General features: G+C 36.9%; 249 protein-coding genes, 12 tRNA genes, 1 other RNA gene, 3 pseudogenes and 1 CRISPR repeat array (2 of these 266 cut by a window edge). Of the genes and pseudogenes, 101 read left to right on the plus strand and 164 right to left on the minus strand.

What is annotated here, in order from left to right; all coding sequences use genetic code 11:
• From NITER_RS07200 to rpsJ, 35 genes are all read right to left on the minus strand, one after another.
• Positions 1-113, minus strand: the 5' end (the start) of a protein-coding gene (locus tag NITER_RS07200; protein WP_084275192.1) for a YbaB/EbfC family nucleoid-associated protein. The gene continues 199 nt to the left of window position 1, outside the view; only the first 113 of its 312 coding nucleotides appear in the window; it begins with the start codon at positions 111-113; its stop codon lies off the left edge, out of view.
• A 7-nt stretch (positions 114-120) separates the two neighbouring features.
• Positions 121-486 (minus strand): aspartate 1-decarboxylase, encoded by a 366-nt coding sequence (gene panD, locus NITER_RS07205; RefSeq protein WP_084275191.1) that lies wholly within the window; start codon positions 484-486, stop codon positions 121-123.
• Between the two features lie 2 nt (positions 487-488).
• A complete protein-coding gene (locus tag NITER_RS07210; RefSeq protein ID WP_084275190.1) occupies positions 489-875 on the minus strand; it encodes a (2Fe-2S) ferredoxin domain-containing protein in 387 nt (128 codons plus the stop codon).
• 108 nt (positions 876-983) lie between these two features.
• Positions 984-2252, minus strand: a complete 1269-nt coding sequence (locus tag NITER_RS07215; protein WP_084275189.1) for a UDP-N-acetylmuramoyl-L-alanyl-D-glutamate--2,6-diaminopimelate ligase — start codon at positions 2250-2252, stop codon at positions 984-986.
• Complete coding sequence (locus NITER_RS07220) at positions 2249-2818, minus strand: hypothetical protein (RefSeq protein WP_084275188.1); 570 nt, start codon at positions 2816-2818, stop codon at positions 2249-2251. The genes NITER_RS07215 and NITER_RS07220 overlap by 4 nt, the downstream gene beginning before the upstream one ends.
• Positions 2811-3125 carry a NifU family protein gene (locus NITER_RS07225; protein ID WP_084275187.1) on the minus strand — a complete coding sequence of 105 codons (315 nt, stop codon included), beginning with the start codon at positions 3123-3125 and terminating at the stop codon, positions 2811-2813. Before NITER_RS07225 ends, NITER_RS07220 begins: the two co-directional genes overlap by 8 nt.
• Positions 3126-3233: 108 nt before the next feature.
• Complete coding sequence (gene rplQ, locus NITER_RS07230; protein WP_084275186.1) at positions 3234-3584, minus strand: 50S ribosomal protein L17; 351 nt, start codon at positions 3582-3584, stop codon at positions 3234-3236.
• Between the two features lie 3 nt (positions 3585-3587).
• Positions 3588-4586, minus strand: coding sequence for a DNA-directed RNA polymerase subunit alpha (locus tag NITER_RS07235; protein WP_084275185.1), 999 nt, complete (start codon positions 4584-4586; stop codon positions 3588-3590).
• A 50-nt stretch (positions 4587-4636) separates the two neighbouring features.
• Complete coding sequence (rpsD, locus tag NITER_RS07240) at positions 4637-5263, minus strand: 30S ribosomal protein S4 (protein ID WP_084275184.1); 627 nt, start codon at positions 5261-5263, stop codon at positions 4637-4639.
• A gap of 55 nt (positions 5264-5318) precedes the next feature.
• Positions 5319-5708: a 30S ribosomal protein S11 gene (gene rpsK, locus NITER_RS07245; protein ID WP_084275183.1), complete on the minus strand. Its 390-nt coding sequence runs from the start codon at positions 5706-5708 to the stop codon at positions 5319-5321.
• Between the two features lie 11 nt (positions 5709-5719).
• Entirely contained in the window at positions 5720-6082 is a 363-nt protein-coding gene (gene rpsM, locus NITER_RS07250; protein WP_084275182.1) for a 30S ribosomal protein S13, read from the minus strand.
• A gap of 3 nt (positions 6083-6085) precedes the next feature.
• Complete coding sequence (gene rpmJ, locus NITER_RS07255; protein ID WP_084275181.1) at positions 6086-6199, minus strand: 50S ribosomal protein L36; 114 nt, start codon at positions 6197-6199, stop codon at positions 6086-6088.
• Between the two features lie 161 nt (positions 6200-6360).
• A complete protein-coding gene (gene infA, locus NITER_RS07260) occupies positions 6361-6579 on the minus strand; it encodes a translation initiation factor IF-1 (RefSeq protein WP_012081621.1) in 219 nt (72 codons plus the stop codon).
• Between the two features lies 1 nt (position 6580).
• A complete protein-coding gene (gene map, locus NITER_RS07265; protein WP_084275180.1) occupies positions 6581-7342 on the minus strand; it encodes a type I methionyl aminopeptidase in 762 nt (253 codons plus the stop codon).
• Positions 7342-8604 (minus strand): preprotein translocase subunit SecY, encoded by a 1263-nt coding sequence (secY, locus tag NITER_RS07270; protein WP_084275179.1) that lies wholly within the window; start codon positions 8602-8604, stop codon positions 7342-7344. Before secY ends, map begins: the two co-directional genes overlap by 1 nt.
• Entirely contained in the window at positions 8604-9005 is a 402-nt protein-coding gene (gene rplO, locus NITER_RS07275) for a 50S ribosomal protein L15 (protein ID WP_084275178.1), read from the minus strand. Before rplO ends, secY begins: the two co-directional genes overlap by 1 nt.
• 9 nt (positions 9006-9014) lie before the next feature.
• Positions 9015-9458: a 30S ribosomal protein S5 gene (gene rpsE / locus NITER_RS07280; RefSeq protein WP_084275177.1), complete on the minus strand. Its 444-nt coding sequence runs from the start codon at positions 9456-9458 to the stop codon at positions 9015-9017.
• A gap of 10 nt (positions 9459-9468) precedes the next feature.
• Positions 9469-9825 carry a 50S ribosomal protein L18 gene (gene rplR / locus NITER_RS07285; protein ID WP_084275176.1) on the minus strand — a complete coding sequence of 119 codons (357 nt, stop codon included), beginning with the start codon at positions 9823-9825 and terminating at the stop codon, positions 9469-9471.
• 10 nt (positions 9826-9835) lie between these two features.
• Positions 9836-10372, minus strand: a complete 537-nt coding sequence (gene rplF, locus NITER_RS07290; RefSeq protein ID WP_084275175.1) for a 50S ribosomal protein L6 — start codon at positions 10370-10372, stop codon at positions 9836-9838.
• A 48-nt stretch (positions 10373-10420) separates the two neighbouring features.
• A complete protein-coding gene (rpsH, locus tag NITER_RS07295) occupies positions 10421-10825 on the minus strand; it encodes a 30S ribosomal protein S8 (RefSeq protein WP_084275174.1) in 405 nt (134 codons plus the stop codon).
• A 62-nt stretch (positions 10826-10887) separates the two neighbouring features.
• The gene (locus tag NITER_RS07300) at positions 10888-11073 is read right to left on the minus strand and encodes a type Z 30S ribosomal protein S14 (RefSeq protein ID WP_084275173.1); all 186 of its coding nucleotides are present in this window, start codon (positions 11071-11073) and stop codon (positions 10888-10890) included.
• Positions 11073-11624 (minus strand): 50S ribosomal protein L5, encoded by a 552-nt coding sequence (rplE, locus tag NITER_RS07305; RefSeq protein WP_084275172.1) that lies wholly within the window; start codon positions 11622-11624, stop codon positions 11073-11075. The genes NITER_RS07300 and rplE overlap by 1 nt, the downstream gene beginning before the upstream one ends.
• The gene (gene rplX / locus NITER_RS07310) at positions 11621-11860 is read right to left on the minus strand and encodes a 50S ribosomal protein L24 (RefSeq protein ID WP_084275171.1); all 240 of its coding nucleotides are present in this window, start codon (positions 11858-11860) and stop codon (positions 11621-11623) included. Before rplX ends, rplE begins: the two co-directional genes overlap by 4 nt.
• Positions 11860-12228, minus strand: coding sequence for a 50S ribosomal protein L14 (rplN, locus tag NITER_RS07315; protein ID WP_084275170.1), 369 nt, complete (start codon positions 12226-12228; stop codon positions 11860-11862). The genes rplX and rplN overlap by 1 nt, the downstream gene beginning before the upstream one ends.
• Positions 12228-12479, minus strand: a complete 252-nt coding sequence (rpsQ, locus tag NITER_RS07320; protein ID WP_084275169.1) for a 30S ribosomal protein S17 — start codon at positions 12477-12479, stop codon at positions 12228-12230. Before rpsQ ends, rplN begins: the two co-directional genes overlap by 1 nt.
• On the minus strand, positions 12479-12673 hold the full coding sequence (gene rpmC / locus NITER_RS07325) for a 50S ribosomal protein L29 (protein ID WP_084275168.1): 195 nt from the start codon (positions 12671-12673) through the stop codon (positions 12479-12481). The genes rpsQ and rpmC overlap by 1 nt, the downstream gene beginning before the upstream one ends.
• Positions 12660-13085 (minus strand): 50S ribosomal protein L16, encoded by a 426-nt coding sequence (rplP, locus tag NITER_RS07330; RefSeq protein ID WP_084275167.1) that lies wholly within the window; start codon positions 13083-13085, stop codon positions 12660-12662. The genes rpmC and rplP overlap by 14 nt, the downstream gene beginning before the upstream one ends.
• A 2-nt stretch (positions 13086-13087) precedes the next feature.
• On the minus strand, positions 13088-13777 hold the full coding sequence (gene rpsC, locus NITER_RS07335) for a 30S ribosomal protein S3 (protein WP_201337982.1): 690 nt from the start codon (positions 13775-13777) through the stop codon (positions 13088-13090).
• Positions 13777-14103, minus strand: a complete 327-nt coding sequence (gene rplV, locus NITER_RS07340) for a 50S ribosomal protein L22 (RefSeq protein WP_084275166.1) — start codon at positions 14101-14103, stop codon at positions 13777-13779. The genes rpsC and rplV overlap by 1 nt, the downstream gene beginning before the upstream one ends.
• A gap of 9 nt (positions 14104-14112) precedes the next feature.
• Positions 14113-14394, minus strand: a complete 282-nt coding sequence (gene rpsS / locus NITER_RS07345; RefSeq protein ID WP_012081604.1) for a 30S ribosomal protein S19 — start codon at positions 14392-14394, stop codon at positions 14113-14115.
• 11 nt (positions 14395-14405) lie between these two features.
• The gene (gene rplB / locus NITER_RS07350) at positions 14406-15233 is read right to left on the minus strand and encodes a 50S ribosomal protein L2 (RefSeq protein WP_084275165.1); all 828 of its coding nucleotides are present in this window, start codon (positions 15231-15233) and stop codon (positions 14406-14408) included.
• A gap of 9 nt (positions 15234-15242) precedes the next feature.
• Positions 15243-15524, minus strand: a complete 282-nt coding sequence (locus NITER_RS07355) for a 50S ribosomal protein L23 (protein WP_084275164.1) — start codon at positions 15522-15524, stop codon at positions 15243-15245.
• A gap of 1 nt (position 15525) precedes the next feature.
• On the minus strand, positions 15526-16140 hold the full coding sequence (rplD, locus tag NITER_RS07360) for a 50S ribosomal protein L4 (RefSeq protein ID WP_084275163.1): 615 nt from the start codon (positions 16138-16140) through the stop codon (positions 15526-15528).
• Positions 16137-16715 (minus strand): 50S ribosomal protein L3, encoded by a 579-nt coding sequence (rplC, locus tag NITER_RS07365; RefSeq protein WP_084275162.1) that lies wholly within the window; start codon positions 16713-16715, stop codon positions 16137-16139. The genes rplD and rplC overlap by 4 nt, the downstream gene beginning before the upstream one ends.
• A gap of 9 nt (positions 16716-16724) precedes the next feature.
• Positions 16725-17036 carry a 30S ribosomal protein S10 gene (rpsJ, locus tag NITER_RS07370; RefSeq protein ID WP_084275161.1) on the minus strand — a complete coding sequence of 104 codons (312 nt, stop codon included), beginning with the start codon at positions 17034-17036 and terminating at the stop codon, positions 16725-16727.
• 129 nt (positions 17037-17165) lie between these two features.
• Here rpsJ and NITER_RS07375 point away from each other — a divergent pair, with 129 nt between their 5' ends.
• From NITER_RS07375 to NITER_RS07385, 3 genes are read left to right on the plus strand one after another with little or no spacing between them, the layout of a single operon-like run.
• On the plus strand, positions 17166-18224 hold the full coding sequence (locus NITER_RS07375) for an ATP-binding protein (protein WP_084275160.1): 1059 nt from the start codon (positions 17166-17168) through the stop codon (positions 18222-18224).
• 34 nt (positions 18225-18258) lie between these two features.
• The gene (locus NITER_RS07380) at positions 18259-18807 is read left to right on the plus strand and encodes a ribonuclease HII (protein ID WP_084275159.1); all 549 of its coding nucleotides are present in this window, start codon (positions 18259-18261) and stop codon (positions 18805-18807) included.
• 60 nt (positions 18808-18867) lie between these two features.
• Positions 18868-20115: a DUF2130 domain-containing protein gene (locus tag NITER_RS07385; RefSeq protein WP_084275158.1), complete on the plus strand. Its 1248-nt coding sequence runs from the start codon at positions 18868-18870 to the stop codon at positions 20113-20115.
• Here the strand turns inward: NITER_RS07385 and NITER_RS07390 are convergent.
• From NITER_RS07390 to NITER_RS07415, 6 genes are read right to left on the minus strand one after another with little or no spacing between them, the layout of a single operon-like run.
• Positions 20106-20288, minus strand: coding sequence for a hypothetical protein (locus tag NITER_RS07390; RefSeq protein WP_084275157.1), 183 nt, complete (start codon positions 20286-20288; stop codon positions 20106-20108). The two genes, NITER_RS07385 and NITER_RS07390, sit on opposite strands and share 10 nt — an antisense overlap.
• Before the next feature lie 19 nt (positions 20289-20307).
• Positions 20308-20904, minus strand: coding sequence for a DedA family protein (locus NITER_RS07395; RefSeq protein WP_084275156.1), 597 nt, complete (start codon positions 20902-20904; stop codon positions 20308-20310).
• A complete protein-coding gene (gene aroC / locus NITER_RS07400; protein WP_084275155.1) occupies positions 20897-21973 on the minus strand; it encodes a chorismate synthase in 1077 nt (358 codons plus the stop codon). Before aroC ends, NITER_RS07395 begins: the two co-directional genes overlap by 8 nt.
• Positions 21966-22646: a ribonuclease III gene (rnc, locus tag NITER_RS07405; RefSeq protein WP_084275154.1), complete on the minus strand. Its 681-nt coding sequence runs from the start codon at positions 22644-22646 to the stop codon at positions 21966-21968. Before rnc ends, aroC begins: the two co-directional genes overlap by 8 nt.
• A gap of 50 nt (positions 22647-22696) precedes the next feature.
• Positions 22697-23119 carry a ribonuclease HI gene (gene rnhA / locus NITER_RS07410; RefSeq protein WP_084275153.1) on the minus strand — a complete coding sequence of 141 codons (423 nt, stop codon included), beginning with the start codon at positions 23117-23119 and terminating at the stop codon, positions 22697-22699.
• Positions 23097-24080: a tetratricopeptide repeat protein gene (locus NITER_RS07415; RefSeq protein WP_159445305.1), complete on the minus strand. Its 984-nt coding sequence runs from the start codon at positions 24078-24080 to the stop codon at positions 23097-23099. The genes rnhA and NITER_RS07415 overlap by 23 nt, the downstream gene beginning before the upstream one ends.
• A 48-nt stretch (positions 24081-24128) precedes the next feature.
• On the opposite strand from NITER_RS07415, the gene dnaG reads away from it, so the two are divergent.
• The 6 genes from dnaG (at position 24129) to NITER_RS07445 (ending at position 29453) form a co-directional block, all read left to right on the plus strand.
• The gene (gene dnaG / locus NITER_RS07420) at positions 24129-25760 is read left to right on the plus strand and encodes a DNA primase (RefSeq protein WP_084275151.1); all 1632 of its coding nucleotides are present in this window, start codon (positions 24129-24131) and stop codon (positions 25758-25760) included.
• Positions 25753-26742, plus strand: coding sequence for an argininosuccinate synthase domain-containing protein (locus NITER_RS07425; RefSeq protein WP_231988929.1), 990 nt, complete (start codon positions 25753-25755; stop codon positions 26740-26742). Before dnaG ends, NITER_RS07425 begins: the two co-directional genes overlap by 8 nt.
• Positions 26739-27101 carry a diacylglycerol kinase gene (locus NITER_RS07430; RefSeq protein ID WP_084275150.1) on the plus strand — a complete coding sequence of 121 codons (363 nt, stop codon included), beginning with the start codon at positions 26739-26741 and terminating at the stop codon, positions 27099-27101. The genes NITER_RS07425 and NITER_RS07430 overlap by 4 nt, the downstream gene beginning before the upstream one ends.
• 43 nt (positions 27102-27144) lie before the next feature.
• Positions 27145-27220: transfer RNA gene (locus NITER_RS07435), tRNA-Ala, on the plus strand.
• Between the two features lie 185 nt (positions 27221-27405).
• Positions 27406-28644, plus strand: coding sequence for a tyrosine-type recombinase/integrase (locus tag NITER_RS07440; RefSeq protein ID WP_159445304.1), 1239 nt, complete (start codon positions 27406-27408; stop codon positions 28642-28644).
• Positions 28641-29453: a hypothetical protein gene (locus NITER_RS07445; protein WP_084275148.1), complete on the plus strand. Its 813-nt coding sequence runs from the start codon at positions 28641-28643 to the stop codon at positions 29451-29453. The genes NITER_RS07440 and NITER_RS07445 overlap by 4 nt, the downstream gene beginning before the upstream one ends.
• Positions 29454-29701: 248 nt before the next feature.
• Here NITER_RS07445 and NITER_RS07450 read toward each other — a convergent pair whose 3' ends face one another.
• Positions 29702-31699: a hypothetical protein gene (locus NITER_RS07450; protein WP_084275147.1), complete on the minus strand. Its 1998-nt coding sequence runs from the start codon at positions 31697-31699 to the stop codon at positions 29702-29704.
• A gap of 81 nt (positions 31700-31780) precedes the next feature.
• Positions 31781-32215, minus strand: coding sequence for a DUF2267 domain-containing protein (locus tag NITER_RS07455; RefSeq protein WP_084275146.1), 435 nt, complete (start codon positions 32213-32215; stop codon positions 31781-31783).
• A 42-nt stretch (positions 32216-32257) separates the two neighbouring features.
• On the opposite strand from NITER_RS07455, the gene NITER_RS07460 reads away from it, so the two are divergent.
• From NITER_RS07460 to NITER_RS07475, 4 genes are all read left to right on the plus strand, one after another.
• Positions 32258-33097 (plus strand): M90 family metallopeptidase, encoded by an 840-nt coding sequence (locus NITER_RS07460; RefSeq protein ID WP_084275145.1) that lies wholly within the window; start codon positions 32258-32260, stop codon positions 33095-33097.
• A 119-nt stretch (positions 33098-33216) separates the two neighbouring features.
• A complete protein-coding gene (hemJ, locus tag NITER_RS07465; RefSeq protein ID WP_084275144.1) occupies positions 33217-33651 on the plus strand; it encodes a protoporphyrinogen oxidase HemJ in 435 nt (144 codons plus the stop codon).
• Entirely contained in the window at positions 33648-34430 is a 783-nt protein-coding gene (locus NITER_RS07470) for a patatin-like phospholipase family protein (protein ID WP_084275143.1), read from the plus strand. Before hemJ ends, NITER_RS07470 begins: the two co-directional genes overlap by 4 nt.
• Complete coding sequence (locus NITER_RS07475) at positions 34394-34885, plus strand: hypothetical protein (RefSeq protein WP_084275142.1); 492 nt, start codon at positions 34394-34396, stop codon at positions 34883-34885. The genes NITER_RS07470 and NITER_RS07475 overlap by 37 nt, the downstream gene beginning before the upstream one ends.
• Here NITER_RS07475 and NITER_RS07480 read toward each other — a convergent pair.
• Positions 34869-35273, minus strand: coding sequence for a pyridoxamine 5'-phosphate oxidase family protein (locus NITER_RS07480; protein WP_084275141.1), 405 nt, complete (start codon positions 35271-35273; stop codon positions 34869-34871). The genes NITER_RS07475 and NITER_RS07480 overlap by 17 nt on opposite strands.
• A 17-nt stretch (positions 35274-35290) precedes the next feature.
• Here NITER_RS07480 and NITER_RS07485 point away from each other — a divergent pair, with 17 nt between their 5' ends.
• The 4 genes from NITER_RS07485 (at position 35291) to NITER_RS07500 (ending at position 41684) form a co-directional block, all read left to right on the plus strand.
• Positions 35291-36964: an autotransporter assembly complex protein TamA gene (locus tag NITER_RS07485; protein WP_084275140.1), complete on the plus strand. Its 1674-nt coding sequence runs from the start codon at positions 35291-35293 to the stop codon at positions 36962-36964.
• Complete coding sequence (locus NITER_RS07490; RefSeq protein WP_084275139.1) at positions 36961-39561, plus strand: translocation/assembly module TamB domain-containing protein; 2601 nt, start codon at positions 36961-36963, stop codon at positions 39559-39561. The genes NITER_RS07485 and NITER_RS07490 overlap by 4 nt, the downstream gene beginning before the upstream one ends.
• A 72-nt stretch (positions 39562-39633) precedes the next feature.
• Complete coding sequence (locus NITER_RS07495; protein WP_084275138.1) at positions 39634-40278, plus strand: phosphoglycolate phosphatase; 645 nt, start codon at positions 39634-39636, stop codon at positions 40276-40278.
• Positions 40275-41684 (plus strand): FAD-dependent oxidoreductase, encoded by a 1410-nt coding sequence (locus NITER_RS07500; protein WP_084275137.1) that lies wholly within the window; start codon positions 40275-40277, stop codon positions 41682-41684. The genes NITER_RS07495 and NITER_RS07500 overlap by 4 nt, the downstream gene beginning before the upstream one ends.
• Here NITER_RS07500 and NITER_RS07505 read toward each other — a convergent pair.
• The 6 genes from NITER_RS07505 to NITER_RS07530 form a co-directional block, all read right to left on the minus strand.
• Positions 41650-42153: a DUF2726 domain-containing protein gene (locus tag NITER_RS07505; protein ID WP_084275136.1), complete on the minus strand. Its 504-nt coding sequence runs from the start codon at positions 42151-42153 to the stop codon at positions 41650-41652. The genes NITER_RS07500 and NITER_RS07505 overlap by 35 nt on opposite strands.
• 12 nt (positions 42154-42165) lie before the next feature.
• Positions 42166-42250: transfer RNA gene (locus NITER_RS07510), tRNA-Leu, on the minus strand.
• Positions 42251-42256: 6 nt separating this feature from the next.
• Positions 42257-42333, minus strand: a tRNA-Arg gene (locus tag NITER_RS07515).
• A gap of 25 nt (positions 42334-42358) precedes the next feature.
• A tRNA-Arg gene (locus NITER_RS07520) sits at positions 42359-42435 on the minus strand.
• Between the two features lie 73 nt (positions 42436-42508).
• A tRNA-His gene (locus NITER_RS07525) sits at positions 42509-42585 on the minus strand.
• A 21-nt stretch (positions 42586-42606) separates the two neighbouring features.
• Positions 42607-42684: transfer RNA gene (locus NITER_RS07530), tRNA-Pro, on the minus strand.
• Positions 42685-42957: 273 nt separating this feature from the next.
• On the opposite strand from NITER_RS07530, the gene NITER_RS07535 reads away from it, so the two are divergent.
• From NITER_RS07535 to NITER_RS07550, 4 genes are all read left to right on the plus strand, one after another.
• Positions 42958-44313 carry a sodium-dependent transporter gene (locus NITER_RS07535; protein WP_084276562.1) on the plus strand — a complete coding sequence of 452 codons (1356 nt, stop codon included), beginning with the start codon at positions 42958-42960 and terminating at the stop codon, positions 44311-44313.
• A 323-nt stretch (positions 44314-44636) separates the two neighbouring features.
• Positions 44637-45779: an IS256 family transposase gene (locus NITER_RS07540; RefSeq protein ID WP_084276561.1), complete on the plus strand. Its 1143-nt coding sequence runs from the start codon at positions 44637-44639 to the stop codon at positions 45777-45779.
• Between the two features lie 93 nt (positions 45780-45872).
• Complete coding sequence (locus tag NITER_RS07545; protein WP_084275135.1) at positions 45873-46142, plus strand: transposase; 270 nt, start codon at positions 45873-45875, stop codon at positions 46140-46142.
• Complete coding sequence (locus NITER_RS07550) at positions 46142-46957, plus strand: IS3 family transposase (RefSeq protein WP_281848088.1); 816 nt, start codon at positions 46142-46144, stop codon at positions 46955-46957. The genes NITER_RS07545 and NITER_RS07550 overlap by 1 nt, the downstream gene beginning before the upstream one ends.
• A gap of 78 nt (positions 46958-47035) precedes the next feature.
• Positions 47036-49865: a CRISPR direct-repeat array (repeat unit 29 nt; unit sequence ATTTATATCCCACAATTGGATGCTAATAT).
• Positions 49866-49968: 103 nt separating this feature from the next.
• Here the strand turns inward: NITER_RS07550 and cas2 are convergent.
• The 10 genes from cas2 to NITER_RS07600 all read right to left on the minus strand — a co-directional run bounded on the left by cas2 (position 49969) and on the right by NITER_RS07600 (position 58865).
• Entirely contained in the window at positions 49969-50250 is a 282-nt protein-coding gene (gene cas2, locus NITER_RS07555) for a CRISPR-associated endonuclease Cas2 (protein WP_084275134.1), read from the minus strand.
• Positions 50251-50252: 2 nt separating this feature from the next.
• Positions 50253-51242, minus strand: coding sequence for a type I-B CRISPR-associated endonuclease Cas1b (gene cas1b, locus NITER_RS07560; protein ID WP_143779617.1), 990 nt, complete (start codon positions 51240-51242; stop codon positions 50253-50255).
• A complete protein-coding gene (gene cas4, locus NITER_RS07565) occupies positions 51235-51729 on the minus strand; it encodes a CRISPR-associated protein Cas4 (RefSeq protein ID WP_084275132.1) in 495 nt (164 codons plus the stop codon). The genes cas1b and cas4 overlap by 8 nt, the downstream gene beginning before the upstream one ends.
• A complete protein-coding gene (locus NITER_RS07570) occupies positions 51726-53987 on the minus strand; it encodes a CRISPR-associated helicase/endonuclease Cas3 (protein WP_084275131.1) in 2262 nt (753 codons plus the stop codon). The genes cas4 and NITER_RS07570 overlap by 4 nt, the downstream gene beginning before the upstream one ends.
• A gap of 2 nt (positions 53988-53989) precedes the next feature.
• Complete coding sequence (cas5b, locus tag NITER_RS07575) at positions 53990-54697, minus strand: type I-B CRISPR-associated protein Cas5b (protein WP_084275130.1); 708 nt, start codon at positions 54695-54697, stop codon at positions 53990-53992.
• Positions 54698-54699: 2 nt separating this feature from the next.
• A complete protein-coding gene (gene cas7i, locus NITER_RS07580; protein WP_084275129.1) occupies positions 54700-55626 on the minus strand; it encodes a type I-B CRISPR-associated protein Cas7/Cst2/DevR in 927 nt (308 codons plus the stop codon).
• Positions 55626-57332, minus strand: a complete 1707-nt coding sequence (cas8a1, locus tag NITER_RS07585; protein ID WP_197685280.1) for a type I-B CRISPR-associated protein Cas8b1/Cst1 — start codon at positions 57330-57332, stop codon at positions 55626-55628. Before cas8a1 ends, cas7i begins: the two co-directional genes overlap by 1 nt.
• On the minus strand, positions 57329-58045 hold the full coding sequence (cas6, locus tag NITER_RS07590) for a CRISPR-associated endoribonuclease Cas6 (protein WP_084275128.1): 717 nt from the start codon (positions 58043-58045) through the stop codon (positions 57329-57331). The genes cas8a1 and cas6 overlap by 4 nt, the downstream gene beginning before the upstream one ends.
• A 276-nt stretch (positions 58046-58321) precedes the next feature.
• Complete coding sequence (gene trxA, locus NITER_RS07595; protein ID WP_084275127.1) at positions 58322-58693, minus strand: thioredoxin; 372 nt, start codon at positions 58691-58693, stop codon at positions 58322-58324.
• A 100-nt stretch (positions 58694-58793) separates the two neighbouring features.
• Positions 58794-58865, minus strand: coding sequence for a hypothetical protein (locus NITER_RS07600; RefSeq protein ID WP_197685353.1), 72 nt, complete (start codon positions 58863-58865; stop codon positions 58794-58796).
• 313 nt (positions 58866-59178) lie between these two features.
• Between NITER_RS07600 and NITER_RS07605 the strand changes: the two genes are divergently transcribed.
• Positions 59179-62349 (plus strand): LVIVD repeat-containing protein, encoded by a 3171-nt coding sequence (locus tag NITER_RS07605; protein ID WP_084275126.1) that lies wholly within the window; start codon positions 59179-59181, stop codon positions 62347-62349.
• A gap of 36 nt (positions 62350-62385) precedes the next feature.
• On the opposite strand, the gene NITER_RS07610 is transcribed toward NITER_RS07605, so the two are convergent.
• The 4 genes from NITER_RS07610 to NITER_RS07625 form a co-directional block, all read right to left on the minus strand.
• On the minus strand, positions 62386-63165 hold the full coding sequence (locus tag NITER_RS07610; RefSeq protein ID WP_084275125.1) for a thiazole synthase: 780 nt from the start codon (positions 63163-63165) through the stop codon (positions 62386-62388).
• A 61-nt stretch (positions 63166-63226) separates the two neighbouring features.
• On the minus strand, positions 63227-63973 hold the full coding sequence (locus NITER_RS07615) for a TRM11 family SAM-dependent methyltransferase (RefSeq protein ID WP_084275124.1): 747 nt from the start codon (positions 63971-63973) through the stop codon (positions 63227-63229).
• Between the two features lie 58 nt (positions 63974-64031).
• Positions 64032-64559: a hypothetical protein gene (locus NITER_RS07620; RefSeq protein WP_084275123.1), complete on the minus strand. Its 528-nt coding sequence runs from the start codon at positions 64557-64559 to the stop codon at positions 64032-64034.
• Positions 64543-65433 (minus strand): DNA adenine methylase, encoded by an 891-nt coding sequence (locus tag NITER_RS07625; protein WP_084275122.1) that lies wholly within the window; start codon positions 65431-65433, stop codon positions 64543-64545. Before NITER_RS07625 ends, NITER_RS07620 begins: the two co-directional genes overlap by 17 nt.
• Before the next feature lie 119 nt (positions 65434-65552).
• On the opposite strand from NITER_RS07625, the gene NITER_RS07630 reads away from it, so the two are divergent.
• Positions 65553-69488 (plus strand): calcium-translocating P-type ATPase, PMCA-type, encoded by a 3936-nt coding sequence (locus NITER_RS07630; protein WP_084275121.1) that lies wholly within the window; start codon positions 65553-65555, stop codon positions 69486-69488.
• Complete coding sequence (locus tag NITER_RS07635; protein ID WP_084275120.1) at positions 69489-70757, plus strand: MgtC/SapB family protein; 1269 nt, start codon at positions 69489-69491, stop codon at positions 70755-70757.
• Here the strand turns inward: NITER_RS07635 and purN are convergent.
• The 3 genes from purN to NITER_RS07650 are packed head-to-tail and all read right to left on the minus strand — an operon-like array spanning position 70693 to position 73566.
• The gene (purN, locus tag NITER_RS07640) at positions 70693-71280 is read right to left on the minus strand and encodes a phosphoribosylglycinamide formyltransferase (protein ID WP_084275119.1); all 588 of its coding nucleotides are present in this window, start codon (positions 71278-71280) and stop codon (positions 70693-70695) included. The genes NITER_RS07635 and purN overlap by 65 nt on opposite strands.
• The gene (locus tag NITER_RS07645) at positions 71274-72665 is read right to left on the minus strand and encodes an NAD(P)H-hydrate dehydratase (protein WP_084275118.1); all 1392 of its coding nucleotides are present in this window, start codon (positions 72663-72665) and stop codon (positions 71274-71276) included. The genes purN and NITER_RS07645 overlap by 7 nt, the downstream gene beginning before the upstream one ends.
• Positions 72649-73566, minus strand: coding sequence for a LysR substrate-binding domain-containing protein (locus NITER_RS07650; protein ID WP_084275117.1), 918 nt, complete (start codon positions 73564-73566; stop codon positions 72649-72651). The genes NITER_RS07645 and NITER_RS07650 overlap by 17 nt, the downstream gene beginning before the upstream one ends.
• A 105-nt stretch (positions 73567-73671) precedes the next feature.
• On the opposite strand from NITER_RS07650, the gene NITER_RS07655 reads away from it, so the two are divergent.
• Positions 73672-74724 carry a YeiH family protein gene (locus NITER_RS07655; RefSeq protein ID WP_084275116.1) on the plus strand — a complete coding sequence of 351 codons (1053 nt, stop codon included), beginning with the start codon at positions 73672-73674 and terminating at the stop codon, positions 74722-74724.
• A 15-nt stretch (positions 74725-74739) separates the two neighbouring features.
• Here NITER_RS07655 and NITER_RS07660 read toward each other — a convergent pair whose 3' ends face one another.
• From NITER_RS07660 to tig, 6 genes are read right to left on the minus strand one after another with little or no spacing between them, the layout of a single operon-like run.
• Entirely contained in the window at positions 74740-75132 is a 393-nt protein-coding gene (locus tag NITER_RS07660; RefSeq protein WP_084275115.1) for a bactofilin family protein, read from the minus strand.
• Positions 75054-75977, minus strand: coding sequence for a peptidoglycan DD-metalloendopeptidase family protein (locus NITER_RS07665; RefSeq protein ID WP_084275114.1), 924 nt, complete (start codon positions 75975-75977; stop codon positions 75054-75056). The genes NITER_RS07660 and NITER_RS07665 overlap by 79 nt, the downstream gene beginning before the upstream one ends.
• Positions 75974-77479 carry a YifB family Mg chelatase-like AAA ATPase gene (locus NITER_RS07670; RefSeq protein ID WP_197685351.1) on the minus strand — a complete coding sequence of 502 codons (1506 nt, stop codon included), beginning with the start codon at positions 77477-77479 and terminating at the stop codon, positions 75974-75976. Before NITER_RS07670 ends, NITER_RS07665 begins: the two co-directional genes overlap by 4 nt.
• Complete coding sequence (gene def, locus NITER_RS07675; RefSeq protein ID WP_084275112.1) at positions 77476-78006, minus strand: peptide deformylase; 531 nt, start codon at positions 78004-78006, stop codon at positions 77476-77478. The genes NITER_RS07670 and def overlap by 4 nt, the downstream gene beginning before the upstream one ends.
• The gene (gene clpP, locus NITER_RS07680; RefSeq protein ID WP_084275111.1) at positions 78003-78593 is read right to left on the minus strand and encodes an ATP-dependent Clp endopeptidase proteolytic subunit ClpP; all 591 of its coding nucleotides are present in this window, start codon (positions 78591-78593) and stop codon (positions 78003-78005) included. Before clpP ends, def begins: the two co-directional genes overlap by 4 nt.
• Positions 78590-79903: a trigger factor gene (gene tig / locus NITER_RS07685; RefSeq protein ID WP_084275110.1), complete on the minus strand. Its 1314-nt coding sequence runs from the start codon at positions 79901-79903 to the stop codon at positions 78590-78592. The genes clpP and tig overlap by 4 nt, the downstream gene beginning before the upstream one ends.
• A gap of 80 nt (positions 79904-79983) precedes the next feature.
• Between tig and folE the strand changes: the two genes are divergently transcribed.
• Positions 79984-80562: a GTP cyclohydrolase I FolE gene (gene folE / locus NITER_RS07690; RefSeq protein ID WP_084275109.1), complete on the plus strand. Its 579-nt coding sequence runs from the start codon at positions 79984-79986 to the stop codon at positions 80560-80562.
• 6 nt (positions 80563-80568) lie between these two features.
• Here the strand turns inward: folE and NITER_RS07695 are convergent, their stop codons facing one another.
• Positions 80569-82080: an LVIVD repeat-containing protein gene (locus NITER_RS07695; RefSeq protein ID WP_084275108.1), complete on the minus strand. Its 1512-nt coding sequence runs from the start codon at positions 82078-82080 to the stop codon at positions 80569-80571.
• 232 nt (positions 82081-82312) lie between these two features.
• Positions 82313-84571 carry a putative bifunctional diguanylate cyclase/phosphodiesterase gene (locus tag NITER_RS07700; protein WP_084275107.1) on the minus strand — a complete coding sequence of 753 codons (2259 nt, stop codon included), beginning with the start codon at positions 84569-84571 and terminating at the stop codon, positions 82313-82315.
• Between the two features lie 176 nt (positions 84572-84747).
• Here NITER_RS07700 and NITER_RS07705 point away from each other — a divergent pair.
• Both NITER_RS07705 and NITER_RS07710 read left to right on the plus strand, forming a co-directional pair.
• Positions 84748-84969, plus strand: a pseudogene (locus NITER_RS07705) (NifU family protein); the annotation flags it as partial.
• Positions 84970-85088: 119 nt separating this feature from the next.
• Positions 85089-85829, plus strand: coding sequence for an arginyltransferase (locus NITER_RS07710; RefSeq protein ID WP_084275105.1), 741 nt, complete (start codon positions 85089-85091; stop codon positions 85827-85829).
• On the opposite strand, the gene NITER_RS07715 is transcribed toward NITER_RS07710, so the two are convergent.
• From NITER_RS07715 to pyrG, 4 genes are all read right to left on the minus strand, one after another.
• Positions 85826-86065, minus strand: coding sequence for a hypothetical protein (locus tag NITER_RS07715; RefSeq protein WP_084275104.1), 240 nt, complete (start codon positions 86063-86065; stop codon positions 85826-85828). The two genes, NITER_RS07710 and NITER_RS07715, sit on opposite strands and share 4 nt — an antisense overlap.
• A gap of 35 nt (positions 86066-86100) precedes the next feature.
• Positions 86101-87603, minus strand: coding sequence for an NAD(P)/FAD-dependent oxidoreductase (locus tag NITER_RS07720; RefSeq protein WP_084275103.1), 1503 nt, complete (start codon positions 87601-87603; stop codon positions 86101-86103).
• Positions 87604-87701: 98 nt separating this feature from the next.
• A complete protein-coding gene (gene recJ / locus NITER_RS07725; protein ID WP_084275102.1) occupies positions 87702-89270 on the minus strand; it encodes a single-stranded-DNA-specific exonuclease RecJ in 1569 nt (522 codons plus the stop codon).
• Positions 89267-90889: a CTP synthase gene (gene pyrG / locus NITER_RS07730; RefSeq protein WP_084275101.1), complete on the minus strand. Its 1623-nt coding sequence runs from the start codon at positions 90887-90889 to the stop codon at positions 89267-89269. The genes recJ and pyrG overlap by 4 nt, the downstream gene beginning before the upstream one ends.
• Before the next feature lie 118 nt (positions 90890-91007).
• Here pyrG and NITER_RS07735 point away from each other — a divergent pair, with 118 nt between their 5' ends.
• Together NITER_RS07735 and NITER_RS07740 are read left to right on the plus strand one after the other, a co-directional pair.
• Positions 91008-91436, plus strand: coding sequence for a DUF302 domain-containing protein (locus NITER_RS07735; protein WP_159445302.1), 429 nt, complete (start codon positions 91008-91010; stop codon positions 91434-91436).
• Positions 91433-92140, plus strand: a complete 708-nt coding sequence (locus NITER_RS07740; RefSeq protein ID WP_084275099.1) for a DUF481 domain-containing protein — start codon at positions 91433-91435, stop codon at positions 92138-92140. Before NITER_RS07735 ends, NITER_RS07740 begins: the two co-directional genes overlap by 4 nt.
• Here the strand turns inward: NITER_RS07740 and NITER_RS07745 are convergent.
• From NITER_RS07745 to NITER_RS07780, 8 genes are all read right to left on the minus strand, one after another.
• On the minus strand, positions 92112-94652 hold the full coding sequence (locus NITER_RS07745; protein ID WP_084275098.1) for a sensor domain-containing protein: 2541 nt from the start codon (positions 94650-94652) through the stop codon (positions 92112-92114). The two genes, NITER_RS07740 and NITER_RS07745, sit on opposite strands and share 29 nt — an antisense overlap.
• Before the next feature lie 163 nt (positions 94653-94815).
• Positions 94816-95403 (minus strand): M48 family metallopeptidase, encoded by a 588-nt coding sequence (locus NITER_RS07750; RefSeq protein ID WP_084275097.1) that lies wholly within the window; start codon positions 95401-95403, stop codon positions 94816-94818.
• Entirely contained in the window at positions 95400-96188 is a 789-nt protein-coding gene (locus tag NITER_RS07755) for a sulfate/molybdate ABC transporter ATP-binding protein (RefSeq protein WP_084275096.1), read from the minus strand. The genes NITER_RS07750 and NITER_RS07755 overlap by 4 nt, the downstream gene beginning before the upstream one ends.
• Positions 96185-96853, minus strand: coding sequence for a molybdate ABC transporter permease subunit (gene modB / locus NITER_RS07760; protein WP_084275095.1), 669 nt, complete (start codon positions 96851-96853; stop codon positions 96185-96187). Before modB ends, NITER_RS07755 begins: the two co-directional genes overlap by 4 nt.
• Positions 96846-97559 carry a molybdate ABC transporter substrate-binding protein gene (modA, locus tag NITER_RS07765; protein WP_084275094.1) on the minus strand — a complete coding sequence of 238 codons (714 nt, stop codon included), beginning with the start codon at positions 97557-97559 and terminating at the stop codon, positions 96846-96848. The genes modB and modA overlap by 8 nt, the downstream gene beginning before the upstream one ends.
• Complete coding sequence (locus NITER_RS07770) at positions 97556-98239, minus strand: molybdenum-dependent transcriptional regulator (protein ID WP_084275093.1); 684 nt, start codon at positions 98237-98239, stop codon at positions 97556-97558. The genes modA and NITER_RS07770 overlap by 4 nt, the downstream gene beginning before the upstream one ends.
• A gap of 73 nt (positions 98240-98312) precedes the next feature.
• The gene (locus NITER_RS07775) at positions 98313-98705 is read right to left on the minus strand and encodes a hypothetical protein (RefSeq protein WP_084275092.1); all 393 of its coding nucleotides are present in this window, start codon (positions 98703-98705) and stop codon (positions 98313-98315) included.
• The gene (locus tag NITER_RS07780; protein WP_084275091.1) at positions 98695-99111 is read right to left on the minus strand and encodes a rhodanese-like domain-containing protein; all 417 of its coding nucleotides are present in this window, start codon (positions 99109-99111) and stop codon (positions 98695-98697) included. Before NITER_RS07780 ends, NITER_RS07775 begins: the two co-directional genes overlap by 11 nt.
• Before the next feature lie 148 nt (positions 99112-99259).
• Between NITER_RS07780 and NITER_RS07785 the strand changes: the two genes are divergently transcribed.
• On the plus strand, positions 99260-99640 hold the full coding sequence (locus NITER_RS07785; RefSeq protein WP_084275090.1) for a hypothetical protein: 381 nt from the start codon (positions 99260-99262) through the stop codon (positions 99638-99640).
• Between the two features lie 14 nt (positions 99641-99654).
• Here NITER_RS07785 and NITER_RS07790 read toward each other — a convergent pair whose 3' ends face one another.
• From NITER_RS07790 to NITER_RS07820, 7 genes are all read right to left on the minus strand, one after another.
• Entirely contained in the window at positions 99655-100824 is a 1170-nt protein-coding gene (locus NITER_RS07790) for an NAD(P)/FAD-dependent oxidoreductase (RefSeq protein WP_084275089.1), read from the minus strand.
• 9 nt (positions 100825-100833) lie between these two features.
• Complete coding sequence (locus tag NITER_RS07795; protein ID WP_084275088.1) at positions 100834-101052, minus strand: hypothetical protein; 219 nt, start codon at positions 101050-101052, stop codon at positions 100834-100836.
• Positions 101049-101408 (minus strand): NifB/NifX family molybdenum-iron cluster-binding protein, encoded by a 360-nt coding sequence (locus NITER_RS07800; RefSeq protein WP_084275087.1) that lies wholly within the window; start codon positions 101406-101408, stop codon positions 101049-101051. Before NITER_RS07800 ends, NITER_RS07795 begins: the two co-directional genes overlap by 4 nt.
• A gap of 9 nt (positions 101409-101417) precedes the next feature.
• The gene (gene ccoG, locus NITER_RS07805) at positions 101418-102851 is read right to left on the minus strand and encodes a cytochrome c oxidase accessory protein CcoG (protein ID WP_084275086.1); all 1434 of its coding nucleotides are present in this window, start codon (positions 102849-102851) and stop codon (positions 101418-101420) included.
• Between the two features lie 2 nt (positions 102852-102853).
• Positions 102854-103477, minus strand: coding sequence for a recombinase family protein (locus tag NITER_RS07810; RefSeq protein WP_084275085.1), 624 nt, complete (start codon positions 103475-103477; stop codon positions 102854-102856).
• A 128-nt stretch (positions 103478-103605) separates the two neighbouring features.
• Positions 103606-104625, minus strand: coding sequence for an aldo/keto reductase (locus tag NITER_RS07815; protein WP_084275084.1), 1020 nt, complete (start codon positions 104623-104625; stop codon positions 103606-103608).
• Positions 104626-104685: 60 nt separating this feature from the next.
• Positions 104686-105711: a cytochrome-c peroxidase gene (locus NITER_RS07820; RefSeq protein ID WP_084276559.1), complete on the minus strand. Its 1026-nt coding sequence runs from the start codon at positions 105709-105711 to the stop codon at positions 104686-104688.
• A 120-nt stretch (positions 105712-105831) separates the two neighbouring features.
• Between NITER_RS07820 and mntA the strand changes: the two genes are divergently transcribed.
• From mntA to NITER_RS07850, 6 genes are all read left to right on the plus strand, one after another.
• Positions 105832-106131 (plus strand): type VII toxin-antitoxin system MntA family adenylyltransferase antitoxin, encoded by a 300-nt coding sequence (mntA, locus tag NITER_RS07825; RefSeq protein ID WP_084275083.1) that lies wholly within the window; start codon positions 105832-105834, stop codon positions 106129-106131.
• Positions 106118-106501 carry an HI0074 family nucleotidyltransferase substrate-binding subunit gene (locus NITER_RS07830; RefSeq protein ID WP_084275082.1) on the plus strand — a complete coding sequence of 128 codons (384 nt, stop codon included), beginning with the start codon at positions 106118-106120 and terminating at the stop codon, positions 106499-106501. The genes mntA and NITER_RS07830 overlap by 14 nt, the downstream gene beginning before the upstream one ends.
• A gap of 51 nt (positions 106502-106552) precedes the next feature.
• The gene (rpsU, locus tag NITER_RS07835; protein WP_011979679.1) at positions 106553-106765 is read left to right on the plus strand and encodes a 30S ribosomal protein S21; all 213 of its coding nucleotides are present in this window, start codon (positions 106553-106555) and stop codon (positions 106763-106765) included.
• Positions 106766-107015: 250 nt separating this feature from the next.
• On the plus strand, positions 107016-107564 hold the full coding sequence (locus NITER_RS07840; RefSeq protein ID WP_084275081.1) for a hypothetical protein: 549 nt from the start codon (positions 107016-107018) through the stop codon (positions 107562-107564).
• A 22-nt stretch (positions 107565-107586) separates the two neighbouring features.
• Positions 107587-109290, plus strand: coding sequence for a hypothetical protein (locus NITER_RS07845; protein ID WP_084275080.1), 1704 nt, complete (start codon positions 107587-107589; stop codon positions 109288-109290).
• On the plus strand, positions 109290-109922 hold the full coding sequence (locus tag NITER_RS07850) for a hypothetical protein (RefSeq protein ID WP_084275079.1): 633 nt from the start codon (positions 109290-109292) through the stop codon (positions 109920-109922). Before NITER_RS07845 ends, NITER_RS07850 begins: the two co-directional genes overlap by 1 nt.
• A gap of 120 nt (positions 109923-110042) precedes the next feature.
• On the opposite strand, the gene NITER_RS07855 is transcribed toward NITER_RS07850, so the two are convergent.
• The 9 genes from NITER_RS07855 to NITER_RS07895 form a co-directional block, all read right to left on the minus strand.
• On the minus strand, positions 110043-112340 hold the full coding sequence (locus tag NITER_RS07855) for a fimbria/pilus outer membrane usher protein (protein ID WP_084275078.1): 2298 nt from the start codon (positions 112338-112340) through the stop codon (positions 110043-110045).
• Between the two features lies 1 nt (position 112341).
• Positions 112342-113085: a fimbrial biogenesis chaperone gene (locus tag NITER_RS07860; RefSeq protein WP_084275077.1), complete on the minus strand. Its 744-nt coding sequence runs from the start codon at positions 113083-113085 to the stop codon at positions 112342-112344.
• A 43-nt stretch (positions 113086-113128) separates the two neighbouring features.
• Positions 113129-113617, minus strand: a complete 489-nt coding sequence (locus NITER_RS07865; RefSeq protein ID WP_084275076.1) for a Csu type fimbrial protein — start codon at positions 113615-113617, stop codon at positions 113129-113131.
• 321 nt (positions 113618-113938) lie between these two features.
• Positions 113939-115039, minus strand: coding sequence for a hypothetical protein (locus tag NITER_RS07870; protein ID WP_084275075.1), 1101 nt, complete (start codon positions 115037-115039; stop codon positions 113939-113941).
• A gap of 234 nt (positions 115040-115273) precedes the next feature.
• Positions 115274-117100, minus strand: a complete 1827-nt coding sequence (locus tag NITER_RS07875) for a DUF2207 domain-containing protein (RefSeq protein ID WP_084275074.1) — start codon at positions 117098-117100, stop codon at positions 115274-115276.
• Positions 117097-117648, minus strand: coding sequence for a LemA family protein (locus NITER_RS07880; RefSeq protein ID WP_084275073.1), 552 nt, complete (start codon positions 117646-117648; stop codon positions 117097-117099). The genes NITER_RS07875 and NITER_RS07880 overlap by 4 nt, the downstream gene beginning before the upstream one ends.
• Positions 117649-117984: 336 nt before the next feature.
• Complete coding sequence (locus tag NITER_RS07885; RefSeq protein ID WP_084275072.1) at positions 117985-118668, minus strand: copper resistance protein B; 684 nt, start codon at positions 118666-118668, stop codon at positions 117985-117987.
• Positions 118669-118677: 9 nt separating this feature from the next.
• Complete coding sequence (locus NITER_RS07890) at positions 118678-120375, minus strand: copper resistance system multicopper oxidase (RefSeq protein WP_084275071.1); 1698 nt, start codon at positions 120373-120375, stop codon at positions 118678-118680.
• 101 nt (positions 120376-120476) lie between these two features.
• Entirely contained in the window at positions 120477-122816 is a 2340-nt protein-coding gene (locus tag NITER_RS07895; protein WP_084275070.1) for a cytochrome C, read from the minus strand.
• Between the two features lie 80 nt (positions 122817-122896).
• Between NITER_RS07895 and NITER_RS07900 the strand changes: the two genes are divergently transcribed.
• Genes NITER_RS07900 through NITER_RS07925 form a run of 6 tightly spaced genes read left to right on the plus strand, consistent with a single transcriptional unit; the run spans position 122897 to position 127145 of the window.
• Entirely contained in the window at positions 122897-123532 is a 636-nt protein-coding gene (locus NITER_RS07900) for a class I SAM-dependent methyltransferase (RefSeq protein ID WP_084275069.1), read from the plus strand.
• Positions 123529-124182 carry a class I SAM-dependent methyltransferase gene (locus NITER_RS07905; protein ID WP_084275068.1) on the plus strand — a complete coding sequence of 218 codons (654 nt, stop codon included), beginning with the start codon at positions 123529-123531 and terminating at the stop codon, positions 124180-124182. The genes NITER_RS07900 and NITER_RS07905 overlap by 4 nt, the downstream gene beginning before the upstream one ends.
• Positions 124173-124649 carry a hypothetical protein gene (locus tag NITER_RS07910; protein ID WP_084275067.1) on the plus strand — a complete coding sequence of 159 codons (477 nt, stop codon included), beginning with the start codon at positions 124173-124175 and terminating at the stop codon, positions 124647-124649. The genes NITER_RS07905 and NITER_RS07910 overlap by 10 nt, the downstream gene beginning before the upstream one ends.
• Positions 124627-125793 (plus strand): formate-dependent phosphoribosylglycinamide formyltransferase, encoded by a 1167-nt coding sequence (purT, locus tag NITER_RS07915; RefSeq protein ID WP_084275066.1) that lies wholly within the window; start codon positions 124627-124629, stop codon positions 125791-125793. The genes NITER_RS07910 and purT overlap by 23 nt, the downstream gene beginning before the upstream one ends.
• Positions 125790-126212, plus strand: a complete 423-nt coding sequence (locus tag NITER_RS07920; RefSeq protein ID WP_084275065.1) for a secondary thiamine-phosphate synthase enzyme YjbQ — start codon at positions 125790-125792, stop codon at positions 126210-126212. Before purT ends, NITER_RS07920 begins: the two co-directional genes overlap by 4 nt.
• On the plus strand, positions 126213-127145 hold the full coding sequence (locus NITER_RS07925; protein WP_084275064.1) for a D-2-hydroxyacid dehydrogenase: 933 nt from the start codon (positions 126213-126215) through the stop codon (positions 127143-127145).
• On the opposite strand, the gene NITER_RS07930 is transcribed toward NITER_RS07925, so the two are convergent.
• The 7 genes from NITER_RS07930 to NITER_RS07960 all read right to left on the minus strand — a co-directional run bounded on the left by NITER_RS07930 (position 127131) and on the right by NITER_RS07960 (position 128747).
• Positions 127131-127952: a metallophosphoesterase family protein gene (locus NITER_RS07930; RefSeq protein ID WP_084276558.1), complete on the minus strand. Its 822-nt coding sequence runs from the start codon at positions 127950-127952 to the stop codon at positions 127131-127133. The two genes, NITER_RS07925 and NITER_RS07930, sit on opposite strands and share 15 nt — an antisense overlap.
• A gap of 36 nt (positions 127953-127988) precedes the next feature.
• An RNA gene (ffs, locus tag NITER_RS07935) (signal recognition particle sRNA small type) lies at positions 127989-128086 on the minus strand.
• Positions 128087-128151: 65 nt separating this feature from the next.
• A tRNA-Ser gene (locus NITER_RS07940) sits at positions 128152-128242 on the minus strand.
• 34 nt (positions 128243-128276) lie between these two features.
• A tRNA-Ser gene (locus NITER_RS07945) sits at positions 128277-128368 on the minus strand.
• Positions 128369-128383: 15 nt separating this feature from the next.
• A tRNA-Cys gene (locus NITER_RS07950) sits at positions 128384-128458 on the minus strand.
• 48 nt (positions 128459-128506) lie between these two features.
• Positions 128507-128594 (minus strand) — tRNA-Leu (locus tag NITER_RS07955).
• A 77-nt stretch (positions 128595-128671) separates the two neighbouring features.
• Positions 128672-128747: transfer RNA gene (locus NITER_RS07960), tRNA-Gly, on the minus strand.
• A 92-nt stretch (positions 128748-128839) separates the two neighbouring features.
• On the opposite strand from NITER_RS07960, the gene ilvD reads away from it, so the two are divergent.
• Genes ilvD through NITER_RS07975 form a run of 3 tightly spaced genes read left to right on the plus strand, consistent with a single transcriptional unit; the run spans position 128840 to position 132740 of the window.
• On the plus strand, positions 128840-130534 hold the full coding sequence (ilvD, locus tag NITER_RS07965; RefSeq protein ID WP_084275063.1) for a dihydroxy-acid dehydratase: 1695 nt from the start codon (positions 128840-128842) through the stop codon (positions 130532-130534).
• On the plus strand, positions 130524-131402 hold the full coding sequence (rsgA, locus tag NITER_RS07970) for a ribosome small subunit-dependent GTPase A (RefSeq protein WP_084275062.1): 879 nt from the start codon (positions 130524-130526) through the stop codon (positions 131400-131402). Before ilvD ends, rsgA begins: the two co-directional genes overlap by 11 nt.
• A gap of 12 nt (positions 131403-131414) precedes the next feature.
• Positions 131415-132740 carry a PAS domain-containing protein gene (locus NITER_RS07975; protein ID WP_084275061.1) on the plus strand — a complete coding sequence of 442 codons (1326 nt, stop codon included), beginning with the start codon at positions 131415-131417 and terminating at the stop codon, positions 132738-132740.
• Here NITER_RS07975 and NITER_RS07980 read toward each other — a convergent pair.
• From NITER_RS07980 to NITER_RS08005, 6 genes are read right to left on the minus strand one after another with little or no spacing between them, the layout of a single operon-like run.
• On the minus strand, positions 132724-133329 hold the full coding sequence (locus NITER_RS07980; protein ID WP_084275060.1) for a fumarylacetoacetate hydrolase family protein: 606 nt from the start codon (positions 133327-133329) through the stop codon (positions 132724-132726). The genes NITER_RS07975 and NITER_RS07980 overlap by 17 nt on opposite strands.
• Positions 133326-135344 (minus strand): OLD family protein, encoded by a 2019-nt coding sequence (locus NITER_RS07985; protein WP_084275059.1) that lies wholly within the window; start codon positions 135342-135344, stop codon positions 133326-133328. Before NITER_RS07985 ends, NITER_RS07980 begins: the two co-directional genes overlap by 4 nt.
• Positions 135341-138706, minus strand: a complete 3366-nt coding sequence (locus NITER_RS07990) for an Eco57I restriction-modification methylase domain-containing protein (protein WP_084275058.1) — start codon at positions 138704-138706, stop codon at positions 135341-135343. Before NITER_RS07990 ends, NITER_RS07985 begins: the two co-directional genes overlap by 4 nt.
• A 35-nt stretch (positions 138707-138741) precedes the next feature.
• Entirely contained in the window at positions 138742-141948 is a 3207-nt protein-coding gene (locus NITER_RS07995) for a helicase-related protein (RefSeq protein WP_084275057.1), read from the minus strand.
• Positions 141945-142493 carry a Uma2 family endonuclease gene (locus NITER_RS08000; protein WP_084275056.1) on the minus strand — a complete coding sequence of 183 codons (549 nt, stop codon included), beginning with the start codon at positions 142491-142493 and terminating at the stop codon, positions 141945-141947. Before NITER_RS08000 ends, NITER_RS07995 begins: the two co-directional genes overlap by 4 nt.
• 11 nt (positions 142494-142504) lie before the next feature.
• Positions 142505-143701, minus strand: coding sequence for an NnrS family protein (locus NITER_RS08005; RefSeq protein WP_084275055.1), 1197 nt, complete (start codon positions 143699-143701; stop codon positions 142505-142507).
• A 207-nt stretch (positions 143702-143908) separates the two neighbouring features.
• Here NITER_RS08005 and NITER_RS08010 point away from each other — a divergent pair, with 207 nt between their 5' ends.
• The 11 genes and pseudogenes from NITER_RS08010 to NITER_RS08060 all read left to right on the plus strand — a co-directional run bounded on the left by NITER_RS08010 (position 143909) and on the right by NITER_RS08060 (position 156221).
• A complete protein-coding gene (locus NITER_RS08010) occupies positions 143909-144514 on the plus strand; it encodes a TetR/AcrR family transcriptional regulator (RefSeq protein ID WP_084275054.1) in 606 nt (201 codons plus the stop codon).
• Positions 144511-145782, plus strand: coding sequence for a TolC family protein (locus tag NITER_RS08015; protein WP_084275053.1), 1272 nt, complete (start codon positions 144511-144513; stop codon positions 145780-145782). Before NITER_RS08010 ends, NITER_RS08015 begins: the two co-directional genes overlap by 4 nt.
• Positions 145779-146873, plus strand: a complete 1095-nt coding sequence (locus NITER_RS08020) for an efflux RND transporter periplasmic adaptor subunit (RefSeq protein ID WP_084275052.1) — start codon at positions 145779-145781, stop codon at positions 146871-146873. Before NITER_RS08015 ends, NITER_RS08020 begins: the two co-directional genes overlap by 4 nt.
• Positions 146874-146876: 3 nt before the next feature.
• Positions 146877-149978 (plus strand): efflux RND transporter permease subunit, encoded by a 3102-nt coding sequence (locus NITER_RS08025; RefSeq protein WP_084275051.1) that lies wholly within the window; start codon positions 146877-146879, stop codon positions 149976-149978.
• Positions 149979-150028: 50 nt separating this feature from the next.
• Positions 150029-150705, plus strand: a pseudogene (locus NITER_RS08030) (sulfite exporter TauE/SafE family protein).
• 9 nt (positions 150706-150714) lie between these two features.
• Positions 150715-151128: a permease gene (locus NITER_RS08035; protein ID WP_084275050.1), complete on the plus strand. Its 414-nt coding sequence runs from the start codon at positions 150715-150717 to the stop codon at positions 151126-151128.
• Positions 151125-151604, plus strand: a complete 480-nt coding sequence (locus NITER_RS08040; RefSeq protein WP_084275049.1) for a permease — start codon at positions 151125-151127, stop codon at positions 151602-151604. The genes NITER_RS08035 and NITER_RS08040 overlap by 4 nt, the downstream gene beginning before the upstream one ends.
• Complete coding sequence (chrA, locus tag NITER_RS08045; protein WP_084275048.1) at positions 151597-152808, plus strand: chromate efflux transporter; 1212 nt, start codon at positions 151597-151599, stop codon at positions 152806-152808. The genes NITER_RS08040 and chrA overlap by 8 nt, the downstream gene beginning before the upstream one ends.
• A gap of 41 nt (positions 152809-152849) precedes the next feature.
• Positions 152850-153167, plus strand: coding sequence for a hypothetical protein (locus tag NITER_RS08050; protein WP_084275047.1), 318 nt, complete (start codon positions 152850-152852; stop codon positions 153165-153167).
• The gene (locus NITER_RS08055) at positions 153157-154440 is read left to right on the plus strand and encodes an APC family permease (protein ID WP_084275046.1); all 1284 of its coding nucleotides are present in this window, start codon (positions 153157-153159) and stop codon (positions 154438-154440) included. Before NITER_RS08050 ends, NITER_RS08055 begins: the two co-directional genes overlap by 11 nt.
• A gap of 389 nt (positions 154441-154829) precedes the next feature.
• Positions 154830-156221: a COG3014 family protein gene (locus NITER_RS08060; protein WP_084275045.1), complete on the plus strand. Its 1392-nt coding sequence runs from the start codon at positions 154830-154832 to the stop codon at positions 156219-156221.
• A 6-nt stretch (positions 156222-156227) separates the two neighbouring features.
• Here NITER_RS08060 and NITER_RS08065 read toward each other — a convergent pair whose 3' ends face one another.
• Positions 156228-156902, minus strand: coding sequence for an ankyrin repeat domain-containing protein (locus NITER_RS08065; RefSeq protein WP_084275044.1), 675 nt, complete (start codon positions 156900-156902; stop codon positions 156228-156230).
• Positions 156903-157039: 137 nt separating this feature from the next.
• Here NITER_RS08065 and NITER_RS08070 point away from each other — a divergent pair, with 137 nt between their 5' ends.
• The 10 genes from NITER_RS08070 to NITER_RS08115 are packed head-to-tail and all read left to right on the plus strand — an operon-like array spanning position 157040 to position 165601.
• Positions 157040-157774 (plus strand): hypothetical protein, encoded by a 735-nt coding sequence (locus NITER_RS08070; protein WP_084275043.1) that lies wholly within the window; start codon positions 157040-157042, stop codon positions 157772-157774.
• 42 nt (positions 157775-157816) lie between these two features.
• Complete coding sequence (locus NITER_RS08075) at positions 157817-158416, plus strand: hypothetical protein (RefSeq protein WP_084275042.1); 600 nt, start codon at positions 157817-157819, stop codon at positions 158414-158416.
• A gap of 3 nt (positions 158417-158419) precedes the next feature.
• A complete protein-coding gene (locus NITER_RS08080; protein WP_084275041.1) occupies positions 158420-159463 on the plus strand; it encodes a hypothetical protein in 1044 nt (347 codons plus the stop codon).
• A gap of 3 nt (positions 159464-159466) precedes the next feature.
• A complete protein-coding gene (locus tag NITER_RS08085; protein WP_084275040.1) occupies positions 159467-160660 on the plus strand; it encodes a TAXI family TRAP transporter solute-binding subunit in 1194 nt (397 codons plus the stop codon).
• A 2-nt stretch (positions 160661-160662) separates the two neighbouring features.
• Positions 160663-161199 carry a pentapeptide repeat-containing protein gene (locus NITER_RS08090; RefSeq protein WP_084275039.1) on the plus strand — a complete coding sequence of 179 codons (537 nt, stop codon included), beginning with the start codon at positions 160663-160665 and terminating at the stop codon, positions 161197-161199.
• Positions 161175-161915 (plus strand): GIN domain-containing protein, encoded by a 741-nt coding sequence (locus NITER_RS08095; RefSeq protein WP_084275038.1) that lies wholly within the window; start codon positions 161175-161177, stop codon positions 161913-161915. Before NITER_RS08090 ends, NITER_RS08095 begins: the two co-directional genes overlap by 25 nt.
• Positions 161912-162322, plus strand: coding sequence for a YcfL family putative periplasmic lipoprotein (locus NITER_RS08100; RefSeq protein ID WP_084275037.1), 411 nt, complete (start codon positions 161912-161914; stop codon positions 162320-162322). The genes NITER_RS08095 and NITER_RS08100 overlap by 4 nt, the downstream gene beginning before the upstream one ends.
• Positions 162323-162332: 10 nt before the next feature.
• On the plus strand, positions 162333-162977 hold the full coding sequence (gene lpoB / locus NITER_RS08105) for a penicillin-binding protein activator LpoB (protein WP_084275036.1): 645 nt from the start codon (positions 162333-162335) through the stop codon (positions 162975-162977).
• A gap of 14 nt (positions 162978-162991) precedes the next feature.
• Positions 162992-164356 carry a DUF6844 domain-containing protein gene (locus NITER_RS08110; RefSeq protein ID WP_084275035.1) on the plus strand — a complete coding sequence of 455 codons (1365 nt, stop codon included), beginning with the start codon at positions 162992-162994 and terminating at the stop codon, positions 164354-164356.
• A gap of 9 nt (positions 164357-164365) precedes the next feature.
• On the plus strand, positions 164366-165601 hold the full coding sequence (locus NITER_RS08115; protein WP_084275034.1) for a CsgG/HfaB family protein: 1236 nt from the start codon (positions 164366-164368) through the stop codon (positions 165599-165601).
• Between the two features lie 95 nt (positions 165602-165696).
• Here the strand turns inward: NITER_RS08115 and NITER_RS08120 are convergent, their stop codons facing one another.
• From NITER_RS08120 to NITER_RS08130, 3 genes are read right to left on the minus strand one after another with little or no spacing between them, the layout of a single operon-like run.
• Positions 165697-166284 (minus strand): DedA family protein, encoded by a 588-nt coding sequence (locus NITER_RS08120; protein ID WP_084275033.1) that lies wholly within the window; start codon positions 166282-166284, stop codon positions 165697-165699.
• A complete protein-coding gene (locus NITER_RS08125; RefSeq protein ID WP_197685278.1) occupies positions 166281-167132 on the minus strand; it encodes a VIT1/CCC1 transporter family protein in 852 nt (283 codons plus the stop codon). Before NITER_RS08125 ends, NITER_RS08120 begins: the two co-directional genes overlap by 4 nt.
• Complete coding sequence (locus NITER_RS08130; protein WP_084275031.1) at positions 167104-167811, minus strand: SIR2 family NAD-dependent protein deacylase; 708 nt, start codon at positions 167809-167811, stop codon at positions 167104-167106. The genes NITER_RS08125 and NITER_RS08130 overlap by 29 nt, the downstream gene beginning before the upstream one ends.
• A 20-nt stretch (positions 167812-167831) precedes the next feature.
• On the opposite strand from NITER_RS08130, the gene NITER_RS08135 reads away from it, so the two are divergent.
• The gene (locus tag NITER_RS08135; RefSeq protein WP_084275030.1) at positions 167832-168467 is read left to right on the plus strand and encodes a hypothetical protein; all 636 of its coding nucleotides are present in this window, start codon (positions 167832-167834) and stop codon (positions 168465-168467) included.
• Here the strand turns inward: NITER_RS08135 and NITER_RS08140 are convergent.
• Positions 168439-168660, minus strand: a complete 222-nt coding sequence (locus tag NITER_RS08140; protein ID WP_084275029.1) for a hypothetical protein — start codon at positions 168658-168660, stop codon at positions 168439-168441. The genes NITER_RS08135 and NITER_RS08140 overlap by 29 nt on opposite strands.
• A gap of 97 nt (positions 168661-168757) precedes the next feature.
• Here NITER_RS08140 and NITER_RS08145 point away from each other — a divergent pair, with 97 nt between their 5' ends.
• Together NITER_RS08145 and NITER_RS08150 are read left to right on the plus strand one after the other, a co-directional pair.
• Positions 168758-169183, plus strand: coding sequence for a SufE family protein (locus NITER_RS08145; RefSeq protein ID WP_084275028.1), 426 nt, complete (start codon positions 168758-168760; stop codon positions 169181-169183).
• Between the two features lie 36 nt (positions 169184-169219).
• Positions 169220-170374: a hypothetical protein gene (locus tag NITER_RS08150; protein WP_084275027.1), complete on the plus strand. Its 1155-nt coding sequence runs from the start codon at positions 169220-169222 to the stop codon at positions 170372-170374.
• A 32-nt stretch (positions 170375-170406) separates the two neighbouring features.
• Here NITER_RS08150 and rplT read toward each other — a convergent pair whose 3' ends face one another.
• The 7 genes from rplT to glmM all read right to left on the minus strand — a co-directional run bounded on the left by rplT (position 170407) and on the right by glmM (position 175448).
• Entirely contained in the window at positions 170407-170760 is a 354-nt protein-coding gene (gene rplT / locus NITER_RS08155; RefSeq protein ID WP_084275026.1) for a 50S ribosomal protein L20, read from the minus strand.
• 76 nt (positions 170761-170836) lie between these two features.
• On the minus strand, positions 170837-171031 hold the full coding sequence (gene rpmI / locus NITER_RS08160) for a 50S ribosomal protein L35 (protein ID WP_084275025.1): 195 nt from the start codon (positions 171029-171031) through the stop codon (positions 170837-170839).
• Positions 171032-171152: 121 nt separating this feature from the next.
• On the minus strand, positions 171153-171686 hold the full coding sequence (gene infC / locus NITER_RS08165) for a translation initiation factor IF-3 (protein WP_084275024.1): 534 nt from the start codon (positions 171684-171686) through the stop codon (positions 171153-171155).
• Entirely contained in the window at positions 171683-173524 is a 1842-nt protein-coding gene (gene thrS / locus NITER_RS08170; RefSeq protein WP_084275023.1) for a threonine--tRNA ligase, read from the minus strand. The genes infC and thrS overlap by 4 nt, the downstream gene beginning before the upstream one ends.
• A gap of 64 nt (positions 173525-173588) precedes the next feature.
• Positions 173589-173663, minus strand: a tRNA-Val gene (locus NITER_RS08175).
• Between the two features lie 16 nt (positions 173664-173679).
• Positions 173680-174102, minus strand: coding sequence for a signal peptidase II (gene lspA / locus NITER_RS08180; RefSeq protein WP_281847650.1), 423 nt, complete (start codon positions 174100-174102; stop codon positions 173680-173682).
• Between the two features lie 8 nt (positions 174103-174110).
• Complete coding sequence (gene glmM / locus NITER_RS08185) at positions 174111-175448, minus strand: phosphoglucosamine mutase (protein WP_084275021.1); 1338 nt, start codon at positions 175446-175448, stop codon at positions 174111-174113.
• Between the two features lie 103 nt (positions 175449-175551).
• On the opposite strand from glmM, the gene rpsT reads away from it, so the two are divergent.
• Positions 175552-175824 (plus strand): 30S ribosomal protein S20, encoded by a 273-nt coding sequence (gene rpsT / locus NITER_RS08190; RefSeq protein WP_084275020.1) that lies wholly within the window; start codon positions 175552-175554, stop codon positions 175822-175824.
• A gap of 19 nt (positions 175825-175843) precedes the next feature.
• On the plus strand, positions 175844-176911 hold the full coding sequence (prfA, locus tag NITER_RS08195; protein ID WP_084275019.1) for a peptide chain release factor 1: 1068 nt from the start codon (positions 175844-175846) through the stop codon (positions 176909-176911).
• A gap of 89 nt (positions 176912-177000) precedes the next feature.
• On the opposite strand, the gene NITER_RS08200 is transcribed toward prfA, so the two are convergent.
• The 4 genes from NITER_RS08200 to speE are packed head-to-tail and all read right to left on the minus strand — an operon-like array spanning position 177001 to position 179879.
• On the minus strand, positions 177001-177705 hold the full coding sequence (locus tag NITER_RS08200) for a glucosaminidase domain-containing protein (RefSeq protein WP_269456995.1): 705 nt from the start codon (positions 177703-177705) through the stop codon (positions 177001-177003).
• Positions 177702-178454, minus strand: coding sequence for a diaminopimelate epimerase (gene dapF, locus NITER_RS08205; RefSeq protein ID WP_084275018.1), 753 nt, complete (start codon positions 178452-178454; stop codon positions 177702-177704). The genes NITER_RS08200 and dapF overlap by 4 nt, the downstream gene beginning before the upstream one ends.
• A complete protein-coding gene (gene coaE / locus NITER_RS08210; RefSeq protein ID WP_084275017.1) occupies positions 178441-179046 on the minus strand; it encodes a dephospho-CoA kinase in 606 nt (201 codons plus the stop codon). The genes dapF and coaE overlap by 14 nt, the downstream gene beginning before the upstream one ends.
• A complete protein-coding gene (gene speE / locus NITER_RS08215; protein ID WP_084275016.1) occupies positions 179040-179879 on the minus strand; it encodes a polyamine aminopropyltransferase in 840 nt (279 codons plus the stop codon). The genes coaE and speE overlap by 7 nt, the downstream gene beginning before the upstream one ends.
• A 97-nt stretch (positions 179880-179976) precedes the next feature.
• Between speE and NITER_RS08220 the strand changes: the two genes are divergently transcribed.
• The 3 genes from NITER_RS08220 to NITER_RS08230 are packed head-to-tail and all read left to right on the plus strand — an operon-like array spanning position 179977 to position 181876.
• Positions 179977-180198 carry a hypothetical protein gene (locus NITER_RS08220; protein ID WP_084275015.1) on the plus strand — a complete coding sequence of 74 codons (222 nt, stop codon included), beginning with the start codon at positions 179977-179979 and terminating at the stop codon, positions 180196-180198.
• Positions 180195-181187 carry a phosphoribosylformylglycinamidine cyclo-ligase gene (gene purM, locus NITER_RS08225; protein ID WP_084275014.1) on the plus strand — a complete coding sequence of 331 codons (993 nt, stop codon included), beginning with the start codon at positions 180195-180197 and terminating at the stop codon, positions 181185-181187. The genes NITER_RS08220 and purM overlap by 4 nt, the downstream gene beginning before the upstream one ends.
• A complete protein-coding gene (locus NITER_RS08230; protein ID WP_084275013.1) occupies positions 181184-181876 on the plus strand; it encodes a YdcF family protein in 693 nt (230 codons plus the stop codon). The genes purM and NITER_RS08230 overlap by 4 nt, the downstream gene beginning before the upstream one ends.
• Here the strand turns inward: NITER_RS08230 and NITER_RS08235 are convergent.
• A complete protein-coding gene (locus NITER_RS08235) occupies positions 181873-182499 on the minus strand; it encodes a phosphoribosyltransferase (RefSeq protein WP_084275012.1) in 627 nt (208 codons plus the stop codon). The two genes, NITER_RS08230 and NITER_RS08235, sit on opposite strands and share 4 nt — an antisense overlap.
• Before the next feature lie 97 nt (positions 182500-182596).
• Here NITER_RS08235 and dtd point away from each other — a divergent pair, with 97 nt between their 5' ends.
• Genes dtd through NITER_RS08260 form a run of 5 tightly spaced genes read left to right on the plus strand, consistent with a single transcriptional unit; the run spans position 182597 to position 186080 of the window.
• Positions 182597-183040, plus strand: a complete 444-nt coding sequence (dtd, locus tag NITER_RS08240) for a D-aminoacyl-tRNA deacylase (RefSeq protein WP_084275011.1) — start codon at positions 182597-182599, stop codon at positions 183038-183040.
• Positions 183037-184296, plus strand: coding sequence for a hypothetical protein (locus NITER_RS08245; protein ID WP_084275010.1), 1260 nt, complete (start codon positions 183037-183039; stop codon positions 184294-184296). The genes dtd and NITER_RS08245 overlap by 4 nt, the downstream gene beginning before the upstream one ends.
• Positions 184271-184936: a peptidoglycan editing factor PgeF gene (pgeF, locus tag NITER_RS08250; protein WP_084275009.1), complete on the plus strand. Its 666-nt coding sequence runs from the start codon at positions 184271-184273 to the stop codon at positions 184934-184936. The genes NITER_RS08245 and pgeF overlap by 26 nt, the downstream gene beginning before the upstream one ends.
• Positions 184937-185404 (plus strand): hypothetical protein, encoded by a 468-nt coding sequence (locus tag NITER_RS08255; RefSeq protein WP_084275008.1) that lies wholly within the window; start codon positions 184937-184939, stop codon positions 185402-185404.
• Complete coding sequence (locus tag NITER_RS08260) at positions 185370-186080, plus strand: hypothetical protein (protein ID WP_281847656.1); 711 nt, start codon at positions 185370-185372, stop codon at positions 186078-186080. Before NITER_RS08255 ends, NITER_RS08260 begins: the two co-directional genes overlap by 35 nt.
• Here NITER_RS08260 and NITER_RS08265 read toward each other — a convergent pair.
• A complete protein-coding gene (locus NITER_RS08265; protein WP_084275006.1) occupies positions 186070-186780 on the minus strand; it encodes a sigma 54-interacting transcriptional regulator in 711 nt (236 codons plus the stop codon). The two genes, NITER_RS08260 and NITER_RS08265, sit on opposite strands and share 11 nt — an antisense overlap.
• Before the next feature lie 90 nt (positions 186781-186870).
• Between NITER_RS08265 and NITER_RS08270 the strand changes: the two genes are divergently transcribed.
• Both NITER_RS08270 and NITER_RS08275 read left to right on the plus strand, forming a co-directional pair.
• Positions 186871-188154, plus strand: a complete 1284-nt coding sequence (locus tag NITER_RS08270) for an ammonium transporter (protein WP_084275005.1) — start codon at positions 186871-186873, stop codon at positions 188152-188154.
• Between the two features lie 36 nt (positions 188155-188190).
• Positions 188191-188529 carry a P-II family nitrogen regulator gene (locus tag NITER_RS08275; protein ID WP_084275004.1) on the plus strand — a complete coding sequence of 113 codons (339 nt, stop codon included), beginning with the start codon at positions 188191-188193 and terminating at the stop codon, positions 188527-188529.
• A gap of 8 nt (positions 188530-188537) precedes the next feature.
• Here NITER_RS08275 and NITER_RS08280 read toward each other — a convergent pair whose 3' ends face one another.
• The 16 genes from NITER_RS08280 to NITER_RS08355 form a co-directional block, all read right to left on the minus strand.
• Complete coding sequence (locus NITER_RS08280) at positions 188538-188951, minus strand: Rrf2 family transcriptional regulator (protein ID WP_084275003.1); 414 nt, start codon at positions 188949-188951, stop codon at positions 188538-188540.
• Entirely contained in the window at positions 188939-189376 is a 438-nt protein-coding gene (locus tag NITER_RS08285) for a DUF4395 domain-containing protein (RefSeq protein WP_084275002.1), read from the minus strand. The genes NITER_RS08280 and NITER_RS08285 overlap by 13 nt, the downstream gene beginning before the upstream one ends.
• Positions 189366-190472: an OmpP1/FadL family transporter gene (locus tag NITER_RS08290; RefSeq protein WP_084275001.1), complete on the minus strand. Its 1107-nt coding sequence runs from the start codon at positions 190470-190472 to the stop codon at positions 189366-189368. Before NITER_RS08290 ends, NITER_RS08285 begins: the two co-directional genes overlap by 11 nt.
• A gap of 97 nt (positions 190473-190569) precedes the next feature.
• The gene (locus tag NITER_RS08295; RefSeq protein WP_084275000.1) at positions 190570-191823 is read right to left on the minus strand and encodes an arsenic transporter; all 1254 of its coding nucleotides are present in this window, start codon (positions 191821-191823) and stop codon (positions 190570-190572) included.
• Positions 191820-192767, minus strand: a complete 948-nt coding sequence (locus tag NITER_RS08300) for a permease (protein ID WP_084274999.1) — start codon at positions 192765-192767, stop codon at positions 191820-191822. Before NITER_RS08300 ends, NITER_RS08295 begins: the two co-directional genes overlap by 4 nt.
• A gap of 1 nt (position 192768) precedes the next feature.
• Entirely contained in the window at positions 192769-192999 is a 231-nt protein-coding gene (locus NITER_RS08305) for a thioredoxin family protein (protein WP_084274998.1), read from the minus strand.
• Complete coding sequence (locus tag NITER_RS08310; RefSeq protein WP_197685277.1) at positions 193000-193413, minus strand: arsenate reductase ArsC; 414 nt, start codon at positions 193411-193413, stop codon at positions 193000-193002.
• Entirely contained in the window at positions 193410-193727 is a 318-nt protein-coding gene (locus NITER_RS08315) for a metalloregulator ArsR/SmtB family transcription factor (protein ID WP_084276556.1), read from the minus strand. Before NITER_RS08315 ends, NITER_RS08310 begins: the two co-directional genes overlap by 4 nt.
• An 85-nt stretch (positions 193728-193812) precedes the next feature.
• Positions 193813-194991, minus strand: a complete 1179-nt coding sequence (locus tag NITER_RS08320; RefSeq protein WP_084274996.1) for a replication-associated recombination protein A — start codon at positions 194989-194991, stop codon at positions 193813-193815.
• Positions 194984-195379: a secondary thiamine-phosphate synthase enzyme YjbQ gene (locus tag NITER_RS08325; protein ID WP_084274995.1), complete on the minus strand. Its 396-nt coding sequence runs from the start codon at positions 195377-195379 to the stop codon at positions 194984-194986. Before NITER_RS08325 ends, NITER_RS08320 begins: the two co-directional genes overlap by 8 nt.
• A complete protein-coding gene (locus tag NITER_RS08330; protein ID WP_084274994.1) occupies positions 195354-196130 on the minus strand; it encodes a pseudouridine synthase in 777 nt (258 codons plus the stop codon). The genes NITER_RS08325 and NITER_RS08330 overlap by 26 nt, the downstream gene beginning before the upstream one ends.
• Positions 196127-197086 (minus strand): KpsF/GutQ family sugar-phosphate isomerase, encoded by a 960-nt coding sequence (locus NITER_RS08335; RefSeq protein WP_084274993.1) that lies wholly within the window; start codon positions 197084-197086, stop codon positions 196127-196129. Before NITER_RS08335 ends, NITER_RS08330 begins: the two co-directional genes overlap by 4 nt.
• A gap of 8 nt (positions 197087-197094) precedes the next feature.
• Positions 197095-198924, minus strand: a complete 1830-nt coding sequence (locus NITER_RS08340; RefSeq protein ID WP_084274992.1) for a ribonuclease J — start codon at positions 198922-198924, stop codon at positions 197095-197097.
• Positions 198881-199702, minus strand: a complete 822-nt coding sequence (gene rsmA, locus NITER_RS08345; protein ID WP_231988924.1) for a 16S rRNA (adenine(1518)-N(6)/adenine(1519)-N(6))-dimethyltransferase RsmA — start codon at positions 199700-199702, stop codon at positions 198881-198883. The genes NITER_RS08340 and rsmA overlap by 44 nt, the downstream gene beginning before the upstream one ends.
• Positions 199703-199761: 59 nt before the next feature.
• Positions 199762-200820 carry an integrase core domain-containing protein gene (locus tag NITER_RS08350; RefSeq protein ID WP_281847661.1) on the minus strand — a complete coding sequence of 353 codons (1059 nt, stop codon included), beginning with the start codon at positions 200818-200820 and terminating at the stop codon, positions 199762-199764.
• 213 nt (positions 200821-201033) lie between these two features.
• The gene (locus NITER_RS08355) at positions 201034-201690 is read right to left on the minus strand and encodes an endonuclease III domain-containing protein (protein ID WP_281847662.1); all 657 of its coding nucleotides are present in this window, start codon (positions 201688-201690) and stop codon (positions 201034-201036) included.
• Between the two features lie 49 nt (positions 201691-201739).
• Between NITER_RS08355 and hisF the strand changes: the two genes are divergently transcribed.
• From hisF to NITER_RS08380, 5 genes are all read left to right on the plus strand, one after another.
• Entirely contained in the window at positions 201740-202504 is a 765-nt protein-coding gene (hisF, locus tag NITER_RS08360) for an imidazole glycerol phosphate synthase subunit HisF (RefSeq protein ID WP_084274989.1), read from the plus strand.
• The gene (locus NITER_RS08365; RefSeq protein ID WP_084274988.1) at positions 202501-203034 is read left to right on the plus strand and encodes a phosphorylase family protein; all 534 of its coding nucleotides are present in this window, start codon (positions 202501-202503) and stop codon (positions 203032-203034) included. Before hisF ends, NITER_RS08365 begins: the two co-directional genes overlap by 4 nt.
• Positions 203031-204101, plus strand: a complete 1071-nt coding sequence (gene rlmN / locus NITER_RS08370) for a dual-specificity RNA methyltransferase RlmN (RefSeq protein ID WP_084274987.1) — start codon at positions 203031-203033, stop codon at positions 204099-204101. The genes NITER_RS08365 and rlmN overlap by 4 nt, the downstream gene beginning before the upstream one ends.
• Positions 204085-204213: a hypothetical protein gene (locus NITER_RS08375; RefSeq protein ID WP_255322335.1), complete on the plus strand. Its 129-nt coding sequence runs from the start codon at positions 204085-204087 to the stop codon at positions 204211-204213. The genes rlmN and NITER_RS08375 overlap by 17 nt, the downstream gene beginning before the upstream one ends.
• Positions 204214-204294: 81 nt before the next feature.
• Entirely contained in the window at positions 204295-205239 is a 945-nt protein-coding gene (locus tag NITER_RS08380; protein ID WP_084274986.1) for an NAD(P)-dependent oxidoreductase, read from the plus strand.
• On the opposite strand, the gene NITER_RS08385 is transcribed toward NITER_RS08380, so the two are convergent.
• Positions 205222-206121, minus strand: coding sequence for an RluA family pseudouridine synthase (locus tag NITER_RS08385; protein WP_084274985.1), 900 nt, complete (start codon positions 206119-206121; stop codon positions 205222-205224). The two genes, NITER_RS08380 and NITER_RS08385, sit on opposite strands and share 18 nt — an antisense overlap.
• 83 nt (positions 206122-206204) lie before the next feature.
• Between NITER_RS08385 and purB the strand changes: the two genes are divergently transcribed.
• From purB to NITER_RS08415, 6 genes are all read left to right on the plus strand, one after another.
• The gene (gene purB, locus NITER_RS08390; RefSeq protein ID WP_084274984.1) at positions 206205-207542 is read left to right on the plus strand and encodes an adenylosuccinate lyase; all 1338 of its coding nucleotides are present in this window, start codon (positions 206205-206207) and stop codon (positions 207540-207542) included.
• Positions 207542-209911, plus strand: coding sequence for a ribonucleoside-diphosphate reductase subunit alpha (locus NITER_RS08395; protein ID WP_084274983.1), 2370 nt, complete (start codon positions 207542-207544; stop codon positions 209909-209911). The genes purB and NITER_RS08395 overlap by 1 nt, the downstream gene beginning before the upstream one ends.
• Positions 209902-210429, plus strand: a complete 528-nt coding sequence (locus NITER_RS08400; RefSeq protein WP_084274982.1) for an O-acetyl-ADP-ribose deacetylase — start codon at positions 209902-209904, stop codon at positions 210427-210429. The genes NITER_RS08395 and NITER_RS08400 overlap by 10 nt, the downstream gene beginning before the upstream one ends.
• Positions 210419-210790, plus strand: a complete 372-nt coding sequence (gene msrB / locus NITER_RS08405; RefSeq protein ID WP_084274981.1) for a peptide-methionine (R)-S-oxide reductase MsrB — start codon at positions 210419-210421, stop codon at positions 210788-210790. Before NITER_RS08400 ends, msrB begins: the two co-directional genes overlap by 11 nt.
• Entirely contained in the window at positions 210783-211604 is an 822-nt protein-coding gene (locus tag NITER_RS08410; RefSeq protein WP_084274980.1) for an SDR family NAD(P)-dependent oxidoreductase, read from the plus strand. The genes msrB and NITER_RS08410 overlap by 8 nt, the downstream gene beginning before the upstream one ends.
• An 80-nt stretch (positions 211605-211684) precedes the next feature.
• Entirely contained in the window at positions 211685-212074 is a 390-nt protein-coding gene (locus NITER_RS08415; RefSeq protein ID WP_084274979.1) for a DUF6858 family protein, read from the plus strand.
• Positions 212075-212359: 285 nt separating this feature from the next.
• On the opposite strand, the gene NITER_RS08420 is transcribed toward NITER_RS08415, so the two are convergent.
• Positions 212360-212863 (minus strand): LOG family protein, encoded by a 504-nt coding sequence (locus NITER_RS08420; protein ID WP_084274978.1) that lies wholly within the window; start codon positions 212861-212863, stop codon positions 212360-212362.
• Between the two features lie 91 nt (positions 212864-212954).
• On the opposite strand from NITER_RS08420, the gene NITER_RS08425 reads away from it, so the two are divergent.
• The 8 genes and pseudogenes from NITER_RS08425 (at position 212955) to NITER_RS08460 (ending at position 220116) form a co-directional block, all read left to right on the plus strand.
• A complete protein-coding gene (locus tag NITER_RS08425; RefSeq protein ID WP_281847668.1) occupies positions 212955-214001 on the plus strand; it encodes a ribonucleotide-diphosphate reductase subunit beta in 1047 nt (348 codons plus the stop codon).
• Positions 213991-214698: a carbon-nitrogen hydrolase family protein gene (locus NITER_RS08430; RefSeq protein ID WP_084274976.1), complete on the plus strand. Its 708-nt coding sequence runs from the start codon at positions 213991-213993 to the stop codon at positions 214696-214698. The genes NITER_RS08425 and NITER_RS08430 overlap by 11 nt, the downstream gene beginning before the upstream one ends.
• Entirely contained in the window at positions 214695-215330 is a 636-nt protein-coding gene (locus NITER_RS08435; RefSeq protein ID WP_084274975.1) for a protein-L-isoaspartate(D-aspartate) O-methyltransferase, read from the plus strand. The genes NITER_RS08430 and NITER_RS08435 overlap by 4 nt, the downstream gene beginning before the upstream one ends.
• A gap of 60 nt (positions 215331-215390) precedes the next feature.
• A pseudogene (locus NITER_RS08440) lies at positions 215391-215729 on the plus strand (ferredoxin-thioredoxin reductase catalytic domain-containing protein); the annotation flags it as partial.
• Between the two features lie 86 nt (positions 215730-215815).
• Positions 215816-217393, plus strand: coding sequence for a phosphoenolpyruvate carboxykinase (ATP) (gene pckA / locus NITER_RS08445; RefSeq protein ID WP_084274973.1), 1578 nt, complete (start codon positions 215816-215818; stop codon positions 217391-217393).
• Between the two features lie 137 nt (positions 217394-217530).
• Entirely contained in the window at positions 217531-218031 is a 501-nt protein-coding gene (locus tag NITER_RS08450) for a YeeE/YedE thiosulfate transporter family protein (protein WP_084274972.1), read from the plus strand.
• A gap of 9 nt (positions 218032-218040) precedes the next feature.
• Positions 218041-218637, plus strand: a complete 597-nt coding sequence (locus NITER_RS08455) for a YeeE/YedE thiosulfate transporter family protein (protein ID WP_084274971.1) — start codon at positions 218041-218043, stop codon at positions 218635-218637.
• 45 nt (positions 218638-218682) lie between these two features.
• Positions 218683-220116, plus strand: coding sequence for a CYTH and CHAD domain-containing protein (locus NITER_RS08460; protein ID WP_084274970.1), 1434 nt, complete (start codon positions 218683-218685; stop codon positions 220114-220116).
• Here NITER_RS08460 and NITER_RS08465 read toward each other — a convergent pair.
• From NITER_RS08465 to NITER_RS08520, 12 genes are all read right to left on the minus strand, one after another.
• Positions 220113-220706, minus strand: coding sequence for a hypothetical protein (locus NITER_RS08465; protein ID WP_084274969.1), 594 nt, complete (start codon positions 220704-220706; stop codon positions 220113-220115). The genes NITER_RS08460 and NITER_RS08465 overlap by 4 nt on opposite strands.
• Before the next feature lie 11 nt (positions 220707-220717).
• Positions 220718-221989, minus strand: a complete 1272-nt coding sequence (locus tag NITER_RS08470; protein ID WP_084274968.1) for a SagB family peptide dehydrogenase — start codon at positions 221987-221989, stop codon at positions 220718-220720.
• Positions 221970-222275, minus strand: a complete 306-nt coding sequence (locus NITER_RS08475) for a DUF309 domain-containing protein (RefSeq protein ID WP_084274967.1) — start codon at positions 222273-222275, stop codon at positions 221970-221972. Before NITER_RS08475 ends, NITER_RS08470 begins: the two co-directional genes overlap by 20 nt.
• A gap of 89 nt (positions 222276-222364) precedes the next feature.
• Positions 222365-222769 (minus strand): hypothetical protein, encoded by a 405-nt coding sequence (locus NITER_RS08480; RefSeq protein ID WP_084274966.1) that lies wholly within the window; start codon positions 222767-222769, stop codon positions 222365-222367.
• 8 nt (positions 222770-222777) lie between these two features.
• Positions 222778-223119 (minus strand): thiosulfate oxidation carrier complex protein SoxZ, encoded by a 342-nt coding sequence (locus tag NITER_RS08485; protein WP_084274965.1) that lies wholly within the window; start codon positions 223117-223119, stop codon positions 222778-222780.
• Between the two features lie 9 nt (positions 223120-223128).
• Positions 223129-223599, minus strand: coding sequence for a thiosulfate oxidation carrier protein SoxY (locus NITER_RS08490; protein ID WP_159445300.1), 471 nt, complete (start codon positions 223597-223599; stop codon positions 223129-223131).
• Positions 223600-223607: 8 nt separating this feature from the next.
• Entirely contained in the window at positions 223608-224336 is a 729-nt protein-coding gene (locus NITER_RS08495) for a Rieske 2Fe-2S domain-containing protein (RefSeq protein ID WP_084274963.1), read from the minus strand.
• Positions 224337-224392: 56 nt separating this feature from the next.
• Entirely contained in the window at positions 224393-225739 is a 1347-nt protein-coding gene (locus NITER_RS08500) for an NAD(P)/FAD-dependent oxidoreductase (RefSeq protein ID WP_084274962.1), read from the minus strand.
• 464 nt (positions 225740-226203) lie between these two features.
• Positions 226204-227157 carry an AI-2E family transporter gene (locus NITER_RS08505; protein WP_084274961.1) on the minus strand — a complete coding sequence of 318 codons (954 nt, stop codon included), beginning with the start codon at positions 227155-227157 and terminating at the stop codon, positions 226204-226206.
• Positions 227158-227357: 200 nt separating this feature from the next.
• A complete protein-coding gene (locus NITER_RS08510) occupies positions 227358-227993 on the minus strand; it encodes a peroxiredoxin (protein WP_084276554.1) in 636 nt (211 codons plus the stop codon).
• A 262-nt stretch (positions 227994-228255) separates the two neighbouring features.
• Positions 228256-230112, minus strand: coding sequence for a DUF505 domain-containing protein (locus NITER_RS08515; protein ID WP_084274960.1), 1857 nt, complete (start codon positions 230110-230112; stop codon positions 228256-228258).
• An 87-nt stretch (positions 230113-230199) separates the two neighbouring features.
• Positions 230200-230686 carry the 3' portion of an HdeD family acid-resistance protein gene (locus tag NITER_RS08520; protein ID WP_084274959.1) on the minus strand. 95 nt of this gene lie beyond the right edge of the window, so the window shows 487 of its 582 coding nt (coding positions 96-582); the start codon falls outside the window, past its right edge — the gene reads right to left on this strand; it ends in the stop codon at positions 230200-230202.

Raw genomic sequence — 230686 nt, forward strand, 5'->3', positions numbered from 1 at the left:
CCACTTTTTGCAGTAAACTCTTTTTTTTCACTCTCTTCTTGCGCTTTTTTCGCTTTTTCTTGTATCTCTTCAAACATTTTGCCAAGTTCTGAGAGATTGAGTTTGTCAAACATTTTTTCCTCACATATAGTTGATTATTTCATCGATATCATTATTTTCATTTACAAGCACTATCGTTGGTTCGTAAAGAGCTAATTCATCCTCACTCATATATGCATATGCCACTATAATGATTTTATCTCCTGGATGCGCTTTTCTTGCTGCAGCACCATTGAGACAAATTTCGCGCTTTCCTCGCTCACCTTTAATAACATAGGTTTGAAAGCGCTCACCGTTATTGATATTGAGAATATCAACCTTTTGGCCAACACGAAGTTTTGCTGCCTCCATAAGCTCTTCATCGATAGTGATGGAGCCAACATAGTTTAAGTTGGCATCTGTCACTGTCGCACGATGTATTTTGCTATAGAGCATCTCTATTTGCATTCTTACGCTCCACCTGCCATTTTAATAACATCAGCTATACTCATTGGCTCATCCCAATACTCTTTTGGAATTAAATACTCTTGGACTGGATTTCCTCCAATGATATGCTCTTCTATAATTCTATCAATTTTTTCCTTATCTAACCCAACATACATATAATGCCCAGGCTCTACAAGCATAACTGGCCCCAATTGACATCTGTTGAGGCAACCTGTACGCACAGGCTGTACTGCAGCAATGATACCTTTTTCCATCAATTTTTGCGCTAAATGTTGAAAAAGCTGTTGACTTTCAGGATTATTTGCACTCACACAGCTTGGTTTTGGAAAACCTGGAGGTGCTGATTGCTCACACTTGAATATATAAAATGTTGGTTGAGGGATTCCCATACTAGCTCCTTTTTAATTAATACAATTTTTGTCTGAATTGTAGCAATAATTCATCATATATGCATTAAATATATGGAATAAATAAATTACTTAAGTAGCTTCCAAATATTAACTTTCTATTATTTGCTCGACTATATCTCTATCATTAAAAGGTATTTTCTCCCCCTCTATTTCCATATACTCTTCATCACCTTTACCTAATATTAAAAGTATTTCATCTTTTTTGAGATTTTTTATAGCGCGTTTAATTGCCTCTTTTCTATCTTCAATTTTTTCAACTTGTATATCTGTATTAATACCCTGGGCAATATCCTCAATTATAGTAGATGGGTTTTCTCTTCTTGGATTATCGTTCGTTAGATAGATTCTCGTACAAAATCTACTTGCTATATTTCCCATTTTTGCCCGCTTATCCCTATCTCTCTCTCCTCCAGCACCAAAAACTGCAACAATTTTTTTACCAGGGAAGGATTCAAAAACCTTTTGCATACCATCTGGTGTATGTGCAAAATCAATAATAATGAGAGGTTTTGTAGATACAACCTCCATGCGTCCTTTCACACCAGCAAAATTTTCAACTACATCACAAATCTTTTGCAATTCTTCATTCGTAACAATGTGCACTGCACCAATAGCTGCAGTGAGATTATAAAGATTGAAGAGTCCTTGCAAGGAAGAGTGAAAATCTGCCATTTGTGAACCAAACTGGATGACTCCACTTATGCCATTTTCTAAAGAGTAAGCAACAATCTGGTATGTTGCCGGCTCTTCAACTGCATATGTACGAGTATTTTTGAGATTATATTGAAGGTTTTTATCCTCTTTGTTGATAAGTTTGGTAGATTCATCTGCAAAAAATGCACTTTTTGCAGCCACATACTTTTGCAGTGTTTTATGGTAATCAAGATGATCTTGCGAAATATTTGTAAAGACTTTAAGTGAAAAATCGAGCCCTTCTATTCTGTTTTGCACAATTGCATGAGAGCTCACCTCCATGCAAAAATAATCACATCCTCTCTGTTTTGCTGCAAAAAGATGCGATACCGTTTCCAAAATAGAAGGTGTTGTTAAAGATTTCTTGCCTAACTGTTCATCCGCAACAAAAAAGCCTCGTGTCCCTTGCAGTGCAGCTTTGAATCCTAAATCATTGAGCAATGAATATATTGCGGCAGCTGTTGTCGTCTTTCCATTGGTGCCTGTTATACCTATAATTTTGATATTTTGTAATTGCAACTCTTCTATCAACTCTTTTGGAGTGATAGTTTCGCAGCTATGAGAAAAATATTTTCTATTTTGATCAGTAAGTAAGAAGAGATCAGCATTTTCAATTTCAGCAGTATTATCTGTAATTTTTTTGCCATGAAAATCGACTATCATGCTTTCTCACTATGAAGCTTTTCAAAAAACTCTTGTAATTTCTCATCGGTTGGATAGAGTTTAGAAGCATCTTCTAGGTAGCTATAGACTATATCGGTAAATCCATTTTCTATGAGATTTTCTATAAAATCGAAAAAATCATTTTTCTGTGTAATAATAACTTTGGTACTAAACATAATATCTTCAAAAGCTCGCTTGAAACTTCCTCTATTTGCAACTATTTCTTTAAAATCTTTGTAGGAGATCCCCTCCATTGTAACTGTTGAATTTTCATTTTCAAAACTTTCCACAAAACTTCTTTGCGAATCTTCTAATGTTTTTAACATTTCCAATACACGTTTTTCTGGTTCTTCTTCACCCTCTTCTTTGAGAATAATGTAAAAATCAAAAAGTGCTAGTGCTTCTTCTTCATCTTCACTTGCTAGATCACACAGTATAACACCCAGATGTGCCTCTTTATTTGTAGGCTCTAATTGTAAAACACTATTATAGTTTTGCAATGATACTTGAAAATTTTTTTTCATAAAACTCTCTGCAGCTTTTTGCAAAAGCTTCTTCTTATCCATTATTATGCTCGTCTCCTTCATATTGTGCTGCTATATCTTCCCATTGATCTTCATATCCAGGTGGTATATTGACAACTTCTATATCAGGATGAATGTCAATTTTTAGCTGTCTTTCTACTCCATATTTGAGAGTATTTCCAGCCGCACTACACCCTACACATGCTCCTCCAAGTTGCACAAATACTTTTCCATTTTTTACACCGAGCAGCTTGATATCTCCTCCATCGAGTGCTAACATAGGTTTTAATTTTTCTATCACTCTCTCTACTGCTGGATAGAGATCTTCATCAGTAAATGGTAAACTCATAGTAGGCCTTTTTTAGAAGGAATATAGTTTAAATGTTATTATAGGTAGCTGAAAAAAATTTTTTAATTGCAATAGTGCAAGAATTTCGAGGCAAAAGCCTCGGAAGTATTATACAAATTCGATAAAAGCCATAGGTGATGCATCGCCTCTTCTAATTCTCGTACGTACTATACGAGTATAACCACCATTTCTCTCTTTATATCGAGGTGCAATTTCATTGAGAAGCTTTTTAGTAGCTTCTTTATCTTGAAGATATGCAAACACTTCTCTGTGAGCATTAAAATCACCCACACGTGCTTTAGTAACTAACTTTTCTATATAACTGCGCAAAGTTTTTGCTTTCGCAACAGTTGTTTCTATTTTTTCATTCATTATGAGTGCTATAGCAAGATTTTTTAAAAGTGCTTTTCTGTGAGCACTTGTTCTACTGAGTTTTCTATATCCATGCTTATGTCTCATCACTTATCCTTTAGATTTTATCTGTTGTATCTTCTCAGCAATAGTGGACTTCATCTGTGGTGTCATAGACTCTACATCCACGTCTAGATCCTCTAATCTCTCTTCAATTTCATCGAGAGATTTTTTGCCAAGATTTTTAATATTTTTTAATTCATCTTTATCCATAAGAAGGAGTTCTCCTACATATTCTACACCTGCTCGTTGCAATGAGTTATAGCTACGTGCACTTAGTCCTAGAGCATCTATTTTTTCAAAAAATATCTGCTCGTTTTGAGCACCATTTTTCGCACTTCCACCTTCGATGAGTGTGATATCATTATTGAATATAGCGAGTTGATTGTAAAGAACATCTAGAGCCATTTTTAAAGCTTTTACAGGATCAACCTGCCCATCTGTTTCGATATCAAAAACAATTTTTTCATAGTTAGGATTATCTTCAACGAGAACATTTTCAATTGTATAAACAGCTTTTTTAACTGGTGTGAAGAATGCATCCAGCGGAATAAAACCTTCTGGCAAAGACTCTCTTATTGCTTCGCTTGGAACATATCCTATTCCCTTTTTCACAATAACTTCAAAATTTAGCTGTGCATCTTCATTCAGGGTTGCTAAAAAATTATCTGGAGTCACCACTTCAATTTCATCATTAGATAGATCTTTTCCGTAGAGCTCTTTTGGACCAGAGAACGAAAACGAAACAGTAACGTTGTCTTTTTCTTCATCTTTGATTTTGAAACGAATGTTTTTAAGATTGATAATAAATTCAGCAACATCCTCTAACATACCTCTGACGCTATCAAATTCGTGTTGTACACCCTCTATTTTGATTCCAACAGGTGCATATCCCACTGTACTGCTCAATAGTAGTCGTCTTAAAGGATGTGCAATAGAAATTGCATATCCGCTCTCATAAGGATATACATTCAGTCGGATGTGATTCTCTTTTACCTTCTCTACTTCAAGATTTGTTGGAACCGATGGTGTTACTTTTATTCTATTCATTGCCTACTCTCTTTTGTGAATTTTTCCCGAGCAGAGCTCGGAGCTATTTATTATTTAGAGTATAGCTCTACAATCAATCTCTCTTCGACAGGAATCTCTACTTCACTTCTCTCTGGGATTCTTGTAAAAATTCCAAATACTTTCTCTTTATCTACATCAACCCAAGGCACAATCCCAGTTTGATTTGTTAGTTCAAGAGCTCTTTGTATTTGAGGATTGTTTTTACTCTTTTCACGGATTTCAATTTTTTGTCCAGGTTTTACTCTATATGAAGGAATATTTACCCGTTTTCCATCTACAAGTACATGACCATGGTTTACAAGTTGTCGTGCAAATCTTCTTGTTGTAGCAAAACCCATACGATATACTACATTGTCAAGTCTTTGCTCAAGAAGCTTAATAAGGTTCTCCCCCGTATTACCTTCCATTCTGTTCGCTTCTTTAAACAGGTTTCTAAATTGCTTCTCAGCAACACCATACATAAACTTTGCTTTTTGCTTTTCACGAAGCTGCAATCCATATTCACTAATTTTGCTTCTTCTTTGTCCATGCTGTCCTGGCGGATAAGGCCTTTTGTCAAGTGCACTTTTACCAGCAAGTCTTCTTTCGCCTTTAAGCGCCAGGCTAACACCCAAACGTCTCTCAATCTTTTCAACCGGACCTCTATATCTTGCCATCTATGTCTCCTACCTCAAAAATATTTTAGCTTCTTGTGTGGCGTGCCGTTTTAAATTAGACTCTTCTTCTTTTTGGAGGTCTACATCCATTGTGCGGTAAAGGTGTGATATCTTTGAAAAAGAGCACCTTAATACCTTCAATTGCTCCTACACTTTTTACAGCGGTATCTCTACCACTTCCTGGACCTTGAACTTTGATACCCACTTCTTTGATACCATGCTCTTTTGCTTTTGTCATTGCATCTTCAACAGCTTGCTGTGCTGCAAAAGGAGTAGATTTTTTGCTCCCTTTAAATCCAAGACTACCAGCACTGCTCCATGCAATAACATTTCCCATTTCATCTGTAACAGTTACAACAGTGTTGTTAAATGTAGCGTTAATATAGACAACCCCTCTGGCTATATTTTTCTTAACAACCTTTTTTCTAACTCTTCTTTTTGCCATCTATCAGTCCTTTACTTTGCACCTACAGTTTTTTTCTTACCTTTGCGTGTTCGCGCATTAGTTTTAGTTTTCTGCCCTCTTACTGGAAGTCCACGTCTATGGCGAAGGCCTCTATAGCATCCAATATCCATCAAAGCTTTTATATCCATAGCAACTTTACGTCGCAAATCCCCTTCAACCATATAGTTTTCTCGGATATGCTTGTTGATGCTTGCCACTTCATCTTCAGTAAGTTCATAAACTCTTTTGTCGTAACTGATACCTACAGCATCAAGTATCTTTCTTGATGTTGTGAGCCCTATTCCATATACATAAGGAAGAGCATACTCTATTCTTTTATTTTTAGGAAGATCTACACCTGCTATCCTCGCCATGTACTATCCTTGTCTTTGTTTATGTTTTGGATTGACGCAGATTACTCTTACTACGCCTTTTCTTTTAATGATTTTGCACTTATCGCACATCTTCTTTACAGATGGTCTTACTTTCATAAGAATACTCCTTAAAAAATTTGGCACTTGTAAACGGCACGCGTAGGCTTGATGAGCCACCCAAGCCAATCCTTGTAAGAACAGTGCCACATCTTACAAAGATTCTTCCCACAGTTTCCAAAAAGGGATGTAATTATACTTAAGAATTACTTAATTTAAGCTTATTTATATCTAAAAGTTATGCGCCCTTTATCAAGGCTGTATGGTGTCAATTCTACTTTTACTTTATCGCCAGGAAGTATTTTGATATAGTGCATGCGCATCTTACCTGCAATATGGCATAAAACTACATGCCCATTTTCTAACTCTACGCGAAACATTGCATTTGGCAATGCCTCTTTAACTATACCATCAACCTCAATCACATCATCTTTTGCCATATTATTCCTCCTTACTTAAAATTTCTGCCTTGCCGCCTATCACGGCTACTGTATGCTCATAGTGACTTCCTCGCAAACCATCTTCACTCACCACAGACCATTTATCCTCTAATATCTTTGGGGTTCCGAGTTTTTGGCATATCATCGGCTCTAAACAAAAAACCATACCCTCTTTTATTTTTGGTCCACTTTTTGGCGAACCATGCTCAAGATAGTTAGGAATTTCAGGCTCTTCGTGCGGTTTGCGACCAATTCCATGCCCACAAAAGCCATGAAGCGGCTGATATCCACGAGACTTTATGAATTTTTCTATTTCGTAGCTGAGCTCTTTAAAACGCATACCAGGTTTTATTATCTCTATAGCAAAATAGAGTGTATCTTTTGCTATTTGTATAAGAGCTTCATCATTTTTTGAAATATTTCCAACTCCAACTGTGACAGCTGCATCTCCATACCACCCATCAATTTCTGTTCCGATATCGAGTCCTACGATATCTCCGTCTTGGAGTTTATAATCAGTTGGTATACCGTGTATAATCACTTCGTTGACAGATGTACATACTGAAGCTGGAAAACCGTACAGTCCCTTAAAAGATGGTCTGGCGCCATGTGATCTGATAAACTCTTCTCCCATAGCGTCAATCTCTTTGAGAGAGACGCCGGGTTTACACTGTTGTGATAGGTAATTGAGGGTTTTTGCAACTATGATATTTGCTTTGCGAAGTTTTTCAATTTCGGAGGGCTTTCGTATAGCTATAGCCATTAAAGCCCTACCGCACTGAGTGTTTGATATTTATTCATATATATTTGCGCTTCAATCTTTCGCATAGTATCAAGTGCTACTTGTACAACGATAAGTACTGCTGTACCTCCAAAGTAGAAAGGAACACCCATCAACTTTACCAGTATCCATGGAAGAGTAGAGATTATGCCAAGGTAGAGTGCACCCCAAAATGTCAATCTACTTGCTACCTCATTGAGATATTCTGCTGTAGGCTCACCTGGACGAACACCCGGAATAAATCCTCCTTGGCGCTTGAGATTGTCTGCAATATCTTTTGCATTGAAAACTATAGAAGCATAGAAGTAGGCAAAAAATACAACAAGAAAGAACATCAACACATTAAAAATAAAACCGTTTGGATTGAGAATATCGGCAATTCTTTGCACAATAGGATTGGTACTTGATTGTAAAATTGTTGATGGAAACATCAAAATTGCAGAGGCAAAGATTGGTGGTATAACACCGCTTAAGTTTACTTTGATAGGGATATAGTTCATAATACGCTTTTTTTGATTTTGCATCAGAACTTTTCTCGAATATGAGACTGGTACGCGGCGCTCCGCTAGCTCCACATAAATAATGAAACCAACTGTTATAAGAATGATTGCTACAATAGCAATAAGTATCAAGAAGTTGAGTTCACCAGTATTTACAAGATTCACCGTTCCTGCAATAGCACTTGGAATTCCTGAAACAATACCAGCAAAAATGATAAGCGATATACCATTGCCTATGCCTCTTTGGGTAATTTGCTCCCCAATCCACATCAGTATCATTGTTCCTGCTAGCATACTAATTGCAGCAATAGTTACAAATGTAGGCATATCAATCATGATGGCACTTTCACCGCCTCTGCCCGTAAGGCTTTGTAACCCTATAGAAACACCAATTGCTTGCACAAGAGTAATTGCAATAGTTGCATAGCGGATGATTTGCATATATTTCACCATTCCATCACGCTCTTTTTTCATCTGTGCAAGTGTTGGGAAAGTTGCGGCAAGAAGTTCCATAATAATTGAAGCCGTAATGTAAGGCATGATACCTAGTGATATTATCGATAATCGTCTCACAGCATTACCGCTAAACATATTGAACATACCCAAAGCATTACCTGCTTGTGTATCAAAAAACTCTTTAACGATATCGATATTAACTCCAGGGACAGGCACATACGCCAATACCCTGTAGAGAAAGAGGAATCCAAGCGTTATGAGGATTTTGTTAACTAATGATTTGCTCATTATTTTTGTCCACTAAAAGAGATATTTTCATCTTTGATTTTAGAAACGATCTCTTTTACACTACTCCCTATCAATTTCACTTTGGTTACATATTTTGGTAATTTATAAACTTGTTTGATATTTTCTATTGTTATTTCATCAAGATTAGCTACTTTTTTCACTTTGTCTACATTAATTGCTACTGGTTTTTCTACTCTTGATGTAAATCCAATTTTAGGTAGTCTTCTTTGTAATGGTTGCTGACCACCTTCAAAACCTCTTTTTTGCGAATAACCAGTTCTACTCTTTTGTCCCTTTTGTCCTCTTGTGGCAGTTTTACCCATGCCACTTCCCTGGCCACGACCTACTCGTTTTGTTTTATGCGTGCTGCCAGGAGCTGGTTGTAGATTATGTAATGCCATTTCCTATCCTTATGCTTTTATTCTCTCTAATGCTTCGATAGTTGCTCGAACCAATGTAGCAGGATTGTTTGAACCAAGTGATTTTGTCAAAATATCCTTCACTCCTGCAAGTTCCAATACAGGACGTGCAGCACCACCAGCTATCACACCAGTACCTGGGCTTGCAGGTTTGAGCAAAATTTTACTTGCATTGTACTTATGCTCTATATCATGAGCAATAGTGGTACCTTTGATATTTACAGTCGTGATATTTTTAAAAGCATTATCAATAGCTTTTTTAATTGCATCTGGTACCTCTTTAGCTTTGCCAATACCATAGCCAACATGTCCTTTTTTGTCTCCGACAACTACAAGGGCACTGAAACGAAATCTTCTACCACCTTTGACAACTTTTGTTACACGGCTGATATTGACCACAACCTCTTCAAACTCTTCTCTATTATACTTTTCCATACGCTATCCCCTAAAACTTGATTCCATTTTCTCTAAGTGCATCTGCAAAAGACGCAACAACACCATGATAAAGAAAACCGTTTCTATCAAAAACGATTGTTTCTATGCCTATGGCCTTCAATTTTTCAGCCATTTGCTCAGCTATTTTTTTCACATCCTCTCTATTTGCTTTAAGACCCATTTTTGCTCCGTCTGCGTAAGCAAGTGTATGTCCTTTCGTATCATCTATAGCTTGTGCATAGAAATGTCTGTTTGACTTAAATATAGAAAGACGAGGTCTTTGTGCTGTACCAGTCACTTTACCTCGTACACGTCTTTTTCTTTTAATTCTAAGTCTATTTTTTCTTCTTTGAACGCTCTCTCTCATTGCCTACCCTTTACTTCTTAGCTGTCTTACCGGCTTTTCTAATAATTACTTCGTCTACATACTTCACACCTTTTCCTTTGTAAGGCTCAGGCGGTCTGAAGCTTCTAATTTCCGCTGCAACTTGGCCAACTTTTTGTTTGTCATGCCCTTTGATGCTGATAATATTTTTTTCAACACTAATTTGTATTCCTTCTGGAATAGAATAATTTATAGGATGAGAAAATCCAAGTTGCAACTCCAGCTCTTTTCCTTTTACTTGTGCTCTATAACCAACGCCATTGATTTCGAGCTTCTTCTCAAAGCCTTTTGTTAGTCCCTCAATAGCATTATTTGCCAAAGCTCTGTATGTTCCCCAAAAAGCACGACTCTGCTTATCTTCCCCTACTGGAGAAAAAACAATTTTATTATCTTCAATTTTTACATTTACTCTATTGCCATATTCAATCTCTTGGGATAGATTTCCCTTTTTAACAATCAATTTCCCATTCTCTGCTTTTACTTCTACCCCACTTGGGATAGCTACAGGCTGTTTACCTATTCTACTCATCTCTTTCCTTTATACGATATTTCTACGATTTCTCGAATGGATATCGTATTACCAAACACTACAAAGCACTTCGCCGCCAACACCTAAGCGGTAAGCTTCATCGTTAGGTAACACACCTTTACTTGTACTTACAATAATTGTTCCATAGCCATTTTTAAATCGTTTTATTTCATCTTTGCCTTTATACACGCGGCGACCAGGCTTTGAAATTCTTTTGATCTCATTTATAACAGGTTTTTTCTTTTTCCCCGCTTCTTCATATTTTAATACAACATTTATAAACTTTTTGTTGCCCTCTTCAACAACTTTATAGCTCTCTATATAGCCTTTTTCTTGTAAAATTTTTACGATTGATTCGACTATTTTTGAATAGAGCAACTTTGTAACCTCTTGTCCTCGCATTGAAGCGTTTCTGATTCTTGTTATAGAGTCAGCGATCATATCATTAATCATTCTTTTTTCTCCTTCATGAATATCTAATAGGGTTCGTGCATTGCACGCTACCTATTAGTGAATTACCAACTTGATTTTTTAACGCCTGGCAACAAACCTTCATTTGCCATTTTTCTCAAACAGATTCTACAGAGTCCAAAATCTCTATAAACAGATTTTGGTCTTCCACATATACGGCATCTCGTATATGCACGTACTTTGAACTTTGGCTTTCTTTTTGCCTTTGCTATCATACTTTTCTTAGCCATTATCTACCACCTTTTGCAAATGGGAATCCTAGAAGCTCGAGAAGCTTGTATGCCTCTTTATCACTCTCTGTTGTTGTTACGATCGTAATGTTCATCCCGTGTGTTTTGATAATATTATCATAATCTATCTCTGGGAACATCAACTGCTCATCGAGACCAAAATTGTAATTTCCTCTTCCATCAAATCCATTTTTTGGAAGGCCACGGAAATCTTTCACCCTTGGAAGAGCAATATAGATAAGTTTTTGTAGAAAATTCCACATACGATCACCGCGAAGTGTTACTTTAACACCAACAGGCATACCTTCACGAATTTTAAAACCCGCTTCACTTCTTTTTGCTTTTGTAACAACTGCATGCTGTCCAGCAAGCAAACTGATAGTGTCTTGAATATTTTGCATCAATTTACTATCTCTGCTTGCCTCTCCAGCACCAACACTAATTACAATTTTTTCAAGATTTGGAATGAGCATAGGATTTTTAAGCTCAAGCTCTTCTACAAGAGCTGGTCGCACTTTTTCTTGATAGTTCTGTTTTAATTCCAATGTCATGATGCGCCACCTTCTACTTTGCGAACATTAGAGATATGAATTGGCATCTCTTTATTAATAAATCCACCTTCAGGATTTTGTTCGCTTGGTTTAACTGCTTTTTTTGCTACTTTACATCCAGCAACGATTACAGCCTCTTTTTTGGGAAGCACCTTGAGCACTTCACCAGTTTTTCCTTTATCATCACCAGCGATAATCTCTACAATATCGCCTTTTTTAATCTTAAGCTTTGCCATTAAAGCACCTCCGGTGCAAGTGAAACTATTTTCATGAAGTTTTTATATCTTACTTCCCTACTAACAGGTCCAAAAATACGTGTTCCAATAGGCTCATTTTTGTTGTCAAGAATAACTGCTGCATTGTCGTCGAAACGAATGAGAGAACCATTTTCTCTTTGGATCTCTTTTTTTGTTCGCACGACAACAGCTTTGACAACTTGACCTTTTTTAACTTTACCATTTGGTATTGCTTTTTTTACTGACGCTACAATCACATCGCCAACAGAAGCATATCTTCTTTTTGAACCACCTAATACTTTAATACACATAATCTCTTTTGCGCCGCTATTATCTGCGACATTGAGTCTTGTAAAACTTTGGATCATTATTTAACTCCTGCCTGAACAATCTCTTTTAGTCGAAAAGACTTTCTCTTTGAAATTGGTCTACATTCGACGGCAGTAATCACATCACCGACATTTGCTTCATTTTTTTCGTCATGCACCAAATATTTTTTGAATCTTTTTACAATTTTGTGATATTTTGGGTGCACAACTTTTCTCTCTACAAGTAACGATACAGTTTTATCGCCACTCTTTTTGATTACTGTTCCTTGAATTACTCTTTTGTAAGCCATTACCCAGCCCTTCTTTTCTCCGCAATAGCGGTTTTGATTCTTGCGATATCTTTTCTTGTTTTTCTTATTTGGCTAGTATCTTGGAGCTGCATAGTTTTAAGCTGCATACGAAGCTTAAATAGCTCCACCTTTTTGTCCTTCAACATCCCCTCGAGCTCTTGTAGGCTCTTATCTTTTAGCTCAGTATATTTCATTTTCACTCTCTTGTGTCACGATTTTTGTTTTGAATGGGAGTTTATATCGTGCAAGATCAAGAGCTTCTCTTGCTAAGCTCTCTTCAACACCAGCCATTTCATATATAATACGGCCCGGCTTGATGTTCATTACCCATTTTTCTACGCCACCTTTACCTTTACCCATTCTCGTTTCAAGAGGCTTTTTAGTCAAAGGTTTGTCAGGAAAAACACGAATCCAAATCTTTCCAGTTCTTTTAACTTTTCTCGTCATTGCAACCCTTGCTGCTTCAATTTGACGAGAATCTATACGACCATGTTCAACCGCTTTAATTCCAATATTTCCGAAAGCAAGGCTATTGCCTCTGTACGCTTTTCCGCGGTTTCTGCCTTTTTGCTGTTTTCTATATTTTGTTTTCTTTGGCATTAACATGATTAACTTCTCCTTCTTGGAGCTCTACGTCTTGGTCTTTCTCTCTTTTCAGGTTGGATACCTTTTTGTAGTACCTCACCTTTGAAGATCCAGACCTTTACACCGATTACTCCATACGTAGTATAAGCTTGCGCAAATCCATAATCGATTTTTGCTCTAAGTGTATGCAATGGAACGCGTCCTTCAAGGTACCATTCGCGTCTTGCCATCTCAGCACCGCCAAGACGTCCTGCAACTTGTACCTTGATACCTTTCACACCAGCTTTTTGCGCTGCTTGCATCACTTTTTTCATTGCTCTTCTAAATGCAACACGTCTTTCTAGCTGTGTGGCAATATTTTCTGCTGCAAGCTGTGCTGATGCTTGTGGACGCTTCTCTTCTTTGATATTGATAAAGACCTCTTTACCTACGAGTCTTTGCAATTTCTCTTTGAGTTTTTCAATATCAGCACCCTTTTTCCCAATGATAATACCAGGTCGTGCTGCAACAATTGTAACGCGAAGTTTCTTCGCAGTTCTTTCTATTATAATATTGCTGATACCTGCATAGTAAAGCTCTTTTTTTAGAAAATTTCTAATTTTGTTGTCTTCCTCTACTCTTTCAGGCATTTTATTGTAATCAGGAAACCATCTAGATTCCCAATTTCTATTGATCCCAAGTCTAAGTCCAATCGGATTTACTTTTTGACCCATTAGCTATCCTTCTTTTGCGCAACTTCGACATATACATGAGAAGTCGGTTTCATAATTCTGCTTGCACGACCTCTCGCTCTTGGTCTAAATCTCTTCAAATATGGCCCACGATCCACTCTGCATGAAGTGATAGTAACCTCTTCAGGCTCATATCCGCCATTTGCAACTGCACTTGCGATAACTTTTGATATCACTTTTGCAGCCTTGTTAGGCATAAACTCTAGTGCTGCTAATGCCTCTTCGGCATTCATACCCTGCACCTCACGAGCTATTAGTCTCGCTTTTGTCGGTGAGAGTCTGATAAATCTCAATATAGCTTTACTCATCACCTATCCTTATTTACCTATTTTCTTTTGGACTGAACCTTTATGCCCTTTAAAAGTACGTGTTGGAGCAAATTCACCGAGTTTAAACCCCACATGGTTTTCAGTAATATATACAGGCACAAATTGTCGTCCATTATGAACATTAATTGTCAAACCTATCATTTCGGGTACGATGGTACTTCTTCTTGACCAAGTTTTGATAGGTTTTTTATCTCCGCTCTCTTTTGCTTTGAGCACTTTTTTCATGAGATGGTCATCTACAAATGGACCCTTTTTAATACTTCTTGCCATCTTCTACCCTCTTATTTCTTTCTTCTTGAGATTATAAGCTTATCACTAGGTTTTTTACGTCGTGTCTTATAACCTTTGGTTGGCATACCCCAAGGTGTAACAGGGTGACCACTAGGACCAGTTTTACCTTCACCACCGCCGTGTGGATGATCTACAGGGTTCATTGCAGAACCTCTTGTTTGTGGCCTAATACCTCTATGGCGGTTACGACCCGCTTTTCCAATAACTATATTGATGTACTCTTCATTTCCTACAACACCAACAGTAGCCATACACTCACCAAGCACTTTTCTCATCTCTCCGCTAGGAAGTCGCAAAATTACATATTTGTCCTCACGTCCCATAATTTGTGCATAGGCTCCTGCGCTTCTAGCAAGCTGTCCACCATGACCAGGACTGAGCTCAATATTGTGTACGAGTGTACCTACAGGAATATTTTTTAGTTTCATTGCATTTCCAGGAAGGACATCAAGTCCACTCTCTGCAGCCTGAACAGTATCTCCTACCTTAAGGCCGCTTGGTTGCAATATGTATCTCTTATCCCCATCTTTATAAACTACAAGTGCAATGCGGCAGTTTCTATATGGATCGTACTCGATAGTCGCTACACGTCCAGGAACGCCATACTTATTACGTTTAAAATCGATGATACGATAGAGTTTTTTCGCTCCAGCCTCTCTATGGCGAGAAGTTATGCGTCCTTGATTGTTTCTTCCAGCACGTGCAGGAAGTTTTACAAGGAGCTTTCTCACACTTGGCTTGGCTGTAATGTCGCTGCTGTCAACAACGCTCATAAATCTACGACTAGGCGTATACGGTTTATATTTTTTTATTGCCATTTTCTATCCTTACACCGCTAGACTTTCTATATTTGCGCCTTCAGGCAACTTCACATAGAATTTTTTATAGTTATCTCTTTTACCTTCAATTCCTCTAAATCTCTTTGTTTTTCCCTTCATGCGAAGAGAATTGATTTTTACAGGATTAACACCAAAATACTCTTTAAGAATTGTTTTGAGCTGGTTTTTTGTTACTTTATCACTTGTTTGTACAACAATATATCCCTCTTCTTGAAGGCCCAAGCTCTTTTCTGTATAAACGATTGATTTGATATCTGTTATATCTGCCATCTTAGCCCTCTTTTACTATTTTTTCCCAAACTGGTTTTTCGATAACTACAGCTCTAAAAGCAGCTGCAAGATATGCATTGAGTTCGTTTGGTTCGATTAGGTATGCATTTGGCAAGTTTCTAAAAGCCAAGAATGTCTTTTCGTCAATATTCTCTTTGACAAACAGTGCGTCTCTTGCTCCAATTTTATTTACAAGTGCAGCAGCATCTTTTGTTTTGCCAGACTCCACTGCAATATTATCAACAACAAAAAGCGCTCCGTTTTCTGCTTTTTCATTCAGTGCAAACTCAAGAGCTTTTCTCTTTTGCTTTTTGTTGATCTTTTGCGTATAGTTTTTAGCATTTGTAGGTCCAAATGCTACACCACCACCTACAAAAAGTGGACTTCTGATTGAGCCAGCTCTTGCGCCACCTCTACCTTTTTGTTGCCATGGCTTTCTTCCACCACCTCTAACTGCTGATCTGTTTTTGGTATGTGCGTTATTTGCTCGCAAATTTGCAGCATACGCTTTTACGTACAGATAGAGATTATGCGGATTGATCCCTTGAAAATTTTCTGGCAATGCTGCTTCACCAGCTCGCTCAAATTTCTCGTTCAATACTACCGCTTTACTCATTTGACTATCCTTATTCTACCTAGTGCGCCGTTTGGTCCAGGAATCGAACCTTTTACTACCAAGATTTTATTTTCTGGATCGAAACTTACTACCTCGTTTTGTACAGTTACTTTTTTATTGCCGTACTGTCCAGGCATTTTTTGTCCAGGCATAATGCGTCCTGGCCATTCACACATACCAACTGAACCTGGTGCTCTGTGGAATCGTGAACCGTGACTATCTGGACCTCCACCAAAGTTCCATCTTTTTACAACACCACTAAAACCGCGCCCTTTTGAGTTGAAGCTTACTTTCACTCTTTTAGCTTCACTAAGTGGTGCAACATCAAGATCTCCGGCTTCACTATTTGCAACTTTGAGTGTTACAAATCTATTAAACTCAGGTGAGAGACCATATTTTTTTTGCTGTCCCTCAATCGCCTTATTTTTTCTCTTGCCATGTGCATAAGCGACAATTGCTTTATTGTCACCAACAATTTCACAAACTTTAGCTTCTTTCACTTTGAGCAGTGTTACAGGTATACTCGGTATATTTATTGTTCTGCTCATTCCGATTTTTTCTACAATATATTCCATTTACTCCCCTTACTCACCCATTGACCTGACTTCAACATCCACTTCTGGTGCCAAGTCGAGTTTCATTAATGAATCAACTGTATCAGGCGTTGCTGATACGATATCGATAAGTCTCGAATGAATTCTAATCTCAAACTGCTCACGCGAATCTTTGTTGATATGCGGTGATCTGAGTACCGTATATTTTCTTATTTTTGTAGGTAAGGGAATTGGGCCTCTGATTTCTGCCCCTGTTCTCTTCACAGCCTCTACAATTGCAGAGACACTTCTATCCAAAACCCTATGATCATAAGCGCGAAGCTTCAATCTAATCTTTTCCATCTGAGCCTTTCCTAAAGAACTTGTTGCCGAAGCAACCTAATTTGGAGTTTGAATTATAGACAAAGCCATTTGCAAAATCAAGAGTTTTGGCTATAATTTGTACAATTTATTTCCTTTATGGAAGGAAAAATGAGAACACTTGAATATTTTTATGAGCACAGCCTAACTAAACACGCCTTTTTACCAAGAAAAGTTGATATTACGCTCGCTTCTAAGATCTTACTTACTGGGCCAAAGTTTTGTGGTAAATATTCCATTATGCAATCCTTTTTACAAGCCCATTTCAATCAAAAAGAGCTGCTTTTTATAAATTTTGATGATGTACGTAGTCAAAGTATTGCTTATGATGAAATAGAGCCATTTATTGAAAAAAATAGTATCAAAGCAGTAGTACTTTATGGCATAGAAAAACCCTTCTCTTTGCCAAATGCACCATATCTCATCATAATCTCTCATAACAATGTAGAAATTGATGGCTTTGTGCATTATCATCTAAGCAATCTTGATTTTGAGGAGTATCTCCTTTTTGAAAAAAGAGCCGATATTAAAGTGATATTTAATAATTTTTTAAAAAATGGAAACTATCCGGAGCTCTCAAAAATAGCGGATTTCAAAAAAGATAGATATTTTCAAGAGCTTCTTTTTCTTACTTTCAAAGAAGATTTTCAGATTTTTAAAGAGATAGCCTTCTATCAAGGATATACTACATCTATCTTTTTTCTTTTCAATCGCATCAAAGAGCGCCATAAAATTTCAAAAGACAGGTTTTATGCGCTTTTTGAAAGCTGGCAAAGAGACAGATATATCTATGCAGTAGAGAAATTTAACGCAAAAAGAGCTGCAAAAAAGCTCTTTTTTCAAGATTTTACTATCAAATCAAGGCTCTTTACACAAAAAGAGTTTCCAAAAATTTTTGAAAATATGGTATTTTTGGAGATCGCTGATAAAGAGGTTTTTTATATTGAACCTCTAGGTTTTTATATTCCTAGTGAAGAGCTGCTGATTCTCTCTATCCCTTTTGGAAATGAGGCGAGAATCCAAGAAAAAATCGATCATGTTCTCACAAAAAATCACATTGCTATAAAAAAAATCGAAGTAGTTACTGTAGGCAGTAGCTTTACTTACTACATTAAGGACATCCAATGTGAAATTCTTCCCTTTTACGCCTGGGCAGTAGGGAAGGAGTAGCTATTTTTATGAGAATTAATTTATTGGAGACAATATGAAAATTTGTGGCATCGATGAAGCGGGACGTGGACCACTGGCAGGGCCTTTGGTAATAGCAGGTGTAGTATTTACGAAAAGAGTCTACAAATTAGATGATTCAAAAAAACTCTCAGCACAAATGAGAGAAAAGCTCTATGAGCGCATAGTCAATGCTGCAGTGTATAAAATAGTGATTATCGATAATGAAATAATCGATCAAAAAGGAATCTCTGCCTCCATTATCCAAGGTCTGAGAGATATTATATGTGCCCTCGAGGCGCAAAAATATATCTTCGATGGCAACTCCAAATTTGGCGTAGAAAAAATTGAGCCAGTTATTAAAGCAGATCAAAACATCAAAGAGGTGATGGCAGCCTCAATCTTAGCAAAAGTCACGCGAGATCGCATTATGTGTGAAATGGATAAGCTCTATCCAGAGTATGGCTTTTGCGAACATAAAGGCTATGGTACAAAAAAGCATATTGAAGCTATGAAAAAATTTGGCCTCTGCCCCATCCATAGAAAAAGCTTTCGCCCCAAAGCACTGCAACCAACACTTTTTTAACCTATTCGCTTCATTGCAATAAATCTACTATAATTTTGAAAAACGTACCTAGGAGAGCCCATGCATACCATAAAGTGTCCAAACTGTGGCTATGAAATCGATATTAACCAGACACTCTATGAAGAGATCGAAAAAGCGGCCAAAGCAAAGCTGCAAAAAGAGATAGAAGAGCATAGAAAAATATATAAAGATGAGATGGCAAAACTCAAAGCCCAGCAAGAAGAGATTAAAGCTAAAGAGGCTGCCATTGAAGCCAAAGTAGCACAAAAAGCGCAAGAAGCCTTAGCAAAAGAACGCATCAAACTAGAACAAGAACTTAAGGCTAAAATTGCCAGCGAGCAAGCAACAATTATAGAAAGTCTTAGAAAAGAGCTCGAAGAAAAGAGCAACCAAGTAAAAGAGCTCAATGAAGCAAAAATTGAGATAGAAAGACTTAGACGCCAAAAAGAGGAGGCTGTGCAACAAGCCAAACTTCAAGCCCAAAAAGAATTAAACGAAGAGCTTGCCAAAGAGAAGGAGCGTCTTGCAAAACAGATAGCGCAAGAGAATGAACTTAAACTCAAAGAGAAAGAGAAGCAACTCGAAGATCTCAAAGCAAAACTCGCTGAAGCCCAAAGAAAAGCAGAGCTTACCTCCCAACAGCACCAAGGCGAGGTGCAAGAATTAGCAATTGAGGAGTACCTACAAAATCAATTCCCATTTGATTCTATAGAAGAAATTAAAAAAGGGCAGCGGGGAGCAGATTGTCTACAGATTGTCAATACTAGAGAGCTCACAAACTGTGGCAAAATCTACTATGAGAGTAAGCGTACTAAAGAGTTTCAAAAGAACTGGATCGAAAAACTCAAAACCGATATGCGAGAAATCGGCGCTGATATTGGAGTAATTATTACTGAAGCGATGCCAAAAGATATGGAGCGTATGGGGCTTATAGATGGAGTTTGGGTATGCAACTTTGAAGAGTTTAAAGCTTTAAGTTTTATTTTGCGCCAGCATATCATTCAGCTTGCCCATACAACGCGTTCGATGCAAAATCGCAGCGACAAGATGAGTCTGCTCTATCGCTATCTCACTTCAAATGAGTTTAAGATGCAAATTGAAGCGATTGTAGAAGGCTTTACGCAGATGCAAGAGGATCTTGATAAAGAAAAAAGAGCAATGCAGCGACTCTGGAAACAGCGAGAAAAACAGTTACAAAAAGTTCTTGATAGTACTATCGCACTCTACGGCTCTATCAAAGGCATCGCTGGCAATGCCATTGGGCATATCGAGCTTCTTAGCCTCCCCTATGAAGAGGATCAAGCATAGAGACTAAGTGTGCCTTTCTCATTCTTGGGAGGCTGGAGACTCTTTTGTGCTAGCTCTTCCATCATCTGCTTAGTCTGCTCTATACTCTTTTTGAGTAGATTCATTGCGATCTGCTCTTTTGTTTGACGTGTTGATGTCATAATAGCATATTGTGCTACATCTGCTACTTTCATCTTGGCTCCTTTACACTTATTATCGGCACTTTTTGTTTTTACGATAGTAGTAATAAAATACCCCAGCTACCAAGATCATTACAATAGCTATAATAATATGCGTTGCGGATTTTATCTTCTCTTCATTCTCTCCAATAAAGTAGCCAAGCCCTAGGAGCACCGCACACCACAATCCAGCACCCAAAAATGTATAAAAAGCAAAAGCGGTAAGTTTCATACGCCCTATACCAGCTGGCAGTGAGATGTATTGGCGAATTCCTGGAATAAGTCTTCCCCAAAAGGTGCTTGGATGCCCATACTTTTCAAAAAAATCTTCTACTTTTTTTAAAGACTCCTCTTTTAAAAAGAGATATTTTCCATATTTTTCTAAAAATGGACGCCCAAGTTTATGTCCAAGATAGTAGTTAAAGAGCGCTCCGGCCAAACTCCCACCAGCACCAGCAAGCCATGCTACAATAAGACTCATCTCTCCTTTACTCGCAAGATATCCAGCCGGCACCATAGCAACTTCACTAGGAAAAGGAAAAAAGGAGCTCTCCAGAAACATCATAACAAATATACCGATATAGCCAAGATCGCCAACTGTATTGACAACCCAAGCTACAATATCATGCATTGTAGATCTTTTGAAGATTTTCAAGTTTACTTGTAGCATTGAGCAAAAGCATATCAGCTAGAACCAATGCCATCATCGCTTCAGCTACTACACTCCCACGCGCAGCTACAAATGGATCATGACGACCTTTAAGCTCAACTTCAACTTCATTGCCATCAATATCGATAGAGCGCTGCTTTTGAAAGATAGAGGGAGTTGGTTTGAAATAGACTTTAGCAATCACCTCTTCGCCATTGCTGATACCACCAAGAATACCTCCTGCATTATTGCTTACAAACCCCTCAGCAGTTATCTCATCGTTGTTTTGACTGCCCAACAAGCGACTTGCTTCACATCCATTGCCTATCTCAACCGCTTTTGCTGCATTGATACTCATAAGTGCTTCAGCAAGCACCGCATCAAGCTTGTAGTATATTGGCTCGCCAAGTCCAACAGGAACTCCCCGCGCACGCACAAGCACTGCGCCTCCAACACTATCATGCGCCTCTTTTGCTCCCAGTATCGCCTCTTTTTGCTGCTCTTCTACACTAGGATCGAGTGCAAATATCTCACTCTCGCGTGCATATTTAAAATCTAACTTTTTTGCTTTAATCCCAGCAACCTCAACAACTCCAGCTTCAACCTCTATGCCAAACTCTTTTAAAAAGAGTTTCGCAACCGCCCCTGTTGCAACCCTCGCAGCCGTCTCTCTTGCGCTACTTCTCCCACCGCCACGATAATCTCTTATGCCATACTTATAATAATAGGTAAAATCTGCATGCCCCGGGCGAAAGATATCTTTGATGTTTGAATAATCACGGCTCTTTTGATCTTTATTGAAGATAACCATTGCTATAGGAGTCCCTGTAGCTTTACCTTCAAAGACACCGCTGAGAATCTCCACTTTATCACTCTCTTTTCTTGCAGTTGCAAACTTGCTTTTACCAGGACGTCTGCGATCTAGCTCACTTTGGATAAATTCTTCATCGATTTTCAGTCCAGCTGGTACACCATCGACAACACACCCAATCGCTTTGCCGTGAGACTCGCCAAAAGTTGTAAAACGAAACTTGATTCCAAAACTATTCATTTTCAGCCTTTAATTTTTGCAAAGCGATCTTTGCTGCCTCTTGCTGTGCTGCTTTTTTGCTCCGCCCTTTAGCAGTAGCAACTGTCTCTTCATTGAGCAAAACTGCTACTTCAAACTCTTTTTTGTGATCTGGCCCAGAAGATCCTATAAGTTTATAGGTAGGTGTAACGCCATAGCGCGCTTGTGTAAGCTCTTGAAGTGTGGTTTTATAATCTTTAAAAAGTGCATTGAGATCAATTTTTGGATAAACTTCTTCAAGGAGAGCCAGAATTATCTCTCTTACCTTCTCAAGCCCCTTTTCTAAATAGATTGCCCCCATAACTGCTTCAAAAGCGTTAGATAAAAGGCTTGGCTTTGTTCGCCCATGATTATTCTCTTCTGCTTGAGAGATGTAGATATATTTTCCAATGTCAAGTTTTTGTGCTAATTTTGCAAAACCCTCTTCATTGACAATAGATGCACGTAGTTTCGAAAGCTCACCCTCATTTGCCTTAGGAAGCTTTTTAAAAAGATACTCCCCTACAATGAGATCGAGCACCGCATCGCCCAAAAACTCTAGCCGCTCATTATTTACTGGACTTTTATAACTCTTATGTGTAAGTGCCTCTTTGAGCAGCTCTTTATTTTCAAATTCGTATCCCAAACGATCTTGAAACTCTTGTAAATTTTGCATCGTTTCTCCTCTTTCAGAGGCCACAATACTACCCATTGCTATGCGCAGTATTATGCCTTCTGCATTTGTGCCATCTGCTTTGCTATTTTATCACATCTTTCATTCTCTTCGTGTCCAGCATGTCCCTTTACCCAGATTGCTTTAATCCTATGCGGTTTTGCTACCTCAACAAACTCTTTCCATAAATCAGGATTTTTGACATTTTTGAAATTTTTGCGCACCCAACCTGCAAGCCATTGATTGATTGCTTGCACTACATAGTTTGAATCACTATAGATCTCTACAATACAAGGCTCTTTGAGAGCTTTAAGTCCCTCAATAACTGCACGAAGTTCCATACGGTTATTTGTAGTATGTGGTTCTCCACCACTAATCACTTTTTCAGTATCTTTATAGCGCAAAATCGCACAATACCCGCCAGGCCCCGGATTACCCAAACTCGATCCATCACTAAACAGAAAAACTCTCTTCATCTATCCTCTTTTTTTGCGTTACTATTCTCTCCACTGTAGGTGATCCCACACTATGACAACCTGGACAGCGCGTAAAAGCAAAGGGATATACACCTTTACACACTTCACAAAGATAGGAAAACTCTAAATCAGCCTTTGGGTAATGTATCAAAAGGTCAAATATAAAATCTTGGCTACCAGATACCTCCTGCACATACCCTTTTGCAGTATAAAGCTCTTTGAGTGTAGTATCATGCAAAGAGATTTTCTCTCTTGGAAGTCTCCAAAGTATATCAAAGAGTTTTGGAATATCATTAGTGCGAAGATGCTCCCATGCAACTATATAATTGGTTTGAAAAAGATACTCAAATATTAATCGAACAAGTTTTGGATCTTTCTGATAGATAGCTAAAAGCTGCTGCTCATCCCCTTTTTGCACAGCAATTTTTGCTAAGATATAGTCTCTATCGCTTTTGCATCCAAGCTCTTCAAGTACCTCACAAACTCCAAGGGCTTTTTTGTATTCATATAATCTTTCATAAACCAAAAGAAGCTTTTGTAAGACACGAGGACTTCTTGGGTAGTAGCGTAAAATCTCTTCAAAAATCTCTACACTTCTTGCTAAGAATCCCGCTTTGTAATAGAGTTCACCAAGTTTTTCCAAAATCTTCTTTTGCTCTTTAAAATCATAATTATTTTTAAGTTTTAAATATATAGCTATCGCTTTTTCATAATCACCACTTTTCGTATAAGCATCTGCCAAAAGCAGCAAAGCCCTATTGGCATCACCTCCTTCAATAATATTTGCTATCTCTTTATCTGCACTTGCTTGGAAGCGTGCAAAAAAATCCTCTAAAGATCCTTTTTGTTTACGTACGCGCCAAAGTGCCCAGGTATAACTGAAAAAAGATATGATAAATATGAGGCCAAAAAATATGATAAGACTAAAGAGAGGATCTCTGTTTTGCAGCAATAAATCCAACGGCGCTCCTTTGACGCAATTATACCATCGATATGTTATAATGAAAACATGATAGATAAATCTTCCATAGAGCAGCTCAAAAACTCCATTGATATTGTGGATGTCATCGGTAACTACATCGAACTCAAAAAAGCGGGAGCAAACTATAAAGCACTCTGTCCCTTTCACAATGAAGATACCCCCAGCTTTGTAGTAAGTCCTTCAAAACAGATTTTTCACTGCTTTGGTTGCGGTGCTGGAGGAGATGCAATCAAATTTGTGATGCAATATGAAAATCTCTCCTATCCTGAAGCGATTGAGAAACTCGCAAATATGTATAATTTTTCTTTACAGTACACTAAAAGCAAAAGCGATATCAAACCCCTCATTACAGCACTCCAGCAGATAAATAGCTTCTATAAAAAAAAGCTCTCTACTTATCAAAAGGCTCTTGCATATCTGCAAAGCAGAGGTGTAACAAATGCTTCAATTGAAAAGTTTGAGCTTGGCTATGCTCCATCAAGTCAAGAGCAGATAGAATACCTCAAAGCAAATTTCATACCTTTGCAAGATGCGATTGATGCGGGAGTATTAGCAAAAGACCAGACCCGTGTCTATGCACGCATGATAGAGCGCATTACCTTTCCAATTTTTTCACAAAATGGAGCAATTATTGGTTTTGGTGGTCGTACTATCAGCAATCATCCAGCAAAATACCTCAACTCTCCAGAAACAAAACTTTTTCATAAATCAAAGATCCTCTATGGCTACTCTCATGCCAAAGAAGCAATTTTTCAAAAGAAGCGCATTATCGTGTGTGAAGGGTACCTCGATGTTGTTATGCTCCACCAAGCTGGCTTTAACACTGCTGTAGCTACGCTTGGTACCGCATTGACAGTGGGGCATTTACCGCTTTTAAGAAGAGGAGAGCCCCAAGTCATACTCGCATACGATGCAGATAAAGCAGGTATCACTGCTGCCACGAAAGCTGCAAGACTTCTAAGCTCCAACGATATTGAAGGGGGAGTTGTCATTTTTCCAGAAGGCCTTGATCCAGCTGATATGGTAAAAAATGGTCAAATTGCAGAGCTTGAGCAACTCTTTTCTCACCCAACTCCATTTATTGAATTTATTTTGCAATCTATCGTCAAAAGCTACAACATCAAAGATCCCAAGCAAAAGCAAAATGCCTTGTATGAGGGAGTAGCCTTTTTACGTACTCTCCCCGATCTCATAGCACAAGAGTATAAAAACTACCTCGCTGCGCTTTTAGATATACTTCCCTCAAAAGTGCCTTTGCAAACCAAAAAAAATCAAAATATTCAAGAAGATATTCAAACAAAAGATACGAAAGAGCTCAGTATCATAAAAACAATTCTCTTGCATCCAGACCTCATAGATACTGTTTTAGACATCATTGAACCTCACCATTTTGTATATCATAGATCCGAGTTTGAAGCTGCAATAGCACAAGATATCGACAATCCGCAACTTCGTGCGATTTTACTTGATGATGACATTTTACCTTTCAAAGAGCAACATCTTACCAGCGAATTATTAGTTTTTTTGATAAAATTCTACGAAAAAAGAATACAGCAAATAACAAAAGAGCAAATCTCTTTTACGCAAAAGAGTTTTCTCATTCGCAAATATAAAGAGTATATACACAAACTTCGACAAGGAGAATTAGTCATTGAGTAAAATACGCGCATTGGCTCTCTTTAGTGGAGGGCTCGATAGTCTACTAGCTATGAAACTGCTTATTGAGCAGGGAATTGAGGTTATAGGTCTTTACTTTGATACAGGCTTTGGTGGAAAAGGAGATGAGGAGAAAAAGCGCTACTTGCAAGAGATTGCAAAAAAGATTGGTGCAAAACTCGAAATAATCGATATAAAAGAGCAGTTTATTCAAGAGATACTTTTTGATCCCAAGTATGGCTATGGGAAAAACTTTAATCCTTGTATCGACTGTCACGCCAATATGATCCGTGTAGCAAAAGCACTGCTGCCAAAATATGATGCGCACTTTATTATCAGTGGAGAAGTAGTAGGACAAAGACCTATGAGCCAACGCTTTGATGCACTCAAAAAGGTAGAGAACCTCTCCACTGCGGATGGATTGATACTGCGTCCCTTAAGTGCCAAACTTTTACCACCCACTATCCCAGAGCAAAAAGGGTGGGTTGATAGAGAAAAGCTCCTTGATATAAGTGGTAGAAGTAGAGAGGTGCAGATGCGCTTAGCTAAAGAGTGGGGCATAGAAAATTATGAGAGTCCTGCTGGCGGATGTCTTCTCACTGATGAGCACTTTAGCAAAAAGATAAAAGATCATATTGCCCATGATACTTTCAGCCCAGAAGATGCAGATGTACTCAAATGGGGAAGACATTTTCGCTTACCATATGGAGCAAAACTTGTAGTAAGCCGCAACAAAGAGGAAAATGAGAAACTTCAATCTTTACAACTAAGCAAATATGAGCGCTTCTCCTTGCCTCTACCAGGTCCGCTGAGCCTCGTGAGCAAAAATGCAGATACTGCAGACAAAGAGCTTGCAGCAAAGATTGCCCTAACCTACTCAAAAGCCAAACCCCAAGAGGTGTATGAGGTAAAAATTGGGGATGAAGTCTATACTGTCTCGCCATTTCCAAATAAGAGTGAAGCACAAAGGTATTTAATCAAATGAGAAATCAACCAAAATACTCTCTCTTTAAAAACGCCACCTATGCTCTTTGTGGGCTTAAAGAGTGTTTTATGAGTGAGACAAGCTTTAAAATAGAAATAGTACTTTTTGTTATTTTGAGTATAACTCTTTGGCTTATTCCAATTTCACTCCTTTCCAAAATTATTTTACAAACTTCTCTTTTCATTCCACTTATCGTCGAACTTCTCAACAGTGCAATAGAGCGCGTAGTGGATTTGGCGTGTTCTAAGACGCACCCTCTTGCAAAAAGTGCTAAAGATACAGCTGCAGCAGCAGTACTCCTATCGCTCTTTTTAACTTTAGGCATCTGGGCAGCGGTATTTGTTTATGAACTATTATAAAGTTTTGGAGGAGAAAGAGTTTATGCTATAATTGCACTGCCAAGGGGCATTAGCTCAGTTGGGAGAGCGCCACGCTGGCAGCGTGGAGGTCACCGGTTCGAGCCCGGTATGCTCCACCAACAACTTCTCCTCTTTCATCACCATTTTTTATAAAATCCCCATAAAATAGCACTTCTTAAAGTATGTAATTTCTCTATTTATACACTTAACCATCTGTTAATCTTCGTGCAATTTGAGTATGGGAATGAGTATAATTTATTTAAACCTCTTTTATGAGGTTATCCATACTCAATCAGGAGATGATATGGGAAGAGTAGCAACACCATTGAGTGATCGTAAAATCAAGCTTGCAAAACCAAAGGATAAAGTCTACAGACTCAGTGATGGCAATGGGCTTGTGCTGGAGATAAAACCAAATGGCAGTAAAATCTGGAGAGTGCGCTATATATTTGAGAAAAAAGCGAAGATGTATACAATAGGAGACTATCCAACCATCTCTTTGGCTGAAGCAAGATATATAACAACACAAGTACGTAATAAAATTTTACGAGGTATTGATCCAGTAAAAGAGCGCCAAGAGGTAGAGCTAAAAAAATCAATCGAATCAAAAAAGAAGTTTGAAACAATCGCAAGAGAATTTTTTGACCTCAAATCAAAAGAGTGGGCAAAAACCTATTATTCAAAGCAAATTAGAAAAGCCGAAATATATATATTTCCATTTATTGGATTTAAAAACATTGATCGTATAACCAAAAGTGATATAGTAGATGTAGTGAAGAATGTAAAATTCATTCAAACTCCATCTACGAAAAATACAAACAAAAATGAAACCTCCAGAAGAGTATTCAATCTCATCAAGCAAATCTATCAGTTCGCCTTGCATAATGACTATACAGAAATTGATATACCTAATCGGATAGATATCAATAAAATAGTGCCAAAAACCAAAATCCAAAATCGTATTAAAGCAATAACCGATGAAAAAGAGATCAAAAATATCTATGAGATCATCACACACGATTTTGAGGGGTATCACATCATAGGCAATGCTTTGAAATTTTTGGCTCTGACGGCATTGCGCCCTGGAAATGTTCGCAACGTGCAATGGAAATGGATCGATATGGAAAATAGGGTGATCACTTTTCCAGCCGAAGCAATGAAGAGTAAAAAGGAGTTTCGCCTCCCTCTCACAGACACTTTGGCCGAAATCATAGAAAATATGCGAGATCTCACATATCATAGATCCGAATATGTATTTTGCTCTCCTGTCCACATTGGAAGAATGATGTCAGAAAACACTCTCAATGTGGCACACAAAAGGCTTGGCATTATCAATCACAATGCCCATGGCTGGCGCTCAAGCTTCAGCACAATCTGCTATGAGCATCAAAAAGAGCATGGCATGAGTGCAGAAGTCATTGAAGCGCAACTGCATCATCAAATAGGAAGCAGTGTCACAAGAGCTTATATGCGCAGTGATTTTTTGGAAGAACGACGGAATTTGTTAGAATGGTGGGAAAGCTTTTTGGAGGATGAGATATGAAAAAGATGTTCGTACTATTTGCACTGGCAATTTTGGCTTTGGCAGGTGTAGAAGATGAAAATATGAGGCTACAGCAGGAAGTTTTGCAAAAGGATTTACTCCAGCGCCAACACACCCCAGTTCTAAGAGGAGAAGGGAATATATATGCACAGCTCCAGCCACCAGCATTTGCAAAGCAATACGATATCAAAAGATATGATGAGGATGCTACAGTCTATCTTTGGTATCAAAATGGTGAAAATTTCATCAGAGTTGAACCGAAAAGCACAAAATTTTTCACATGTAGCTCTAGCTTTGCAGTTGTGCAAAATGGTATGCAGCACAATCTGCAGCTACTTCAAAAAGAGGATGGCTCAAGTTTTTGTGAATACCTCTATATCCCAGTCACATTTAAAATTTCTTCATATAGTGGTTCTTTGTTTGACAAATTTGATGACACTATCCCTTTAAATGATATTATATTTGAAGGTTATGATAGCGGTGCTAAAATCTATCATATTTCAGTGGGTGTAAGCGAAGGGGAAACAGCAAGCAGTAGCAGCTCTCAATCAAGTTGCCTATCAATCATCACTGAGCAGTCAGATCCAAATGAAATTAAGTCGCAAATTTTGGACAAAAACTTTTCAATCAATGGATATTATATCCATTACGGTAATGGAGATTATGAGTGGATATATATTCCCGCATCCATGCAATCAATATATAAGCTTGAAAAAGGTGTAGATGAAAAGTATCATTTGCGCTGGCTTCTCATCAACGGCGTAAAAGCCACAAAAAATGGGGACAAAATAACCTTCACAACTCCTTAATCTGTAGGAGATCGGAGCTATCTTTTCCGATCTCCCAGTGATATGCTCTCTTGCAATGATTTTGGCCAAAAATAAAATCTATCAGCCTCATAAAATGACAAGCTGATTTGATCTTTCTCTTTGCACAAAGGTAGTATGTATAGCTGAAGATCGTGAAGTTCTCCTATTTTTCAAAAATAAATCTGCAGCCCGGTCGAAACCAATTGCTGCAGTAAAAATATAAAGATATTCTCATATCACACCAATAGTTACTCGCTCAGTAGCCCTATATCTTCCACTTTTACGCCAACACCTTTACTTGCGATGAATGAAGCCATTTGTCTTTGCATCTCTATAGTTACATTTGGCTCATCAGGACGCAAGAGTGAGCTATGTGTTCCTGCAACAAACTTAGCATACACAACTTTATCAGGTACACGCACAAACCCTGGAGCAGTATCTAGTGGCAGAGGTTTAGCTCCCATTACTGCTAGGAGTGGTTCAGTACCGCTCAGTGGTGCGCTCATGACACTATTTGGAATCACTGCATCATTTTCTACTTCAAACACAAGACTCTTTTGCTTTTGCCCTACACTTTTTGCATAATTTATCGGATCAGCATCGTCAATAAGCGTTTGAGAAACGAGTGTATACTTGTCATACTCTGGGCTACCTGGGATAATTCCATTAGCAGCCAATGCATTTTGCAAAATTGGTCCAAAGGTTTGTGAATTCATCAACAGCTGGATGATGCCACCCCCTGGATTTGCAAGCACTGCCGTATCAAAACTTTTATTCGCCATATAACCAAAAGGTACCATCGCACCTAATGAGTGCCCTACATAAGAGATCTTTGAAGTATCAAATTTTACCCCAACACTATTACCAAGAGCATGCACAAGGGCGGCGATATCAGCTACACTTTGACGCATATTATCACGAGAAACAGCAGGATTAGCAAGATTTATATAGTGGCTACCTGAGCAGTCTATCTTTCCATCAGGCTGAGCTGCTAATACATTGCACTCCTCATCTTCAGTGAAGTAATCCACATTGAAGGTGCGCTCCAATGCTCCCATATACAAAGGTGAATTTTTATCGGTAATACCATGCAATGGCAGATCTATTGCAACAGCAGCGGCACAGATATTGGCAAAACTCTCTGCAACTGCAAGTAAATTGGTTCTATTTTGTGTAATACCGTGTTGAAAAATCACAACCGGCCAACCATTTTGTGGCATACTGCACGATTTTGGAATAGATACCAAAACAGGTATAGTAAGCTTTGCACTCTCTTTTGGCTCACCATTATCAAATTGCATCTGTACATGCAGTGGTGCAACGGGATCATTTTGAGAAGGAACACCTAGATAGTAAGGAATATTTGTGAGTTTACCGACATACACTTCAGCATTGCCCTGCAAAGTACTTACATCTGCACCACTAAGAGCCAAAAGATCTTTGGAAGTATGCCCGCTATCTTGGAGAAAGAGTTTGCTATCATAGTTTTTGTCTGCCAAAAGTTTTGCAACTTTCCCTATTGTTTGCGTTTTAAAGCCAAAAATTGCAGCAACACTTTTTCCTTGCATACCAATTGCAGCTAAGAGTTTATGATAGTAGGGACGCAAAGCAGCAATTTTTTGTAGCGTTTGCGGAGAAAGACCATGCAAAGGAGCACCACTCTCATCAAAGAGCGGCTCGTCAGTATAGAGAAGATATCCGACCTTATCAGGAGTAAGTTTTGTTCCATTGATATCTATTACACCTCGCTTTATTACTACGACATACTCACTATCACCTTGCAAAGGCTTCAGAGGTAAAATCACAAGCTGTTTATCTTTCGTAATCACCTGAAAATCTTTATCGATTTTGAGCTCTTCTTGCAATTTTGTGGCTATTGGCAACGCAGAGTTTGGAACATGGGTATAACCAACTTTATAGATCTTAAGATTTCCATACAAAGAGGAGGGATCTATTACAGTATCAGCTGGAATAACTATAGGTGAAGTGGTAGAAAAACCATCAAGCATATTGAGTGAGCGCATCATAGGCGCTGAAGGACTCTGGGGATCGTAAGGTATATTGAGAGTTCCATCAGCACTCTCTTGCGGTGTTGGCAAAAAAAGCAGATCATTAGGAAAAGGCATATGCTCTGCGAGATCGCTTAAAAAGTGTTTCTGCCCAATTTTGACAAAACTTCCAGAATCACCACACCCTACCAGAAAAAAAGCTGCACCTAGAGCAAGAGCCATACGAAGATTTTTCATGGAGTATCCTTTATGGGGAAAATTAAAAATAGTTATAAAGTATGATATAGTGAGAATTTTTAAAAGAAGCTGAAAGAGGCCTTACGCCTCTTCCACAAAAGTTTTGAGGTGTTCTGGAAGGTCTGCTATGAGATCTTTCATTTCGCCTTCGCTAATATGGCGTTTAAGAAATGCAAATGTTTTTCTCACAAGTTCTGTAGCTTCATCCATATCGCCAAAATCGTGCTGCGCTGCTCGATTGTCCTCCTCTTTCACAGCTGCTACAAAATCTTCCACTCTTTTAATGCTTTTATCTGGAAATTCGCTCATTTTCCATCCATTGATAGCTTCTGCTTTTATGCAGATTGGAAGTTGCGCTATAAAATCAAGATACTCTTGTGGTGCAATACGTCTTCTGATTACACGTAAAACAGCTCGTAAAATCCTCTCAGCCCTCTCACTATCTTCAATTCCAAGAGTTTGCGCAAGCTCTTTAAGAAACTCTCTTGCTTTTTGTACATCTTTTTCAAATCTCATGGCACCCTCCTTCACTGATTTTAAATTATTATATAATTTATTATGCAATACTATCTGCTACTAATGTTGCTCTTTGGAGCTATTCTTCTTATTTATGTTTTCTACCAGGCTTTTATCTTCTTGGTAACTGATGGTAGATATAAACTCTATAAACTCCTTGGCCACTTTCCAAAAAAGTATCAAGAGTATTTAAAAGCCTACTTTCCCTTTTACAACCGCCTTCCTCAGCATTTGCGCAAACGGCTCGAGGCCTGTATCTTCACTTTTATAAAAGAAAAAGAGTTTATAGGAAGAGGTATTAAAATCGATGATATGAAAAAAGTTCTCATTGCAGCAGATGCATGCTTGCTCACAATTGGTCACGATCGATGCGAATATAAACATGTAAAATCGATATTTGTCTACCCCGAAGCAGTAATGAAGCATGAAAAGATCGCCAATGGCTGGATCGTTACAGAGCAAGATCAAGTTCTCCTTGGTGAAGCGTGGCAAGGGGGAGAGGTGATTTTGAGCTGGAGAGATCTTGTAGCGGGCAATCAAAATCCCAATGATGGTAAAAATGTTGGCCTGCATGAATTTGCCCACCAATTGGATATGGAAGATGGTGAAGCTGATGGCACTCCGCCACTTCCACTACAACTCTATCCTCGCTGGAGCAGTATAATGAGCAAAGAGTTTGCAAAACTGCAAGAGCTTTACAAAAAACATAAAAAAGGTTTTCTAGACTACTACGCTACCACAAACGCAGCAGAGTTTTTTGCAGTAGCAACGGAAGCCTTCTTTGAAAAGAGTGAAAGACTCCAAAAAGAAGAACCTGAGCTTTATGCAATCCTCAAGGAGTATTACAATCTTGACCCTGCTAGCTGGAATAAAAATAGGTAAAAATTTTTTATTGTGTTACATTTAGTGTCTGTTTCTCCATAAAAGATCTTTAACTTCCTGTATATCTGCTACACTATTGTAATAAAGCTTTGCTATAATCCGCGAAAAAAGGTGTAAGTATGGAGTACTATCTCTGGATCAAAGCTTTCCATATCATGAGCATAATCAGTTGGATGGCAATGCTTTTTTATCTGCCAAGACTCTTTGTCTACCATGCTGAGCATCGCTCCAATGCTGGTTTTGTTGAAGTTGTAAAAATTCAAGAGCATAAGCTTTACTATTTTATTGGCGTTCCAGCTTTTTGGGCAAGCGTTATTAGTGGTGGTATTATGATTTGGCTCAATCCTGCAATGTTTAAAAGCGGTATGTGGCTACACATCAAACTCACTGCCGCTTTACTTCTTATCCTTTATCACTTTTCTCTGCGCTATTTTTTGAAGCAGTTTGCACAAGATACATGCCAAAAAAGCGGCAAATTTTTTCGCATATATAACGAAGTTCCTACAATTTTGATGATAATCATCGTTATTATGGCAGTAGTCAAACCTATATGAAAATTGCAGTAGCGCTGAGTGGAGGTGGTGCAAGGTGTCTTGCACAACTTGGCTACCTCCATGTTTTGCAACAAAAACTTGGCATAGAGTTTGCAGCACTAAGTGGCAGCAGTGGCGGCGCAATTGTAGGTGCCTTTTTGGCTCTTGGACTCTCACCTGCAAAAATTCTTGAAATTATTAAAAAGTTCAATTTTTCAAAAATTAAGCTTAACCTTTTTCATGGAACTCTTTTTTCACTTGAGCCCCTTATCAAAGAGCTCCATCAATTAGGACTCAAAAGCTTTGATGAGTTACACATTCCTCTTTTTGTCACCCTCACCTCTTATGATGGCAAAGAGACCCTCTATGTGACAAATGGAGATCTTGCCCGCGCTGTTATAGCATCTTCATCATTAATTCCAATTTTTGCTCCTACTATGATAGATGGCAAACAGTACATAGATGGAGGCTTTAGCGATAATTTACCTGTGAATCCTCTGCTACAATCGAGGTATTTTACTCTAGCAATCAATGTTAATCCTCTTAACCATCTCACTTTTCCTCAAACCCTTTGGGGCAATTTCAAAAGAGCAGGCTACATATTACTCAATACAAATATTCGCAACTCAATTGCAAAAGCTGATAAATACGTACAGATTGATGGGTGTCAAAATTTTGGTATACTTGAGAGAAAAAACTTTGATGCTATCTATGCACTTGGCATACACCAAGCCGAAAAAGAGCTCAAAGAGTGGGAAGAAATATGTTTGAAAAACTCCTCGATAAAATCGTCTCAATAGTCTTTATTCCGCCAAAATACCCTATGCGCTTTCGGGAGTTGATGGAAGCAAATAGAGTTTTAGTAGACAACCTCTCTATAGATACTATTCCAGGACTTAAATTTTGCAGACTCAAACTCTACCTCATCTATTTTATACTTTGGAATCTCATTATTATCCCATTAGCTCTCCTTTTTCATACATTCTTAGCAAAACTCGATTGTCATATCTCCATAATTTTGGCTATTTTATTTACGCTTCTCTTTTTTGGTACATATAAAATATTTGAGAATAGAGTCAAAGAGTATGCAGCTCAAAAACTTATCAAAGAGGGATGGAAAAACTATCTACCACATTTTCCTTATGAAAAATATCATATAGAAGTAGCACAAATATACAAAGAAGCGCTCGATCGCGATATCGCAAAACATAAAATAGAGCAATTTATTATCGATAAACTCATCGAGTCCAAATAAGTTTTGTTTTAAAGCCCAAAGTGTTATCTGTCATCTTTATCCATTGCAAATGTATGGCCCATAGAGGACTTGGAATGCCAAGAGCAATGGGAAATCTTTTGTAGTAGAGACTCTTTTGCTCTGCAGCGGCACTCTCTACAATACCTATAAACTGCACTCCTTGGATCTTTATAATCTCTTTTTCACAAAGAGCAATAGTACCAGCAACTTTGGAGTTTTTGTAGATATCTTGCATATGATGTGTATGCGATTCACTCGCAAAAATAAGAGCTTTATGCTCTTTATCGTAAGCATAAAAGCAGTTTGCTGCATAAGGATTGTATTCCGTGCAGGTTGCAAGAGTGAGCAGATGGTTATTTTCTAAAAATTTTTCAATCTTTTTTTCCATTTGTATATAATAGCAAAATGAAAATTGTTATATCACTTATACTCTCTTTTTATACATTGCTGGGGGCACAATATACCATTGACTTTTTTGGCAACAAAACATTTACCAAAAAGCGTCTTTACAAAGAGCTTGGATTTGAACAAACACTTTGGCAAAAGATATTACACAAAAAATTTCGTCCCAAAGTAGAAGAAAAGCTGATTCCTACTCTCTATGATGAGCTTAAACTCTTTTATCAAGAGCAAGGCTTTTGGGATGCAAACATTACAGCGAAAATACAAAAAGATACACTCCTTTTTATTATTGAAGAGCATACCCCTTTGCACATCTCTGCTCTTGCAACCACATCTGACTTTTCTATAGAAAGCTTTATACCATTTAAAAAAGGTGATCGTTTTATTGTCTCCCAATTTGTCAAGATGAAAAAAGATATAAAAGATGCTCTTTTAAAAAATGGCTACTGCAGCTATGAGTTTATACCAAAAGCGTACGTTTATAAAAAAGAAAAAAGTGTTGTCATCTCAATCTATCTTGCTAAAGGCTCTTTGTGTAAAATAAAAACTATTTCTATTCATGGTCTACAATCTATTCCAGCAAAAGTTGTAAAAGATCATATCTATGTACAACCGGGGGATATTTTTTCATTATCAAAGATTGATGAGAGTTATAAAAGGCTCTACTCATTAGAATATTTCAATGCTGTGAGATTTGATTATTCAAAAAAGATAGATAATCAGATTTTTTTAGATATCAACTGCAAAGAGAGAAAAAAAGTACACCTCTATAAAGCAGGAGTGGGGTTTGAAAGCGATAGAGGCGCAATAGTGAGTTTTCAATACAAAAACCTCAACTATCATGCTAAGCAGATTTCATTGGATCTTTTTTATGCAGATATCACCAAAAAAGTTGAACTTGGCTATTTTATGCCTTCTTCTATTACATTATTCCAAAACAGATATGACATAAAACACACTTTCTCTTATACACAAGATAGATTCGATATTTTCAAAAGCAAAGAGATAACTTATAAGTTAAAACTCCTCAAAGAGGATTATAATAAAGGGATCTCATTTGGTCTTCAGCCAAGTCATATACAAATAGCAGATACTAATGAGAGCTGTATAGAACGTAAAAATTATACACTCTTAGCGCCCTTTATCGATATTTTCATCGATAAACGCAATGAAAAGTTCTTTCCTACTAATGGATATTTTTTGGGACTTTTCGCACAAGGCTCCTTACTTGATGGAGAGTACTTTAAAACTTCTGTCAAAGCCGGAATTTACTATGCACTTCCTAAAGGTGTACTATTTCTCAAAGGAACTCTTGGAGAGATCTTAGGAAACAAAATCCCCCCTACAAAACTCTTTATAGCAGGCGGAGTGCAAAGCAATAGAGCGTACCCATTTCGATCCCTCTATGCACTTGATAGTAGCTGCAAAATTGGTGGCAAGTCTCTTTTAGCAACTACAGTAGAGTATCACTATCCTCTCGATTCTTACTATCTCGCACTCTTTTGGGATCGTACCTATATAGATAGCAACACGCTACAATTTAACAAAGCAGTTGACGGAGTAGGAATTGGCATACTCTATCCCACAGTCGTAGGAACGATTAAGGTCTATTTTGGCTTCAATCCATCTCATATTGTGCAAAATTCTTTAGGACTCTATATAGGAGCCTCCTTTTGAAAAAGATCTTGCAATTTCTCCAGATTTTCCTCATAGTTGTTATGGCATTTGTATTAGCTGAGCATTTCTCCCACTATCTCCAAACTCTCATAACATCACAAATAAGACAAAGTGGAATAGAGTGTCAACTTACAATCAAAAATATCCATACACTCACTTGCAAAAATATTCGCTATCATCAAAAGCCATTGGCAAAGAGTCTCTCTTTGACATGGAGGTATGCTCCTTTGCTCCAAGGAACAGCATATATTGAAAATATAACTATCAAAGATCTCAATATAAATACACTTCTTAGTATCCAATTATCACAAAATAAAGAGCAAAAAAGTTCCAAACTCCTTGTAAAACCATTTATCAAAAAAGCTTACATCAATGCATTTTACTCCTATAAAGGTACACATCGCTTAACACTTCAGGCAAAAGATATCTCTCTTCAAAAGGCACATATTTCATCTTTACACATAGTTAGCCCTTATGCAAAAGTCAAGGCTTTTGGTATATATTCCAATCAAACACTACAACTTCAAGGGGATATTGAAGATCTTACATATCAAATGATACGTGCAGCGACGATTCCTTTCATAATACAAGCAGATCCCAAAAAGATCGCATTCTCTCTCATACCAGATAAATTTTTTATCTATAACTATCGCTTTGCCAAAAATAAAATAACTGGAAAATATAATTATCAGTCCCTCTTTATCCAAGCAGATACATCAACAATCTACAAAAAAAGCCAAGCAGTTTTGCATATTGATGCGATATACGACAAAACGCTCCACTATGAAGCAAATGCTACGATAAATAACGAAAGATATAACATTCCTATCAATCCTCTTGCTTACCAAAAACTATATGCTTATATCAAGGGAGATCTTGAACAAACAGATGCGAAAATTTTCAATCAATTTATATCAATTGATATAAAACGGCAAAAAGATAGCGCCACATTTAAAACCTCTCCCATACAAACACATGATCTCAATAGCTCTCTTCCAAAAGATATGTACCTGCAACTTATTGGCTCGGCCAATCCCGATGAGCAAAACTTATCAATTCTTTCAAACTATGTAGAAGGAGAATTTTCTCATGCAAAAAAGCAGATACAAGGCACATTAGAGTTTAAAAAAAGATATAAAGATTTCCATCTCCCTGCACTTGGCCCTGTGACAATAGAAGCAAACCTTGCTACCAAATCGTTTTTTCTTCAAGCTAAAAACATTATTCTGGAAGTATTACAAAAGAGTGCTACTCTCAAAATTGACGATGCGCTCTGTTTAGCTCAAAAGCACGATCAGCTGCTCTCTTTTTCTTGCAATATCAATCATCTACAAAACTTAACAAAAACCATCTCACAGATCTATCCTATACCGCAACTATCGGTAGAACTTGCTGTGAACGCTTCTGGAGAGTACAGCATCGATACACAAAACTTTACTCTTCACTCCAAAGTCCAACCTCAAAACAGAGTCTCTCCTCTAGAGTATCTTGAGTACAAACTCCATGGCAATCCAAAGCAGATTATCCTCGATTACTACGCTTTACTTCTCAAAGATCACGGCTTTTACGCTACAAAACCATCAATTATAGAGTTGAAAAATGATGGTATATATGTTCAAGAGTTTTGGATTGAAGATAAAGTAAAAATCAGTGGCTTTTACAATTTTTCTACCACATTGGGAAAATTCCAAATCAAGGCCAAAGATTATCGATACTCCTCTATAGAAGGGGATATACGCACAAAAATCGATATTGATGCACAAATCAAACAAAACAAAATTGAAACTACAGGAACTCTCACCCTCTTTGGCGGAGTCATAACCTATTCCCCTAAAAAAGAGCGTATAGTCAAAGATGAGGATATAATCGTTATCGATGAATTACAAAGTCCACAAGAGAACTATTTTTTAAAAAATGTAGCAATTAATATCAAAATCGATGCTAAAAAACCAATTCTTTATAAAATACCAGATCTCTATGCTCTTACAAGTCCAGATCTCCTCCTTTATAAAGAGTTTGGCAAACAACTGCAACTACTGGGTATGATCAAAATCTTCAAAGGAGTGTACCATCTTCCAAATCAAGAAAATATTGAGATCTCATCATCTGTAATTGATTTTTATGGACCTGTGGAAAATCCTCTACTCGATCTTCATCTTATTACCAGAAAAGATCGCTATATTATCTATATTACAGTAGCGGGCGAATTAGAAAATCCTGTAGTAAACTTCGATAGCGAGCCTTATCTCAAGTCTAACGAAATACTCTCTTTGCTTGCATTTGGCACAAGCAGTAAATCTCTCATTAGTGCAGCACTAGGAGGAGATAAACTGAGCAGTATGCTCTCAAATCTTTTTATAAAAGATCTTGTTGCAAATTTTGGCATCAAACTCGATACACTCACACTTCTTACAAGTGCAAATCGTATCGGTTTTGAGATTGGGAAAAGAGTAAGTGATAAAATTACAGTAATTTATAAAAATGATGAAATCTCTACACTTATAATTCGGTATCAAATAAGCAAAAAAGTAGAGAGTGATATTATTTTTGGTCCCCAAAAAAGTGGTGCCCATCTTTATTATAGAGAGATGAGATGAGAAGATATAGAAAGAATTTCAAGATATTATCAACATTTTTATGTACACTTCCAAAAATTTTTGAGGAAAATGATGAAAAAAGCTATATTTTTTGATCTTGATGGCACACTCATAGATAGTGCACCAGATCTGGCTGATGCACTTAACCATACTCTTGAGACATTAAATCTTCCAACCTATCCACTTGATACCATTCGCACATGGATAGGTGGAGGGGCTTCTATGCTTGTAAAGCGAGGACTCTGTGGTTCCAAAGAGGTAGAGGATATTGATGAAGAGCTTTTTCAAAAAGCTCTTAAGATTTTCATGGAGTATTACAGTAAAAATCTCACCAATAAAACCTCCCTCTATCCGTATGCAAAAGAGATACTTGAAACTCTTAACAAAAACTATGACCTCGCTCTCATTACCAATAAACCCTTTGCATTTATAGAGCCTCTCTTAAATCATTTCGAGCTTCATCATTTCTCACTTGTTCTTGGAGGAGACAGCCTACCCCAAAAAAAGCCATCTGCCATGCCTTTGGTTTTTGCCCTTGAAAAATTTGGTATCAAGAGTAATGAAGCACTCATGGTAGGTGATTCAGCCAGTGATTACTTTGCAGCCAAAGAGGCAAAAGTGCCGGTAGTACTTGTCAAATATGGATATGATCAGGAGATTGATGCCTTTAATGTGCCAAAAATTGCATCTTTAAAAGATTTACTGGAGCTGGTATGAAAATTGCAATCATTGGTGGTGGAGTAGCAGGAGCAAGCGTAGCGATATATCTGCGCAAACTTGGTCTCAAGCCTACTCTTTTTGAGAAAAAACCTATGCTCGTAGCCGGACCTCCAGCCTGCCATCTGCACGCAGGAGGGAATCTCTACCCAGATATCGATGATACGCAACGCAAGCAACTTTTAAAAGAATCAATTGAGTTTTTATGCTTCTATCCACAAGCAATTGAGAAGCGCCCTACACTCCTCGCAATTCCAAAGCATATTCTTATAGATATAGACGAGCTTATACAACGAACCAAAAAACTAGCACTCTTCTACAAAGAGCTTATTGACAAGGATCCAGCAAATAGAGTGTTAGGAGATCTGCAAGAGTATTTTCTCACTTTTTCTCAAGATGAAGTTGTAGCGCTCCAAGGTAAAACTCCTAAAAAAGTGCCAAAAACACCTGGGGAGTGGCTTATCCCTTTTGCCAATGAGGTAGATATAAACAAACTCAAATTTCCTGTCATTTTAGTCCAGGAGTATGGCATCAATATCTTTCGTCTCAGTGCAATAGCGCAGCTTCTGTTGCAAGATGCTGATGTGAGATATGAGACTTCAGTTGTAGATGTGAAAAGAAGTGGTGATGGTTTTATCGTTATATCTAAATGCAATAATGAATGCAAAGAAGAGTACTTTGACTTTCTCATCAATGCTGCAGGATTTAAGAGCGGAATGATTGATGACTTTTTAGGTTATTACAAGGAGCGCATTGTAGAGTTCAAAGCCGCATATATTGCAAAATATCGCGACGATTATCTCTATCCAGAGATGATCTTCCATGGTATTCGTGGAACTGACAAAGGCATGGCACAGTTTACCCCCTATCCAGCTGGCTATTATCAACTTCATGGTATGCGCAAAGATATCACTCTCTTTGAAGATGGAGTCGCAAAGAGTGAACCTCCATCAAGCCAGCCAAGATTACCGCAAAAATATATAGAATTTATCGAAAAAGGCTTCAATCCAGATCTAGCAATCAAGAGAACACAAAAGGCTATATGGTATGTAAGTCGCTATCTGCCACCATTTACCGATGCCACACCCACACCTACCCCACTCTTTGGTGCTCAGCAAATCCCAGGGAGAGATTTAAGCCTGCGGGCAGCTGAGGTATCTTTTGAGGGAGATAGATACGCTCGCTGTGAGATTGTCAAAGTCTCTTCTATCTTTACAATGGCAGATGCAATTGTAGGCAAACTCATAAAACTCCAAGCACTTCCACATACTGCTCAGGGCGTACGCATCGAAGGGGAACTTTTAGATGAAAAATTGATAGATGATCTTGCACAAGAGATTGCTAAAAAGAGAGGCTACCCAGAGGAGATGGCTAAGCTTTTGATACCTTACATTGGCGAAGAATAAATGAGCGAAGTTCTCTTATATCGTAATTTTTAGCAGTTTTAATGCGAATAAGCGGCACCCCTGCACTCTTACAAGCCCACTCGATAAACGCATCCCGCTCCACCCTATCAGCGCGATTATGACTTGCATCATCTAGCTCAATTGCTGCTACAATCGAGAGCTTTGCATCACATAGCACATAGTCAAAATGTTTACAGGCAACTTTATTAAAAGCACTTTGCCAGCGGCTTCTATCTTTTGCACTTACTGGCAGTAAGACATCAGCAGCTCGCACTTTTGCAAAGATATAAAACTCGTTCCCCACGGCCTGCTGGAGATGGATAAAAAATTTTCGCTCGCTTGGGGTAAAAATTTTTTGCACTGCTTTGTATTTAAGTGGGGGCTTTCTTCTGAAAAAGTAGAGTATGAGAAAAAGGATTGTAATAAATAGAACAAAGATGAGAATTTGATCAAATGGAAGATGAGACAATGTCTACCTTAGTGGTGCGGGAGAGAGGACTTGAACCTCCACACCTTGCGGTACCAGATCCTAAGTCTGGCGCGTCTGCCAATTCCGCCACTCCCGCGCAAAGTGGTACGCCCGCCAGGATTCGAACCTGGGACCTACGGCTTAGAAGGCCGTTGCTCTATCCAGCTGAGCTACGAGCGCATAAATATTATGTATGGTGATAAAGTGGCACGCCCGAGAGGAGTCGAACCTCTAACCTACGGATCCGAAGTCCGTTGCTCTATCCAATTGAGCTACGGGCGCATATTCGGCCCATAGGCTAAAGCAACAAATTTGTTAATTTTTATTTTTTATCAATTTTAGGCCCGAAAATATATGGGGTGGATGACCGGACTCGAACCGGCGACCCCCAGAGCCACAATCTGGTGCTCTAACCACCTGAGCTACACCCACCATACGAGTGTTAATAAAACATGGTCGGGGCGGAGGGATTCGAACCCCCGACCCCCTGGTCCCAAACCAGGTGCGCTAACCAGACTGCGCTACGCCCCGACAATCGGACTGAAATTATAGGAAAAATTTGCATTCTTGTCAAGATAGTGTATAAGTCCAATACATATGGCACTCATAATGATTTTCAAGAAGGTATTGTATCCAAGATCAATTAAGTGCTTGGGCTAGTTTTTATTAATGGTATCGACTGCCCATAAATCGAAAAGTTATGTATCTAATTTGCACTCCTTTATCTTATTTGCGGTGCTAGATATGATTAAACTTATGCAGTGTAGTATAATTATCATAACAAATTGCATTGCAGGAGATATCTTGAAAATACAAAAATTTAGCAAGATAGGTTTTATTATGGCTGCAGCCGGAAGTGCTGTAGGGCTTGGAAATATTTGGAAGTTCCCCTATATGACTGGTGAATATGGTGGTGGGGCTTTTGTACTTATCTACCTTATTACCATCGCTTTTATTGGATTTTCAGTGATGATTGCAGAGATGCTTATTGGTGCACTTGGTAAAAAAGATACTGTAAGCTCATTTGAAGAGCTCGCTCCTCCAAGCAAAAAGTGGTGGAAGTATGCAGGTTTTATGGGATTTAACGGCATTATTATTATGACATTTTATTCTGTAGTCATCGGCTGGATTTTATACTATCTTTTTTATGTACTTTTTTCAGGACTTCCATCTGATACACAAACAGCAAAAAATATATTTTCTAATCTTGTAGGAAATGAGGTTTTAGCACAAATATTTTTTCATACCATCTCTGTAATTATTGTTGGCTATGTCGTCCATAGAGGTATCAAAGGAGGGATTGAAAAGGTAAACCTTATCTTGATGCCAGCATTGATGCTCATTCTCTTTGGACTCCTTACTTACGCTGCATCACTAGATGGTTTTTCAAAAGCATTGGCTTTTATGTTTGAGCCAAAGTGGGAGAAGCTCAATTCTGAAGCCTTCATTCGTGCTGTTGGACACTCCTTTTTTACCCTCTCTCTTGGAATGGGTGCTATTATGACCTATGCGGCATCTTTGCCAAAAGATGCAAGCATTACTAAAACTGCTTTTATAGTTACTTTCATGGATACACTCATCGCTTTGGTAGCTGGTCTTGTTATTTTTAGTTTCTTGTTTCAATTTGGTGCAAAGCCTGGACAAGGCCCGGGACTTGTATTTATCTCCCTTCCAACGATTCTTCATAATTTTGGCTCTCTTGGTATATTTTTTGCTCTGCTTTTCTTCCTCGCTCTTGCCTTTGCTGGACTCACTTCTGCAGTAAGTCTCGTAGAGCCTGTAGTGCAGTACCTCATCGATAGATTTAAGATGTCACGCACAAAAGCAGTCGTGCTTACAAGTCTCATTTACTGGATTGTAGGAATTGCAGCCCTTCTCTCATTTACCAATAGTTGGGGAAAACTTTTTAGCATCGCTGGAAAACCGCTGTTTGATATTTTAGAGTTTACAACAGACTCTATTTTGCTTCCTCTGGGTGGATTTGCAATTGTTATCTTTGTGGGGTATGTGCTTCCAAAAACGCAAGTGCAAGCGCATCTGCATAAACCTGGAGAACTTGCAGGCAAACTCTATGCAGTTTGGATGTTTAGCATCCGCTATATCGCTCCAGTAGCTCTCATTTTTATGATGCTCAATCTCTTGGGTATCTTAAAAATCTAAAGGCGCTTTTGTTGCCTCGCATCTTCCTCTTTTTAATAAATTTACTTCTAATTAGTTAGAAAGATTAAGCCAGCTTTATATTTCATAATTGTATACCAACCCCCAGCCCAACTACACAAGATATAATACATAAAGAGTGAAAGATAAAAGGGTCAGCAATGGAGAAATTAAATAAAAACCAAGAAGAGATAAAAAGATTTACAGTAAAAAAGAAAACTTCCATTGTGAGATAGTGTACACTAAAGTTCGCAATTTCACTTGAAAACCCTCGAAGGGGTTGGATAGACTTTCCGGTGAGAAAAAAAGAATGGAGAAGTCTACCCATGAGAAATGATAGCGAAATTTTCAAAAAGATCCTAACAGGATTCGTTACAGAAGAAGATCCGCTGCTTGCAATGATGAAATGGATGATGGATCAGTTGATGCAGATCGAGGCACAGATGAAAGTGGGCGCAGCCAAAGGAGAGCACGGCAGTGAGCGAAAGAGCCACTTTAGCGGCTACCGTCCAAGAAGGTTCGATACGAGGCTGGGAACTGTATATCTGATGATCCCAAAAATAAGAAGAGGTGGCTATATTCCTTTTTTCGTCACCGAAAAGAGAAGGAGTGAACAGGCTTTAATTGCAATGGTGAAAGAGGCCTATGTCAATGGAGTATCGACCAGAAAGATAGAGCGCCTTGCAAAAGAGTTGGGTATCGAGAATATATCCGCTTCCCAAGTGTCGCAGATCAACAAAGGACTTGACGAACAGGTCGAGGAGTTTCGTAACCGACCCTTGCAAAAGGAGTATCCTTTCATCTGGGTCGATGCTTTGTATGAGAAAGTGAGAAACCATGAAGACAGAGTGGTATCCACAGCCATTATGATAGCCTACGGCGTGACGATAGAGGGCAACAGGGAGGTGTTGGCCATTGAACCCTTCGTCTCCGAGAGTACTGAAACGTGGAAAAGCTTTTTCGACAGGCTCAAAGCAAGAGGCGTCGAAAAGATCGCGCTGCTGATCAGCAACGCCCATCAGGGGATCCAGAAAGCTTTCAAGCAGAGTTTTATCGGAGCTTCGTGGCAGCGATGCAAGGTCCACTTCATGCGCAACATCCTGGCCCATGGCCCCCACAGGGCCAAGGAGAAGTTCGCTGCCAGGCTCAAGAGCATCTGGCTGCAAGAATACAGGGAGGATGCCCTGCAGATTGCACAGATGATTATCGATGAATATGATAAGAAATTTCCCGAAGCGATCGAAGTCCTGCAAAACGGCCTGGAGAATTCGTTGCAGTTTTACCACTTTCCCCAGATCGACAAACGGCGAATCAGTTCGACCAACGTTTTAGAGAGGATTAACAAGGAGATCAGGAGGCGCTCGAAGGTGGTGTCGGTCTTTCCTTCAAGAGAATCGTATCTGAGGCTGATCGCCACCTATCTGATGGAGTATACGGAAAATTGGGAATCTGAACGCAGTTATATCTAGCCTGCCAAGTTGCAGGAGGTGATGGAAATCCACGAGGCGCAGCTTCAAGCTGCTTGACGATGACTTACCCGGAAGGAAAATTGCGAACGTTTCTTGACACTATCCATTGTGATGGATGTTTTTCAAGGGAAAACTACAGTATCTGAAGTTGCGAGAAAGTATGATTTGGCACCTGGAGCAATAGAGGAGTGGATGGAAGATGCACGTAGAGGTATGGAGAATCAATTAAGAGCCAGACCTAAAGATATAGCTGCCATGTATGAAGAGAAGATAAAAGATATGAAGGCAGTTATAGGTGAATTGACATTGGAGAATATCGCATTAAAAAAGTACGACGCTTCTGTAGGAAAAGAGAAGAAGTGATGCAAGTACAGAGCAAAATGAGAAGCGAGGGCTACCCAATAAGCATCACAAAACTCTGTAAGCTGTTGAATATTCCTCGCAGGAGCTTTTATTACAAGCCCGTCAAAAGAATACGGAAATTGGATGAAGAGCGTGTTAAAAAAGTCAAAGAGAAGATAGAGAAATTTCCAACGTATGGCTATCGTTGTTTAGCTTTACTGCTTGGGATGAACAAAAAAGCAGTGCAGCGCATTCTGCAACTAAAAAGTTGGCAGGTAAGAAAGCGTTCCAAAGGGCATAGGCCAAGAGCCAAAATGATGCCTTCGCGTTCACACTATCCCAATCAAAGATGGACTATTGATATGACCCGCATCTACAGTATTAATGATGGCTGGAGCACTTTAGCTTGCGTGATTGATACTTGTACCCGTGAAATCGTTGGATGGAGACTCTCAAAAAGCGGTAAAGCGAAAACAGCAGAAGCTGCTTTGCAGGAAGGCTTGATCTATCGATTTGGAAGACTTCAGCGATTGAAAGAGCCCATTGTATTACGAAGTGATAATGGATTGGTTTTTACCAGTAAATCGTTCACCAAAACAATCAAAGATTACAACTTCACTCAGGAGTTCATCACTCCTTATACTCCTGAACACAATGGCATGATTGAAAGGTTCTTCCGAACCATCAAGGAAGAGTGTATCTGGTACTATAACTTCAAATCACTCAAGGAGGCTAACAAAATTATTGAAGAATGGATCAATTTTTACAATCAAAAACGAAAGCATTCAGCGCTGCAGTACAAAACACCTGTAGAAGTGTTTCACTTGGTAGCTTAGGTGTGCAGAAAATGAAGGGTCATTACAATTGGGTGCTAATATATTTGCCCCTTCTTTCAAAGCATATGTAGCGAATATCTTTATATCCCACAATTGGATGCTAATATTGAAGTTTTGCTTGATAACAACGCTATCGACAGTCTGATTTATATCCCACAATTGGATGCTAATATCGCATCGATTGTCTGCTCTCCAGCATTCTCAAAAGCATTTATATCCCACAATTGGATGCTAATATAAGTAGATAAAGAGCCATTAGCAGTCAAGCAGTCATATTTATATCCCACAATTGGATGCTAATATAAAATCTGTAAATCGTCTTTACCTGCAAGTTGATTAATTTATATCCCACAATTGGATGCTAATATAAGTAGATAAAGAGCCATTAGCAGTCAAGCAGTCATATTTATATCCCACAATTGGATGCTAATATTCCTCTATACATTTGCACTCTTGAAATGAAACGATCTTTATATCCCACAATTGGATGCTAATATTTTGCAATACCCAAGTGAGTTGCCCAAAAGATGGTCTTTATATCCCACAATTGGATGCTAATATAGGTTTCCAGGCAGTTTTAGCACCAGCGTCAAGAGCCTTTATATCCCACAATTGGATGCTAATATAAGTTATTCTCTATAATTATTTCTATCGAAGTACTATCTTTATATCCCACAATTGGATGCTAATATAAGCCTATGCTCCACATCCATTTGAAAATCATCTTCCTTTATATCCCACAATTGGATGCTAATATCTAAATGGCGCAAAGAGCTTGAAGCTATATATTACGATTTATATCCCACAATTGGATGCTAATATCCAATTTGCAGATTCTTCATTAAATGTCATAGACGCATTTATATCCCACAATTGGATGCTAATATAATTGTTACTGTGTAATCTACTCCAGATGTAAAGCTATTTATATCCCACAATTGGATGCTAATATTCTCCAAAATATTCAAAGTAAGATGTCAATACTTAATTTATATCCCACAATTGGATGCTAATATCAACAAATCCAGCTTTATGTATTACAAGACTTCCACATTTATATCCCACAATTGGATGCTAATATTGTAATCTTCAGGTACTGCACGGCTGACGTTTACAGATTTATATCCCACAATTGGATGCTAATATTTGATTCTATACAAGATGATTTGCAGAATGCAACCAAATTTATATCCCACAATTGGATGCTAATATCAATAAATGTGAAACTAAACAATCCCTTTATGTTTTATTTATATCCCACAATTGGATGCTAATATTGAAATGCCTGGAATACAATGAGATTATTTATCTCAATTTATATCCCACAATTGGATGCTAATATTCCAAACATACGAATTCGAATTTATATCGTCTGAGATTTATATCCCACAATTGGATGCTAATATTCGCCTCTTCAGCCAAGAGTTTCGTTATCTTTGTTATTTATATCCCACAATTGGATGCTAATATGATACATCAAATTTGACAAACCTTGAAGCTTCAGCGTATTTATATCCCACAATTGGATGCTAATATGAGTACAAAATCATTATACTCAATAGCATACTCAAATATTTATATCCCACAATTGGATGCTAATATCAGATACATACCAACCCTCACCAGAATTGCTAAAATCATTTATATCCCACAATTGGATGCTAATATACAAGTATCACGCATACAGCTTTGAACCAATTAGATATTTATATCCCACAATTGGATGCTAATATGAACAGGACTATACGAAAAAGATTGAAAAAGAGAAATTTATATCCCACAATTGGATGCTAATATTGTCGCCCACCATTCTATCACAGCACGAGCAACTTTATTTATATCCCACAATTGGATGCTAATATTGCATTATAACCACCATTTATGCAAGCCCAATATGTATTTATATCCCACAATTGGATGCTAATATTGGTCTACCAAACAACATACTAACATCGCTATCCGCATTTATATCCCACAATTGGATGCTAATATTCCTCGATGCATTTGCACTCTTGAAATGAAACAACATTTATATCCCACAATTGGATGCTAATATTATTACTGCTATCGTAAATATTAATCCTAATTTCCATATTTATATCCCACAATTGGATGCTAATATGAAGGGCGAGGGCAGCCAAAAGCCCGACCCAAAGACATTTATATCCCACAATTGGATGCTAATATTATAATATTCAATACCAATCTCATCTTTTTTTGGAAATTTATATCCCACAATTGGATGCTAATATCCGCATTCAAGCCCCTTAAACCTCCAAGAGCAAGTGATTTATATCCCACAATTGGATGCTAATATAAATACATCTTTCTCCATATATCTCGCATTTTTTTTTATTTATATCCCACAATTGGATGCTAATATTTTAGAACTAGCGGGCTTGATTTGGTGATGAGAGATTATTTATATCCCACAATTGGATGCTAATATTATTTTTCTAATAGACACCAAATTTATCTCTTGAAAATTTATATCCCACAATTGGATGCTAATATTATAGTTGTGAGAAGGATTATAGGTACTTTGAACACTATTTATATCCCACAATTGGATGCTAATATCTTGCTTTACGTATTTATAAACGGTTCGTTTCATCATATTTATATCCCACAATTGGATGCTAATATAATCAAACCTAACAACTTTGCCAACGCAAGCTTTATATTTATATCCCACAATTGGATGCTAATATCATCAGGCCAACCCGTTACTTTCAGTAGTATTTTAACTATTTATATCCCACAATTGGATGCTAATATTCTAAGTACTCTGTTTCTAAACAATGCAAGATACTTATTTATATCCCACAATTGGATGCTAATATGGAGCAATACGACCCGAATATGCTTTTTGGTAATTGATTTATATCCCACAATTGGATGCTAATATCCATAAAAAAATTATAACACAGTTCCGATTTTAAGGCATTTTTTTTCTTTATTTATAAAAGTTTTTTCTCGAATTAGCAATATTTAGTTTTCCGAAAATTCCGCTAGAATATATTTGTTGTAGGATCAAAAGATATTCCTAAATTGTATTTTTTTACATTATTTTTATTATCAATTCTATAAAAAATTACATAATCGTTATTAAAATCTATAATATTTTTAATACTATTTTGCAATTTTATAAATTTTGCTTCACTTAATTCACCCTCAAAAACACTTTTTTGAGTATGATGAAGATATTGTCTACATAATTTCATTACTTTATTAAGTCTATTTTGACCTTCTTTTTCTATTGTACAAATATCATAAACCAGTATTATATACATTATTACCACCAAATTTTAAAGTGTTTATATTCACTTTCTCCTAACAAATGTTTAATAAGCTTATAAAGTTCTAATCTTATTAATCTTTTATATTTAATTCTTTTTCTAAACTTTTTATGCAAAATTGTCCTATTCATTCTTTCTTCAAAAGCAGTTATGACTTTTTTTCTTCCTTCTTCTTTTAAATAGGCAAAATTTAATGATTTATCAAAATCTTTTTTGGACAATTTTCTATCATTTAACATTTCAAAAATCAATCTATCTCCAAAAATAGGTTTAAATATTTCTGCAATATCTAATGATAAAGAAAATCTTCTTGTGCTTGGCTCATGAAGATAGCTTATTGTTGGATTTAATTGTGTTTTATATATCTCTTTTAAAACAAAAGTATAAATAAGGCTATTAACAAAAGAAAGTAGAGCATTTATCATATTATCTGGAGGATTTTTTACTCTTTTTTTAAAATCAATATCTTGAGTAATAATTTTTTCAAAACAGCTATAATATATATCTTTCGCATTACCTTCAACTCCCATTAAAGCTCTAATTCCATGTTGTTCATCAACACTTTTATATAATGATTTTAAAATTTCTATTTCATTATCAATTTTTTCTTTATATCTTTTAATATTTGCAATAGCCCCATAAATAGCACCTTTTACAAATTCTTTAGCAATAGAGAGTCTCTTTTTTCTTGAAGTAAAATATTTTACTTGTTTAACTAATAAATCACCAGACAATAAAAATTCTCTAGGATAATATGTTCCGCTATAAAAACCATAATAGTTAAAAATATGCATCATAATTTGATGTTGTGTAAAATAATTTAAGAGTTTTGTATTAAAGTCAACTTCTCCAAAAATATATAAGGAATCAATATCATTTATCGGTATAGGAACTTTTAATACTTTTTCATTTTCAAAATACTCTAAAAACAGTGTATTATCTTTTCTTTTTATTCTGCCAGATTTAAATATATAATATTCACGCATAACACAACTCATAATAACTACATTTTTTACAAAAAATTTTATCTATAACCTTAGGAGGGATTTTCAAGCTCTTAATTTCTTCAATTTTATTTATTAAATCTTCTAATTTTTCAATATCTCCTTTTTCCAAAATGACAGTAACTCTTTGCCTTAATAATGGATAATCGATCATTCCTTTACAATTTATACCTAAAAGTTTTAATCTATAAAGATAATATTTCATCTGCCAAACATGAGCTTTTTCCATTGTTTTACCTTTTTTTACTTCATGAATCAAAGCATTTTTCTTTTCAAAAAAATCGATTTTTATTCCTTCAAATTCTATCTCTTTTCTTTTATTTTTATAAGTTATTTCATGAATAATTTTTCCTAATTCTACTAATTGATTATTTTGTTCCATTGTTATATCTTTAGAAAAAAGCCATAATTTTCTTTTACAAATAAAATAATAAGCTATTTCAATTCCCGTAATATATAATTTTTTCATAATATATTTTCAACATTTTTATTTTCAATTATTAAGCCTAAACTAACATCATAAGGAAAATTTATAGTAAAAATTTTTTTTCTAAATTTTTCTGGGGTTATTTTGGTTGGGATAATATTTTTTAGTTTATAAAGAGATATACTTACTGTAAACTTATTCAAAGTGTAAAATGCTTGTATTTTTTCAGAATATTTTTTTTCTTTATCTAATGCGACTTCAATTGCTTTTTCTATCTCATCAATATTTTTTTGATAAACTTTTTCTGGAATAACATTTATATTTAAAATTTCTCTGAAAAGCTGTTGAGCTTCTCCTTTGGTATCAGCCTCAAAACCTGCGTCTAAAAGTTTCATGTATTTTTTAAAATCTAGATAAAATTTAGTTTCTTTTATTTTTTCCTCGTTATAAACTTCTTTCATGAGCTCTTGTTTCATACTTTCAGTTAATATTTTTAAATTGTATTTTTTTAAAGCTTCTAATGTAAGTTTTACAATCTCTTTGCTATAAATTTTTCCTTTATCTGATGGTTCTTGTGTAGCAATAATAATATTAGGATTGTCATTTTTATCAATTATTCTTCCTGATTTTCTATAAATCCTTCCCATTCTTTGAATTAAAGAGTCTAAAGTGGAAATTTCTGTAAACAGAATATCATAATCTATATCCAAAGAAGCTTCTACTAATTGAGTTGAAATCCAGATAACTGGTTCACAAGGATTTTTTATTTGTTCTTCTTTTTCTTTTTTATCTCTTTGAATAAAAAGCGAGTGTAGAAGTTTAACATTTAGATTTTTATTATCTTTTAAAAATTTAAACAATTCCTGTGCTTTTTTTACTGTATTTGTAATAACTAAAACTTTTTTACTCTGATTAAATTGAGAAATCATATCATTTGAAAATTCATTAATGGTTTTATCTTCTAATTTAATCTTATGCTTTTTCTCGTCACTAAAAACAGGTTCTAATTCTTCTGCATAATTTTTTAAATATTCATTGATAAAAGGATGAATTGTTGCACTCATAAAACAAAACTTTCCACCATAGTAGGTTATTTCTTGAAGTCCCTTTATTATTACTGCAAGTGTATCTGGTGAATAACTTTGTGGTTCATCTAATACTATTTTTGAATACATCAAAGTGGCATAAATTTTCTCATACCCAGGATACTTAAAAACAGATGTAAATAGCTGGTCAGCTGTGGTTATAGTAATTGGCATAGAGAACTGTCTTGTAGCTTGTGTTTTTATGACGTGTTCTTCAATAGAAAGTAAATCATCTATTTTTTCATTCTCTCTTATTCCATAAAATAAAGCATCACTATGTAAAAGTCCTATCTTTTCCTGGTCTTCTTTAAAAACATTAATAAATCTTTCATACATAGCATTAACAGAAACCCGAACAGGCAAAGTATAAAAAGCTTTATCTTCTCCAATCCAATTTATAGCAAACTCTGTTTTTCCTATGCCTGTTGAAGCAGTAAGTAATACATTCTTATTTCTCTGTTCTTTTGCTTTTTTTTGGAATGGTTTTAGACCTTTAAAATTTTCTTTTTTAGAAAGATAAGATAATAATTTCTCTTCTACATTAGAAATTCTATTTTCCTCTACAGATAGATGTGCTGATGCTGAATGGTCTAATCTGTGAAGAAGTCCTTTCAATAGAATAAAAGTTTTATCTTTTTTGATATTTTTTATCTTAGGAGAGTTAAAGTAAAAACTTTCTATTTTTTTATATAGAATATCAGCTTTATCTGAGGGAATATCTGATATAAAAAACCTATATTTTTTCAGCCACTTTAAAGTATCTATTTTATTTTTTATATCTTTTTCAATGACTTTTAGGAAATATTCTTGTGAAAAATCTATTTTTCGATGATGGTGAAACAAAACAGAAAAAAGGATGTAATTAAAATATCCCTTGGTAATAGTCCCTTTTATTTCAGGAACATATAAGAATATTCCTGAAAGATAGTTATGTGGAATTTCTTTATCTAAATCTGATGGGATTTTTTCTGGCTCATTTAAGTATTTTTTTATCTTTTTTTGAAAATGAGAAGAAACTTTACCTAAATCGTGAAATAAACAAGCAATTTTCAAAGCATTCCAAAAGTTATCAGTAGTTCCAATATCTTTTAATTCCTTACCATATAGTCCTTTTATTCTTTCTAATTCTTTTAAAAGATTTTCTGTATGCCTTTCTAAAGTTTCAGGAACAAGCTTACCATTTTGATAGTAAAGCTTTGCATATACCTTTTCCATATTTAATATCCGATTAAGTCAATAACTCTTTTATCTTCTTCATCAAAAAGGAGATCTCCATCTTCTATATAATCGTGATCTATATATACAACATCTTTCTTTTCAAAATATCTAAGTCCTGTTTTGTCCAAAAGCTCTTTATCATATTTAAAATTCATTCTATAATTTATACCTACAATTCCTAAATTAACAGCTGTTTCCTTATTTAAATAAATGCCATAATCTATTATATGTTCTTCTTCTGAAAAGTCTTTATTTATTGCTTCTATAAAATCAATATAATCAATCCTTATTAAATCTTCTTTTCTTCCAAGGGAAGGATATTCGTTTTTTAGAAGATTTTCTTTAAATAGCTTTAGATATTTTTCTTCTGCTTTAATATATATATTCAAATGGATATCGTAAATATTTGTTACAAAAGTGGGAGATTTTGAAAATACTTTATTTTTGAAACTTTTTAAAACTATTTCCCCTTCTTTGTTTCTTTTTCTATCAAATTTTATAAGTGTTTGCAAATCCTGAACAACAGACGAAAATTTTCCCTGGATACTCATTGACATAGGGATATATTCTTTAGCTTCAACTACAGTATGAAACCATCCTCTAACCGTAGATAAAGGCGGCAACGGATAACTGTCCCAAAAATTAAAACTCATAGGTTTTCTATAATTTGCAAAAATTTGATAAGCTTTTATTTTAAGAAGCTTCACTTTTAAACCCCATAATACTCATTTACTTGTTCTTTTAAAGCTTCAAAGAAATCATTTACATTATAAATTTTCTCTTCAGGTAAAAGATTTTTGATTTCCTTCTCATTTTCCCAGTATCCGCCTACAATTCCTATATAAGAATTATCTTTAACCTTTTTTCCGTTAAAGCTCATTTCCAAAACAGATGAAATAATTGGAGTATCTAAGAGATATTTTCTTGTTTCACGATTGTATTTTATTTTCAATCTTCCTAAGAAAAATGGATTTTTAACATTATAAACTCCGCCAATAGAAAAAAAAGGATTCAAATTTTCCATCCTACCTTTAATGTTTCTATTTAATACTTTTAATACATCTAGAACCATATTGACTCTTCTCGCTTTTTCAGAAGGTTCAAGAGAAATACTATCATTTAAATCTTCTCCGACTCTGTCTAATTCGATTGTAATTGTATAAGAGTATAAAGATAAATGATGTTCAAATTGGAATGGATTTGGATCTGTTCCTGCTCTTTGGGCAAAGTTTAGATTGGTTCCAAATTCTACATCTAAAAACATAGGCTCAAGAGATATAGCAGGAGTTATTCTTACAACTGCAGATCTTGTTAATGAGCCTTTTCCTTGCTCTGTTTTCATATATCCAAATAAATCAGCCTCTATATAATCTTTTATAGTAGCTTCAGGTTTAAACTGGACAACATCTTGATCTGCTGTTAAAGGTTCTTCTTTTTTATTATCTATAAAAAATAATTCCTTTAACATTCTATAGATATCATATCTAATAGCCTGTCTTGATTCATACGACAAAAGTTCACCAGAACGCGAAATTTTCTTAAGTTCTGAAATATTCCCAACTCCTTCTCCATAGTTCAAACTCATTGCATCAAAAATTACTGAAACTGTTAATCCTTTTGGTTGTAAATTAGCCATTATTTTTTTACCTCCTCTTTTTCGTTTCCAAGAAATCCATTTAAAAAGCTATACCCAATAGAATAAAAATCTTCCTTATTTTGCAAAACCTTTATAAAAGAAGAAGGGATTTCTTCCCTATAAGCCATATAAGTTCGAAGTAAAATATCCATAAATTGTGAACTGTTTCCTATTCTAAGTGAATTTAAAAGTTTATAAGAAATTGACTGTATTTTATTTTCCACTTTCTTATCTCTTAAAATATTTGCAAGTTCTTTACCTTCGTAATAAACCCTCCACATTTCATTTTCTGACATATTCATTGTTTTGCCTCCTACATCTTTAATAAATTTTGAAACAAGTAGATTTAAAGTTTGAACTTTATATGGGTTTATATTAGTTTCATAATTTTTTGAGCCATTTTGATAAGCTATATACATTTTTAGAAGTTTGTTTAAGTAATTAAAATAAAGTTTATTTTCTAAGATTAAAGAAATGATTTCCGGAAGTATTGAAATTTTTGTATCTTTTATTTTGTAATAATTTTTGGAAAACTCTTTTAAATTTTCTTTAGTTTGCGATTCTTTTAAAAATTTTGCTTTTTCTCTTGATAGATTAAAAGAATAAACCTTTGGCATTGTTTCATTATTTAGATCTAGTTCTAAGACAGCTATATTTTGAAGAGTAAAAAATGCTTTTTCATAAGATGTTTCTAAAATAAGCTGAGTAAAGAAATCTAAAAGAATGTTTTGGGTCAAATCAGGATTCAATACACTTTTTAATAAATTATTTTTACTTACTAAATCAACGATAGAGCTATCAGAATTAACAAAATAAAAAACTTTTTTGCCATCTTTTTGAAGAGGGATTAAACCTGCGAAATAGGAAAAATAAATAATTTCACAAATTTCGCATAAAGGTAGTTTTGGATTAAAATTCCATACAAAATTTATAGAATCTTTATTAAGACCATAAAATTTAGAAATTCCTGTATCAAATATCGTATTTTTCTTCGCTTTTTTTTCCATGCAAGAAATACACAATAACTTTTTATCCTTTTTAACTTTATCTTCTTTTAAAGGTTCTTCAAAATCTTTATAAAATTTTTCAAATCTATTTTTATTTACACTAAGATTTAAAAAACTTTTTTGACCATAAATATTTCTTAGATAAATTTGAACATCACTTTCCCAAAACTCTTCTTTATCTTTTTTCATAATTTCTATAGCATTTTGGAGAAGATTTATTAAAAGATTTACATCTTTTTTGATTTCGTTTTTAGAAGGAATTTTGCCCAGTTTGTCTTTTAATAGCTTAAATCCTTGAAGTATTTTTTTAAATCTGTCAAAGATTTCAATTGGGAGTTTCTGTGGAATTTTATCGTTTTGTTCTTTACCATGGAAATATTTTTTATTTAAGTAATCTAAATTTCCACTGCTTTTTAGGGAGTATAAATCTTCTCTATACTCTTCAAAAAGCTTTATTAAATTTTCGTATCTTCCATACTGATTAAAAGCATAATCAAAAAATCTTTCAGAAAACCCTTCAAAAATTTTTCTATCAAATTCTATATAGTTATCTCCAAACTTAAGTAAATTTTCGTCTTGTGAAATAAGTTCTTTTTTATCTCCAATGGTTTTTAATTCCCATAAATAAGAATTTATATTTAAAAATCCTAGTATACTTGCATTGTAAAGCCAGTCACCTAAATAGACTTTTAGCATCATCGCAATACCTCAACCATACCATATCCTTGGCTTCTTTTTGCTCCAATACCTATATCATAAACAAGTTCTAATAATTTGTTAGGTGCTTTGAGTTGAAAAATGAGATTATTTCCTATTTCTCCTCCATACGTTGGAACTATTACACGTTTTGCTTCAAAAATCTGTATATCCATATCTTTTATCATAATTTCTTTATCTAAAAAGTTTTTAGACAAATTATTTAGATTGTATTTTAGATTTTGAATGAAATCTTCATGATCAAAAGTTAGATAGCCTTTTCCTTTTTTATTTTTTATGTCTCTAACTAAAATTGGAGAAAGTGATTTAAACATCACTTTATTCAATTTTATTTTCTTTTGATAGATAGGAAAAATATCGGTTATAAATTTGATATTTGTATGCAGAGGATCATATTTTTCTAATTTCTTTATTCCATTATAAATAAGTGTAGTTAAAATGAGATTATTTGTAGAGAAATAAAATTTAATATTATTCGTAAGGAATCTATTTGTTATTTTTTGTTTAGAATTGATATGTATAGAAAATGTAAATGGTTTTGAGAGATTTTTTCTTTCATTAAAATAATAATCGTAAAGTCTCTTTCCCTCTTCGGTATGCTTTAAAGCCTCTTTTATAAAAGCAAGAAAAAATTTTCTATATTGTGCAGGAATAAAAACTTCATCAGAATATAAAAAATTTATACCAAAACGCATGGCATACCTTTATAAGTCATCTTATAAAAGAGTACCATTTCTAAAATAAAACTTATGTAAAAAATCGGATGATGTCAAAAAAATGTTCGCAATTTCCTTCTCAGAAAGTTAATTTCATTGAATATCAAGCAGCTTTTTGAAGCTACATAAAAGCATTAGAAATTACATGTCAATCAAGATAAAAAAAGTGAAAGAAATGACTAACATGAAAAGGTTTGAGTTTGATAAGGTAGTAAAAGAGCTGCTTCCTGGTAAAACAGTTGGCAAAAGCCCCCTTTACTGAGGATTTTGCTGCTGTTTAGCAATTTCTTCGCGGACCTTATCCATATCAAGTTCTTTGACCTGGCGAATGAGATCTTCTAAAGCCTCTTCAGGTAAAAGTCCTGGCTGCATAAAAAGTACTATTCCTTCTCGAATAATAGCAATAGTAGGAATAGAAGAGATATTAAAATGTGCTGCAAGCTCACGCTCTTCTTCTGTGTTGATTTTTCCAAAAAGAATTTCAGGGTACTTTTGGGAAACTTTTTCAAAAATTGGACCAAATTCTTTGCAAGGTCCACACCAAGGAGCCCAAAAATCAAGAATCACAATATCGTGTGAAGCAACTTTGTCATTGAAGTTTTGTGCTGTTAGTGTTTCTAATGCCATAATATGCCTTTATTGAGGATATAAAGAAGTATTATGACAAGATTTTGTTGAAAATTGTATTAACAAGTGGGACAAGCCTACTTTCAATAGAAACTACAAATTACATAACAGTTGCTATTCCAGCATTTACTAATTTTTTAGCCGTAATTGGATTATCATTAATATATGCCATGACTATTAAACCATCTTTGCAAGCACCTCACATGCAAGGATTTGCTATTGTAATCTCTTTGGAATATCTATTACAAAAAAGCGCATCAAATCTGCGTTGCATATTAAATTGAATCAAAAAGATAGTCAATATATAAAATATGTCTCTTTCCCACACACTATATCACTTACCATAATGCTTATTCTGATGGGAATAGTAAAATTAAATTATTATCATAACTTTCCAATTACAATAGCCAAAATAATTTAATTCTAATTTAAACTATTACAATATAGAATGATTAATAGAGTTAAATTCATATAAAGGATTGGCCATGATCCGTTTCGTCTTTCTTTTCCTCCTTGGTTTTGGTTATATATTGGCATCTTCTCTTCCTCCTTATGTAGAAGGATTGGGCACTTATCTGCTTTCAAAAGAGAAATGGAAGATCTATGGAACTTTTTATCAGTACGATTTTGAACAAAATGGCTCAGATTACAATGATTGGCTCTATATATCCGATCAAGGAAGTGCATTTAGGCTTTTAGGCATCACTCCTACTGATGACAATCCTTTTGGTTGGAAGAGATTAAATAAAGCTCCTTCCCAACTTCCAGAAATTGCAGGATACTTCATATTCATCCAATATGATGGCGATAGTGAAACAAGATTTTCATGGGTCTATCTTTCACAAAACTCACAGTCTGTATATAAACTCATGGGGGCAGATCCCAATACCCACTATTTTCAATATCTAGATATCGACAACGATGGCTCTCCAGATAGATTACCCTATATCTGGTTTACTATCAACGATGACAATACTGCTACATTCCATTGCTCAATAGTTCCTGGAACAATCTGTCCCTACTCAAGCAGTAGTTCGTCAGCTCCATCTTCCTCTTCGACCTCAATTCCTACTTCAAGTTCAAGTTCTTGTGCAAGCGATTCTTGCAACCTCGATTGTGCGATTGGTTCCCATTCCAGTGGAGCAGCCAGCTCTGTACCAGCATCTCGTAAAATTGGAAGACTCGATACACCATTTCAATGGTATAACGCACAAGTGAAAATCTACGAAATCTCTTCCACAGGTTCTTTAAATTTACGCAAAACTACTCATACCTATCATCATGTTGGAATATCCGGATTTATTTTTGACTTTTGTGACGGAGCTGAATGCAGTATGTATCATAACAATAGCTACTATCTCGTAGAGGTCAATAAAGGATGTGATTTCGATCCTAATGGTAATGGACAACTCGAACAGTTCGGCAATAAAAATAAAGGGGTTTTGCGACTCATTGTCAAAGGAGATGAAATTTCTCATAGACCAGTGGTCTCATTAATCAGTGAAATTGCTTATGAAAATCTTGCCAGTTATATTAAATATCGCTTCCATCCTCTTGGTTTTCAAGAACAACTTCGTACTGTAGCAAAGAGTCTTTTTACTCATGATATCACAGGCGATAGTAATATTGATGAGAAAGATATAGCGTTTTACCAAGATCTTCAAAACAAAGGAGCGGTAACTCCAACTATAGCACATGATTTGACACATCTTTATGTTGGAATGAGGGATGGTAAATATCCTTCTATGATACTTAACTCCACTTTTGATACTGAATATGTCAATATACCACTGTATGGCAATGCCGTTTGTGTTCATGGAAACAGAGCATATATAGGTAACAACAATAAACTTATAGAGTTGGATATTTCTGATCCTACTCACATTACAAAAGTGCGTGAGAGAATATTGCCATCATCACATAATATAAATGCCATTATTGTATACAGTTCACAAAAATTGGCAGTAGCAACATCTCATGGATTGTATTTTGTCAATACTTCAAACCTCTCTTACGGAAGAGTAGCTCCAATATACACAAATTTCATAGATTTGGCAAAAGATAGTCGCAATAACATCTGGTTGATAGATAGAACAAAATTTTACAAATATGATGCTTCTCAAAATAAAATTTTACAAAGTACGATTCCTTTGGATTTTGCAAACGATATAAAAATAGTAGACAAAAATGGTGTCACGTTCGCAATCATTGCAAATGGAACCGAAGGTGTCAAAATCATTAATCTCTATCCTCGCATCACTCCAACGCATCAACAAAAATTTATTTTCGATATTGACACCCCAGGTCATGCAAATGCTGTAGATGTCAAAGGTAACAACATCTATGTCGCAGATGGACAAAATGGAATCGTCGTTATAGATTTTCAATCGAGATCTATTGTAGGACATGCAAACACTTTTGATTATACTTGCGATATAACAATAGATGGAAGTTACGCTTATGTTGCGGATTATGCAAGTGGATTAATAATGTTTGATCTCTCCACTCCTACTCATCCTGCCATGAGTGGATACATTGATATTCTCTATAATGCCTGTAAAGTTACCAAACTTTTTAAAAATGGCAAAAAATTGGCCTTTGTTTATAGAGATGAAGGTACACAAAGAGGTATCAATATTATTGATGTGTCGAATCCTTACTACAGGGACATTACGCTCTCTGGTGTGGTATCACGCATAACAGAAAAGGGATCAACCATTAAATCTATCGCCAAAAGAGGAAGTATCCTTTATGCTCTTAGTGAAGGCAAACTATTTATCTACTCTATCGCTCCAAATAAGGTTTTCTTGAATAAACTCACAGAATTTATCATTAATCAATCTCCAGCTGATTGGACAGATATTGCTCTTTCCAATCATCTTAACCATCTCTATATCAGTAGCAATAAAAAAGGGCTTATAGAAGTTGATATTACAAATCCTGTGCAACCTCAATCGGTAGGAATTTATCCAGTCCAAAGCACATATACTGATGCAACGCAACTCATTCTCAATAGCGATAGTTCAAAAGCCTTTTTAGCAGATTTTAGCAAAGTCCACATTCTTAGATTATGGTCAACACCTGCCTATCTTGAAGAGCATCTTCTAAATGTGCCAGGTACCATTAACTATATTGCAATTTCAGAGGATGGAACAAAACTTTTTGTCACATATCAAACTTTTGCGACATATCAAAGTCCTCCAGTGTATAAAACGAACATTTACGATATCACATCCAATAACACCTTAAGTCCTTCATTCATCGGTACCATTACTTACAATCAAAATGAATATGTGTATGGGGCCATCCAATTCCATGATGCTTCCCATCTTTTAACCTTCTCCACATGGATGAAATATTATGATATTACAAATCTCAATGCTCCAAGATTAATTGAATCCTCTTCTGCATATCCTACAGTAGTCTTGCATATTGCTGGCAATGATTATGGCTATCGGATATATGGCATAACAAAAGGATATGGTTTAGATGTTTTTGATAGGACAAAGTATAAAGGCTGCTTCAATACTTTTGGAACAACAGATTTTAAAGGAGGAAGAAAGGCTGTAAGAAATGGCAATATATTTTATATTCCTGATGGAAGAATGGGAACAAATATCATAGATGTAAATCTATTTGCACCACATGATCAATAAAAAGAGCCGCCTTTAGGCTCTTTTTAAAGACGCATATCAAAACTGTATCATCCCTTCACTTGGGCTCGATGCCGTTGCGTAAGGTTTTTTAGGAATTCGGCCAGCCAAATAGCTCATACGTCCTGCTTGTACTGCATGCTTCATAGCTTCAGCCATGAGGATCGGATTTTTCGCTTGTGCAATGGCTGTATTTGTTAGTACTCCATCAGCTCCTAGCTCCATAGCAATTGCCGCATCACTTGCACATCCAACCCCTGCATCAACGATAACTGGAACATTCACAGCTTCTTTGACAAAAACTACATTGTATCTGTTTTGGATACCAAGACCACTTCCAATCGGTGCAGCAAGTGGCATTACAGCTGCAGCTCCAGCATTTTCAAGTTTTTTTGCTGTAATTGGATCGTCATTGGTATATGCCATAACAGTAAAACCATCTTTTGCCAATACTTCACACGCTTTAATCGTCTCAATCACATCTGGATAGAGCGTTTTTTCAGTATCTCCTATAATTTCAAGCTTAATGATATCGATACCTGTTGCTTCTCTTACCATCCTAAAGAGAGTAATTGCCTCTTCAGCAGTCGTACAACCAGCACTGTTTGGCAAAAGCTGCACATCGCTATCTTTGAAATAGTCCATGAGGTTTTCTTTATTTGGATCGGTAATATTGACCCGTCGCACTGCCACAGTAATCATCTGTGCACCACTAGCAATTGTAGCATCGTATGTAGTTTTGAAATCTGGATATTTTCCACTTCCAACTATGAGCCTGCTTGTAAATTCATACTTTCCAATTTTTAAGATATCAGCCATCGCTACTCCTATTAGGATAAATTTTGTCTTATTTTATACGAAAACCGCTTCTGTGTCAAAACTAATATTTGTAAAAAACAAAAATATGCTCATGCATAATAAGTAAAAAATTATATTCTTGACTTCTTTTTTTCCAAAATCCAGTAGCTTTACAGTTATGTTGATGTTTAATAATATCTTCTTTTAACAAAAACCCTACTTTTAAAAATCTCTCCATAACTTTATAAGCTAAAGGTTGATATATTTTGTTTCTTCTTGTATCTCCTATTAAAATAGCACAATATTTATCTTTTTTTAATACTCTATAAAACTCTTTTGCAATAATTTCTATCTCATCACAAAATTTATCTAAATCTTTTATATGAGACAAATCACCACTAATATTATCAGAGTATTTAATAATATTTGCATATGGAGGATGCGTAAGAATAAAATCTATACTTTCACCATTTATGAAAGATAAATTGCGAGCATCATTTTTAAAAATTTCAATTTTGGGATTATATGCAGATTCAAAATTTAATGCTCCTTTCGTTAACTCAATTGCATTTTCATTTATATCACATCCAATTAAATTTCTATTTAATAATTTACACTCTATTGCGGTTGTCCCTCCGCCAATCATCGGATCTAAAAGTAAATCTCCCTCTTTTGAATATCTTAAAATGAGATTTCTTGCTACTTCTGGTGCCCAGTTCCCTCTATATTTTGCATTATGTGTTGCCCAACTACCCCTTTTTGGAAAAGACCAAACAGTTGTGCATTCAAGTTCAAAATTTGTTGGTTGAAAAGCTTTTATTTTTTGCATACATTTTTACTTCCAAATCTTAATACTAACTCTGGTATTTATAAGTAAATTATATTATTTAAGGAATACCACCCATTAACATATCTCTTCCAGAATAATTCCAATATCTTATATCTTGCTCAATAAAAAACCATTTAAGACAATGAAGAATTAAATCCACATCATATCCCACTCGAAAATCAAATTTTCCAAAATCTATATTTTCAACTTCTATTTTACATTCAAATATTTTGACAATCTGTTCTTTAAATAAATTATAAAGTTCTGGATTACTTTCTTTTTTTCTTTGTAAATCCTCAATGACATCATCATGCTTTGGATAATCCCTATATTGTCCTGAAGGATTAAAATTAGTATTTGTTACTGTTATTAAAAAATCAAAACCATTTTTTAAATTAGCTGGTCTACGCAATATTACTTCATTTCCATTTTGTAGTTTGGCAACTCTATATTTATACCTACTTGCTTTTTTCCCACTCCCCGTTCCGGGCTCTTCTTCCATAAATTTCTTAATTACCCTTGCCCTCACCTCATTTCTAGTGCCTATATTGGAAAAGTAATTAAGACAATCAATTATTTTTTCCATTTTTTCCTCCTATTTCATAATTCCTTATCACTACCTCACTTATCTTCCCTCTTCCCTCTTTTTTGCTATTGATAAATCTATGCATATACACTATATCAATTCTATATTCTTTATATAAATCTTTAATAAATTTTGTATCAGAGTTACTCTCCATTACAAAACAGCCTCTTTTATCTAACTCTTCGTACACATTAAAAAGTCTTCTTTGCTCATCTTCCAAAAACGCTAAATCAGTATATGAGGTAAACTTGGAAGTCTCACTGAGTGGATAGTAGGGAGGATCGAAATAGATAAAATCCTCTTTTTGAACATATTGCAAAACCTCACTAAAATCTGCAGCTTCAATAACTGCTCCTTGCAAAGCTTTGGAGGCGTTTACTATGAGATCACTATCATATATTTTTGGATTTTTGTATCTGCCTATAGGAACGTTAAAATGCCCCTTCTTATTTACTCTATAGAGCCCATTGAAGCAGGTTTTATTAAGATAAATAAATCTTGCAGCTCGTGTAATTGGATCAAGTTCTTTAAAATCCTCTTTCCTATCTAATTCCCTTATCTTATAATAAAACTCTTTTGAGTGGTTTTCTTGAAACTCTTTTAACTTCTCTAAAAGCTCATCGGGCTTATTTTGCACAATCTTATATGTATTTATAAGCTCTTCATTCCTATCAAAAAGATAAACTTTTTTGTTTTGTAACATTCCTAAATTAAATAGCTCAAAAAAGAGCGCTCCGCCACCTACAAAGGGCTCAAAGTAGTTATTAAATTTCCTTGGAATAAGTGGTAGAAGTTGCGTTAATAAACCTCTTTTTCCTCCAACCCACTTTACGAATGGAGATGCTACACTCTTTTTTTCTACACAATCAACCATAAAAACCTTTGCATTGAAATTTTTCTAAAATATTACCACATAAAATTCTCTTACAAATAACTCTTAATTTTTTACAATACTAAAGAATTAATTGATGTTATAAGTGCTATAATAGCTATATGAACGAGCAACTTTTAGGTGAATTTCTTCTTCTTTTAGCACTTCTTTTTGGCCTGACCTACTTTTTGGCAGGATTTTTTGAAAAACTCAAAATCCCTGGAATTTTGGCTGCCCTTTTTGTAGGTATGGGGATCCACTATACACCTATTGGTTCCATACTGCAATCTGGACTCAATGGTAACATCTTTACTGTACTTGCTGATCTTGGTGTGCTCTTTTTGCTCTTTTTCATAGGCCTACAGATCGATATGAAGGAGATGAAGAGTCAAAGTAGTGACATTATCCTGGCTACAGTGCTCAATACTCTCTTTCCATTCTTGATGGGCGTAGCTGTCATGCTCTATCTTGACTATGGTTGGCTCATCGCTTTTGTCATAGGCCTTACTCGTATGCCAACAGCCGAAGCTGTCATCGTACCAATTTTAGATGAATTTAATATTATTCGTACAAAAGTAGGTAACTATATTGTCGGTGCTGGGGTTCTTGATGATGTCATAGAGGTATTTCTCGTAGCATTTGTCTCTGTCTGGATAGGAATGAAGAGTGGAGTAGTTCAGAGTGAGTCGCAAGAGATTACTGATATTTTAATAAATGCAACCATCTTCATCGCAGCAGCCTTTATTGCTAGAAAATTTATTTTAGTACCTCTATCTAAATGGACAAAAACCTCTGTCGTTAATCTCATAGTATTAATGATTCTCACTCTTTTTATCTTTGGGGGATTTGCTGAATATAGTGATCTTGGTCTTGTAGTAGGTGCAATCGTAGCTGGTATTATCATCCGTCCTGTTTTTAATAAAGCAGGTGAAATTGGCGAAAATGCAACAAAAGCGGTCAAAGCCGTAAGCTACGGCTTTTTTGGAATCATCTTTTTCTTATGGATAGGGATGAGCGTTGACTTAGAGGGTCTCATTAAAGCCCCAGAACTTGCTATTTTGCTCTTTTTGGCTGCATTTGTAGGCAAACTTATTGGTATCCTCCTCATGGTACCTATGAAAAAGCTTACACTCAAAGAGGCTATTACGATAGGCATAGGACTCAATGCAAGACTTACTACTGAAATTATTGTCGCCAAACTGCTTTTGGATGCAAAAATCATCGATACCGAGCTTTTCACAGCTTTAGTAGCCGCTTCAAGTGTCTCTACAATTATCGTACCCCTTACATTCTCTTTGCTTGCTTCCAGATGGAAAGATGAGTTTGTATCTGCACCTGCTATTACACCAAAAGAGCATGCAGCCATCAAAGAAGCTCCAATCCCTTGGCATGCAAAAAAGATTGAAGAAATCATACAGCTTCTACGCACCGATCCTAAAAAGGGGCTTAATAATGAAGAGGTTCAAAAACGATTACAAATCTACGGTCTCAATAAGATAGTTTCAACTAAAAAAATCCCTTGGTATGTTATTTTGTTTCGGCAGTTTACTGATGTGCTTATCCTTATCCTTCTTGTAGCTGCTGGAATTAGTTTCGCCATAGGTGAAGTGGGTGATGGCTGGACTATTATGGCTATTGTTATCCTCAACGGCATCTTGGGTTTTATTCAAGAGTTCAAAGCTGAAAAAGCTATCGAAGCACTACAAAAAATGCTCTCACCCCACTGCAAAGTTATCCGTGACGGTATGCAAAAAGAGATAGAGACCAAATACCTTGTGCCTGGTGATATTGTCATACTTCAAATAGGCGACAAAGTCCCGGCAGATCTTCGTCTTATTGAATCTGTCAATCTTAAAATAGACGAATCTGCACTCACAGGTGAATCGGTACCGGTCAACAAATGGATAGATCCCGTTCCTCAACAAGCCCCTTTAGCAGAGCGAAAAGATATGGCCTATATGGGAACGAATGTTACCAATGGATATGGTAAAGGAGTCGTTGTAGCAACGGGTATGGCTACAGAATTTGGCAAAATTGCCAAACTCACAAGTGAAGTGGAGCAAGCTCCTACACCACTACAACGAAAACTAGCAGTTCTAGGCAAAAAACTTGGCATCATCTCCATTGCAATTTCCGTTCTTGTCGCCATAATTGGATATCTTTTTGGAAAAGATCTTTTTGAGATGTTCATGACAGGCATCTCTTTGGCTGTAGCCGTAGTGCCCGAGGGCTTGCCTGCTGTTGTCACCATTACACTGGCTCTTGGAGTCAAAGCAATGGTCAAACGCAATGCACTGCTAAGAAGACTCCAAGCAGCAGAAAATCTTGGAAGCGCAAATGTCATCTGTACCGATAAAACCGGTACTCTCACCAAAAATCAGATGACAGTCAAAAAAATATGGCTTTTTAGCGAAGAGCTCGAAGCTACTGGCAGTGGCTACGATCCAGCTGGACATTTTGAGAAAAATGGCAAAAAAGTAGACTATAAACATGATAAAGCTCTTTTGAAACTGCTTCATACTGGACTTGTTTGTAATCACGCCTCACTTAAAAAAGATCAAAACGGATGGCATGCTATAGGAGATCCTACAGAGGTTTCATTAATCGTTGCAGCGTATAAAGCATGGCTTGCACCAAAAGATGAAAAAATCATTAGTGAGTTTTCATTTAATAGCGAGCGAAAACGAATGACGGTAATTGTCGAGGAGAATGGCAAGAGAGTTGCCTATATCAAAGGAGCTCCAGAAGTACTCTTGCAAAGAGCTGCATATTATGATGATGGCTCTGGCATCAAGCCGCTTGATGCAAAAATGAAGAAAAAATTTGAGCAAGCTTACATAGAATATGCAAAAAGTGGGCTTCGCACTCTTGCACTTGGATATAGAATTGTTTCAGATTCTATAAAACTTGATCCAGATGATGTGGAAAAAGATATCGTACTTCTTGGTATTGTAGGCATCATCGATCCTCCTCGTCCTGAAGTTCCAGAAGCTATCAAAACGGCCCAAGAAGCAGGCATCAAAGTGATTATGATTACAGGAGATGCCCCTTTAACAGCTCTAGCTATTGCAAAAGAGATAGGACTCAAAGCCTCTCGTGCTATCACTGGTAATGAATTAGCTAGTATGGATGACGAGGCTTTACATAAAGCCATCAAAGAGGATGTGATTTTTGCTCGCGTAGCACCACAAGACAAACTTCGCATCGTCGATATCTTGCAAAAAGAGGGACTCATTGTCGCAATGACAGGAGATGGAGTCAATGACGCTCCAGCACTCAAAAAAGCAGATGTAGGCATTGCCATGGGGCTTCGAGGAACCGATGTGGCAAAAGGAGCGGCAGATATTATCTTGCTCGATGACAATTTTGCATCCATCATCAAAGCTGTCAAAGAGGGAAGGCGCCAATATGACAATATCAAAAAATTTGTCACATATCTGCTCTCTTCCAATACCGGTGAAGTGATTGCCATCTTTGTCAATATTTTACTGGGAGGCCCACTCATCTTGCTTCCTGTACAGATACTTTGGATGAATCTTGTGACTGACGGAATGACTGCAGTGGCTTTGGGTGTAGAGCCTGCAGAAGCCGGCATCATGAAAAGACCGCCACAGGCTGTGAATGCTCCATTTTTGCAGCTGCGTGGTATTATTATGATTATTTTGCTAGGTTCCTATATCGGTTTTGGTACGCTTTGGCTCTTCCACCACTATCTCTCTTTAGGCCTGCCACAAAGCCAAGCTATACCTCTAGCGCAAACTGTCGCCTTTACAGGTATTATCATTTTAGAAAAGATGAATGTCTTCAACTACCGAAGTCTCCATGCGCCTATGCCAGTTATTGGCTTTTTTTCCAATCCTTGGTTACTCCTTGCATGGACTCTTACAGTTGGAGCACAAGTAGCTGCAGTCTATGTACCATTTTTGCAAAACGCACTTCATACAGTGCCACTACAACTCAAAGATTGGTTGCTTATCTTTGAAGTTGCTGTCCCAATTTTTATTATTGTAGAATTGTATAAATGGTTTGAATGGTGGGTACTTAAAAAAAGGAGTTAAATGGATTATCAACTGCTAAAACTCCTCTTCTATGCACTTGCAATAGGTATCATGATAGGATTGCAACGCTCACTTACCTATATTCTTAAAGATGAACAAGTGTTCATGGGTACACGTACCTTTGCCCTCATCTCATTAGCTGGCTTTTTAAGTGGATGGCTGGAGACGAAGGTATCAGGATTTATTTTCGCTACTTTCATAGCTATAACTCTTTTCATTTCACTTACTTATATTTTTAAAGTCCGCACTCTCAAAAAAATAGGCATTACAACACAAATTGCAGCTCTCATTACTTTTATCTTAGGACTTATGGTCTGGTATAGACTGGAAAATTATGCTCTTTTTTTAACTGTCATCATAGTAGTACTGCTTGAAATCAAACCAAAACTGCAACAAATCGAAAGGAATATTTCAGCAACCGATATCAATGCAGTCGTACTGCTACTTGTGATGACCTTTGTCATTCTCCCCCTACTGCCAAATAAGATGATAGGCCCTTATCACCTTTTTAATCCTTATAAAACGTGGCTTATGGCTATTATCATCGCTGGACTTAGTTTTGTAGGATATGTAGCTATTAAAACATTGGGACACAGACATGGTGTACTCATTACAGGAGCTGCAGGAGGTCTTATCTCCTCTACTGCTGTAACAATTACTCTTAGTGATATCTATCCAAAAAATAGTCTCCTTCTTGGCATCTATACTGCTGGTATTGGTATTTCGTGGACATTTATGTTTATCCGTGTCTTCATTGAAACACTCATTATTCATCCAAAACTAGCAATTGTTGTAGCAATTCCATACCTTATAACTGCATTGGCAGGAGCTTTGTATGTTTACAGACTCTATCGTAAAGCTCCTGTAACAAATATAGAGTTCCACAACCCATCTTTAGAAAAAAACCCATTACAACTCTCTGAAGCTATCAAATTTGGTATTTTGTTTGGTATCATCTATGGAGCTATAGCATTCGTTGAGACAAAATATGGAGATATCGGTGTTTATGTAGTCTCTATAATCTCAGGAATTACTGATGTAGATGCAATCACACTGTCTTTGAGTGAAATGGCAAAAGAGCAGCGCTTGAGTCTTGAAGCTTCACTTACTGGAATAGTTCTTGCTAGCTACACCAATACACTTGTCAAACTGGCTTTTGCCTATTGGCTTGGAGGCAAAGAGCTTGGCTGGAGTGTGACAAAATTCACACTCCTTGTGACAGTGACTCTTTTTGGAGGAATATATCTAGCAGATCTGCTATTACTTTAGGGTAGAGTTCATATTCTAGCTCATGAATCTTTGCTTCAAACTCCTCCAAACTCTCATTGTCTCTGTGAAAGCATGCTTGATCGATAATCTTGCCGCCATCAAGCTCTTCACTTACCCAGTGTACCGTCACTCCAGCTACTTTCATATCTGAAGCATAGCTTCTCTCTATTGCTTTTGCACCTTTGAAAAGTGGTAAGAGAGACGGATGTATATTGATAACATTTTTGATATTTTGTGTAAAAACTGGGCTTAAGATGCGCATAAATCCTGCCATTACTACCAAATCTGGCTTATATTTTTTAATCTCTTTTACTAATACTTCATCAAAAGTTTCACGGCTCTCATATTTTTTATGATCAATAATGACTACAGGAATTCCCAGTTTTTTTGCTCTTTGAATGCCATAAGCTTGGGGGTTATTGGTAATTGCAGCCACAATCTCCACTTTGTCATGCAGTTTCTTGGCAATGTTCTCGAGATTAGTGCCATTGCCACTAAAGAGTATTACTATTTTCTTCATAATTTTCCAATCACTTCTATGAGATCTGATGGAGCAAGAGCATAGTTTGCTTTATCTACTTTTCTACTTGCAATGGCATGGGCAAGGCTTCCTTGAATTGCAGCCTCTAGTGGATCGTACCCTTGTGCTAAAAGTGCTCCAATAAGACCAGTCAGTATATCCCCACTTCCCCCTTTTGCCAAAGCGTTTGTACCAAGCGGATTGATAAAAAACTGTTCGCCTTGTGCAATGATTGGATTAGCTCCTTTTAATAAGAGAACCACTTCTGGATAGGCCTTGGTAAAAATCTTTGCTGCGCCTATACGATCACGTTGAATCTCTTCCACACTCAGATCTGCTAGATTTAAATTTCTAAGAAGAGCACCAAACTCTTTTGGATGAGGAGTAAGCACTACCTTTTCTCGCTTGACTATCTCTTGGATTTTGGAGCTATAAAAGAGATCTGCGTCTATTACCATAGGAAGATCTTTATGCAAAAACTCTTCAAGATCCTCATCACTATACTCCATCCCAAGTCCCATACCAGCTGCAAGAGCTGTAGTCTTTGGCGGTAGATGTGATGAGTGCATGAGCTCATAAGGTACTTGAATCTTTTCACAAGTGACTAACGTTACAAGCCCTACTCCATAGCGCAATGCTGCAAGTGCTGCCATGATTGCTGCACCCTCTTTTTCTCCTGCAATAAGTGCCAAGTGACCATAAGTGCCTTTATTGGAGTTGAATCGTGTACGATAGGGAGGCTTAAGATCGCTCTCTTCTAAGAGCTTGTAGTCACTCTCACTCTCATAAAGCTTGCTGCTTATTCCCAGATCTGCAACGATTACTTTACCCACATAATCTTTTGCCAAATCCATAAAGAGTGATAGTTTCATAGCACCCATCGTGATAGTAAGATCAGCCACAAAAGCAACCGGAAGAGGATTACCCTTACTATCTATTCCACTCGGAATATCACATGCAATTTTAAAGCTTTGTAGCTCATTAAGCCTTGTTATAATGTGCTGGCTCTCTTCATTAAGAGGTTCTGAAAGACCGCTTCCAAAGAGAGCATCCACAACTATATCTGCATCAGTTAAATTCTCACTGAGTTCCCCTCCGCACGCATAAAATCGCTCAAGCTGTAGCTTACACATGCTACTCTTCGCACCATAAGGCATAAATAGATGCACATCATATTCACCAAGTAGCTGTCTAGCACACGCTACACCATCTCCACCATTATTTCCAGGGCCTGCCACGATAAGCACTTTTGCTCCTGGCTCAAAGCGTTCCTTAATCTGATCAGTAATTGCATACGCTGCATGCTCCATCAAGATATCTTCTGGTAACTGATAGATATCATAGCAGCGATGATCGAGTTTTGTTACACTCTCATATAGATTGCGCATATTTATCTCCTAATATTCGGGCAAATCTACTTCTTGCATAGAGGCTAAATTTTTTGAAGAGTTCGCTTTGATATTTGCTTTTGTGGTAGACTTGATAAAAGTCTCTACCAAATTCAAAACCTTTAATTTTAAGCTCATACAACTCACCATTTTCAAGATACTTTTTCACTGCTATCTTACTCACACAGCTTAAACTCTCATCAACCTCTTTGAGGACATTAATAATAGCCTCTGTATGACGCAGTTCAAGATATATATTGAGCTCATTTGCAAATTTTCCTAACTGCTTCATAAATTCACTTCTCGTTCCACTCCCCTCTTCACGTAAAATCCACTTTTTATTGAGGAGATTATCTATAAAATACTCCTTTTTTCTCATAAAAGATTTATCACCAGTAATAACAACCAGTTCATCTTTGCCCATAGGGGTAAAGACACAATGGCTACAAATGATTTCACCTTCAATATATCCAATATCTATCAAGCCATCTTCTACCATTTTCGCAATTTCAGAAGTATTAGCTATTTTCATAGAGATCTTGACTTCTGGATACTCTTGCATATATTCACATACAATATGGGGCATAATATAATCGGCAATTGTAGTACTACACCCAATAATGAGCTTTCCTTTATTTTCCATAGACATGAATTCCGACTCAATATCGCGCAGTCTATATATGAGGGGCTCTATCTCCTCATAAAACATTCGCCCTTTCTCATTGAGTACAAGTTTTTTTTGCACTCTTTCAAAAAGCTTACAGCCAAGTATCGATTCGAGCTCTTTGAGAGACATTGAAACAGCTGACTGGCTCAGGCCAAATTTTTTTGCTACTTGCGTAAGATGCCCAATTTTTGCAACTTCTAAAAAGAGTTCCATCTGTCGCAATGTAAAACGCATAGGATGCCTTTTCAATATTTTTTATTATTATATATTATTTTATTTATTTTACTTATTAAATTAAAGGGTTTATAATATAAACATCAAATTCTATAAAGGAGCGAGATGGCATTTAGTAAAGAAAATATCAAATATACGCTCAACGGTATCCTCTTTGTAGCACTTTTTACCATAGCAGCTATACAGATTTCACAAGTGAGTTTCATCAAAGCTCTTGCTATTAGTCCACTGATTATCGGTATTGTCATAGGAATGTTCTACGCAAATACCTTGCGCACGCATATTCCAAAAGAGTGGGTTCCTGGTATTGTTTTTAGCTCTAAGCAACTTCTACGCTTTGCTATTATTTTGTATGGCTTTCGCATCACTTTCCAGCAAATTGCTGAAGTGGGACTTGCAGGTCTCACAGTCTCTACAATTATGCTTACAACTACATTTATTCTTGGTTGGTGGGCAGGAGTAAAAATCTTCAAACTCGATCGTGATACTGCAGTTCTCACTGCATCTGGCTCAAGTGTATGTGGAGCAGCCGCCGTACTTGCAACTGAGCCAGTACTCAATGCTGAACCCTATAAAAGTGCGGTAGCTGTTGGAACAGTTGTGCTTTTTGGGACAATAGCAATGTTTACCTATCCAGCCCTCTATAAAGCAGGGTTCTTCAATATGGATCCGGCCACATACGGTATTTATGTGGGCGGTACTGTTCATGAGGTTGCACAAGTAGTTGCAGCAGGAGGAGCAGTAAATGAAATAGCGATGAATGATGCTGTCATTGTTAAAATGACTCGTGTTATGATGATTGCTCCACTCCTCATTATCCTTGGCATTCTTATCTCAAGAAGAGCACAGACTGCTACAGGAGGGGGGAAAAAATTCAATATCACCATTCCTTGGTTTGCTGTTTGGTTTATTGTGATGGCTGGAATAAACTCTTTTCTCGTTAATATTGAGAGCCTTAAACCTATTATTGCTAGTATTAATCAGTTTGATACATTTTTGCTTACTATGGCAATGACAGCTCTTGGAATGGAAACAAGTGTAGAAAAATTTAAACAAGCCGGTGCAAAACCTGTGCTCTTAGCACTTCTCATGGCTGTATGGCTTATGGTTGGTGGTTATTTTATAACAAAAGGCGTAGTAGCTATCTTTGGTGCCTAAGAAGGTACCTCTTGGCTACTTTTTGAGCTCGATTTTTTGCGGTTCTTGCAGCTTTTCCTCTTTTTGATGGCAGATGCCATTAAAAATTCCCATATTCTGAATAGTGATATTTTCTACGAACACTTCGCCAATAACTCTTCCACCACTCAAAATCTCTAAAGAGGCTGCTTCAATTTTTCCATTAGCAACCCCATTGACAACAACATCTACAGCTTTAATATCACCTTTAAATTTCCCAGTTTTTCCTATAGAGACTACAGCACTAGAAGAGATGGTTCCTTCCACATCACCATCTATATGGAGATTAGATTCGAGAATAATTTCTCCAACTATTTTTGTACTTTTGGAGATGAGTGTTGTCTCTTTTGAGAGAGCATCACTTTTACCGCTTTTGCCAAAGATTCCCATGGTACTCGCCTCTCTTTTTCAAATATAGTATCAAACTTTTCTACATTCCAACGTATAAATTGTAGCGGATTTAACGGCTTTTTGTTAAATCGCACTTCATAATGAAGATGCTGCCCCGTGGAGAGCCCTGTACTTCCCATATATCCAATAATATCGCCTTTATGGACAAAATCTCCCTTTTTAACAAGCCGTTTTTTCAGATGGGCATAAATAGTAGAAAATCCATCAATATGCGCTATTTTAATAATATTTCCATAGCCATATCTATTATAGGCTGCATCTGTGACAACTCCATCTGCAGTAGCATAAATTGGCACTTTCCCTTTTGCAGCAAGATCGATTCCTGGATGAAACTCTCTTTTTTTAAGAATTGGATGCCTACGCCAACCAAAACCTGCGGTAATTCTAAAATCTTTTACCGGTCTGCCTGAAGGAATGAGCTGTAAAATCTTTGTTTTATCTCTCATACTCAGGGCTTTCAAATCCACTTTTCCAAAAAACTCCTCATTAACAAGTCCCAACTGCTCTTCAAGATCGTTAATCTTCGAGCCTAGCTCTTCTAGATTATGTTTTTTATCTACTAATTCGAGATTAAGCTGTGCAATATTACTATTGAGTTTGACAATATCCTTTTGCAATCTCTTTTTATCTTTTATAAGAGTTACTTTTTCATTTTCAATTTTTACAATTTTGCTTTTAAGAAAATCAATATAAAAATATCCAGCAGTAATGATAGTTACAATTAAAAAGAGTAGTGCTGCAAGAATATATTTGATTATATGTCGTACATTATAGTGCTTGGTACCATTAACGGTAGTAATTGTAATTATATATCTATTTTTCATGTTCGTTTTCTAAAACTAAGAGCTTCAAGGATATCTTTTTTGCCAATAAATGGTCGCTCTTCAATATCTGCTATAGACCTTGCCACTTTCTTGATATTATTGATTGCACGAAAAGAGAGAGAAAAATTTTGAGCAGCTTTTTGTAAGAGAATTTCTGCATCCTCTTCAAGGAGGCAATAACGTTCCAAATCACCTTCATCCAATTTTGCATTAAACTTCTCTTGCCCTCTATTCTTTTGAAATATAAAAGCTTTTTTAACAATTTCATGCATCTGCTTCGATGTCATGGAGGAGGTATCTTTGGGATCTACCTCTTGCATCTGTACATAGATCTCGATGCGATCAAGAAGTGGTGCAGAGAGTCTGTTTCTATATCGCTGCAACTCTACATCACTGCACCTACACGAATGGTGCTTGCTAAACAGATTCCCACAAGGGCAAGGATTTTGTGCAGCTATAAACATAAACTCAGTAGGGTATTCAACTTTCATATTAACGCGCGAAATGAGGAGTTTTCCATCTTGCAAAGGCTCACGCAACGCTTCAAGCACAGATTTTGCAAAGTGGGGAAATTCATCAAAAAAGAGAACGCCCTTGTTGGCTAATGCGACCTCTCCGGGCTTGGCACCGCTACTTCCCCCACCAAATATACTAGCCTTTGTACTGCTGTGATGGGGAGAGCGCATGGGGCGCACAGGCTTAAAATCTGGCTCTTTTCCTTCTAAAGCCTCACTTTTTGCAACATCTAAAATCTCACTCATATGCATTGGTGGCAAGATGTAGCGCAGTCTCTTTGCAATCATACTCTTACCGCAGCCAGGACTCCCTTCTAGCAATATATTATGCATACCAACTGCTGCTATAAGAGCTGCTCTTTTAGCAATCTCTTGTCCTCGAACTTCGGCAAAGTCATATGGATATGCATCTATATAGTAGAATTTTTCTTGTTTATATTGTATATAAGGATAGTTATACTTTTCACTCTTTGCTGGCTGCAACTCTCCACTGCGAAGCATTGTAATTGCCTCTTGAAGTGAAGCAACTGGATAGAGGGTAAGATTTGGAATATTTATGAGTTTACTTACACTCTCTTGTGGCACAATAGCTTTGCAAGGTTTTTTTGATAAAGAGAGCAGAAGAGGAAAGAGTTGGAGAGTATCTTTGAGCCTTCCATCAAGTCCCAACTCTCCAAAAACATACATTTCATCAAGTGCAATTTTTTCTTTTTGCAATGCAACACTTAAAGCTATAGCAAGATCAAAATGGCTACCGCTCTTTTTAAGATCGCTAGGGGAGAGATTGATAGTAATTTTGAGGGGAGGAAATGTAAAATCATTAGCGAGGAGTGCAGCTTTGACTCTCTCTTTTGCTTCTTGTATAGAGTTACTCGCAAGCCCTACTATGCTAAATGATGGAAGTGCACGTGTGAAACTACTCTCTACTTCTACTCTTCTTGCCTCCACACCATCAAGTGTGGCGCAAAGAATCCTTTTCAAATCTATACCTTCACACCACTTTTTTTAGCAGTTCTCTTCTTCTTCCACTCCTTTTCAAACTTCTTTCTTTTTAGATAAGGGAGTTTTTCAATAAACAGGTGTCCATCAAGATGATCCATCTCATGCTGCACTGCAACTGCAAGGAGCCCATCAGTTTCAAGGCTCTTTTTGTTTCCAAATCTATCTTGATACTCTACCCTCACCCACTCAGCTCTTTCTACATCTTCATAATACTCTGGAACGCTCAAGCACCCTTCAGTATAGATTTGCGTTCCCTTACTCTCTATTATCACAGGATTGATGAGCTCAAGCAGATCTTCTTTGTGTTGCTTTCCCTCTTCATCAGGCAAATTAATTATGAGAGCACGCAAAGGTACCGCTACCTGTATAGCAGCAAGCCCTATGCCGTTTTTGGCTATCATCGTCTCATACATATCATCAAGAAGTTTATGGAGCTCACTATCAAAGCTCTCCACCTCATTTGAACGCATGAAAAGACGTCTATCGGGATATGTGATAATCTCTCTTATCATCGTGCACTTTTTTCCAAAACTTGATCTATTAGTCCATACTCTTTTGCTTCTTCGGAACTCATGAAAAAGTCTCGCTCTGTATCTTTAGCAATCTTTTTCACACTTTGCCCAGTATTTTGCGCTAAGATTTCATTGAGAATCTTTTTAAGGCGTAAAATCTCTTTTGCTTGGATCTCAATATCAGTAGCCTGTCCTTGGGCACCTCCAAGAGGCTGATGAATCATGATTCTTGCATGCGGCAGGGCATAGCGTTTACCTTTTGCACCAGAACTGAGCAAAAAGGCTCCCATGCTTGCAGCTTGTCCAATACAGATAGTTGCTACATCTGGTTTGATATAGTTCATAGTATCATAAATACTCATCCCACTTGTAATTACACCACCAGGAGAGTTGATATAGAGGTAAATATCTTTGTCTGGATCTTCTGCTTCCAAAAAGAGCAGCTGCGCAACAATAGATGAAGCTACAGCATCATTAATCTCTCCGCTGAGCATTATAATGCGGTCTTTGAGAAGCCGTGAATAGATATCGTAGCTTCTCTCACCGCGCCCTGTACGTTCTATGACGTAGGGAATGTAGTAACTCATGCAGCTTCCTCTTTTTTCATCTTTTTATTAAGAAGATGTGTCAATAGTCTATCTTCAATCATCGCCATCTTAATTGCTGGCAAAAGTCCTTGCTTTTGATATGCTTCAAGTATCTCTTTTGGATCGCGTCCCATCTGCAGCGCTTCATAGTAAATTGTCTGCACTACCTCTTGATCATCCACGCTTACACCCTCTTTTTTCGCCAAAGCATCCACTATAAAAGTAGCTTTTACACTCTTTTCAGCCTCAGGGCGCAACTCTTCACGGAGTGCTTCAACTTTTTCTTTGTTTTCACGCAGCTCTTTAATCTCCTCTTCATTCATAGAAGCAGCCTTATTATTGAGCTGTACATCAATTTCTTGGTCAACAATGTTGCGAGGCAAATCAAATGCATATTTCTCTACCAATGCTTCCATAAGCTTTGGTTTGAGCTCTTCATTATAGAGTTTTGAGAGTTTTTCACTTTTTATCTGCTTTTTAATCTCCTCTTTGAGTACCTCTACTGTGGCATCAGGATTTTGTGGGAGCATCTTTTTAGCAAGCTCATCATTAATTTCTACTGGCTCTTTCTCTTTAATAGTATGGAGAGTTACTTCAAATTTCGCTTTTTTCCCAGCAAGCTCTTTGTTGGGATAATCCTCTGGGAATGTAACTTCAATTGTTTTTGTCTCTCCCTTTTTCATTCCAATAACTTGCTCTTCAAATCCAGGAATAAATTGTCCACTGCCAAGGCGTAGCTCAAAGTTTTGGGCACTGCCTCCCTCAATTTCTGTTCCATCTTCCAAAGTACCTTTGAAATCGATAACAACCATATCGCCCTCTTTGGCCACTTTTCTTTTTGGGTTTTCTACAAACTGTGCCATTGCTTCTGCAAGCTCTTTGAGTCTTGTCTCAACCTCTTCATCAGTTACTTGGGGCTCTTCAAACTCTGGAACAAGCTCTTCATAGTTTTCAAGCGCAATTTCAGGCCTAAAACCGATCTCTAGCTCCATTTCGATAAATTCATCTTTCTTCTCAAACTTCGTAAATCGAGGCTCACCTAACATACTCTCTTTTGCAATTTCGAGATCTTCTAAAGCTTTATCAAGAGCTTCTCGAACTAGTTCAGCTTCAGCATCTTGCTCAATCTTCTCACCATATCTCTTCTTTACGATAGCAACTGGAACCTTTCCTTTTCTAAATCCTGGGATATCCATCGTTTTTGCTAGTTGATTCGCAATTTTATTTGATTTTTTCTCTATCTCTTCTTTTGCGATTTTTGCTTCTACTTTCGCATTAGCATTGTCAACTTTTGTAGCTTGTAGCTCCATCTATGTCCTTTTGAAAAAATTTTAACTCTTATTTTATCAAAATATTGTGATAAAATCTAAAAAACATTAACGGAGCAGGTATGGATCGTAAAGAGGAGTTTGTTAAAGCAGTCAAAACAATTTTAGAAATTATTGGCGAAGATCCCAAAAGAGAAGGCCTCCTAAAAACTCCAGAGCGGGTCTACAAAGCCTTTTTGCATCTTACCGAAGGCTATCACAAAGATCCCAAAGAGGTATTGGGTGAAGCTCTCTTTACCTCTACCAATGATGAGATGGTACTAGTACGCGATATTGAGTTTTACTCGTTATGCGAGCACCACCTTTTGCCAATCATTGGACGTGCACATGTAGCATATATTCCAGATGGTAAAGTGGTGGGTCTATCAAAAATTCCTCGCATGGTCAATGTTTATGCAAGAAGACTTCAGATCCAAGAGCAGATGACAGAGCAGATAGCCGATGCACTTATGGAGACAGTCAAGCCTAAAGGTGTCGGCGTAGTAGTTCAAGCACGTCATATGTGTATGGAGATGCGAGGCGTTGAAAAAATATGTTCAACCACTGTAAGCTCTGCTTTACGTGGTATTTTCAAAGAAAACATCAAAACTCGCGAGGAATTTTTTAGCCTTATCAATGCTCCGCAAAATAGGAGATTTTAAAATCTCCTATTTTACATTACCAAAGATTATCTTCTGTGTTCCGCCTTCCAAAGAGATATCAACAAAACATTTTTTAATCTGCCTCCACTTAAAATATCCCAATCTATCCATACCATCAAGTTTTGCAACTAGTGAGAGTGACGATGTAGCATAAATCCAGTCATATGCTCCACTACCATAGTGGTAGAAGTAACCGTGAGGATAAATACTTGTATTGGAAAAGGATTTGATATATCCAGGAGCCATTTTATTTAGTACGTTACCAAAATTTATTTCTACTTCATGCTCTCCTGTTCCAGAAAACTGAATATTTTCTCTTTTTATTTCAACAGAAGTGAAATAGTTTTTAAGATTGTCACTCCACTTTAGATATCCTTGTGCATCCATGCCTTCAAGTTTCACAACCGTATTACCTGTAGCAGTCACAAAGAGCCAATCAAATGCTCCTTCTCCAAAGTGGTAAAAGTAGCCAGCAACTGGAAAGGAGTGGTTTTGTAAACTATAAATAAATCCATAGGTACTGCATATAGAGGGACGTACATATTTATAAATAAATAGATCACCATTACCAAGAACATAGAGATAATCACCTTCAGCGATAATTTTCGTCACCAATACTCCAGGTAAATCTATCTTTGCAAGAGATGTAGGGTGATGAATGTTAGTAACATTAAGCTCAATTACTCCTATATTATCCACTCCAACAAAAAGACTCTCACCACTTTTGGTCAAACTTCTCACACCATCTAAAAATTTGTATTGTGCCTCTTTTTTTGTTGTATAGCCAATAGCTCTTGTCCTGTTTTCCATGGAATAAACCGATACCTCGCCATCATTGCTTGCTATAAACGTATAGTCTCCATCAACGACCGTATCCATAGCAGCGGAGGCAGACAAAGAAGCTACTTCAAGAAGTTTGTTTTGTGCAAATTTATAAACAATTACTCCGTGATTAAATTCAGTGACATAAATAAAATCTCCATTTCCAGTAATTGTAGATATAGATCCATTTGGGATACTCTTTTTATCAACTTGTATATAATTGCAGTTACCATTCCAGCATACATGACCAATGGCTGCGAAAGTGCCAGTAGCAGTGTTGATAAAGAGATAGCCATTGTTCTCCCAAACATTTTGCACATCGAAATTTTGCTGTGAAGAGCTATAATTACCTCTTTGTTGCACTTGTGAGACATTTGCAATATCAAGCACATAGACTCCATTTTCTCTTCCAGCGAGATAGAGCTTGTTTTTCTCTGCATAGAGTCCTCGCCCTTTCCATTGATATGTATCGACGATAATTGGATTCCTTTTGTCATGTACATTTACTACCGTTAATCCTACAGAATCGGAAGAAAGGAAAAGAGTATCACCCTTTTTTACCATAGTGTTATAAAGACCAGGAATTGAAGAGAGCTTTTGATAATGAGACACATAGGTATACTCAGAACTATAGGTAAAATCGTAAGCATACACCATCCCATACACAAGGAGAATAATCGAATAGATACGCCACATGATAGATCCTTTGAAAGTGCCTTATGTAAAACACAAGGTGAGATACTCTACGCCTTTTTGCGGATGTAGAGAGACAGAATATGGAAGCCTATATTTTTATTGTATACCGAATAATTCAAAATAAACTTAAAAATGAGATTTTCAAATATTTCAATAAGTAAATGTAGTAATCTTTGCACTTCGCGGTGTTTTCAATGAAAACATTAAAACCAGTAAAAAGTTTTTTGTCTTATTAATGCACCACAGAACCAGAGGTTTGAAGTAACTCTATGAAAGAATCTTCTGGCATCGGTTTTGCTAAATAGTATCCTTGAAAAAAATCTACTCCAATTTTTTGGAGTTCTTCAAACTGCTCTTTAGTTTCTACACCCTCAGCAATAGTTTTGAGTCCAAGACTTTTGGCCATATTGACAATTGTTGCAACGATTACATAATCGTTTTTATCCTTAAACAGATCCTGTACAAAACTGCGATCAATTTTCAAAAAATCTACTGGCAATCGCTTAAGATACTGCAAAGAGGAGTATCCTGTCCCAAAATCATCGATACTCACTGCTACAGCAAGTTCTTTTTTGATGCGTGTTATGAGATCAATCGCTTTATTTACATCCTGTATAAGCACCTGCTCCGTGATCTCCAAATCAAGCCAACATATCAACTCCTTATCAAAATATGATGATAAAAATGTCTCAAACTGCTCACTATATATATCCCTGCCACTAATATTGACTGCAATACGCACTTTCTTAGGTAACTTTTGAATAAGCTGTTTAGCTAGATAAAGTACCTCTTCAGTGAGCTGCGTCATCATTCCAAACTCCTCAACAACTGGAAAAAAATCACCAGGGTAGAGGAGACCTTTTTGTGGATGCTGCCATCGCAATAGGGCTTCTGCTCCTACAATACTCTTATTATGGTCAAATTGTGGTTGAATATGTAATATAAACTCATGGTTTTGTAGTGCATACTCAAGATCTTCTTTCATTGTATAGAGATTATCAATCTGCTTTTTCATTGCCTCATCAAATATCTGAATAGAGTTTTTATGCGTACGCTTGATTTTGTACATAGCGCTATCTGCAAATTTGATCATCTCAAAAGCATCCTGGCTACTCTCATCAATCAAAGCTATACCTATACTGACACTTGTTTGGATAGTATGATCCTCTATCACAACAGGTTTACTAATTGCTTCTGCTAATCTATTAGCTACTTTCATACCTTCAATCAACGCTCTGTTTTTATCTTGAGACACTTCAAACAGCAAAATAGCAAATTCGTCTCCCCCCATTCTTGCTGCAATATCTACATCTCGTATAACACGGCTAATTCTCTTGGCAATTTTTTGTAAAAAGAGATCGCCAATATTGTGTCCCAAAGAGTCGTTAATCTCTTTAAAATCATCAATATCCATATAGATTAAAACACTGTATATTTTGTATCTTTTAACTTTTTTAATTGCTAAATCGATGCTCTCAAACAAAACACTTCTTTTAGCAAGTCCGGTAAGTTCATCATAATAAGCCAAATGCTCGATTCTCTCTTGATAGTCTTTAAGCTCAGTAAGATCTATTACTACACCAAGACCTTCTATAATCTCTCCCCCTACTTCAATATAGGTAGTATAAAGCTCTATGAAATACTCCTTTGAAGAGAGTGTAGAGTGATAGCGTCCCCTATAATTACCATTCTGTTTCATAAAAGGTTTTTTGAGAGCGGGCAAGATTCGTTTATCTCGTAATTGATTCATATCCAACCCAATAAGTTTCTCTTTGGATACTTGCAATATTTTTGCAAAAAAGTCGTTGCAATATGTCAACTTCAATCTTCTGTCATAAAAAAAGAGGCCAATGGGAATATTATTGAAAAGATAAAAAAAGCGTTGCGATTGGACACTAAGATCTTTTTGTTTTTGCTCATACCCTTTTTGCAATTGTACCAAGTCAACAAACATCTTATACGTTTGCAACGAAAGATGAAGAATAAATCCAAGATATAAAAAGAGTATCACTCCCATCATAATATAAAAATCTTGACCCAAAAATAGAAGCCTTATGGCTACCGGTACAATCAATACTATTTCATAAAAGATTAAAATTCTTTTTGAAAAAAGGAGACTCGAAATCGCCCCTGCACTAATTCCTGCAATAATAAAAATATAAAAAATCAAATCATGGAGATTTTGTGATGAAATAAAAAAAGCGGCAAAAGAGAAACCAATTGCATGTAAAAGAGCCAATGCAAAAAATAGATTAAAATAGAGACGGATATCTGGGTTTTTCTCTTTGCTATACCTATAATTGAGATAAACTCTTGCACATGCTACAAGTAAAATGTACCCTAACCATACAAAAACAGTACTGTTTTGCTCATGAAAATATATTGGATATGTTAATGCAAAAGCTAAAATTATTAAACTTAAAAGTGATATTTTTGCTCGCTCGAAAAGATTATCAAGTTGCTGCTTGGAAATATCTTCCTTCCAAAACATCTCTCGGCTCCTCTATAAAATAGAAGTATATCATAGACTAACTTGCTTTATTTGATTTATTTTAAGGTTATCAGAATATAATTAGGATAAAATTTATCTTATTTAGGAGCGGGTTTATGGAAAACCAAACAGTAAATTTTCAAGAGTTACCATTTGAAGAGAAGTGGAACGCTATAGAAAAAACTATAGATGAAGGAATTCGTCAATTTCTTGTAATGGATGGAGGAAATCTTGAGATCATAGATATCAAAGAAAATGGTGATTTTATTGATGTATATATTCGCTATATGGGTGCATGTGTGGGATGTGCAAGTGCTACAACAGGTACACTTTTTGGCATAGAGCACACTTTAAGAGAGCGACTCAATTATCAAAATATCCGGGTTTTACCTATATAATTTTCTATCACTAAACATTTATAGACTATCTGAGTACGCGTCTATTCCTATTACAGTTTTGTATAGAAACTTTTATCACATTGCTATAGTATAATACTTCTAAAAAAGTAAGAGATTTGATGAAAAAATTTGAGGATCTTTTCTCTGTGGATTTTTGCACACTCGATTATGAATGTGCATATCTGCCCGATAAAACAACGAGGATGTACTATCGATATATTCCAAACGCTACAAAAGAGCTCGCAAGTGAGCTTATAAAAAGAGGGTGGCGTAGATTTGGCAACTCCTATTTTCATCCAATTTGCAAAGGGTGTAATGAATGCAAAAATATCCGTATAGATGCATTCAACTTCAAACCAAGTCGCTCGCAAAAACGTGCCATTAAAAAGAATCACAATACCAATATCTATATTCAAAAACCATCGCTTACATACGAGCACGTAGAGCTCTATAATCGCTACCATAAATTTAAAGAGCAAAAGAGTGGATGGAAATACAATGAAATAGATCTGCAAACATATTATGAAGAGTTTGTCGTAGGAGCTCACGATTTTGGCAAAGAGGTACTCTATTTTGTAGATAATAGACTCATTGCAGTAGATTTAATCGATATTTTGAATGATGGAATTAGCTCAATCTACTTCTTCTATGATCCTGCCTATGAAAAACTCTCTTTGGGGATCTATTCTCTTCTTATTCAGATAAATCTCGCACGCAATCTAGGCTTACAGTGGATCTATCTTGGGTATTGGGTAAATGGATGCCCATCCTTTGCATACAAAAAGAGTTTCAAACCATACCAACTACTTGATGGCTTTCCACCACTTGAAATAGCACCTCACTGGGAAGAGAGAGATTAAAAGCGCCTTTTGGCACTAAATCTTCGTACCAGATGGATAAATACTCTCACAATCAAAATTATGATATAAACAAAAAATGTAAAGATAAGAGGATGTAACATGCCAAAAGGAGATGTTGGTAGGGCTTTGAGATGCTCTAAAGGATGGTCTATCCATGCTTTATAGTGCATCCAAATAGCCAAAAAAATGAGCAAAAAGAGATAAATAGCTATTTCTCGTACCACAAGCTTTTTCATTCTGCTCCTCTGGCAAGCGAAGCAAAAAGCCTCGCTTACATCAATCCTCTCATCATGAGATGCCAGTACATAGGTTTAAGCATATAGAGGTCAAACGCCCACCAGATCCATCGTGGCTTAGCAGGATCGAGGAACGGGAATGATGGTGCAGGAGAGCTGCCGTAATTAAATTCAGCAAGCATAATTTTTCCATATTGGGTTTTTAGAGGACAGACTGTATATCCATCAAATTTTGCTTTCGGTTCTTTACCTTCCATAACAGCTACAAGGTTTTCTTGTACGATTGGACCATGATGTCTTGCACTTCCACCAGTTTTTCCTTTAGGAATACCAAGCACATCACCGATACCAAAAACATTTTTATATTTCATATGCTGCAATGTATAGCGATCAGCTTGCATCCAGCCTTTTGCAGAGCCTTTTTGCCATGCAAGCGGAGAGTTTCTAAACTCATTCGCAGCTGTCATCGGCGGTACAATATGGATAAAATCGTATGGCATCTCTACCATCTCTTCTTTTGTTATATATTCATAATCTTCAAGATCAGGATCCCATTCCCCTTTTACTTGATAAATATGATGGAAAGTTGCTACTTTTTTAGCAGTATCTATTTTTACAAGATTGTGATTCCACTTGTTGGTAATGTTGCCATACATTGGCTGCACTTCATTTGTAAGAGTAGCGTTGTACTCTTTGATACCAAAAAGTTTGCTACCTTTACCTTTTGTAAAATAGAATTTTGCATTCATATGCACATCTTTACCACCAACAGGTCCATTTCCACGCAAAAAGTCATCGCTTAAGTAAAGGATTTTCTGTGGTGCACCACCACACTTAATTGGAGTTGCAGGTTGCGTACAGATAACATTGATTGGGTTGTTTTGTGAAGCTTTTTCGGCAGCAGCGCGCATCTGCTTAAACCACTCCCAAGTTATCTCTCCACCTTTGACACTTCCTGTCTCAGGATTGTTGAGATAGACACTTGCTACGCCGTTTTTACCAAGCATATCTTTGGTAAGCCCCTCTATTTGCTCATACTGATACGATATACCAACGCCAACTACCAAGAAGTCATATTTTATTTTGCCATTTTTTGCAGTGATTACTTGATTATTGTCTGGATCAAACTCCATTACTTTATCTTTAATCCACTCTACACCACTTGGCATGAGATCTGCATTGGGTTTTTTAATCTCATCTGCAGTGTAGAGCCCAGCTGCCATAAAAACTTGTCCTGGCTGATAGAGGTGTATCTCGTTAGGAGCAATAATAGTAATTTTTGCATTGCTTGCAGCTCTGCGTAGTCTCGCAGCTGCCATAATTCCACCTGCACCTCCACCAACGATAACAATATGTGCTTTTGCATTAGAAGTTTTTGTTGGCTCCTGGGCATGAGCAGTGCCGCCTCCTACAAAAACTCCGGCAGTTCCTAGACCCATGAGTTTGAGTGCATCACGTCTTGAAAGTCCTTCACTTTTGAGCGTCTCTTCAATCACTTCTTGCACTTCTTTGAGTCTTTTTATATCTTCTGGCTTCATACTCTCTCCTCTGTCAAAATGTAGCTATCAGAATATTCTATAAAATTTATAGTAATAATAATCTTAATTTATTTGGATAAAGGTTCTTAGTGAGATCGTTATAGCAGTTTTGTAACAAAGAGTTGGATATATTGAGAATTGTTGAAAATATTTTTGACAGGATAATAAACTATATCGATAGATGACTTGGTGAGTTTTGTATCATGTTTAAATTTTATTGCTTTAAAGATTCTCCCATCTTTTCTCAGCGTCATGAGAAGATGATCCCCATTTTCTCCCACCTCTCTTGCTTCTACTACCTCTACATCCATTGTAGCAAAGCGTGGCATAGGATTGCTCTCCCCATAAGGAGCAAATCTCTCTAAAATATCTATAAGATCCCAATCTATTTCACTAAATGGTAATTCACCCATTATATTTGATTCATCTACAAAGGCATCTTTTGGAAGTTTGGCAGTTGCAGCTTCTATGCCTCTTTGAAACTCTTGTAGATTCTCTTCGTGCAAAGAGAGCCCAGCTGCTTTTTTGTGTCCTCCAAACTTCTCCAAAAAGTGAGCATTCTTTTGCAAAAGCGCAAAGAGATCTACCTCTCCAAGGCTTCTGCCGCTCCCTTTATAGATATTTTCCTTTTTTGTTAAAACAATAGAGGGCTTTTGAAATTTTGTCGTTAGTCTTGCTGCAACAATACCCAAAACACCCTCATTCCAATCCTCCCCGACTGAAACAATCACATTTTTACTCTCATCTACAAACTCTAAAGAGGCCTTAAAAACTCTTCGCTCTTCAGCCTTTCTTTGAGAGTTACAGGCTAAAAGCCTCGCATAATAAACACTAGCAGTAAAAAAATCAGCAGATCGTAAAAACTCTAGTGCTAAGCGTGCATCCTCCATACGCCCAGCACTATTAATGACAGGTGCAACACTAAATCCTAAATCTTCACTACTAAACTCATGTTTTTTGAGAACACTGCGCAAAAACTGTATAGCAGGACGTTTCGATCGTGCAAAGGCTTGTAAACCAGCTTGTAGTAGTGCTCTATTGATATGACGCAACGGCATCACATCAGCAACAATAGCAATACTAAGAATATCAAGAAAGCGGCGCATATCTAAATCGAGTCCCAACTCCCATTTTAGTTGACCTATCAAAAACCATGCAACTTGCGCACCACAAATCTCTTTATAGGGAAAAGTGCAAGAAGCTTGCTTGGGATTGACTATTGCAAAAGCTTCAGGGAGCTTTTCACCAGGTGTATGGTGATCTGCAATAATGAGGTCTATGTCTCTTTCTTTACATATCGCTGCAGCATCATATGCACTTATTCCATTATCAACAGTAATAATAAGATCAACATCTCCTAGCTCATCAATCACTTTGGCACTTAGTCCATAACCATGGCGAAATCTATTTGGAATAATTGTAGTAATAGGATACTCTATATATGAAAAAAACTCCTCCATCAATGCAGTAGAGACTACTCCATCTACATCATAGTCTCCCACAACAGCAATTTTTTCTCTCTTTTCAATAGCTTGCCTGATGCGCTTGGCAGCTTTTTCCATATCTTTGAAAGTGTTAGGTTTAGGAATAGCAGAGAGCTTTACAAAGCCCTCTTGAAAGCGCTCTTCTAAAATTCTTGCTATCGCATCTTTTGTAAGTTTTCTCATTTATGCTCAAGAGAGTTTTTGATAAATGCAGTAATGAGAGGATTTGGTTTTTGTAAATGAGATGTAAATTCTGGATGAAACTGTACACCAACAAACCAAGGATGAATAGTTATCTCCACAGCTTCAATAAGTCCCTCTTCACTCTCTCCACTCACTACCATTCCTGCTTCTTCAAGCATCGAACGGTATGCAGGGTTTGCTTCATAGCGGTGACGATGGCGCTCATAGATAGTCTCTTGATGATTATAAGCTTCCCAAAGCTTTGTATTTGGTTTGACTTTGCATGCATACTCTCCAAGCCGCATTGTTCCACCCATAGGAGAAGTATGTGTGCGGATCTGCTTTTGCCCACTTACATCGATAAATTCATCAATAAGATATATAACAGGATTTTTCGTATTTGGATCAAACTCCATAGAGTTTGCATCCTCTATTCCTAATACATTGCGAGCATATTCAATGATACTTAGCTGCATTCCAAGACAGATCCCAAGATAGGGAATTGTATGCTCTCTTGCATACCGTATAGCTTCTATTTTGCCAAGTACCCCTCTCTCTCCAAATCCACCAGCCACAAGAATTCCATCAACATCTTTGAAAAACTGCTCAGCACCTTCAGCTTCAATGAGTTCACTATCAACCCATTTAATATTGACTCTCGCATCAAGTGCTGCACCAGAGTGTACAAGTGCTTCAGTGAGGGATTTATATGACTCTTTGAGTCCTAAATATTTCCCTACAAAAGCAATTGTTACCTCATCTTTTGGAGCAATGATTTTTTTGACTAAAAGATCCCACTCATCCATATTTGGGTGGAGATTTCCCAAATGAAGCTGATGTGAGATTGGTCCTAAAATATTTTGCCGCTGAAAATTGAGAGGCACTTTATAGATGGTTTCTGCATCTTTTGCTTCAATAACGCTATTTGTAGGAATACCACAACTACGTGCAATTTTCTCTTTCACATCTTTAGGAAGCGGTCGTTCACACCGCGCAATAATCATATCAGGACTGATACCAATTCTACGCAGCTCCTGTACGCTATGTTGTGTAGGTTTTGTTTTGAGCTCGCCAGCTGCTGCAATATATGGAACAAGTGTCACATGGATATTGTAGGCTTTATGCATACCGAGATCGTGTGTGAGTTCACGGATTGCTTCTAAAAAAGGGAGTCCCTCAATATCACCTACAGTTCCACCAAGTTCAACGATGAGTACATCTTTGCCTTTACCCGCTTTTTTGATACGGCTTTTAATCTCATCTACGATGTGGGGTACCACTTGAATGGTTTTTCCAAGATAGTCCCCCTTTCGCTCTCGCTGAATGACTGAAAGATAGACTTGGCCTGTTGTGAAGTTATTGAGACGAGAGAGCTTCACATCCAAAAAGCGCTCATAGTGTCCAAGATCGAGATCAGTCTCAGCGCCATCTGCCGTTACAAACACCTCACCATGCTCAAGAGGGCTCATTGTACCGGGATCTACATTGATATATGGATCTATTTTAAGAATGGAGACATCTAAACCACTATTTTTCAGTAGTGCCCCTATACTTGCGCTAGAAATCCCTTTTCCCAAAGAACTAAGCACTCCGCCTGTTACGAAAATGTACTTCGTCATTGCAGACCCCGTTTTTTAAGGAAAATTTTATCCAATCTATTCTTAAAAAGCGCGCAAACACTCAATCTACACTTCACTCTATTTAGATAAAATATATAAAATTTCCAAAGGAGTAGCTGTGAGACTCTTTTTCCTTACCATCTTTTTTCTCTCATCACTTTTGGCAACACCACACTTAGTAGCATATAAAAGCAAAAAAAGCTTTTCTCAAACCTACCAAAAACTCCTCAAAGAGATCAAAAAACATAAACTCAAGATATTTGCAATTATAGATCATGGAAAAAATATTCAAAAATTTGGAAAAAGGCGTAATCACGCAAAAGTTATTATATTTGGAAGTCCAATAACCGAAGCAAAGTTACTGGGATACGATATGCGCGCAGGACTTGATCTTCCTTTAAGGATATTGATTTTTGAAAAAAAAGGAGAAACGTTTCTTCTCTATAGAAGACCGATAGAGCTTTTGCAATATTACCATTTGCCAAAAAGGATCCTCCAAAGCTCGGACAAATTTTTACGCAATCTCGTCAAAAAGGTTTGTAAATGAAAAAAGTGCTGCTCATTTTCGTAGTACCCTTCATTGCTCTTGCAGCACCGCAAACAAAACTTCGTCAAAAAGTAGAGTTCGGATATTTTGGTACAACAGGAAATAGCAATACCAACTCCATTACTGCTGCTTATCGGTTTTCATATAAGTTTAATAAAAAGAGTAGGTGCAAGTTCTTCGCAGATATTCTCTACTCCAATCGCAACGGACAAACAAATAATGAACGCTATAGAAGTGAGTTTACTCTCTATCACTACTATCGCAAACACCTCTACTCTTTTTTAGAATTAGGTTTCTTGCGCAATACATTTGAAGGGTATAACCAACAATATAGTTTCAATCCAGGATTTGGTTTTCTCATGTTAAAAACAAAGAAACAAAAACTCGATATTCTTGCGGGATATGAACTTCGACGCAACAACTATACAAATCAACCAAGTGATTTTTTTCATTATATAAAAGGAGAAATTCAGCACCACTATAGACTTACAAAGAAAAATAGCATCAAAACAAAACTCTCATTTATTGAAAATTTGCAAGAGAGAGAGGATTTTGAGAGCAACCTTGAAACATCATTGCGGCTTCATATTATCAAGAGATTGAGTTTCAAAATCTCTTTTGAACTCAAATATGATAATCTCCCTCCTGCTGGAAAAAAGAACACAGATACAGTTACTAAAGCGGCAATCGTTTATAATTTTTGATAAACTCTTCAAAATCTTTTACAGGCATAGGACGTGCAAGTAGATATCCCTGTACCTTTTCGCATCCCATCTCTTCAAGAAGCTTAAGTTGAGATGTTCTTTCCACACCTTCGGCAACTATGTGCATATTATAAAGTTTTGCAACATCTATAATAAACTTTGTTAATATCTTATCATTCTCTTTTCTATCTATCTCTTTGATAAAATTTTTGTCAATCTTCAAAGTATCAATAATGAAGTGTTTGAGATAGTATAAAGAGGAGTAGCATATCCCAAAATCGTCAATTGCGAAACGAAATCCAAGATCTTTAAGTGCTTGTAACTGCTTTTGAAAGTCATTAAGATTTCTTATTTGTGCATTTCCAGTTAACTCTAGCTCAATCTTTTGAGGTATAACTTCGCCGCTCTCGTAGAGTTTTTTTATGAGTGGTATAAAATCGTCTCTTTCAAAATCTCTCAGACTCATATTAACAGAGATATAATCAAGAGTCTCTATTTTGCTGGCTATTTGAGAGACCTCTTTAAGTACCCAAAATGTAAGTTGCGATAACATATTGCCCTCTTCCATCAAGGGCAGAAAATCTTGTGGAAAGAGTATGGAATTTCCTCTATTATAATTCCATCGTACTAATGCTTCAGCATGACTACAATATCTCGTTTGTAGATCATATATTGGCTGAAGGTAGAGCGCTAAGTCATTATGAGCCAAAGCTTCTTCTAACTCATGAAGCAAAATACTCTTTTGTAAAAATTGCAACTTTATCTTATCTTCATAAAAAACATACCTGTTTTTCCCCTCTCTTTTTGCTTCATACATAGCAATATCCGCATTTTTAAAAAGCTCTTCAATATCACCCTCTCTAAAAACAACAGCACCTACACTCAAAGTAACTTGCAGTTTTATCCCATCAATATAAAGAGGTTCTTGTAAAGTTTGGAAAATTTTGCGAATAACTACACTCGTTTTTTCCTGAGCTTGCACTTTGTCATGAGGAAGATCTGTCAGTAAAATCGCAAACTCATCTCCACCAAGCCTTGTGACAACATCTACACCACGAAGATTTGATTGAATTTTTTGGGCTATTTTGACTAAAAAAGCATCCCCTATACTATGTCCATAAGAGTCGTTTATTTTTTTAAAATCATCCACATCTATAAAGAGCAAAGCATTATTTTTATCATAGCGTATTGCATGTTTGATAGCTTTATATATAAATTCTGTAAAGACTTTTTTGCGAGGTAGCTTTGTCAACTCATCATAATAGGCAAAAAACTCTGCTTCCTCAATTGCTCTTTTTTCAGCAGTAATATCTTTAACGTACACATTGACAAATCCGTTCTCCAAATCGACAATATCAAAACGAAAATATTTTGAGCCTACCTGTTCTTCGATGGAACTATTTTTATGTGTACATATTTCATCTACTATATGTTCCCAGTGAATAATATTAGCACGCAGTCTCTTTGCACTCTCATTCTCTATAGTGATAGTCTTTTTATTGCAATCTATCTGCATTACAGGGTGAGGATTTTTAAGATAAAACTGTGCAAAGCGTTCTAACTGCTCTTTTGTTTGAACCTCTTTGCCGATATCTTCCATTATTGCCAATCCACCTATCACCTCTCCAGAAGCATCTTTGACGGGGTTGGCAATAAGACGCATATGAAGCTTTTTTCTATCTCCAACTGATTGCAGTTCCCCTTCATATACTACTTTTTCATTAAATTGTAAAACATCACGTAAAATTTTTTCAAAAGAGTTGTTCTGGAGTTTATAGAGATCAAAACCGATTGTTTGTTTTTTTTGCATACCTAAGATCTCTAATGCAGTATTATTCGCATCTAACAAATAAAGATTTTTATCATAAAAAAGTATTCCCAAAGGTGCTGACTCAAAAACCATTTGCAACTCTTTGGTACTTTTCTTAAACTGATGTAAAAGTTTCTCTCTCTCAATAGAGAGGCGGATTGAATGGAGCAAAGTTGTAAAAATCTGTGAAGAAGCGTGGAGCAAAAAGAGATAGTAAACAATGGCCAATATTCCCATTGCAATACCAAATCTATCAGATGCGGTAAAAAACCATACGATGGTTGGCACAAGCATTGAAGTTGTATAAATAATTCCTGATTTTTTATCGGAAGCAAAAGAGACAACAGCACCCGCACTCAATCCCGCTATAACAAATGCAATATAAATTTTGTGAAGGAGATCTGTATCATAAAATATTGTCCAAATCCCTCCAGCCCATACTCCAGCAGTAAGTACTATGCCAATATAATGAAGGATACACAAATGATGTAAATTATATTTTCTTTTTTTAAAAAAGAAGTAGAGTATAAATCGGTAAAGCATAACCACCATTACTGCTATAAGCCATACAAAATGCGAAAAGTGCAAATTGGGGTAGAGCGGATATAACGTCATAATTGCTGCAAAAAAGTTTGCAGCTACATTGCGAGGTATTACAGAAAAGATTCTTATAGCTAATTCATCACGTAGTCTGCTAGACATTATTCACTTTCTCAATATAACTATTTTGCTTAACCATATGCAATATATTACACAAAAGCTTTACCACATAATTATAATTTTATGTATAAATTTTCAAAACCATTAATTATAACCAAAAGTTAATGAAAAATTATTCAAAATTATTCATAATATTATGTTTATATTATATATAGAGGCAAAAATCTTTCAACTCTTTTTCCCTCTCTTTGTACAGAGGGCAGCGACTCGCTACAAGCTTCCAAAACTCTTTCCCATGATGCATATGGCGAAGATGGCAAATCTCATGTATTATGACATAGTCAATAACTCTTGGTGGCAGCATCATAAGTCTATAGGAGAGATTTATATTTCTTTTGCTCGAGCAGCTTCCCCATCGCGTTTTTGCCTTAGAGATCTTAATAAGATTTACCTCTTCACCAAAACTTTCTACCAATTTATGCGTGCAAGGAAGAAGATACTCCCTAGCTTTTTGTATCAAAAAGCTTTCTATATTTTGCTCTATATTTTCGTCGCTATAAAAAGTATCTCCTTTTAATATATACCCTTTCTCTTGCTTTACTATTTTGTGACGCACACCAAGATAGTAAAAGTAGTCTCTTTGAAGCTTTCTAGCAAAATAGTCTTTGTGCTTTTGGAAAAAAGACTCAATAACAGAACTTGGTAAAAACAGTGGAGCTTTGATAATAATCTCTCCATTTTTTACAAAACCTCTTATGCTCTTTCTTCTTTCTCGCACAATTGTATATTTCATAGCAGCTTCAAATCCTCAATAGTTACTTCTACAATATCTCCCACTTTATATGTTTTCTTTTTGGGTAACCGAAAGAGATCTCCCATAAAAGCCACAACAATCTCCTCTTGCAAAACATCTACGATTTCAGCTTTATAGCTTCTTTTATTTTTTCCGATATGATCTTTGGTAAAATCACGCAAAATTTTTCCTCGTTCAATCTCTATAACTCTGGTACTGAGTCTATATATCTCAGCTATATCATGACTTACCATAAAGGTTGTTGTACCAAACTCTTCATGGAGATCCCTTATTTTTCCTTGTAAAAAACTGCGAATAGTAGGATCGAGTGCAGCTAGTGGCTCATCAAGAAGCATAATTTTTGGCTTTTTCATATAAGCTCTTGCTAACGCTACCCGTTGTTTTTGTCCACCACTGAGCTGCGAAGGGTAGCGATCTTTGAGATCAAGCATATCTGTTATTTTGAGTAGATGCATAGCCAGTGCAACATCTTTACGTACAAAAAGGAGATTTTGCAGTACACTCATATTTGGAAAAAGAGCATAATCTTGAAAAACAAAACCTACAGCTCTTTTTTGAGGAGGAAGGCTCTTATTACCAAGCCACTCCTCATCTCCAATCACTATTGCACCTTTAGCTTCCTCAAGACCAGCAAGTACCCTCAAAAAGGTTGTCTTACCACTGCCACTAGCTCCCGTTATTGCAATAAACTCCCCCTCATTGACGCGCATAGAGATCTCTAAAGAAAAGTCTCTTAGCTCTTTATAAATCCCTATTGCTATCATAGCTGTACTTTTTTCGACTTTTGATTGAATATATATACCGCAAGCAGCACTGTAAAACTCAGCGCTACCATAATTGCACTGTAAATATGTGCACTTTTGTAATCAAGAATCTCTACATATTCATATATGGCGATACTTGCTACTTTTGTCTTACCAGGAATAGATCCCCCCACCATCAAAACTACACCAAATTCTCCAATTGTATGCGCAAAAGTTATAATAAGCGCTGTAAGTATGGATGGTTTCATATTTGGCAATATCACATGCATCAATGTTTGCATCCTATTTTTGCCAGCTATAAAGCTGGCTTCTATGAGTGATTTTGGCACGCCTTCAAAACCGCTTTGCAAGGGTTGCACCATAAAAGGAAAACTATAAAGAAGACTTGCAATCACTAATCCTGGAAAACTAAAGAGTGGCTCAATACCAATTGAGGAGAAAAACTTCCCCAAAAAAGTTCCAGGTGAAAAAGCCCATAATATATAAAACCCAAGAACTGTAGGGGGTAGGACAATAGGCATAGAGACAAAAGCTTCTATAATTGGTTTAAAGCGATTTTTCGTAGAAGCCAACCACCAAGCAATCGGTAAACCTATTGCAAAAAGCATAGTGGTAGTTATAGTAGCCAGCTTAAATGAAAGAATAAAAGGTATCCAATCAATCATCTACAATATACCCATACTTTTGAAAAATTTGTGCTGCCTCTTTGGAAAACAAAAAGGTAAAAAAGGCATTCGCATCATCATCTCTTTTTAACATAACAACACCCTGTTTTATTGGGGAATAGAGCTTTGGATCGACTGTAATAAAACGGTCTTGAAGATTTTGCAATGTTTTTGTATGTATAGCAGATTTTGCAATAAATCCAGCATCCGCTACACGCAGTGCATATGAAGTAGTCTGCGCTACGGAATCACCGTAAATCAGTTTATCTTTTAGTTTTTCATAAAGACCGAGATGCTGGAGAACTTCTAGCGCAGCTCTGCCGTAGGGAGCAGTTTTAGGATTTGCAATTGCAATACGTGATGCTTTGGCAATATCTGCGATACTTTTGTATCGTTTACTAAAAATAACAAGCGCGCCTTTTGCATACACAAGAGGTCTTGTGATTGCATATCCCTCTTTGTAGAGTGTTTTGGGATAGTACATGTCTGCTGAGAGAAATAGAGCAAAAGGAGCACCCTTTTTAATTTGCGCAGCGAGTTTTCCGCTACTGCCAATCGAGACTTTTACATCTGTTTGAGGAGATACATTTTTAAAAGCCTTTAAAAGTTCTGGCATCACAAAACTCACATTCGCTGCCACTGCAACATGAATTTTGCCAGCATAGAGCATTATTGCAAAGAATAAAAAAGAAAGAAGCTTTTTCATACTAAACCTTTAAAAATCATAATTTCATGAGGATCAATACAAAAATATATTGCAAATCCTTTAATTTTAAACTTCCCATTGAGGAAAAAAATCTGATCTTCTACTTCGACTTTGACTCTATTTTCACTAATTTTCTCTATCAAGCTCCCTTTAAAGCAATTCTCATCTTTTGCATTCACAGCGCTGGCTTTAAAAACAAACCAGACCTCTTCTCCTAAATGAAGATCCAACTCTTTTAAAGCTTCAGGCGTAATAATTGCTTTAATTTTTTCTTTGCCAAAACTTCCTGTTACAATGACTTCATCTTTTTTTTGCTTTATTTTTTTTACTGTTACATAAATTTTATTGCGTGCAGAAATTTTTGGAACTACAGGATTTTTAGCTATTTTTTGTATCGTTTTATCCGCTTCTTCATAACGCTCTATCAGCTCTTTTGCATAAGGTGTGAGCTCTGAGCCTCCTCCCCTTTTACCTCCCGTTTGTGAAAGAATGAGAGGTTGAGGAGAGAGTGCATTCATAGCACTTACACTCTCCCACGCTTTTTTGTAACTTATTCCAAGCGCTTTTGCTGCTTTATTGATTGAGCCATATTTCTCTATAGCTTTGAGAAGCTCTATGCGCCCTTTTCCCAAAAATCCACGATCTTTCTCATTAAAAAAGAGTTTTGTCCCTATCTCCAAGCTTATCCCTTTTCGTTATATCCAAAATTATATAACCAAAAAGCTTAGGATTTCTTTTTTTGAAAGGTTTTATTTAAAAATGCATAGCTTGACGCATAGCTTGAAAAAGTTGATGCGTAGTTGAAGGCTGTAAACACCCTTTGAAATCAATCTGATTGCGGTAGAGCAGCTTTTTGTTTTCGTAGAGCTCCAAACGCAAAAATCCATCAAAATCGCTTCCCAATGCTTTGGCATAGGCAGATGTACAAGTAGTTACAAAATGGGAAGTTGTACGAAGTATAAAAGGACATTGAGCACTAAATTTATACTCTTGCGCTAAATAGAGTTTTGTAAGTGGATTTTTTGCTTGCAGTTGCAAACAAGTAATCGGTTTTGAAGCTTTTGCAAACTTTTTTTCATAGATTTTTTGATTACATCCAGCAAATAGCAATAGGGCAAAAAGCCCTACGAGAATCTTATATCTCACCTTTATGAGCTTTATGAGCTGCTATCCAATCTTCTATATTACCTGTAAAGACGTAGACATTTTCATATCCCAACACTTCAAGATACGCTTTGACGCGGCTTGCAAAGAGTCCTTTGAGGCAAGCTGTTACAATTGGTGTAGTCTTATCTTCTGGCAAAATATCAAGATAGTTTGTAAACTCTGGATATGGAGTATAATAACTATCTGGAATATCGGCCTCTTCAGCATTTTCACCATTTACTTTAGCTGGTGGGCGTACATCAAGCAAAATCGCTCCTGCCTCTTTTAAAAGCTCCATTGCTTTTTGCATATCAACATTACCAAGCTCTGGCTTATCTTTATTAAGTTCGATCTGCTCTTTGATTCGTTGTGCTATGTTTTGTTCAAATTCTGTGAGTTTTGCCATTCTAGCCTCCTTGCTTTTTATTTATTCAATTATAACGCAACGATAAGAACTATTATGCTACTTTAGTTGCTTTTTATAACGTAACAATCTTTGATACATAGTCTCCTTTTAAGATGTTATAATAAAAAAGACTCTTTAAAGGAAAAAGATGCAGTTTTTTCTCTCAAATAGATGCCCATCATGCAAAAGTGAAGGCAAAAAAATAAAATATGAAAATATATTGGCAAATCTTCGAACTATTGAAAATATAGATCAAAGTAAAGAGTATTTCTACTGCAAAAACCCTGCATGCGACGTTGTCTATTTTTGTGGTTTGCAAACATGGCATAATGCAGATCTCATACGTCCCACTGCCGCAAAATCAAGAGATCCTGAAGCTACTGTTTGCTACTGCTTTGATTATCGCATCAAAGATATCAATACGCATAGCTATACTGCATATAAAGAGAAAAAAGCCAAAGGTTGCGCATGTAGTATGCGTAATCCTAGCGGAAAATGTTGCCACGCACTTTTTAAAAGTTTTTTATAAATTTTGTGCCAGGATTAAAGCCCTGGCAATCTTGGAATCTTTTCTAGTTTAGAATTACGGCAGTACCAGCCCCACCCTTTTTTGAGCCAGTGACCTACAATTGGCATTGGAAGCATAAAGCCCCGCTTATCATCACGGTAGACAAAAGCTGCACCATCACCACTATCCATTACACAGATAATATTGAGATGGTGAATGTAGCTCTCTTTTTTCCCTACTTTTACACCTGCATCTATGGCAATGTTGTTTGCACTGTTGCGTGCCATTACTTCAGCAATGTGTCCCTGTTTTGCTCTCCACTGCGGTCCTTCAATGTAGGCACTATCACCTATTGCATAAACCCCAGGTTTATCTTTTACTTCACAATACTCATCCACTAAAATAAATCCAGCATCACTGAGTGGTAAATCAGAATCTTGAAACACTGGATGACCAGCGTTTGCCGGTATAAACATTGTAAAATCACTCTCTAGAAAGCTATCATCTTCAAAAACTATACCATGTGGCTCAAATTTCTTAATCTTTTTGCCAAAGTGCTTTTTAATGTTTAATTTATTGAAAAAGAGATCCATCATTTTTAATGCTTGTGGCCCAAGTCTCTTACCAGGTTCTGCCATAGTAGCAAAGAATGTAAGTTCAAAGCGATCGCGAAGGCCCTTTTTCTTGAGATAGTTATGGAGATTAAACATCATCTCAAATGCTGGGCCTCCACGCACAGCCGAGCTATCTTTTGGATTGCCGCCAAATCCCATAGCTATCTTACCACTTCGTTTTGCTGCTACTAGCTCATCAATGCGATCGCGCATCTTGATAGCATCTTCAGGCTCGCCACAGATGGAGAGATAGTTTTCACTTCCCTCATGCTTGACTTTACCAGCCCCCATAGCAATTACCAAAAAATCGCCTTGATATTCACCCTTTTTGCCAATTGCTTTTTTATTTTTAGCCTCAATCTGTACTATCTCATCTTCAATCCAAGTAAACCCATGTACCTTTTGCAAATCTTCTAGTGGTAAACAGACATCAGCAAACTCTGCCTCATATACAGGAACCCATATAGAAGTAGGATAGATATACATATAGGGTCTTGGTGAGATGAGATCAACTGCAAAACCCTCTTTTCTCAAAAAGATTGCCGCTTCGACACCGGCAAATCCACCCCCTAATACAATCACCCTTTTCATAGCAGACTCCTAGTAGTGTAAAATTCTTTCTTGTTGTGGAATCTTCACCTCTTCATATCCCACATCTTTAAAGTAGTGTTTTGCCAAAGTGTAAAAAACTCCTAACAAAAGACCTGTTACAATCACCCACATGATAGCTTTACGCTTTTCAGGTGAAGCTTTTCCTTCATAATCCTCTAATTCTCGAAGTGTTGGTTCTCCCTGTTCGTTAAAACCCTCTTTTTTCATGCATGCCCCTGATGCCGTACAAATTTTTCTATATTATTTTGATCAATTGCTTGGAGGTTTCCTTTTCGGAAACCTTCAAGTGCATCACTAAGTAAAATTCTACCCTCCCCAGGATAAAAAATCGCAACCCCATTTTGCGATAAAAGAGCAAAAGGTTTTATACCGATATGCTGTGTAATAACTGCATCAACTCCCCTATGTAGCAGCCATTCAACAACAGCCAATCCTCCATCATGAGGATTGGTTTCAATTGTTATTTTTCCATCATCGATAAACGCAAACCATTTTGCATGCCCAAAAAGAGGCGACAGAGGCGGATTATCTCTTTGAAATTTTACAGGAACTGCAATTTTCATTCTTTTATCCTATTTTTTAATATGTTTTTGATAAATATCCCAACGAGGGAAGACAAAGATCGTATCTCTATAGACCACAATCTTTTTCGGATCATCAACCGCATAGGCTTTGATCTTGATTGGTATTGGTGTATCTTTTTGTGTGTTTTTTACCAATACCTTATCTGTATAGAGTATGACAACTTTTTTCACTTTTTTACCAGGTATAACACTAAATGGTTTACTTGGTCTTGCAATCTTAATATCTTTATTGTTTACTATTTCAAAGTAGTACTTATGCTTTTTATTCTCTGTATTTTGGAAGAGGAATACGTATGTATTTTTAACCCTTCCATCTGGCTCTATTTTATAGAGCTGGCTTGTTCTATTAATATTGAGAAGCATATGCTCTTTTTTACTTCCCATCCAAAAGAGCGCTACAAATGCAATAGTGAGCATAACAATATATGCAATGATTCTAAAGCGAAAGACTCTTGTCTTCTCACCAGTCTCTAATGCATGGTAACTTGTCCAGCGCACCAAGCTCTCTTTCCCTAAAGCTCCCATCACTTTTGTACATGCATCTGCGCACTCTAAGCAGTTGATGCACTCTAGCTGCATCCCTTTACGTATATCGATATGGGTAGGACACACTTTTACGCACGATTCACACAAGGTACACTCAGCTTCCTCTTTTTGGGCTTTGAGCTCTTTTTTATTATGCACTATGAGGTTTCCGTGCTCATCATAGATGCGTCCACCTCTTTTATAGTCATAGACTGTTTGGAAGGTGTCTTCATCATAGAGCACCGACTGCACTCTTGCGTAGGGGCAGATATAGATACAGAAATTCTCTTTAATAAATACTACATCTGCGATTAAAAAGAGAGCGGTTCCAATCCAAAACCCCATTAAAATGGTATGGTTTGCCGGATCTTGAATATATTGGAAAAAGTCCTCTGGTGGCACGAAGTACCAGATGAAATCTGCTGCTGCGATGAAAGCTAGAACTGACCAGAGCAAGATTGCTATAAGCTTTTTCACCTTATTCTCTGGTTTACTCATATCTGGCTCAATTTGCTTATTACTGATACGTTTTCTCAGATGCAGCAGTTTTGTCTCTATTAAGTCTCTATAAATCACACGAAAGATTGTCTGTGGACAGCTCCATCCACACCAGACACGCCCTCCAAGGGTTGTGATAAAGAAGATCCCAAAAAAGAGAATCCAAAGCAAGAACGGCATCAAGTAGAGCTCTTGCATATCAAAGCGCACGAAAAAGAGGTGCAGCTGCTTATGATCAAAGTTTAACAAAAAGAAGTGATTACCGTTTATACGTATCCACGGCAACACCAAACTGATTACTGTTACGAGCCCAAATACTATATACCTCTTGTATCTGTATGGTACCCAGTTCTTGAGGTACTCTTTGGCTCGGTTCGGTTTTGCTGTTGCAGTTGCCATTTTTATCCTTTATTATTGATTTTGCATGATATTTTTGGAATGTTAGGGCTAGATATCTCGCCCATCACAATTTTATCCAGCTCTCTGCTTGCTATATAATCTCGTATGGAGCTTCTGCTTACTCCTAAACTTTTCGCTATATGACTCACACTTTTTCCCTCCTTTAACATCTGAATGATTTTATCTCTATATACATCATATTTAGATCTTGAAATGCTCCCTTTTGGTCGCCCTTTGTGAATAGGTTCACTTCTGTTTTCCTCTCTTAGTTGATTCAAAAGTGAAATTACTATATGTGCCGGGGTATTTTTTTCTATTGTTATCGCATATTTTGTTATGGTTAGCTTTAAATCGTGACTAAAAATACAATTAAGAAACTGCACAACTTCCCCTACCCTTGGAGAAATTACACGAAGATCATAGAGAATAATATGATCCTCTTTTTTTAAAGAGTGAATAAACTCTTTGAGTTCCCTTCGCTCATCAAGTTTTAAAGAGACTGGGGCAACTTCGATATACTCCGCAAACTCTGTAATATTACGACTATGCAGAAAATCTTGTATAGATTTTTCTTGCATGGCTATAGAGTAGCGATCATTTTTAGAGCGCATATAGATATAGTTCATAGCAAACCATTCAATTTAGTTATGATTTTAATTAATGGAAGTTATTATAAAACTATTGGCGAAAAAAGTCAAGTATTTTTATTATTTTTTTCGTCAGTTTTTAGGAAAAAAATTTTTTACTATTCCCGCTATCCCATAGGATAGCAGTACTTTTTTTGCAAAGCAGTCAGCTCTTTGAGGATTTCTCGGGAAAGTTTTACTTCCATTGCAGCGAGGCTTGCATCAAGTTGATCAAGCTTTCTTGCCCCTATTATTGTAGAAGCTACAAAATCAAAATGTTTGCTATAAGCAACGGCTAAAGTCACTGGATGGATATCATATTTTTTCGCAATTTCAAGATATTCGGCGGTAAAGCCAAGGGTTTTATCATTGAAAAATCGCTTCGCATGCTCTCGTACTCTTTTTACAGGATGCTTGAGATACAGCGAAAATCTGGCATCTTCAGGGATAAACTTTTGGTTGTATTTCCCACTTAAAATGCCACCACCTATAGGTGAATATGGTAATAGACTCACTTTTTCCCTTCTGCAAACTGTCTCAAGTTCATCAAAAAATCTTGGATTGAGCAGACTAAAATTGTTTTGAATCGATTCAAAGCGTGCAAGCCCCTCGTACTTGGCTACCACATTTGCTTTTGTAAGTCCATAGGCTGTATCATTGGAAGTGCCTATATAGCGCACTTTCCCTTCACGTACCAGTTCATCAAAAGCTCGCATCGTCTCTTCAATCGGCACAACACTATCTGGCCAGTGCATTTGATAAAGGTCGATATAGTCCGTTCCTAGTCTTTTAAGAGATCCTTCAATAGCAGTTTTGATATGAAAGCGATCCATTGCTGTAAGACCATGGCGAATAGGCGGCACAAACCATCCACTAGCAGCTCCCGCTACTTTTGTAGCTAATATGATGGAATCCCTTGGCTTGGTTTTAAGCCACTCACCTACGATCTTTTCTGTCTGGCCAGCCCATTTGCTATCAGGCGGCACAGGATAAAGCTCCGCCGTATCAAAAAAGTTGATACCAAAATCGTATGCTCTATCTATGATCTTGAAAGCTTCCTCTTTAGGAGTTGTGGAACCAAAGGTCATGGTGCCAAGACAGATAGAAGTTACACGAAGGCCAGATCTACCGATATAGCGATATTCCATGTAAAACCTTTTTGCTTTATTGTAGCAAAAAGGTTAGCTTTTGGGGCAAAAGCCCCAAGATTAGTTCAGATCAGGTTTTGGAGTTGATGGAGTGCTGTTTGGAAGCATTGGAAGGCGCACATAAGGCTTTTTACCAGTAAGTGCTTTAAAAAATGTGGCAATTGAGTCAATCTGTTTTTTAGTAAGTTTTTTACCTAGCTGTGTTTCAGCCATAATCTCAATTGCCTCTTTGATATTGTATGTTGCACCATTATGGAAATATGGTGCAGTTTCAAGTATATTTCTCAGAGTTGGCACCTTCACCATACCATTCTTATCGCCTTTGAAATCACCAATATTCGCATACTTATATTTTCCAATTGCCGGGAATGGTGCCATACCACCACCAAGTCCTACACCATTGTGACAGCTTGCACATCCAACCTCGATAAACGTTTTAAGACCCTCTTTTTCTACTTCTGTGAGAGCTTTTTCATCCCCACCCAGATAGTCATCATAGCGGCTAGGAGTCACAAGAGTTCTCTCAAATGCTCCGATCGCTTTACCGATTGTTTTGATTGTAATCTCTTCTCCAGGATAGACTTTTGCAAACGCTTCTTTGTATTCTGGAATGCTTTTAACAACTTTTACTGCCAAATCTTTTGGCATATTCATCTCTACGTCTGCTTGAATTGGTCCAGTCGCTTGATCTTCAAGATCTGGACTTCTACCATCCCAAAACTGTTTTTGGTTAAAAACAGCGTTATAGACTGTAGGAGAGTTGAGATGGTGTGGATTGTGTCTCCATTTGTGCCCAGTTGCTACCGGTACATTGTCATCACCACCAGTGGAGAGATTGTGACATGTATTACAGCTAATAAGACCGCTGCGAGAAAGACGTGGGTCAAAATAGAGCTTTTTACCGAGTTCAACCTTTGCTTTTGTGATAGGGTTTTTCGGATTATCGATCAACTTGAAAAGTTTACTCACCTCTTGAGGAATTGGCTGCAAACCAGCCTGTTTTGCCTTTTCAATCAAAGCATCTTTTGCAAAAGCACTAACACTTATTAATGCAGTTGCCAATACTACACTTTTTGCTATCTTCATAGCTCCTCCTTTTTTATATTTTGGCATAATTTTATCATTATTAATATTAAATTTTATTAATAATTTTTTTCCTTTTATACTGTGTGCTATAATTTTTTGAATGAGATAAAGGTTATAATGATGAAAAAAAAGATAAATCCGCAAGTAAAAATTCAAGCAATCATCAATTATCTCAAAACATACCATCCTAAAAAGATAATACTTTTTGGTTCTCATGCAAAAGGATATGCCACCAAACAGTCTGATATAGACATTGCTATTGATTTACCAATTGATTTTCGCTCAAAAAGAAAACTCAAAGAGGAAGTTGAAAAATTAAGTGGGTTACTGAGTGTGGATATTGTTTTTTTGAATGAAGCTGATAAAAATTTCCAAAAACAAATAGAAAAAGAGGGAAAAGTTCTTTATGAAAAAGAGTGATGTACTTATTAAAATAAAAAATTTTGAGATGGCTAGACAGAGGCTCCAAGAAGCTATCGATATAGCACAAGATGAACTTGATAAAGATGGGGTATTACAGCGATTTGAGTTTACCATAGAGTTGCTTTGGAAAGCTCTTAAAGCAGTGCTTGCGTATCAAGGAATTGAGTGTTTTTCGCCTAGAAACTGCATTAAAGAGGCTTACAAAGCTCATCTTATTGATGATGATGAAATCATACTCGATATGCTAGAAGATAGGAATCTCAGCTCACATATTTATGACCAAAAAAGAAGCGAAGAGATATTTGAGAGAATCAAAAAGGTCTATATCTCATATCTTAACAACATTAACCTCAAAAAATGGCTCTAATTTTGTGGTATAATATCGCCCAATCTTAACCTGAAAGGGGGTGATGTCAGTATGCCTGGCATCCTCGTTAGACCTGATCAGTCGTTTGAGGAAGCGTACCGCCTTTTCAAAAAGCAAGTTGATAGAAACTTGATCGTCACAGAAGCTCGTGCTCGTAGATTTTACGAAAAGCCAACTGAAAGACGAAAAAAAGAGAAGATTGCGGCACGCAAGAAAATGCTCAAACGACTCTATATGCTCAGACGATACGAATCTCGTCTGTAGCACTTCGGCCTTCTGGCCGAAACTACTTAAATGGTAATTACTTCTCCAATTTGGCAAAAAAATTTCTTCTTAACGTTTGAGATACAAAAAATTCCTGCATTTATAAATCTCCTTAAAAACAAAATGCTACTCTATATTTTTCTTAAAAAGATCATTTATTTTATAAAAAAGTCAGCATAAAAAAGAAGAAAGTTGTCTTATTTTTAAGTTTAGATCAATTATAATCTAGACAATAAAGGAAGGGAGAAAAATGAAAAAGTTAGCATTTCTTTTTTCAATTATACTTTTTCTTGCATTTGAGGGATGTTCTCAAAAGTCTTTTACAGAATTTAAAACAAATATCAAAAATATTTTCACAAGCAAAAAAGCGAAAAAAAATCCTTATCTGATAAATTTTAAAAAATATTTTCCAAAAACTGTTTACCTGGGAAGACCAATACCAAAAGAGTCAGTTATTGATCTCAATACTCCTATTGTTCCCAAAGAGTGCAAACCAGTAGGATGGATAAGTGTTCTTTTCCCTAAAGGACTTAATGTTAAGAGCATCATTTTTAAAGAGATATATGAAACAAAAAAAAGGGAGATGACAGCACTGAAAAAAAAGGCTGCCTCACATGGAATACGTTATATAAACTCCTATTTCGACACATCTCACAGCCGTTTTGTAAAGGTATATGATCCTTATCTAAAAAAGACGCTCAACGCACAAATTACGCCTTTTAAACATATTATTATTGATAATGGAAAACTTTATCGGGAATCCGTCAGAGCATATAGATGTAAAAAGACAATAAAATAAAATCGAGTAATAAAGGAAATAAATGAAAAAGAAATTACTTATTGCTAGTGGAGCATTAGCATTATTAGGTATTATCTTACTTATTTTAGGCCTTACCTATTTCAAAAATCGTGGAGAACTTGAATCGAAAATATATGTAAGAGATGCAATTATGCCTATGGCTTACAAGGTATATGGAAATCCTGAAGTAGAAAATGGAAAATATTATCTTGCAAAAGTGGTTTTTCATAATAGTGGAAAAGGTTATATCAAAAATTTAAAAATCTCTTACCGTGTACCTAAATTTATAGAGTGGACAACTCCAATGGAGTATGGGGAAGTTCTACCTGATCAAACAGTAGTGGATCTTTTCTATCCCCAATTTCCAGAAAAGATACTCAATATTTTAAATGCTACTCCAGCAAAATTAGAAATCAAATATAGTTATAATGACGGGGTAAAAAATTATGAATTTGTCAAAAGGAAAAATTTCCAAATTAGAGGAAGAAACGAGCTCATTTATACAGATACTCCTCCTGAAGAGATCTCTTCTGTATATGATCTTTATACAAATGACAAACTCATTAGCTGTTTCGTTACACCAGAAGATCCCGTCATTAAATATTTTACACAACAACTGCAAAAAAATGTATTGCAAGGTTCTACTGCTGGCGCAGGTGCAGGAACACAAGAGGTTCTACGTTTTATGGAAGCTCTTTATAACTTTGAAAGAGCTGCAGGCATTGTGTATGGGGGTACACTTGGACTGCCAGAGAAGATAGGCGATAAGATTACAATAGTACAACATGTTCGTCTTCCAAGAGAAGTATTAACTGGGGGAGCAGGACTATGTATAGAACTTAGTACACTTTTTTGTAGTGTTGCAGAATCTGCCGGATTAGACACGGTAATATTTACAACAGAAAATCATGCCTTTCCTGGTGTAATTGTTGGAAACCAAATCATCGCTATCGAAGCTACGGGTGTAGGGGGAGCGGGACTTGGAGGAAGCTTGAGTTTTCAACAAGCTGTTGAAGTTGGAATGAAAAATGTACAAAATTTTATGAGTGGTATGCCCATAAATGGCGCACGTCCAATTTCAATGCTCCATATAAATGACCTTCATAGAAAAGGATATAGACCTCCTGATCTTCAAGATGATCCAACACTTCGAAAAAAGATAGATGAAATATTTAATAAATTGATTGTGGGACCAGCACCGTCACCGTCACCAGCACCAATGCCTTCGCCAGCACCATCGCCTTCACCAGCGCCAATGCCGACACCTTCACCGGTACCAACGCCAGCACCTTCAGCTCAAATATATCAGGATCCTTCTGGACTTTTTAGTTTTCAATATCCCTCTAACTGGCAAATATTGCCTACACCAAATCCCTATGTTCCTTATCTTAAAGTTTTAGCAGTAGACCCTCAAGGTATACAAGACGCAGAAGTCTATATATTTAACAATACCCAAAATATAGATCAGGCATTTTCTATGCTCTACAATTTAACGATACAAATGGGTGGACAAATGAACTATCAACCAGCAGGAGAAGTAAATATTAATGGAAAAGTATATAAGCGTTATGCTGGCATAAAAAGTTCAAGGGAAATGCAAGTGAATTGGGTAGGATACTTTACGCATTCAAGTCAAGGAGTAGTTGGATTTGTATTGAGCTCTACTTCAAATCAGCTCAATACTCCGGAGTTGATTTTAATAAAAAATAGTTTTAAGGTGCGATAATGAAAAAGATATTTGTTTTAATCCTGCTAACACTTTCTTTATTTGCTGAAAAGATTATTATTCAATTAGATGTGAATGTTAATGAATGTGGAGACGCAAAAATTACATGGACGCAAAAAGCGACTGCTTTTCAATGGAAAATGCTCGTTCAAAAGTATGGAAACAACCCTGCACTTCTTAAAAGAGAAATTATAGCCTCTCTACCAGGATATGAACTTACCAATTTTTCATTCAAACGCAATGATATCGAGAGGACAATGATATTCTCATTCGACGCAAAAGGAGTTGTAAAATATAAAGGCAATGGTATTTGGCATTTCAAATATGAAAAGAAATTCACCCCAAGAAAAATCTCGCCTACCGAGTGGTTTTTTACTGATACAGAAAACGAAGGAAATATTTTAGCAGAGTATGACATCTCATTAAAACTTCCTCAAAGAGCAAAAAAAGCTCATTTAACAACTAATGAGTTTGACGAAAAAGTTTTAGAGTACTTTCTTAAACCAACCATTTTTCAACGAATTTCTATAGTAACCTATATAGGAATCGGTTTAATTTTTATCGCTCTTGTATTAGCGCTCATTGCACTATTTTACAAAGAAAAGCCACAAAAGATAGAAAATCAAAAATAGTTTTATCTATACTCTCTATGGAGTATAGAACTCCCATCTCAACTTTTTTGAAATGTGTCGAATAGTTTGTTATCACTAAAATATTAAATATATTACACTTTCATATTGAAGAAAAAAATCTTATTTACAAACTATATCGCCAACATTTATAAAGGGCTCTTTTGACTCAGGCACAAAGAGAGTAAATCTACACTCCTTTCCGTCTTTAAAAATATGGGCAGGATATCTACCACTTTTAAGACCCTCAATATAGAAAAAGCCTTTTTCACCTGTAACACTCTCTATTTTTTTACCTTCTACATTTATATCAAGGCCTGCAAACTCTACAGGTACTTTTTTCTCTTTTTCTATCCAAAATATTTTTCCTTCAACTGCATTCAATCTCCCTATCTCAAATTTTACAATTCCTCCACTTCTGTAATAAGGAGCAACGTGTTTTGTAGATTCCTTTAGGGTAAATTCCATAGGCAGGTCATTTGCGGATATTGAAATAGGATTGTCATAATAAGATACAAGGCCAGGAACAACAAGTTTGCCACTCTCTGAAGTCTCCCCCATAAATTGTCCACCAAGTCTCACCTTTGCACCTTTCAACCCTGTATCTACAAGAGCAAAACCGTCATAGATAGGTGCAGAAGGATGCACCTCTCCTCCCGCTACTACAAGGGCACCTCTTGCCCCAAGGCTTATAGAACCTAAATTCTCTGTCTTTTGATATTCGCCTATAAGATGCCCAAACTCATGATGATATTCGACTCTTCCATAGCCACGCCATTCTCCACTGCTATCATGTTGATTTCTATTAACCTGCAGTCTATATCCAACACCAGGACCTCTTGGCGGATTCTTAGAGAGTGAAAGAGTGCTGTTTTGCTGTCCAACCCTTGAGGTATGTTGAAGAGACGCGTAGCGACTTTTACCAAGAGGTAGGAGTATGCCAAAAGTAAAGATATCTTCTGTTTTGGAAGTTAACCACTGCCTTTGAAAGGTTAGAAAAATATTTCCTACTTTTAAAAAAGGTCTGTGGTAGTGGATAGAAAGAGCTTTTGTCTTTGAATTATCATGATTCTTGTTCCATGAAAAGACCGAAGAAATGCTCCCTTGTGGACCAACACTAAAACTAACTCTTACTGCCCAGTTAAGAGATGAATTATTTGTTTCTAAAAGATCTGTATACTCTTTAGAGAATTTTCTCAAAGTAAAACCAAGACTTATTCTTTTTTGAGTGGGAATGTTTATGCCCAAAGAGCCCGCATAGCCTGCCTCTCCCTCTTTTTGGCTCAAAGCAGTTGAGAATCTCATCTCTGCTTTTGAAAAGAGTGAAGTAGTTGCTTCTACTCCCGCATTTGCAATCTCATCATCTACTTCCGCACGCAAACCCATAGTTAGATAATCTGTAAGGCCTCGTCTCATATATCCCAATAGGGCAGCCCTGCCATAATGGAAATTTTCTTTTCCAATATCTTCTCTCCTAAAACCAAATGCAAGACTATACTCTGTAACTCCCTGCCCGAGCATACGCGATGGTATATAAAATGGTCTTTCAATAACAGTTTCCTTCCCAAGGGCATCTCTTATAATCAGAGTGATTTTGCCACTACCTGGCATTGCAGGTAGGTTCTCTATTCTAAATGGACCAGGTGGTAATTCAAGCCTTTGATAGAGTGCACCATTAAGATAAACCTCTACCGTTGAAGGTGTCTCAAGAACCCCTTCTATACCTAAATTTGGATAGCGAAGAAGATAGGGATTGAGAGAAAAATTTCGTTCTATTTTCACTCCTCCAAGCAAAAGATTGCTTCCAAGTTCTCCCGAAGTAGCACTGAAGTCCCCTATCACTACTCTGTGCAACTTATCTGGCTTGTCAATTGTAATACTGCTTGAGAGCCTATGGAGGCTATTCACACTCTCTGACTTAGCATAAGATAGATCCGAATAAAAAAGCAATTCTTCTAATCTCAAAGCTGCCTCAAAGTTGCCATTAAATGTTTCATTATTCAAATGATCATCCGCATAGTATCTCAGATAGTAATTGAGGTAAAAAGCATTATCCTTCAAATACTCTAACTCATGAATTTCTCTTTTTCTCTTGATGGCAACATTTGTGGGAGTCAGTAGTCTTGGATCAACTGTAATTTCCAAGAGTGCCTTCTTTTCATTTACACTAAAATTCAAATCCTTAATGGAATTAAGTGAAATTAAACCTGTCTTTTTCTTTGCCCTGAAGGGTTTTTTGAGTCCAATACTTCTAAGAAAATCTTCTGTGACCAAGATATCTTTGTCTGGAGTGATGGAGACTATAAAATCTCCTTTTACCTGCCCATTTACTACAACCCTTAAGACAGCCTCTATATTTAAAGATGCGAAACATACATAAACAAAGATAAAAATATAGAAAAACCATCCCAATTTTCGCATATTACTGACTGCAAACCCTTTTTTTAGGTAAACTGAAAATAGATGACTTTTCTATTTTTTCTGTTTTTACTTTTACCTCAAGAGATGTCGTCCTTTTACACTCTTTGCTGCCTATGTTAATCACATAGCGCTTCTTAGCACCAGGTAGAATATACCACCCTCGTATGTTTTTATGAAAAGTCTCTTTTTGGTTCCGATCAAAACCTCTCCAGGAGATCTCCTTCACCATAATATGGACACTTCCGCTATTCTTAACATCTACGCTCATTTTTCCACTCTCTACTTTCAAGTCCTTAATCTCAAAGGAGCGTTTAATATTTTCTGGAGCCACAAACACTGGTAAATCTATCTTTAAAGCAATCGTAATTTTCTTATCTCCAGGCTTTGAAACAGGTATCTCCCTTACAAAGATTCTATAGGTCCTCTCAACCTTTAGCTTCTCTCCCTTGTAAGCAATCCTTATCACTCTTTCACTTTTAGGTTCAAGTTTTAGCATTTTTGGAAAAAACACGAGACCTTTAGGCTCGCTATAAATGGGTTTTCCATTCTTATTCTGCTCCCATGAGTAACCGCCAACTTGGATATATATAGATCTCTTTTGGGGATTATAGACCCTGATCTCACCACTTTTTTTCTTGGAATCGAGGTATATCTTAACTGGATAAACCATGAAGGAACCAGCCCAACCTTGCAAGGAAAAGAAGAGAAGGAAGAGAAAAAGAAAACCATTTTTAAAATCTCTCATATTCACAGATCCTTATTGTATAACAGGGCAAAGCCCTGCTCCGTCAATAGACGACTGTTACAGTAAGTGTATCTGTATAGGTGCCGGCAGGCACAAGAGAGGGGATCCCGAATAGTTTACCATACACCGTGTATGTCTGAGCACTACCCGTACCTGTACCATTCACACATGTCCCGCTATGTGTGCCCGCACTGGTACAAGAATCCCCCCATAACTGGGTGTATGCATCATCCTGATACAACTCATACTCTAATAAGCAACTTCCTCCTGTATTAAAGCATCGTGAATCTGGTTGACCATTACTACTACCTATCCCTATCAGATAATTCAGTCCATTTGCAACAGTTACTTCAATGGTTGTTGTTGCTGTAGTTTCCTGTGTATAACTTCCTGTTCCAAAGTCAAGGTTATGTGCTGTTATAGTCACTGCCTCCGGGACTGTTGCACTCACTTGCAGTGTGGTAGTAGTTTCAGCTGCCAAAAGAATAGAGCCTGATATGACCAATCCAGCCATTAAAGCTAATCTTTTCATAACCCACCTCCTATTAATGAGTTATATTTATTATATTAAATAATAAATAATAAATAATAAATATTATCAAGTATATAACTTATTTTTTTCAGATATAATATATTTATATTCATAATTATAAAAATATAATATTTTAATTGTCGTACAAGAAGAAAAGAAGAAATATATTGATAGCTTTTTATTTTTATTGAAAAAGTGGAAGATAAATACAACTTCTAAAGAAGAAATATAAATAATCTTTGTCTTTTATATAAGCTTTTTAATATATTTTATATAATTTCATGATTTTATACTATCCAATTACTAACAATATGCACTATTTTAATGCACTAAAGTACCTGTTGTCATACCTCCAAATATTTTGTTTTGAAATGAAAAAACCAAACCAGTTCTTGGATCAACTGTAGCTACACCCCATATTACACCATTCCAAGAAACTGATACTTGATTGCCTTTTGCTACCATTGTAACACCTATGCCAGGCAATGAAAGAGTATAGCCATGTAAAAGCACAGGATGATAATAGTGAGGGCCCATAAAACGGAGCCCCCATGCTTCTTTGGAATTTAGCGGTGCGCTACTATTATCCATAGTTGTAATATTAAATCTGGCTAGTTCTCCATCATTGCCCATAGGTTGTACCTGAATGCGCCCAGTTGGAACTGCCATTCCTGTATATTGCTCAACTGTCTGTAATTGATAAAGAGCACTCATCCTAGCAGCTGCTGGAAGTGATGGCAATGAAGGAAGCTGCACACTACCTTTTTGCAAAAACGATACTTTAGTTACAGTTGAGCCGGCGGTTTCAACTCCACTCCATGAAACAGTTTCAAAATCTAGCACAAGACCAGATCTCACATCATATTTAATAACTTGCTTCGTCACCCCTTTTCCACGAGGTGCATATTCAAAGATGACAAGTCCAGGCTGTCCACTAATGGCAATACCTTGACGTCTTGCCTGCTCAATTGATTGAGGGGAAAGCATTGCTGCCATTCTTTGAGGATCTACCCAAAAAAGACCATCGCCTCTTTTACCTAAAACTTTAGGAATTAACGAAACACCCATTTTGCTTGCCTGCACTTCTATTCCAAGAACTCTATTTGGTTCCACAGCACAAACCACATATGCAGTCGACATTACTAGATAACTAGCAGAACCTCCACCTCGGTTTCCACCTTCACTTCTATAGTAGACTACTAATCCAGGCTTTATCCAAGAAGGCAGTTGTCCTTGAGAGAATAACCCAAATCCCATGCCGAAATGTGGTCCATTACTTAATGGTCCTATTCCTTTTCTAAAATCTTGACCTTGAGCCGTAAAGGCAAATAAAAAGAAAAAAAATAGATAAGGTAGTAAAAATAGTCTTTTTAGTTGCCTAAAACTATGATCTTTCTTTAAAGCTACTACTATATTTTTCATTTTTAATCCTTTTTAATATTTTATAGTTAAATAAATTATATTACATTTTATGATTAAAATGCAAAAAGATAATTATTTATTCCAAGAAAATAGGAATGGCTAGTTTCTAAGATTTACATTTGTCGCATTTCATTAATATAGCAGCCAAAGAAGCGAATATTGACAAGTCTTAAAATTATTTTAAAAATTATTTTAATATACATTATATTCAGCAAAAATCTATTTAGTAATAATTTACCAAGATCCGCCGCCTCCTCCACCAGATCCACCGCCACTAAAGCTCCCTCCACCACCTACAGAATTCGATGGAGCATATGCAGCTACTGCAGATGTATTCTCACTAAATTCTTGCATATGATAAAAATTGCCGTGATACCAAGAGGGTTGGGCAGAATGAAACTGCTCATAAAATTTGAGCCAGTGTTTTGTCAGATCAAATAGCATTGCAAAAGGAAGCAATTTATCAAGAAAGTAGGGATCTTCTTGTAAAAAGTAGTTTATTTGTGCTGCTTTTGCCCTTTGAATAAACTCTTTAAGACCTAGTAAATCTCGATAAACTTTTACTCCTTTTGGCGTATAAAGACCAATATGACGATAGATATAAAAAATAGCTCCCACTCCTATGAGAATAAAAGGGATAGGAGAAAGCAAAATATCTTGCCATGAGAAAGATGCAATAAAACCGATCATAACAGCTCCACCTATGAAGATAAACCAAAGACCCAAAAAGCGCTCTAATCCCCTCCCCCGAAAAAGCCTCCATACTCCTATGCCAACAAACAGAGCCGGTATACCAATAGAAAATAGAAGAGGGATATCCGTCATGCGATGTGTCACAAGAACTATTACAATAAATATTACAAACAGCAAAAAAATGGAAAAGGCAAGAAATTTTATTCTAAGCTTTTGTGGATTTTCTTGGAAATAGCCCTCTTTAACACTCCAATCATAAAGAAGCTGATTTATTGATTGAAAACCACTCCGTATTCGTTGTGCAATATCCTCATCTTTTTTGAGAATAAATGTATCGCCATAAGGAAAAAGAATCTGAAAATAGAGAATATTTTGCGCAGGGGTGAGATTTTGCGGTTTTTTTGCAGTCTTTTTAATAAGAGTCTCTCTGTTTGCAAAAAATCCTTCTTGATCTCTTTCTTCAATACTCACAAATCCTTTTACTGCAAGTTCTATTACTGAAGCTGGGAAATCTTTTGTCTCAGCGAATCGATCATAAAGAAGTCCCGCTTCCAAGACACCTATATCTTTGGGAGGTTTATATACTGGATGAATAGAAAAAGAAAATGAAGTTGCATGATCTTTATAAAAAAAGAAGAGATAGAGCAGAAATAAAAGCAATAGAGGATATTGTATGAATGCTTTGGCATAATCCAATAATCCCATACGCTGATTTTCTAATCCGCTTTGACCCAGCAGACCTCTTGGAAACGCTATTTCTACAGTTAAGCCTTCATGAGGATCGAATTTCGAAGCCTCTACTTCAAAGGTATGATCATCAAGCCACTGCAAAGAGGCGGTGTTTTTTGTTGAACCATATCTTCCCAAAAATGTACGCACTTGAATACTACTTTTTGAAAGAATCGGTGGAAGGTGTACGGTGACTTTTGCATAACTGATTGGTACTCTCCACTCTGTTCCGATGGCGTTCCAACGTACAGCATCATGCATCTCATCTTGATAGAGCACCCCTTTTGCTACATTGTAGCTGATGGTATAGTGATGTTTTCCAGTAATTGTTCTGTTTGGATCGCCGATCTTTATTCTAATGGCTTGCTGCATATGAATAATTTCAAAAGGACTCTCTTGTCCATCTACCAAAACTTTGAAATCCCATAGCCCTATATCTTTTGGTAAAAAGTCTGTTTTTATAGCATTTGGTATATCTCTATAGATACCATGGCGATAGAGCGAACCAAAATTGTAAACAATATCTTCTTGTACATGGAGTGATCCATCGGGATAGATTGTAAGATCGACTTTAAAATTTTCTATATGCTCTGCCCAACTGATAACAAAAGCGATGAAAAAGAGGAGGATTTTTTTCATAACTCTATTTTTGGCATCTCTTTTGCTTTTGCATCTTCAAGCTCAAAGTACTCTTTTGGAGTAAAACCATATCTTTTGGCTATAAGCATATCTGGAAAACTATCAATCTTAGCATTGTAATCTCTCACAACCGCGTTATAGTAGCGCCTTGCATTTTGAAGCGCCTCTTCTATATTGGAGAGCTCTTGCTGGAGTTGGAGAAATGTTGTATTTGCTTTGAGTTCGGGATAGCTCTCAGCTAATGCAAAAATATGCCCTAATGCGCTTGAAAGATGCTCTTCAGCATCAGCTTTTTCTTTGAGTGAGGTTGCTTTTTGGCTTTGGTTTCTCGCTTCAATCACCTCTTTAAGCGTCGATTTTTCATAATCCATATACCCTTTGACTGTGTCAACAAGCGCAGGGATGAGATCGTGACGCCTTTTGAGCTGCACATCGATATCGCTCCAAGCAGCCTCAGCCCTTTCTCTTAGCGCAACAAGTCCATTATAAATGCCGATGAAATAGACAATAATACCTGCTACAATAGCTAGAAAAATCCAAAAAGCCATTATATATCCTTTGCAATTTTCTTATACTATTGTAACTAAATTGTATATATTTTTAAGAAAATATAATCATCCACATCTATATTTTCATTGACATCAAATCTTTAATATTTTTATACAACTCTATCGGTTGAGAATAACTTTAGCAATATTTTTATGACAATCCTTACTTTTTATAGTAACCCCATACTAAATCCCCACACTTCATATCTATACAATAGATTCTTTTTTATTTATAAGCTAGAAGATTATTACAATTTACTCTGCAATGAGATAATTCTTTCATTAAAATATTAAGAAAAGCTCTGTATATTTTTCGTGTGCAATGAAATGATTGTGCTAAAACCAAAACCTCACTCCTCCTACGAAATAGGCTTCATCTAAAGGTGAATACTTTCTTGTATTTCCAAAATTCTTACTCCACTCTATTCCTATATAGGGTGCGAACTCCCTTTTGATCTCATATCTCAGCCTCGCTCCTATAGTGAGGTTAGAAAGCCCTGCACCATACCCCATGCGGGGTTCATCTTTTGTATATGCCTCAGTACTCACTTTTGGAGTTAGTATCAATTTTTGTGTCAAAAGTGCTTCATACTCAAGATCGATTCTAAGCCCCATATTTCCATTCCCACCAACCAAAAGTGCAGCTCTTGTTTCAAAAAAGTAAGGTGCCAACCCCGCAAGGGCAACAACAGTCCATGATTTATATTTTTCGTTTGCTCTATCTAAACCCACTCCTATTTGTACATCCCAAAAAGGTGCGATTGCACGAGAATAGAGAAGCTGGTTTTCGCTATTGACACTTTCTCCATGAGGCTTTTCACCTTCACTGTAAAAATAGAATTTATTAATATCATAGCCGATATATCCGTACGTGTCCCAATATATTGCTCTCTCATCATTTGCCTGGTACTCAAGACTATCTGCTGTAAAAGTTGCTCGCAATATATCTCCTCCCCCACCAGCCAATGCAGAGCTTATGAGTGTAGCAAAAAGCAGCAATTGTAAAAATAGATTTTTCATATCTTCTCCTTATGTAACTACCACTTTTCTAAACATATCCTTCATGTGATAGAGAAGATGGCAGTGATATGCCCAAGCACCTTTGGCATCTGCTGTAACGCGGAAGCTAATTTTTGATCCAGGCTGTGAGATGATAGTATGTTTTCTTACCAGATGATTCTCATCCCCCGTCTCCAAATCACTCCACATTCCATGCAGATGCATTGGGTGATTCATCATCGTATCGTTAATGTAAGTAATACGTACTCTCTCTCCATATCGAAACCTGATAGGCTCTGCCTCATGGTATGGAATACCGTTTATCGACCACATGTAGCGTTCCATATTCCCGGTCAAATGCAAGATGATCTCTCTATCTGGATATTTGTCATCTTTTGTAGAACGTAGTGAGCGCAAATCTGCATAGGTTAGTACTCTTCTACCGTTATTGCGCAGCCCAACTCCTGGATCATTGAGCCTGTATTGGGGATTCTTTGCCCGCATTGTTGTCCCCACACCCCACCTTATTGGCAGTTGTGTAATAGGAATAGGCTTTTTGAGAGCATATTTATTGTGTTTCATTGGCATCTTTTTCATACTTGACATATGCATATCCATTCCCATATCTGCCATGGTTAATGGCTGAGGTTTATCAAGTTTTGGCACTTTTGCGTAGTTCTTTGGATTTGTTGTGAGATTGCCCAGAGCATAACCACTTCTATCCATTGCCTGAGCAAAGATTGCATGCGCCCGAGAATCTTTTGGTTCAACAATCACATCGTACGTCTCAGCAACACCCAGGCGTATTTCATCAACCTCAACTGGCTGAATATTATTGCCATCTGCTGCAACTACACGCATTTTCAATCCAGGAATGCGAACATCAAAAAATGTCATTGAAGAGGCATTAATCAAGCGGAGTCTCACTATTTCGCCAGCGCGATACAATGCTTGAAATGGCTTGGATGGACTATGCCCATTCATCAAAAAAGTGTAGGTATATCCCGTAACATCTGATAAATCCCTATCTGACATGCGCATTTGATTCCACATCTTTCTTGCTTGCCAAGCTTCCCAAAATCCTTTCTCCTTTACCTCAGCAAAAAAATCACCCACCGTTCTTTGATTGAAATTGTAGTAATCTGATAAAATTTTAAGTTTTCTATAGATTATGGAAGGCTTTTCGTCTGAATAATCTGAAAGTACTACAATATACTCTCTATCATAAGCAAAAGGCTCTTTCTCTTTTGGCTCAATTATTATAGCTCCATACACTCCGGTCTGCTCTTGGAATCCTGAGTGAGAGTGATACCAAAATGTCCCACTCTGTTGCACTCTAAAGGTATAGGTAAAAGTCTCACCCAGTGCAATCCCATCAAAACTAATACCTGGAACTCCATCCATCTGGTAAGGAAGAATTATGCCGTGCCAGTGAATCGAGGAGGGCTCATCGAGATAATTTGTGACATGTATTGTAACTATATCTCCCTCTCTCCATCGCAGAGTCGGACCTTGTAGCATTCCATTGATTGTAGTTGCTATTGAGGGATAACCTGTCACATTGACAAGAGTTTTATTGATTGTAAGATGAAACACATTACCGCTTAGCTCAGTAGTCTCTTTTCTCTCAATAAGATCATAACTCTTTGCATGTACATTGATGCTCGATAATGCTAATCCTGAAGCAGCTACACCTTTCAAAAAATCTCTTCTAGATAGATGATTCATGATCACAATCCTCTTTGTCTTTATATTACATCTATTATAGAGATAAAATGTGCAAGATTTGTGGAAGGAAAGAGGAGAAAAAGTTTGGAGTTTAGAGGAGTTTACCTCCTCTTTCTACGTATAAGCCAATAGATGAAACCTATAAGAACTAAAGCTCCTCCAATTTGCACCCATGCACTCAACAGCAAATTTTTATGCAAGATGTTTTTGTGCATTTTATTATCTATCTTGATATTTGCTGCATGGGCTACATGCACCATCAAACTCACTGCCAAATCTTTATCAGGAATTGTCTGGTGGCAGCTCATACAGACTCCTCGACGATCAAGCTTGCTTAGCTCTTCTTGATTTAAAGCTCGTGAGAGACTCCAGTGATGCCCAACTGTAACAAGTTGGGTATAGTTTTCATCTATTATACGACTCCAATCAAAATGCAGATTTTTAATACCCGGTTTTTGAATCGTAATCTTTTTAGGAATCACTTTGCCATCAGCCGTCATGAGATCGACGATGAGTGGTTTACTCGGATCTCCAAAGACTTTGCCATCATCTATCCCAAATCCCATAGATTTTGGATTATTATGGCAGCTCTCACAGCTTCTTGCCTCTTTTTGTACTGTGTGTGAGTGCACTGGTGCCATATCGATTGCTAGTACATCTTGGTTATTATCTTTTGTTTTAAAAATATGGTTTTGCAAAATTGCCTTCCCATCTTTTCTAATTACCGTCACACTCACTTGACACCCTGGTATTGCAGGAGCGATACGTCCTTCACCATTGCGCACCAAAATTGGATCTTCCCATCGCAAATAGCTTCTCGTCTCTGTTACCTCACCATCAATAAGATAATCTTTGAGATTTTTGCGCTTGGCTGCATCGGTTCCGTGGATATCGTGTGCATGTGCGACTGCTAGCCAGTCTACATTTTTCTTGCCTTCACTATAGTCCACCTTCACATGGCATCCATAGCACTGAGGCGCCCAGGTGTCATGGCATGCATAGCACTCCATCTCATCTAAGTGCTTACCAATCTGCACCATCGCTACTTCACCCGCTTGGGAGAGCTTATGCTCTTTAGCTAGTTTTTTGAGTGGCTGGAGCTTTAGATCTTTGCCGCTTGCAAGATGCACTACTACCTCATCTCTGACTTTCACAACATTTGGCAGTGGATTGCCTCTGGCACTGAGCAAATATCCATCTTTTGGCTCATAGTATGTTCCCTTTTTGAGGTATGCTGCTAGAGTTTTTGTCACACCACGAGGTTTATTAGAGAGCTTCTCTCCAAATTCATCCCCATATCCTAAAGGCAATTCCCAAGGATACTTTGATGGTGTACCATGGCAGTCTTGACACTCTATCTCCACTGGAGCTAAGGTACTTCCTGCAATTTTGCCATCTCCATGCATATCGATTGATGTATGGCAATCTTGGCAGAGCATTCCCTTTTTGTAGTGTACATCCTCGCTCATGTGAAGATAATGTTTAGTATGGAGTTTTGGCTGTCCTTTGCCATGCTTATCAAATGTAGGATTGTAGGCTGTCTCCATGAGTCCTTGGTAGCTCACGCCTATGCGTTTACCACGATTGTGGCAGGTAGTACAGGTCTCTACTGGAATACCACTAAAGGTAAGTCCATGTATATGGACTTTGGCATCCCGTGTACCTTGGATCTGATGCACAAGCATGTGTCCTGGCTCATTTTTAGGAATTGTAGGGTCTTTTCCTTCATAGTATCCATCATTGGAGTATGGTATATGGCAACTACTACATCCCATCCCGCGAAAATCGCCTCTACGGCTACGGCCTTTGCTCGCAGTATGGCAGCGTAAGCACTCTTGGCGCAGATAGGTAATGGCAGCTAGTTTTGGATTCTTTTCAACTTCTTCAGCAGTAGGTGCGGGCGGAAGTTCTATTGTTTTTTTCACATAGACTTGCGACTCTTTTTGAGAAAGGCGCTTCATATAGTTTTGATATGTTTTTGAACCTAATCTTTTATGCAGATTTGTAAGATTATAGTTCGCGAATTTGTGCTCTCTTATGTTCCATCCAAATCCCCACAAAGCCCCTTGAATCTTTCCTTGCTCAGTATTCATGAGGTTGTTCATTTGGGTACTAACTTGCTCTTTATGACACATCCCGCAGGTGTTTTTATTGATCCATGCGCTTCCAGGATCGGGATAGAACTCTTTAGGACCTTCATGCTTTAAAAAGTAGGCAATAGTCCCCTGGTGTGCCTCCTCTTTTGTGATTGCCAGAGGATTTCCACCATGACAGACGATACAGCTATTACCATCAAAACCAGCCTCCACTGCCTTCTTGGCGATAGCCTTTGCCATACCGCTATGAGGGTCACGAATATCTTCGATTCCTTTGTGGCACTCAAGACAGTTATTTGCCCAGCCAAGCACGCTTACAATAGCAAAAGCCAAAAGCTTTTTCATAAATAATCCTTATAGCTTTTTCTCTATTATCACCCTTTGAAGCTTAAAAGCGTATAATAATAGAAGCAAAAGGAGTTGCAATGCCAAAAGAGAAGCTTTTTGAAAAAAATTTCGAGTATTATGACAGATGGTTTGATGAACATGATAAGATTTATCAAACAGAACTCAAAGCAATCAAAAAAATTCTTCCTCCTTTTAAAAAAGCAGTTGAAATTGGTGTAGGGACAGGACGCTTTGCAGCGCCACTTGGTATTACGCTGGGCGTAGAGCCATCACACAATATGGCGCACATTGCCAAGCAAAGAGGTATCGAAGTCATAGAAGCACAAGCTGAAGACCTCCCTTTTGCAGATAAGAGCTTTGATCTTGTGCTTATGGTAACAACTATCTGCTTTGTAGATGATATCGACAAAACCCTCCAAGAGGCTAAACGTATCCTCACAGATGATGGATATCTGCTCATCGCTTTTGTAGATCGCGATTCAGAATTAGGCAAAATGTATGAGAAAAACAAAGATAAGAGCCGTTTTTATAAAGAGGCAACATTTTTTAGCAAAAAAGAGATTTTGAAGCTTCTCAAAAAGCATGGATTTATTGTAGAAAAGTGTACAGAAGCCCTCTTTGGATCAGATCTTAAGCATTTAAATTTTGAAATATATGATGGCTGTAAAAAAGGAGGTGCGTTTTTGAGTCTACTTGCAAGGAAGAAGCTATGAATCTCACACAAGAGATGAGCAAAGTAGAGGTCAAAGGATTTGAGGCAAAATTTTACGATAGGCTCATGGATATTATCACCTTTGGTTACTACCCCTTCTTCATCCGCAAAGCTATAAAAGATCTCAACCTTCAAAAGGGACAAAGAATACTTGATTTTGGAGCAGGTACAGGGAGAAATGCCCTACTTATGCACCGATATGTAGGAGATGAGGGGGAGATAGTAGGACTTGAAATTGGCAAGGAGATGCAAGAGCAGTTTTTACGTAACTGCAACGCTTATCAAAATATTAAGCTAGAAAATCTTCGCATAGACTCCCCTTTACCATTCAACGAAGAGTTTGATGTAGTCTTTATCTCTTTTGTACTCCATGGATTTATCCAAGACAAAAGAGATATCATCATACAAAACGCCTACAATGCTCTCAAACCTCATGGAACTTTTGCTATACTTGATTATGCCAATTTTGATGTGGACAAAGCTCCTTGGTATGTCCGTTTTCCTATCCAAAAAGTAGAGTGTCCCCTAGCCCAAGACTTTATAGAGCGTGATACGAAAAAGATGCTAGAATCTTTTGGGTTTGAAAATTTTGAAGAGAGTTTCTATTTTGGTGGATATGTAAGACTCCTCAAAGCAAAAAGATGGAAGTAAAAAACTACGTTCAAATTTTTCGCCATTTTACACTTCTTGATAAGAAGATTGTACAAAACCTCAGCAAAATTAATCAAAATAGCTTTGTACGCCTCTGGATTAGCCAAAAAGATTACTTCAAACATCTCAAAAAGCGCCTCAAGCACAAAGATATCAAAAATCGCAAAGACTATTTTCAAAAGACTTTGCAAACCATTTGCAGTCCTGATACTATTTACTATTTTAAAGGAAAAAATCCATCTATAAAAGATAAAGTTCTTTTTATACAAAAAGGATGGGTAGTAATTTTCTTTGACAATGCAAAAATTATAACCTCTTTTCCTCTCAAAATATCGCTACAAGACCTTTTAGAAGATAGAAAAAACAAAAACTATCTACAAATACAAATCCCTCTATCCCAACATAATGTAAAAAAAGTTATAATTTGTCAAAAAAAGGAGTCCCATGCAACTCACAACCCCCCTTAAACACAACTCCATAAAATTCTTGCTTCTTGGCAGTGGTGAGCTTGGCAAAGAGGTGGCTATCGAAGCGCAGCGGCTAGGCATTGAAGTGGTAGCAGTGGATCGCTATGCAAATGCTCCAGCACATCAGGTAGCTCATCGCAGTTACATTATCGATATGAAAGACAAAGCGCAAGTTTTAGAAGTAATTTTACGAGAAAAACCAACATATATCCTCCCAGAAATCGAAGCTATTAATATTGATGCTCTCTTTGAAGCTGAAAAACTGGGCTTTAGAGTTATTCCAAATGCTGAAGCTGTGAATAAGACAATGAATCGCAAAAATATCCGTAAATTTGCAGCTGAAGAGCTTAGACTCAAAACCAGCGCATACCAGTTTGTTAAAAGTTTTGCAGAGCTCGAAGCTGCAGCAAAAGAGCTTGGCTTTCCATGCGTCATCAAACCTGTCATGAGCTCTTCAGGACATGGACAAAGCATCGCTAGAAGCGAAGCCGATCTTGCAAAATCGTGGGAGACTGCCAAAGAGGCACGAGGGGATGCGAGTGAGCTCATTGTAGAGGAGTTTATTCACTTTGATTATGAAATTACACTGCTTACAGCAAGAAACGAAACTGGCACTGTTTTTTGCCCACCTATTGGCCATATTCAAAAAGATGGAGACTACATCTTTAGCTGGCAACCTATGGAGATGAGTGAAGTTGCGTTACAAAAAGCACAAAACATAGCTAAAAAAATAACTGATGGATTGGGTGGTAGAGGAATTTTTGGAGTGGAGCTCTTTATCCAAGGAGATGAGGTCTTCTTTAGTGAAGTCTCCCCTCGCCCACACGATACAGGAATGGTAACAATGATTACACAAAGCCAAAGCGAGTTTGCTTTGCATGTACGTGCAGTCCTGGGACTTCCTCTAAATTTTCATTTTTACACTCCAGGAGCAAGTGCAGCATACAAAGCCAAAAATGAGAGCTTTGCACCTGTTTTTGAGGTAGATGAGAGCCTCTTTGACGAGAAGAGTTTTTTACGCATATTTGGTAAACCAGAGTCTCACGAAGGGCGCCGCATGGCTGTAGTACTTACAATGAATAATACAAGTAATAAAGCCTTACAAAAAGCAAAAGAACTTATCAAGAAAGTGAGTGATGCATGAAAATAGCACAAAAACTCATTACCCTCAAAGCTCGTCCAAGGGGGTTTCACCTCATTACAAATGAGATACTAGAGCACTTGCCCGAACTTTCTGATTTTCATGCTGGTATTGCGCATCTATTTTTAATGCATACAAGTGCAAGCCTTACTATCAATGAAAACGCTGATCCAAACGTTCGCAACGATTTTTTTGCATTTACTCAAAGACTCGTACCAGAAAATGAGCCCTACTACACTCATACATTAGAGGGAAGTGAAGATATGCCTGCACATATCAAAAGCAGCCTCTATGGAAATTTTCTTGCAATCCCTATCAATACAGGCCGTTTTGTACTTGGAACATGGCAAGGGATCTACCTTGGTGAGCATCGTGACTTTGCAGGTAATAGAAAAATCTATGTTACATTGATGGGAGAGTAGATGAAAATCGTGGTTTTAGACGCTAAAACACTTGGAGAGGTTGATTTCTCTTTGCTCAATCGCTTTGGCGAAGTCACAGTATATCCTACGACCTCAGACCAACAGAAGCTTCAAAGAATCAAAGATGCCAATATTATCATTACCAATAAAGTAGTTATCGATAAAGAAGCTATCGATATTGCGAAAAATCTACAACTCATCTGCATTGCCGCAACAGGAATGAATAATGTAGACCTTGATTATGCCAAGCAAAAAGGCATAACAGTTAAAAACGTAGTTGGCTACTCAACTGAGAGTGTCGTACAGCATACTTTTGCAATGGCTTTTTACCTCATAGAGCACCTTCCCTACTATGATACCTATGTCAAAAGTGGTAAATGGAGCGAATCTGGGATCTTTACCTGCCTGGATAAGCCCTTTTTTGAAATTTTCAATAAGCGATGGGGCATTATTGGGATGGGAGCAATTGGTAAAAGAGTAGCCCAGGTAGCACAAAGTTTTGGATGTGAGGTGGTCTATCACTCAACAAGCGGGAAAAACCTTGATCATCCCTACACACATCTCGATCTCGATACGCTTCTAGCTACAAGCGATATTATCTCTATTCATGCTCCTTTGAATGAAAAGACAAAAAATCTCATCCAAAAAGAGCAGCTCCTTAAACTCAAAGATAAAGCCATTCTGCTCAATCTCGGTAGAGGTGGTATTATCAATGAAAAAGCACTTGCAACCGTTATAGATCAAAAAGAGATCTATGTGGGACTCGATGTAACCCAAAAGGAGCCGCTCCCAAAAGATTCGCCTCTACTGCAAATAGAAAATAGAGATCGACTCCTCATCACACCCCATATCGCCTGGACAAGCATAGAAGCGAGAGAGAGACTCTTTGCTTCTATCATCAAAAACATAGAGGAGTTTTTAAGTAGTAATTAGTTTTTCTTTTATGCCTCCTCTACCAATCTTGATATAGCGCATTGGGTTTTGGTAGAGGATCTGAGCAGCTTTGAAAGCACGTGAAGCAATTGCTGTCACGTGACCTATGCGACTTACATTATCTATATGCTTATGGCCAGAGAGAGTTAAAATAAGATTAGGATACCTAAAAAGCTGCTCTTGCACCTCTTTTGTATTTTGCAAAACATACTTATGTATATCTTTTGGATCGGTTCCATGCCAATAGTTAAGATATGGATGATGATTTAATATAATGGTAGGCTTACCTTTGTTCAGAGCCTTTTTTGCAAAAGCAATTGTCTCTTTTGTATAGATACCAGCTCCACTATGCTCAATTGTACTATCAAGCCCTAAAATCAGATATCCTTTATGCTCCACCATCCAGTCCCTGCCAGAGACTCTCATCCCTTTTTGATCAAAAAAGAGTCTTGCAAATTCACCAGCATCAATACTATTATCACCTTTTGGAGAGGACTCCTTATTGCCTCTTACACAGTAGCATGGTACTTTCATCTTCTCTATAAAAGCTTTAAATATTTTTGCATCTTTATCACCAGGAACCGTATTATTAAAGTTATCTCCACCAAAGAGAACAAAATCTATATGAGAAAAGCGAGTATTGACAACATCAGCCAGATGCTCCATCGCCTTAACAGTATGAGGCATACTCAGATCCATGTGAGAATCGGTAATGTGAAGAAAGCGAAGCTTTTCATCTTCTTTTGCAAATAATGGAAATGCAAGAGGGAGTGTCAATGTAGCTTTGAGAAAGTCTCTACGTTGCATAGCTGCTTCCTTTTTAGGAAGCATTATACCACAAGACCCCACCCAGATACCCGCGGCGCCCGGACAGCTGCGGTGCTCTGCTGCGTTCCCGCCCTGAAGCTTTGCCGCAACTGTCCGTCGCACGGGTCTGAGCGGAGCGTTCAAAGTAGCAGACTACTCTCAGCGCTCCGCTTGGAAAAGGTATTATACCATAAATCCATGGCGGAGAGAGAGGGATTCGAACCCTCGAGGGGCTGTTAACCCCTACACGCGTTCCAGGCGTGCGCCTTCAACCACTCGGCCATCTCCCCATCAACTTTATGGTAAGCTCGTGATTTTAATTCATGGCGGGGAGGGTGGGATTCGAACCCACGGTAGGCTCATCACCTACGCCGGTTTTCAAGACCGGTGCGTTCAACCAGCTCCGCCACCTCCCCAGAGGCAGCAATAAGTGGAGGCGCCACCCGGATTCGAACCGGGGATCAGAGCTTTGCAGGCTCCTGCCTTAGCCACTTGGCTATGGCGCCGAAAATTGCAGAAGAAATTATACACAAAAAAAATTTAATTTTCTATTATGGTGCCCGAGGCCGGACTTGAACCGGCACGGAGAAAACCTCCGAGGGATTTTAAGTCCCTTGCGTCTACCAATTCCGCCACCCGGGCAGCATAAATCTCTCCACAACATCTATTGGTCTTCACAATGGATGCAGGGCGTGATTTGCTATATCCATGAGAGTTTATGGAGCGGGAGACGGGATTCGAACCCGCGACCCCCTCCTTGGCAAGGAGGTGCTCTAGCCTCTGAGCTACTCCCGCAAATGTTGGAATGAAATTATAGCTAAAAAAGTGCTCTTTGTAAATATGTGGGGGTGTAGTATAATTATCAAAACAAAAAGTTAGGAGAAGTTATGCGAAGTGATGAGATAAAAAAGGGGTATCAACGTGCTCCACACAGAAGTCTTTTACGTGCTGTTGGTCTCAAAGATGAAGATTTTGACAAACCCTTTATCGGTGTTGCCAACTCCTTTATAGAGATAATTCCAGGCCACTTTTTTCTCAATAAATATGCTCAGATTATTAAAGATGAGATCCGCAAGAATGGATGTGTTCCTTTTGAGTTTAATACTATCGGTGTAGATGATGGGATTGCGATGGGGCATGACGGTATGCTCTACTCTCTTCCTAGTCGTGAAATTATCGCTAACTCTATTGAAACAGTTATGAATGCCCATAAGCTTGATGCGATGATTGCAATTCCAAATTGTGACAAGATTACTCCGGGGATGATAATGGGGGCTTTGAGGGTCAATGTCCCTACTATTTTTGTAAGTGGCGGTCCTATGCAAGCAGGACACCTCAGCGATGGCACCCCAATAGATCTAGCAACTGCTTTTGAAGCGGTAGGAAAAGTAGCGCAAGGAGAGATGAGTGAAGAGCAGCTTTATGAGATCGAGTGTGAAGCGTGCCCAAGTGGAGGAAGTTGCTCAGGAATGTTTACAGCAAACTCAATGAATACACTTATGGAAGCGATGGGAATTGCTCTTAAAGGAAACGGTACCATCCTTGCACTCACGCCTGAGCGAGAAGAGCTTTTGCGTCAAGCTGCAAGACGCATCTGCGAAATAACCAAAGACGAGAGTCTCACCGAAAAGTATCGCATCCGCAACATCATCAACGAAAAAGCTGTACACAACGCTTTTGTTGTCGATATGGCCATGGGTGGAAGTACTAACACTGTTTTGCATATGATGGCTATCGCTAAAGAGGCGGGAGTCGATTTTGATCTTGCAAAACTCAATGAAATTAGCAAGCATGTTGCTCACATTGCAAAAATCTCTCCAAGCCTCCAGACAGTACACATGGAAGATATTCATAAAGCTGGTGGGGTGAGTGCAGTGATGAAAGAAGCCAGCAAACGCAGCGATACAGTACTCTACCTCGATAATCCCGTTATTGAAGGAGGCACTGTAGCTGATAGAATCAAAGATGCAAAAGTTCTTGATACCTCTATTATTCACCCTGTTGAAAACCCTTACAGCGAAGTGGGAGGTCTTGCAATTCTTTTTGGAAATCTTGCGCAGGAAGGAGCAGTAGTTAAAACAGCTGGCATAGATCCTAACATGCGAGAGTTTACTGGGAAAGCTATTTGCTTTGATAGTCAGCAAGAGGCTATTGATGGTATTATTGGAGGCAAAGTCAAACCTGGCCATGTAGTAGTAATCCGCTATGAAGGTCCCAAAGGAGGGCCTGGTATGCAAGAGATGCTAGCTCCCACAAGTCTTATAGCCGGTATGAATCTTGGTGATAAAGTTGCTCTCATCACTGATGGACGCTTTAGCGGAGCTACAAGAGGGGCAAGTATCGGCCATGTAAGTCCAGAAGCTGCAGAAGGAGGCGTTATAGGACTCTTGCAAGATGGAGATGAGATCTATATCAACGTAGATACCTATACACTTGAAGTCAAACTCAGTGATAAAGAGCTAGAAGAGCGTCGCAAAAACTTCAAGCCAAAAGTAAAAGATATAAAAGGAAGATGGCTTCGCCAATATAGATCTCTTGTTACAAATGCAGCCCATGGGGCTATTTTAAAAGATGAGTGCTAAGGCTCTTGTAACCTATCGCAGCGCCGCTGCGAGCAGGGTTACACTTCTCGATTCTCTTAAAACCTATCCTTCCATATTGCGAAAAAAAATTAAAAAACAAAAACTCTATGCAGGAGACTTTGTTGAAGGCGAAATTATTGGTGATCAATTTGTTATCGAAAAGATTGAACCTCGCAAAAATCTCTTAGTTCGTCCCCCTGTCGCCAATGTAGATAATGTTCTTGTAGTCATGGCTATGAGGAGCCCCAATTTTGATAGTTATCTTTTAGATAATTTTTTAGCAGTGTATGAATATAAAAAGATTGAGCCTATCATCATTTTCAATAAAATAGATCTTTTGGAAGATAAGAGAGAGCTTGAAACATGGATAGATCTCTACCAAAACATTGGCTATGAAGTAGTTGCTCTTAGTGCCATGCAAGAGGATGGGATAAAAAAGATAAAAAAATATATTCAAGGTGATATCACTATTGTAGCCGGCCCTAGTGGTGCTGGAAAATCGACACTTCTCTCTAAACTTCTTGGAATAGATCTTAAAACAGGCGAGGTCAACCATAAGCTGGGACGAGGGCGCCACACGACAACTGCTGTAACACTCTATCCATTTAATCATAACTCCTTTATTGCAGATACTCCTGGATTTAGTAAAGTAGAAGCTACATACTTTATAGACAAAAGAGAAGTACACCGCTACTTTAGAGAGTTTTTGCGCTATCAATGTAAGTTTCCTGACTGTACACATACAAATGAGCCTGGATGTGCTGTCGAAGAAGCTGTGAAAAAAGGTGAAATAAGTTGCAATCGATTCAAAAATTATTTAAAAATTATGCAATTTTTTTGGAAAGAATTCGATACTATATGTAAATAATGAAGGAAAAAGATGCGCCCCTCACCTAAAAATATTGAATCACCATTTAATATTGAAGATGTCTTTTTTTCTAAAACCGATGCTCACGGTAAAATCATCTACGGAAATAGAGTATTTTACAATATTGCAAAATACTCGCCCAAAGAACTGAGAGGAAAACCTCACAATATCATTCGCCATCCCGATATGCCCCGGGCTGTATTTTACTATCTTTGGGATTTCATAAAACATAACAAACCTTTTGCAGGATATGTGAAAAATATGGCGAAAGATGGTAGTTACTATTGGGTTTTTGCAATCGTTTTTCCAATTATAGAGCATGGTAAAAAAAGTGGCTACCTCTCTGTCCGTATTAAGCCTACCACCAAATTTTTTCCAATAGCACGAGAGCTCTACCATGAACTTCAAACTATTGAAAAACAAGAGGGTATGGAAATCTCAAAAAAGGTTTTTTTACAAAAGATTAAAGATTTAGGCTTTGCTAGTTATGAAGAGTTCATGATAACTGCTCTATTAGAAGAGTTTCGTTCTAAAGAGGACTATTTTCAACTCTCAATCGATCCAGATAAACTTGCTGATATTCCTCGCCTCAAACATATTTACGAAATGGCAAAAGTTATAGAGCATATCTATAGTGCTCTAAAAAATAGACTCTACTTTTTTATTGATTTGGGAAATGAACTAGAAAAAAAGTTTCGTGATATTTTTGAAATCACTGATGAACTCTCTCTCATTGCCCTCAACTCATCAGTAGAGAGCCATAAAATAGGTTCAATCGGTGCATCTTTTGCTGTAGTTTCTAATGAGATCAAGAAAGATGCTGAACGTATAGGCAAACATATTGTTGTCTTGCGCAAAAACACGCAAAAGCTCTATGGCCTAATCCAAAACACCATTTTACATCTTCTTTCACTCAATATCGAGATATTTGCGATTCTATACTACCTCAAAGAGACCATTGAATATGACAGTTGCAATGAAGGTGAGTGCATAGACAAATTGGAAGATTTTGTAAAAGTTCTGCAATCTTCAACTATGGAAGTCACAAAGGAGTCTAACATTCTTAAAAACCATATTGAAGAGACACTTCTTTTTATCAACAAAATAGAGCGCCTTATTAAAGAGCTTCACTATATTCAAATAAATGGTTTGATAGAAGCATCTAAGCTCGAAGATATAAAATTTACTATTATTTTTCAGCAGGTACAAAATCTGGTTGAAAATACTAATAAGACCCTAGAAGAGATAGCTCCATCTATGAACACTGCTCTCAAATACACCTGCGATATTGAAGAAAATATTAAAGAGGTGGATTTATATCTTAAGCATCTGCTTTAAAAATTGCTCTTATAAGTTGCCTACTGTTTTGATAAATCTCTCCTACAAAAATATCCCCTCTCTTTACACTTCCAACACCTTTTGGAGTACCGCTCATGATGATATCGCCATCATCAAGACCAAAAATTGTATCTATATCTTTTACCAAAAAATCTGGTTTATAAATCATGAGTTCTACTCCACCTTTTTGAACAAGTTCGCCATTTTTATACAGTACTACTTCCACTCCATGCCAATCTTTAATCGCTACAAACTTACTAAAAAGAGCAGAATTTTTAAAAGCTTTTGCTCTCTCCCACGGAAGCCCTTTTTGTTTTAATTTTGACTGGAGATCTCTTAAAGTCAAATCAAACCCAAATCCAACGCCAGCTATTTGTCTGTTTTGTATCAAAAAGCAAATCTCTGCTTCATAATGAATCCCATCTCTTGCTATAAGCCTATCACCAATTGCAGAATTTGGCTTGATGAAATAGACCGGTTCATCTGGAATTTTATTATTTAGCTCTTTGATATGTTCAACATAGTTTCTCCCAATACAGACAATTTTGCAAGGAGTGATTGCTTGATTATCAAAAATTATAGTTTTCATAATTGTTTTTTATGATTAAGTAAGATTTTTTTAAACTCTTCAATAATTTCTATCGATTTTTCAAGTTCTCGTTTATATAAAGGTTTAAAATAATCATCATGCGATTGTGGATGCAAGATACTTTTTAATATAAGCTTTACATCTTCGAATTCTTCAAAATGCATTTTTTCTTCAATGTAATTATGTAAAGAACTAATTGTTTTAATCACTTGTTCCGAAAATTCTTTACATTTTTGAGCTTGTATATTTGTAGGAATTTTTTCACAATGTCTAAACTGTTGTAACACTTTTAGTAATTTTTTCAAATCTTTTTGAATATCAAAAATTATATGCTCATTTTCTTTTAATTTTGCAAGTTTTATTTTTTCATCAAGTTTATCGATATCTAGAAATATATCAAACTGTCTTTCCACCTCTTTTCTCAAATAATTTGCACAAGCTGGATAATCTTTATCGTTAAAATGTTCTTTTGCTCTATCAATATAAGTATATTTTTCTCCATATTCTTTAATATAAGGAATTTCGATATTATTGTCACAATCTCTATCTACATACATTTCAAAATATTTCCATGTATTTTTTTGCATATAATTAAACTTTTGTTTAGCTATTTCAAAAAATGCCTTATCATGAGTTAAAAAGATGATTTGAAAATTTGAAAAATAGTCTCTTAAAATTTCCAAAACAATATCTCTGTTTGACATATCAAGACTAATCAATAGGTCATCTAAGATAAGTAGTTTTAGCTCTCTGAGTTCTGCATATGTCTTTATGATAGCAATATAAAATGCAAGATTGATTGACGATATTTTTGCTTCATTTAAAAATTTTGTGTATCTATGTGGTAAATCTTCATCTGCTATTGACATTTTGTATCTAAGAGGCTCAAATTTATCAAGATTATTTATATTGAATTGTAGATAATCTACAGGATGAAAATCTATCTTTATATTACTTTTGAAATACTTTTCTAATAACTCATTAATAAAATGTATTTGGATCTCAACCTTTCTATTCAAATCATCATTAATCTCTTTTGAGAGATTTTGAGCAGTTTGATATTTATCGACAATTTCAAAAATATCTTGAAAATAACTATTTATGGTCTCTATCTGTTCTATGGTTTCTATTGGCTCAAAGTCGGTAACAAAAATTTTTTCTTCTTCCATAAGTCTATGATAATAGCTCTCTGACTTTTCTTCAAAAACTTCTTTTATATCGTCTATAGTGTTTAAAAAAGTATCCAATTCATTACTTTGTAGCACAAACTCATTTTGAAGTATCTCAAGCTTGGATTGAATATTGTTCAGCTCTGAAAGCAAACTATCTGGAATATAATAGATTGTTTCATAAAAAGGAGTTAATGGTTTATTCTCTTCTTTATCCCATTTGGGAATATCTTCATAGTCATCTAATACATTATCCCAAAAATTTTGAATATAATGCTCTTCATCAAAGCTTTTAAAAAGCTCTTTAAAGTCACAGAGCTTCTTTTGAAGCTCTTGTTTAAACTTTTTTCTCAAGCTATTATATCTATCAATTTTTTCACCCAGAGACTCCCCATATAAAATTTTTAATATATGGATAAAACGTTCAATAGAGGTTTTTTTAGTAAATAGTTCATTGATGAGAAAAATGCTTTCGTATGTAAGAAAGGTTTTGATTTTTGTGAGTCTTTGAAACTCCTCTTTTAGATTGTTATCAATATCTATGCCTATATTTTCATTATAAATAAATTTTTGATGATTATCAAAAGTCATTTCAATTTTCATAGGTTGTTCATCTTTTTTTGCAAAAACATTTTTATATTTTTGTAAAATATTCTCATGACTCAAAGTTAGTACATGATGCAAAACCCAATATAATGAACTTTTGCCACTACCATTTTCTCCATAGATTAAAATATTTTTTGCTCGACCATCTTCACCTAAAAAATCAAATATATATTCATACCCATACCCATCTTTACTATAAAAAGCTTTAAAATTTTGAACCTGAATCGTTGCTATTTTCATAGAGATTCCTCTACAGTTTTTACAACTTCTACACTATCGATAAAGTCTATGTTGTATTTCACAGGGTGTTTGGGGTCATTCCATTTTGTGTATAGTTCATCTGCACTAAGTTTAAGCGAGATTTCTTTTTCGACAATATCGATGATACCAAAACCTTTCTCTTTGAGCTCTTTTTCAAAGTATAGTTCATAGACCATTACATCAATGACTTTTTCAAAAAATGATGCTTTTGGATTGGAAGATTTTTTATAATTCAAAATAATCTCGACTATAGACTCAAAAGATTGTCGTTTTGTTTCTTTGATTTTTGGAACAGGCAGTTTTTCTACAAACTGATTAGATAAAAGATAACCAGTTTTACCATACTGATGTGTTATTTTATCAATATAAAAATACATTAACTTACTATTTAATACAGATAATAAATATCTGTTGTATTTAGATGTAATAAATGCCATACTATCAAGTATATAAATTTGTTTATCAGCAAGACAAAATGTTGGAACTTTTGTAACCCTTTGCCAAACAATTTTTTCTTTTTCAAATTCATTCCAATATGCAATTTGGTCTTGGGTTTCAAACCATTTATTTTTTGTTTTCTTTCTGCAACCTTTTTCTCCACTTTGTTCTAATCTTTTGCCAAAACTTTGTAAATATTTTTTTATTGCTGGATATTCATCAATATTGAGATGTTTTGCAGGAAAAGTTGCTATAAGCCAAAGGTTTGCCCATTCATAAATGTATTTTTTTATATCTTTACCTCTCAGAAGTGGCTTTATGATTTCAGCACTTTTAGGATCTTGTTTGATTAATTCATTTTTTATTTTTGTATCTATAATAAAAGCTTCATTAAATCCTGTTAAAATCCCTCTATATATTTTAATATTCCACAGTTTTAGTGGGACTCCAACTTCTTCAATCCTCTTTTTAATGGCAAGCTCTTTGGGAGTTGCAAAAGTAAAGCTATCTAAATTTAAATCTTCTTGAGAATACTCAAAGCCATGCGTTGAGACAAATTCGTATAAACTTTCTCCTTTTTTATAATCTTTGTTTACATCACAATATATAAATCGATTATTTGTAGAAAAAGTTTTTTTAAAGCTTAAAATTGCAGTATCTACCGTAGCACTTTCAAAAACTTTTACACCATTAAAATCTATATATTCAACTATTTGGGTATTTTCAAGGATAAATTTTCTAAACTTCTCTCCATACTTAGCACGGGTATATTTGTTGGAAGTTATAAAACTTAAAAGGGCATTTTCTTTTAAAAGTCTATATCCTTTTTCAAAAAAGTAAATATATATGTCTGCTGTAGCAGTAAAACACTCATACTTTTCAATTTTTTTAGAAATAGGATTATAAAATCTCTCAAGTTGGAGTCTTTTTTTTAAATCTTTAATCTTTTCTTGTCTAATATATGGTGGATTGCCAATAACAACATCAAATCCTTTGTTATTAAGCACTTCGGCAAAATATATCTTATAAAAAAATAGCTCCGTAGTAGGGCGCTTTTTGATATGTTCGATGATATATTTTTTCTCTTGTGCAAACTCTATTTGCTCTTGCTGTTTTTTATTAAGTCCTGTGAAAATATTGATATTTTTTAATTGGCTTTTGATGATATCTTCTTGTTCTTTTAGTTTCTTTTCAAGAATCTCATTGATTGTAGTTTCTATTTGTTCTTTAAGATTTTCTTTTTTCTTTTGCTCGTTGGTATTAAAAAATTTATGAAGTAGTTTTTGAATATACTCTATTTTTTTCTCATTATCATCAAAAAGAGAATTGTTATCTTTTGCAAGTGGATCATTTCCTAAAATACTTTCTAATAAACTATTGCCAACCATAATTTTATAGTAAAGATTTGGTAGAGGAGTAGGTATATCTTCATCTACAACCAACGAGAGCCAAAAACGAAGTTTTGCAATCTCTACTGCTGATGTATCAATATCAATACCATAAATGGAGTTTTCTATGATAGCTCTTTTGAGTTTGGCAATTTCTTTAGAACTTTTTGTTTTATCAAGATGGATTAAAAGAGTTACTATTTCATGAAGCATTCCCATCGGAAAAGCACCTGAACCGATGGCAGGGTCAAGAATTTTTATAGATAGAAGTCTTTTTTCTATATCTTTGCCATATTTTAAAAAATAATCATCATCTGTTATTTTTTTGACGACAAAATTGGCAATTTTCCCTTTATCGGGAAAGTAGTTTAAAAGATATTGAATAATAGTTTGTTGACACATATAGTGAACAATCTCTCTTGGAGTATAAAAAGCACCTTTTCCTTTGCGATAGTTTTCTTCAAGAAAATTTTCAAAAACTCTTCCCATCATTTCAGGATCTATTGCAACCTCTTTGTCGTCAGGACTATCTTCTATTATGGTAAAGTTATATTCATTAAATGTTTGAAATATCTTTTCAAAAAGTCTATCTTCGAGATAAAGCCCTTCAATCTTATCGTTTTCATCTTTTTCAAACAATCCACCGTTTAAGAATGGCAATTTATTTCCTGTTAATTTAAAATAATCATTTTCTCTTTTTGTATTAAGGGCTTCAAAGAAAATTTTCTTTAAAAAATCATCAAAATAGTTTGAATATTTTTTTGATTTTAATGCATTGAAAAGAAATTTTTTATCACCTTCACCCCACTGTTTATTTTTTTCTACGCCCAACCAACCCTTTTTTTGTAAAAAATATAAAAATACAATTCGTCCAAGCAGTTTTTTTGTAAAAGAGTGAAGTCTTTTCTCATCTCTATCAAAATAGTTAAATTGCCCATTTTTTAAGTAATCATTTAACATTTCAAAAAGAGATCTATATTTTTCATAAAACTCTTTTGTAACTCTCTCTACCCCAAAAGCTTCAAGCAAATCTTCAAATGTAGGATATTTTAAATTTTTTAACTGTATATATGCGGTTTTAATTGGAATATTTTCACCTAAAACATAGGTATATCTTTTGAGATTGGTTACTTTTGCTTTTCCCTCATCAAATTCAAATCCAACAAAAGAGAGTCTCCAAGCATCACTTTGTGGATGGTAAAATGAAGCGATTGCACCATCAAGTCCATACTCATTGGCAAGTTTTTTTAAAATTGCATTATATCCTACTCGTTTATTTTCGATATTGGAGCTTTTTGATTGAAATTCAAAAAAGCCAAGCTCTTTTCCATCCTCAAGCTCGACACTTCCTAAATAGCGGTAGCTTTTTATATGTTTTCTTTCACTCTCATTTAAATCTTCATCTGTTTCATTTGAAAAACTTTGTTCAAATCCATAAAATATATTACTTATAAATTGAATAAAGCTATTTAAGCTATATTTACTTGATAAAAACTCTTTTAAATTCATTTGCATTATTTTTTTCCTAATTCAAAGTCATATTTTAAATTTTATACAAATGTCTCTGATAAAATTATTTTAGCATTAAGTGATATTTTTTTGTCATTTTTGTTTTGTGTATTATCAAGATTATATTTTAAAATCAACTCTTCGATTTTATTTGATATATTTGAAACATTTTCTTTTTCAAGTTTTTTTATCTCTTTTGAGAGATTTTGGTATCTTCCAGTCTCTAAAAGTTCTTTAAACTGTTTATATCTGTTTATATCTATATAACCTTTATCTCGCCAGCTTTTAAGAAGTCTTAAAGCCTTTTTATCAGTAGCGTTGCTAATTTTTGTCCAATTTGTAGTTGTGATGATTTTATTGATACTTTCTTTATAAAAGTCTATGGCTTTTTTTACATGCTCATAATGTATACTACTTATTGGCAGTATTGATTTTGTTTTTTGTGAAGTTTTAAGTTGCTTTGCCATCTCAAGAAAATTTACTGCTTTACATAGTTTACTATCTACCAAAAAATAACTTTTAGAGTTGTTATTTTTTATAAAAACAAATGATGTGTTTTTAGGCTCTTTTTCTCTTTGTACTCGAATTTTCGGAGGATAGTTTTTGATAATTTCAAATTTTTTAGGATAGGCTTTTTTAAACTCTCTAATCTCTTCTAAATATTTTAATTCCTCATCTACCTCATCAATTGTTTCTTCAAAAAGTTTTACACTTCCTACTTCTTCTTCAGTTGAATATATTTGACTATCTTCGCCAAATGTTGAGTGAAAAGTTTGTAGTTTTACAAAAGCTTTTTTTGAAAGCTCAATTAAAGCATCACTTTTTGCAGTTGGAATGAAGTTATAAATATAAATCTTATCAAACTTTGTACCTATCCTATTAATACGCCCAATCCTTTGCATTAATTTTGTCGAGTTCCAAGGGATGTCATAGTTATAAATAATATTGCTTCTATGAAGGTTAACGCTTTCACTTAAAGTATCGGTAGTAATGATAATATTAAAATCGTTTTTTTGTTTTTTAATATCAAAATTTGCATCAAAGTTTTCTCTAATAATCTCTTTTAGTTTTTCTCTATTGCCTCCATGAATACATAATATTTTAAAATTTTTAAGCTCTCTTTCTAAATAACAAGCTGTCTCTTTAGATTCAGTAAAAACAACTATTTTTTTGTCTTTTTGCTCTTTTAGAACTTGCTTAAATTGCTCCAATTTAGGGTCATCATTGAGATCTTGCCAAAGTTTGATAAGCCTAGTAAATATCTTTAGTTCCTCTTTTAGTTTTGGTAGATATTCTTTTTCAAAATCATCAGGATTAAACTCTTTTATTTTTCCGCTTTCAAGCATAGTATCTATTTTTTCATCCACATCTTCAAGATCAAGCAAATCGTAAATATCTATTTTAGAGCCTATAAGAATTCTACCTTCTTCAAACATTGCAATAAGTTTTTCCAAATTCCTTTTTTGTCTGTATAAAGAGGATTTAAAAGCATAAAATGAGCTTTCAAATCTTTTAACAAGTAAAAGCTGCATTAAACTAGCTAACTGTAAAGCACCTTTTTCAAAAATATTTTCACTCACTTTGCCAAATTTAGCTCTTGCTTCTGGTTTTAAATAATAAAGCAACTTATATCGTTCATATTGAAGCTTTTGGGTTAGGATAGTTACAGTTTCATCAAAAGCTTTGGTCAATGAATCACTCATTTTATATTCTATTTCTTTAACCGGCTCGACTATTGGAATATTTAGTCCTTGTTTTTGCAAATCTTTTGCATACATAGGATGAGTTAATATATCTAAACGAGTTCTTCTTACCATTACTTCTCGTAAAATATTATCTCTAATTTTTTGCGCTAATTCTTTCAGCTTTCTCTTTTGTTCAATTGTTAATTTTGTTCCTTCTTTTAAAATCTCTTTGTATTGTCTGCTTATATCACCAAAAAAGCTCTCCAAGTTTGGATAAGAAGGTATTGTTGAGTTTCTTTTATCTTGAAAGAGATAAAGTTGATTTGCTATATCCATTGGTCTATTATTTAAAGGTGTAGCAGAAATGAGAATAACTTTTTTTTGATACTTTACTCTCTCTTTACAAATTCTCTCAAGCTCTTTGTAACGGCTTGTATCATAATTTTTAAATTTATGCGATTCGTCAATTATTATAAGTTCATAATTTTGAGTATCTTGGATTTGCTCTAACTTTCCTATAGAGATTATGTCATAATGTCTAAATGAACCTATATCAAATCGTTTAAATGTTTCCTTCCACTCTTTTTGTATTGAAGGAGGAGCTATAACTAAAACCTCTCCTTTGATTTCAAAAAGAAGTTTTTTTACAATCATAGCAGTTGTTACAGTTTTGCCAAGTCCAACCACATCAGATAAGAAAAAACCGTTATGTTTTTTAATTTTTGAGATTCCTTCATTAACAGCATCTATTTGATAAGCAAGTTTCATATAGCCTTTAGGAAGTGTTGAAGCAAAGCTCGGATCATATTCAATTCTATCCTCAAAATGCTCTATTAAAAATTTTATATACAATTCATAAGGAGTAATCTCTTTTAAATAGGATCTATTTTTAATCTCTTGAATATCATCCTCTTTTAATTCAACTGCACTACTCCAAAGATTTTCAAACTCTTTTAAAGCAAAAGCAATATCATCACTATCTTTTAACTCTACATTAAATTCAAAATTGGATTGTAATCCGTTTGCAGTAAGGTTTGATGAGCCTGTTATTACTGAACCTATATATTCTATAGTTCCATCATGTCTAATAATCTCTTTTTGTCTTAAAATATAGATTTTAGAATGAATATTTTTATTTGGTGAAATTCGAATTTCAAGTTTTTTATTTGCAAGGTAAGAGGCTAAAAGATTGATACTTTCTTCTATTTCTTTTTCATAAGGCTCACTGTTTAATCCTTCATATTCTATAACTCCTATGGAGTTTTTTTCAATTTGACCATTAAGTTGTTCTTGAATAAACCTATCAATAATTTGCAAATTATCAAAAATATTTGCCTCTTTTCCTCTCTCTTTGGCTTCATATATCCATCTATCAACATTGATACCAACAAGTATTCTTGCTTTTTCTATATCTTTTAAAAGTTTTGCAATTTTTATAAAACCGCTAATGCGGAAATATCCTATGAGAAATTCTAAGTATTTAATATTGTGATGTTTTAATATATCAATTAATCGATTTTGAAGTGTATTGTTATCTCTATTAGTAAAAAATTTTGAATTCATATTTTTCTATATTTTTTAAATACTCTCTTAAAATCTATTTTTGCAGGACATTTGCTCTCAGTAAACTCATAAGTTTCATGGGAAAAGTCACCCTCTTTAATAAATCGCTCGCCATTATGCTTAAATATTTTTGCACGCAAATCATCCATATATATAAGTACATAGTATTTTACTCCCTCTGTCTCATAGAGAGAAAATTTTACTACCTCATCACGCCTTGCAGTTTTGGGAGAGATTATCTCTACAATTATGAGTGGTGCTTTTGCTATGTAATTTTCATTCTCATCATCACATACCACTGCAATATCTGGACGTACAACTGTATCTTCAGCAATCTTATAATCTTCTTCTACCAATACTTCACACTCACCACAATCTTCAAACCACTCTTCCAATTGCGTAGAAATTTTTACAGTCAAACTCTGATGACGCTTTACTGGAGATGGAGCCATGGTATAGGCTACTCCATCAATCAGCTCCCAATCACCTTCCCACAGCTTATAATCTTCATATGTGTAATGTTCTAGATTTTCAAGTGCTCCCATGAAGTACTCCTCTACTTCATTGTACCAAGTTTCTCTCCAAAAGCTAAAATCTTAAAATATTTCCCCAACCACCAAATAAAAAGTACTAAAAAAAGTGCAGCACTTATATCAAAAAATGGAAAAACTTTTCCTTGTGCGGCAAAAAGGCTAAATAGAACTCTTCCTAACACAACAATTTGCGTAAAATAGAAGATCCATACTGTCACCCTATCTACTCGCAGCATATTACCACTATGTCCCAATGTCACCCGTGTACCAAATCCTATAAGGATAGTAGTCAAAAATCCTAAGAGCAAAAGATGCAAAGGGAGCGCAAAACTATAGACTCCCGAAAAACGCTCATACGCCTCTATCAGTGAACCAAGTATTAATCCACCAGCTAGCCAAAAAAAGGCTATATGCAAAATCCAAAGTAGAGGCTCTTTGTTTGGAAAAGGAAGGGCAATCTTTTTGAGTTCCCATGCTATTAAAAGACCAGCGAGAAGATCTACTACAAAAACTCCAGCAGGATAGAGACCATGCAAGAACGAATGGAGCAAAAAGAGCACAAAAATCTCTAAATGTAAAAATCTACTCCTTTTCCAATCCATAACATGGCTAAAAAACGGCACCATACGCAGAGCTACCACAAAAGCTAAAAATATCATATAAAGATAGACACCAAAATTGACTGCAGTATCGAAAAAAACTCGGGTATTACAACGACACGATATTTGTGAAAGCAAAAAGAGAATATCACTCATAACTCCTACACCCAAAGCTACAATTATCCAATATTGATCCTTTTTAGGAAGCTGGCAGGATTTATAAATCCCATAAAATGTACGTAAAGTAAGAGCAAATCCAGCTGCGACAAAAAGAGCTGCTGCAAAGAAGGCAAAAGGAAGCCATATTGATACCAAAAAACTAAGAGTTGCTATTAACTGCAGGAGAAAAACAGTTAAATAAATTCTTGCATCTATTGGCATAGTTCCGGAAAATCGCGGAAAAGTGGTATATAAAAACCCATAAAAGAAATTGGTAAATACTAAAAAAATCATGGAGTAACTATGAAAAAACTTAGCATCAATATCAAAGACACCTCTATATGCAAGGATAAAAAGTCCCATAAAAATAATTGCATTTACTACTCCTAAAACAAAAAAAGGCTGATGGGGCTGGGAAAAAAAGTAGTCACGTCTAGAGAGCTTTTGCTGCGTAAATTGCATATATCTCCTTTTTTTAAAAAGTATATCCTATCCTCTTATTATGTTGCATTGATATAAAACAACTTGTTCTTTATCAGAGATTTTTCTGTTTTCTTTCCTTAATAAAAACTGTTTTTTTCAACAGGTTTTATACAAAAAAAAGAAAGAGTAAGATTCAATTAAGTTATATTTTGTTACTATTTACTTAACAATCAGTAAGGACAATAAATGAGCAAAAAAGAGGAGATTCTTACAATTGCTGCAAAGCATTTTGCTACCTATGGCTATACAGGAATCTCTTTGGATAAAATCGCCAAAGAGGCTGGTATTACAAAGCCAGCAATCTATTACCATTTCACCAACAAAGATGAACTCTATGAGGCGGTACTACTTTTTCGATTTGATAGGCTTTTGAGTCATTTGAATGATAAAGTTGTAGCAAAAAAACCGGTAGAAAAATTAGTGCAATATATTGAAGGTTTTGGAGAGTTTTTGCAACAAAACTCCTGTTTTGCAGCGATTTTGGCTCATGAATTTGCCGATAACGGGAAGCATATGAGTGATGTTGCTGCACGATATCTTTCAAAAACTCTCAATTTACTCACATCGATTCTCAATGAAGGAATCGAAAAAGAGGAGTTTGCGATAGAAAATCCCATGGTGGTGCAGATGATGATCGTAAGCTCGCTCATTATGCATCAAACGACCAAAGAGCTTCGTAAGCGTGTGGCGAGTTTTGTAGAAGGGTATGAGGTAATGCCTGAACCAAATATAGAGGATTTTGCAAAACTGTTAGCTAGAAAAATGATTAAACTAGTAAGGAAAGTTCCATGAAAAAAATGTTTGTCTTGTCGGTAGCTGCATTTGTTACTTTGCAGGCATCCCAGCTGCAAGAGCTTTTTAAAGCTCTAAAAACGAAGCCTGTTACTGAAGTGGACAGGATCGCCATAGATATTGTGAGACTGCAAAAGCAAAAAGTACAGGATAGTCTCTATCCAGAGTTCAACCTCTTTGCCAGTTATGAATACTATAACCGTGATACAAACCTAAGACCCGTTCCTCCTCCGGAAGCCAACAGGCGCATAGCCAAAAAAGAGCCTCTCCCCTTTGCTAAAAATATCCAGCGAATTGGTGGGATGTTTTCTATGCCTTTGTTTGTCAAAAAGCTTTTTACCCTGCAAAAAAAGCTTGATTTCTTGATAGAAGCAGCTAAGCTCAAAAAAGATTTGGATATTTATAAAAACGAAGCAATTCTGCTTGCAAGCTATGCAAATCTAAACTATTTGAAAGATCTCAAAAGAGCGCTCAAAGCCAGAAAAGCATCGCTTCTTAAAACCTATGAAGATGTGAAGATAAAGGTTGAAAGTGGCAGAGCCGCGCCGATTGCTTTGGACAAGATCGAGTCTGTACTTGATAGTTTAGACATTGCTTTGGAAAATGTCAAAGCAAATGAAGCCAAAGCAAAAGAAGCAATTGAAAGCCTTACCGGAGTTGCGGTATCACAGATTGAGCCTATAGTGCAAAAAAATGCAATTGAAAAAAATGACCTTTTTGTATTGAAGCTTTTTGATCAAAAGATCAAAGCACAAAGAAAAGATGTAGAAGCTAGCAAAGATGAGTTTGTTCCAAAGCTTATTTTGCAAGGAAGTTATACGAAAGATTATGCTCAAGATGATGTGATGTTCGATAAAAGTATCGATACCGATTATGGAAGTTTGGCGCTCAAACTTATTATACCGCTTTCAAAAGCGAATCTCACGCAAATCGAAATTGCAAAAACCGCTCTTTTAAAGGAGCAAAAACAAAAAGCTCAAACAAAACTTGAGCTTCAGGCCCAGGCAAAATCACTCCAAAAACAGCTTGCTTTCAATGAAAGAGCACAAAAACTTGCACAAAAAAAAGTCCGCCATCAAGAAGAGCTTTTGCGCTATGCAAAAACGGCATATGATGTAGGAAGACTTACCCAAGAGGAGTACTTAAGATATGAAGAAGCGCTATTAGATGCTGAAGCAAATCTAGCTTCGCTCAAAGCAAAAAAATGGCAGATTGTTGGAAAACTTGCCGTAATCTATGGAAATGATTTAGAAAGGATTGTCAAATGAAAAAGTGGATTAAACTCCTTATCTTCTTACTGATTGTAGTGTTACTCATTATAGGTGCTGTAAGGCTTGTGAAAAAGAGAAAAGCCCAAGAAGCCGCGATTCCTATTGCAAAAGAGTATACGGTATTGGTACACACACTGCAGCCAAAAACGAAGCATGTGACTCTAACAGCTGATGCGATAGCGGTAGTACAAAATGATGCAAACATAAAGATAGCTTCAAAATATCCAGGCCGAATTATTGCGTTAGCAAAAGTTGGAGCAAAGGTTAAAAAAGGGGATATTGTTGCCTGGCTTGATGATACTCCTTTGCAATCAAAACTGACAAGTCTCAAAGCACAAAAAGAGGCTGTAGCGCAAAGCATTGCCTCAACAAAAGTAGTTCTTAGAAATTTAAATAAAATCCATGCAAGAACCAAAAAGCTTTTGGCAGTTAAAGGTGCTTCTATTGAGCAGTATGAAAAAGAGCAAAATCAAATTAGCGCTACAAAAGCACAACTTGCAAGCCTAAGAGCGAAATTGGCTTCTTTAAAAGAGAGTATAAAAGAGATTCAAAATGAGCTTACCTATACAACTTTACGCTCAAATGTCGATGGTGTTGTTGCAAAACGATTTGCTAATGAAGGTGATATGGCGATGCCAGGGAAACCAATTATTGCAATCAATACCAACACAGATAGTTATTTGGCAGTGAGACTGCCAAAAGATATGCCTGTTTTTGGTGTTGTTTACAATAACAAGGTCTATCTGGTTACGCCGTTACAATCAACATTCCACTCATTGGCTGAGTATAAGGTTGATGTCAAAGATCCAGCTTTAATTGCAGGTGAGAGAGTTAATGTTGCAGTGGTGACTTTTCAAGGAAAAGGGGTGCTTTTACCGCATGATGCGATTTTGAATCGCAATGGTAAAAGCTATGTTCTGGTTATAAAGGGCAATAGCGCTGAGGCAAAAGAGGTACATATCATAGAAAATGCCAATCAAGGTGTTGTTGTAAAAGAGAGTCTTAATGGCAAAAAAATCGTTGTTGCAAAACCAGATATCATGCTTAAACTCTTAAGTGGAATAAAGCTTAAAGAGATAAAAGGATAGCGTATGTTTGAATATTTTTATAAACGGCCCTATCTGCTCTTTAGTTTGATAGTTGGCTTTTTTGCGATGGGGATTATTGGATTGAAAGCACTTCCAAAAAATCTTTTCCCTGATGCCAACAGACCTCAAGTCGTGGTCATTACATCAGTTCCGGGAGCAACGGCCGAGGTTGCAGCAAATACAGTAAGCAAGCCGATAGAAGAAGAGATTAGCCGAATCAGTCTCGTTCGCGATGTAAGCAGTGTCAATGTGGCAAATTTTTCTATTGTCAAGGCTGAGTTTGAGTATGAAAAGGGACTAGAAGCTGCGGCTGTAGATGTGGCGAATGCTTTGTCGATTGCTAAAGGCAAGCTTCCAAAAAACGCCAATCCTTCAGTCTATACGGTAGGGGACTTTACGCTTCCTGTTGAGGTTGTGGCGCTGAGTCCTAAAAACAAAAATATCAGTTTGGCTGAAATTAGAAAAATTGCCGAATCGCATATCAAGCCATACCTTTTAGCAAATCCTCATATTGGAAATGTTGAGGTTTTTGGAGGATATCAAAGTGCCATAAATATCGAAGTCGATCCATTTAAAGCCAAAAAGTATGGAGTCGATTTTGACACATTGGCAAAAGCGTTGTTTGCTCTTAATAAAGATATTCCAATAGGGTTTACCAAAAGCAAAGAGAGCTTTTATACTATTACTTACTATGGCGAAAAAGACAATATTGAAAAGCTCAAAAATCTTCATATCTTGCCAAATGTAAAATTGAGCGATATTGCAAAGGTATCTTGGAGCTATAAAAAACGAACAAGCGGCTATCTTGGAAACGGTAAAAATGCGATTGCTTTGTCAATTCAGCGAGCGCCAGGTGGGAGTGTATTGGATGTAAGTGATGCTGCAAGAGCGGAAATTGAAAAACTCAAAAAACTCTATCCAAATATCGATTTTGAGATTGCCGATACGCAACGAACACTCATTGAAACAGCCAATGAAAATATGCTAGAAGCCCTAAGAGATGCGATTGTCTACACCCTTTTGGTGCTGCTTTTCTTTCTTGGAAACTTTCGAGCGATTTTGGCTGCTGGTATCTCGATCCCGCTTGTCTTTTTTGGAACGATTGCAATTATTTGGCTGGGTGGAGGAGAGCTCAATATCGTAATCTATACAGCCATTATTTTGGCCTTAGGGATGCTGGTTGATGATGCGGTTGTTGTACTGGAAAACATCGAAAGACATTTAGAGCTCAATGAAGATATGCAAACCGCAATCATCAATGGTACCAAAGAGGTTTTGGGACCAGTCTTTGCGGGAACCGCTGGAACGATTGCTATCATTTTTCCACTCATGTTTGTAGGCGATTTTCCAGAGCATATCTTCAGACCCCTTATTTCAACGCTTATTATTGCACTGCTTGTGAGCTACTTTTTATCCATTACCTTTATTCCACGCTTTTCAGCAGTGCTTTACAAAAACGGAACAGGTAAAACAAAGGTTGAAAGGTGGTTCGAGGATGTCTACAAATATACTATTGGACGACTGATTGGTCCCTATGTAAGTGTTTTGAAGTTTTCCAATGGAAAATGGTGGGCACTTAGGCGAATGATGCTTACTGCTGCTGTTGTATTGACATTTGTCTTGAGCCTCAAAAATGTTATGCCTTTAATTGGAAAAGATGTGATGCCTCCAATGGATACGGGGATTATCAAAGCGCAAGTTGCTTTTAGTGCCAATGAGACTGTCGATAGTGCTGAGAAAAAACTGCACAAATTTTTGGTATGGCTTCATAAACAGCCGTGGGTAAAATCAAGCTCCGTTGCCTTTGGGAGCGAGTCCGGAGTGTTGAGTCTTGGAAGCGGAAATTTGCCTAGTGAAGCGACTATTACAATTAATGCAGTTGATCGATTCCACAGAAAAAAAACGATTTGGGAACTTGAAAATATTATTCGAGATAAAATCGCCCAGCTTCCAGGTGTCAAAAAAAACGATGTCTTTGATTTTGGTGCTACTGCCCTTTCAACCATTAAAGCACCTCTTGATATAAGAATTAAAGCCGCTGATTATGAGAAACTACCTGATAAGGCAAAAGAGGTCATTGATGCGATACGAAATGTCAAAGGGCTTACCTCTATCAGTCAAAGCTGGGATAAAGATTTTCAAGAAGTGGTCATTAATATCGACAAAAACAAAGCACTTTCCTATGGTGTCACACCATATCAGATTGCTATGCAAATACCAATCAAGGGGCAAATTGTCTCACTTGCAGCCGATATGGCTACGATGAATACGCAGTTTGTGCGAATGTATCTCAAAGGCAAATTCAATGAAAATATCCAAAACCTCAAGCTTTTGCCAATCAAAACAAAATTTGGCGAAATTCCTTTAAGCGAATTTGCAAAAATCTCTTATCAACTGACTCCAGCAAAAATTGAAAGAGATAAACTGCTTTATAGCATTGATGTGAATGGATACAGAGCAAAAAGACCGGTTACACACATCACAGATGATGCCGATAAAGCGTTGCAAAAAGTTGATACAACAGGCTTTGTCGTAACACAAGAAGGAGATATCGCTCAGCTCCATGATAGCTTCAAGCGAATGATAAAAGCGATCGCCATTGGAGTAATTATTCTTATAATGACTCTTGTAGCTATTTATGAATCTGTCAGGCTTGCAATCATTATGATTTTGGTATTGCCATTATCTATGATTGGCGCAGCGTGGGGAATGCTCATTTTCCATAAACCGAGCTGTATGCCAAGTATGGTAGGGTTACTGCTTTTATTTGGAATTATCATTAAAAATGCAGTCCTTTTAATTGACTTTTACAAAGAGTACGAAAAAGAAGGAAAATCTCCATTTGAAGCGGCGATTGAGAGTGTTAAGGTGCGATTTCGCCCTGTTATGATGACAGCATTTGGAACGATTGCCGGGATGATTCCAATTGCTTTAGAGCAAGCGGTCGGGTTAGAACGACTCAGTCCTTTGGCAGATGTGGCAATCGGCGGGCTTTTGGTAGGAACGCTTTTGACACTTATTTATGTGCCAATGTATGCATATATCACAGATCCTAGAAACAAAAAGACAAATCCGATAGAAAAAGTTGAAGAGTCACTTTCATGAGCTATATAGCGTACTTTCTCCTTACTCTTGTACTCTCCACCCTCTTTGCTATGGGTGGAGTGGGTAGTGCGATTGCTTTGGTGCCTATACTACACTTTTTTGGATTGGAGTTTAATCTCTCAAAAGCTATCGGGCTTTTTGTCAATACCTCAACAACCATAACTGCAACGATAATGAATATAAAAAGAAGGGTTTTAGATGTTCGGTTTGCTTTTCCTCTGGCTATCTCTTTAGCATTGTTTGCACCTATTGGAGCATATTTTTCAAAAGTGGTTCCAGAAAATCTTGTAAAGAGTATCTTTATCGTTTTTTTGTTTTTGCTGGAAGTATGCTTCTTTTTGGAAAAAAAGATCAGAAATTTCATTATGAAAAGGTGTGGGTTTTAATAGTCTTGGGAGCTTTTGTTGGTATTGTAAGCGGTCTTTTGGGTGTTGGTGGAGGAAGCTTGCTTATGCCTCTTTTGATTTTGCTTGGATTTGATGCTAAAAAAGTGGCAATTGCTATGAGTTTTGTTATCCCTTTTTCAACGTTTAGTGCATTTTTAACATATCTGAGTTTTGTACAAATCGATTGGTTACTATTGGGTATTGTTACAGCTGCAGCAATTTTAGGTGGATATATAGGTAATTATGTAATGCATTTTCATTTAAATCAAAAACATATTAAAAAAATCATTGGCCTTTTATTGTATGGTATAGGAATGAAAATGGTATTGAGTTTGACATAGAGGAAGCAGATGCCTGATGCACTTTATAAATCTTTCAAGACTCTTTTGAAAATATTACCTATGCTTTTAGGAGTGATTGGAATAGTCGGCATTTTCAAAGTCTTTATAACCCCTGATCTGCTTGCATCTCTTTTTACCAAAAACCCTTTTTATGATACATTCATCGGCCTTTTTGCCGGAGCCATTGCAGTAGGCCAGGCGATTATAAGCTACATTGTAGGTGGGGAGCTTCTTAGCAGCGGCGTTTCAATGTATGGAGTAACAGCGTTTATTTTGGCTTGGGTTACTCTTGGAATTGTGCAGTTGCCACTGGAAGCAAGTGTGCTGGGCATTCGATTTACCATTCTTAGAAACATTTTGGCTTTTGTTTTTACCTTCTTGATCACCATCGCAACTGTTTGGACGCTGGAGCTTTTGGGATGAGGGGAAAATGGTTTTTGCTCATCGTCATTGCAAGCTATATCGCTCTTTTTTTCTTTTACCCTCAAAAAGCTTCTTTGGCTTTGCAGGAGTCTTTTTATCTTTTGATCAAGATTGCACCTATTTTAGCCGTTGTCGTTTTAATCAATGCCCTTATCAACTTTTTTATCGACCCGAAAACATTGGCAAAACATCTAAGCCGTGAGGGTGGGATAAAAGCATGGATCATAGCACTGTTTGCCGGGATTCTAAGTCACGGTCCTATGTATGCATGGTATCCGCTGATAGAAGATTTAAAGAAAAAAGGGCTAAGGGATTCTTTAATAGCCCTCTTTTTTTATGCAAGGGCTGTGAAGCTACCACTGCTTCCTTTGATGGTACACTATTTTGGATTAACATTTACAATAGTGTTGAATATATACATAATCATAGGAGCCCTATTGCAAGGGATGATTGTCGAAAAGATGGAAAATGAGTGATAAAACAGTAAGCCGAAAAGAGACTCCGACCCTTTGGCAGCTTTGTTGGGCATATTTTCTTTTAGGCTTGAGTGCATACAGTATGGCGATGCTGCATCAGTTAAACGACCTTATCGTAAGAAAAGGATGGCTGAGTCAAGAAGAGATAGATGAGGGGCTGGCTATGGTGCAGCTCTATCCTGGACCCATCTTTGTCAATCTGGCTACCTATTCAGCCTATCATATTAAAGGATTTTTTGGTGCTGTTTTGGCTACTTTTCTTTTTATTTTGCCATCTTATCTATTGATGCTGCTCTTGTCGTGGCTCTATTTTCGATATGGTCATATCGGATGGGTTCATCCGATCTTTATTGCCATAGAGGCGATGGTAGTAGGGATTGTTTTGGAAGTAACGATCAATTTTTCCAGCCGATATATTGATGAAGGCAAAACTGCACTGATAGCCGGTATCGCGCTTATATTGATGCTGTATGGTATGAATGCCTTTTGGGTTATCATAGTTGCCGCAGTACTTGGACTTTTCTTTTTTTCTTCAAAAACTTCTCAAAAGGATTATGAAAACACAAAAGAGTATGAAGTGGTATTTCCTGGTAAATGGCAGTGGCGTATGGTAGCTATTTTTCTTGCAGGTTCCATTTTTGTACTGCTTTTTGCAGTAGGATATATATGGCATACCGAGTCTGGGGAGCTGCTCTTTTCTATGTTCAAAGTGGGAGCAGTGGCTTTTGGCAACGGAATGACCATAATGCCGCTGCTGCAGCAAGAAGCGGTAGTTTCGCATCACTGGCTGACATTGAAAGAGTTTGCAGACGCAATAGCTTTTGGTCAGATTACACCAGGACCCTTCCTCATTACCGCCACTTTCATCGGTTATAAAGTCAGTGGAGTTTTGGGAAGTGCTTTAGCTACAATTGGCATATTCTACCCTTCTTTCTTTTATACCCTTGTTATGAGTGAAGTGTATGAAAAGATTAAAAACTTTGCTCTAATTCGCAGTGCTTTAAAAGGGATCTTGGCAGCTTTTACCGGTATGCTCATCTTTGTTTTGCTAAGTCTTGGCAAAATTGCTCTTGTAACTCCTGCAACATATTTCTGGGCGATTGGAGCTTTCATAGCGGTACGTTACTGGAAAATAAATATTGTATGGATCTTTTTGGTGGGCATTGCAGCGAAGCTTGTGCTCTACTTTACGGGCATGGAATAAATGATGAAATATTCTATAATATAAAAAATTTAAGGATTAGTATGAGTTTGGAATATTGCTATCCATTACAAGAGGGGGAAATGCTTCATGCAGAGCACGAAGAGTGGCCTTTGTTTGATGTAACGATCCATGGAAGTGATACAGAGCGGGTAAAGCTTGCCAAAAGGCTTGTCTGCTCTGTCAAACATTTGCCGCTTCGATTAAAGATTCACTATGAAAAGGATGCGATGAAATCGATCGAAAAGGGTGTGGCAAAAGATCCAACCCTAGAGTGGCAAGGCAAAATCTTGGCTGATGGGCTCGTGAGTGCAGAGGAGCTGACACAGATTTTTGAAAGGCTTATAGAAGATGAGAGATAAGCTTGGTCTTAAGGAGCTTGTAGCCATCGGCATAGGGAGTATGATCGGTGGCGGGATCTTTTCAGTCATGGGTGTTGCTGATGAGATTGCAGGGCATGCAACAGTTTTAGTCTTTGTAATTGGAGGTATCATTGCTCTTTTTGCAGGATACAACTATGCAAAATTGGCACTTGCGTACAAAGTTGACGGTGCAAGCTACATCTATCTGAAATACGCTTTTCCGAAAACTCCAGCTATTGCAGCAATTACAGGTTGGAGTGTGATAGTAGGATATATTGGTACACTAGCACTTTATGCTTATACTTTCGGATCATATGGAGCTGCAATGCTTGGATATGCTGACAACTATCTTGTACGCTCACTTCTTGCTTTTGGAATCTTGACGCTTTTTTTGTGGATCAATCTTCTGGGTATCAAAGAGATGGGAGAGAGCGAAGATGTTATCGTCTTTTTTAAAGTGGCCATTATGATGACAATGGGAATAATTGGCCTTTTTTATCTCAATCCTTCCCATTTCCAACCCTTATTTGATAAAAGCTTTAGTGGAGTCCTTCTAAGTGCAGCTTTGGTTTTTGTGGCATTTGAAGGTTTTCAGCTTATTACCAATTCTGTGGCTGAGACCGAAAATCCCGATCGCAATACACCACTTTCTATCTATCTTTCTATCATTATTGTCACTCTCATCTATGTGGTTTTAGCTATAGCCGTTATTGGAATCTTAACACCACAGGAGATAAAAGCTGCAAAAGAGTACGCGATAGCTGAAGCACTTAAACCAATTCTTGGCGAATGGGGATTTGTTCTAGCCTCCATCGCAGCGATGCTGGCAACCAGCAGCGCTATCAATGGTACACTTTTTGGAGCTAGTCGCATGATGGCAGATATCGCAAAAGATGGGATCTTCCCCTCAATACTCTCATATAAAAATGCTAAAACAATTCCATCCCATGCCCTTTTGGCTATGTATGTTTTAGCTACACTCTTTGTGCTCTATGGGAGTTTGGATAGCATCATTGCATTTTCAAGTATGACTTTTTTACTTGTTTCTCTGGCTGTAGCCATCGCAAATACAAAACTCTATAGACAAACAAACTCTTCTTTAATAATCATTTTGCTTTCCATTACTTTGATGAGTATTACAGTGAGTCTCATGATCTATTATCTTTTTGAAAATGAGCCAAAAACACTTTTTGATATTGCAATGATATATGGGCTTATCATTGTAAGTTTTACATTTTATTACATTTTACAAAGAAAGCGACTAAAAAGATAAAATAAGGTCTTAGCATCATTTAAGTAGTGAAACATCTTTGCTTGAGCGAATAGATTGTAGATATAGCTATTTATCCCTTCTCATCCTTTTTTGCCAAAGATCTTTTAACATTGCTTTTGATTAATACTACTTTTTAACTTTCCATATTTATTCATATAATGAATAAATTAAATTATAATTTATTTATTAGTACTTCAATGTTTTTCGTTAGACTTTTATATACTAAAATTTTATTTATTATAAAGAAACAAGATGGATGCTACAAAACTTATCACTTTCTGCTTTGCTATTAAATAACTGTATAAATTTTTTAAGTTAGTATAATATTATTTTTGTATACTATAATTTAAGATAACAAGCTTTCAATAATAGCACTCAAAAGGAATTGCATGTTTCATAAAAAAGTAGTTTTGCTCCCTACCATTATAATCTTAATCCTTTTTACAGGATGTGCTCCTAGTGTAAAAAATCTTGGAAAATCATCTGCTCATATGCAGGAGACAAAGCACGTTGCAACTCAATTAGAATATAAAAAGCTTTTTGATAAATATCTCGATGAAAATAAAACAGATGATCTTCTTTGGGATTATGAAGCTGGCACAGTAGGATATTATGTTAAAGAGTACAAAGATAGTGTCTTTTACTTCGATAAAGCAGAGGATTTAATAAAAAAATATGATGAAGAGATCTTAGCTTCAAAAGTACTAAGTAATGTAGGAGCAGCTCTCACAAATGATACCTTTATGAACTATCGCCCAAAAATCTATGAAAAAATCATGGTTAACACGTATAAAGCTATCAATTTTATTAATATGGGAGATTTTCAAAATGCCAGAATAGAATTTAATAGAGCTTTAGTAAGAGAAGATAGAGCAAAAGAGTTTTTTGCAAAAGAGATCGGAAAAGAGAAAGAAAAACTCCAGCAAGAACAAAAGAAAAAGCTTCAAAATGTTAAAATCAAAAAGGAAACGACTAGTCCAATTGAAAAAAAATACTCCAATCTTTTTGCCTTTAAACCTTATAGAGATTTTACAAATCCATTCACCAGCTATCTTGCAGGTATATACTTCCTCAGTATTGGAGACTATGACAAAGCTACAGATCTTCTAAAAGAGTGCTACGGAATGATAAAAGGTCTGGACGCAGGTGCTGATTATGTCAAAGCAGATTTTGAATTAGCTGATAAAATGAAAGGTTCTTTGACACAAAGAGCTAAACATTATACATGGGTTATCTTTTCGAACGGACTTGCTCCAAAAAAAGAGGAGTGGAAAATCGATGTCCCTGTTTTTTTAGTATCAGATAAAGTACTGTATACAGGTATTGCTTTGCCAACATTAAAAATGAGACCGAAAGCATATAGGTATCTTGAAATCACAACACCCTATGGGACAAAAAAGACAAAAGAGATAGCAACTATGGATAGAGTTATCAAACTAGAATTTAAAAAACGCTTTCCTGTTATTATGACACGGGCACTGACTAGAACAATTGTTCAAACTGTCATTCAAAAACAGCTTCATGATAAGTATGGTTTCTTTGGCGGGCTAGTAGGTGCAGCTTATCAAGGCATCATGAATAAAGCAGATACAAGAATGTGGGAACGACTACCAAAAGAGTTTCAAGTAGCAAGACTCCGCACTCCTGAAAAACTTGATATTTTTACTCCAGATAAAAAACACATTGTTTCAATTCTTACAAATAGTGCAAAAAATTATATTGTATTTATCACAATTCCTTCTAAATCGAGTGAACCCATAGTATCGTATCAAGCTTTTTGAGAGAGATTATTTTCTCTCTCCTAAATGAATATCAATATTTCCTGTATTTTTACTGCCCTTTATAATATGCGAACTCTCTATATGAGAATTATGCTTTTTTTTGGTCTTCTCTCGAAGCTTTTCAAAAAATTTTTTATGTTTTTGCTTCTGTTTTTCAAAATCCTCATTAAAATTATCATAATCTATCCACTCTTGATTATTTTCTGTACCAAATGATCGTAAGAGATCCACAACATTTTTATCGTTCCTTTTCGCGGCAATTTCTAAGGGCGTGAGATTGTCTCCATTTTTTAATTTTAATGCTATCGCAAAAGATGGAGAAAGCATTAAAAGTTTTATCGCATAAGTATCTCTATTCATGACTGCTAAATGTAGAGGTGTATTGCCGGCACCATCTTGTATTGCGATATTCTTTTTTTGATCGATTAAAAATCTCAATAATCTATATTTTTTATATAAAACTGCATAGTGCAAAAGATTTCTTCTATTGATATCATATTTATCTAAAACAAAAAGGTGACTTTTTACATACTGCAATATACTATTTTCATTGTCATATCTTACTCTATAAAAAATAGAGGTATTTTGATCACTATTAATATTCACATCTATATTATCACTAAAAGCAAAGAGGTTTGCTGATAAGAATATCATTAAAAGCAAACAGCATTTATATTTCATCTTAGAACTTTCTATAAAAAATAATATTTATTTCAGAAATATTGCATCCCTTATAAAATTTTATTCATTTAATCTTTAATTAACATAAAATGTTTTATAATATTTATGAAGAGCCAATAAAACAAAAGGAGAAAAAAATGAAAAAGTTAGTTCTTGGAATAGTAAGTGTAAGTTTAATTACATCTTCGCTATTGGCTTTAAGCAATAAAGTTGAGGTGAAAAACTCTACAATTTTGAATAAAACAAAAATTCTTAATTCAACTAATCGTGGAAATGCAGGTATTGAAGTAAAAGGAAAAAATGTCAAGATAAAAGATTCCACAATTAAAAATGAAACAACAATAAGAGATAGATCAACAAACACTGGAAACGCAGGTATTTCGGTAAAAGGGAAAAATGTTAAGATAAAAAAATCCACAATTAAAAATGAAACAACAATGAGAAATAGATCAACAAATACAGGAAACGCTGGTATTGAAGTGAAAGGTAGAGGAAATGTAAAAATAACGAATAAATCAAAACTTTTAAACAAAACAGAGATGATTCGTTCAACAAACACTGGAAATGCTGGTATTTCAGTAAAAGGGAAAAATATTAAGATAAAAAAATCCACAATTAAAAATGATACAACAATGGTCAATTCTCAAAATTATGGTGGAAATGCAGGTATCTCAGCTAAGGGTGGAAATGTTGGAATAACAAAGTCAAAACTTTTAAATAAAACAATGATGATTAACTCAGAAAATCGTGGGAATGCCGGCATCTCAGCAAAAGGGAGAAATGTAAATATAAAAAATTCCACAATAAAAAATGATACAACATTAGTCAATTCAAAAAATCGTGGGAATGCAGGAGTCAAACTGGGAGACTAAAATAGAAGGTGGATTCTTCCACCTTTATGGAGAAAGGAAAAGATGAAAAAACTCAATCTTTTAATAGTATCAGGTTTTTCCTTTTTTTGTTTTGCTTTTAGTGAAGCAACAATTTCACAACAAAATCCTACATCTTATAACACAAACAATAAACCTTCAGAAATTATAAAACAAATGGGGGCAGAAGCATCTTCGCATCCCCAAGTTCAATATGGCAAAAGCTTTAACGATGAATTTGAAAATTTTGGAAAAGATAAAAAAATCAATAAACTCTATTATAGAAATATGATAAAGCAAAGAGCAAAGAGGAATCCTAAAAAATATAAATTTAAAATTATTAGAAAAAGAAGTGATCTACAAAAAGTAGGAGTAGAAGTAAAAGATAAAAAAAGAGTGAGAGAAGTCTATAACTATACTGAAATCAAAAATATCACTTCTACATCTTTACATGACAATAAGGAAAAAAATGTTGGTGTTGTTATTGATAAAAAAGCAAAATTGAGAAAAGTTGTTAATATTGTCGATATTAAAAATGTTCATACAAATGAGAAATTAAATAGCGGTGTTGAAATTAAATCAAAAAAACTTCCATCAAAAATTATAAATAGTGTTCAAATAAAAAATAGCAAAATTGGAGAGTAAACAGTGAAAAAGCTAGCATGGTATCTCAGTCTGGGTTTAGCAATAATGTTACTAAGTGGCTGTGGAATTGCAGCTGCTAAAAAAAGAATTCCAAAACTTGAAAAGCCGAAGCAAGAGGTAACAACTAATGAAACTAAATATAGTGTCTCCCTGCAGACAATAGGCGACATGCTCTATGAGATAGAAGATCCAGATATCTACATCTATATTCAGCCTATAACGAATAAAACAACAGGAATAGGAAAAGTTCCAGAGGATATTGCCGGTATGCTCAAAAGTTCTTTTATGAATATGGGATACAAAGTGCATGTTGTCTCCAATCCTGACTTTATCCCAAAAGGAGCAGAAGCTTTTGTTATTGAAGGTGAAATTAGTGAGTTTGATGCAATCAAAAGCGAAAATGCAAATTACAATCTTGGACTCTACTTTGGAAAAGGACAAGGGGAAACGGACATAAGCAAACAAGCTGATTATGGATACCAAGAAATTAAACTGGGAGTCGATTTACGAGCTATAAATTTAAATACACTAGAGTATGTACCTTTTGCTTTCGCAAAAAACAAAGTTATTATAAAACGACTTACCGACTCAAATGAAGTAGGCTTCAATATAGCCGGAAGTGGTTATGCTCTAACAGGAAGCGCAAGTGTACAAAATGGTGTGCATGAATCCCTCCGACTTTTAGCAGAAGCAAGCAGCGTAGAGTTATTAGGAAAACTGCGACTCCTTCCATATTGGTTAGCAATTCCAGGAGCAATGCCAGAATATCAGGTAATCAACAATTATAAAAGAAAATTTCGTTCACTTCCACCGGAAAAAAAGGCTATATATGTCTACTATTTACTAGGAAAATTTTATCCAGATATGAATGAAAACAATTTTTACAACTACATAATTAGATTTAAAAAAGAGTATGGCATATACCCACCAGATGATACAATCACACCGGAGCTTTTTGTAAAACTCTTGATCAATTTACCAAATACACAGGTAAAAAGAAAAATAGAGTATAAACGAAAAAAACTTTTAAAATCAATTTTGGAGTAAAGCATGAGAATACTCCTTTATATATTGCTATTATCAGCTGTTCTTTTTGCAGATAAAATCGCTACGAGTTACCAAGGTACATCTGATTATAATGTCATTAGCAACAGCATTCTCAATACATATTTCACTATCGAAGAGACAAAAGGCGATATTCAAAGCTTGCGCTCTCTTCTAAAAAATCCCGCTACTTCATTAGCAGTTGTCCAAGAAGATATTATCAAAGATGTGATAAGAGAAGATTTTGCGCTCAAAGAAAGATTAAAAATTGTCTCTCCTCTTTATAGAGCAGCTATACTCATAATTACTCCTAAAAATAGTGAAATAAAAAATCTCAAAGACCTCTCCAATAGAAGAGTGATAGTTGATAGTGAAGGGAGTGGAGATTTTTATACCTTCCTCAATCTCCAAGAAAAATATACCATAACGCCAGAAATTTTTAATATCAAGAAGAATGAAGCTATAAAATATTTAAAACGAAGCAAAGCTGATGCCTTTTTCTATATAGGCAACATCAAAGATATTGCTTATCTCTACCCTTCTTACAATTTTATTCCTGTAGTAGACAGCAATTATAAGCTGGGCTTTTTCGATATTGATAATAACAATAGCATAAGAACTGCATATCTAGATAAATTTTTACTCTCAACTACACAGAAAGAAAAGAGACTTCCAAAAACGGATCTCCACAAGCTCCTTGCAACACTTTTAGTAAAAGGAGAGAGAGAATATCTTTGTGGGTTTACAAGAAATACTCCAGTGCAGCTTGAAGATTATATCTATTTTGTCTGTGCTGAACATATTACACCACAACAAAAATCTCCTAGTATCACTCATGCTAAACATAAAAAGAAAATAGCAAAAAAACTTTATTACGATGATATAGAAGATATTACAATTTATCCTATAGCATTAAAAAACAAAAATTTTGACAATTATGGTACAAGTTATATTGTCGAAAAAACTAAATTGGACAATGCTATAAAACTCATAAAAAAAGAGATTAAAGAGGATCCATCTTGCAAAATCGTCATTATTAGCAAAGGCAATGAAGCTGAAGCTATTGAGCATGCAAAACTTATTAACAGATATTTCAAAAAAGCCCACATTAAAAGAAAATATATTATTAATAAGGTTTTACCTATTCCATGTAATGACAACTGTTTTTACAGCACAACCATAACATTTAAACAGTTATAACGATGTTTACAAATACTTTTATACTCTTTTTTCTCATATCGTCGTCTCTCTTTGGGTATGTTTTTGAAACGAATCCTATTAATAATAAAATAGATCAATTCAAAAAACAGCTTTTAGATACAAGAACTATCTCTAACAAAATATTCCGTGATCAGGTATTTAATAAAAAGGATTTTAAAAATTACAAATTTGAAAAAGTAGAGTTTATTCATTGTAATTTTAATGCAACCAATTTTCGCAATAGTAAATTTAACAAAGTAGTTTTTAAAAACTGCACCATTTACAATAGTGACTTTAGATTGACTCTCATAAAATTTAGCAAATTTATAAAAAGTGAAATAAAGGTTTCCTATTTCAATAATGCAAAATTACATTTTATAGACTTTATCTATTCAAAGTTACCAGGAACCAGTTTTGTACAAGCAACATTACATAATTGCAGATTTATAAAAAGCGATTTATCTTCAGCTATTTGGCCCAATGGGGAAAAATGTATGAAAGGAAGTTTTGAAAAATGTATCTATTTACAAAAAAGATAAACTTACTTGCAATTTTTTTGTTATTCATCGGAAATACACTCCTCTTTGCTGATAGCAACATCATCTCAAACAAGACAATAATATCTCCTGGTAGCGTTGTACATGGCAATACAGGAATCATTATTAACGGGAAAAAAGTATCGGCTCCTCATAAACAAGACTTAGCAAAAAGGATCGCAAAAAATATTCAATGCAGTTTTGACAAAGTAGTATTCAAAATAGATGGAATGACTCTTCATATACAAAATGGAGACAAAGAGTGCAAAATCATATATCCGCAAATACTAAAAAACGGGCTCAAAATAGCAAAGAAAACTTTGGAGTTGAAAGACTCAAAAGAGATTGCTTATGGTGCGCCAATAGATTTATATATTCACAGTATTCATACCATTTCTCTTATTGGTGATATTTTTTTAAAAGTTGATAAAAAAATCGATACACTCAATCTTACAGTTCAAGGTGATGCAGACATTGAATTTAAAAATGCAGTTAATACCATTTCTTTAGATATAATTGGAGATGCTCAAATTAAATTGCAAGATGTTCAAAAAGCTACTATTAACTACAGTGGGGATCTGTTTTTGGAAATAGAAAAGATTAAAACCTTAATATTAAAAGGGACAGGGGATGTGATTATCAGACCAGGAGATGAACATTTTACATTGATAAAATCTATAAATGGTGATTTACACATCATAAAAAAGGAGAAAAAGTGAACATAAAGACTTTGAAAATATGGAGTATTATTGCGGTGCTCATTCTTTCAACCGGATGTGCCCCCTCTACATACCCTGCACACAAAAGTGCAAGCAACGTTTTAAAAAGTATAAGCAATGAGTATATTATCAACAATATTCCATTAGATTATAAAGTCTCTATTGTCAGCTATAACTCCAAGTATACTAATGACCTTTTACATGTCTCTGTTGACATCAAAAATCATAAACAGGAGCAATATGAGCTAGAGTATCGATTTAGATGGTTCGATGATACCGGATTTGAAGTTGATGCAACACCTTGGCTGCCTCTTACACTCAATGCTATGGAGTATAAAACAATTCAAGGAATTGCTCATAGCCCTCAAGTCGAGTCTTTCAAATTTTATATAAGAGTAAAACAGTAAAGGAGCGATGATGAAAAGAAAAACCATTTATATATCTCTTATAATAGCAAGCATATTTGTTTCTGGATGTGCAGTAAGTAGTCAACCCCACTATATTGATAAAGAAAAATTAGGCACATCTACACCGACAACTCTTGGTCTTGATTATGAAGATATTGAAAGAGCTTCACTGAAACTTGTAGATTCTATGCTACGCTCTCCCTACCTCAACAGAATGTATGAGACAAAAATGAAAAAAGAGGGAAAACCTCTTATTATGATGATTAGTGATTTTACGAACGATACCACACAGCGCCTCGATATTGACCAGATAGTCAAAAAAATACGTATAGCTCTTCTTAATAGTGGTAAATTTATTGTAACAACTGCTCTTAGAGCTGGAGGCCCGGAAGATAGAGCGACATTAGAGCTGAGAAAGCTTAGAAAAAATAAAGAGTTTAATCAAAAAACAATTGCAAAAAAAGGAACAGTTGTTGCTCCAGATTTAAGTTTATCTGGCAAAATCATTCAACGAGTCTCAAAACTGCCAAATGGTGAGCAACGAGTTGATTACTATATCCAAATGAGTCTTACTGATGTAACAAGTGGTTTGGCTTTTTGGGAAGGTGAAGAGGTTATTAGTAAAGCTGGTAGCTCTAAATCTGCACCATGGTAAGAAAGGAGAATACCTTGAAAATATATAAAATTCTATTACATTCTTTAATAACTAGTTCACTTCTTGTATCAATATCTTCAGCCAATGCATCACAAAATAGTATCAATCAGCAAGATATACAAGAGCAAAACAGCTTATCTCAACCTATAGTTCCAACAGCCTCAGAGAAAATAGACGACTGGGCTGATGCATTTTTACAAAAAGTAGGAATTCCCTCTTTTGGGGAAGTAAATGGAAAATTTTTCTATTATGCACAAGAAGCAGTATCAATTCCTGCAACAGATCCCCAGTTTGGAAATGCTTTAGTCAATGCATATGATAAAGCTTTCTTTGCTATTATGGAACAGTATGCAAAAGATATGTATGGTAGAGAAACAGTTAATGAAATAAGACATTTTTTTTCGGACTCTTCGACAAATGCAGCGAAAATTGAGTTACCAAACAATTACACAAGAGGTTTTTGGGGAAAAATTCTAACAATTTTGGATAAAAATCTAGATGTAATTGATAAAACTCTCGATAAAAAGCTCATTGAACTTGGAGTAGATCCTAAAGAATTGCAACACATGTCTCCAAAACAGAAAAAAGATCTCTTCAAAGATAAATTTATAAAAAATGTAATTACCAAAGCAAGCGGCGATGTTTCTGGTATTTTTACAATTCAATCAGCGTGGGCATCAGATAAAAATGGTAATTATGTAGTAGGTGTTATCGCTGTCGTCAGCCCTAAAACTAAACAGATTGCAAAAGATATTAAATACCATAGAAAATCTCTCATTAAGGGCAAAGGAAGAGATATACAATCTTTAATTCCACACTCTCCACAAGAACTATCAAAAACACTAGGTACACGTCTTGTATATGATATCGATGGAACTCCAGCAATAATTTCTTATGGAATACAAAGCTATATTCCAAATAAAGATCACTATATCAATGTGAGACTCAAACAAAATGCAAGAGAGGGTGCAATATCAAATGCTGATGCACAAATTGCAATGCTAGTAAATGGTTATCTAAGTACAAAAACATCAAGACAAACAGGTGAAGAGATTAGAAAATATGTAGAACGAGAACTTAAACCAGACAGCGATACGATTGAAAAAACAATTAAAAATATAATCGATATTACAAATAAACAAGCTCAAGCTCATGCATCCATGAATTTACAAGGAGTCAGTACAGTAAAAACATGGAGATATACTCTTCCAACAGGACAAAAATTGGTAGGTGCTGTGAGAGTCTGGAGATACGCGACACTGCAAAAAATTAATCAATTTAAAAAAGGGTACAAACAAACAAGTAAACATACAACAAACAAAAGTGGTAAAAGTGGATTTGGAGAAAGCCAAATTGTAAATGATATCAATGATTTTTAAAGGCTAACAATGAAAAAATTCATAGTGCTTATTCTATTTTCTCTTTCCCTATTTGCAGGAATCAAAACAATTAGTGTCATAGCCCAAGGCTATGGTACTACTTATGATGAAGCTGTCAAAAATGCTTTGATTAATGCAGTTGGGCAAGTCAAAGGAATAGCAATTTCAGCACGAAAAAGATTGCAGCGAAAAATTCACGAAGCTCATATATCTGTCAATGATTCGTATAAGGCATCAATTAAAGTTGCTGATAGGACATCCAATAGCATTTATAGTTCAACTGGGGGATTTATCAATAGCTATAAAATCATTTACGTTAAAAAAATCTCTCCTAAAGAGTATAAAGCAAAAGTCAAAGCCTACTTTGCAAAATATAGATCCCCCGGGCTCAATCCTCGCAATCGCCGCTCCTTAGCAGTGCTTCCTTTTGAATACAAAAAAAATTACACCCTCTATGGTATTTCAATCAATGGTAAAGCATTGTCTGATCGCATAACACAATCTATTGTCAATAAGATCACACAAACAAGAAAATTTACAGTGCTTGATAGACAAAATAGCAAATATTACCAAGTGGAAAAAGATTTACTTACAAGTGGGGATAGCGATCCGGTTGAGCTTGCAAGACTTGGTAAAAGACTTGGAGCTGACTATTTTGTCATTGGCCAGATATTGGATTTTGGGGTAAATAAAAATATAGAAAGCAACTACTACACAGGAGAAAGTAGTTCAAAAAATGAAGCCTACGCTACCATAGCTTATAGGATATTAAATATACCAACCCAACAGATTAAATGGTCTGATACTATTGACATTGAGTTTGAACTTCCTCCTGCAAGAAGAGCGGAAAGTATCGTAGTAAAAGCAGGAGATAAAATTGCCCAGGTTTTAGTCGAGCAGATCATTTTTAATATCTATCCCCCTAAAATAGTAAGTATTAGTAGAGATAGAGTAGTGGTCAACATGGGTGGAAATTTTATACATACGGGGGAAAAATATGAAGTATATAAACTTGGTAAAAGACTATACGATCCCTACACAAAAGAGTCACTTGGAAGAGAAGAGATAAAAATTGGAACAGTGAAAATCACAAAAGTGCTTCCAAAAATCTCCTATGCAAAAGTAGTTGAAGGAAAAGTAAGAAAAGGTGCAATACTTAAAAAAATATCTACCCCAAAAGAAGATGATTCCAACAGTCAAAATGTGGGCAAAGAATCTATGTTTGATGAGATGTTTCACAAATAATTGATACTCAAGTTGTTGATTTGAAAAGTTTCTTTTTGCCTACCCTTGGAGGATAAAAAAATGTAGATAGTTCTTCTCAATTTTTTCTTACACCATTACCTATATGCGGGAAGATCCTCTTTTTTCACATCTCTCCATACATAAATGGTAGCTACAATAATAACAAATCCCAACAAGAAAAGCGATCCAACAGCTGCAGCACTCTTTGCTCTACTTCCCTCTCCAAAAATATAGCCCACAAGAAGCATAAAACCTACCCAAATAATGTTGGCACTCAATGTAAAAGGGATAAAGTAACGCAAAGGCATGTGAGAAATTCCTGCTGGGATCGAAATATATTGCCCAAGTCCCGGAGTTAAAGGCGCTAAAAAAACCGATATTTTTCCATGGCGTGCAAAAAATTTAATCACTTTTTGAAAAAGTGCTTTTTGTCGATACTTCTTCACAAGCCATTTAGCCAAAAAGTAGTTTATGAGTGCGCCACTAAGAGATCCCAATGCTCCACTAAAAAGCAGCAGAAAAAAACTTTTTTTACCAATGGAAGCAAGATATCCTGTAGGAATGAGAACTATCTCACTTGGAACAGGAATAAAAGTTCCTACAAGCAACATATAAAAATAGACTCCGACATATCCTAAACTATCAGCAAAATTTACAAGGAGTTGAATAATATGCTCTATCAAATCTCTATCCCGAAATATCTATTGACAACATATCCAATTACAAATGATATGAGCGCTACACCAAATGTAATAACAAACATTTCCCTTACACGCTTGCTAAAATCCTCATCTTTTGCAACTGCAATGTAAAAATTATAGATAATTATCGCAAGAGTCGCAGACAAAAACATAAATGCAAGCCCTACTTTTGCCTTTACTACAAAGAAAAAAGGCGTTACGAGAAAAACTGTTGTAAGAATATATGCAAATCCCGTGTAGAGGGCATATTTTGAAGGTTTAATCCCACTATCTTGATTTTCTCTCGCTTCCAAATAGGCACTACCAGCCATGGAAAGAGATGCTGCAACTCCCATTATTATTCCAGTTATACCAACATATTGAGCATTATTAAAAGCTAACGCAATACCTGTAAGCGTTCCAGTTAGCTCTACGAGCGCATCATTCATCCCTAAAACTACTGCACCAGCATAGCGTAGTTTACTATCATTAAGGAGCGAGAGGAGTTTAGCTTCGTGCATATTCTCTTCATCAAATATCTTTTTTGCTTCAGGATATTTCATAATAAGGCGTCTATAGAATGCTTGTGCTCTCTCCTCTCCTCTCTCCATCAACTTCAAAGCAAAACTGAGTCCAAAAAGTCTGGCTAAAAAAACATACCAAAGCACTACAAACTTTTGCGGTTTGAGATCTTTTCCTGTGATGTTTTTCCAAAATGTATAGTGCTCTTTCTCTTGCAATGCAATCTCTTGGAGAATCTTCTTGTTGTGAGGATCTTTTTGGAGTTTACTTAGCTCCATATAGATAAAAAACTCATTAATTTCATTTTGTTGCTGTTTGAGTGCCTCCATCAATCTCCTTTAATAAAATATCCAATGTATCAATTGCAGTTACTATATCTTCTTGAATAAAATAGCTAAAGTATTCATCTATATACGTATCAAACTCTCCAAACATTGTTGTGCGTTTACGACGCTTTGGATCTATAAGAATTGATACTGGAAACTGCTGTGCTATGTCAGCTATATCAATAACTGCTCCACTTGTACCTACAGCAATGAAAACGTCCGCTTTTGTTGTATAGAGATACCTATAGTTTGGTGCAACTTCACCAAATAGTATAACATTTGGCCGTACGCTTTTGCTGCCACAAAAGTGGCAAAGGTGAGGTTGCGGAGTATATCCAATGTCCCATATACTTTTACATTTATCACACCGCACCTCTGTGAGTTTACCATGCAAATGCACAGTCTCCTGCCCTGCTCTTTCACACAAGTCATCAACATTTTGTGTCAAATGCACACAATTTTGAAGCTTTGCAAAGTAATAATGGGCAGCATTTGGCTTATAACAAGCTAGCTCTTGACGTTTTTTATCAAAAAATGCGATAACCTTTTGAGGATTGCGAAGCCATGCATCATGCGTAGCTACCTCCTCAATTGCTACCTCATCCCATAGCCCATCATCTCTGTATGTTGGAATTCCACTTGGAGCACTGAGGCCTGCTCCACTTAAAAGATATATTTTCATAAATATATTATAATTGAGTTATGAACAAAATTGCAAAATATCTCACAATTTTGATTATTGGCATTGCTGTTATCTTTGGAGCCATCAAGCTTGCCAAAAAAGAGGAACTGCAATTTATAAAGCCCCAAAAAATAAGTGTGACGCCATCTGTAGATAGTTTTGCACATAAAAAAGATCGCAATACTATACAAAATGGTGATACAAAAACAAAAATTGCTCTCTTTGCATCAAACTACCTAGTAGTAAAGGTACCAAAAAATACTTTACCCCAAAAACTCATCTATAACAACCATAGCTATCCCCTTCATAAAGTAAAAGAAGAAAAAAACTTCATTCTCCTTGCAACTCCTATTATAAAAACACCTATAAAGCAAAAACATGTACCTGTAAAACTCCTATACAAGAAAAAGTCTGCATATATCGTACCTTTGGATGCGCTTATAACCTATAGCAATAAAAACTATTTGCTTGTCAAAAACGGTAAGCTGCAGATAGTAGAAGCAAACATTATAAAAATAGAGAAACAGAAAAACTATGCAGTTGTAAAAAATAATCTAGAAGGTAATGAGATTGCAATAGGCTCGCAAGAAAGGTTAAGGCAAGAGCTGCAAAAACTCTTGCATACTCCTACAAAAAGCCAAGTTCAGCTAAAATAGGCTCTATCTTTGCACTGATTTCAAGGAGTTTCTCTTTAAGCTTACTCCACACATACTGGTCAGCTTGATCCTCAATATACCACTCTTCAATATGCTTGAGTGCATTTGATTTCTCTTCTTCGCTTAAATTCTCACTTTTTTTAATAGCATCTTTGAGACGTTCAAGCTTTTCATGATGTTTATGATGTGGCATATATGCTCCTTTTTTACAAAATTATACCCTAAATAAATTAAGAGTAATTTTATCTTATTTAGGTTATATTAAGAAAAATTCATATAAAGGACACATAATGACAATGGAAGAGACAATCAACCAGATTAAAGAGGATTTTGAACTTCTTGGCGATCCCAACGCTATTATTGAGTATATTTTGGAGATGGGTGAGCAAAATGAGATGCATCTCCCGCCAGAACTCAAAAATGATGAAACGAAGATTCATGGTTGTGCAAGTGATGCATGGATGATTGAAGAGTGTAAAGATGGTAAATTGCATTTCACCGTAGAAGGAAGCAGTGAATTAGCAAAAGGGATGATCCCATTGATGCTCAAAATCTTTAACGACCGCACTCCTGATGAGATTCTCTCTTTTGATCCCCAAAAACTCTATGCCCTAGGATTTGATAAAATTTTGAGTCCTACGAGACTACAAGGGATGGAAGCCTTTTTAAAACGTATCTATACAGCTGCCCAGAAGTGTAAAGAGCAAAATATATAGTTTGCGCTATAATTTTGGCAAAAAAGAGGTAAGCAGATGAAAAAAATCTCTTTGCTTGTAATAAGCATTACACTCTCTTTTGCCATGGACGCTCCAAGCGGAGATTATCTAGGCTCGCTTATCGATTATTTAAAGAGTAAAAGTGTGCCTGTAAATGGCACATTTTATCAGTACGATTTTGAAAAAGATGGAAAAATCGATCGCAGCGATTGGCTTTATGTTGCCAATAATGCGCAAAAAACTCCTTATCGTCTTATGGGAAAAACACCAACCGACCAAGACGCCTTTGGGTGGTTGTTACTAACTACAATACCCAAAGATCTTAATCTCAACAACCCTTCAGGATACTTTGTCAAAATTGATTGTCCTAAAGATTATGAACTCTATGGACAAAAACATGCTGGTGCATTTTCATGGGTATACATTGTCAATAGTAAAGTGTATAAACTTATGGGAGCAAAGTCAAATCACAATTTTGATTATCTCGATATTAATGGTGACGATAATCCAGATCCTTTACCAAACCTCTCTGCTTCAATAGATACCTCAATGCAAGTGCATTTCAATACCATAGAGTCACAACAAAGCAGCAGTGCTGAGCAAAAATATACATGTGAAGAGAGAATTGAAAAAAGCTATCAAGGCAGTCAAGTATCAATGGTGCGATCCTCTTGGTACCAGGGAAACGTGAAATATAATTGCAAATTAAATGCACTCAATCCATGGTCTTTAGCTGTTGAAACTCTTGCTGTTAACAATATTATAAGAACAGAAAATTACGATATGCAATATGATAGGCACCATCTTCAAGGCACTGCTACATATAACTATAAATCTGGAAGTGTCCATATTGTTGGAAGTTATGACAACAAAGCATTTAATTGCTATGAATACTACCGCAAAATAGTACCTCTTACATTGCATAACAATAATCCTGACGAGATTGAAAACATAATGGAAGAGTGGGGAGCAGATGGACCTTGTGATGAAAACTTTTTGCGCACTACCTGCCCTGCTTGGTACTATAACGAGCTCCAAGAGTGTACAGCTACTGGCCAAAAACAATCAACTCCTCTAGGTATTTTAAGTGCCAAAAAATTCAATACCTCTTTTATGAGAGATTTTGCAATTTATGAAAATAGTGGGAAAGTAGATCTCGTTCATACTGAAGAGAGCTATAAAAAAGAGTAACAAACACTGGAGCTTTCGCTCCAAGTGTATATTTAAGAGAGGGCAGCCTTTGCTTTTTCTACAACTTTTGCAAAAGCTTCTGGTTCATTCATAGCCATATCTGCCAAGATCTTTCTGTCAAGCTCAATATTTGCCTGCTTGAGACCATGAATAAATCGTGAATAACTTATATCATTCAGTCTGCATGCTGCATTGATTCTTGTGATCCAAAGTTTTCTAAAATCTCTTTTTTTCTGCTTTCTATCACGATATGCATAGACAAGACTTCTCTCAAGCTGCTCTTTTGCTTTTCTAAAATGTTTTCTTCTACCGCTGTAGAAACCCTTTGCAAGCTTTAAAATCTTTTTGTGTCTTCTTCTTCTAACAACACCTGTTTTTACTCTCATTGTTTTCTCCCTTTACCTTTGATTTTTTTAGGTGCCGCTTTTGCGGACTTGACCCGATATGGGTGGAGTTACTATCTTAATATGTAGATATTAACTCTCGTACTCTTGGCTCATCCACTTTGCTTACATAGTGTGGAGCTCTGAGGTGTCTTTTTGTTTTGGGGCTCTTTTTTGTAAGGATATGGCTTCTAAAAGCGCTTCCTCTTTTAATTTTGTTTTTGGTTTTTTTGAACCGTTTTGCAGCCCCTCTATGCGTCTTCATCTTTGGCATGGCTACTCCCTTTGTAGAATTTAAGGTAAGTATTATAGCAAAAAGTGCTGAATGGGAGTTTAAAACAAAAGAGTAGTTAGAGTATCGGCGATCGAGACGCTCGATGCCGACAAAGAAGTATTTACTTTTTCTTCTCCTCTTTTTTTGGAACAACGAGCATATTGATATAGCGTCCCTCTTGGTGAGGCTTTTTTTCTACAACGCCAATATCTTCTATGAGAGGAATAATCTTATTGAGCACTTCTATACCAGCCTCTGGGTTTGCCATTTCACGTCCTCGCAAAAATACGCGGAACTTTACATGTTTCCCTTTTTCAAGAAACTCTCGCGCATGTTTGACTTTGTAGTCTATATCGTTTTGTGCAATTTTGACTGAGAGTTTGATCTCTTTTACTTCTATCTTCGTCTGCTTCTTTTTGGCCTCTTTCTTTTTCTTCTCTTGCTGGTATTTAAACTTGCCATAGTCCATTATTTTACAAACTGGAGGATTGGCATTAGGGGCTATGAGCACTAGATCAAGGCCTTTCTCTTCAGCCAATGCGAGAGCTTCATCGCGGCTTATAATTCCATACTGTGTACCATCATCTCCTATGCAGCGAACTTCACGTGCTCTTATCTGCTCATTCAAGAGCACTTCTTCTTTTTTCTTACTCAAAAGCGTACCTCACTTAATTTCTCCTTTATTTTAAGAATAAAATCTTCTTCTGATAAATTATACTGAATTTTTTCTCTTCTGTCCCTTACAGCAACACTTTTTTGCTCCACTTCTTTATCTCCTAGTACCACAACCATAGGAACTTTCTGTTTTTCTGCGTTGCGAATACGCTTATTAAGACTATCTTTAGAATCATAAATTTCGCTATCAATTCCCATTGATAGTAGTTTTTGCTGCAACTCTTGCGCATATGCCCTATGGGGATCTGCAATTGGAACAAAGATTACTTGCGTTGGAGCGATGAAGAATGGAAACTCTCCCGCATAGTGCTCTATCAAGATACCGATAAAGCGCTCAAAAGATCCCAAAATCGCTCTATGAATCATTACGGGACGCTTCGCACTATTATCACTATCAGTAAATTCAAGCTCGAATCGCTCAGGCAAATTAAAATCTACCTGAATTGTTCCACACTGCCATTTTCGCCCAATAGCATCCGTGATTTTTATATCGATTTTTGGCCCATAAAATGCACCACCACCTTCATCTATACCATATTTATGGCCATTTTCATCAAGAGCCTCTTTAAGCGCTTTTGTAGCAATCTCCCATATTGCATCGTCGCCTATTGCTTTTTTAGGCTTAGTGGATATCTCCATTTCATAAGAGAAGTCAAAACTTTTCATTATTTCATCCACGAAACCTAATACCTCAAGAACGATATCTTTAATCTGCTCCGGCTTGCAAAAGATATGCGCATCATCTTGGGTAAATTCTCTTACGCGAAAGAGACCATGGAGTACTCCACTCTTTTCGTGCCTGTGTACAACGCCATATTCAAAAAATTTGAGTGGAAGCTCTCTATAACTTCTCTTTTTTGATTTATAGATCATAATGTGACCAACACAGTTCATTGGTTTGATGCCATACTCTACGCAGGTTTCTTTTTTTGTCTCATCATCACAGATCTCAGTAAAATACATATTCTCTTTGTAGTTTTGGTAATGGCCACTCTTTTTCCATAGTTCACTCTTTAAGATTTCTGGGCCACGTACAGGCTCATATCCTCTTTTTCTATGGGCAGCAAAAAGGAGCGATTCAAGTTTACTGCGCAGCCTTGCACCCTTTGGAAGCCAAAGTGGAAGGCCAGCGCCCACCTCATCACTGAACATAAAAAGCTCTAACTCACTTCCAAGCTTTCTATGATCACGCTTCTTGGCCTCTTCAATCATAGTTAAATAGTCTTTGAGAGATTTCTTATCTGCAAAAGCCACTCCATAGATGCGTGTAAGCATCTCTTTTGTCTCATCTCCACCTAGATATGCTCCAGCTACGCGTGTGAGTTTGAAGTGCTTAAGATATTTAGTATTTGGTACATGAGGCCCACGACAAAGATCCTCAAAGTCTCCTTGCTTATAGATTGAGACTACATCACTTGGTATCGATTTTAAAACCTCTTGTTTAAGATCGTCAGCTTTAAACTTCTCAATCGCTTCAGATTTTGGGATCTCATAGCGCGTGATATCGAGCTTGCGTTTAGCAATCTCTTGCATCTTCTTTTCAATCTTTGGGAGATCCTCTTCACTGATCTTTTGAGAAGTACGAAAGTCGTAATAAAACCCCTCATCCACTACTGGTCCTACAAAAAACTTTGCATCGGGATAGAGTTCTTTGATAGCTTGTGCCATTAAATGTGCAGTTGAGTGGCGAAGAACTTCTAAAGCTTCTGGAGAGTTTTCAGGATAGATTTTTTCAGCGGATTCGATGTCGATATTTTTATCTTTTGCAGTTTGTAGATCTACTACTTCGTCATTAACTTTTATAGCGATTGGCTCCAATCAATTCCTTTAAGCAATTTGGTATATCAATGCGCTAAAACTAACACACAAATATACCAAATCATGGTGGTCGCGAGAGGATTCGAACCTCTGACCACTACGATGTCAACGTAGTGCTCTACCCCTGAGCTACGCGACCGCAAGCGTTATTTTACCTATTTTTTACGAAAATGTAAATAAATAAGCAGTCCCACTGCAACATCGATCATAACATCTGCAAAGTTAAATATTGCAAAATCGAACCAGCAGTGCCAATATACATAATCAATAACGCCGCCATACACAAATCTATCATAAAGATTGCCCAACGCAGCTCCAAAAAGGATACCAAAGAGCAGAGGATGAAACTGCAGCATCCTCTCGTGCCACACATAGATAAATGCCCCAATCACCAAAACTAACAAAATCCACTTGAGCGATGTGCCCAAAAAGGCAAACATACTAAAAGCCACGCCCTTATTGAGCACATAACCTAGCGTAATACATCTGCTCTCCCAATAAAAACCTTGCAAGAAGAGATCTTTAATGGCTCTATCGATAAAGAAAACGCCTGCAACCATTAATATGAAAGCAAACATGAAACGCATCAGGCAAGCTCGTGCTGAAAAAATGCGATAAGCTCCTCCATCGCTTTATCAAGAAGTTTACGATCTTTTCCTTCAAGAAGAATACGCAATTTATTTTCTGTACCAGAGTAGCGAATGAGGGAACGCAGCCCCTTTTGCTTCAGCTCTTCTTGAAGCTTTTCATATCCTTCAATCTCTTCAAGAGGTATTTTACGCTTAATAGCAATATTTTCGAGCCTACTTGGATAGAGCGTAAAGGGGCGTAAAATTTCACTTGCTTTTTTGTTGCTTTTAAGCATCAAAGCAGTAATTTGCAGTGCAGTAGCTATTCCATCGCCTGTCTTTGCATAGTCTCCAAAAACCACATGGCCACTCTGCTCTCCACCAAAATTGAGTCCTCGCTTTTTCATCTCATCTAGTACATACTTGTCCCCTACACTGCAGCGTACAAGTGAAATATCACAACTTTGCAGATAATCCTCGAGCCCTTTGTTACTCATAACAGTTGCTACCATAGTGCGTTTTTGCAATTTTTCTTGAGAATCCAAAAAAGTAGCAAGAGCACCAAGTAGATGATCTCCATCTACAATCTCACCCTTTTCATCAACTACTACTAGCCTATCCGCATCCCCATCAAGGGCAAATCCAATATCAGCGCGATACTTTTTTACATTCGCAGCAAGTTCCTCTGGATGCATTGCCCCACATTTGTAATTGATATTAAAGCCGTTTGGTTTATCATTGATGACAATTACCTCAGCACCCAGCTCGCTAAATACAGTAGGAGCCACTTTGTAAGCAGCACCATTAGCAGTATCAATAACGATGCGAAGATTATTGAGTGTAAGATCTTTTGGAAAAGAGTTTTTCAGATGCACAATATAGCGCCCAATAACATCATCTATCCTTTTAGAGGCTCCAATATCCTGATCTGTCTTTTGATTCTCTTCAATAATCTCCTCATTAAAATAGATCTGCTCAATCGCCTCTTCGTCACACTCTTGGAGCTTATCACCATTATGATTAAAAAACTTAATACCATTATCATAGTAGGGATTATGGCTAGCGCTTATCATAATTCCCGCGTCACAGCGCATATCTGCAGTTAAAAAGGCAATTGCAGGTGTAGGCATAGGACCTATTTGAATCACGTTGTATCCAACAGCTGTTAATCCACTTACAAGCGCATTTTCTATCATATAACCGCTACGTCTTGTATCTTTTCCTACAAGAATTTTATTTGTTTTGCTATTTTTGCGAAAGTAGATCCCTGCTGCCATTGCAAGGCGCATACTTAACATTGCTGTCAGTTTTTCCCCGGCTTTACCGCGTACTCCATCCGTTCCAAAAAGTTGCATTTTTCTCTTCCTCTAAACTTAAAAGTTTATTAATTTAAAGTTATTTTAAACTTTTTTTGGGTAGTATTTTAGCCTAAAATTAATTTAAAAAGGATTAAAGGAAATGGCAAATCATAAATCCGCTCTTAAAAGGGTACGCCAAACAAAAAAGAGAACAGAGAGAAACAGATTTTACCGCACTAGAATGAAAAATATTATTAAATCGGTAAAAGAGGCAGTAGAAGCAGGTGATAAAGAGAAGGCTGTTGAGGCTTTAAAAGTTGCAAATAAAAGAATCCACGAGTATGTCAGCAAAGGCATTATTAAGAAAAATAATGCAGCACGAAAAGTATCAAAACTTCATAAATTAGTAAATTCAATGAGCGAGGCTGCATAAGCAGCCCTGCAAGGCAGATATGTTAAAAGAGAAACTCCAACCCTTCATAGAACGCTACAACGAGATAAATAAGCTTCTCAGCTCTCCAGAAATAACGCAAGATATAAAAAAAATGACAATGCTCTCAAAAGAGCAAGCAGATATAGAGCCTATTGTAGAAAAAGCCAAAGAGTATTTTCAAACTCTTGAAGCTATAGAGGAAAACAAAGCACTTATTGAAGATGAAGAGCTAGGAGAGCTTGCAAAAGAGGAGCTCAAAGAGCTTGAGCCAAAAAAAGAGCAGCTAGAAGAAGAGATAAAAGTACTCCTCATTCCTAAAGATCCTAATGATGAAAAAGATATCTATCTCGAAATCCGCGCTGGTACTGGTGGAGAAGAGGCTGCACTCTTTGCTGCTGATCTTTTTAAAGCCTATGTACGCTATGCTGAAAAGAAGGGCTGGAAAGTAGAGATTGTAAGCTCAAGTGAGAGCGATACGGGGGGATATAAAGAGATTATTGCCAAAATCAAAGGAGAAGGTGTCTACAGCCGTCTCAAATATGAAGCAGGAACGCACCGCGTTCAGCGCGTTCCAGAGACTGAATCGCAAGGGCGTATCCATACCTCAGCTGTTACTGTAGCAATTATGCCAGAAGTAGATGATGTGGATGTAGAGATCAACCCAAACGATCTCAAAATCGATGTATACCGCTCAAGTGGATGTGGAGGTCAATCAGTCAATACGACAGACAGTGCTGTACGCATCACCCATATTCCTACAGGAATTGTTGTAGCAATGCAAGATGAAAAGAGCCAACACAAAAATAAAGAGAAGGCTCTCAAGGTGCTTAAAGCGCGTGTCTATGAAAAGATGATGCGTGAGCAGCAAGAGACTCTTGCAAAAGACAGAAAAGAGCAAGTTGGAAGCGGCGATAGAAGTGAGAGAATTCGTACCTACAACTATCCTCAAAACCGCATTACAGATCACCGCATAGGTCTTACGCTTTACAAGCTAGAAGAGATTATGCAAAGTGGCGATCTTGATCAAATTATAGAGCCTCTCATTGCCCACTACCAAGCGCAAAAAATACAAGAAGCTGGGCTATAACCCATCTTCGCACTCTCATACTTTAGCAAAAAAAAATAGCTTTTCTTAGGTAATTAATTATTATAATCGAAGAAGAAGGGTAAAAGATTTTACCCCTCAAATTCATGGAGACGATTCTTTTTGATGATAGTGGTTACAAGATGATTGTAGCGTCTTCCAAGCTCACTGTAGCGCTGCATAGTCATGGCAGCTTGGAGTCCATCAAACTTTTTGCCCTCTTTTTTTGCAAGATAGCGTGCCATACGAAACTCTTTATAAGCAGCATGGCGGTTGAGATTGAGCATATAGGAAGCTATGGAGTCTTCTATAGTTTTAAAAATACGTATTTTATGTTTTTTCCCTGGAGTTCTCTGTTTTGGCACAAGACCATGTTTGCCATATGTCCACTCTCCAAAAAGATTGTTGGCCTCTTTGGCAAATCTACTCTTACCCCATCCGCTCTCAAGAGCTGCTTGCGCAAGCACTAAAGATACCGGAATAGTATCAATCTTTTTGAGATACTCCTGCTCATTATAGAGCTCTTTTATACGGTATTTTTTTGCCAAACGAGCGAGTTTTTGTAGCAGTGCATCATCTACAAGAGGATTTTTTCTATACTCTTGGAAAAATCTCTTTACAAATGCTCTTTGTTGCAAAATCTTTTTATTCTCTTTTTCTACCAATGGACGCAATATCTCAAAAAATTTCTGTTTTTGTAATTTCACATCCTTAATAGAGTAATACCAGTTTGGTAATCCATCTGCTGCATAAACAAACAGCGTCAACATTACCAATAGACTTAAAACTCTTCTCAAACAATTCCCTCCTTAAAGGTTTCAAAAATTTTTTTCACTCTCCCTTTAAAGAAGAGGTTTTTATCTTCTTGGCGAATAGCGAGCTCTTCGCCGCTTTTTGGATAGAGATTGACACTCTTATCAACTCTCCCCTCTTGTTGCGCTTTTACATAGCAAGCTGCCATACCGGTACCACATGCGAGTGTCTCATCTTCAACACCCCGCTCATACGTGCGTACCCCTATCTTTTTTGGGCTGTGGATTATAGCATAATTTACGTTAGCATTGTATTTTTCTCTCAATTTTCTTGCAACATCTTTATCAAAATGTTTCAAATCATCCACAATAGTCACTAAGTGCGGTACTCCAGTATCGATGAGCCACCACTCTCTTCCAAACTCCTCAATATCTCTTTGCAAGATCTTATATGGGGTAAGTTGGCTCTCTACAATATCATCCTCTACACTTGCTTCTATCTCGCCAGCAAGTGTCAAAAAGCGCATCTTTTTTCCAGCAAGCCCAAAGCTGTACGCATAGTGTGCTGCAGCACGGCTACCATTACCACACATAGCGGCCTCGCTTCCATCAGCGTTATAAAAATCCCATACAAAATCATACTCATTATGAGGCAAGAGAACTATGAGGCCATCGGCTCCAATACCTTCATGGCGATTGCAAAGCTCTCGTGCAATCTGGCTGCGATCTCGCTTGGTAAATGCATGGTAGAGAATAAAATCGTTTCCGCTGGCACTATATTTAACCAATTGCATACTCAACCTTTATTTGCTCAATAAATCTTTCCACCTCTTTTTGCAGATGTTTGAGATCTTGAGAATTATCTATAATATAATCGGCCATTTTTCGCTTTTCTTCAATATCGATTTGCAATTTTATCCGTTGTCTTGCCTCTTCTAAGCTTAGTCTTTCTCTTTTGCATAGCCTCTCTACCTGTAACTCTTTTGGCGCATAAACTACAACTACTTTTTTGATAGGATAGTTTCTCTTTTCAAAAAAGAGTGGGATATCAATAAAGTAAGGGACTTTAAATTTCTCCTCTTTTTGGGCAAGTTTTTCTATACGTTTTTTTATTTGAGGATGGAGGAGCTTTTCAAGTTTAAGACGCTCCTCTTTGTTACCAAAGATGAGTTTGCCTAGCTCTTTACGTAATACCTTGCCATCTTTTACATATTGATTACCAAAAAGCTTTGCAATATTGTCGCTATTCTCATCAAGAAGTTCATGTGCAACTGCATCAGCATCAATGATATGAAATCCATAGAGTTTCAAAAGATTGCAAACAGTGCTTTTTCCTGTTGCAATCCCGCCAGTGAGCGCAATAGCATGAGCAAAAGGAGTTACCACTTATAGAGATCTCCTAGCTCTTTTTTGACATAGTTTGGAAGGACAAAGCTTGCTTTATGGATATCCGCATTGTAGTAGCGTAGTCCATCAAGCAGATCTGCTCTTTGTAAAATCATATCTGCTGTTGGATGGTGGTGCTTGCTTCCCAAAATAAAATTCCAATTACATCCTGGATACATATACATCTCAAAGCGATATGGCATAACTATTTTGAAAAACTCCCCAATAACGCCCATAATCTCTTTGTGAAGCGGCATATCTATCCACCAGCTCTCACCTTGAGCTACAACTACCCCATCATCTTTGAGAATCTTAAAAACATGTGCATAGAAGTTACGATCAAACAAACCTTCTGCCGGTCCTTCTGGATCAGTTGAGTCAATGAGCACTAGATCATATGTACCAGCTTCCATATTTTTGACATATTCAATTCCATCATCTATTATAAGATTGAGGCGTGGATTGTCCCAATCTCCTATTTGTGGAAAATACTTCTTACTCACATTGACTACTTCTTCATCAATCTCTACTAAATCTACTTGCATTTGTGGATGGCGCAGAAGCTCTTTTGCCACCCCACCATCTCCTCCACCAATAACAAGCGCTCTTTTGGGATCTTTATGGGTGCAAGCAGGGACATGCGCCATCATCTCATGATAGATAAATTCATCCTTATCACACAACATCCCGTGTCCATCAATAACTAAAATCTTTCCAAACTCATCACTCTCATATACTTCTATATGTTGATATCTGCTCTTTGTTTCAAAGAGTTTCTCTTTTACTTTGACGCCCTGCTTGAAAAAGTCATTATGTATCTCTTCAAACCACATCTTCACTCCATTTAAGATAAAATTTGTCTGATTTTAGCAAAAATTTATCAATTTAACCATAAATGCTATAATTAAACAAAAAAATGAGGAGGGTGTGATGTGTGGTGACAAAGCGCAAAGAATTTTGATGGCTATAATGCTTGGATTTACAATGTATCTTTTTGCAATGGGACGAAGTGACCAAACAATGTTTCAAATTGCAGTTGTGCTGCAGACATTTATCATTATTATGCTACTCATTTTTGCTTTTACAAATTTTTGTCCAAGTCTTTGGTTTTTCAATAAGATCTTTGGCAAGTGTAACTGGGATGAGAAATGAGTATCAGCTATAAAGAGAGTGGAGTCGATATAGATGCTGGAGCAAAGCTGGTTGAAGAGATAAAGCCTTTTGTCAAAGAGACATTTAATGAAAATGTTCTTGGCAATATCGGAGGTTTTGCAGGGGGCTTCGCTCTTCCAAAAGGATATAGTGAGCCTGTGCTCTTTGGAGCAACTGATGGCGTAGGTACGAAACTCAAACTTGCAATTGAGGCAAAGAAGTTTGATACTGTAGGCATTGATTTAGTAGCTATGTGCGTCAATGATCTTATATGTAGTTTTGCAGAGCCTCTCTTTTTTCTTGACTACTACGCTACCGCAAAACTTGAGGTAGAAGAAGCAAAAGAGGTGATAAAAGGGATTGCACAAGGGTGCAAAGAGAGTGAGTGTGCACTCATCGGTGGTGAGACTGCAGAGATGCCTGGAATGTATCGCGAGGGTGATTTTGATCTTGCTGGCTTTGCCGTAGGAATTGCAGAGCGTAAAGAGCTTGAAAATAGGCCTCCTCTTCATGCTGGAGATGCGCTCATCGCCCTCCCCTCTTCTGGAATCCATTCCAACGGCTATAGTCTCGTGCGCAAACTCTTTTTTGAAAAGCTTGGAATGAGTTTAGAAGATGAGTTTGAAGGTGAAAAGCTTAAAAATGTGCTCCTTCGCCCTACTCGCATCTATGTCAAAACATATAAAAAACTCAAAAACTCTATCAAAGCTCTTGCACATATCACAGGTGGCGGTATAGTAGAAAACCTCCCTCGCGTTTTACCACAAGATCTCCAAGCAGTAGTAGAAAAAGAGAAGATCAAGACACTGCCCATTTTTGATTTTATTGCGCAGTATGTAGAAGAGAGCGAGATGTATAAAACCTTTAATATGGGTATAGGAATGATTTTGGTGGTTGCTCCCGAAAATGTAGAAAATGTCTTGGCACAATGTGACGGTTATATTATTGGAAAGCTGCAAAAAGGGCAAAAGGGAGTAAAACTCGTTTGATCTACGCTCTTTCTAAACTCTTTACATATACCCTCATGCCGCCAGCCCTCTTTATTTGGACTCTTCTTTTAGCCTCTTTTGGCTATCTCAAAAGAGTGATGTTTCTTTTGGCACTACTCTTTTGGTTTCTCTCAACACAAATTGGTGCACATCTACTTTTGGAGCCTTTAGAAAATATGCACCTGCCAAAGAAAGCAGTTAATCCACGCTATGTAGTAGTCCTTGGAGGGGGATATGACAAAGGAGCGCTCCCCCTCAGTGCCCATGCCACAGAACGGCTACTCATGGGACTTGCAGTAGCAAAGGAGCATAATGCTACTTTAGTCTATACTGGATATGAAGCGAAATATGCAAAAAAAGAGATAGTCTTTTTACAAAAACGTTTTGATTTTACTCTTCCAGTTATTTATGAAGATAGAAGCCTTGATACCTATCAAAACGCTGCATACTGCGCTAAAATGCTTCCAACAAAAGAGATCTATCTTGTTACCTCTGCAGTCCATATGCCAAGAGCTTACCGTCTCTTTACCCATTTTGGTTTTAGAATAACCCCAGTAAAAACAGATTTTAGAATAAAATCCGCGCTTGAACTCTCAGCACTTTTTCCAAAAATGGACTATTTTGATGCATCCTATGCAGCACTTCATGAATATATCGGGCTATTAAGCCTCATAGTACGAGGCATTTAGAACTCGCTCAATAGCTCCATCACTTCATCATCACTGAGCTGATGAAAATCTCTATAAAACTGCCCTACTGCCATAAAATCTGCTGGAGCATCGAGCACTATAACTTTATCAGCAGCCTCTTTGAGCAAAGCTATGCTATCTGGTGGCGCAACAGGGACGGCTATGACAACCTCTTTTGCCCCTTCGTTTTTGAGCGCTTTGGCTGCTAAGTACATGCTAGCACCCGTAGCAACCCCATCATCAACCAAAATAACCCTTTTGCCTTTGATATCGATACGCGGCTTATTGTAGAGCGCTCTTTTTTGGCGAATCTTCTCTAAGATCTGTGCCTCTTGCTCATCTATGTAGTGACGTGCGACATTGAGCATAATGACTGCTCTTTCATTGACAAACTCCTCTCCATTTTCACTAATAGCCCCAATAGCTGCTTCAGGATTGTAGGGAGAGGGGATCTTTTTAACAAAAAAGATATCAAGAGGCAGATCCAACTGCTTTGCAATCACATATGCAACTGGCACCCCTCCTCTTGGCAAGGCTATAACTACTGTATTAGGATCTTCTCTATACTCTTGCAACTCTTTTGCTAGTAGTTCTCCTGCTTCAAATCGATCACTAAACATCATCTGCAATCTCCTGAATAATATATTATTTTATTTTTTATTAAATATATTTTACCATAATTTTAAATTACTTCTTTACCATTATAGCAAAGGGGATATAATGATTGCACTCATTCAGCGCGTAACGGCTTCATGGGTTAAAGTTGAGAACAAAGAGATTGCTCGCATCGGCAAAGGATACAATATTTTACTTGGTGTCATGGAAGATGATACGGATGAAGATATTCAAAAACTTGTAAAGAAAATATGCAATCTTCGCATCTTTCCTGATGAGAATATGAAATTTGATAAAAATATTTTACAAGTTCGTGGAGAAATATTGGTAATAAGCCAATTTACCCTCGCTGGCAATATCGAACGAGGCAATCGTCCCGATTTTAGCGCGGCAATGGAGCCTAAAAGAGCCAAGGAACTCTATGAGCAGTTTTGTAAAGAGCTTGCGAAGAAGGTGCCTGTACAAAAGGGAGAGTTTGGTGCTATGATGGAGGTTGGTATCATCAATGATGGACCTGTCACAATTATTGCTGATTCTAAAAAATTATGAAATATTTCATACTTCTTGTAGCATGTATACTTTTTGGCGCAGATTTCGAGCCTGCAACTCCAGCAAGCTATCAACCAACAAAGCTGCAAGTTCTGCCTCTGCCTTCATCAACTCCTCTCTATGCTACTGCACGTATATGGGATAGGGATCTTACTTTTGTAAAGCCCTTTGAGATTATAGAGCTAGGAGGAATTGCCGATCTTTTAGGAAAAGATCTTCGTGATTTTAAAAAAGTTGTTGCATATGAATGGAGTGCAGGATTTTACAAAGATGAGATAAATCCTCTGACAACTTGGGCTAAAAAGCATCCTCAAGCCCTTCTTTACGATAAACCAAACAAAGAGGGGGCATACTTTTACGATATGTGCAATGAAGTTCTGATGCAAAAACGTTTTTCTTATCTTCTTGAACAAAAGAGAAATCTCGGCATTGTAGGGTACTTTTTTGACTGGGCTAATGAGGAGTTTTTACATGAGAAGGAGTTTGCTAAGTATCAAGAGCGTTTCAAGAAAAAACATTCGCATGGATCTTATACAAAGTGCTTGCAAAGATTTTTTCAAAAACTCCGTGATGCTGGCTTGCTTGTCATCACCAACCAAGCTTACCGTAATGAAAATCTCTTAGAATCAGTAGATTATGATATGTGTGAAAGCTATATGACGCAAGTTGACAATACATCAGCCATGACAAATATTGAGGGCACTTTGAGTCTTATTCCTACCACCACATTTGCCCCTTTGGATGAGGTTTTTGATTATTTTAAGACATTTTCTCAACTGAAGAAAAAGTACCATTTTAAACAGATGATCTATTTAAACTATGCAGCTCCAATTTTTGAAGCAAAAGGGGATCTGCTTGTAGCTAAAAAACCTCGCGATATTATCTACTACAACTACGCTCTTGCAAAACTTGGAGGATTTTATAGCTATACTGAGGTTCCCTTTAATCATGAGTTGGAAAAGGATCCTCTCTACTTTATAGATCTTGGTAAACCTTTGGAAAAAATGCAGCAAAGAGATGGCATATACTGGCGCCTTTTTCAAAATGGGTTTGTTATTGTAGCTCCCTCTCTCACAAAGCCTCTCTATCTGCGCATCAAAGTTTCTGGTCTTATAGATGTAAAAGAGCAAATTTCTCTTCAAGCCAAAGATGGATGGACAGCATTTGCGCTAAAACCAATATATTATAATTTTGAAAATCGCTATCTCCCACAAGCAAAGGTTTTTTTGTATGCAGATAAAGTACTTCATAAGTGATCGCTTTGGAGGTGTAAGCAAGCCTCCCTTTCATGAGCTCAATATCGCTTTGCATACTGGAGATGACCCAGAAGATGTGATACAAAACCGTAAAATTTTGTTTCAAAAAGCCGGTATTAAAAATGCTCAGTTTGCAGACCAGATCCACAGCAACAAAGTCATTATTCTTGATAAGTATAACGCTCCTCTCCAGTGTGATGGTTTTATCACTACAAAACCAAATCTTGCCTTAGCCATTATGAGTGCAGACTGCTTTGGTGTACTCCTCTATGATTCAATTAATTTCATTATTGGAGCAGTTCACGCTGGACGTGCCGGAGCCCAGCAGGGGATAGTAACAAATGCAATCGAAATAATGTATCAGCTTGGTGCGCAAGAGATAAGAGCCGTTATAAGTCCTGGAATTCATAGCTGCTGCTATGAAGTAGGGGAGGAGATATTGCAAAAGACACCTTCTCGTTTTATTAAAAGAGGCAGATTTCTTGATATTAAAGCTATGATTTATGAGCAGCTCCATAAAAAAGGAGTATCATATATCAAAGATTTGAATATATGCACCTGTTGCGATAGGCGTTACTACTCCTATCGCAGGGAGGGGCGTACCGGCAGATTTGCTTCAATTATATGGATGGAGGAGTAAATGGAGGAGCTTTTTGTTATTATTCCAAAACTACCAGGGGTAAGGGTCTATCAATTTAGCGATGCTTTTGAAAGCTCAAAGAGTCTGTGTGATTTTTGCCAAGAGCAGGGGCATTATCTTGAAATTGTAGCTTTGGAAGATGCAATTTATGAGGAGATTAAAGATTTACCAGCAAAGGTGCGCCGCATTGATGAGGATAAAGAGCGCTATAACTTACGATCTATGCAGTTTGATACAATTTTTGTTAATTATGATATTACAAAACTCCAAGATCCTGAGCAGTTTTTGCGCAAAACTTACCGCATGATGAAAAATGCAGCAGATCTGCTACTTTTTTTAGATAAAGCAAAAATAGAAGAGTTCACAAAACTTTTAGAAGAGTTAAACTATGTAGCAATCAATCCAATCTCTTACAGTAAAGGCTCGGTGCTCAGTGCTAAAAAGATGCATGGATGGGCAAAAGTTTAGTTATAATTTTTTTATGAATTTTTACAAAGAGCTTATAGAAAATAGCATTAATCCATTTATACTCTTTAGTGAAACAGGCGAAATTATTGAATATAATAAAGAGGGAGAGTATCTCCTCTCTATCGCACCTAAAGAAGATCTTTACAATCTTGCTGTAAGCCATGCATCTATGAGCTTTGGTTTTAAGCACACCTTTTTGCAGCTAGATATTGGACACGCTACCTATTGTGCTATAACTGTGGGCTATCTTGATAGTGAGCATATCGGGCTCATGCTGCATAAAAACACCTGTGGATCAAAGGTGCAAAAGAGCAGCAAAGATCTCCAACCTGCCAATATCTTTACTCTTCTTGATATTGCAATTAATACACATCTTGACCAAACAAAAATTACAGCAGAGTATGATATCTCCATACCTGAATTCAAACTCGATATAAACCACTTTCTCAAGCTTCTTAATAAAATCTTCAGAACTTTAAAAAATGCACAAAAGCTTTTTATAAAAGTACATATTGCTATGGGGAGAAGTTTGAAAATAGATGAAAAACGCTATAGGGTAGTGGAGGTTATCATCGAGAGTGAAGAGATAACAAAACTTGATAAAATAGAAGATGAGCAGTTTATTATCACTGTAAACAATAATCAACTGCACATAGAACTCCCCTTTATATCTTAGATGCATATCTTTTTAATTTACTCGTGAGTGTAGCACGATTGAGTTCCAAAGCCTTCGACATAGCAAGAACACTTTTACATTTTTTCTTTGCTGCTCGAAGTAATGGTACTTCAAAAAGATAGAGAAGCTCTTTATACCCTTCATCCACTCTATTTTCCAAATACTGCTCTAATAGTTGCATAATCTCCTCCTCATCCATAGAAGAGAGAAGAGCTTTCTCATAGATAGATTTTTTTAGCGATATTACATTACTTTGTAAATCTGGTATAAAATCTTGTGGAAACTCCTCTAACTCAAACTCCTCTTTGACCTTTTGTATATAGATGCGTTTGAGCTCTTCAAAATCTTCTGTACGCTCTCGCAAGGGTGGAATAGTTACTTGAATAGGAAAAAATTCATCAAGCTCTTCATCAAACTTCGTCACAGCTACAATTAAACGCACTCCTTGGATACTACGCATAAAAATATGGAGGTTTTCAATATTTTCAAAGTCGCGTATAAAGATCTCTTTAGCTTCGATTTTTTGAGGAAGTGAAGCTACACTATATCTGGGTATATGAGGGAAAACTTCATTAACGAGCGTCTCCTTTCCCGTACCTCTTTCACCTATAATAGCAATATTTACAGGAAGATTTGCTGCAGCTTGCAAGATATTGAGAGCTTTTATAGTTTGTGGCGACTTGGCTACAAAAGTTCGCATGCTATCTCCTTGTAATTGTATAAAAATTATACAAAATTTTTGTACTACTAAAGATACAATTTCTTTGATAAAAATTTCAAAGGAGTTTCTATGAAAAAATGGATAGCGCCTCTTCTGGCTCTCCTGCCAACCTTAGCAATGGCAGAAGATAAACTCAATAGTGGCGATACGGCATGGATGATTGTGGCAACTGCGTTTGTTATGCTTATGACACCAGCAGGGCTGGCACTTTTTTATGGTGGTATGACACGAGCAAAGAATGTGCTCAATACCTATATGATGGTGTTTATCGCCTATGTTATAGGATCTATTGTATGGGTTTTGTGGGGATATTCACTCGCGTTCAATGGTGATGGTGCAATCATCGGTGATCTGGGCAAACTCTTTTTAAAAGGTGTCTCGAGTGATAGTCTTAGTGGAACCTATCCTGAATTTGTCTTTATAGCATTCCAAGGAACATTTGCTGCAATCACAGTAGCAATTGCTAGTGGTTCAGTCATTGAGAGAATAAAATTCTCTACTTGGACACTTTTTACAGTGCTTTGGGTTACCTTCGTGTATGTACCTATTACACATATGGTGTGGGGTGGAGGATTTTTATACAATGATGGTGCTCTTGATTTTGCCGGTGGCACAGTTGTACACATGAATGGTGGCCTCGCAGGATTGGTTCTTGCTCTCATGCTTGGTAAAAGAAAAGGGTATCCAAAAGAGGCTCTGCATCCATCATCTATTATCCTTACAGCTCTTGGTGCTGCACTTCTTTGGTTTGGATGGTTTGGATTTAATGCAGGAAGCGAATTTGCAGCAGATGGAGTAGCTGGTAGCGCACTTCTTATGACAAACTTCGCTGCAGCTATTGGTGCATTAACATGGATCCTCATAGAGTGGTTTGTATACAAAAAGCCAACACTTCTTGGTGGAGCAACAGGGGCAGTAGCTGGTCTTGTAGCTATTACGCCAGCAGCTGGTTTTGTAGATGTTTTGGGTGCGCTCATAATAGGCATTGGTGGTAGTGTCGTAGGATTTTGGGGAGTAGCATGGCTTAAAAAGGTATTTAAATATGATGATAGCCTTGATGCTTTTGGTGTCCACTTTCTCGCTGGTCTATGGGGCGCTTTGGCAACTGGAATGTTTGCACTCCAAAATCTTGCATGGGATGGAAGCCCTCTTAAAGATCACGGAAATAGAGTTTCACAAATGCTCGTACAGCTTGAATCTGTAGCAGTTACAATGATCTTTACTGGTATTGTCACAGCAATTGTATATTTCGTCGCATCACTCCTTACTGGTGGCGGAAGAGTTGATGAAGAGACAGAAGTTATAGGTCTTGATGAAGCAGTCCATGGAGAGAAAGGATTCAACCTCAAGTAGGTTGAACCTTCCAAAAATTACCAAAAGGGGTTTTATATGAAAAAGATAGAAGCAGTAATCAAACCATTTAAGCTTGAAGATGTCAAAGAGGCACTGAGTGAAGCAGGAATTACTGGAATGACAGTGAGTGAAGTTAAAGGTTATGGACGCCAGCAAGGTCACAGTGAGCTCTATAGAGGAGCAGAGTATGTAGTGGACTTTTTACCAAAAGTAAAAATAGAAGTTGTTGTCAAAGATGATGACGTAGAAATGGTTACACAAAAAATAAGTGAAGCTGCTCGTACAGGTAAAATCGGTGACGGAAAAATCTTTATAAGTGATATAGAAAAAGTTATTCGTATCAGAACGGGAGAAACAGACGAAGAGGCTCTTTAAGCCTCTTTTTAAATTATAAACAAAGAAGCCTCTTGCGTTTTTTTAATATAGGTATCTAGATCACTAATTGGTCTTTGTAAAAAATCTTGTATACATGCTCCTAAATCTTTCCAAAAAAGATCCAATACTGGATTGTGCGTCTTGCACACATCACTGCAGCATTCACTCTCCACAGCCTTGACAATATCTAAAAAAAGAATCTCCTGTACATCTTTAGCAAAAGTGTATCCTCCTCGCGCACCACGAATACTTTTGAGTATACCGCTTTTTTTTAGGAGCAAAAGCAGCTGCTCTAAAAAATTTTTTGGGATATGTGCACCCTCTGCAATACTCTCAATTTTCATCGGAAGCTTATGCATATGGGAGTATAGAAAGTAGACAGCTGCCAAAGCATAGACACTCTTTGTGGTTATTTTCGGCATAATCGCACTCCTCGTACATAGTAATTATAAAGTGTACATCCTACACAATAATGAAAAAAAGCTTCTAAAGCGATGCAGACTGCCATAATACCATAGAACATTTCCCATACCATTTCCCATCCCATGAGTTTTGCTAGAAGTAAAAAAATCATAAGAATCAAACCTACCCTAGCAGCAAATTTTTTCGCAGCTGCATCCTCCTTTACCTCATCTATTTTAAAAAATTTTAAAATTTTTTTGGCTACAACAAAAAGAGGAGCATACAATGAACCCATAAATACACGTATTGCTAGCTCCATAATGATGACTAAAAGAGCTAGCACTGAAACATATCCCCATAGAAGCAAAAAAAACATAAAGAGTGCACTTAGCCGTATAGCATTTGCATCAACTCTTTCAGATGAGATAGGGCAACTAGAAGCCATACTCTATCCCTATACTGATTGAACTTTGACGATTAAAAGCTTCTATGGGACCGCTTGCAATATGCTCTTTTGGAGCATAAAGATATGCCAAATGGAGTTTATAGGGCTGAAGATCCATTGTCATCCCAATACTTACATGTCTTTTGGTAATTGCTGGAAAACCAACAAGATTAAAAAATGCTATATCTTGAGCCCGAAAAGGCACACCTTCAATATTTTTACTTGTAAATCCATTCATAGCCTTCGTAGCATAGCTATATCCTGCTCGCAACGTAGATTTTCCAAAACTCTTTTGGATCCCAAATGTATATACATTTTGACTCTTCCAGTTAAAATCCTCATATCCTCTCGCGTGGGACCAAAAAACTCTTTTGAAATCCCCCATAAACCGCCATCCATTGCTATGATAAGCGATACCTATACCCACCTCTGCAGGTTGAGTAAGATGAAAATCCTCTTGTTCACCATAACGATCAAAATCAAATACACGTTTATACTTCATAGGAACAGAGGAGGTGGCTGTTGCTGCAAAGGTCACACTCTCCCAATCATAATAGATCCCTACATTTGCTCCTATTCCAATGTCTCTACTCATTCTATCACCAAGCTGGCTTGGCATATGTGCAGCCATACGGAGTGCACCATATGAGAAGTTTACTCCAACTCCTATGCCAAATCTTCCCCATCTTTTCGCGTATGCTCCAATCAGTTTTGCATAGGCAAATTTTGTCTTCATATATGCAAGTGAAGGAACTGGATAATCCACACCCATACCACTAACACCAAACACCCCTACACCAAAAGCACTCTCTTGATCTAAACTTTTGGTATATCCCACATAGGGTATCAGTTCAAAATCGGCTTTGCTCTTATATGCATTTGCATGTACTTGTGGCATAAAAAAAGTTGTACCTATTTCAAAATTGCTCTTTTTTGTAAAAGAGAGGAGGGATGGATTGATAAAAATCGACTCACCACCTTGATATGCAGCTATTCCTGCACCTGCAACACCTCGCGATTTTGCTCCTGCACCTACTAAATTATCTCCAACTGTAGCAAACAGAGCCAAAGGGGCAAAAAGGAGTAGCTTTTTCATAGTAGACCTTTTTTGAAGAAGTTTACACAAAAGCGGCACCAATGTCAATAAAGTCTATATATTTTGTCAAGATTGTAGCCGAATAACAAAGAAGGGCTTATAAAAGCCCAAGAAGTGCGATAAATAGGACTGGAGGAGTGATAATTAATCCTACTTTCATATACTCTCCCCAACCAATTTTTACTCCTTTTTTTGCCAATACATGAAGCCAAAGGAGCGTAGCAAGAGAGCCAATAGGTGTCATTTTTGGCCCTAGATTTGCTCCCAAAATGTTAGCATAAGCCAAAAATGTATCACCTGTTTTATCTATTGCAAGATCCATAACCATGATAGTTGGCATATTATTCATCACTGCACTTAAAAATGCAGACAAAAATCCTGTCCCAATGGTTGCAACTTCTCTTCCATGCTGCTTCAACGCAATAATCCACTCTGCAATCTCGTCCGTTAGCCCTGCATTTTTCAAACCAAAAACCACCACATATAACCCAATAGAAAACCAAACAACTTGCCAAGGAGCGGCCTTTATTGTCATCAACGGTTTTGTAGCTCTGTATTTTGCAGCAATAATCAAAAAAAGCAGTGCACCTCCCAAGGCAAAAAAGGAGATAGGAATATGATATATATCACCTATAAAATATCCTGCAAGTAGCAATCCCAAAAAGATCCAGCTAATCCGAAACATCTTTTTATGTTTTATAACACTTTGCGCTTCAGGCAAAATTGAGATATCGACCCTCTTTGGAATAGCTTTTCTAAAAAAGAGCCAAAGAACTGCAATAGATGCAATAATTGCTAAAAGATTTGGCAAAAACATCTTTTGCATATACTCTACAAACCCTATATGAAAATAGTCAGCCGTAACAATATTTGTAAGATTAGAGATTACCAAAGGATTGGACGCGCTATCGCCAATAAAGCCACCTGCCATTAAAAATGCGAATATTGCTCTGTTATCCATCTGTAAATAGCGCATTTTTGCTAGTAAAATAGGTGTTAAGATAAGAGCAGCTCCATCATTGGCAAAAAATGCAGCAACAAATGCTCCAAGTAAAAGCGTATTGATAAACATCAAAGTTCCACTGCCATAACTTAACTTTGTCATCTTCACTGCTGCCCACTCAAAAAAACCTATCTCATCAAGTACCATTGATAGAAGTATAATTCCAATAAATGCCAGCGTTGCATCCCAAACTATGGAAGTCACTTCCAAGACATCTTGCAATGAAACTACGCCAAAGAGCAAAGCAGCAACTGCTCCTAAAACAGCACTTGTTCCAATTTGCAAGCCTTTAGGCTGCCATATAACCAAAACTAGCGTAACGAGAAAAATAGTCAAAGCAACTATCATCCCAAGATCCAATTAAAGAGATACCCTACAGCCATAATACCAACCGCTACTGTTGAAAAAAATATGATAATGAGCTTCCAAGAGAGAATTCTCTTTAAAATCATCGCCTCAGGCAGGCTCAAAGCTGTAATTGCCATCATAAAAGCAAGTGCCGTTCCCATAGGCATTCCCTTATCTGTCAAAACCTCAATGAGTGGCATAACACCTGCCGCATTTGAGTACATAGGCACGCCTAGAAACGTGGCTAAAGGCACTGCATACCAAGCATCACTTCCTGCTACTTTTACTATAAAATCAGTAGGAACATATCCATGAATAAATGCACCAACTGCAATCCCCCCAATCACATAGAGCCATACTTTTTTGATAATATCTTTTGTATACTCCCATGCATCATGTAAACGATCGCGCATGGTTAGTTCAATAGCACAGCTTGGCACCTCTTTATCAAGAGGTTGTACCTTGATGAGTATCTCATCTTCAAGATCCATTTTTCCAATAATAATCCCTGCAACTATCGCTACCAACAGGCCAAATCCAATATAGAGCGCTGTTACTTTCCAGCCAAAAAGCGTAAGCAACATTGCAATAGCTATCTCATTATTCATAGGAGCTGAAATAAGATAGCTAAAAGTAACACCAAGAGGGATGCGTGCTTGCAAAAATCCTAAAAAAAGAGGAATAGCACTACAGCTACAAAACGGTGTGATTATGCCAAAAACAGCTGCTGCTACATGGCCAAAGAGGGGATGCTTACGGCTGAGATATTCTCGCACCTTTTCAGTTGGAAAAAAGCTACGCAGCAGCGTAACAACAAAGATAATAACTACTAAAAGTGTAAAGATTTTAACTGTATCATAGATAAAAAAATCGAGTACATCAGCAATCTTGCCACTCAGTCCAAGAGTTTTATAGACAAAATGATCTACGATTTCGCGCCACATGTTAGCCTAGCAGCTTTACAATCTCATCTACACTGAGCACTTTTCCTACACTCACCACCTTCCCATCAATCACAAGCCCTGGCGTACTCATGACACCATACTCCATGATCTTTGTTATATCTTCAACCTTTTCTACCTGAGCAAATTTGCCACTTTGCGCAACCGCTTTTTTTACATTCTCCTCGAGTGCCCTGCACTTCGCACACCCTGTTCCTAAAATATCTATTTTCATTTACGCTCCTTTTAACTCTTTTTCTATTCTTGGAAGAAGTCTTCTTTTTATCTCCTCTTTTGTAGCCACAAAGGCTTCATAAGGTTTTCCATCAGGATCTGCAAATCCTTCATGAATCGTTTTTGTCTCTCCAGGAAACACGGGACAACTCTCTTTTGCATTATCACACACAGTCACGACCAAGTCAAAAGGTGCATATTCCATCACCTCTTCAATACTCTTTGAATGATACCTCTCATCCCAAGCTCCCTCTTCTTGCAAAACCTTTTTGGCATGGGGATTGATACGGCCACTAGGATTGCTGCCAGCGCTCAAAGCCTCTATTCCTTGAGGTTTGAGATACTTATTGACAAGTCCTTCTGCGATAATAGATCTGCAGCTATTACCTGTACAAAGAATTAACACCCTTTTCATAATTTACATTCTCCTGAGAGTTTTTCTAATTTTGGCAGCTCTAACGGCAGAACTCTTATTTCTTCAAGAGCCTCACTTCTAAAGCGATCAAGTGGCCTGCGCACTGCATAGTAGCTCCAGCGTCCCTTCCTTTGGCTGTGCAAAAATCCAGCATCTTTGAGGATTTTCAGGTGGCGTGAGAGGCGAGATTGCAACATTCCAAAAGAGGCTTCAAGGTCGCATACACACAAAGGCCCATGCATGTCAATGAATTTGAGAAGCTTTACTCTCGTCTCATCATACAAAGCACCAACTGTGCGTAAAAAATCCTCCATAGCTTCCATTTCTTATCCTTTTGCAAAGAGATTATAACCAATAGAACTATTTATATCAAGATATATTGATATATTAATAGATAAACTATTGCTTTTTTCCTTTAATTTTCTCTAACCATTCTTGCAACTTCTTTTCAAATCCTATTCCACTACTTTGATAAAATTGCATCTTCTTACTCATATACTCTTGCTCTACATAGCCACCATAATGATGGGGATACTTGTAGCCTTGAAATTTTGGAGGTTTGAGATGTGCTGGAATAGGGGAGTTGTCATTTTGTGCGACTTCAAGTGCTTTATTGATTGCACTATATGCAGCATTAGATTTTGGGGAGCTTGCTAGATATGTAACACACTGGCTTAAAATTATCCTTGCTTCAGGATAGCCGATATTTTTCACTGCAGTAAGTGTAGAGACTGCAAGATTTAAAGCGTTTGGATTTGCATTACCTATATCTTCACTTGCCAAAATCACAAGACGCCTTGCAATAAACTCTGGCGGCTCTGCAGCTGCAATGAGTCTTGCAAGATAGTAGAGCGCTGCATCTATGTCACTACCGCGAATACTCTTAATAAGAGCACTAGCCAAAGTATAGTGTGTTTCAGCACTACTGCTGCCTTCATGAAAACTCGCTGGTACAAGTTTACTAAGAATCTCTTTTGTTATATGTCTGTTTATAATAGATGCAGCTTGCAATATCTTTATAATATTTCTCGCATCTCCTTGAGCTATGCGAATAAGATACTCTCTTGCATCTTCATCAAGTGTGAGGGAGAGTTTTTGTACAACTTTTTGGCTAAGCTCTCCTAGCTCTTCATCACTCAAAGGCTTAAACTCAAAGAGAAAAGATCGCGACCTAATCGCAGCAGTAAGTGAGAAAAAAGGATTTTCAGTGCTTGCGCCTATTATTAAAGCCTCCTCTTTTTCCATTATTGGCAACAACACCTCTTGCTGGGTACGGGAAAGTCTATGGACCTCATCGATGAAGATGAGAGGCTGGAGGAGTGTATCTTTGTAACGTGCTACTATTTTGCGTATCTCATCTATTTTGAGACTCGTAGCATTGAGTTCATAAAAATCTCTATCAAGCATAGATGCAACAATACGTGCAAGCGTCGTCTTACCAGTCCCGGGAGGACCATAAAAGAAGGAGTGGGGGATGGCATTTGCTTGGATGAGTTTATAAAAAGGGGCATCTTTGCCTACTAAATGGCGCTGTCCAATAAACTCTTCAAGACTTTGGGGGCGAAACTCTCTATCCATTGACCACTTTGACAAAAAACTCTCTTACTTCCCGTGGCCCATCATACTCACAAAAATAGATTCCTTGCCATTTTCCTAACATCAACTTTGCATCCACTACAGGAATAGCGACGCTGTTGCCCGTAAGAGCTGATTTAAGATGCGCATCTGCATTCTCTCCGTGCGCATAGCGATCGCTTTTAGGCACTAAACGGCTCATATGTGCCAAAAAATCTCGCTGTAATTCTGGATCCACATTTTCAAAAAGTAAAATCCCCGTGGTAGTATGTGGAGAATAGACAATGCAGCTACCATTTGTAACACCACTTTTAATCACTTCCTCTTTCACAATCTCCGTTATTTCTATCATTTCACTCTTGTGGTTAGTGCTTATCTCTATTCTTCTCATCTACTTCCTTTAAAAATTCTCGAAGTTTTTCATACTCTTTTTTGCTTAAATATCTCGTTTTTCCTGTAGGCAAGGCATTGAGTTTTATCCAACCATATTCTACTCTCTTTAAGTCTACCACATCTTTACCAAAATGGGCAAAAAATCGTCTAATTTCCCTATTTTTCCCTTCAATCAAAGCAACTTTGAGTTTGCTAAAAGTTGGGGCATTTTTATCAATCCTGTATGCAAAAAAAGGCGCAAATCGCATTGAAGTGATACTGCTTTTTTCATGAGCGCCGGCTGTTGCATCTTCCAGCTCCAAACCCTCTCGCATTGCCTCTTCCATTTTTGGTGTCACTTCACCCTTGATTTTAACATTATATACTCTTGGAATATCGCTCTCCATAAGAGCCCCAGCAATCTTTGGAGAATCGGTAAGAAGTAGTAGCCCTTCACTTGCAAAATCAAGTCTTCCAATAGGAATAAAATGAAAAAACTTTTTAGGCAAAGAATCATAGATCGTTTTTCTTCCTCTATCATCCTTTTTGGTAACAAGCTCGCCTTTTGGCTTATTGTATACAATGACCGTGTAGTCTACCTTTGGCTTGATGAGTTTGCCTTTTACAAAGACCTTATCGCCCTCTTGCACATCATAATAGGGCTCTTTAACTATTTGGCGATTGACTTTGACCAGTCCATCTTGAATCAATTTATCTGCTTCTCTTCTGGAGTAGGTTGTATTATGGGAGATATATTTATTGAGTCTCATTTTATTCCAGCCTCTACGAGATCGTGGATATGTAAAACACCTTTGATCTGATTATTTTTAGCGATAACAAGCATCTGGATCTTGTAATTTTCTATAACTTTGAGTGCTTCACTTGCAAGCATACTCTCATCCTCTATCGTTTTTGGTTGTAGCGTTGCATATGCTATTGCAGCCCTTTCTAGATCAAAACCCTCCTGCATAAGTGCTCTTCTTAGATCCCCATCACTTAAAACAGCTTTAAGCTTTCCCTTTTTGTCCGTAATAAGAACATTACCTAGTTTTCCTTCGCTCATTGTAACAATTGCATCTTTAAGCTTTGTCTCTTCATCAATAATAGGGAGATTTTTTGTACGCATGAGATCTTTTACTTTGACAAAAAGCCTTTTACCAAGAGAGCCTCCAGGATGAAAAGAGGCAAAATCGCTTACTTTGAAATCACGCTTTTTCATCAGACATACTGCTAGTGCATCCCCCAGTGCCATTGTTAAAGTAGTAGAGGCTGTAGGAGCAGCCTGCAATGGACAGGCTTCACGCTCTACCGCAATCGATATAAATACATCGCTATAACGTCCTAAAGTAGATTCAGGATCGCTGCTCATACCAATGAGGGGGATATTAAAACGTTTGATATGAGGAAGAATCTTGATAAGCTCTTCACTCTCACCACTATAACTAATGGCTAAAACGCCATCCTCTTTGCCTATCATACCAAGATCCCCATGGAGCGCTTCGGTAGGGTGGATAAAAAAGCTTGGTGTCCCTGTGGAAGCAAATGTAGCAGCCATTTTGCTTCCAACTAATCCACTTTTTCCTACACCTGTGACAATAAGTTTACCTTTAAGGTTATAGATAAGCTCCACTGCTTCATTGATATTTTTCCCGATGCGCTTTTTGGAAGCTTGCAAAGCTTGTGACTCAATCTCTAGCACCTCTTTTGCTATTTGACTAAAATCCATCCTTATTCCTACATAATAAAAATAGTTGGCACGATAGTTGGGTATTTTTTATATTTTCTAAAAATATGTTTGCGCACCACCTGTCTAAAATCGTTCTCTAACTTTTTCGGTGTCTCCACGAGTTCTGGCTTATTTGTCAAAAACTGCTCAAGAAGCCCACTTATTTCTTGCTCAAACTCTTTATCTTTTTTATCTGCAACAAGCCCGAAGCTGCTTACTTTTGGTTTGCTAATAAATTTTTTCGTATCTTTAGAGATTTGTGCCACGATAATAACTATACCTTCAGTAGCCATCTTCTGTCTATCGATCACTACATCACTCTCAATCTCCTCATTAAGCTGATTATCAATATAGGCTTTTCCTGTACGAACAGATCGCACCTTTTTCATATATTTTGGCGTTACTTCAATCTGATCCCCATCGCTCATGAGATAGATATTTCGCTCGGGGATACCGCATTTCATTGCTGTATCTTTGTGTTTCATTAAATGGTTATATTCGCCATGCACAGGGAGGAAGAATTTTGGTTTTGTGAGGCGAATCATCAGTTTTTGCTCCTCTTGCGCAGCATGACCTGAGACGTGAATTTCACTAAAATCTTGGTAAGCTACTGTTGCTCCACACTTTTGTATAAAGTTAATAAGACTTGAAACACTTCGCTCATTTCCCGGAATCGCTTTAGCTGAGAGTATAATTGTATCGGTGGGTTTAATTTTTACATGGCGGTGTTCGTTTGTTGCCATGCGGTAAAGAGCACTCATCGCTTCGCCCTGACTGCCAGTTGTTACAATCAAGATCTCATCATCTCTATATTTGCCTATCTCATGCGGTTCAATAAAAATATTTTGCGGCAATTTCACATACCCGAGTTCCATTGTGATATCGAGGTTCTTTTCCATAGAGCGTCCGATAATACAGACTTTACGATTATATTTTATTCCATGCTCGATCGCTTGGTATACCCGGTGAATATTGGATGAGAAGGTACTCATCAAAACCCGTCCTTTAGCTCTTGAAAAGAGCAGATCGAAAGTAGGGCCTACACTTGCTTCAGACTTGGTGATACCAGGATTATGAGAGTTCGTTGAATCTGAAAGAAGAAGCAAAACACCTCTTTCTCCGTAGTACGCTAATCTATGCAGATCTGCTGGATATCCATCTATAGGAGTATGATCGATTTTGAAATCTCCTGTATGGATAATAGTTCCAGCTTCTGTAGTAATAGCCAAAGATGAAGCATCGATAATAGAGTGGGTCATATGCATCCACTCAACTTCAAAATCACCTATCTTAATCGGCTTTCTCTTTTCAACATAGCGAAAATAGCTCTTATAGTTTCGCATCCCATGCTCATCAAACTTATTCCCTATCATTCCAAGAGGTAGAGGTGTACCATATATAGGAAACTGCATCTCTTTAAAAAGGTAGGGCACTGCACCAATATGATCCTCATGGGCATGGGTGATAACAATTCCATGAATTTTGTGTTTAATCTCGTGTAAATAGCTAAAATCAGGTATCAAAATATCCACGCCATGCATATCTTCAGTGGGGAAGCTCATCCCTACATCAATAATAATCGCACTCTTTTCTGTCTCAAATACAGTGATATTACCACCGATTTCCCCAAGACCACCAAGAGGTGTTATGCGCACCTTTCCATTTGATTTTGTATTAATGCGAGGTGTAAGACGCGATTGCTGCATCCGCTCGTTTGCAGCTATCGCTTTTTTTATATCTTTATATACGCCACCACTATGGCCGCTTCGTCTTTGAGCATTTTTTTGTTGATTTCTATTTTGTTGCTGTTGTGGTTGTTGGGACTGCTTTTGCTCCATCTATCTTCTCCTTTAACATTCCAAAAATCTGGTGATAGATAGATGTGCTAGCTTCATGAGGTCGAATATTGGAAGCAATCCCAAGTGTAGCAAAAATCTGCTCTAACTGCTCTTTGGGATAGAGTCTGGATAAATTTTTCAAAAGGGTTTTACGCGGTTGTGCAAATGCAGCTTTTAAAAACTGCATGAAATGCTTATCATCTAGATTAGCTCTCTTTTGTATCAACAAAACCGCTGAGTCCACTTTTGGCGCAGGGGAGAATGATTGTGGTTTGACAACACACACTCTCTTTACTTGACCAACACTTTGTGCCAAAACGGCCAAAGATGAGAACTCTTTCTCTCCCTCTTTTGCGCAAAACTTGTCAGCAACTTCTTTTTGTAGCATGACCAATATATTTTTGCACCGTTCATCTTGCAGTGCACGTAGCACAATATTGGTAGCTACATAGTAGGGCAGATTAGCGACAAGGTCATAATCTTTATCCACAAGATTTTGCTTCCAATGATCTATGACGTCTCCACAAACAAGCCTCAGTCTCTTTGCTTCTATCTCTTCATGAAACTCTTTTTCAAGAAGACGACATAGACCTTCATCGATCTCAAAAGCTATCACATCTCTTTGCTGTGCTAATAGCTTTTTTGTTAAATCACCTAATCCAGGCCCAATTTCTACAATTACATTTTCTGTTTTGGGCATCGATTCGATGATTTTGTATAAAACCACTTCATCTTTTAAGAAATTTTGGCCAAACTTCTTTTTCGCTGCAATTTTCAAAGATTCTATCCTATTCTTGATAAAGAATGGATTAAATATAGCGCGTTTATATAAATATGTCAAATTAATGTATAAGTCCAATACATATGGCACTCATAATGATTTTCAAGAAGGTATTGTACCGGAGATTTAAAATTAAGAGAAGAGTGTGGTATTTTGGTATTGTAATCGATGAGCCATTTTGCTAATTTTTTATTGAATTCATCCAAATCTGTAAAGAGTAAATCTTCATAGTATTGAATAAATTGTTCTTGAATTGTTCTATTGAATCTTTCATTGTGTGCATTCATTTTAGGGCTCCTTGGATATGTCCAGTAGTGTGTAAAGCCTTTTTGTTCAAGCAGAGCATCAAACTCTTTTTTAAATTCACTGCCATTATCTGAAAGAATTGCAAGTTTACGTTTTTGTTTGATGGAAGTTATTCCATCAATTAAAGCTTCAAGAGCATATGCAGTATGTCTTGCTCTTTTGGATGGAATCGCCACTGCGAATGCAATACGTGTGAGTGGGTCAATCATAGTAAGGATATATCGTTTTATACCGTTTGATACTATTTGGATGGTATCGACTGCCCACAGTTCAAATGGTTTGGATTTGAGGTTTTTTGGTTTTCTGTTTTTTTGTGTCTTCTTTTTTGGTTTCACTTTTCCTTTTGTATCGATGCGGTAGGGAAAAAGTCTCATTGTATCTGGTGCTTTTGCGATTATTCTTCCTATTGTGGATTCCGAGGGAGTTTTAAGTTCTTTTTCTTCACAAAAAGGTTTAAGCAGGTGGTAGAGTTTTGCTTTGCCGATATTGGGATACTCTTTTCTTAATCTCTTTATCTCATTAATAACTTCTCTTGGTACTTTTGACTCTCTTACTCTTTTTGGTTTGCGTGATTTTGGATTTAAGGCTTTTATATCGCCATCTGCATCATTTAAACTCTTTTTCCATCGAAAGAGTGTTCTTCTGCTTACTCCAAAAGCTTCAGTTGTTGCTGCTAGTCCATATTTTTCCCAAAACTCCAATATCTTTTTTCTTCTTTTTGCCTCTTCGCTTATCATAAGCGAATTGTAGTATATCCTCTCTAATCTTTTATATCCTTTGAGCCCTGGCAACGTGTATTTGATTTGCACTCCTCACTCTCCCTCTCGGAGTGCCATATGTGTTTGAACTTATGCAATTAAACCCAAAGAGAGTGGCTAAAAAACAAAATAGTTGTAAATTTTAGCTAAAAAAGTGCACTTAACTCGTAGGGCAGGCAGCTGTTTGCATTTTATAGTTTTTGTAATATTAAAAAAATTTGCACTTTTTTGAGTGAATTAAATCATTACCAGTTCAAAAAACAATTATACCTTGCATTGTATTCCAAAATTTTTTAACGTTTCTTGCAATGGACACCTCTTGCAATCTGGTTTTTGGGGTTTACAAACGGTTTGTCCAAAGGCTACGAGAAGTTTATTGAGGCCCCTTTTCTCTTCATCACTTACTATCTCTTCAAGCACTCTATCACTCTCCTCTGGACTCTTTGTCTCAATAAGCCCCCATATATTACAGATACGATGTACATGGGTATCTACTGCTACATAAGGCTTCTCAAAGGCTTGTTCTAACACAATTTTGGCAGTTTTGGGTCCAACTCCTTTGATACTTGTAAGCTCTTCAAGAGTATCGGGAACATCTCCTCCAAACTTTTCTACCAACTCTTGTGAAATGTGATGAATACTCTTTGCTTTTTGTCTATAAAATCCTACAGGATAGATTGTTTTCTCTATTGTTTCACGTGAAACATTCAACATATCTTTCGGTTTATCTGCCAGTGCGAAGAGTCTGTGTGCAGCTGCAAAAGTAACTTCGTCCTTTGTGCGAAAACTCAGAACTGTTGCTATCAATATTGTATAAGGTGTTCGTTTGTATTTGCACTCTTTTGCAAATCTCTTTGCAGGAGCATCCCACTTTTCGTATTCGATATGTAGGAACTTTAAAATCTTTTGAAACTGCTGCATTGTCATAAACATAGTATAATATAGAAAAACTTAAGAAGGTATACAAACGATGCAAGAGTACTTTGCAAAACGTATCATCCCTTGCCTCGATGTTGATAAAGGGCGTGTTGTAAAGGGAGTGAATTTCGTGGGCCTCAAAGATGCAGGAGATCCTGTAGAAGTAGCTAAACGCTACAACGAAGAGGGGGCAGATGAGATTACATTTCTCGATATTACAGCAACCTATGAAGAGCGCGATACAATTGTACATATCGTAGAAGAGGTGGCAAAAGAGGTTTTTATTCCACTCACTGTAGGTGGTGGGATACGTGAGCTTCAAGATATCTATAATCTCCTTGCAGTAGGATGCGATAAGGTTAGTATCAATTCAGCTGCTGTAAAAAATCCTGACTTTGTCAATGAAGCAGCAAAGAGATTTGGAAGCCAGTGCATTGTAGTGGCAATCGATGCAAAAAGAGTAGGGGATAGTTGGCATGTCTTTACTGCTGGTGGTAGAAACGATAGTGGAAAAGATGCAATCGAATGGGCAAAAGAGGTATATGATAGAGGAGCTGGCGAGATACTGCTTACCAGCATGGATGCAGACGGCACAAAAGCCGGATATGATCTTGAACTGACTCGTGCTATCAGTGATGCTGTTGAAATACCGGTCATTGCCAGCGGGGGAGCAGGAACGATGGAACATATCAAAGACGCTTTTACAAAAGGGCATGCAGATGCAGCCTTGGCTGCAAGCATCTTTCACTTTAAAGAGATAGATATCATGGAGTTAAAGCACTATCTACAAAATGAAGGGATACCAGTTCGACTATGATAGTGTGCGCAGGTAAAACAGAACTTTTTTCTTTTGCTTATCCCATAGGAGTAGGTCTTATAGAATCTGCTATCAACCTTACTCGTCTTACCCTTTTTGATAAGCCGGAGTTTTTACTTTTTATAGGCTCTGCAGGATGTTATGGGCAATATGAAATTTTTGATATTGTACAAAGCAGGGGAGCATCACAAATAGAGCTCTCTTTTTGGCAAAAAAAATCCTATACTCCAATCGATAACGTAGTAGTAAGCGAAGGTATGAATGTTTCACATGAAACAATTGTCAACTCCTCAAACTATATTACTACAGACAAATCTACCTGGCAATATTTTCAAAAAGCTGGAATCGGCTTGGAGAATATGGAGTTTTTTTCTCTCTTGCAAGTGGCAAAAGAGTTTGAAATTCCGGCTGCAGGAATATTTGTTGTAACCAATTACTGTGATGAGAATGCCCATGAGATGTATCAAAAAAACATTCGCCAAGGGATGGAAAAATTGGAAGGTTTTGTGAAGGAGAAGTTTCAAATATGAAAAAAAACATTTTAGATCTTACAAAAGAGGAGCTTCAACTTGAGGTAACTCCAAAATTTAGAGCCAACCAGATCTTTCAATGGATCTACCAAAAAAGGGCAAAAGATTTTGAGGAGATGAGCAATCTTCCAAAATCGATGCGTCAAAAGCTCAAAGAAACATTTACAATTACTCCTCCCAAAATTTTAAATGTAGAAATCAGTAAAGATGGAAGTAAAAAATATCTTTTGGGCTTACATGATGGACACACTGTCGAAAGCGTCCTGCTTCCTATGAAAAAAGAGGAAATAGATGAAGAGGGTAATATCATCAAAGAGGCTCGCTACACTGTCTGCGTATCAAGCCAGGTAGGATGCAAAGTAGGGTGTGAGTTTTGTCTCACTGCCAAAGGTGGATTTGTAAGAAATCTCTCCCCTGGTGAGATAGTCGGACAGGTGCTCACCATCCGAGAGGATAATGATATTCCGGCAAACAGAAGAGTCAATATTGTCTATATGGGAATGGGAGAGCCCCTCGATAATCTTGAGAATGTAGCAAAAGCTGTAAAAATTTTTAGTGATGAGCATGGAATGAGCATCAGTCCGCGGCGCCAGACAATCTCCACAAGCGGTCTTGCTCCAAAAATCAAAAAACTGGGAGACATGAATCTGGGAGTCCTTCTGGCAATAAGTCTGCATGCGGTAGATGATGAACTTAGACAAAAACTGATGCCAATTAACAAAGCCTATAATATAGAGAGTGTCATAGAAGCTGTCAAAGAGTTTCCAATTGATCAAAGAAAGAGAGTGATGTTTGAGTACTTGATGATAAAGGATCTCAACGACGATTTAAAATCAGCCAAAAAACTTGTAAAACTTCTACACGGTATCAAAGCAAAAGTCAATCTCATCTATTTTAACCCTTATCCAGGAAGCCCTTTCCAAAGACCCCAGCCAAAAGATGTTGAGGCTTTTCAAAAATACCTCCTCGATCATGGAGTTCTATGTACAATTCGCGAATCAAAGGGGCTTGACATCAGTGCAGCATGCGGACAGCTAAAGGAGAAGAGTCATGGATGTACCCTTTAAAAATTATGAGCTGATTATGGCAATGATACTTATAATAGCCGTTATTTTTATGGTAGTGGCATTTGTAAAAATCACAATAGAACATGAGGAGCACAAAGATGACAATGCTTGATGATGCGATGCTACTCATCATTGCCGGGACTGTTTTGGTTGGGCTTATAGGATTTATCATAGTCACATTTAAAGGGAAGAGATGAAAATAGCTGTTTTTGAAGCAGACAAGGAGTGTCAAGAAGTTTTTAAAAAACTTGATGCAACAATCGATTTTTATCAAGAAGATATCAACCATATTCTCAAAAAAGAAGCACAATATGTGGCTATTAGTATCTTTGTCCACTCTAAAATAGATAGAAGTATTTTAGATCTTTTACCAAATCTACAATATATCCAAACACGTTCCACAGGATTTGATCACATCGATATCGAAGCGTGTAGAAAAAGAGGAATTGCCGTCTCCAATGTTCAAGGATATGCAGGTCCACCTGTTGCGGAATTTGCTTTTTCACTTCTGCTCAATATCTCCAGAAAAACAGATATCGCAATTGCTAGAGCAAAAGAGGGTAATTTTTCCTATAAAGATCTTTTGGGATTTGAACTGTTTGAAAAGAGGTTAGGGATAGTAGGACTTGGAACTATTGGAAAGCAGATGGCTCGCATTGCCCATGGATTTGGTATGAATATCCAAGCCTATACTCGGCATTACGATGAGGCTTTCTGTTCTCAATACAATATTGAAAAAAGCAATTATGACAAACTCCTTCAAACCAGTGATATAGTCATGTTTGCCGTACCTCTTACTCCAAAAACTTATCATATGTTGGATCTCCAACAAGCAAAGCTACTGCAACCTCACGCAGTTGTCATCAACGTTGCTAGAGGCGAAATAATCAGCACAGAAGCTATAGAGTATCTAAGCAATCGTATTTATGGAATAGGAGTTGATGTAATTGAGGGAGAAAAAGAGCTTTTGAAAAATCCAACACCTCAATTTTTACAACTTATTCAAAAACAAAATATTCGCTATACACCCCATATGGCTTACTTCACCAAAGAGGCGCTGGAGAGAATAAGAAAAATATCTGTAGAAAATATGAAGCGATTTATTGAACAAAAAGAGATTTTACATCGTATAGCTTAAGCATTCCTGGAGAAAGTCTCTGTTTGAAACAATTTTATATTTTGTATCGTTATAAGCAAACTCTATTGCATGAGCATGAAGCATAAGCCTTGTTGCTCCGGTTACTGCCAAACGCTCCTCATTATCCATTAGACCATCGAGATATCGAATAGCATCTCGTGTAGATGGGCCATAGATCGGATCACCAAGAATCGGATGTTTCACGTGAAACATATGGATACGTATTTGGTGCTGCCTTCCCGTAACGGGAAATGCTTCCACTAGTGTAAAATTTCCAAAACGCTGCAATGGATTTATAATCGTCTTTGCATACTTTCCTTGAGGATGAATCATAACTTTGAGTTTAATAGTCGAATAATCTCTATTGAGAGCAATTGGTGCTTCTATTACCGTCTGCTGTTGAATATCTCCGCGAACAAGTGCTAGATAACGCTTTTGAATCTGTTTATGCTCAAACATCTGCTTGAGCAGTTTTTCTGCCTTTTTGTTTTTACTAGCAAGTATGAGGCCACTCGTCTCTTTATCGATTCGATGCACAATATTTGCCTCATCCCCATAATGGTAGCGGATCTCATCAATCAGTGTATAGTGTGTATTTCTATTTTTTGGATGCACCATGATGCCACTTGGCTTATCATACACAGCAAAATCTTTTGTCTCAAAAAGAGGCTTAAGCCCTTTTGTCATGGGCTCAAATGTCACTACTTCTAGCTCCCCTTGTACAACAGCTGATTTATCTGTGATAAGTTTTCCATGTTGATAAATTTTTCTTGTATCAATCATCTTTTGTGCCTGAGACTGGGAGATATCAAACGTTCTCATCAAGAGTAAAAAGAGCTTGATTGGTTCATTAGATTTTATTATCTTTCGGACAAATGGCAAACTTTTCCTTTTAATCAATTCAGAAGTTTTCTTTTGATAGCATTATAATAAATTCAGAAGCTTTTTAGTAAAAAAGGATAGCAATGGTAGAGAGATACGCACGAAAAGAGATGGCCGATAAATGGACGCAGCAGGCAAAATATCAAGCGTGGCTCGATGTTGAGCTTGCTGCAGTAAAAGCGTGGAACCGCCTGGGACTTATTCCAAAGGAGGATATGGAAAAGATCCTACAAAATGCAAAATTTGATGTACAAAGAATAGATGAGATTGAAAAAGAGACAAAACATGATGTGATTGCTTTTTTGACAAGCGTAGCAGAGTCTTTGGGACCAGAGTCTCGCTGGGTGCACTATGGAATGACAAGCTCCGATACAATCGATACAGCAGTAGCTTTGCAGATGCGAGACTCTTTAAAACTCATTATCGAAGATGTGAAGATGGTGATGGAGTCCATCAAAAAAAGAGCATTTGAGCACAAAATGACTCTCATGGTTGGACGAAGCCACGGTATTCATGGAGAGCCTATCACATTTGGACTGGTACTTGCCATCTGGTATGATGAGTTTGCAAGGCACCTTAAAAATTTAGAAGAGACACTGGAAGTTATCAGTGTTGGTAAAGTGAGTGGGGCTATGGGAAACTTTGCCCATGCACCGATGGAGCTAGAAGAGTATGTATGTGAAGAGCTTGGTCTCAAACCAGCTCCTGTTTCCAATCAGGTAGTGCAACGAGACAGATATGCAAGGCTTTTTACTACAATGGCACTGGTTGCTTCCACTATTGAAAAAATTGCCGTCAATATCCGCCACTTTCAACGCACAGAAGTCTATGAGGCTGAGGAGTATTTTAGCAAGGGGCAAAAGGGAAGTTCTGCAATGCCACATAAGCGAAATCCAGTTCTTAGTGAAAACCTAACCGGTCTTGCAAGACAAATTCGCTCTATGGCAATACCGGCTCTTGAAAATGTTGCTCTTTGGCATGAACGAGATATCAGCCACTCTTCAGTAGAGCGCTTCATCCTGCCAGATGGATTTGTCACCCTCGATTTTGCCTTGCATCGCCTCAACAATGTCATTGCCAATTTGGTGGTCTATCCAAAAAATATGATGAAAAATCTCAACTTAACAGGCGGGCTTGTCTTTAGCCAAAGAGTACTACTTGAGCTTACCAAACGAGGAGTGACACGAGAGGATGCGTATAAAATAGTCCAAAGAAATGCAATGAAGGTGTGGGAGCAGATCCAAGAGGGGCATGCGCCTATCAATGAAAGAGGTGAGAGCCTCTTTTTGCAATATCTTTTAGAAGACAAAGAGCTTACACAAAAAATCAGCGAAGAGGAGATAAGAAGCTTTTTTGATTACAGCTACTATACAAAAAATGTTGACAGGATTTTCGCAAGAGTTTTCAAAGAGGAGGATTGATGATTCGCGTTGTTAAGCGAAATGGTCGGGTTGAACCCCTTGATATTAGCAAAATACAAAAATATACAAAAGCTGCTTGCGAAGGATTGGAGGGAGTTAGCCAAAGCGAGCTGGAAGTCGATGCAAAGATTCAGTTTCGCGATGGCATCACCACTGAAGAGATCCAGCAAACCCTCATTCGTACAGCAGTGGATAAAATCGATGTAGATAGACCAAACTGGAGCTTTGTAGCTGCAAGACTCTTTTTGTACGATCTCTATCATAAAGTAAGCGGTTTTACCGGCTATCGCCATCTAAGAGAATATTTTGAAAAAGGAGAGAAAGAGGGGCGTATTATCCCAGGACTTAAAGAAAAATATGACCTCGATGATCTCAACGACTATATAAAGCCTGAGCGTGATTTGCAGTTTACCTATCTTGGAATCCGCACACTTTATGACAGATATCTGCTCAAAGACAAAGACAACAATCCAATAGAGCTTCCACAACAGCTTTTCATGGCGGTTGCAATGTTTTTGGCTCAAAATGAGCTTGATTGCCAAAGCTGGGCAAAGCGCTTTTATGATGTAATCAGCAAGTTTGAAGTGATGGTAGCGACCCCAACCCTTTCCAATGCAAGAACTACACGCCATCAGCTCTCTAGCTGCTATATCGGATCAACTCCAGACAATATCGAAGGGATTTTTGATGGCTACAAAGAGATGGCGCTGCTGAGCAAATATGGTGGTGGTATCGGCTGGGACTGGAGCAGGGTGCGCGCGATGGGCAGCTACATTGATGGGCATAAACACGCAGCCGGCGGAATCATTCCATTTTTAAAAATCACCAATGACATAGCTATTGCAGTCGATCAGCTGGGTACTCGAAAAGGGGCGATTGCAGTTTACATTGAGCCGTGGCATATGGATATCAAGGATTTTATTGATCTCAAAAAAAACAGTGGGGAAGAGCGAAGACGCGCCCATGATCTCTTTCCGGCACTTTGGATAAATGATCTTTTTATGAAGCGGGTTGCCGAAGATGGAATCTGGACGCTGTTTGATCCCTACCAAACAAGCGATCTGACAGAAGTATGGGGCGAAGAGTTTGAGAAAAGATATATTGAGTATGAGCAAAGAGAGGATATTATAAAAGAGCAGGTCAAGGCAAAAGAGCTTTGGAAACTAATTCTTAGAAGCTATTTTGAGACAGGAAATCCGTTTCTTTGCTTCAAAGACAATGCCAACAGATGCAATCCAAACGATCATGCAGGAATAATTCGCAGCTCAAATCTTTGTACAGAAATCTTCCAAAACACAGAGCCAAACTACTATAAAGTCAAAGTTAAATATGAAGATGGAAGTGTAGAGCTCTACGATGAAGAGGATGAAGTAAAAATCGATACAGGAATCGTAAAAAAAGCTAAAAAGATATCCAGTATCGATAGTATCAACGGCAAAAAGGTTTTCATTGTAGAAAAAGAGAAAATCGATGGGCTCACTGCTGTGTGTAACCTTGCCAGTGTGAACCTTAGTAAAGTCAATACAAAAGAGGATATTGAGCGAGTTGTACCTATCGCCATTAGAATGCTCGATAACGTAATCGATCTTAACTTCTATCCACTCGAAAAGGTAAAAAAGACAAACCTGCAAACAAGAGCTATTGGACTTGGTGTCATGGGCGAAGCCCAGATGTTAGCAGAGAAAAAAGTAGAGTGGGGAAGCGATGAGCATCTAAAGACAATAGATGAAATCATGGAGATGATTAGCTACAACGCTATTCGCGCAAGCTCAAACTTAGCAGTTGAAAAAGGTGTCTATCCACTCTTTGAAAACTCCAAATGGGCAAAGGGGATTTTCCCAATCGATACGGCAAACAAAGAGGCTAAAAAACTCACACCTGAGAGGGGAGGACTCTTTGGCTATATTTATGACTGGAATGAACTAAGGGAAAAAGTAAAACGTGATGGTATGAGAAACGGCTACCTCATGGCAATTGCGCCGACAAGCTCAATTTCAATTTTAACAGGAACAACACAGACAATTGAGCCGGTCTATAAGAGAAAATGGTTTGAGGAGAATCTCTCAGGGCTCATCCCTGTTGTTGTACCAAACTTAAGTCCTGATACGTGGCAGTACTACACTCCTGCATACGATCTTGACCAGCGTCTTCTTATTAAAGCGGCAGCTGTACGGCAAAAATGGATCGATCAAGGACAAAGTGTCAATATCTTTATCCGTCTTGACAAAGCAAGTGGACGCTATTTGCATGAGATATATACCCTTGCATGGCAGCTTGGACTTAAATCTACCTATTATCTCAGAAGCCAATCTCCAGAAGTTGCTCAAGATGTTGCAGATAGAAGTATGGAGTGTCTAGGGTGTCAATAAAAATCATTCAAGGCGACATCACCAAGCTTCATGTTGATGCCATTGTCAATGCTGCCAATCCAAGTCTGCTTGGGGGAGGGGGCGTTGATGGAGCCATTCACAGAGCCGCTGGTCCTAAACTTTTGGAAGAGTGCAAAACACTTGGAGGTGCAAATCCAGGGCAGGCAAAAATCACCCATGGATACAACCTTCCGGCAAAATGGGTCATCCATACTCCAGGTCCTGTATGGCAAGGAGGCAATCACGATGAAGAGGTGAACTTGCGACACAGCTATGAAAACTCTTTATGTATTGCCAGAAGCTATGAACTGCACTCCATTGCCTTTCCATCTATCAGCACCGGGGTTTATGGCTATCCCATTGAGGAAGCTAGCAAAGTAGCACTTTCTACAATTGATTGGTTTTTAAAGAAATGCGCCTACTATCCAATGGAAGTTATTTGTGTATTGCATAACGAAAGAGACTATCAGACCTATATCAAAACAGCACAAGAGTTGAGGATTAACTATGAAGTGTAAAGAAAAGTTAACTCCCTTTGAATATCATGTGATGTTTGAGCACGGAACAGAGCCAGCCTTTACGAGCCCTTTGTATAGCGAAAAAAGAGAAGGGATTTATCAGTGCAAATGCTGCCAAACGCCTCTTTTTTCTTCCAAAGCAAAATTTGACTCAGGCACTGGCTGGCCAAGCTTTTATAGGCCAATCAGCAAAGAGGTAATAGAAGAATCTACCGATACAAGCCACGGAATGGTTCGTACAGAAGTACATTGCTCCAAATGCAAAGCCCATTTGGGTCATGTTTTCCCCGATGGTCCACCTCCAACAGGACTTCGCTACTGTATCAATGGAGTCTGCTTAAGATTTATTCCCAATGAGTAAAACAGTTCTTATTACTGGCTGTAGCAGCGGTATAGGACTGGAGACTACAAAACTGTGCAAAAAAGAGGGTTTTAAGGTCTTTGCTACTGCAAGGAAAAGAGAAGATCTTCAAAGATTAACCAGCTTTGAATTAGAGCCAATTTTTTTAGAACTAACCGATATTCAATCGATACATAAAGCAGTTGAAGAGTTTTTGCAAAAGAGCAACGGAAAAATCGATATCCTCTTTAATAATGCAGCTTATGGACAGCCAGGTGCCTTGGAAGATCTTCCTCTTAAAGCTCTCCAAGAGCAGTTTGCAACAAATCTTTTTGGCTGGCATGCCTTAACACAAAAGATCATCCCTATTATGCGAAAACAGGGCTTTGGACGAATCATCCACCACAGCTCCATTTTAGGGCTTATAGCTTTGAAGTACCGAGGTGCTTATAATGCCAGTAAATTTGCACTCGAAGGCTACACCGATACTTTACGTCTAGAGTTACAAGGAAGCGGTATAGATGTAATAACACTTAACACCGGCCCAGTAATAAGTAACTTTAGAAAAAATGCCTTGCAAAAGTTTTTAGGATATATCGATATGCAAAAGAGCCCTCATAAGAGACTCTACAAAGAAGAGCTCAAAAGAATGGAAGGCTCAAAAAATCCCCCATTTACTCTTACTAGCGAAGAGGTAGCAAAAATTATTGTAGATATTATGCAAACACCTCATCCAAAACCAAGATACTATATCACAAAGGCCTCAACTGTTTTGGTTCTATTCAAAAGAGCTCTACCCACATCGCTCCTTGATAAAATCTTGCAAAAAATTTAACGCATTATTCTTATATAATCTTATCTAATGACTTTCATTTTTTATAGTTATAATTATGAAAATTTTACTAAAGGAGCAGCATGAAACAGATAACACTGATGGAGAAATATCCTCTTTTTACTTTGGAACTAAATAAAAATGAGACAAACTATAAAAATGTTGATGAAATCATCGCCTATTTTAAAGAGAAAATCGAAGCACATCCTGTAGCAACCTACATAGCAACATTTGATCACTATGCGCACACAAAATCTTTGGCAGATGGGCAGATAAATCCTGATATTCAAGCAGCAAAAAATATCGTTTTTTGCTTTGGTAAAGAGCTACCAAAACCTGAAGTAATGGGCGTACGTCCAAGAAGTATTGGTGTTGCAGATTTGGGTGAAAAGTTTGTAATTAGTTTTCTTGAAGCACCAAATCCGACAGCAAATGCAGCAATGGAAGAGTGGGCAAAAGGTTTGAGGGCTTAAACCTCAAACGCCTCTACACTCACGCCTACGGTAAACCACTCTTTTGGTGGCAAATTCTCTTGCGATTTTTTGAAAGCCTCACTCTTCTTATAACCAAGAAAGCTTTGTAGATCTCTCTATTTTGTCTCAATGACAAAGGTAATGTTTGGGGCATATGAGAATAATTAAAAAGTTAAGAACCTCCATCCCTTCAAATCCTTTAAATCATAGGTTTTGCTTTGCAGATGTTTTCAAAACTGCTCTTGAAACTCGAGCTTAATTGGCAGGCGTGTATGAACTAATTATCTATACTCTTTCAAAGTTTCTCTCAAACTCTGTTAAAGTATCATAAATCTCCACATTTTGCAAAAAATTCTCATCAAAGCAGTTAAGACTCTTATAAAACTCCCCTAATAAAACGATACGAATATTAGGTTTCAATCCTCCATACTTTAAAGCTGCTACCATAAATATCTCATTGAGTGTTCCAATGCTTCCTTTTTGCGCTACAAAAAGCTCACTCCCCTCTATCAAAAGCTCCAACCTTTCATAGAGTGTCTTTACGAGGATCTTCTTTGATAGATAGGGATTTGAGGGACGAAATCTATCAAACTCTTCTAACCCAATGCCAATGCAGGTACCCCCAATCTCATACACTCCTTTGCTCACTGCTTCCATCAATCCTCCATACCCTCCGCATTTGACAATAAAACCCTTTTGACTCAAAAATTTTCCTAGTTCGATTCCTTCTTGATATTCAACAGAACCACGATCCGCTTTTGATGCCCCAAAAGTAGTAGCTACTTTCATAAATTTTTCCTTAAATTTATTTTAATGCTATCTCAATATAATTAATTCCTAAATTCAGTCATATTGTAAAACATTTCTAAAATGTTTTGCAATGGGACTCAAGGAGCAAAAGATGACCTATCACAGAAAAAAGATCTACAATCCAAACTCACACGAAAGCGTCAATGAGAGAAAAATTTTTGGCGGCAATCCAACAGGAATTTTTGAATTAAACAAAATCAAATACCAGTGGGCATACAATCTTTGGGAGATGATGCTGGCAAACACATGGTTCCCAAAAGAGGTCGATATGACCCAGGATGCCAGGGATTACAAGCTTTTAACAGACGCAGAAAAGCTGGCATACGACAAAGTTTTAGCACAACTTATCTTTATGGACAGTTTGCAAACCAACAACCTCATAGACAATGTCAACCCCTACATCACTGCACCCGAAATCAACCTCATTTTGGTTCGCCAAGCCTTTGAAGAGGCGCTGCATTCGCAAAGCTATGCGGTCATGGTAGATTCCATCAGTCAAAATACCGATGAGATTTATGAGCTTTGGCGTGAAGATCTCCAACTAAAACAAAAAAATGACTATATCGCAAAAGTGTATGAGGATTTAGCAGCCGATCCGACAGATGAGAATATCGTTAAAGCGATGTTTGCAAATCAGATCTTAGAAGGGATATATTTCTACAGCGGTTTTACATATATGTACACGCTTGCTCGCAGTGGGAAAATGCTAGGAAGTGCGCAGATGATTCGATTCATCCAAAGAGATGAAGTAACGCATCTTCTTATTTTCCAAAATATGATCAATACCCTCAAAAAAGAGCGTCCTGAGCTCTTTACAAAAGAGCTTATTGATGATGTGTATAAAATGTTTGAAGGGGCGGTGGATCTTGAAAGCAGCTGGGGCAAATATATCACCCAAGGACAAATCCTGGGTCTTACCGATGAGATTATTGAGCAGTATATCAAATACCTTGCAGATGATAGGTTGCAAAGAGTAGGGTTAGAGCCAATGTATAATGTAGAGCATCCAATCAAATGGGTGGATGATTTTGCAAAATTTAATGACCAAAAGACAAATTTCTTTGAGGGCAATGTAACCAACTATTCGAAAGGTAGTCTCGATTTCGATGATTTTTAGTGCTATTCAGTGCCAAACAAAACCTGATTTTGAAAAAAATCTCAAAACCTTAAAAAAGCTCATCCAAAAAAGCGGCGATATTGTCGTTGCCCCCGAAGTTGTGCTTACTGGCTTTGCTTATGATCGCTTTGAAGAAGCCGCCAGCTTTGGCCAAAGGGCGCTTGAAGAGCTGCTGCCACTCTCACAAGAGCGCATTGTCTGCTATACACAAATTGAAAAAAGAGATGGTAAATTTTACAATATTGCAAAAGTGCTCTATAAAGAAGAAGTAGTTTACGAGCAACCAAAAGTAAAACTCTTTAAATTTGGTGGAGAAACAGACTATTTTAGCGCAGGCAATATTGAGCAGATTAATCTCTTTGAAATAGAGGGGAGAAAATTTGGGCTTTTAATCTGCTTTGAACTGCGCTTCATTGAGATATGGCAGCGCCTCAAAGGAGCTGACATCATCCTTGTTCCAGCAATGTGGGGGAGTCTCAGAAAACGCCATTTTGAGCAGTTTACCGAGACTTTAGCTCTCATGCACCAATGCTTTGTCATTGCTAGTAATAGTGCAAATGAAGATATGGCAAAAAGCAGTGCTATTATCAATCCTTTTGGAGTTGCCTTCCGTGATGATAGAAAAAGATTATTAAATAAAGAAGTAGATCTCAATGATATTAAGAAGATGAGACGCTATATGGATATTGGATTATGAATTTGCAAGAGCGGATCGAACTGCAAAAGTGCCAAAAAATGGCAGAAAATATCAACAAAATCTTTCCTTTGCATCCCAAAATCAAAGAAGCATTTGCAAAGGTTCGTCGTGAGCTCTTTGTCCCAGTTGGCTTTACACACCATGCCTATAAACTAGACGCCCTGCCAATTGCTGGAAACCAGTGGATAAGCTCCCCCCTGACAGTAGCAAAAATGACACAGTTTTTAGAACCTGTTGGAGCTGATAGCATATTAGAGATTGGCTGTGGAAGTGGATACCAAGCAGCAATTTTGAGTAAAATTGTCCGAAGAGTCTTTACAGTGGAGCGGATCGAGAGGCTTGTCATTGAAGCAAAACAGCGATTTAAAGAGCTTGATATTACAAATGTCCATGTGCGCTACGCAGATGGAATGCTTGGATGGAGGGAGTTTGCGCCCTATGATCGCATAATCTTTTCTGCTGCACTTACAAAAGTCCCTCAAAATATATTTGAACAATTAAGTGATGGAGGAATCATAGTTGCCCCTATCATCCAAAAAGATAAACAGATCATTACCCGCTTTTTTAAAGATGGAAATGTAGAAGAATTGGACACCTGTTACTTTATTAACTCTAAGAGTGGCGTAGAGTAAAAAAATTTTAATTTATTTAAACATTCCACTTGCTACTATAAAAAAAACGAAGGAGATATGATGGCCGAAAGACGCGATGTAGATATGAGTAGCCAAGAGTTTTTGGATGAGCTTGAAAAGACAAAAAAATTCACTGATAAAGTATGTAAGCAGTTTGGTTGGGTTTACAACCCCAATGAAGAGGTTAATGAGGGTGTCACTATGGGACTTGCGCGTAACAAATTGATGTATGGAAAAAGATTTTGTCCCTGTTTTATGGTCATAGAAGAGGATGGAAAATTTAAAAGTGCAGATGACAGAATTTGTCCTTGTAAACCAGCAATAGAAAAAGAGATCCCAGAAATAGGGAAGTGTCACTGTGGTATTTTTTGTACGCCAGAATATGCAGCGACACATAAGCAATAAAGACTTTAATAATAATTTTTTGCATATTTTAAGTAAGAAGTGTTACAATTTCATTACAAAATCATTCAAAGAAGGTCAAAATGGAGATAAACGATTTTGACAAACTTGACATCAAAGATGTCAAGAAGGTCTATTACAACCCAGACTACGAAACACTCTTCAAAAAAGAGATTGAGCAGCAAGAAGGGGTAGAAACAGATCTTGGTGCAGTAGCAGTCGATACAGGGATCTTTACAGGTCGCAGCCCAAAAGACAAATACTTTGTCAAGCAGCCTCCAAGTGAAAAATATATAGCATGGGGTGAGATTAATCAACCAGTTTCCAAAGAGATTTTTGACGAGCTCTTTGCAAAAACAAAAGAGTACCTCAGTGGTAAAGAGCTCTATGTAATGGATGCATTTGCGGGTGCAAGTGATGATAGCAAAAAGGCGATCCGCGTCGTTACAGAGATCGCTTGGCAGGCCCACTTTGTGAAAAACATGTTTATCCGTCCAACTGAAGAAGAGCTTAAAAACTTCCATCCAGATTTTACCCTCTATGTAGCAGCAAATCTTAAAAATGATCGTTATAAAGAGCATGGCCTCAACTCTGATGTCTTCATAATCTTTAATATTGAAGAGAATGTTGCAATCATTGGTGGTACTTGGTATGGGGGCGAGATTAAAAAGGGAATATTCTCTATGATGAACTACTGGCTACCACTTGAAGGTAAGCTTAGTATGCACTGCTCTGCTAATATCGGTGAAAAAGATGATGTGGCGCTCTTCTTTGGCCTCAGTGGTACAGGAAAAACAACCCTCAGCGCCGATCCTAATAGACGTCTCATTGGTGATGATGAGCATGGATGGGATGATAAAGGTGTTTTTAACTTTGAAGGTGGCTGCTACGCAAAAGTTATTGGACTTGACAAAGAGAAAGAGCCTGATATCTACAACGCAATCAAAAGAGATGCTCTTTTAGAAAATGTAGTTGTCAAAGAAAATGGGGAAATAGACTTTGAAGATGCAAGCAAAACAGAAAATACGCGTGTAAGCTATCCAATCTACCATATCTGCAAACACAAAGAGGATCTCCAAGGACCACATCCAAAAAATATTATTTTCCTCAGCGCTGATGCCTTTGGTGTATTGCCACCAGTAAGCAAGCTTACAAAAGAGCAAGCAATGTACTACTTCCTCAGCGGCTATACAGCAAAAGTAGCTGGGACAGAGAGGGGTATCACAGAGCCGGTAGCTACATTTAGTGCCTGCTTTGGGGAAGCTTTTTTGCCGCTCCATCCAACAGTCTATGCAAAACTTCTTGGAGAAAAAATAGATAAACATGGTGTAAATGTCTATCTTGTCAATACCGGATGGACTGGCGGACCGTATGGAGTAGGTAAACGCATGAGTCTTCCTGCTACACGTGCTTGTATTAATGCTATTTTGGATGGAAGCATAAATGAGAGTGAATTTGAGACACTTCCAATTTTTAATCTTGCAATTCCAAAAAGTATCAAAGGAGTTGATAGCAACATCCTTAATCCTCGCAATACATGGGAAGATAAAGCTGCGTATGATAAGCAGCTCGAACACCTTGCAAAGCTCTTTATCGATAATTTCAAACGCTACGAAGGGTACGGAAACTTCGACTACTCAAAAGCTGGACCACAACTTTAATACATTTCGCCCTCATGGGGCGAATAACCTAACTTCTATTATTCAATCTAATTGAATCATTTATTAAATTCCATATATTTTACTTATCTCTTTCTATTTATTATAATTATTAAAAATTTTTTTCATAAGGGATTATTATGAATCTTCCACGAAGACTAGGATGGATACCGGGTGGTATTGCACTTGCACTGCTTCTTTGGTTTACCTTCTCTACATATGGGGCTAATAGACCAATAGGTGCTTCTACAGGTATTGCCTATATGGGTGCATGGATCTTTGGGCTTACTGATACTGAGTACTTTAAACATATTAAAAACAGCGGTAGCTGGGAGGTCTTTTTCCTCATTGGAGTACTCATTGGAGGCTTTTTGACTTCTGTATTTATAACTAAAACGTTCAAGTTTCGTATTTTGCCACCCCTTTGGAAGAAACATAAAAACAGCTCACCAGTTTCAAGACTTTTTTGGAGTTTTGTGGGTGGTTTTTTGGTGGTATTTGGCGCACGTTTAGCGGGAGGATGTACAAGTGGACATTTTCTCAGTGGAGCAAGCCAGACAGCTGTCAGTGGTCTCATTTTTGGGGGAGTAGCTATTATTGTACTCTTGCTAACTGGCCGTCTCTTTTACAAAAATCTCTAAGGAGCTTCAATGAATTTTAATATTATAGAGTTTTTTCGCCAAACTTATGAATATGTAGCAGTACAAAATCATGGAAGTATTTGGCTTATTATGGCTATTGGTATCGTTTTTGGTGTAATCATACAATGGAGTAGGGTAGATACTTTTGACAAAATCGCAGGGTTTGCAATGCTCCATGGTTTTAAAGTCCCAAAAATGCTCTTCTTTACTATCGGTATTGCGAGTATTGGCCTCTATTTTATGATTAAACTTGGCTATGCACACTACCACATCAAGCCAATAACCCTTGGAGGGCTCATTATCGGAGGAGTTTTATTTGCAATAGGGATGGCAATTTTGGGTCTATGTCCAGGAACTGGACCGGTAGCAGTGAGTGAAGGAAATATCGATGTCTTCACTGGTCTTGTAGGTGGGCTTTTAGCTGGGGCACTCTTTACCTATCTCTATCCCGATCTCAAAACCATCATGGGCCCAGATTTTGGCAAACTCACTCTTGCACAGCTTATCGGTCATGACTGGTTTATTTTTGTCTATGGTGTCGCCCTCATAGCCATAGCCTTTTTGCTACCAAATAGAGAAATTGAAGAGGAGGTAGGAGAAATTTAATCTCCTCTTCTTTTTTGTGCTACAATAAAAGAAAAAGAGTACGCAATGGAATCCAAGGAGATTGAGCGTAAATATCTCTTGCCTCCATGTAACCCCAAAAAGCTCCTCAAATCTTTGCATATCCCCTATAAAAAGAGCAAAATTGTACAGTTTTATACACAAGATCATAAACGTTATCGTCAAAAAGATAATAGCTTCTATAAAACTATAAAAAAAGGGGAAGGAGTTGAGAGAGTAGAAATCGAAAATATCATTTCACAAAAAGAGTTTGCAAAAGCTTTCATCTATGCTCAAGGTGCAATTATCCACAAAATTCGCTATTTTGCTACAATCGATGGACAAGTATATGAGTTTGACTGGTTTGAAGGAGAACTCAAAGGCTTAGCATTTGTCGAGATAGAGTTTTCAAATCTTGAAGAGGCTATAGAGTTCTCACCTCCTCCACAAATATCACGCATAATCCTCGATGAAGTCACAGAAGATCCAAACTTTACAAATGCAGTAATTGCACTTCATGGAATACCTCTTAAACAGATAGAACTTTTGCAACTTCTTGCAGACGCACAAAAAGCTGTTCAAGGAAAACCCCAAGCTAAAATAGAATTAGTATTTCACCCATATTATGATGTGCTCTATCTTCTTAAAGCCTCTATTTATGCACTTCTCCATGTTGTGCTCCATAACAAAGAGGCAATTTTGGCGGGAGATAAAGATAGTGAAAGACTCCACCAACTCCGTGTAGCGATGAGAAAAATGCGTAGCTATCTCTCTCTCTTTTCTCATATACATCCTATCCCAAAAGATTTAGAAAAAAAACTCTCATCTCTTATGAAACAAACAAACAGAGCAAGAGATATTGATATAGCACTTCTATGGATAGAAGAGTTTAAAAAAAAGCTTCCAGAAAAACTCAAATCCAATCTCGATGCCATCCAAGAGAGCCTCAAAGAGCAAAAGCAAAGCATTGAGGAGCAGTTAAAAGAGTTTTTACAAACAAAAGAGTTTGAAGAAGCAATTACACAACTCAAAAAGTTTTGTCACAAAGATGAAATTGCTCATTTCCCCGCAATAATAGCTGCAAAGAAGATAATCAATAAGCAGCTAAAAAAACTAAAAAAAATGAGTAACAAACTCTCTAAAAAGTCAGATCCAAAAGATTTTCACAAAGTTCGCATAGAAGCAAAGAAGTTACGCTACCTCTTAGAGCTTTTTAGCTCTCTTTTGGAACCAGAATCATTTACTAAAGCACTGGATCTTACAAAAGAGCTCCAGACAATTCTTGGCGAGCATCAAGACTTTGAGGTACAGATTGAGTATCTCCGAAAACTGCAGCAAACGCAAGAGAATGAAGCAATACTATTTCTCATACAGTTTCTAGAGAAAAAAGCTAAAAAGAGGCGCAAAACATTTCTCAAAAAACGCAAAAAATTAAAAGTCTTACGCAAAAATTTCCAATGCGCGCTCTGTCGCTTTTGTTAGTTTTTCTTTTCTAAGAGATTTGAACTACCTTTTGCTATGAGTAAAAGTTGTTCTTCCTGCTCTTTTGTTAATTTTCCACTTGCAAGTGTCTCCATAAGTTTTGCAGCCATCTGTGCACGCAGCTCTTGCTCTCTTACTGCAAGCTCCTTTTCATGGATCTCTTTTTCTATGCGCAACCTCTCTAGTTCTAATTTCTCTTTATGGGCCTGATAGCGCTTAAAGATAATGTAGATGAGTATAAGTGTTAAAACTCCAAAAGCTAGGAAGTAAATAACCATACTCTTTTTAATCTTTGCCTCTTCCAACTGAGGAGTTATAACAACTTTTTCTTTATCAACATCAAGTTTTTTGGCCTGTACAATTGACTCTTTTTTTATCTTTGCAGTTTCAACTGCTTTTTTATAATCAAGTTGTGCTTTCTCTTTTTGCACTTGGGCATCAATCTGTGCTTTTTGAAGCTCTAATCGCGCTTTTTTATCAAAAACGTAAGGATTTTGCTGCTGCATAAGCAGATGAAAATACTCTTTTGTTTTATTACTCTCTGCTGCAAAAGAGGCCAAAGCAAATAATATAAGTAAAAAACCTCGCATGTTTTCACCCTTTATAGACCAATTGCTAATGCATATAATACCATATCATTGCTTCCTAAAAACTCATTTACCTCATCATCATAATATGCACCAATACCACTACATCCAATTCCTAAATACTCGCTCGCGATATAGCAACGATGTCCAATGTGGCCAGCTTTTTGATAGAGGGGTTGATAATTTTTGCCATTGCTTGTAAGAAAAAAGGTCACGCTACTTTGACTTCCAAGAGCTTGCTCTAAGCAAAGATACCCGGCTTTTTTGTGAAAATCACCCATTTTAATGAGCTCACCATCTCTATAGAGTCCTTGCTCCATTCCCTCAACTCTATTGACAACATACCAAACTTTCACTTCTTCATCACAATCGCTTGGAATAGGACTTTGCATCCAAGAGAGGATAAAATTAAACTGCTCTTTTTTTATCACTTTTGCAGAAAAATCCCGAATGCTTCTTCGCTTCAAAATAGCTTCTTCTAACCTTGTTGCTTCAAAAGGAAACTTTGGAAAACGAAAGTTAGCTTTGCAATTTTTTAAATGCAGTGTATCTTTATAAGCCTCTTCTATGAGACTATTTTGCTCAAATGTTCTTGTACCATCCACAAAAGGGAGTTTCATTCCAAACTCTTTTGCCTCTGTCTGCGTTGGTACACCTACAACTGCACTACTTACAAAAAACTCTTTGTTTTCAAATCCAAAAGCCTCATTGAGAGCTTCCTTATTAAAATCATACAAAATATAGTAAGCCCTCTCAAATAGATAGCTACTCACTTCCAATGCCCCAAGAACATGTCCTGCATCAAGCAGGCAGTAGCGAAAAGCTCTATTTTTATATTTCCAGCTGGAGCGGTAGTAGATGGTAGAAAAGAGAAATATGAACCCTTTAATCTTCCTCTTTCTTGCAAAAAATATCTCTATTCCTTCTTTCTCTTTTAATGTGTGTAAAAGTCTTAGCCCATTTTCTGCCACACTAAAGTGATAGATCCCATCTTCTAATCCCTCAACATCTCTTGCTTGAAAATAGATTTCAACTGGATAGAGCGCACCTGCACTTGGAATGGTTCTTAGATAATATTCCAATCCGGGATAGACCTTTTTTGCATTTATTCCCCCAATACGGTAGATAAACTTGTGTAAAGGGTTTTCCATATCAAGGGGAATAAAAGGGTAGGTTGTAGGGTAAATTTTAAATGGATTAGGCTGCTTTGACCAATCATGATAGTTTGGATTTCTGCGCACACTCCAGTAGGAGTGTTTTGTTGCTTCATGATAGGTATTTGTCATAGCAACTATCCAAAAAATCTTCTATCTCATAAAATATATTTTCATTGCACTCTTTGATAAGAGGACGATACTTCAAGTAGTTTTGCCAAACTTTAAGAGCATTCGCATCGCGTCCTAGACGCTTAAGCTCAAGAGCAACAGAAGCGTTAATAAAACCTTTCAAAACCAAAACATCAGTATCTTTGCTCTTTCTTCTTGGAAACCATACCTCTTCAAGAGCTTCATGGGCATCATAAAACTTCTCTTCTTTTATCAAAGTCATAAACTTTTGACATGCATCATGCATGATAAACCTTTTTATTTTTACTATAACAAGGGAAGGTTTGCAAGAGGATAAAGGAGAAAATTAATAGGATGAGGGGAGAATAGCCTAAGCTACCATCCCCGTATTCGCATATGGCAACTGTTGCATTGTCTTAGGATCTGTGCGTGATCATTCATTACATCATCCATGTTGCCTTTGGCAAAGGACTCCTTTATATCTTTAGCATACATCTCAATGAGTCTTGCCGTCTTTTGTGCAAATTTGTAGGCATATTTTTGGTTTTCTGGCAAGAAATGCTTGACATCCACCTTTTCCAATACCTTTATATTTTCAAGTATCCGATCAGCTCCATCATCCAGACACTCTTTACAGTTATATAAAATCCCTTTTTGCAAAAGATCCATACCAGCAGCAAACTTTTGCATTTCAATTTGCAGTTTTGTTCTGCCTTTTTTATCAGCAAAAAGAGATGTTGCCAAAGATAGAGCCAAGAGAGCAATCATTATCTTTTTCATCTTCTATCCTATTTTGGAGAAATTTTTGTGCTCTTTTCAAATTTATTACCTATATTATCTTCCCAGAGTGCTTTCACAACGCCTGGTCCCTTGATACGCAGCGGGAATTTAACTTTTGGATTTGGGCTTGAGCTCACTTCAAAATCAAAGCTACACACCTCCTTATCGTTGTAAAAAATTTTTAGCGTCTCTACAAAAAATCTAGGTTTGACTTGACCTGAATGCTTATCTTTTTGAAAACCAGTATCCATAGGATGGATCGTAATGGCTTGAAAAATAACTATATCACCAGCCTTGTACTCACGCGTAGTAGGTTTTATAACACCACGCCTCCAACTAAACTTTCTCATCCCCTCTCCTTAACCACATCCGCCAAGGGCGACTTTTACTTTTTTTCTTGCTTCAAATACTATATCATCATTGGTTCTAGCCAAAAGAACTACATCTTGTGTACCACCAAGCTTGGCATTGACATAGAGATATGCTTTGCCATTATCTGGCGAATAGTGGGCAGTTATGACTTTATTTACCTTATTCTTAGTAGTCAACACATCGATCTGTTTAATATACTTATTTGGCTCCATTGGATAATTTACTTCCACCTCAATTGGCACTACAAGACCATTTTCTGGAGCATCTGGGATATTCAGTTTCATTTCTTTAGCATTTTTTATGACTTTTTTTGCACCTTTAGTTGCATCCGTATACGCCTCTTTAAAAGGGATCTCAATAGCTTCATTATCATCTTCATCCGCGCGTATCTGCACCCTTCCAACTAAAAGAGCTGCAAGCGTGAAACTGCAAAACTCTAAAAACTCTCTTCTTTTCATATCCATCCTTAGTATTGGATTATCTCTTTCGTATACTCTTTAAGTGGCACAGTTTTAGCACTCACTTTGACTATCTTTTTGGCCTTTCTGATATTGCGGTAAAACTCTTTGAGCTCTGGTTTAAAAGATCGAAAATAGTCATGAAATTTATCCGATCCCAACACTCCTACAGCCCAAATATGTCCCTTTTTATCCACTTCTATAACTATTGAAGCGAGTGGCTGTGGAGCGGGTCCCCCTAATACCTTCGCTCCAGCTTTTGGATCATAGGCTGAGAGGTGAGAAGAGCAAACTATTACTCCACCTTTTTTATATGCCATTGTCTTTTTCCCTTTTGGCACGTATGTTATGAAACTATCATTAGGAGTAGGGTGTGTTAACTGATGAGGACATATTGCACTATAGGCAACTAAATCCCTCTCTTTTCCAACCCCTCCTTTCCATACATACTCTGTCCCATCTTCTGCTTTGAGTTTTACCTCTTTCAGCGTTTTTGTATCAGTTCTTAGCAAAAAGTTTGGTGTAGAAGCGTATGGGTATTGGAAAATATAAGGCACCTCTTTTTTGAGTTTACTGTACAAAATCGGTTGTCCCATATCATCTACAAGCTGCACTTTTTCGTATGCTTTAAAAAGCTCGCCACTCTGTGCATACAGATAGCCTTTTATTAATGAAGGCGAAACAGCTACAAGCAGTGTTCCGCCTCCTATTACTTTAAAAAATCCTCTTCTATCCATTTTTTATCCTAATCAAGATATAATTATGTTGCGCGACTTTGTAGGCCCTTTTGGGTCTACATAAACATATCTCGATACATTCCTTTTGCCCACTCAAAAAGTCCCTTACCATTCATTACACCAACTTTTCCATCCCATTTTTCGTTTGTAGCAGCATTATGGAAGCCAAACGCTTTCTTCTTTTCGTTATATTTGTATTCTGCATTTACAGATATGGCTCGTACAGGATCTCCTGATACAGCAGAGTAGCAAACTGTCAGAGGTGATTTCCATTTTGGCTCTTTTCCTTTTATACGTGTTGCTATCATGCTTGCAACAATGTGACCTTCTGAGTTTGCTGTATTTCCAGATTTACTAAATCCCATTGGTCTCACATCCCCAGCACAGTACACATCCGGATCCACTTTTGTTTGATAGGTAAATGGATCTATATTAGCTTCTGCTTTATTAAATACACTATCTTTAGCCACACCTGCAATCTCCAATATCTTTCCACCTCTTACTCTTGGATAGAGTGCTGCATCAGCAAACTCGATCTCTTCACCAAGTTCAGTTTCGATTCTTTTTTTATCAAGGTCTATTTTTGTAATAGTTGAGCCCGGGAGATATTCAATATAATCTTTATAGAGTTTTTCAAATGCTGAATGGAAACCATCTTTTTTGATGGTAATATCAGGGTTCTCATCAAGAAGTATAACTTTTCCAGGGATATCCTCTTTTTTCATAAACCATGCAATCAAGCATGCCCTCTCATATGGAGCCGGCAGACATCGATAGTTTCCTCCAGGAACTGTCAATACAAAATTGCCTCCTTCAAAATCTTGCACTTTGTTTCTAAGACTCAAGTGTTCACTTCCTGGAATAAATCCTGCTGGATGCTCTGTCTTGAGCCTATTTTCAAACTCTACATCCCCTTTTGTCCAACGTGAATAGTCATAATCGATTCCCGGAGCAAGTACAAGATAGTCATACTTCAGTGCTCCCTCATTGGTAAAAACAAGCTTACTATCACGATCCACATCATGTACCATTGCATTAAGGAAAATGTAGTTATTATTGCGTGCAGCTTGCAAATAATCATGTGTTAAAAACTCCAAATCTACTAAACCAACGAGCCACAAGTTACTTACAGGACAGCTCATAAAAGATGCACGTCTTTCAATAAGCACAACATCTGCTTCAGGCGCGTATTTTTTTACATACTTAGCAATGGATAGTCCAGACCATCCACCACCTACTACAACTACTCTTGGCCCCTTGGCTTTTGGAATCGGTGCCATTCTTAAACCTGCCTTTGCAGCACTTGGCTTTGCACCACCACTCGATGCCGTACAACCACTTAAAGCTGCTCCAGCAGCAGCAACACCACCGAGTTTTAGCAGATCTCTTCTACTAAGTGCCATGATTCATCCTTTATGTTAATGTTTCTTCGTTGGGGCGAAATTCCAAGAGAAACATCGCTCAATTCAAATGATAAACTTAATCAACTTAATTTATTATTAATTTTTCTTATATTTACTTTATAATTATCATAATAATAAATTATTATTTTAAAAAATAATGATATTCATAAATATAATTTAATAACTAATTATGATAGTTATTATCATTCAAGATAATTAATGGAAATTTAGTTCACATATGGGAACTTTTATAAAAGGAAAAATTTAAATGTGTCCCAAAAGGGCGAAGATTATTTAGACTCTTTGTAGCAAAACCACCAATCAAAACATTCATACTCTTTAGGTCATTTTGCAGCAGTTTCAAAATCAGTGGCCGGGCGAATAATCACCTTGTCGCCAATAAAATTGTTTGCATAACTGTTGGGAGGTAGGGTGTACCTTTTTAATCTTAATAGAGTACAAAACTATTTTGAAAGAAGTCTTGCCAAGTATTCAGTCTTTGGAGAGCTTTGAAGAGCAAGCTTAATGGTCATAGTAAGAGGCACAGCAAAAAAAGTTCCGACAATACCAAAAAGCCATCCCCAAAATATTAAAGAGAAAAAGACCACTGCAGGTGAGAGATCCAGTCCATCACCCATAACTTTAGGCTCTATGATATTAGAAATAACTACATTAATAACAACATATAATAAACCAACCCATAAAGCATTTTCCACTCCCACCGTTAAAAGTGCCAAAGTTGTACCAAATATACCAGCAATAATAGATCCAACAACAGGTATATAATTGAATAAAAATGCCATAAAACCCAGCATAAAAACATAAGGAATATGAAATAAAAAGAGCATCACCGCAACACCAAAACCAGTCAAAAGACTTGTAAGTGTTTTAATCAAAAAATATTTTTGAACACTAACAAAAAAGGAGTGCACCATCTTTTGATTTCCAAAAAGTAGACTCACCTTTTTCCCAAAATCTTGACTTTCAAAAAGCAAAAAGCTTACACCAATTACAACAATCAAAAATCCACTTAAAAAACCTCCTGCTTTTGCAAAGAACTGCTTGATAATAGTAAAAAAATCTGCACTATTTACCCCTTGCAAAGAATATCCATATTGGTGTAAAAATGTTTGCATCTGGTGAAATAGTAAATTTAACTGCTCTTGATAAAAACCAAGATGAGCAAGAAAGTCTTGAAAAGAAGCCTGTAATAGCAATATAAGCTGGGTTAATATAACAACAAATCCACCTAAAGTAATTGCATAGGCTATAATAGCAGGCAATCCTTTCTTATCGATATAGCGAAAAATCGGTACTAATAAAATCGTAAAAAACAGAGATAAAATCAGATAGATTAAAACGGGAGATAAAAATTTTAATCCAAAAATAACAATAAAAAAAGCAGCAAGTTGTATCATTTTATTCCTTACTCTGCTGTGAGTTCTAATAACAAAATATGTTTCAACTTTACTCCCACTTCGCAATAATAAAAAGGTCTTCTTAAAATATATGGAGCAATTTTCTCATAATGGTGCGAAAGAAAGAATAAAAGTAGTAGCATTATACGTTATTTCATATAACAATAAAAACTTGGTATGCGCCCCCTAAGGGGCGAAGATTATTTAGACTCTTTGTAGCAAAACCACCAATCAAAACATTCATACTCTTTAGGTCGTTTTGCAGCAGTTTCACAATCAGTGGCCGGCGGAATAATAACTTTATCACCAATAAGCTCATTTTCTGGCCAGTTTGCTGGAGTTGCAACACCATCGCTATCACTCTTTTGAAGCGCTTTGACAGCTCGAACAATTTCAGGAATATTTCGACCAATCTCTTGTGGATAGTAAAGAATCGTTCTCACAACACCTTCTGGGTCAATGATGAATACAGCTCTAACAGTATTGGTTCCTTTGTTAGGATGCACCATACCAATTTGCGCTGCTAATGTATCTGTTGCAGCAATGATTGGGAACTCTATTTCAACATCGAGTTTTTCTTTAATCCACTCTACCCATTTGATATGGCTGAAAACTTGGTCGATTGAAAGGCCAATCAATTGTGCACCAATAGCGTCAAATTCACTTTTATGTTTTTGAAAACTGACAAATTCAGTTGTACATACCGGTGTAAAGTCAGCTGGGTGACTAAAAAGTACTGTCCATTTGCCTTTGAGATCATCTGGCAAACTCATAGGTCCATGTGTTGTTTGCACATTTATTGATGGAAACTTATCTCCAAGTAGAGGCATTCCCATTTTGCCCTCCTTCTTATTTTTATTCACTTTTTGTAAAATCTCATCGATCACATCATCCAAAGAGCGCTTCTCTTCTTTAGCTTTTGCTTTCAGTTCATCGATACTCTCACTTACAAGGTTCATAACCTTTTTGACAACATCTACCTGAGAATCTAAGATCTCTTGTAACTTTTCATTGAATCCCATATTTTCCTCCTTCATGGGATATTTGTAAAAATATTTTACATCACTTTGCTAAATTCTTCTGCAACTTTTGTTGCAATTAGCCGTTGAGAATTTCAACGGCCTCAAGCATCTTTAGACCCGCTTCATTCACACTGTTTTTGCCTAAAAATTTTGCTTCTCTCGCAGCCACATAGGCTTTTTCAAAGCTTTCTCTACTTAGTCCACTTCTTTTGATCGCCTCTTTGATATTTTCTGGCATTATGCGCACCTTTTGCTCTTTGACATACATACTGCCAGTCTCGGCAATTGCTTTAACAACCCTATAAATTGTTGGATTTACAGGAGCTCCAAAACCTTCAGGAACGCCACTTAAAGCTTCATCCATCATTTTTCCATACTCAGTCTCAATGATATGTCCATCAGGCAAGATTTCGATAAATCCTTTTGCTTCAAGTTTATCCAAAGCCTCTTTTCTATGGATATACTCATCTTCATGGAGTGACTCACTCAAAATCTCTTCACATGCCACTCCAGCCTCTGGAATCATTTTAAAAATATCCATCTCATATCGAGTCATAAAAGGGAGTTTCTCCTTATTTGCAAGCTCTTCATACAAAAGACCTGAGCTACTTGGCTCATAGGTTCCTAAAATTCGCTCTTTTCTTGCCTCTTCTACCCACTCTCTGTTTGGTGAGCTAAAGATTTTATTTGAAATAGTTAGGGTTTTCACACTCCAAGAGTGAATACTTCTCTCATCAGCTTGATCTTCAATCACTCTTTGTCCATCTTCATTTACATAGTAGACTGCTCTTCCTTTGCTATCAACTCCCTCACTAATAAGTCCAAATGCCTCTAAGCTGTATAAATACTCTCTTAAGTCAAAGTTTTCTTCAAACCATTTGATCATATCTTTTGCTTCGCCAAATTTTTTGGCAATCTCTTGCTTTTTCTTTGGCATCTCATCTAGTCGTCTGCCATACTTTTCTAAAATCTTTTTATATTCTCTTACTTTTCTATCAACAAGCTCTTTTTTGATCTCATCAAAGTGTGCTGTCTCTTCAGGATTGGAGGTATATTTCTCTTTCCAGATTCGATCAATTGTTTTAAGCGTTTCTACTTCCTCTTTTTCTATTGCAAAAGAGTAGAGCGGTTTTTCTGTTTTATCTTTGAAAATTCTATAGACTTCTAACGCTTTTTCTCCAGCCTTTGTTAATGTATCTACATCGGTAACATAGCCAAGAGTTTCCAACTGCAAAAGCGTATCTACATCCACATCTTCGCCATCTGCTACCAAAGCAATTGAATCTAAAATTGAGATATCCAATACACCTCCCTCATTTGCCCAACCACCTAAGCTCAATGTCTCTTTTACAGCTTGTCCAAGCTCAGTGAAGGTAAAAAAGTCTCCATGAGGTACAGAGTAGGCAATCAGTCGCATTGCTTCAAGCAGATCTTTACTATTTCCTTCAATTGGCAAATAGTGCGCATCAGTCGGTCCCATTGGAGATTTTCGAATATACTCAGCCAGTTTTGCATCAATGGATAGTTCCGGCTCAGTTATTGCATACGCGTTAAAGAGATCCAAAGCTGCTTGAGTTAATTCTCCATCTTTCGCAAATCCACGTCTCTCAAGCTCATCATTACTTATTTTTGTTGTTTTGTTTTTGCCTTTTATGGCAGCATCAATCATAGCAATCACTTCAGAGCTGACCCATTTGAAGCTCTCTTTCCAATCTTCAATCTTTTCAATGCTATTTTCCACATCAGCTAAAATTTGAGCTACCATTGCACCACTGTATGTAAGCTCAATTTTTGCAGGTATTGGAAATCGAACAAGTCCAGAGAGATCAAGCTCCTCCACTGCTTCGCTGTTTAGTTTTTCCACGTTGATTGTTTTGTCATCACTCCTATGTAAAGCCAGCAATATTTTAGCAGCCTCTTTTTTAATAACCATACCATTCTCCTTGAATTTTTTTAAAAAATTTTATAGCGATTTATGCAGATTTTCAGCAACTTAGGTAGCAGTGCATGAGGCAAAACCTCATGCATTGGAGTCATTTGAGGAGTCTTCGTCTTCCAGTTTCTTTACAACAGAGCTCATAGAAAGGAGAACAATACCATCAAAAAACATACTTATTCCAACAAATAGCCCTACTAAAACTAAAGATCCAAATGGCCAGTAAACAAGAAAAATAACTCCCAAAATAATGGAGAGAATACCATTGAGAATAATGAGCCAGTTATACTTTTGTCCTTTCATCTGAGAGCTAAGCGCAAAAGATGCAAATCCATCCATAAAAAAGTAGATTGCCAAAATAATACCAAGTGCTGCAACTCCAGGGACTGGAAAGATGGTAACTAAAATACCTGTGAGTAGATAGATGAAGGCTTTTAGCCATCCTAACCAATCTTTTTTGTCAGTCTGCCAAGTGTGATACCCAAATGTAAGACCACTAAAAATAAACAAAAATGCTACAAAATATGCAGCAGTAAGTGACATAATCACAGGATAAAAGATCCCAACTAAT

Origin of the sequence: Nitratiruptor tergarcus DSM 16512, from assembly GCF_027946175.1 — a bacterium.
Lineage (GTDB): Bacteria > Campylobacterota > Campylobacteria > Campylobacterales > Nitratiruptoraceae > Nitratiruptor > Nitratiruptor tergarcus.

Excerpts from the sequence above, each read along its gene's own strand:
- panD (WP_084275191.1), bottom strand. The coding sequence starts at position 486 with ATGCAAATAGAGATGCTCTATAGCAAAATACATCGTGCGACAGTGACA.
- NITER_RS07210 (WP_084275190.1), bottom strand. The coding sequence starts at position 875 with ATGGGAATCCCTCAACCAACATTTTATATATTCAAGTGTGAGCAATCA.
- NITER_RS07215 (WP_084275189.1), bottom strand. The coding sequence starts at position 2,252 with ATGATAGTCGATTTTCATGGCAAAAAAATTACAGATAATACTGCTGAA.
- NITER_RS07220 (WP_084275188.1), bottom strand. The coding sequence starts at position 2,818 with ATGGATAAGAAGAAGCTTTTGCAAAAAGCTGCAGAGAGTTTTATGAAA.
- NITER_RS07225 (WP_084275187.1), bottom strand. The coding sequence starts at position 3,125 with ATGAGTTTACCATTTACTGATGAAGATCTCTATCCAGCAGTAGAGAGA.
- rplQ (WP_084275186.1), bottom strand. The coding sequence starts at position 3,584 with ATGAGACATAAGCATGGATATAGAAAACTCAGTAGAACAAGTGCTCAC.
- NITER_RS07235 (WP_084275185.1), bottom strand. The coding sequence starts at position 4,586 with ATGAATAGAATAAAAGTAACACCATCGGTTCCAACAAATCTTGAAGTA.
- rpsD (WP_084275184.1), bottom strand. The coding sequence starts at position 5,263 with ATGGCAAGATATAGAGGTCCGGTTGAAAAGATTGAGAGACGTTTGGGT.
- rpsK (WP_084275183.1), bottom strand. The coding sequence starts at position 5,708 with ATGGCAAAAAGAAGAGTTAGAAAAAAGGTTGTTAAGAAAAATATAGCC.
- rpsM (WP_084275182.1), bottom strand. The coding sequence starts at position 6,082 with ATGGCGAGGATAGCAGGTGTAGATCTTCCTAAAAATAAAAGAATAGAG.
- rpmJ (WP_084275181.1), bottom strand. The coding sequence starts at position 6,199 with ATGAAAGTAAGACCATCTGTAAAGAAGATGTGCGATAAGTGCAAAATC.
- infA (WP_012081621.1), bottom strand. The coding sequence starts at position 6,579 with ATGGCAAAAGATGATGTGATTGAGGTTGATGGTATAGTTAAAGAGGCA.
- map (WP_084275180.1), bottom strand. The coding sequence starts at position 7,342 with ATGGCTATAGCTATACGAAAGCCCTCCGAAATTGAAAAACTTCGCAAA.
- secY (WP_084275179.1), bottom strand. The coding sequence starts at position 8,604 with ATGAGCAAATCATTAGTTAACAAAATCCTCATAACGCTTGGATTCCTC.
- rplO (WP_084275178.1), bottom strand. The coding sequence starts at position 9,005 with ATGGCATTACATAATCTACAACCAGCTCCTGGCAGCACGCATAAAACA.
- rpsE (WP_084275177.1), bottom strand. The coding sequence starts at position 9,458 with ATGGAAAAGTATAATAGAGAAGAGTTTGAAGAGGTTGTGGTCAATATC.
- rplR (WP_084275176.1), bottom strand. The coding sequence starts at position 9,825 with ATGAGAGAGAGCGTTCAAAGAAGAAAAAATAGACTTAGAATTAAAAGA.
- rplF (WP_084275175.1), bottom strand. The coding sequence starts at position 10,372 with ATGAGTAGAATAGGTAAACAGCCTGTAGCTATCCCAAGTGGGGTAGAA.
- rpsH (WP_084275174.1), bottom strand. The coding sequence starts at position 10,825 with ATGATTAATGATATGATCGCTGACTCTATAACAAGAATCAGAAACGCT.
- NITER_RS07300 (WP_084275173.1), bottom strand. The coding sequence starts at position 11,073 with ATGGCTAAGAAAAGTATGATAGCAAAGGCAAAAAGAAAGCCAAAGTTC.
- rplE (WP_084275172.1), bottom strand. The coding sequence starts at position 11,624 with ATGACATTGGAATTAAAACAGAACTATCAAGAAAAAGTGCGACCAGCT.
- rplX (WP_084275171.1), bottom strand. The coding sequence starts at position 11,860 with ATGGCAAAGCTTAAGATTAAAAAAGGCGATATTGTAGAGATTATCGCT.
- rplN (WP_084275170.1), bottom strand. The coding sequence starts at position 12,228 with ATGATCCAAAGTTTTACAAGACTCAATGTCGCAGATAATAGCGGCGCA.
- rpsQ (WP_084275169.1), bottom strand. The coding sequence starts at position 12,479 with ATGGCTTACAAAAGAGTAATTCAAGGAACAGTAATCAAAAAGAGTGGC.
- rpmC (WP_084275168.1), bottom strand. The coding sequence starts at position 12,673 with ATGAAATATACTGAGCTAAAAGATAAGAGCCTACAAGAGCTCGAGGGG.
- rplP (WP_084275167.1), bottom strand. The coding sequence starts at position 13,085 with ATGTTAATGCCAAAGAAAACAAAATATAGAAAACAGCAAAAAGGCAGA.
- rpsC (WP_201337982.1), bottom strand. The coding sequence starts at position 13,777 with ATGGGTCAAAAAGTAAATCCGATTGGACTTAGACTTGGGATCAATAGA.
- rplV (WP_084275166.1), bottom strand. The coding sequence starts at position 14,103 with ATGAGTAAAGCTATATTGAGATTTATCAGACTCTCACCGACAAAAGCG.
- rpsS (WP_012081604.1), bottom strand. The coding sequence starts at position 14,394 with ATGGCAAGAAGTATTAAAAAGGGTCCATTTGTAGATGACCATCTCATG.
- rplB (WP_084275165.1), bottom strand. The coding sequence starts at position 15,233 with ATGGCAATAAAAAAATATAAACCGTATACGCCTAGTCGTAGATTTATG.
- NITER_RS07355 (WP_084275164.1), bottom strand. The coding sequence starts at position 15,524 with ATGGCAGATATAACAGATATCAAATCAATCGTTTATACAGAAAAGAGC.
- rplD (WP_084275163.1), bottom strand. The coding sequence starts at position 16,140 with ATGAGTAAAGCGGTAGTATTGAACGAGAAATTTGAGCGAGCTGGTGAA.
- rplC (WP_084275162.1), bottom strand. The coding sequence starts at position 16,715 with ATGGAATATATTGTAGAAAAAATCGGAATGAGCAGAACAATAAATATA.
- rpsJ (WP_084275161.1), bottom strand. The coding sequence starts at position 17,036 with ATGGAAAAGATTAGATTGAAGCTTCGCGCTTATGATCATAGGGTTTTG.
- NITER_RS07375 (WP_084275160.1), top strand. The coding sequence starts at position 17,166 with ATGAGAACACTTGAATATTTTTATGAGCACAGCCTAACTAAACACGCC.
- NITER_RS07380 (WP_084275159.1), top strand. The coding sequence starts at position 18,259 with ATGAAAATTTGTGGCATCGATGAAGCGGGACGTGGACCACTGGCAGGG.
- NITER_RS07385 (WP_084275158.1), top strand. The coding sequence starts at position 18,868 with ATGCATACCATAAAGTGTCCAAACTGTGGCTATGAAATCGATATTAAC.
- NITER_RS07390 (WP_084275157.1), bottom strand. The coding sequence starts at position 20,288 with ATGAAAGTAGCAGATGTAGCACAATATGCTATTATGACATCAACACGT.
- NITER_RS07395 (WP_084275156.1), bottom strand. The coding sequence starts at position 20,904 with ATGCATGATATTGTAGCTTGGGTTGTCAATACAGTTGGCGATCTTGGC.
- aroC (WP_084275155.1), bottom strand. The coding sequence starts at position 21,973 with ATGAATAGTTTTGGAATCAAGTTTCGTTTTACAACTTTTGGCGAGTCT.
- rnc (WP_084275154.1), bottom strand. The coding sequence starts at position 22,646 with ATGCAAAATTTACAAGAGTTTCAAGATCGTTTGGGATACGAATTTGAA.
- rnhA (WP_084275153.1), bottom strand. The coding sequence starts at position 23,119 with ATGAAGAGAGTTTTTCTGTTTAGTGATGGATCGAGTTTGGGTAATCCG.
- dnaG (WP_084275151.1), top strand. The coding sequence starts at position 24,129 with ATGATAGATAAATCTTCCATAGAGCAGCTCAAAAACTCCATTGATATT.
- NITER_RS07430 (WP_084275150.1), top strand. The coding sequence starts at position 26,739 with ATGAGAAATCAACCAAAATACTCTCTCTTTAAAAACGCCACCTATGCT.
- NITER_RS07440 (WP_159445304.1), top strand. The coding sequence starts at position 27,406 with ATGGGAAGAGTAGCAACACCATTGAGTGATCGTAAAATCAAGCTTGCA.
- NITER_RS07445 (WP_084275148.1), top strand. The coding sequence starts at position 28,641 with ATGAAAAAGATGTTCGTACTATTTGCACTGGCAATTTTGGCTTTGGCA.
- NITER_RS07450 (WP_084275147.1), bottom strand. The coding sequence starts at position 31,699 with ATGAAAAATCTTCGTATGGCTCTTGCTCTAGGTGCAGCTTTTTTTCTG.
- NITER_RS07455 (WP_084275146.1), bottom strand. The coding sequence starts at position 32,215 with ATGAGATTTGAAAAAGATGTACAAAAAGCAAGAGAGTTTCTTAAAGAG.
- NITER_RS07460 (WP_084275145.1), top strand. The coding sequence starts at position 32,258 with ATGCAATACTATCTGCTACTAATGTTGCTCTTTGGAGCTATTCTTCTT.
- hemJ (WP_084275144.1), top strand. The coding sequence starts at position 33,217 with ATGGAGTACTATCTCTGGATCAAAGCTTTCCATATCATGAGCATAATC.
- NITER_RS07470 (WP_084275143.1), top strand. The coding sequence starts at position 33,648 with ATGAAAATTGCAGTAGCGCTGAGTGGAGGTGGTGCAAGGTGTCTTGCA.
- NITER_RS07475 (WP_084275142.1), top strand. The coding sequence starts at position 34,394 with ATGTTTGAAAAACTCCTCGATAAAATCGTCTCAATAGTCTTTATTCCG.
- NITER_RS07480 (WP_084275141.1), bottom strand. The coding sequence starts at position 35,273 with ATGGAAAAAAAGATTGAAAAATTTTTAGAAAATAACCATCTGCTCACT.
- NITER_RS07485 (WP_084275140.1), top strand. The coding sequence starts at position 35,291 with ATGAAAATTGTTATATCACTTATACTCTCTTTTTATACATTGCTGGGG.
- NITER_RS07495 (WP_084275138.1), top strand. The coding sequence starts at position 39,634 with ATGAAAAAAGCTATATTTTTTGATCTTGATGGCACACTCATAGATAGT.
- NITER_RS07500 (WP_084275137.1), top strand. The coding sequence starts at position 40,275 with ATGAAAATTGCAATCATTGGTGGTGGAGTAGCAGGAGCAAGCGTAGCG.
- NITER_RS07540 (WP_084276561.1), top strand. The coding sequence starts at position 44,637 with ATGAGAAATGATAGCGAAATTTTCAAAAAGATCCTAACAGGATTCGTT.
- NITER_RS07550 (WP_281848088.1), top strand. The coding sequence starts at position 46,142 with ATGCAAGTACAGAGCAAAATGAGAAGCGAGGGCTACCCAATAAGCATC.
- cas2 (WP_084275134.1), bottom strand. The coding sequence starts at position 50,250 with ATGTATATAATACTGGTTTATGATATTTGTACAATAGAAAAAGAAGGT.
- cas1b (WP_143779617.1), bottom strand. The coding sequence starts at position 51,242 with ATGCGTGAATATTATATATTTAAATCTGGCAGAATAAAAAGAAAAGAT.
- cas4 (WP_084275132.1), bottom strand. The coding sequence starts at position 51,729 with ATGAAAAAATTATATATTACGGGAATTGAAATAGCTTATTATTTTATT.
- NITER_RS07570 (WP_084275131.1), bottom strand. The coding sequence starts at position 53,987 with ATGGAAAAGGTATATGCAAAGCTTTACTATCAAAATGGTAAGCTTGTT.
- cas7i (WP_084275129.1), bottom strand. The coding sequence starts at position 55,626 with ATGGCTAATTTACAACCAAAAGGATTAACAGTTTCAGTAATTTTTGAT.
- cas8a1 (WP_197685280.1), bottom strand. The coding sequence starts at position 57,332 with ATGATGCTAAAAGTCTATTTAGGTGACTGGCTTTACAATGCAAGTATA.
- cas6 (WP_084275128.1), bottom strand. The coding sequence starts at position 58,045 with ATGCGTTTTGGTATAAATTTTTTATATTCTGATGAAGTTTTTATTCCT.
- trxA (WP_084275127.1), bottom strand. The coding sequence starts at position 58,693 with ATGGCATTAGAAACACTAACAGCACAAAACTTCAATGACAAAGTTGCT.
- NITER_RS07605 (WP_084275126.1), top strand. The coding sequence starts at position 59,179 with ATGATCCGTTTCGTCTTTCTTTTCCTCCTTGGTTTTGGTTATATATTG.
- NITER_RS07610 (WP_084275125.1), bottom strand. The coding sequence starts at position 63,165 with ATGGCTGATATCTTAAAAATTGGAAAGTATGAATTTACAAGCAGGCTC.
- NITER_RS07615 (WP_084275124.1), bottom strand. The coding sequence starts at position 63,973 with ATGCAAAAAATAAAAGCTTTTCAACCAACAAATTTTGAACTTGAATGC.
- NITER_RS07620 (WP_084275123.1), bottom strand. The coding sequence starts at position 64,559 with ATGGAAAAAATAATTGATTGTCTTAATTACTTTTCCAATATAGGCACT.
- NITER_RS07625 (WP_084275122.1), bottom strand. The coding sequence starts at position 65,433 with ATGGTTGATTGTGTAGAAAAAAAGAGTGTAGCATCTCCATTCGTAAAG.
- NITER_RS07630 (WP_084275121.1), top strand. The coding sequence starts at position 65,553 with ATGAACGAGCAACTTTTAGGTGAATTTCTTCTTCTTTTAGCACTTCTT.
- NITER_RS07635 (WP_084275120.1), top strand. The coding sequence starts at position 69,489 with ATGGATTATCAACTGCTAAAACTCCTCTTCTATGCACTTGCAATAGGT.
- NITER_RS07645 (WP_084275118.1), bottom strand. The coding sequence starts at position 72,665 with ATGCGCAATCTATATGAGAGTGTAACAAAACTCGATCATCGCTGCTAT.
- NITER_RS07650 (WP_084275117.1), bottom strand. The coding sequence starts at position 73,566 with ATGCGTTTTACATTGCGACAGATGGAACTCTTTTTAGAAGTTGCAAAA.
- NITER_RS07655 (WP_084275116.1), top strand. The coding sequence starts at position 73,672 with ATGGCATTTAGTAAAGAAAATATCAAATATACGCTCAACGGTATCCTC.
- NITER_RS07660 (WP_084275115.1), bottom strand. The coding sequence starts at position 75,132 with ATGGGAATCTTTGGCAAAAGCGGTAAAAGTGATGCTCTCTCAAAAGAG.
- NITER_RS07665 (WP_084275114.1), bottom strand. The coding sequence starts at position 75,977 with ATGAAAAATAGATATATAATTACAATTACTACCGTTAATGGTACCAAG.
- def (WP_084275112.1), bottom strand. The coding sequence starts at position 78,006 with ATGATAAGAGAGATTATCACATATCCCGATAGACGTCTTTTCATGCGT.
- clpP (WP_084275111.1), bottom strand. The coding sequence starts at position 78,593 with ATGAGTTACTACATTCCCTACGTCATAGAACGTACAGGGCGCGGTGAG.
- tig (WP_084275110.1), bottom strand. The coding sequence starts at position 79,903 with ATGGAGCTACAAGCTACAAAAGTTGACAATGCTAATGCGAAAGTAGAA.
- folE (WP_084275109.1), top strand. The coding sequence starts at position 79,984 with ATGGATCGTAAAGAGGAGTTTGTTAAAGCAGTCAAAACAATTTTAGAA.
- NITER_RS07695 (WP_084275108.1), bottom strand. The coding sequence starts at position 82,080 with ATGTGGCGTATCTATTCGATTATTCTCCTTGTGTATGGGATGGTGTAT.
- NITER_RS07700 (WP_084275107.1), bottom strand. The coding sequence starts at position 84,571 with ATGTTTTGGAAGGAAGATATTTCCAAGCAGCAACTTGATAATCTTTTC.
- NITER_RS07710 (WP_084275105.1), top strand. The coding sequence starts at position 85,089 with ATGAAAAAATTTGAGGATCTTTTCTCTGTGGATTTTTGCACACTCGAT.
- NITER_RS07715 (WP_084275104.1), bottom strand. The coding sequence starts at position 86,065 with ATGAAAAAGCTTGTGGTACGAGAAATAGCTATTTATCTCTTTTTGCTC.
- NITER_RS07720 (WP_084275103.1), bottom strand. The coding sequence starts at position 87,603 with ATGAAGCCAGAAGATATAAAAAGACTCAAAGAAGTGCAAGAAGTGATT.
- recJ (WP_084275102.1), bottom strand. The coding sequence starts at position 89,270 with ATGAGAAAACTTACAAAAGATGCGATAGCAAGAATTTTAGAAGAGCGC.
- pyrG (WP_084275101.1), bottom strand. The coding sequence starts at position 90,889 with ATGACGAAGTACATTTTCGTAACAGGCGGAGTGCTTAGTTCTTTGGGA.
- NITER_RS07740 (WP_084275099.1), top strand. The coding sequence starts at position 91,433 with ATGAAAAAAGTGCTGCTCATTTTCGTAGTACCCTTCATTGCTCTTGCA.
- NITER_RS07745 (WP_084275098.1), bottom strand. The coding sequence starts at position 94,652 with ATGTCTAGCAGACTACGTGATGAATTAGCTATAAGAATCTTTTCTGTA.
- NITER_RS07750 (WP_084275097.1), bottom strand. The coding sequence starts at position 95,403 with ATGAAATATACAATTGTGCGAGAAAGAAGAAAGAGCATAAGAGGTTTT.
- NITER_RS07755 (WP_084275096.1), bottom strand. The coding sequence starts at position 96,188 with ATGATAGCAATAGGGATTTATAAAGAGCTAAGAGACTTTTCTTTAGAG.
- modB (WP_084275095.1), bottom strand. The coding sequence starts at position 96,853 with ATGATTGATTGGATACCTTTTATTCTTTCATTTAAGCTGGCTACTATA.
- modA (WP_084275094.1), bottom strand. The coding sequence starts at position 97,559 with ATGAAAAAGCTTCTTTCTTTTTTATTCTTTGCAATAATGCTCTATGCT.
- NITER_RS07780 (WP_084275091.1), bottom strand. The coding sequence starts at position 99,111 with ATGGCAAAACTCACAGAATTTGAACAAAACATAGCACAACGAATCAAA.
- NITER_RS07785 (WP_084275090.1), top strand. The coding sequence starts at position 99,260 with ATGCAGTTTTTTCTCTCAAATAGATGCCCATCATGCAAAAGTGAAGGC.
- NITER_RS07790 (WP_084275089.1), bottom strand. The coding sequence starts at position 100,824 with ATGAAAAGGGTGATTGTATTAGGGGGTGGATTTGCCGGTGTCGAAGCG.
- NITER_RS07795 (WP_084275088.1), bottom strand. The coding sequence starts at position 101,052 with ATGAAAAAAGAGGGTTTTAACGAACAGGGAGAACCAACACTTCGAGAA.
- NITER_RS07800 (WP_084275087.1), bottom strand. The coding sequence starts at position 101,408 with ATGAAAATTGCAGTTCCTGTAAAATTTCAAAGAGATAATCCGCCTCTG.
- ccoG (WP_084275086.1), bottom strand. The coding sequence starts at position 102,851 with ATGGCAACTGCAACAGCAAAACCGAACCGAGCCAAAGAGTACCTCAAG.
- NITER_RS07810 (WP_084275085.1), bottom strand. The coding sequence starts at position 103,477 with ATGAACTATATCTATATGCGCTCTAAAAATGATCGCTACTCTATAGCC.
- NITER_RS07815 (WP_084275084.1), bottom strand. The coding sequence starts at position 104,625 with ATGGAATATCGCTATATCGGTAGATCTGGCCTTCGTGTAACTTCTATC.
- NITER_RS07820 (WP_084276559.1), bottom strand. The coding sequence starts at position 105,711 with ATGAAGATAGCAAAAAGTGTAGTATTGGCAACTGCATTAATAAGTGTT.
- mntA (WP_084275083.1), top strand. The coding sequence starts at position 105,832 with ATGAAAAAAAAGATAAATCCGCAAGTAAAAATTCAAGCAATCATCAAT.
- NITER_RS07830 (WP_084275082.1), top strand. The coding sequence starts at position 106,118 with ATGAAAAAGAGTGATGTACTTATTAAAATAAAAAATTTTGAGATGGCT.
- rpsU (WP_011979679.1), top strand. The coding sequence starts at position 106,553 with ATGCCTGGCATCCTCGTTAGACCTGATCAGTCGTTTGAGGAAGCGTAC.
- NITER_RS07840 (WP_084275081.1), top strand. The coding sequence starts at position 107,016 with ATGAAAAAGTTAGCATTTCTTTTTTCAATTATACTTTTTCTTGCATTT.
- NITER_RS07845 (WP_084275080.1), top strand. The coding sequence starts at position 107,587 with ATGAAAAAGAAATTACTTATTGCTAGTGGAGCATTAGCATTATTAGGT.
- NITER_RS07850 (WP_084275079.1), top strand. The coding sequence starts at position 109,290 with ATGAAAAAGATATTTGTTTTAATCCTGCTAACACTTTCTTTATTTGCT.
- NITER_RS07855 (WP_084275078.1), bottom strand. The coding sequence starts at position 112,340 with ATGCGAAAATTGGGATGGTTTTTCTATATTTTTATCTTTGTTTATGTA.
- NITER_RS07860 (WP_084275077.1), bottom strand. The coding sequence starts at position 113,085 with ATGAGAGATTTTAAAAATGGTTTTCTTTTTCTCTTCCTTCTCTTCTTT.
- NITER_RS07865 (WP_084275076.1), bottom strand. The coding sequence starts at position 113,617 with ATGAAAAGATTAGCTTTAATGGCTGGATTGGTCATATCAGGCTCTATT.
- NITER_RS07870 (WP_084275075.1), bottom strand. The coding sequence starts at position 115,039 with ATGAAAAATATAGTAGTAGCTTTAAAGAAAGATCATAGTTTTAGGCAA.
- NITER_RS07875 (WP_084275074.1), bottom strand. The coding sequence starts at position 117,100 with ATGAAAAAAATCCTCCTCTTTTTCATCGCTTTTGTTATCAGTTGGGCA.
- NITER_RS07880 (WP_084275073.1), bottom strand. The coding sequence starts at position 117,648 with ATGGCTTTTTGGATTTTTCTAGCTATTGTAGCAGGTATTATTGTCTAT.
- NITER_RS07885 (WP_084275072.1), bottom strand. The coding sequence starts at position 118,668 with ATGAAAAATCTATTTTTACAATTGCTGCTTTTTGCTACACTCATAAGC.
- NITER_RS07890 (WP_084275071.1), bottom strand. The coding sequence starts at position 120,375 with ATGAATCATCTATCTAGAAGAGATTTTTTGAAAGGTGTAGCTGCTTCA.
- NITER_RS07895 (WP_084275070.1), bottom strand. The coding sequence starts at position 122,816 with ATGAAAAAGCTTTTGGCTTTTGCTATTGTAAGCGTGCTTGGCTGGGCA.
- NITER_RS07900 (WP_084275069.1), top strand. The coding sequence starts at position 122,897 with ATGCCAAAAGAGAAGCTTTTTGAAAAAAATTTCGAGTATTATGACAGA.
- NITER_RS07905 (WP_084275068.1), top strand. The coding sequence starts at position 123,529 with ATGAATCTCACACAAGAGATGAGCAAAGTAGAGGTCAAAGGATTTGAG.
- NITER_RS07910 (WP_084275067.1), top strand. The coding sequence starts at position 124,173 with ATGGAAGTAAAAAACTACGTTCAAATTTTTCGCCATTTTACACTTCTT.
- purT (WP_084275066.1), top strand. The coding sequence starts at position 124,627 with ATGCAACTCACAACCCCCCTTAAACACAACTCCATAAAATTCTTGCTT.
- NITER_RS07920 (WP_084275065.1), top strand. The coding sequence starts at position 125,790 with ATGAAAATAGCACAAAAACTCATTACCCTCAAAGCTCGTCCAAGGGGG.
- NITER_RS07925 (WP_084275064.1), top strand. The coding sequence starts at position 126,213 with ATGAAAATCGTGGTTTTAGACGCTAAAACACTTGGAGAGGTTGATTTC.
- NITER_RS07930 (WP_084276558.1), bottom strand. The coding sequence starts at position 127,952 with ATGCAACGTAGAGACTTTCTCAAAGCTACATTGACACTCCCTCTTGCA.
- ilvD (WP_084275063.1), top strand. The coding sequence starts at position 128,840 with ATGCGAAGTGATGAGATAAAAAAGGGGTATCAACGTGCTCCACACAGA.
- rsgA (WP_084275062.1), top strand. The coding sequence starts at position 130,524 with ATGAGTGCTAAGGCTCTTGTAACCTATCGCAGCGCCGCTGCGAGCAGG.
- NITER_RS07975 (WP_084275061.1), top strand. The coding sequence starts at position 131,415 with ATGCGCCCCTCACCTAAAAATATTGAATCACCATTTAATATTGAAGAT.
- NITER_RS07980 (WP_084275060.1), bottom strand. The coding sequence starts at position 133,329 with ATGAAAACTATAATTTTTGATAATCAAGCAATCACTCCTTGCAAAATT.
- NITER_RS07985 (WP_084275059.1), bottom strand. The coding sequence starts at position 135,344 with ATGAAAATAGCAACGATTCAGGTTCAAAATTTTAAAGCTTTTTATAGT.
- NITER_RS07990 (WP_084275058.1), bottom strand. The coding sequence starts at position 138,706 with ATGCAAATGAATTTAAAAGAGTTTTTATCAAGTAAATATAGCTTAAAT.
- NITER_RS07995 (WP_084275057.1), bottom strand. The coding sequence starts at position 141,948 with ATGAATTCAAAATTTTTTACTAATAGAGATAACAATACACTTCAAAAT.
- NITER_RS08000 (WP_084275056.1), bottom strand. The coding sequence starts at position 142,493 with ATGGGAGCACTTGAAAATCTAGAACATTACACATATGAAGATTATAAG.
- NITER_RS08005 (WP_084275055.1), bottom strand. The coding sequence starts at position 143,701 with ATGCAATTTACGCAGCAAAAGCTCTCTAGACGTGACTACTTTTTTTCC.
- NITER_RS08010 (WP_084275054.1), top strand. The coding sequence starts at position 143,909 with ATGAGCAAAAAAGAGGAGATTCTTACAATTGCTGCAAAGCATTTTGCT.
- NITER_RS08015 (WP_084275053.1), top strand. The coding sequence starts at position 144,511 with ATGAAAAAAATGTTTGTCTTGTCGGTAGCTGCATTTGTTACTTTGCAG.
- NITER_RS08020 (WP_084275052.1), top strand. The coding sequence starts at position 145,779 with ATGAAAAAGTGGATTAAACTCCTTATCTTCTTACTGATTGTAGTGTTA.
- NITER_RS08025 (WP_084275051.1), top strand. The coding sequence starts at position 146,877 with ATGTTTGAATATTTTTATAAACGGCCCTATCTGCTCTTTAGTTTGATA.
- NITER_RS08035 (WP_084275050.1), top strand. The coding sequence starts at position 150,715 with ATGCCTGATGCACTTTATAAATCTTTCAAGACTCTTTTGAAAATATTA.
- NITER_RS08040 (WP_084275049.1), top strand. The coding sequence starts at position 151,125 with ATGAGGGGAAAATGGTTTTTGCTCATCGTCATTGCAAGCTATATCGCT.
- chrA (WP_084275048.1), top strand. The coding sequence starts at position 151,597 with ATGAGTGATAAAACAGTAAGCCGAAAAGAGACTCCGACCCTTTGGCAG.
- NITER_RS08050 (WP_084275047.1), top strand. The coding sequence starts at position 152,850 with ATGAGTTTGGAATATTGCTATCCATTACAAGAGGGGGAAATGCTTCAT.
- NITER_RS08055 (WP_084275046.1), top strand. The coding sequence starts at position 153,157 with ATGAGAGATAAGCTTGGTCTTAAGGAGCTTGTAGCCATCGGCATAGGG.
- NITER_RS08060 (WP_084275045.1), top strand. The coding sequence starts at position 154,830 with ATGTTTCATAAAAAAGTAGTTTTGCTCCCTACCATTATAATCTTAATC.
- NITER_RS08065 (WP_084275044.1), bottom strand. The coding sequence starts at position 156,902 with ATGAAATATAAATGCTGTTTGCTTTTAATGATATTCTTATCAGCAAAC.
- NITER_RS08070 (WP_084275043.1), top strand. The coding sequence starts at position 157,040 with ATGAAAAAGTTAGTTCTTGGAATAGTAAGTGTAAGTTTAATTACATCT.
- NITER_RS08075 (WP_084275042.1), top strand. The coding sequence starts at position 157,817 with ATGAAAAAACTCAATCTTTTAATAGTATCAGGTTTTTCCTTTTTTTGT.
- NITER_RS08085 (WP_084275040.1), top strand. The coding sequence starts at position 159,467 with ATGAGAATACTCCTTTATATATTGCTATTATCAGCTGTTCTTTTTGCA.
- NITER_RS08090 (WP_084275039.1), top strand. The coding sequence starts at position 160,663 with ATGTTTACAAATACTTTTATACTCTTTTTTCTCATATCGTCGTCTCTC.
- NITER_RS08095 (WP_084275038.1), top strand. The coding sequence starts at position 161,175 with ATGTATCTATTTACAAAAAAGATAAACTTACTTGCAATTTTTTTGTTA.
- lpoB (WP_084275036.1), top strand. The coding sequence starts at position 162,333 with ATGAAAAGAAAAACCATTTATATATCTCTTATAATAGCAAGCATATTT.
- NITER_RS08115 (WP_084275034.1), top strand. The coding sequence starts at position 164,366 with ATGAAAAAATTCATAGTGCTTATTCTATTTTCTCTTTCCCTATTTGCA.
- NITER_RS08125 (WP_197685278.1), bottom strand. The coding sequence starts at position 167,132 with ATGGAGGCACTCAAACAGCAACAAAATGAAATTAATGAGTTTTTTATC.
- NITER_RS08130 (WP_084275031.1), bottom strand. The coding sequence starts at position 167,811 with ATGAAAATATATCTTTTAAGTGGAGCAGGCCTCAGTGCTCCAAGTGGA.
- NITER_RS08135 (WP_084275030.1), top strand. The coding sequence starts at position 167,832 with ATGAACAAAATTGCAAAATATCTCACAATTTTGATTATTGGCATTGCT.
- NITER_RS08140 (WP_084275029.1), bottom strand. The coding sequence starts at position 168,660 with ATGCCACATCATAAACATCATGAAAAGCTTGAACGTCTCAAAGATGCT.
- NITER_RS08145 (WP_084275028.1), top strand. The coding sequence starts at position 168,758 with ATGACAATGGAAGAGACAATCAACCAGATTAAAGAGGATTTTGAACTT.
- NITER_RS08150 (WP_084275027.1), top strand. The coding sequence starts at position 169,220 with ATGAAAAAAATCTCTTTGCTTGTAATAAGCATTACACTCTCTTTTGCC.
- rplT (WP_084275026.1), bottom strand. The coding sequence starts at position 170,760 with ATGAGAGTAAAAACAGGTGTTGTTAGAAGAAGAAGACACAAAAAGATT.
- rpmI (WP_084275025.1), bottom strand. The coding sequence starts at position 171,031 with ATGCCAAAGATGAAGACGCATAGAGGGGCTGCAAAACGGTTCAAAAAA.
- lspA (WP_281847650.1), bottom strand. The coding sequence starts at position 174,102 with ATGTTTGCTTTCATATTAATGGTTGCAGGCGTTTTCTTTATCGATAGA.
- glmM (WP_084275021.1), bottom strand. The coding sequence starts at position 175,448 with ATGCAACTTTTTGGAACGGATGGAGTACGCGGTAAAGCCGGGGAAAAA.
- rpsT (WP_084275020.1), top strand. The coding sequence starts at position 175,552 with ATGGCAAATCATAAATCCGCTCTTAAAAGGGTACGCCAAACAAAAAAG.
- prfA (WP_084275019.1), top strand. The coding sequence starts at position 175,844 with ATGTTAAAAGAGAAACTCCAACCCTTCATAGAACGCTACAACGAGATA.
- dapF (WP_084275018.1), bottom strand. The coding sequence starts at position 178,454 with ATGCAATTGGTTAAATATAGTGCCAGCGGAAACGATTTTATTCTCTAC.
- speE (WP_084275016.1), bottom strand. The coding sequence starts at position 179,879 with ATGTGGTTTGAAGAGATACATAATGACTTTTTCAAGCAGGGCGTCAAA.
- NITER_RS08220 (WP_084275015.1), top strand. The coding sequence starts at position 179,977 with ATGTGTGGTGACAAAGCGCAAAGAATTTTGATGGCTATAATGCTTGGA.
- purM (WP_084275014.1), top strand. The coding sequence starts at position 180,195 with ATGAGTATCAGCTATAAAGAGAGTGGAGTCGATATAGATGCTGGAGCA.
- NITER_RS08235 (WP_084275012.1), bottom strand. The coding sequence starts at position 182,499 with ATGATGTTTAGTGATCGATTTGAAGCAGGAGAACTACTAGCAAAAGAG.
- dtd (WP_084275011.1), top strand. The coding sequence starts at position 182,597 with ATGATTGCACTCATTCAGCGCGTAACGGCTTCATGGGTTAAAGTTGAG.
- NITER_RS08245 (WP_084275010.1), top strand. The coding sequence starts at position 183,037 with ATGAAATATTTCATACTTCTTGTAGCATGTATACTTTTTGGCGCAGAT.
- pgeF (WP_084275009.1), top strand. The coding sequence starts at position 184,271 with ATGCAGATAAAGTACTTCATAAGTGATCGCTTTGGAGGTGTAAGCAAG.
- NITER_RS08255 (WP_084275008.1), top strand. The coding sequence starts at position 184,937 with ATGGAGGAGCTTTTTGTTATTATTCCAAAACTACCAGGGGTAAGGGTC.
- NITER_RS08265 (WP_084275006.1), bottom strand. The coding sequence starts at position 186,780 with ATGCGAACTTTTGTAGCCAAGTCGCCACAAACTATAAAAGCTCTCAAT.
- NITER_RS08270 (WP_084275005.1), top strand. The coding sequence starts at position 186,871 with ATGAAAAAATGGATAGCGCCTCTTCTGGCTCTCCTGCCAACCTTAGCA.
- NITER_RS08275 (WP_084275004.1), top strand. The coding sequence starts at position 188,191 with ATGAAAAAGATAGAAGCAGTAATCAAACCATTTAAGCTTGAAGATGTC.
- NITER_RS08280 (WP_084275003.1), bottom strand. The coding sequence starts at position 188,951 with ATGCCGAAAATAACCACAAAGAGTGTCTATGCTTTGGCAGCTGTCTAC.
- NITER_RS08285 (WP_084275002.1), bottom strand. The coding sequence starts at position 189,376 with ATGGCTTCTAGTTGCCCTATCTCATCTGAAAGAGTTGATGCAAATGCT.
- NITER_RS08290 (WP_084275001.1), bottom strand. The coding sequence starts at position 190,472 with ATGAAAAAGCTACTCCTTTTTGCCCCTTTGGCTCTGTTTGCTACAGTT.
- NITER_RS08295 (WP_084275000.1), bottom strand. The coding sequence starts at position 191,823 with ATGATAGTTGCTTTGACTATTTTTCTCGTTACGCTAGTTTTGGTTATA.
- NITER_RS08300 (WP_084274999.1), bottom strand. The coding sequence starts at position 192,767 with ATGTGGCGCGAAATCGTAGATCATTTTGTCTATAAAACTCTTGGACTG.
- NITER_RS08305 (WP_084274998.1), bottom strand. The coding sequence starts at position 192,999 with ATGAAAATAGATATTTTAGGAACAGGGTGTGCGAAGTGCAGGGCACTC.
- NITER_RS08310 (WP_197685277.1), bottom strand. The coding sequence starts at position 193,413 with ATGAAAAGGGTGTTAATTCTTTGTACAGGTAATAGCTGCAGATCTATT.
- NITER_RS08315 (WP_084276556.1), bottom strand. The coding sequence starts at position 193,727 with ATGGAGGATTTTTTACGCACAGTTGGTGCTTTGTATGATGAGACGAGA.
- NITER_RS08320 (WP_084274996.1), bottom strand. The coding sequence starts at position 194,991 with ATGGATAGAGAGTTTCGCCCCCAAAGTCTTGAAGAGTTTATTGGACAG.
- NITER_RS08325 (WP_084274995.1), bottom strand. The coding sequence starts at position 195,379 with ATGAGAAGAATAGAGATAAGCACTAACCACAAGAGTGAAATGATAGAA.
- NITER_RS08330 (WP_084274994.1), bottom strand. The coding sequence starts at position 196,130 with ATGAGACTCAATAAATATATCTCCCATAATACAACCTACTCCAGAAGA.
- NITER_RS08335 (WP_084274993.1), bottom strand. The coding sequence starts at position 197,086 with ATGGATTTTAGTCAAATAGCAAAAGAGGTGCTAGAGATTGAGTCACAA.
- NITER_RS08340 (WP_084274992.1), bottom strand. The coding sequence starts at position 198,924 with ATGGAGCAAAAGCAGTCCCAACAACCACAACAGCAACAAAATAGAAAT.
- NITER_RS08355 (WP_281847662.1), bottom strand. The coding sequence starts at position 201,690 with ATGCAGCAGTTTCAAAAGATTTTAAAGTTCCTACATATCGAATACGAA.
- hisF (WP_084274989.1), top strand. The coding sequence starts at position 201,740 with ATGCAAGAGTACTTTGCAAAACGTATCATCCCTTGCCTCGATGTTGAT.
- NITER_RS08365 (WP_084274988.1), top strand. The coding sequence starts at position 202,501 with ATGATAGTGTGCGCAGGTAAAACAGAACTTTTTTCTTTTGCTTATCCC.
- rlmN (WP_084274987.1), top strand. The coding sequence starts at position 203,031 with ATGAAAAAAAACATTTTAGATCTTACAAAAGAGGAGCTTCAACTTGAG.
- NITER_RS08375 (WP_255322335.1), top strand. The coding sequence starts at position 204,085 with ATGGATGTACCCTTTAAAAATTATGAGCTGATTATGGCAATGATACTT.
- NITER_RS08380 (WP_084274986.1), top strand. The coding sequence starts at position 204,295 with ATGAAAATAGCTGTTTTTGAAGCAGACAAGGAGTGTCAAGAAGTTTTT.
- purB (WP_084274984.1), top strand. The coding sequence starts at position 206,205 with ATGGTAGAGAGATACGCACGAAAAGAGATGGCCGATAAATGGACGCAG.
- NITER_RS08395 (WP_084274983.1), top strand. The coding sequence starts at position 207,542 with ATGATTCGCGTTGTTAAGCGAAATGGTCGGGTTGAACCCCTTGATATT.
- msrB (WP_084274981.1), top strand. The coding sequence starts at position 210,419 with ATGAAGTGTAAAGAAAAGTTAACTCCCTTTGAATATCATGTGATGTTT.
- NITER_RS08410 (WP_084274980.1), top strand. The coding sequence starts at position 210,783 with ATGAGTAAAACAGTTCTTATTACTGGCTGTAGCAGCGGTATAGGACTG.
- NITER_RS08415 (WP_084274979.1), top strand. The coding sequence starts at position 211,685 with ATGAAACAGATAACACTGATGGAGAAATATCCTCTTTTTACTTTGGAA.
- NITER_RS08420 (WP_084274978.1), bottom strand. The coding sequence starts at position 212,863 with ATGAAAGTAGCTACTACTTTTGGGGCATCAAAAGCGGATCGTGGTTCT.
- NITER_RS08425 (WP_281847668.1), top strand. The coding sequence starts at position 212,955 with ATGGGACTCAAGGAGCAAAAGATGACCTATCACAGAAAAAAGATCTAC.
- NITER_RS08430 (WP_084274976.1), top strand. The coding sequence starts at position 213,991 with ATGATTTTTAGTGCTATTCAGTGCCAAACAAAACCTGATTTTGAAAAA.
- NITER_RS08435 (WP_084274975.1), top strand. The coding sequence starts at position 214,695 with ATGAATTTGCAAGAGCGGATCGAACTGCAAAAGTGCCAAAAAATGGCA.
- pckA (WP_084274973.1), top strand. The coding sequence starts at position 215,816 with ATGGAGATAAACGATTTTGACAAACTTGACATCAAAGATGTCAAGAAG.
- NITER_RS08450 (WP_084274972.1), top strand. The coding sequence starts at position 217,531 with ATGAATCTTCCACGAAGACTAGGATGGATACCGGGTGGTATTGCACTT.
- NITER_RS08455 (WP_084274971.1), top strand. The coding sequence starts at position 218,041 with ATGAATTTTAATATTATAGAGTTTTTTCGCCAAACTTATGAATATGTA.
- NITER_RS08460 (WP_084274970.1), top strand. The coding sequence starts at position 218,683 with ATGGAATCCAAGGAGATTGAGCGTAAATATCTCTTGCCTCCATGTAAC.
- NITER_RS08465 (WP_084274969.1), bottom strand. The coding sequence starts at position 220,706 with ATGCGAGGTTTTTTACTTATATTATTTGCTTTGGCCTCTTTTGCAGCA.
- NITER_RS08470 (WP_084274968.1), bottom strand. The coding sequence starts at position 221,989 with ATGACAAATACCTATCATGAAGCAACAAAACACTCCTACTGGAGTGTG.
- NITER_RS08475 (WP_084274967.1), bottom strand. The coding sequence starts at position 222,275 with ATGCATGATGCATGTCAAAAGTTTATGACTTTGATAAAAGAAGAGAAG.
- NITER_RS08480 (WP_084274966.1), bottom strand. The coding sequence starts at position 222,769 with ATGAAAAAGATAATGATTGCTCTCTTGGCTCTATCTTTGGCAACATCT.
- NITER_RS08485 (WP_084274965.1), bottom strand. The coding sequence starts at position 223,119 with ATGAGAAAGTTTAGTTGGAGGCGTGGTGTTATAAAACCTACTACGCGT.
- NITER_RS08490 (WP_159445300.1), bottom strand. The coding sequence starts at position 223,599 with ATGAAAAGAAGAGAGTTTTTAGAGTTTTGCAGTTTCACGCTTGCAGCT.
- NITER_RS08495 (WP_084274963.1), bottom strand. The coding sequence starts at position 224,336 with ATGGATAGAAGAGGATTTTTTAAAGTAATAGGAGGCGGAACACTGCTT.
- NITER_RS08500 (WP_084274962.1), bottom strand. The coding sequence starts at position 225,739 with ATGGCACTTAGTAGAAGAGATCTGCTAAAACTCGGTGGTGTTGCTGCT.
- NITER_RS08505 (WP_084274961.1), bottom strand. The coding sequence starts at position 227,157 with ATGATACAACTTGCTGCTTTTTTTATTGTTATTTTTGGATTAAAATTT.
- NITER_RS08510 (WP_084276554.1), bottom strand. The coding sequence starts at position 227,993 with ATGGGAATGCCTCTACTTGGAGATAAGTTTCCATCAATAAATGTGCAA.
- NITER_RS08515 (WP_084274960.1), bottom strand. The coding sequence starts at position 230,112 with ATGGTTATTAAAAAAGAGGCTGCTAAAATATTGCTGGCTTTACATAGG.